This is a genomic window from Lentzea flava, from assembly GCF_014648475.1.
Lineage (GTDB): Bacteria > Actinomycetota > Actinomycetes > Mycobacteriales > Pseudonocardiaceae > Lentzea > Lentzea flava.
In genome coordinates, this window is record NZ_BMRE01000001.1 from 450430 (window position 1) to 674044 (window position 223615).

Here is a 223615-nt window from a genome sequence, read left to right on the forward strand (position 1 = left end):
GCAGCGACGTGGTGCGGACACGTGTCATGGGCCGGCCCGCTCTCGGGTTGTGCGGACCGGAAGCCGCGCAGTTCTTCTACGACGAGAAACACGTGCAGCGGCACGGCGCGATCCCGAGCCCTGTGCTGAGCACGCTGTTCGGTCACGGCGCAGTGCACACTTTGGACGGTGACGCCCATCGCCAGCGCAAGAGCCTGTTCCTGGCACTGGTGACGCCGGACTCGATCGCCTCGCTGGTCGCCTGCGTGGCGGCCGCGTGGGAGGACACCGTAGTCGGGTGGCGCGCGGGCAGCGCGGTCGTGCTGTTCGACGAGGCGAGCCGGGCGCTGACCGCGGGCGTGCGCCGCTGGGCCGGCGTACCCGTGCAGACCCACGAGGTGGCGGAGCTGGCCGCCGATCTGGTGGCGATGGTCGACGGGTTCGCCACTGCCGGTCCCCGGCACTGGCGCGCCCGCAAGGCCCGCAAGCGCCGTGAGGCGTGGCTCGGGTCGCTGGTGCAACGCGTGCGTGCCGGTGAGGCCGACGCACCACAGGGATCAGCTCTGGAAGTGGTGGCGCTGCACCGAGACGCGGACGGTGAGCTGCTCGACCCGCACACCGCGGCGGTGGAGCTGCTGAACGTGATCCGGCCGACGGTGGCGGTGTGCTGGTTCGTCGCCTACGCCGGGCATGCGCTGCACCGCTGGCCGCAGCACCGGGAACCGCTGCGGGCCGGAGGTGACTTCGCTGTCGCGTTCGCGCACGAGCTGCGCCGGTTCTACCCGTTCGCGCCGTTCCTCGGTGGGCGCGCCGCGCAGGACCTGACCTGGCAGGGCGAGCACGTGCCGGAGGGTTCCCTTGTCCTGCTGGACCTCTACGGCCAGAACCACGACAGTCGCTTGTGGACGGACCCGTACCGGTTCGACCCGCGGCGGTTCCTCGGCCGGGAGATCGGTGCCTGGGATCTGGTGCCGCAGGGTGCCGGTGATCCGCACACGGGGCACCGCTGCCCGGGTGAACCGTTCACCGTCGCGCTGCTCGCCGAGCTGTGCGCCCGCCTGGCCCGCCTGGACCACGAGGTGCCCGACCAGGACCTCACCATCTCGCTGAGCAGGATTCCGGCACGTCCGCGCAGTGGGTTCGTGCTCATTCCGCAGCCCCGGCGATGAGCTGAGCGGTCATCCCGCCCCTGCGGAACGGGAAGGTGTGGGCGCCGGCGACCACTCGCGACCGTCCGTCCGGTGCCGCGTCCGCGAGCCGGTCGACCCAGGGCTGCGGGGCGAACGCGTCGTGCTCGCCGCGCGCCAGCAACACGGGGCACCCGACCTCGGTGATGATCCGCTCCGGCTCGTCCTGTTGCGCGGACCGGATGAAGCGCGCGATCTCCCCCGGTCCGCCGCGCAGGTAGTCCGGCACGGTCGCAGGCCACAGACCGGCCGGCTCGCGCCGCGAGTTGCGCACGTACGCGCGGAGCAAGCCCTTCGCGGCGCGTTGCTCCGGCGGGAACGTCGGTCCGAGCAACACCAGCGACCGCACCAGTTCCGGACGTGCCGCGGCGACGTGCAGCGCTGCCTGGGCTCCCGTCGAGTGCCCGACCAGGACCACCGGTGCGCCGACGACTTCCTCGACCCACCGGCACACCGCGTCCGCGACGGCACCGACCTCGGCCGGGCAGGTCCGCGCGGCCCGGTGGCCGAAACCCGGCACGTCGAGCAGGTGCGTCCTGGCCCAGGCACCGCAGCCCGCGAGGGTGTCGACCAGATAGCCCAGCGCCCCGAGTCCTGGCACCAGGACGACGTCCGGGTGGTCGGGGTGCTGCCTGCCCGCTCGCAGACTCCGGACCTGCCCGCCCGCGACCTGGTGCCATCGCTCACTCACGTGTCGCAGACGATCCGGCATGACGGCTCCCTTCACCACGACCCCACCAGGAACTACCGCCCTCGCGGCCGGGGAAACGTGACGATGGTCGGTGTTTGGCCCCGCACCGGCGGGCTAATTCCTCTGCACCTGGACGCCTCGAGGGGAGAGATGACGATGAATGCCGCTGTACGGCTGCGGTCGTTGGCACGTGAGCACGTCGGCTTCGCCGCCCTCACGATTCCCCGCCTGCTGCGCCATCCGGTGTGGCGCGACCCGGACCCCCACGAGGGCGCGGGACTCGGGGTGGTGCTGGTGCCCGGTTTCGGCGCGAGCGACTTCAGCCTCACGTTCGCCACCACCTGGTTGCGCGACCGCGGCTACGCGCCGGTGGGCGCGGGTGTGGGGTTCAACGTCGGCTGCACCTCCGACCTGGTCGACCGCGTGGAACGACGGCTGGAGGAGCACGCGGAGGCCACCGGCGGGCCGGTGGTCCTGCTGGGACAGAGCCGCGGCGGCGGGCTCGCCCGGCTGGCCGCCGTTCGCCGCCCGGACCTCGTGTGCGGCCTGGTGATGCTCGGCGCACCGGTGCTCGACCCGATGGGCGCCCACCCGCACGTGCTGCTCGCGGCGAGGGCGCTGGCGGGACTGTCCGCGATCGGCGTGCCCGGCCTGATGGACAACGACTGCCTGTCGGGATCGTGCTTCGAGGACAACGTCGCCGCGGCCACCGCGCCGCTGGAGATGCCCGCGGTGTCGGTGTACTCCAAGTCGGACGGCATCGTGCCGTGGCGGCTGAGCCTCGACCCGTCCGCCGAGTGCGTCGAGGTGCACAGCACCCACACCGGGATGGGGCTCGACCCGGACGTGTACGTCGCTCTCCGCCCGCGCCTGGCGAGCTGGGCCGCCGAAAGGTTCGACCTGCGCGATGCCGGATGACGAGCACCTTCTCCGCACGGCCGAGGAGGTCTTCGGCTGGACCAGCCTGCGCCGGGAGCAGCTGCTCGCCATGCGCCACCTCCTCGACGGCCGCGACGTCGTGGTCGTCATGCCGACCGGCGCCGGGAAGTCGGCCATCTACCAGGTGCCGGCGATCCTGCTCGACGGCCCGACCGTCGTGGTGTCCCCGCTGATCGCCCTGCAACGCGACCAGGTCACCTCGCTGCGCACCACCGGCGCTCCGGCGGCCGCCGCGATCAACTCCGCGCAGTCGTCCGAGGACAACGAGGAAGCCTGGCGGGCGTTCACCGAAGCCAGGACCGAGTACCTCTTCCTCTCCCCCGAGCAGCTCGCGAAGGCGGACCCGCTGCACCGCCTGCACCAGGCAAGACCCTCGTTGTTCGTCGTGGACGAGGCCCACTGCGTGTCCGCCTGGGGGCACGACTTCCGGCCCGACTACCTGCGGCTGCGGCACGTGATCGAGCGGCTCGGCCATCCGCCCGTGCTCGCCCTCACCGCCACCGCGAGCGGGCCGGTCAGGGCCGACATCGCCGAGCACCTCGGCCTGCGCGACGCGGCGGTGATCGTCGCCGGGTTCGACCGGCCCAACCTGCACCTGGCCGTGCGGTTCTGCACCGACGACGAGGAGCGCAGACGGGCGGTCACCGACTGGGTGGCCGACCACGCCGGGCCAGGCCTGGTGTACGTGCCCACCCGCAAGGACGCCGAGCGGTACGCCGCGGACCTCACCGCACGGGGTGTGATCGCGGCGGCCTTCCACGCCGGCATGAAGGCCGCGGACCGAAGACGGGTGCAGGACGGTTTCATGCGGGGTGACGTCGACGTCGTCGCGGCCACGTCCGCGTTCGGCATGGGCATCGACAAACCGGACGTGCGGTTCGTGGCGCACGTCGCGACACCCGGCTCACTGGACGCGTACTACCAGGAGATCGGGCGGGCCGGACGCGACGGCGAACCCGCGCGGGTGATCCTGTTCCACCGCCCGGAAGACCAAGGCCTGCAACGGTTCCTGACCACCAGGACGCTCGACCGCGAGTGCGTGCGTGAGGTCGCCGCCGCCGTGCGCCGCCGTCGGGCGGGCATCGCCATCAGCGATCTGGTGCGGCGGCTGGAGCACTCGCGCAGGAAGGTCACCGCTGTCGTGAACCTGCTGGAGAGCGCGGAGATCGTGCGAACCGGCCACGACCGGGTGCGCTACGCCGAGGGCGCTCCCCCACCGGCGAAGGCCGTCGCAGCCGTGGCCGAGGAGGCCAGGCGGCAGGAGAACCGGGACCGCTCGCGCGTGGAGGTCATGCACCAGTACGCCGAGACACGCGACTGCCGGAGGCGGTTCCTGCTCGGTTACTTCGGGCAGGAGCTCGACCAGCCGTGCGGCCACTGCGACAACTGCGACGAGGGCGTGCCGGACGACGGCTCCGAGATCAGCGAGTTCCCGCTGAACTCCGTCGTGCGGCACGAACAATGGGGCCGGGGCACGGTGGTGCACCACGAGGCCGACCGGTTGATGGTGCTGTTCGACGACCTCGGCTACAAGACGCTCTCCCTTGCCGCCGTCCGCGACACCGGGGTGCTTCGGCGATCCGGTTGAAGAGGCGACCTCCCGGCAACCCTCCTTTATGGACCAGAACAGGGCACCGGTGCTGGAGGCGTTGCAGGCGTTCCGCGAGCGTGGTTACACGCCGTTCAACCCGCCCGGTCACCGTCAGGGCAGGGGCGTCGACCCCCGCGTGTTGGACGTCCTCGGCGAAGAGGTGTTCGCCGCCGACGTCATCTCGGTCAACGGTCTGGACGACCGGCTCAACCGGCAGGGCGTCATCGAACAGGCCCAGCGGCTGATGGCCGAGGCGGTCGACGCCGATCAGGCCTTCTTCTCCACCTGCGGCAGTTCGCTGTCGGTCAAGAGCGCCATCCTCTCGGTCGCCGGTCCACACGAGAAGCTCATCGTGCCGCGCCACGCGCACAAGTCCGTGGTGTCGGCGCTGATCCTGAGCGGTGTCCGTCCTGTGTGGATCAGTCCGAACTGGGACGCCGAACGGCACCTGGCCCACCCACCGGGCGCGGACCGGGTGCGCGAGCTGTTCGAGGCCGAGCCGGAGGCCAAGGGCATGCTGCTGGTCACGCCGACCGACTACGGCACCTGCGGCGACATCGCCGCGATTGCCGCCGTCTGCCACGAATTCGGCAAGCCGCTGATCGTCGACGAGGCGTGGGGCGCGCACCTTCCGTTCCACGGCGACCTGCCGCCGTGGGGCATGGACGCGGACGCCGACGTGGTCGTCACGAGCGTGCACAAGTCCGGTGCCGCGGTGGAGCAGAGCTCGGTGTTCCACCTGCAGGGTGACCTGGTGGACCCGAACGTGCTCAAGGCCCGCGAGGACCTGCTGGGCACCACGAGCCCCACGTCGCTGGTCTACGCGACGCTCGACGGCTGGCGGCGGCACATGGTCCAGCACGGCGAGGAACTGCTCACGGCGACCCTCGCGCTGGCGCACTCCACCCGTGCCGCGATCAACGACCTGCCCGGCCTCCGCGTGATGGGCGAGGCCGAGTTCCTCGGCGACGACCTGGCGAAGTCGCTCGACCCGCTCAAGCTCGTCATCGACGTGTCCGAGCTGGGCATCAGCGGCTACCAGGCCACCGACTGGTTGCGTGAGCAGCAGCGGGTCACCCTCGGCCTGTCCGACCACCGGCGGATCGTCGCGCAGTTCACCCACGCCGACGACCACCGCACCGCAGCGATCCTGCTCGACGCGCTCGGCGCCCTGGTCAAGGCTGCCGACGACCTGCCGGCGCCACCTCCGGTGGACCTGCCTTCGCCGCGGGAACTGCAGCTCGAGACGGCGATGCTGCCCCGCGACGCGTTCTTCGCCGAGGCCGAGCAGATCGCCGCCGACCTGGCCGTGGGGCGGATCAGCGCCGAGATGGTCACGCCCTACCCGCCTGGCGCGCCCGCGATCCTGCCCGGCGAGGTGATCACGAAGGAGGTCGTGGACTACGTCCGCAGCGGTCTGAACGCCGGGATGGAGCTTCCCGATCCAGCCGACTCGGAGCTGAAGACGTTCCGCGTGGTGGCGCGGTGAGAGGTCTCAGCCGTCGGCGGGTTCCAGCCGCACGGCGAGCCCGCGGACCACGAGCACGGTCGACTCGGGGCTCTCCGGCAGCACGAACTCGACGTCGACCGGTTCGCCGTCGCAGCGCAGCGGTTCCCGCGCGGCCAGCCGGATCTCACCGCCCGGCTGGGTGACGGTCGCCGTGTCCTGCTCCAGGACGACGGTCCCGCCGTCCTCGGCGCCACCCGCGTCCGGCAGCTCGGCGACCAGCCGGAGCCCGGCGGCCGCCGTGCCGTCGCACTCCCCGGTGAAGTCCAGGACCACCGTCTTGGACCGCAGCGTCACTTCGGCGCCGTCCGCGCGGCAGCGAGTTCGGGTCATACGTCAGCCGTACCCGTCGACGTGACGGTCAAACATCGTTTCTCCGCGCGCCACCACCCGGACGTCGAACCCGGCCCGGCGCCGCGAGATCTCCGCGGTGAAGTCGGACAGCGGCGACTTCATGACGCCGTACTCCTCGTAGTGCACCGGCACGGTGGTGCGCGGGGCGAGCAGCTCGACCAGGTCGGCGCCCTGCTTGCCGTCCATGGTGAGCAGCACCCCGAGCACCTTCGTACCGCCCAGGTGCACGACCGCGAGATCGATGCCGTCGAAGCGGTCGCGGATCTGACGCAACGCCGGATGCACCAGCGTGTCACCGCTGAGGTAGATCCGGAACGGGAGAACGCCCGCCGCCTCCCGGTACTCGAGCATCGTGCCCATCACCGGAGGGAGCAGACGTCCCAGCGGGCCCAGGGCGTGCCTGCCCGGCAGCGAGGTGACCGTCAGCTTCGCCGCCCCGCGGGTCAGCGTCACGGTCTCCCACGTGCGCAACGGCGCTGCTTCGCGGAATCCCCTGCGGGACAGGCGTTTCGCGGCGTGCGGGGTGGTGAGCACGGGCAGGTCGCGCGCGAGTTCCCTGCTCGCCACCCGGTCGAAGTGGTCGCCGTGGAAATGGGAGAGCACCACGGCGTCCAGCTCCGGCAGATCGGAGATCTCGATCGCCGGGTCGGTGAGCCGGCGCGACACCACTCCCTGACCGATGTGCGTCCACTGTCCTTTGTGGAGGAAGTTGGGATCGGTCAGCAGCGTGAACGGCCCGAGCCGGAGCACCGTGGTGGCGTTGCCCACGAACTGCAGCGAGACGCGGCCAGGATCCTGCCCGTCAGAGACGGAAAACCGATCGGACGCAGTCATCTTCCTTCTTCTTGAACAGCTCGTAGCCCCGCGCGCCCTCGCTCAGCGGCATGACGTGCGTGGCCAGGTGGTTGGTCACGAGTTCGCCGGACGCGATGCGGTCGAGCAGCATCGGGATGTAGCGCTGCCCGTGCTGCTGCGCACCGCGAACGGTGAGTCCCTTGTTCATCAGGGCACCCAGCGGGAACTTGTCCACGAGCCCGGTGAAAACGCCCAGGACGAACACCGATCCGCCCTTGCGGCAGTGGTAGATCGCCTCCCGCACGGCGATCGGACGGTCCATCTCCAGCTTGAGCTTGCTCTTCACCTGGTCGTACACGTGCTGCGGTCCGGTGGAGTGCGCCTCGCAGCCGACCGCCTCGATGCACACGTCCGGGCCGCGCCCACCCGTGGCCTCCAGCAGGGCATCACCGACCGACGTCTCGGCGTAGTTGATCGTCTCCACGCCGAACGCCGACTCCGCCTGCCGCAACCGGTAGTCGAAGCGGTCGATGACCAGCACCCGTTCGGCGCCGAGCAACTGCGCCGCACGAGCGGCCATCTGGCCCACCGCGCCACAACCCCACACGGCCACGACATCGCCCCGCTGCACGCCACCGAGGTCCGCGCCCATCCACCCGGTCGGCACCGAGTCCGAGGCGAACAGAGCGCTCATGTCGTCCACGGCGTCGGGAATCGGGATCGCGGTGTGGTCGGCGAACGGCACACGCACGTACTCCGCGTGGCTCCCGCGGAAGCCACCCATGGCGTGCGAGTAGCCGAAGATGCCGCCGGGATCCGATCCCCACAGGTGCTGGGTGATCGCCGGGTTGGTGTTGGTGTTGTCGCACAACGAGTAAAGCTCGTTGCGGCAGTACCAGCACCGCCCGCAGACGATGAACGAGCACACCACCACGCGATCACCGGGCCGGTGCCTGGTGACTCCTGGCCCGACCTCGACCACCTCCCCCATGAACTCGTGGCCGATCACGTCACCCGCCTGCATGAACGGGATGTGCCCGGTGAGCAGGTGCAGGTCGGAACCGCACACGGTGCTCAGCCGCACCTTGAGAATCATGTCCTGGTCGTTCACCAGCCGGGGGTCGGGAACGTCCTGCACCCGGACGTCGTTGATGCCCTCCCAGCACAACGCCTTCACAGCCGACCACCGCCACCGGCCCGGTTCGTCACCAGCTGCAACGCCCGCCCCATCGGCCCCGGATGGGTGGGCGCGGTGTCGGGCTGAACCACTTCACCCGCCTCCAGCACCGCCTTCGCCCGGCGTAGCGCAAGCCTGAGGTCGTGGCGCGCCACGTCGCCAACGGGCTTCACCCCGAGTTCGGTGCCCTTGTCGCCCGTCGCCGGTCGGATCCGGAGCTCGACCTGGTCCCGCCACCGCGCCAGGTCCTCCGGAAGCGAGGACTGAACGTCCTCCGGCGCCCGATTCACCGTCACGACGAGCCACTGCCCGGACCGGCGGCCGGCCGGGGCGCGGCGCCGTCGCCTCACCACGGCCGCCGCGGTCGCCACACCCGCGACCAGAAGCGCTTTTCCTGCTGTGTTCATGTATTCGGCCTCTCTCGGAGCACGAATGCCGTGGATACCCGAGGCGACGCGGAGCAACCGGGCACGAAGGCCCGTTTTTCCCGCACCGGCACGGGTAGCCCGACGACGGCACCGCTCCCAGTCCCGCCGTCGTGACTCCAGCGGGCCGAACGAGAGGACCACTCCGGTGATCACCGCCAGCGCGGCTGTCGTTCCCGCGCTGGCGGCCGCGGCCACCCCGGCACTGCGTCGGTCAGCTCTCGTCGCGCGGGCGCGATGATGGAGGCATGCGCGCAACAGATGACGCCGGTGCTGTGCTCAACGCGGAGTTCGAGATCGACCAACGTCTACCGCGCATAGCGCCAGAATTCCGCCATCCCCTGTACTGGACACCATGACCCGAACGCTGCTCGCGGTGCACGCCCACCCCGACGACGAGTCGACGTCCACCGGCGGCATCCTCGCCCACTACGCCTCGCTGGGCACCAGAATCGTGCTCGTGACGTGCACGAACGGCGAACTCGGCGACGCCCCCGACGGCGCCAAGCCGTTCACGCCCACCCACGATCCCGCACGCGTCGCAGCGCACCGGCTCGGCGAGCTGCAGGCGGCGTGCCGTGTCCTCGGCGTGACCGACGTCGAGCTGCTCGGGTACCACGACTCGGGCATCGCGGCGTGGGAGAAGCCTCGCGGTGCCTTCGTGGACGTGCCGGTTTCTGTGGCCGCGGACAGGGTGGCGAGGCTGATCGAGCACTACGAGCCGCAGGTCGTGGTGACCTACGACGCCGAGAACACGGCGCAGCACCGGGACCACCTGCACGCCGCGCGGGTCGCTTCGGCGGCGTTCGAGAAGTCCGGGGTGGCGGCCAAGCTCTACTTCAAGGCGCACGGCCGGGCGTACTGGGAACGCTTGATCCGGGTGGCCGGTTCGGCCGGAATTCGGCGGGACATGCCTGCCGGGCTCGATGACGTCGACCGGCGCATCACCACGACCGTCGACACCCGCGCGGTCGTCGAGCGGAAGCGGGCCGCGTTGCACTGCCACGCCTCGCAGCTCGGGTCGTCGATCGCGGGCAGGCTGCCGGCGGCCGAGTTCGCCGAGGCGTTCGGGGTCGAGGACTTCGTCCGGGCACGGGACACCACGGGATCACCTGTCCCGGAGACCGACCTCTTCGCGGGGCTCGGCTGGCACGGGTGATCAGGCGACTCGTCCCCTGATCACCTCGCGGGGCAGTTCCACACCGCGCTCGCCCGCCCACGTGAGCGCACGGGCCAGCGAGGACTCTCCGGTCAGTGTGGCGGCGGCCGGGGTCATCGAGCAGCGCCGCCACTGCGCGGCGTTCAGCACGAGGTAGTCGACCTCGGGCAACGACTCGATGTCCACCTCTGCCTTGGACACGTCGAGCACGCGCAGGTTCGGCAGCGGGGGCAGGTCGACGAACGGGCCCTCGACCACGAGAGCGGTCAGGGTGTCGCACGCCGGCAGCTCGACCTCGTAGCCGCTCACTTCGAGCCGTTCCAGCGGCAGGTGTGCGAGGGCGCTGAGACGAACGGACCCGCCGCGCACGACTCTGAGCTGCCGCAACGAGGTCAGCCGGGCGAGCAGGCCGAAGTCGAGGTCGCCGGGTTCGCGGACGGTGACCGCCTGCAGGGTCTGTGGCAGCGCTTCCACCCTGGCAGGTCCGTGGTCCGCCACGTCGAAGTGTTCCTCCAGCCCCTTGGTGCCGGGGTAGGAGTCCGGCAGCGCCAGGCCCGCCACGGAAGCGGCCACGTAGGTGAGCGGTCCCTCACCCGCGAGCTGGATCACCTGGCCGACCCGTCCGCCGGGGCCGGGTGCGAGGTCGACGCACAGCGTGTCGCCCCAGTCGTTGTAGCCGATGGGCACCCACAGCGGGTGGAAGCGCACCGTACGCACGGCGTTCGGAGGTCCCGCGTAGAGCACGGGCTGTTCCCATTCCCGCGGGTCTTCCTCTTCCATCGCGATGTACATCTGCCACGTCAGGAGGATGTCGTCGGGCGAGTACAGGCAGATGTCGTCGTCGACCTTCGCGCGGCCCGCGTACAGCTCGTGCACCTCCCTGGGCAGCGACACTCCGATCGCGGCCTCCACTTCGGCCAACGACGACACCTCGTGCCTGACGGGACGCTGACGTGGCTTGAGCAAGACGGTGTAGGAGGGCGGGAGGTAGGACGTGCCCTGGATGACGTCCCTCGTGACGAGGGCTTCGAACGTGCCGTCCGCGTCGACCCTCATCTCGAACACGGCCGGCCGGTCGAGGCCGACCTGGCGCAGGCTCCCCAGCGGCGAGAACACGTCCTGTTCGGACGGTCCGGCCGTGAGCCGGTGAGTGCTCGCGCCCCCGCTGCAGGACGCCCGCAGGGTCAGGAAGCCGAAGCCGGGTTCGACGGTGGTGATGAGTTCGTGCGCGACAGCCGCCAGCTCCGCCTGCATGGTGATCTCCTGAACTGGATCCGGGACATCACACCTTAGGCTTCATCCGACCACGGATGGGCAAGCGGTCCGGGAAGCTCGCGTCAGGCGACCTCTTCCAGCTCCCGGGGTTCGGTCACGGCCGCCTGCCTGCGGCGGCGCAGCACCACGACGACCCCGACGACCACCGCGAGGCCCAGCACGACCCACATCGCTCCGTTGAAGACGGACTCGATGTACTTCGCCGAGGCGCCCGCGGCCGAGCCGATGCCGATGTGCAGCGCCGACCAGCACACCGCGCCCGCGATCGAGGCGGGCAGGAACCGGCGGTACTCCAGTTTGGACGCTCCCGCCGACGCCGGGACCAGGGTCCGCACAACGGGCATGAACCGGGCGAAGAACACCGCCCACGCCCCGCGTCGTCGCAGCAGTTCGCCTGCCTTGTCCCAGTGCTGCTGACCCACCTTGCGGACGATCTTGCTGTCGCGCAGCCGGTCGCCGAAACGGCGGCCCAGGTAGTAGCCGATGCTGTCGCCCGCCACCGCGCACACCGAGACCACCAGCCACATGACCAGGAACCGGGGCACGCTCGTGACCGTCGTCGAGGCCAGCAGCAGGGCGCTCTCCCCCGGCGCGAGGAAGCCCACGCCGAGCGTGCACTCCGCCAGCGTCAACGCACCCGTCACCGCGAGCACGGCGGGCTGCGGCAGACCGGCGAGCCCTTCGAGGGCGTCGGTCAAGAAGGCCATGGTGCTCTCCCCCAGCAGAAAGTGAACTCGGCGCTGGACGCCGTCCTGCCGAACAGTTCACCGGAACGGTCGTAGCTCGCACATCGGACCGTGGTCTGAACCGGAGGTACACCTTGGGGGTAAGGGGAACCCCGACTGGCCGGTGCCGACCCCGCCAGGTAGCTGGTCGTTCCGGACGGTCGGCCGATCAGGACTGTCCGGCGCGCACAACGGGTTTCCGCTCCTGACGCGGCCAGCGCTCGTGGTGGTCGTCGATGCGGAACTCGTGCGCGTGCCGGTACACACCGCCCGCGAGCACGGCACCGTGCAGGTGGTCGTGCCCGGCGTCGAGGTCGCAGTGCTCGTGTTCGACGACGGCGGGGTCGTGCCGCGGCCACAGCCGAAGCGCCGCCACCGCGCCCACTGCGGTGATCACGCCGAGCACCAGGAACGCCGTTGTCATGGAGGCCGCGCTCGCAACCCAGCCCGCCAGCGGATAACAGAGCAGCCAGCAGGCGTGCGACAGCGCGAAGTCGGCGGCGAAGAGGGCCGGTCGGTCTTCCGAGTGCGCGGACCGGCGCAGCAATCGGGCGCCGGGCGTCAGTGCGAGGGAGCAGCCTGCGCCGATCAAGGTCCACAGCGCCAGCAGCGCGGGCCAGTGCCGGCCGTCGGGCAGAGCGGCGAACGCGGCGCCGGCGAGCAGTGCAGTGAACAGCGCCACCACGGCGGGCAGCACCACGGACCGGTCGGTGACGCGGTCGAGCAGCTTGGGCAGCACCAGGGCGGCGGCCAGCGAGCCGATGCCGTTGAACGCCAGCGCCACCGCGACGTCGGTGGCGCCGCGGTCGAGCACGTCGCGCACGTAGGCGACGGTGTTCACCAGCACCATCGAACCCGCGGCCGCGGCGGCGAGGTGCACGGCCAGCAGGCCGCGCAGCCTGGGCGTGGCCAGGTAGATCCGGATGCCCCTGGTGGTCGCGGCGTACAGACTTCCCTTGCGGCGCACCGGTTTGGGGCGTGGCACGACGGTCGAGACCACGAGCAGGGCGGACGCGGCGAAGCCGATCGCGGTGCCGAGGAACAGGTTGTTGAAGCTCATGAGCATCAACAGGGCCGCGGCCAGCGACGGGCTCAGCAGGCCTTCGAGGTCGTAGGCCATCCGCGAGAGCGTCACCGCGCGGGTGTACTCGCGTTCGTCGGGCAGCACGTCCGGGATGGTGGCCTGGAAGATCGGGGTGAACGCCGCGGACGCCGCCTGCAGCAGGAAGATCAGCACGTAGACCTGCCACACCTGGTCGACCCACGGCAACGCCACCGCCACCCCGGCGCGCACGAGGTCCAGCGCCACCAGGACGGCTCGTCGCGGCAAGGCGCCGAGCAGGGCGGCCGCGATCGGCGCCACGCCGACGTACGCCACCATCTTGATCGCGAGGGCCGTGCCGAGCACCGCGCTCGCGTGCGCTCCGGCGAGGTCGTAGGCCAGCAGCCCCAGCGCGACGGTCGCCAGACCGGTGCCCGTCAGGGCCACGACGTGTGCGCCGAACAGGTGGCGATACGTGCGGTTGCGCAGAACGGCGAGCATGCGTGGCACTATATGTGCTCATGTACGCACGCGACGACGTTGCAACAACGGATCAATGGCAACAGCTACCTTCTGGCGCGCACGTCGAGGCGGCTGTCGACGGGTTCCGGATGCTCGCCGACCCGACGCGTTTCCGCATGTTGTGGCTGCTGTGCGGCGCCGAGTACGACGTGACGACCCTGGCCGCGGAGGTCGGCATCGCGCGGCCGGCGGTGTCGCAGCACCTCGCCAAACTGCGGCTGACCGGACTGGTCACCGTGCGCCGGGAAGGCCGGCGCGCACTCCACGAAGCGCGGGGCGGGCACGTGCGACGGCTGCTCTTCGAGGCCGTCAACGCCGCCGACCACCACCTGACCGGCAAACCCGACCACGACTGACGCTGCCGGACATCCGCACCGACCGTGACATACCGGCGATCTGCGGCACATCAACGACATTCCGTCTGTAGTGGACAGTGCGAATGCGCTCGCTGATGTACCTATGAGGTGAGGAACACCGTCACATCTGGAGGAAGCGAGCCATGGCCAACCTCGGCGCCACCGAACTGCTGATCATCGGCGTGGTGATCCTGCTGTTGTTCGGCAGCAAGAAACTGCCCGAGATGGCCCGATCGCTGGGACGGTCCGCCAAGATCCTCAAGGCGGAGACCACGGGACTGCGACACGAGGAAACGCCCGCCGCGACCACGGCCGACACCTCGCAGATCGCGCGGCTTCAGCAGCAGGTCGACGAGTTGCAGCAACAGCTCAACGCCGCTCAGCAGGCGGCCAAGCCCACCAGCTAGCCGCGGTACCCCCGCCAGGCCGAGAACACCAGGCGCCCGAACACGCCCGCGCACAGCACAGCGCCCAGCACGACCAGCGGGGCCGACGACCACGTCACGCCGCTGATCATGGCCAGCAGACCGAGGAGGTAGACGCCGAACACGGCGAGCACGCGCACGGTCCGGCTGGGCAGGAACACCAGCGCGGAAGGCCTGGTCAGCTTGGCGGCGAGCTTCGGGTCCTCGTCGGCCAAGCGCTGCTCGATCTCGGCCAGCTCACGCTTCTCATGGTCTGCCAGCGCCATACCGGGCCTCCTGGTCTGCCGTGCTCCGTTCACCATCGCACCTGTTCCCGCGCCCTGCCAAGGGGCGCGGGAACACCGAAGCGGTCAGATCACTCCTCGCCGAAGGCGAAGTCTCCGCCGTCGTCGGAGAAGACCTCTTCCACGACCTCGCCGAGCACCATGCCGCCGACCACGCCCGCCGCGCCCGCGGCGATCATGCCGCCCATGCCCGGACCGCGGTGGTGACCGTGGTGCCCGTGGTATCCGTGCTGGTCGTAGCCGTGGTGGCCGCCGAACGCCGGGTTCGCGTGGCCGCGCTGGGCGACCTGCGCGAGCCAGCCGTTGATGGCCGACGCCCAGTCGGTGGCCGGCGCCTCCTGGTGCGGCACGCGGAAGTGACCGAACGCGTCACCGCCTGCGGAGAACATGCCGCCGCGCTTGTCGGCCTCGAGGATCACGTAGAGCTCGTGCGGGTTCGCCACGAAGGTCAGCTCGACCTGGCTCACCGCGCCGGCGAACTGCGCGGGCGGGAAGAACTCGATCTCCTGGTAGAAACCGAGCTCCTGCGGCACGCCGTGCAGGCGCCCTGCCTCGACGTCCGCGCTGCGGAACGAGAAGCCGAGCTGGCCGAACGCGTTCAGCACCGCGTCCTGCGACGGCAGCGGGTGCACCAGGACCGGGTCGAGGTCGCCCTTGTCGGGGGCGCCCGCGATCACGAGCTCCGTCCGCACGCCCACGGTCATGCCGGGAAGCTGCGCGCCGCCGACGGCGGTGATCGGCGTCTCCCACGGGATCGGCAGCTGGAACGGGATCGCGAGCAGCTGGCCCGCCGGAACCCGCACACCCTGCTGCACGACCAGGCGGAAGAACTCCGAGACACCGCCGTACTCGTGGTCGCCGTGCTCGACCTCCACCCGCGTCACCAGCGACAGCACGACCTGACCGATCTCAGCGTCCGCGGTGCCGCCCTGGATGCGCACCTGGCCGGTGATCACCTGGCCGGGTGTCGCGTGCGGCGAGTCCAGCACGGTGTCGACGGACGGTCCGCCGACGCCGAACGCGCTGAGCATCCGCTTGAACAAGTCTCCTCCTGTGGGGACTGGGTGAGTTAGTTCTGGCGCACCGCAACGCGCGGTGCGTCGGTCTCGTCGTCGAAGTCGCCGATCAGCTCTTCGAGCAGGTCTTCCAGTGCCGCGATGCCGATCACGCGGTCGCCGTCGGACACGAGCGCGAGCTGCGCCCGGTCCGTTCTCATCGCGGTGACGGCGGCGGCGACCGGCATCGAAGCGGACAACGTCAGCACGGGGCCCATGAGTTCCCGGGCCGTCGGGTCGTTGCCCGCGGCGGTGGCCCGCATCGCTTCCCGGATGTGCACCAGGCCGACGAACTCGCCGCGCAGGTTCGTGACCGGGAACCGCGAACGTCCACAGTGGAGGCTGCGGCGCTCGATCGCGCGAGCCGTGGTGTGCTCGGTGACCGTCGACGTCGCCGCGATCGGCACCATGACCTCGCGCACCGTGGTCTTCTGCACCTGGAGCATGCGGGTCAGCAGCCGTTGCTGCGCCTCGGGGATGAGCCCGTGCTCGCCGGACTGGCGCACCAGCATGCGCAGGTCGTCCGGCCGGTGCGCCTGCGCCAGCTCGTCCTGCGGCTCGACCTTCACCAGGCGCAGCAGGCCGTTCGTCGTCGAGTTCAGGCCGCTCAGGATCCAGCGGACCGAGTGCGCGAACGCCCGGAACGGCAACGCCAGCAACAGCGCCGAGCGTTCGGGGTACGAGATGGCCCACGACTTCGGCGCCATCTCACCGACCACCATGTGCAGGAACACCACCAGCACGAGGCTGATCGTGAACGCGATGCCGTACGACACCGCGCCGGGCAGGCCGATCAGCTGCAGCAGCGGCTCGAACAGGTCAGCCACAGCGGGCTTGGCCAGCGCACCGAGCCCCAGCGTGCACAGGGTGATGCCGAGCTGAGCACCCGCGAGCATCAACGACAGCTCGCGCACACCGGCGACGGCGGCACGCGCTGCCCGTGAGCGCTCGGCCTCCTGTTCCAGACGGTGCCGCTTGGCCGCGATCAACGCGAACTCGGCGGCGACGAAGAAGGCGTTGAGCGTTAACAGGACCAGGGAGATCCCGAGAGCCGTTCCGATGCTCATCGAGCCCCCTCCCGCACCCGCGCGGTCAGCACCACGGTGTCCGGGACGTTGCGCGTCACGGCGCTGACGAACAGCGTGACGTCACCCACCTCGATCTCGTCGCCCACTTCGGCGGTCCGGCCGAGCTGGTGCAGCACGAGGCCGGACACCGTGTCGTACGCGTCGTCCTGCGGCAGCGCGATGCCGGTCGCGTCCTCGATCTCGTCGAGCCGCATCCGGCCGGGCACCTGCCACCTGGTGTCGTCGACGCGTTCGATCGCGTCCTCGACCGGGTCGTCCTCGTCGTGGATCTCGCCGACCAGCTCCTCCGCCAGGTCCTCCAGCGAGACGATCCCGGCGAACCCGCCGAACTCGTCCAGCACGCACGCCAGCTGGCGGCGCTCGGTCCGCAACCGTTCCAGCACAGCGGGAAGCGGCAACGTCGCGGGCACGACGAGCGCGGACGACGCGATGGCCCCGATCGGCGTGACCGGGCGCTGCTCCGGCGTGAGGGTCAGCACCTCGGCCAGGCCCACCACGCCCCGGATGTCGTCGACGTCCTCGCCCACGACGGGGAACCGGGAGTGGCCGGTGTCGAGGAGCTCCACCACACGCGACGCAGGCTCGTCGAACCGCACGGAGTGCACGTTCACGCGCGGCGTCATGGCCTGCTCGGCCACGAGCTCGCGGAAGTCCAGGCCGCGGTCGAGCAGCTGGGCCAGCTCCGGGTCCAGGTGACCCTGCTCCCCCGCGTCGCCCACGATCTGCTTGAGGTCCTCCGGCGTCGCGCCCTGCGGAAGTTCCTCCACCGGTTCGATCCCGATGGCGCGCAACAGCTTGTTGGCGGTGGCGTCGAACAGGCGGATCACCGGACCGGCGATCTTGAGGTAGACCAGCGTCGACGAGCTCAGCCACTTCGCCAGCGGCTCGGGCCTGGCGATCGCGAGGTTCTTCGGCAGCAGCTCACCCAGCACCATCTGCACGACGGTCGCGAAGATCAGCGCCACCGCCATCGCGAGCGGCACCCCGAACGACGCGGGCAACCCGAGCAGGGTCGCGAGCCCCGTGCCGAGCAGCGGTTCGGCCACGTATCCGACGAGCAGCGCGGTGACCGTGATGCCGAACTGCGCACCGGAGAGCATGAACGACAGCTTCTGCGTCACGCGCAGCGCGCGCTCGGCGGCTTTGTCGCCGGCCTCGGCCATCTGCCGCAGACGGCCTCGGTCGACCGCCATGTAGGCGAACTCCTGGGCCACGAAGTAGCCGGTGGCGGCGGTCAGAGCCACGATCGCCACCAGGCCGGAAAGGATCAACATGCCGCACCCGCGGCACTCGCAACGTTCAGCCGGGCTCGCCCCGGCCCACTACTGCAGCCGTCAATGTCGGCTTGGTCAGGCATGAGGCAACAGTAGCACGTAGCACTGTATGGTTTTCCCGAGGAGGTGCACGTGGGCGAAGCGTTGCTCAAGATCGGCGAACTGGCCGCGCGGGCCGGCGTCAGCATCCGCACCGTCGACTACTACACGTCGCTGGGGCTGATCAGCCCGGCGCAGCGCACCGCGTCGAACTACCGTCTCTACTCCCCCGCCGACGTGGACCGGATCCACCTCGTACAACGTCTGGAAGTCCACGGAGTTCCCCTGGACGAGATCTCCACGGCGCTGACGGCCCGGCAGGCCGACGTCACGGCGATCCTCGACCGCATCGACGCCGACCTGCAGACGCTGCAGACCGCGGCGGACGGCGCCGCTCCCGAGATGCAGGGCCTGCTCGCCGTGATCGCGACGAGGGTGCACTCGCTGATCACGATCGCCCTGCAGATTTCGCCGGACACGATGCTCCCGTAGCGCCCTGCAGCCGACAGGGCGGCTTCGATCGCCGAGAGCAGCACACGGCGTGTTACGGCCCGGCGCGGTGCGGCGACTTCATGGGTGAGGACTGCGATCGAGCGTCGTCGATCACCTGTGAACGGAGCGGCAGATGGCTGTGGTCTCCTGGATCGCCATCGTGGTGTCGGTCCTCTCGATCGCGGTGTCCGGCGGCGTCGCGTGGGTCAACCAGCGGGACAAGGCCAGGTTCGAGGCCCGGATGGCCTACGACCTCGAGGCCCGCAAGCGGCTGCTGACCGCGGTGGGCCCGCTGCGGTTCCAGCTGCTGGTGGCCTGCCGTGATGTCGTCGGCCGGGTGCAGAAGCTGGGATCCGGCCGCTGGAACACCGACGTCCGGAGCTACTTCGGCAGGGACACCCTCTACCGCGTGCTGCGACCTGTCGCCATCGCCGAGCTGATCGAGCGCCAGGTCAACTACGTGGACTTCTCGGTCGACCCCGCCATGCCGAGCTTGCTGCGATTCCAGGCGGCCGCACTGGACTGCTTCACCGACAGCTCACCGGTGCTCGACGCGACGGGTGCGGAACTGGCCGGGGTGAACTGGTCCAACGAGTCCGAGCACCCCTTCTCCGGCACCGTCCGTGCGGCCGCCGGAGCGTTGATCGTCGTGGAAGCGGACTCCCCCGAGCGCGTCGCGCGCCGGGAGGAGTTCCAGCAGATCCTGAGCGACGCCTTGAAGTCCCGCGGTGATCTCGCCAGATTTGCCGGATTCATCGACGGACTCACTCCGGACGCCCGTCCGCTCTTCTGGCTGCGGCTGATCTTCTACGGCTACCTGTGCCAGCGGTTCGTCAGCGACCACGGCAAGCCGGCCGGGCTGTCCGCCTCCGCGCGGCCGTGGCCGGAGATGCTCCAGAACGTGGGCAGAGATGACATCCAAGATCTGGCCGGTGTTCTCGAGGAACGCATGCGGCGCCTGACCACCGATGCGCTTGCCAACTGACCCTCGTCCGGTTCGACGCGGCCGGATGTGAGGCCGATCACCTGATGTCACAACCAAACCGCGTCCGGTGTCCCATGGCCATGACGAACACGGAAGCGAACTCGGTGTTGATCACCGGAGGCAACAAGGGACTCGGCCTCGAAACGGCCCGCAGGCTCGGCGAGCAGGGCTGGACGGTCTTCCTCGGCTCACGCGACGAAGGCAGGGGCCAGGCCGCAGCCGACAAGCTGACCGGCGTGAACGTGATCGTGGTCCCGCTGGACGTGACCTCCGAGGAGTCGGTGTCCGATGCCGTGCGGCTCGTCCGCAAGCACACCGACCGGTTGGACGTCCTGGTCAACAACGCCGGCGCGCCGGGGAAGATCGTCCCGCCGGCGGACGCGACCGCCGACGAGCTGCGTTCCGTCTACGAGACCAATGTGTACGGACCGGTCAGGGTCACGCACGCGTTCCTTCCCCTGTTGCTGGCGGCGGACCACCCGCGGGTGGTCATGGTGTCCAGTGCCGCCGGTTCCTTCGCGGTCGTGACCGATCCGGCACAGCCCGTCTCGCAGATGCACGAGCTCGCCTACACCTCGTCGAAGGCGGCGCTGAACATGATCACGGTTCGGTACGCGCAGGCACTCCCGCAGATCAAGTTCAACGCCCTCACCCCGGGCGAGGTCGCGAACCACAAGTTCACCGCCACCGACATGAACAACCACACCGGTCAGCTGACGGTCACCGAGGGGTCCGACCCGATCATCGAGCTCGCGACGCTCGGCCCCGACGGGCCGACCGGGACGTTCATCGACCGCCTCGGTCCCGTGGCCTGGTGACCGCGACTCGAGGTAGTGCGTGATCCACCCAGCCGCAGAAGCTCGCGCCGCCACCCTGCGCGGCGCGAGGTCCTGCGGACTCAGGTCAGCTGACGACCCACTTCACCGCACGGGTGCCCGCCGCTCCGACGGCCACACCGTTGTTGTTGATGTCCCACACACCGGCACTGGTGGCACCGGCGGGCAGCCCGAGGTCGAGCCGCCTGCCGTCCCTGGTCCAGAGGACCGGCACCTGGTTGCCTCCGACCTGGGTGGCGCCGGCTGCCACGCCGTTGTCGTTGATGCCCCTCGGGACGAACCCCCGCTCGTACCTGGTCTGCGAACCGTCCGCGTTCCACCGCAGGCCCCACGTGTGGAAGTTGGCGTCAATCCCGGCGCCGACGACCTCGCCGAGCTGGTTGACCGCGGAGGCCGTGGTCGTGAGGTCAGGCGACAGTCCACTGAGGACGGTCGTGCTGCCGTCCGGGTTCCAGCGCACCGCCGTGGCCGCCATGTCGGGGCCGGTGACGTAGCCGGACACGTAGCCGTTCGCCGAGGCGTTCGTCAGCTGGGCCCAGGTCGCGCCCGCCGGCAGCGCCAGCGTCGTGATGACACCGGCCGGGCTCCAGCTCACCGGGATCTGGCGGCGGGTCAGGTCGGTGGCGACGCCGTACACGGTGCCGGAGTCGCTGATCGCCTGACCGATCGTGCTGGTGAAGCCGGCCGGTACTGCCAGCACGACGTGCGTGCCGTCCGGGTTGAACCGGAGTGCCCTGCTGCCGGAGTTGTCGGTGGCGGTGCCCACGGCGCTGCCGCTGCTGTTGATCGCGTCCACGGTCGTGCTGGTGCCGGCCGGTCCGGCGAGTTCGGTCGCGCCGCCGTTGCCGTCGTACCTCACTCCGCGGCTCGGACGGCCGTTGCTGTGAGCGCCTCCGACCGCGACGCCCGCGTCGTTGACCGACGTGGCCACGTGCATCTCCGCCGACGGCAAGCCGCCGAGGTCGGTGATCGTCGTGGCCGCGTGCGCCGGTGTCGTGACGACGACCGCTGCCAGAACTGCTGTGGACAAAGCAAAAGAGGCTCTTCGACTCATCTCGTTCCCCCAGGAATTGGCAAGCCAAGCTCGCAGGAACCTAGCGAAACGAGATCATGTTGACCATCGGAGCGTCTGCAGATGAACAGGTAGCGCGGAAGGGCCGTCACCGGCGTGGTGACGGCCCTTCGCTGCTACGCCTGCTCGGCGTCGACCGTCGGCGCGGGCTGGGTGCCGGGCCGCTGACGGTTCTCGATCTTGATGCCGCACTTGCCGACCAGCGCGACACCGGCGCCGATGGTCGTGGCCACCGGAGCGGCCAGCGCCGCGACCACCCCCAGAGCCACCGGAACCTCCAGCACCACGTCGTCCTTGCTGTCACGCACCACGACACGACGGTTGATGCCCTCGCTGACCAACCCGCGAACGGCGTCCACCACCGAGTCGACGGCGGTACGGGCGGACTCAGGCCTGGATTCGCTCATAACTCTCCTCTAACTGCAGATCTCCCCTGACAACTCCAGCTTGCCCGCGGCTGGGCACCGTGCCATCAGGGTTCCCCCTGATTCACCCCTCAGTTGTGCACAGTGGACCGTGGAGCCGGGCGTTGAGGCAGGATGTCGTCCGTGCATGATCCACAACACGCGCCCGCCTTCGCGATCCGCGAGGCGCGCGACGACGACTGGCCACAGATCTGGCCCATCATTCACGACGTCATCACCGAACAGCAGACCATCCCGTACGACCCCAGGATGAGCGAGCACGACGCCAGGCGGATGTGGCTGCTGCCCGCACCGGCACGCGTGGTCGTGGCCGCCGACGGCGAGCAGGTGCTCGGCACGGCGAACATGTACGCCAACCGGCCCGGCCCCGGAAACCACGTCGCGTCCGGGACCCTGATGGTCGCCGGACGGGCACGGGGCGCCGGCGTGGGGCGGGCGCTCACCACCGACCTCATCGACTGGGCTCGGCGGAGCGGGTTCGCCGCCGTCCAGTTCAACGCCGTGGTCGACACGAACACGGCCGCCGTCCGCCTCTACGAGAGCCTCGGGTTCGTCACGCTCGGGATCGCGCCTGGAGCGTTCCGGCACCCCGTTCAGGGGAAGGTCGGCCTACGCATCATGTGGCTCGACCTGTAGCGCGGTGAGCGTCTTCCGGAACCACGTCCACGCCAGCACCGTGTCGGGGTCGTCGGTGTGCGGCTTGCGGAACCAGTCGACGAACTCCACCAGGTCGTAGAGCTGCCATCGCAGCCGGTAGAGCCGCAACGCGTCCGCCGACGGCTCGTGGCCGGTCAGCTCGCGGTAGCGCGTCAGCTCGGCAGGGTCGCCGGTCAGCACGGACAGGTCGCGCTCCGGCACGGCCAGCCCGACGGTGTCCCAGTCGACGAGGTGGAAGCCCGCCGGTGTCCGGATGAGGTTGCCGGGGTGCGGCTCTCCGTGCGTCACCACCACCGCTGACCGGCGCACGCCTTCCGCCAGCCGTTCGAACTCCTCGAACCGCGCGCGGATCGCGCCCTCGTGTTCGTTCACCAGCCTGCGCGCCTGCTCCGCATACGGGCCGTCGCTCCAGGCACCGTCCGTCTTGAGCGCGGGCAGGTCGAGCGCACACGGGGGCGCCTCGACCTCGGTGGTGTGCAGACGGGCGAGAAGCTCCTGCAGCAGAACGACGTCGTCCGGCGTCATCGTCTGGCCGAAGTCTCCAGAAGTGCCGTCCACCACCGGGAACACGCTGAGCGCGTACCTGTCTCCCAGTTTCACCACCGGCTCGCCGAAGGGCGCGACCACGAACTCCAGTCCCGCCGCACGCAGTCGCACCGCCGTGGTCATGGCGGCCCGCAGGCCGGCGAGCGCGGCCGCGGGGCCGTCACCGCAGTGGTGTTTGTTCTCCAGATCGGCCACCGTCGCGAACCAGCGGGTGCCGTCCTCGGCCGCGACGTGCCAGTGGTGGTCTCCGAACCCGACCGCGGCGTAGTGGAGCTCGGCCGCCCGGATTCCCAGCTGGGACAGGCCGGAACGCACGGACTCGTCCGGCAGGTGATCAGGACGGTGCTTCACGACCGGCACGGTAGCAACCCGATCATTCACGGAAACGGGCCGCGGTGCGCGCCGCGGCCCGCACCGCTCACCTCACCGTGATGTTGGAGTTGCCGCTGCTCTGGTACCCCTCGGTCGCGAGGATCATGTAGTAGCTGAAGTTGCCGAGCCGCATGCCGGCCCGGCTCCACGCGTCGAAGTGGTTGCCGGTGGTGATGGTTCCGCCCGTCCGCTTCTGCTGCCGGACGCTCCAGAACTGGGGGAAGGTCTTGGTGCCTTCGACGGAAGGCGCGTTGTAGCGCATTGTCTGATAAATGTCGTACGTGCCGCCGTCGCTGGTGACCGTACCCTTGTACGTACCCGTGGGCCGATAGGTGCCCCAGTTGTCGACGATGTAGTACTCGACGAGCGGATTCGACGTCCACCCGTACAGGGTCAGATAAGCGTTGCCGGACGGGTTGAAGCTGCCGGAATAGCTCACGGTCCGCCGTGATCCGTTGCTCCAGCCCTTGCCGCCGACGAAATTGCCGACATTGCTCCACGAGGTGCTGTAGTTGCCGCCGGAACCGAAGTCCATGCAGACCCTGCCGCCACCGTCGGTCCAGAACGAGTAGTAGTACCCGCCGTTGGTGCCCGTCTGGCTCGAGCAGATGGCGGTGATGCCCACGTCAGCGGTAGCGGTGGCGGGCGCCAGCGCCATGATCAGCGCGGTGCAGACGCCGTGGACCAACAATGCGAAACGGCCGCGGGTGCGGCCCGACGATCGAACAACGGCTTTCGCCATGTGTGGTACTCCTCGTCATTGAGGTTGGCACGGCAGCCGGGCAACGCCACACGACCCGCGGCGGATGGTGGTGATCGCGGTGACGGCGGCCGTCGCAATTTGCGACCGGTCAGCCCGAATTCGACGGGATCCAGGCCAACAGCGGTCGAGCAGTGCCGACACTAGCAGTGCCGGGCCGACTCCGAAGAGTTCCAAAAAGTTTCGACAAACTTTCGAAAATGATTTCGCAGCCAGGATCGAGCGTTTTCAGCCGGTCTTCCCGGACGTGGGTGCGTCGTCCGGGTGACGCTGCCCGACACGCCCGCCGCCGCCACCTCCGATCGCCGCCGCCGGCCATACGATCCGACGCATCATGCGCGAACGCACGGACGACTCCTCAGGTAACGGCGCCTCCATCCACGACCCCCTGCTCACCACGCCGGTGGCCAGGCTGATGGCACTGGCGATGGGCACGGACATCCGCGTGTTCGAGATGCCCGCGCAACGCTGCATCGGACTCGCGGGCCTGGTCGGTCTCGGCACTGGCACGAACGGCGAGCCGCAGTGCATGATCGGGCTTTCCGACGACCTCGACGACGATCTGCGCGCCGACGTGCTGGCGTACGGGCTGGCCGTGCTCGTCGGCACGCCGGAGATCCTCGACGAAAGCCCCGACGGCATCCTCGGGATCAGCAGGGAGCGACTTCCTCAGGCCGGCAACGGACCCGGCAACCTGGCCTGGCACATGCTGCAAACGTGCGGGCGCGAGTCGCCGTCGACGACGTTCCGGCTCATGATCATCCAGTCCGACGAGTAGGCCTGGCCTGGGCGGTGAAAATACCGGCCCCTTGCTTCTTCGTTCATTCATGTGCCTCAGTTGCACGCTTTCGCGCTGTGTCTCAGCACGCTGATCAAGCCCCCCTTTTGGCGGTATAAGGTCTTCCTATGCCGTGGCAGCCTCGGAGGCGCGCGGCCCACGCGACACCTGGGGGTGCGGACGTCTCACGTCCGCCAGTCATTTTTGGGGGCTCTGTTTCGCATGCGTGGATTAATCGCTGCTCTGGTTCTCGCAGCCACCGTTGTTCCCGCCGACGCCCATGCGGCCGTCGGGGAGGTGCTCAGACCCGCGGGCGCCGAAGTGATCGCGGGCAAGTACATCGTCACCCTGAAGAAAACCGGCCAGGAGAAAACCGGCCAGGCCAACGCACTCGGCGTCGCCGCTGCTCACGGCGGGAAGGTCGATCGCGTCTACGGCGCGGCGTTGCACGGGTTCGCGATGACCGCCACCGAGCAGCAGGCTCGCCGGCTGGCCGCCGACCCGCGCGTCGAACGGGTCGAGGCCGACTCCGTCGTGCGCGGTGAGGCGGTGCGGACCAACCCGATCTGGAACCTCGATCGCATCGACCAGCGCGGAACCGTGCTGGACAACCGCTACGAGTACCCGGACCAGGCCGGTCAGGGCGTCACCGTCTACGTCATGGACACCGGTGTGCGCACCGCGCACGCCGAGTTCGAAGGCCGGGCCAGCGTCGCGTTCGACGCGATCGGCGACGGCTGGAACGGCCAGGACTGCAGCACCAGCGGCCACGGCACGCACGTCGCCGGCACCATCGCGGGCAAGACGTTCGGCGTCGCCAGCAAGGCCAAGATCGCGTCGGTGCGCGTGCTGAGCTGCGAGAACAGCGGCACGATCAGCCAGATCGTCGCCGGCATCGACTGGATCACCGCGAACGCGGCCAAGCCGGCCGTGGTGAACATGAGCCTCGGCGGCGGTCAGAGCACGACCGAGGACAACGCTGTCAAGGCGTCGATCGCGGCCGGCATCTCCTACGTCGTCTCCGCGGGCAACACCGAGTCGAACGCCTGCCTCAAGAGCCCGGCCAACGTGTCGGCGGCGCTCACCGTGGGCGCGGCCAACCCCGTCGGCGAACGCGCCCGCGGCTGGGGCGGCACGGACACCGGGTCCAACTACGGCCCCTGCCTCGACCTGTTCGCGCCGGGCGAGTCCATCGAGTCCGCGCACAACGCCACCGACCACGCGACGATGATCCTCAAGGGTACGTCGATGGCCTCACCGCACGTCGCGGGTGCGGCGGCGCTGCTGTTGTCGCAGACGCCGACCCTGACGCCCGCGCAGGTGCACACCGAAATCGTCAACCGGTCGGTGACCGGCGTGCTGAACCCCAGCACGCTCGAACCGCCGATGGACCCGCCCACCACGCAGAAGTCCCCCAACAGGTTCCTCTACACGGGACCGCTCGCGCAGCCGGTCTGCACCGTCTCCGACACCACCCGCCGGACCGTGCCGGACCAGGACAGCATCACCGTCGCCCTCGACGTGACGGCCTGCGGGCGCAAGATCGCCACCAACGCCACCGTGCGCGTGCAGGCGGAACACCCGTTCCGCGGCGACCTGTCCGTGCGCCTGGTCACGCCGAGCGGCACGGAGGTCGTGCTGCGCGAGGCGAACAGCGCCGACAACGCGGTCAACCTGGACCAGACGTTCCCGCTCTCGTTGTCCACTCTGGACGCCAACGGCACGTGGAAGCTGATCGTGCGCGACAACTTCAGCCTCGACGAGGGATCGCTGGTCGGGTGGACGCTCACTCTCTGACCAGACGTGCTTTTCTGGCGGGACTGGCGGCGGTGGGCCTGACGGCGTGTGACACGCCGATGCCCGCTGCCGTTCCCGTCCACCACCAACCCGGCGTGCTGGCACCGAGCCCAGCCGCCGCGGGGGTGGCCGCGTACGACGTCACCGCACGCACCCGCGCCGAGCTGACCGCGACACTGCGCGCGGTCACCTCGCGTGGCGTCACGGTGGCCGTCGGCGCGTCCCTGTTCGACGGCAGGTTCGGCCTGCCCGCACCACGACGGCTGACGACGATGCCGAAGTTCGCGGGCGACGTGCTGGAAGAGCAGTGGTGCCACGGAGATCTGCTGCTGCAGGCGCTGGCGGACACGCCGGACCAGGTGGACGCCCAACTGGCCGACGTGCCCGGCCTGACGCTGCGCTGGCGGGTCAACGGGCACAAGCTGCCCGAGGAGCGCAACGCGTTCGGGTTCAAGGAGGGCGCCGGCAACCCCACCACGCCTCAGGTGTGGGCCGGGGACGACGAACCCGCGTGCTACCTGGGCGGCACGTACCAGGTGGTGCGGCTGATCAGGCTCGCGATGCCGACGTGGGACCACAAGTCCACAGAGGACCAGGAGCGGGTCTTCGGCAGGCGCAAGGAGTCGGGAGAAGAACTTCCCGACCTGCTCAACTCACACGTGCGGCGGGCCCGCCCCGCCGAGGAGAAGGACAAGATCCTGCGCCGCGGCTACCCGTTCGCCACCGAACCGGGCCACCTCTTCATGTGCTACCAACGTGATCCGGAAACAGGCTTCGCCGCCGCACAACGCCGCCTCGCCGGGGAGGAGCTGGAGAAGTACGTGCTGCCGTTCGGCGGCGGCTACTTCTTCACCCTGCCGGGAACCGACGGCACGAAGGACGACTACCTCGGCCGAGCCATGGTCGAGTCGTCGTGACAACAGGGGGAATTGTGTTCGAGTTCGGAATCCTGGGCCCGGTGGAGGTGCGAGCGGACGGCGTGCCCGTCCCGATCAGCGCAGCCAAGCTCCGCACGCTGCTGGCCGCACTGCTGCTGAGACCGAACCGCACGGTGCCGACGACGACCCTGATCGAGCAGGTGTGGGGCGACCAGCTACCCCAGCGCGGCGTGGCGGCGCTGCAGAACTACGTGATGCGGCTGCGGCAGGCCCTCGGGGAGTCGCTCATCCGCACCACGCCAGGCGGTTACTCGATCGCGCTGTCTGCAACGCAACTGGACCTGACGCGGTTCACGCAACTGACCACGGAAGCCGCCGCGGCCGGCCCCGGCACCCGATCCCGGTTGCTGACGGCCGCGCTGGACCTGTGGCGCGGACCCGCGCTGGTGGGAGTTCCTTCGCCTGTCCTGCAACGAGCCGAGGTGCCGCGGCTGGAAGAGCTCCGGCTCACCGCGGTGGAGATGCGGATCGACGCCGATCTGGAGCTGGGGCGGCATGCCGACCTGGTGCCGGAGTTGTGGTCGTTGACGGCGCAGCACCCGTTGCGGGAACGGTTCTGGCATCAGCTGATGCTGGCTCTGCGGCGTTCCGGGCGGCGGGCTGAGGCGCTGGCGGCCTATCGGAGTGCTGCGGAGGTGTTGTCGGAGGAGCTCGGGCTGGATCCCGGGCCGGAGCTGCGGGAGCAGTTCGCCGCGATCCTGCAGGCCAGCTGACCCGGATCTGCACATCAGGTGTTGGAGGGGAACAGGTGGATCGCGGTCGTGTCCGCGACCACCTCCACCACCTCACCAGAAGCTGTCGTGTCACCGTCGGCGACTTCCACTGACACCGGCGAACCCGCCACCTGGAGGTAGGTCGCGCCGTCCTCCATCACCTGCCACAGGCCGCAGAGCACCACCGACGTGCCGTCGAGCCGCATCCCGGCGACGCCACCGGAGCGAGGGCTGACCTCGCCGTCGATGTCGATCTCCACCTCGTATTCCTGGCCGGCCACAGGTGGTTCCTGCGACTTCCACACGCCCGTACCGGCACCGGCCGAGCAGTGGAACGACACGAGATCGTCCGTGCCGACAGCGGACACTTCGATTCTCATCAGACCGCGGTGAACCCTGTGGTCCACTGGTCTTCGTCCAGTGTGTACTCACCGATGTAGAAGCACTCCGGCTCGTCGCGGAATCCCGGGAGCTCCTTGGCGCGTTCGATCCGCGCCATTGCGTTCTCCCGTGACGAGTAGACGCCGAGCATTTTCACGTCGTCGCCCTCCTCCTCGTCGGCCCTGAACTCGCCGCCGGGGTCGAAGTGCCTGACCGCCCCGCTCGAGTCCGTGGCGACGTGATGCACGTGCCAGAGCAGGAAAACACGGTCACTCATCAGGGTTTTCCACTACGATCCCGAAGTCGGCGCACCAGGGCGGCGTGAGTCCCACGACTCCGGCGAAGCACAACGCGACGCGCTTCGACTCGCTGGAGGTCGCCGCCACCCTCGGCGAGACCTGCTTCGCACCGTCAGCCATCTTCCTGCTCCAGCACGAACTCGCGGAACAGGCTCAACGCTGTGTTCCTTCCAGGTCGGTGTCCACCAGGTCGGCCACGACGTGCCAGCCGGGATTGTCCAGCGTCTTGATCTCCACGCCGAACTCGTGCTCCCAATCGCCGTTGCACTGCTCGGCGTACCACCGCTGAAAGAACTCGAACGAACTCACAGCCACGGCGGCTCCGCCTCGGGCTCGAAAAGCGCCGCGTACAACGACACCTCGGCACGGTCAGGTCCCATCGCCACCGGCGTCTCCAGGTGGGTGGCGGGCACGAGCCGGAACCCGTGCGCCTCCACCACGTCAGCACCCGCGACTCGAACGGCCCAGCGGGACGGGAGATGAGCTCTCCCGTCCCGTGACCGTCCTCGCCGAACGCCAGCACCACCGCGTACGGACCGACCATCGACAGCTTCACGATCAGCAGCCGACTGCCCCGAACGAAGCAGGTGAAGGCGACCTCGTGGTTGATGTCCGTGTCGTCCTCGGTGTCACCCGCGGACGACAGGTCGAGCAGGAGCGCCGCGTACGGGTCGCGCTTCACCATCTCCCGCGCGAAATCACGCCGGGTGAGGTGCCCGTACGCCTTGCGCAGATCCGCTTCGTACAGCGAGCGGATCGACGTGGCGCTCCTGCTCTTCCCCATCAGCCGTCGGCCTGTTCCAGCACGAACTCGCGGAACCGGCTCAACGCCTCGTCGAGCGACTGCAGATCGCAGGACGACTCGTACCGCTCGCCGTCCGACGACGCCCAGATCCACCGTCCCTCACCCGGTTCCGACTTCGACCGGTCGAGGGTGCGTCCTTCCAGGTCGGTGTCCACCAGGTCGGCCACGACGTGCCAGCCGGGATTGTCCAGCGTCTTGATCTGCACGCCGAACTCGTGCTCCCAGTCGCCGTTGCACTGCTCGGCGTACCACCGCTGAAAGAACTGGAACGGGCTTTCAGCAACCGGCATTCGGATCCTCCCAGGCGTCCGGCTTGCGCGCGGTTCCATCCGGCAGGTTCAGGTGCGGAGTGTCCACCACGGTGCCGTCCGGGTTCGTGTGCGCCGGACCCCACCGGTCGTACCGCTTCTCCAGCTCCCACGGAGCCGGGTTGCGCGGGTTGGACTGCTCCTGCCAAGTGGCGTACTTCTTCACCTTGCCGTCCGGACCGAGCATAAAGGTGGAGTGCGGGCCCTGAGCGTTCGGGTCCGGACGCTGACGCGGCGGGCGGGCGTTGTGCACCAGCACCGGCTTGTCGCCGGCGACCACGTAGTACGTGTGGTCGGTGTCGACCGTCAGGTTGTACACCTGCTGGTCGGCCACCGCGCGGATACCCAGGCCAGCGACCGCGAGCAGCTCGCCGGACGACGTGCGCACCCGGTCACCCTGCTGGATGTCCTGCGCCTCGACGAACTGGCCCCTGTTCTCGACCCAGAACGGGTGGCCGTCGGTGGCCACCAGGGTCGAGGTCGCCGTACCCGACACGCCGTCGGTGTCGACGGTGATGTCGACGAGCCGCTTCGCGCCCTTGCCGACGATCGTCGCCGTGACCTCCCTCGCCGTCGTCTTGCCCGACTCGGGATCGGTCGCAGTGACCTGGTCGCCGATCCGCACCTCCTCGATCGCCCTGCGCGAACCGTCGGCCATCAACACCGGCGTGCCGGCGACGAAGCTGTTGACGAAACAGCTCTCCCGGTTGTTCTTGCCGTTGTTGGTGGGCTTGTTGCCGCTCGGGTCACCCAGGACGGTCGGCTGGTTGTCCACGTAGGCGTGGACATTGCGACCGCCTTCGAACCCGATCGGGTCCTCACTGATGAACCGCTGCAGCACGGGGCTGTAGTAGCGGTCCCGGTAGTGGTACAGGCCGGTGCCGTCGTCCTCGCGACCGGTGAAGCGGTACGGGTTTTCCGCGCCCGCTCCGCTCGCGTAGGTGCGGCCGAACGGTTCGTAGGTGTAGGACGCGCCCGCGCCGTTCGGGTCGACGAGGCCGACCGTGCTGCCGACCGCGTCGGTGAGGAACCGTCGCGTGGTGCCACCGGACTCCCGCAGGTGGAACCCGTCGACACCGCTGGCGGTCATGTTCGCCGTGACCTGCCCGTTCACCTTCTCCTGCAACGGGTTCTGCCCGTCGTACAGGTAGTTGGTGGTCACTCCCGAGACCGTGCGGCTCATCCTGCGGCCGTCGGAGTTGTAGTTGAACGACGCCGACCTGCCCTGGCCGGTGACGGTGGCGAGCTCCCCCCTGGCGTTCCAGGTGTAGGTGGTCGCACCGTCGGACAACAGGTTGCCCTCCGGGTCGTAGGTGATCGTCGAACCGCCGATCGTCTTGATGCGGTTGGCGTTGTCGTACGTCGCGGGTCCGTACGGCTCGGGCAGCATCGTCCGCGAGGACGCGCCGGTGGTCCTGATCGGCAGGCCGCTGGCGTCGTACTCGTAGGCGAGGTCGCCGAGCGCCGTCGTGCCCGACCTGTACGTGATCGTCTTGACCCTGCCGGTGTCGTCGTAGGTGTAGGTCTGTCCGACACCGGTGCCGGGTGCGCCCACCCTTTCCGTGCGGCCGGCGCGGTCACGGGTCACGACGCTGATCGCGGTGCCGTTCTGCTGGATCTCCTGCAGGTCACCCGCCGCGTCGTAGACGTGCCGCAGCGCGGGACGTCCCGACACCGTCGTGGTGCGGTCCCGCACCGTCGTGCCGTAGGCGTAGGACACCGAGCCGGTCGGCGTGGTCTCCTGCTTGATCCGGTCCAGGCCGTCGTAGTCGATCGTCGACGTACCCGCGACGCTGTCCACACTGGACCGGACCCGGTCACCGGCGTCGAAGGTGTTGGTCACCTTGCTCTCCGCCCCGTAGGTGCTCTCGTACCTGCGGTTCAGCGGGTCGTACTTGTGCTCGACGACGACTCCGCGGCGGTCGGTCTCCTTCTCCAGGTTGCCGTTGCGGTCGTACACCGCGTCCGGGGTGGTCACCCCGAGCGGGTCGGTGACCGCGCGGAGCTGATCCATGGCGTTGTAGTGGAAGACGGTCTCGCTGTTGCGGGCGTCGATCACCTTGGTCCTGTTGCCATTGCGGTCGTATTCGTACCGCATCGTGCGGCCGAGGCCGTCGGTGACCGAGGCGACGAAGTCCCGCGTCGTGTAGGCGGTCTCGGTCACCACACCCGCCGGGTCGGAGACGCGGACCTCGCGGCCGAGACTGTCGTACCCGATCGTGCTGACCTTGCCCAGCTCATCCGTCGTCCGCACCGCGTCGGTGCCGGAGTAGTCGGTGATGCGGGACTTGCCTGCCGGGTCGGTCACCTTGGTGACCTGGCCACGTTCGTCGACGTCGAACAACGTCTTGCGGCCAACAGGATCGGTCACCGACTTGACCGCACCCCGCGCGGTGAGCTCGTAGAGAGTCTCCTTGTTGTAGTCGTCGACGTGCCTGGTGAGTTCCCCGTTCGGACCGAGGCGGTCGAACTTCTGCGTGCGCGCTTCGGGCGTGTCCGCGAGAACGGTGCTCTCCTTCACGTAGCCCTTGGCGTCGTAGACGTACGAGGTCTTGCGCTTGAGTGCGTCGGTGGTCGACTTCACCCGCACGCCGTTGGTCTCGTACTCGGTGGTCGTCTCCTGGGCGAACGGCGTGCCGTACGCCTTGGTGTCGCTGACCACCTGTCCCTTGTCGTTGAACACGAACCGGCGCACGGCGTCACGCGGGTCGATCATCCGGGTCTCGGTGATCGCGCCGTTGACGTCGGTGTACTCGAACTTCGTGACGCCGCCGTCGGCCGCGGTCTGGCTCTTGACGCGGTCCTTGTCGTCGTACTCGTTGAGCAGGAACTGGGTACCGCGCGGGTCGGTGATCGTCTTGAGCAGGCCCTTGGCGTCCCAGGTGTACCTGGTGACGCCACCGTCCACATTGGTCACCGTTTCCAGGTGCCCGGTCGGGAGGTAGGTGTAGCTCACCCGCCTGCCCAGGTTGTCCTCGACGGACTTGACCTTGGCCGGGTTCGCTTCGTCGTAGCTGAAGCGGACCCAGCGGCCGCTGGACGAGGTGACCTGCGTGATGGGGCCGTTCGCCCTGACCTTGCCGTCGGTGCCCGGTGGTGCCGGGGCCCGGGTGATGGTCGTGGCGTTGCCGAACTTGTCGCGGATCTCCTGCAGCGGCGCCTCTTCGCCGATGACGTAGATGGTGCCGTCGCGCAGTTTCACGTCCCAGCCGGCGTCGTTCCACACCGCGACCGAGCCGTCGAACTTCGTCGGCGTCGGGTCCGCGGCGAACACGGCGCCCGCGTAGTCCTGGCCAGGGGTCGTGCGGGTGTAGTGGATCTTGCTGCCGTCCGGCTGGACGAGGTCGAACTCCTTGAACGTCGGCGCGCCGTTGACCAGCGGTGCCCACGGGAAGACGCCGTAGTCGAAGCTGGTGCCGACGCCGAACGGGCGGACGAACGCGTCACCCTGCTGGTAGGTGCGCTTGACCTCGATCGGCATGATGTCGTCGACGACCAGGTCCACCTGCTCGTCGACCAGCAGGCCGGTGGCCGGGTCGACCGGGTCGCCGACCCTGGTGTTGTTGGGCTTGGGCGCGCGGGCCGCCGGGTTGAGGCCCGGCACCACGGTCATCGCGCCGGTCAGGCGGTAGAACTTCACGTCCGCGTCCGGGACGATCTGGGTGCCGTCCTGGGAGACGGTGCCGTGGCCGTAGACGTGCCAGCCCTTGCCGTCCGGGTCGTAGTTCCAGAACTGCGTCCGGGTGCCCGGCGCCTCCTTGGTGTAGTTGGGGTAGATGATCGTCGCGCCCTGCGGGAACAGGTAGCCGCCACCCGGCTGCGCGGTGAAGTACACCGGCACCTTCGACGGAGGCAGCGGGAACGGCGGGCGGTCGATCGGGATCGGGGTCAGCGACAGCTCGGTGGCCACGTTGCCGTCCGCGTCGCGGATGACGGTGCCCGCCGGGATGCGGACCTCGAGGCCCGGAATGGACTTCGTGGTGAGGACCGTCTCGGTGATCGTCGGGCTCGGCACGTGCACCACCGAGTTCCGGTCGATCTCCGGCAGGAACACGGTGTGCGGCAGCACGAGCACCTGGCCCTGCTTGACGTCCACGCCGATGTCGAACGTGCCGAACGAACGGCCGGTGGTGCGGCCGTCCACGCGCAGCGACACGTGGCCGTCCGGCAGGCCGATCAGCGTGAACTTGCCGTCCGCGTCGGTGGTCGCCTTCTTGTCCCGCGCGCTCACGGTGACGCCGGCCAGCGGCTTGCCGTCGGTGGACTGCACGGTGCCGACCACGCCGGTGAAGCCGACCGCGAACTGCAGCGGGCGGTCCCGGACCGGACGCGGGTCGTAGCGGGTGGTCCAGTCGACGCCGCCGAGGTTCGCGGCGTCAGGGCGCCAGCCGCTGCTCGAGCTGCACGGCGTCGAGGTGGGCTTCTCCTGCTCCTCGGCCTTCGGCTGGTCGGTGCCCTGCGGCGCGGCACCCACCGCGGCGGCGGGCGGACGCTGGTCCACCTGCGGGCAGGTCGGTTCCTGCACCGCGGGTGGCGCGATCTGGGTGACCGGGGCCGCGGTGGCCCGCTTGGTGATGGACACGTCGATCGAACCGGTCGGGCTGTTGGCCGGGTCGAAGACGAGCGTGTACGTGCCCGTCGCCTTGAGCCTGCTGAAGAACTCGTACGGCTCGGTGCTGATGAACCTGCGGGTCGTCTCCACCGTGCCGTTCGGCGCGTAGAGCGTGTAGTAGACGCCGTTGTTGCCGATGTTGCGCTTGATGCTCAGCTTCGGCAGGTCGTTCAGCGTGCCGTCGAACGTCAGCCTGCCGTTCTGCGCGGGCCGGTTGAACGTGACGGTCTTGGCCGCTCCGCCGTACTCGATCTTGCCGCCGTCGGTCTCCGAGTTCAGCATGACCGTCAGCTGACCGCCCGTGGGCTGGACGTCCTGGTCGACCGGTTCGATCTGCACCTTGTACTCGCCGGTGACCGGCAGCTGGGTGAGGTCGAGGCCGAGGAACGTCTGGTAGGCGCTGTTGCCGGTGGTGTCGAGCGTGGTCCCGTCCGGCTTGGTCACCCTCCACTTCAGGAACGGGATCCGCTCGGACGCCGTGCCGATGGTCAGCCGCTGCCCCGCCGTGCCCGCGATCTTGCCGATGATCTTCTGGCCGTGCACGGTGATGTTCAGGTTCGACGGTGTCGCGTCGGGTACGAGCGTGCCGAGATCGGCCGGTTCGGACATGTGGAACGTCAGGTCGCCGGTGACCGCGAAGCCGGGGTCGACGAAGATCCGGTACTTGCCGGTCTCCGGCAGTGCCGCGACGTCGAGCTTGCCGTCGGTGACCGCGCCGACCGAGGTGGTGCCGTCGGGCCGGTAGAGCCTGATGATCACCTGACCGGGCACGCTCTTGCGCACGACGATCGTCAGCGGCTTGTCCTTGACACCGTCGTAGTCGAGCCACATCTCGCGGCCCGGCCGGTCGACCCTGACCGTGGTGGAGGCGTTCGGGGGCAGCTTGCCGCCCTCGGCGACGGTCGACAGCCACGCCTTGGCCGCGCCGACCGCCTCCCATCCGCTGATGAACAGGTTGTGCGTGCCCGTCTTGCGGATCCTCAGGTTCCGCGTCTCGGCCGTGCCCTCGCGGAGCTCGACCTGCTGACCGTCCGGTTCGGACATGATGCTGACCGGGTAGGCGGCGCGGCCGTTCTCCCGGATGGTGTTGTCGGTGTGCCCCAGCACCAGCGGCTGGTTCGCCGTGCCCTGGAACTGCATCCGCACCGACTGGCCCGGCCGCAACACCTGGTAGGACGTCGGGTTCCCGTTGACCGCCAGCGGTCCCGCGTCGATCACGCTGGACAGCCAGACCCGGCCGGAGCCGAGCTGGTTGGGGTCGAAGTTCGGGATCACCTTGTAGGTGCCCGTCTTCTTCGCCTGGAACACCATCGTCGGGATGTAGTCGCCGAGCCGGGCGCGCCAGGTGAGCCGGACGCCGTCGGGGTCGACGACGGTGACGTTGAAGTAGTTGCCCGGCTCGCTGATGTCGGTGAGCCCGAAGCTCATCCACTCACCCGCGGTCGCCGTGAACGGCATCTCCTTCACCGGCTGGCCCTGCCGGATGTCGAACGGCACACCGGACCCGTCGCGGGTCAGCTTGTCGCCGGTCAGGTCCTTGGACAGGGTGACGCTGACCTTGCCCGCCGCCGCGTCGTCCGGCGCCACGACGATCGTGTAGGTGCCGTTGTGCTTGAACGTCGGCAGGTCCTGGTGCAGCTTGCTGCCCGCGAACAGGTCGAGCGGGTCGCCGAGCGCGCGGCGGGCGAAGTCGCCGCCGTGCGGGGTGAACATCCACATCGCCGAGCGGACCGGGATGGTGTTGTTCTCCAGCTTGAGGTTCAGCTGCTCGCCGATCTTGCCGTCGACCAGCACCACGGCGGCCTTGCCCGCCGGGATGTCGAGGTTCGTCGCCGTGCCGACCTGCAGCTTGCCGCCGTAGACCAGGTTGGCCGTCACGAAACCCCGTGGCGCGACCAGGAAGTCGGCCGCGCTGGTGGCCTCGCCACCTGGCGTGCGGACGGTGATCTTGCCGGAGGACGCGGCGTCGGGCACCTGCACGACCAGCTTGGTCGCCGTCACCTCGCGCACCCGTGCCACGGTCTGGTGGAACCGCACCACGTTGCGGGCGATGTCGGGGTCGAAGCCGGAGCCGGTGATCGTCACGACCGCGCCGGGGTCACCGCGATCCGTTGACACGGAAGCGATCGTGGGCGCGGTGACGCCCCGCGCGAGCTGGAACGGCCGCGGGCTGACCGAGGTCTTGCCGTTGGCCGTGACGCGCACGACGCCTTCCCGGATGCCCTGCGGCACGGTGACGGAGACGCGGTTGCCGGACGCGGCGGTGACCGGGGCGTCGATGCCGTCGAACGTCACGGTGGTTCCCTGCGCGGCGAAACCGATGCCGCTGATCTCGACCGTGCTGCCCGCCGGGCCGCGCGCGGGCACGATCGCGAACACCGTCGCGTCGCCCTGCACGAACCGTTCCGTGGCAAGGAGGTTGCCGTTGTCGTCGTACCGGTAGGCGGCCGCCTCACCGGAGTTGTTCGTGACACCGGCGAGCTGGCCGGCGGCGTCGTAGAAGAAGTCGCGCGGTCCGGCGGGCGCGCCCGCGACGAACTCGTGCCGGACGGGCGTGGACAGCGCGCCGGTCGCGGACACCTTGGACCACACGGTGAGCGTGCGCTTGCCGGAGCGGACCGGGGTGACGGAGAGCTGCGCCGCGCCGCTGGAGACCGGCTGCTCCTTCGGTGCCGCGTCGGTGTCGAGCTGGTGCACGACCACGTCCGCGGCGGTGCTGCCCTGCGGCCGGACGGTGACCGTGCCGGCCTGGCCGATGCTGCCGTGCGGCTGGCCGTCGGCCGGGAAGTCCGCGGACGTCACGACCGGGGCGTCCGGTGCGGGCACCGGCAGGCCGCCGACGGTGAAGGTGTACGTGGCCGGAGCGGACGTCTGGCCGTTGAGGGCCCACGCGGTGAGCGTGTGCGTGCCGCTCGTCGACGGGGTGAGCTGGACCTGCGCCTCACCGGCGGCCGCGACCGTCGTGGTCGGACCGTCGCCGAGCCGGTAGCGGAAACCGTTGGCACCGGGGCTCTTCAGCGTGAACGTGCCCGCCTGGCCGGGCGCGCCGTGCGGCTGGCCGTCCGCCGGGTAGTCGGTGGAGTCGACCTGCGGCGCGGCGGGTGCCTGCGGCGCGGCGGCCGCGACCTTGAAGCGGTACTGCGCCGCGGGTGACTCCTCGCCGTTCGCGCCGACCGCCTTCACGGTCAGGACGTGCTCGCCCGCGGTGGGCGGCGTGATCTTCGCCTGCGCCTTGCCCGAGCCGGCGACGTCGGTGACGGCACCGCTGTCGAGCTGGTAGCGGAAGCCGGTGACCGGGTCGGTTCCGGTGGCGCGGAAGGTGAACGTGCCCTCCTTGCCGGCGGCGCCGTGCTCGACGCCGTCCGCAGGGTAGTCGGCGGACGCGACCTGCGGCGTGCCGACGGCAGCCGTGGTGAAGGTGGCCGGGGCGGACTCGACCGACGGGTCGGCGCCGATGGCCACGACCTCGACCGTGGTCGCGGTCGGCGGCACGAGGCTCAGCTTCGCCTTGCCGTCCACGGCCTTTTCGAAGATCCAGTCGGTGTTCCACCGGTACTTGAACGCAGTGCCGCGCTCGGCGGTGAAGACACCGTTGTCGTGCTTGACGATCGGCTCTGGCAGCGCGGCGACGCGGGTGGCGTGCGGCGCGAGCTCCGACTCCTGGCCGGTCGCGTCGACGGCCCTGACCTCCAGCACCTGCGTGCCCTTGGCCGGTGGCGTCACGCTGACCTCGACGGTGCCGCTGGGTGCGGGCACGCGCGTGAACTCGCTCTCGCCCTGCCAGCGGTGGCGGAACTCCACGGCACCCGGCGCGGCGAAGACGACCTTGCCCGGCTGCTTCGGCGCGCCGTGGGACTGGCCGTCGGCCGGGTAGTCGGTGGACGTCACGACCGGCGTGGCGGTCGTGCCCGGCGTGAAGGTGGTGACGAGCGGCTGGTCGCGCCTCTCCAGCGGGAGACGGGAAACCTGCTGCGCGACCGCGGTCTTGACGGTGCTGGTGACGTTCTCGTCGCCCAGCCGCGCGCTGTCGACGCGGCCGCCGGCCAGCACCGTGCCGTCGAAGCCCTGGTCGTGGCGCACGACCTGGGTGAGCTCCCACGCGCCGTCGGGAAGCGTGAAGACCACGTCGCCGTTCTCGATCTTCGTGGGCACCGGCCCCGCCTGCGTGGTGGCCCGCTCGGCCACGAACACGGTGCGGTGCTTGGCGTCCAGCGCGCGGATCACGCCGTCGCTCTCCTGCAGGGCGAGCCCGCGGGTGCTCACCGGCATGCGCACCTGCTGCGCGCCCCGGCCGGTGATGATGATCCGGAACCCGTCCGCCAGCGCCTGGACGCGAGTGGTGGCGAAGGTGGCGGTGTCGCCGTCCACCTTCGGCGGTTCCTGCGGCGCGGGACCCCATTCCAGGGACCTGTCGTTGTCCTTGATCGTGACCAGCGGCTCCTGCGGGCCGCCGGCGAACCGCACGTCGACCGCAGCGGCCTTGGGTGCGACCGTCACCGGGTCGAGCGCGGTGTCGACCGGCACCCAGCCGTCGTCGCGGCGCACCCGCTGCGGGGCGGCGTGCTGGGTGACGGTCATCGTTCCGTCGGGATTCGCGACGACGAGCCGGGTGGCGCTGGTCAGCAGCGCCACGTCCACCGGCTCGCCACAAGCCTTCGCCGCCGCACGGGCCGCGGGCCCGTCCGGTCTGCTGTCCGGACAATCCTCCCGTGTCACCACGGCTATCGCCACGGCCAACGAGACCAGCAACGTCCCCACGACGGGGATCGTGATCGAGCGCCTAGCCCTCACGACTACCTCCAGCGCAACAGGCAGACCTCCCCCAGAGGTCCCACCTCACCCAAGCGCCGGGGTCTCTCAGACCACTCTCATCGCGCTCTCACCTCAGGGCGCAGCGGTCTTCAGGCAGTCCAGCACGGCCTGGTCCGGTTCTCCCGCCGCGGCCTTGCCGTCGAGGAAGGCCTGTCGCTCCTGCGCGGGCCTGCCCATGTACCAGTCGGCGACGCACTCGACGGCCTGTGCGGGCGCGTCCTTGGTGCCGGCGTCGGCCCTGATCTTGGCGATGACGTCCTGCTTCGTCGGTCCGGACTCCGCGCAGGCACCCAGGCACAGCGCGAGCAGGACCACTACCCCCAGTTTGCTCATGGCTGGAGAGCATAGGAGTCACTGCTGCGCGATGACCACACCTGTCCGGGCCGCTCGCAGGAGGCCCCAGTCGTAGAGCGCCTGCAGCGCGGGCCCCAGCGTCCTGCCCTCCTCGGTGAGCGAGTACTCGACGTTCGGGGGCACCTCGGTCCGTGCCACCAGGCCCGCGTCCTGCAGCTCGCGGAGCCGTTGCACGAACATCTTCTCGCTGATGCCAGGCACTTTGCGGCGCAGCTCCCCGTAGTGGTGCGGGTGTTCCTTGAGGTGGGCGAGGATCACCGCCCGCCACTTGCCGCCGATGACGTCGAGGGCCAGCTCGACAGGACAGTGGTACATGGGCGCTCCTCACCAAAAGGTGCGTACTTGCCGGGTGTCCGGCGTGATGCTGGAGTGGGCGTCGTGATCAACGACCAGTCAACACCCTCGCTCTACACCTGGGCCGGTGGCGCCGATGCGTTGCTGCGGCTGACCGAGGCGTTCTACCGGCGCGTCGCCGAGGACCCGGTGCTCGCGCCGGTGTTCGCGGGCATGGATCCCGGCCACGCGCGTTACGTGGCGCTGTGGCTGGGCGAGGTGTTCGGCGGACCCGCCGACTACACCGCCGAGCGCGGCGGTTACGAGTTCATGCTGGCCAAGCACCTCGGCAAGGGCATCACCGAGGAGCAGCGCCGCCGCTGGCTCAACCTGATCATGGATGCGGCGGACGAGGTGGAGCTGCCGGACGATCCGGAGTTCCGCGCCGCGTTCGTGTCCTATCTGGAGTGGGGCACGCGGCTCGCGGTGCGGAACTCCGTGCCGGACGCCACGCCGTTTCACGGGGCCCCGGTGCCGAAGTGGGGCTGGGGCGTGGCGCCGCCGTACGTCAAGGGCTGAGGTCGGTCACCCCCGTGCCGCTCGCGATGTCGAACGGCACGGAGACCTGATCGTGCGTGATCAGCCAGTCCCCGTCGATCTTGCGGAGGCAGAAGGTGGCGCGCACCCACATGCCGGGTGTCGTCACGCCGTTCTTCAGCGTGCCGCTGAGCCGGCCGAAGCCGTGTCCGAACGCGACGGTGTCGCCGACGGTCACCGTCAGGTCGCGGATCTCGTAGTCCACGTCCTGGAAGAAGGCGAAGGCCGTGGCCCAGTTCTTCAGCTTGGCGTCGATGCCGACGTGCTGCAGCGGCGGTTCCACGTCGAAGGACACGACGTCCTCCGAGTACAGCCGCCGCAGCGCGTCGAGGTCCTTGGCCCTGATCCCCTCCACGATCCTGCCGATGTGCTTCTTGATGTCGTCCACTTCGGACATGTCAGTCCCCCTCAGAAAGTCATGCCGCGGTCACGGGCGCGTCCGTGCGCAGCGGCGCGAGTGCCGCGCTCCAGGCGACGACCTGGTCCAGCAGCCCGTCCAGTGCGGCGACGGCGTACTCGCCCGGCTTCAGCACGGCGTAGTTCTCGAACTCGGTGGCCAGCGACAGCGTCACCTGCGCTGCCACGTCGGCCACCTCCAGCGCCCCGCACGCCAGCCGCAGCTGCTCGACCGCGCGGGCACCGCCGACACCGCCGTACGAGACGAACCCCATCGCCTTGTTGCGCCACTCCGCGCGCAGGAAGTCGAGCGCGTTCTTCAGCGCTCCCGGCACCGAGTGGTTGTACTCGGGCGTCACCACCACGAACCCGTCGAACGACGCGATCGTCGCCGACCACGCCCTGGTGTGCGCGTTCCGGTACTCCCCCGGCAGCTCGTCCAGATGGGGCAACGGGTGGTCGAGCAGGTCGATCACCTCGAACTCCGCGTCCCCGCGCGCCGTCGCGCGTTCCTGCACCCACCGGGCCACCTGCTCGCCCCGGCGGCCGGGGCGGGTGCTGCCGAGGATGATGCCGATTCTGATCATTGGCTTCCTTCGTTCGTCGTGTGCACTTCCGATCACTACGACGACACGGCAGCGGAAAATGTCAGGACCTGACACTTCGAGGTGGTGTCTCGTCGGACAGGGTGAAGCCATCGAACCGACGGGAGCACTGATGACGGACCTGGTCCTCGGCGAACGCCGCCACCTGATCAACCTCGCCTACCGGCTGCTGGGTTCCCTGGCCGAGGCCGAGGACGCGGTCCAGGAGGCGTACGCCCGCTGGTACGCGCTGCCGGGGCCGCGGCAGGACGCGATCGCCTCGCCCGGCGCCTGGCTCACCACCGTCACCAGCCGCATCTGCCTCGACCTGCTCGGTTCGGCACGCAGCCGCCGCGAACGGTACGTCGGCGCGTGGATCCCCGAGCCGCTGCCGGACCCGGCCGAGGGACACGCCGCCGACCCCGCGGACCGCGTCACGCTGGACGAGTCCGTCAGCATGGCGTTCCTGGTCGCGCTCGAGTCGATGACCCCGGCCCAGCGCGTCGCGCTCGTCCTGCACGACGTGTACGGCTACTCCTTCGCCGAGATCGCCGAGATCACCGGCCGCAGCCAGGGCGCCTGCCGGGAGCTCGCGTCCTCCGCCCGGCGCCGCGTCCGCACGTCCCCGCCGACGGAGGCGCCGGCCGCCCGTCAAGCCGCGCTGGTCCGCGACTTCAAACAGGCGTGGGAGGCGCAGGACATCACGGCCCTCGTCGGCCTCCTCGACCCGGCCGCGACCTTCACCGCGGACGGCGGCGGCCGGGTGACCACCGCGCTGCTGCCGATCACGGGCGGCGAGCAGATCGGCCAGTTCCTCCTCGCCGTCGCCCGGAGCGTCTCCGGCGGCTTCACGCTCCTGGAACGCACCGTCAACGGCCAGCCCGGCCTGCTGATCCAGCTCGACGGGGTCACGACGTCGGTCTACGCGTTTGACGTCGCCGACGACCGCATCACGCACATCTGGGCGATCCGCAACCCGGAGAAGCTCCGGCCCTGGACCACGTGATCAGCCGGCGAGACGCGACCGGAGCGACGCCATCAGCTCGGCCCTGCTGGACACCGCGAGCTTCTGCCGGATCCGTGCCACGTGCTGTTCCACGGTCTTCGGCGAGATGTAGAGCCGGGCGCCGATCTCCTTCTGCGTCAGGCCGTCCAGCAGCAGCTCGCCGACCGAACGCTCCCGTTTGGACAGTCCGTCGGCGGGTTCCTCGGTGGCGAACCGCGCGCGCAACGCCCGCCCGGTGCTGAGCAGTTCGCGTGCCTCGGCGGGATCGCCGAGCTTCGCCGCCGCGGCACCGCACAACGCCATCGCCTCCCAGGCGTCGTCCAGCCCGGCGGCCACGGCCGCCACCTCGCGTCCGTTCACGGCTCCGCGCACCACGGAGGCCCACGCGTGTGCGGCCGCGCCCCTGTCCGTTTCCCGCAACGCCGCCGCGGCCTGCACCGCGGCCTCGACCTCTCCGGCGCCGACAGCGCGCTGCAGCTTCCACCAGTGGTTGGCCCGCAGCGCCCACTGCGGCACTCCGGCCTTGGCGATGGCGCACGTCATGGCCTCGACGACGGTCTCGCCGTCGAACCTCGACACCGCCGCCGCACCAACGGAGAGCTCGCCCCAGGCGTCGAGCAGGAGCACCTCGACGTCGGCACCGGCGACGACCGGTGCGACGCGACGCCACGTGGCGCGCAACGCGTCCGCGTCCCCGGTGCGCCGCGCGAGGCCGATCGTCACGGCTGCCGCGAGCACGGCGTCCCTGCGCAGCACCGGCGCGTCGCCGGCGGAGACGATCGCGGCGCGTGCCTCGGCGAGACGTCCCGCCCGCAGGTGCAGCCAGGCGGCGAGCAGGCGCCGCCGCGCGGTCGGTGGCCGGTCTTCCCCGGCCGCCAGGACCTCCTGCGCGGTCCGGTCGTCACCACCGGCGATCAGCACGGTCACGGCCAGGTCGTCCCACTGCTCGGCGGCGAGACCGTCGACGGGCACGGTCGCGGCCGCCAGTCCGGCCAGCCTGCGCGCGGCGCGGTCGAACCCGCCGCGCACCGCCTCGATCGCGGCGTCGACGCCGTCGAGGAACACGGTCAGCCCGCGCGGTGCCGCTCCCGACAGCTGCTCGCGCGCCGCGGCCAGGTCGCGGTCGGCGGCTTCGACGTCACCGCCGAGGCACGCGGCCAGCGCCGCCCGTGCCTGCGCGGCGACGGAGGGTGCGCCGGTCAGCGCGGTCGCGATCACCCGCCACCTGGCCGCCGCGTCGAGCAACGACCCGTCGGCTGCCGCGGCCGCCGCGGCCACACCGGCGGCGAGGCAGTTCTCGTCCGCTCCGGCGGCGAGGATCCGGTCGGCGGCCTCGATCGCCGCGGCCGTGTTCCCGGCTCTCCACGCCTGGTCCACATCAGGTGCCTTCATCTCTTCTCTCCCCCTCCGAACCACACCCTTGCCGCGGGCAGGAACGAGACGATCACCGCGACGACCGCGATCCCGCTCGCCACCGCCAGGCCTGCGAGGAACACCGACCGCAGTCCCCCCACCGCGATCACCGCGTGCACCCCGGCGACACCGGCCAGCAACACCAGCACGGTCCGCGCCCACCGCTTCCCCCGGTTCAGCGCGGTCACACACCCCAGTTCCAGCAACGCGATCAGCGGCCCGGCGCCGAGCAGCAGCGCCAGCACCGCGACGGCCACCCGTTCCCGCGTGGCCTCGGCTTCGGCCGGAAACCCCTGCGCCACCTCGGCCACCACGCCGGCGAAGAGCGCTCGCGCCTCGGTCAGCGCCAGCGCGGAACCGACCAGCTGGAGCCCGGCGGCGGTGATCCACAACCAGGCGGCGGACCTGACCACGCGCGGCGTGACCCGTTCGACGGGCTGGAAGCGTTGCAGGCGAGGTCTCGGAGGTACGGCGGGTCTCGTCACGGGGCACCGGCTCTCGTCGTGCCGCTCGTGGTGGTGGTCGTCGAGCTCGGCGGCGGAGTGGACTTGGTGGTGGTGACCGTCGTCGAAGGACGCGTGGTCGTGGTGGTGGGCTTGGGCTTCGGCGGTTGCGTCGTGGTCGCCCGCGGTGGTGTGGCCGGAGCCGTCGGCGCGTTGGGCACGTACTCGACGACGGTGGGTTGCTCAGTCGTCTGCGTCGTCGTGGTCGGTGCCGTCGGGGTGATGCTCGTCGTCTTCGCACCGGCCTTGTTGGCCAACGCGTTGTTCGCGAGCAACGCACCGGCGACGGCCGCGGCGAGCACGCCGGCCGTCACGAACGGTGTCAGCCTCATCCGCTTGCGCCGCAACGCCTTCGGCGCCTCCGGGAGCGGTGGGCGGGTCCACATCGCGGTGGCGACCGCGGCGGGTTCCGGTTCGAGGCCGCGTGCGTGCAGCGCGGCACCGATCGCGGCCATGCCGTTCGGCGCGGGCGACACGGCCCGGCCGAGCTGCGCGGAGACCTCCTGCGTCACCAGCGGAATCCGGGCAGAACCACCGACCAGGAGCACGGCGGCGAGCTCGTGCGGCGGCGTGCCGGCGGCGCGCAGCGCGCGGTCCAGCGCGGCCACGGTCTCCTCGACCGCCGGCCGGATCATCGACTCGAACTCGGACCGTCCCAGCCGCACCTCCCGCGTCGCGATCCCCGGCAGCGCAACGGGAATCAGCACCTCGGTGTCGGCGGACAGCTTCTCCTTGGCGGCGGTGCACGCACGCCGCAGCTCGGCAACCGCCGTCAGCACAGCGGGATCCATCGGGTCCAACGCGTCCCAGCCCGGCTGGAGCGCCTCCACGACGTGCTGGAACACGACCTCGTCGAAGTCGAGGCCACCGACCTCCAGCTCCTCCGGCGGCCCTGCCGGCACGAACCGGTCCGCGGCGAGCTTGCGCACCACCGCGGCTTCGAAAGTCTTGCCACCCAGGTCGTAAACCGCGACGGCCGCACCTTCTTCCAGGCGCGCGAGGGCGTCGTGCGCCTGGACGACGGCCTGCGGTCCCGGCACGAACAGCACGTCGGCCAGTCCGCTCGCGGACAGGGCGCCCCGCAACGACTCCAGCCGGTAGTGGCCCCACCCCGCAGGGTGGGTCACGGCCACCCGCGCGGGCTGTCCACCGGGCAGCGAAGCGAGCACCCGCACGAGAAAACGGGCCGTCACGGCTTCGGCGGTCAACGCGGCGTCACCGATCCGCAACGGAGTGGGATCGCCGATGCGGTTCGTGAACTGCCGCGCGACGCGACCGGGGTCGGTCAGCGCGCGGCGTTCCGCGTCGGATCCCACGAGGAACGTCCCGTCCGGACTCCGGAAAACCACAGACGGCACAAGCACTTCAAGCCTCGCGGCCTGATCTGGTCTACAGGTCGACACGGTGGTGAAGGTCGATCCCAGATCCAGTCCAACCTGGTACGACATCGGACTCTCCTATGGCACTTCGCAGCGGACGTACCTACACGTGTGTCTCAGTTGGTCCGGTTCACCACATTCGACGAAACAGGGGGCAATCCCTCAACGGCTCCTCCTCCCCTCCCTCGATCCCTGTGTTCGTGGCGGAGACGAACAGGGTTCGGTCCCGATGGCAGAGGCCTTGCGCAGACCTAGCTTCGTTGTTGTCAGCCGGTCGGAACCGCCGCCGGCGACCAACACCAAGGAGCAGGACATGAGCAACCCCATCGACCTCAACGCGTTCCTCGCCGACCTGACCGCCGACCTGGACCTCGACTCCACCAACGCCGCCGAGCAGCAGCTGCAGACGGCTCAGGTCAACCCGCAGGCCGCGTCGCAGGACGCCGAGCAGGCCCAGGACACCACCACGGTCACGAACACCGAGGGTGGCGGCGGAGGCGACGGCGGGACCGCCGTCGGTGGCGACAGCGGCAGCGCCAACGGGGGCAACGGCCTCGGCGTCGGCGGTGCCGGCGGCGACATCGACCAGGACGGTCTGGTCAACGTCAACTTCGGCTCCACGTCGGGTGGCAGCGGCATCGGTTTCGGCGGCAACGGCGGCGTGACCGGTGACGGCGGCGACGCGGACGCGTCCGGCGGCAACGGCGGCGCCGCGCAGTCCAACGTCGACGTGGACGCAGACCAGGACCTGGACCAGGACGTCGACCAGGTCTCTGACCAGGACACCGACCTGACCGCCGTGTCGGACCAGTCGAGCGACTTCGACATCGACGTCGAGAACGAGATCGACAACATCGTCGAGGACCTGGACCTGCCCGCTTTCTGATCCCGGGCCGGGCCCCGGCCGTCCAGGGGCCCGGCTCGTTCCACGTTAGGAGCCGGACATGCTGTCCACCCTCATCGACTTCCTGATGAACCTGCTGCGGGACGACGACGCGAAGAAGGCGTTCGACGAGAACCCCGACTCCGAGCTGAAGAAGGCAGGTCTGAACGGCGTCACCGGACAGGACGTCCGGGACGCGCGGCTGATCATGGCCGACTCCGGCGCGGTCCGTGCCCGCGGCGCGGAGAGATCGTCCTCGCACGACGACGACCCGGTCCGGGAGATCCACCACACCACGCACGAGTACGTGGTGGAGAAGCCGGTGACGAACATCGAGCAGAACATCAGCATCGACGACCGGGACGTCACGATCATCGACGACTCGTTCAACTCCGACGACGACACCGAGGTCAACTCCGTCGCGATCCAGGACAACGACACCAGCGTCGTGCAGGTGAAGGACTCCTTCAACGAGGTCGTCGAGGAGGACGTGCCGCTGGAGCCGGAACCGGTGGACGACGCCCCCGAGATCGTGCTGGACGACCCGGACGTGCTGCCCGAACCGGAACCGGAGCCGCTCCCGGTGGACGTCGAGCCGGAACCCTTGCCCGATCCCGACCCAGTGATTGCGTGAACCCACCATGACGACCACACCGATCGAGGCCGTCGACCGCGCGCTCGCCGCCATCGCGCGCTACGAACGGCCGGACCTCGAAGCGCGGCTGCGCCAGGCGAGGGCACGACTGCAGGACGACCGCGTGCGGCTGCTGGTCGTCGGTGAGTTCAAGCAGGGCAAGAGCATGCTGGTCAACGGCCTGCTCGGAGCGCCGGTGTGCCCGGTGTTCGACGACATCGCGACGTCGGTCCCGACCGTCGTCCGGTACGCCGAGCAGCCCGTCGTCACCCTGGTGCGCGGTGACTCGCGCATCGAGGTGCCGGTGGACCAGCTGCCGGTGTACGCGTCGGAATCGGGGAACCCCGGCAACGCCGAGCGGCTGGACCACGTCGAGGTGGGCCTTCCGCGCCCGATCCTCGGCGAGGGGCTGGAGCTCGTCGACACCCCCGGTGTCGGCGGGCTCGGCTCCGTCCACGGCGCGGCGACGATGTCCGCCCTGCCGACCGCCGACGCCGTGCTCCTGGTCTCCGACGCGTCCCAGGAGTACACGGCGCCGGAACTGGAGTTCCTCCGCAACGCCGTGGCCGTGTGCCCGAACGTCGCGTGCGTCGTGACGAAGACGGACCTCTACCCGGACTGGCGCTTCGTCGCGGCGCAGAACCAGGCCCACCTGGAGGCCGTGGGGCTCAAGCCGTCGTTCTTCACGGTGTCGTCGACGCTGCGCTGGCACGCGTTGCAGACGGGCGACCAGGACGTGAACCGCGAGTCCGGCTACCCGCCGCTGGTCACCTACATCCGCAAGAAGGTGCTGGGCGAGGCCGAGTCGCTCGCCCGCCGCTCCACCGCGCACGACGTGCACGCCGTCATCGACCAGATCACCTCGTCGCTGCGCGCGGAGGAGTCCGCCCAGTCGGACCCGGCGTCCGCCCAGGCGTTGATCGACCAGCTCTCCGCGGCCGAGCAGCGCGCGGCAGGGCTGAAGGAGCGGTCCGCGCGCTGGCAGCAGACCCTGTCCGACGGTGTCGCGGACCTGAACGCCGACGTCGACTACGACCTGCGCGACCGCATGCGCGAGATCGTCCGCGAGGCGGAGGAGTCCATCATGGACGGTGACCCGACGAAGATCTGGGACCAGTTCACGAAGTGGGTCCAGGACACCGCCGCGTCGGCCGTCTCGGCGAACTCGGTCTGGGCGACCCAGCGCGCCCGCTGGCTCGCCCGCCGCGTGGCCGAGCACTTCGACGCGGACCGGGAGCAGACGCTGCCGTCGCTGCAGACGTCCTCCGGCGATCCGCTGCGCGCCGTGCGTGCGCTGGAGGTTCGTTCCGACGAGAAGTTCGGTGTGGGCGGCCGGTTCCTGAGCGGCCTGCGCGGCGGCTACTCCGGGCTGCTCATGTTCGGGCTGCTCGGTTCCGCGATCGGCCTGTCGCTGATCAACCCGATCTCGATCGGCGCCGCCGTGCTGCTGGGCGGCAAGACCATCGGCGACGAACGGAAACGCATCGTCCAACGCCGTCAGAACGACGCGAAGGCCGCGCTGCGCCGGTACATCGACGACGTGACGTTCCACGCGGGCAAGGAGTCCCGCGACATGCTCCGCGTGCTGCAACGCGACCTGCGCGACCACTTCACCGCGCTGGCGGACCAGCTCAAGCGCTCGCTGCAGGAGTCGATCCAGTCGGCCCAGAAGTCCGTGAAGGCCTCGTCGGCGGATCGTTCCGCGCGGCTGAAGGAGATCGCGGCGGAACTGGCGGTGCTGGAGAAGGTCCGCGCGGAGGTGACGCCGTGATCATCGACGAGGTCCGCCGCGTGTTGTCGCTCGCGATCGACGCGTACCGGGACCAGCCGCGCGCCGCGCACTTCCTGCGCGGCCAGCTGGACCGGCTGGAGGCACCGCTGCGCGTCGCGATCGCGGGCCGGGTCAAGGCCGGCAAGTCCACCCTGCTGAACGCCCTGGTCGGCGACTCGCTCGCCCCGACGGACGCGGGCGAGTGCACGCGGGTCGTGACCTGGTACCAGGACGGGCGTTCGCCGCGGGTCGTGCTGCACCCCGTGACCGGGAGCCCGGTCTCGCTGCCGGTGGTGCGCAGGGACGGGGCGCTGTCGATCGACCTCGGCGGATCCGCGGTGTCCCGGCTGGTCGTGGACTGGCCGTCGCAGAGCCTGCGGCACACCACGTTGATCGACACTCCTGGCATCGCCTCGCTGTCGGCGGAGAACTCGGCGCAGGCGGTGCGGTTCCTGACGCCGGACGACGAGACGCCGACCGAGGCCGACGCCGTGGTGTACCTGATGAAGCACCTGCACTCCGCCGACGCGTCCTTCTTGGAGTCGTTCCGCGACCAGGGCGTCGCCCGCGCTGCCGCGATCAACACCGTCGCGGTGATCTCCCGCGCCGACGAGATCGCCGGCGGCCGGGTCGACGCGATGATCTCCGCCCGCGCCATCGCTGCCCGCTACCGCAGCGCGCCGGAGCTGCACGGCCTGGCGCAGAACGTGGTCGCCGTGGCGGGTCTGGTCGCCATGGCCGGACGAACCCTGACGCAGGCCGAGTTCGTGGCACTGTCGGCACTGGCAGCCGAACCCCGCGAGTCGCTCGAGTCCTCGTTGCTCTCGGCGGACCGGTTCACCTCGGGTTCGCCGGAGCGGGCCGCTCTGCTGCGCCGGTTCGGGGTGTTCGGGATCCGGCTGGCGGTCACGCTGATCCGCCAGGGCGTCCGCTCGCAGGCCGCCCTGGCCGACGAACTGGTGGCGCGCAGCGGACTGCGGGAACTGCAGCGGGTGCTGCAGACGCAGTTCAGCGAGCGCCGCCATCTGCTGAAGGCCAGGTCCGCGTTGCTGGCGCTGGACCGGGTCGTGCGCACCTCCGGCGGCGGGCGGCTGGCCGGCGAGGTGGAGAGGATCCTCGCCGGCACCCACGAGTTCGCGGAACTGCGGCTGCTGTCGGCCCTGCGGTCCGGCGTCGTGTCCCTGCCCCGGCCGATGGTGGCGGAGGCGGAGCGCCTGCTGGGCGAGGACGGCATCGCCCCGGCGGCACGCCTCGGTCTGGCTCCCGACGCGGTGGCCGCCGAGGTGCGGCACACCGCGTTCGCGGCGTTGCGCCGGTGGCAGGCGCAGACGGAGAACCCGATGCTGGGCAGGAAGTCCGCCGACGCCTGCCGCGTGCTGGTGCGGACGTGCGAGGGCCTGCTCACCCGCGTGCGGTGAAGCTCCTCGTCACGTCGTCTCCGGCACCGCCACGGCCTGCGGTGCGCTCCGGCGGCCGCGGACCACGCCGACCACCACCACGACCGCCGCGACGAGCAGGCTCAGCAGCAGCTGGGAACGCGCGTCGGCGTCGAACAGCATGCCCACGAGCAGGGCCACCATGCCGACGATCGTCGCCCAGGTCAGGTACGGGTAGCCCCACATGCGCAGCGTGAGCCGCTCGGGCGTCCGCTGCTCCAGGTGCCGCCGCATCCGCAGCTGGGACACGGCGATGGCGAGCCACACGAACACCGCCACCGCGCCGGAGGAGTTGACCAGGAAGAGGAACACCGTGTCCGGCGAGAGGTAGTTCAGCGCCACCGTGATGAACCCGACGACGGTGGACGCCAGCACCGCGACCGTCGGCACTCCTCGCCGCGAGACCCGGCCGAGCGCCGCAGGGGCCTCGCCGCGCCTGGCGAGCGAGAAGACCATCCTGGACGCGGTGAACAGGCCGGAGTTCAGGCAGGAGAGCACCGACGTGAGCACCACGACGTCCATGACCACCGCGGCGGCGGGCAGGCCGAGGGTGTCGAGCACCGCGACGTACGGGCTCTTGGCGACGTTGGCGTCGTCCCACGGCAGCAGCGTGACGACGACGGCGATCGACCCGATGTAGAAGACGAGGATGCGCCACACCACCGACTTCACCGCGGCGCGCACGGCCTGCACGGGGTTGGCCGACTCCCCCGCAGCGACGGTGGCGATCTCGGCACCGAAGAACGAGAAGACCACGACCAGCATCGCCGCGAAGATCGGCCCGGTGCCCTGGGGGAAGAAGCCGCCGTGGCCGGTGAGGTTGGCGGCGCCGGGAGAGTCGAAGCCCGGCAGCAGGCCACCGATCGCGAGCACACCCACCACGAGGAACACGGTGATCGCCGCGACCTTGATGCCGGCGAACCAGAACTCGAACTCGCCGAAGGACCGGACCGAGTACAGGTTCGTGAGCGTCAGCGCGATCGTGAGCACGAGAGCCCACGTCCACTGTGGAACAGCCGGGACCCAGCGGTGCACGATGGCGGCTCCCGCGGTGGCCTCGATGCCGACCACGACCACCCAGAACCACCAGTACAGCCAGCCGATCGCGAAGCCGGCCCACGGGCCGATCGCGCGTTCGGCGTAGGCGGAGAAGCTGCCGGTGTCCGGGTTGGCCGCCGACATCTCCCCCAGCATCCGCATGACGAGCACGACGAGCAGGCCCGCGGCGGCGTAGGACACGAGCACGCCGGGTCCCGCCTTGCCGATCGCGGCACCGCTGCCGACGAACAGACCGGCGCCGATGACCCCGGCGATGGCGATCATGCTGAGGTGCCGCTTGCGCAACGAGGGTTGCAGGTCCTGCGACATCGGCCGTCCTTCCCTCGGTGAGAACTGGCTTCGCCCAGTCTGGGAGTGGCACCGCCGCGAGGAACAGTGGACAATTCGTCGAAGTCGAGCCGCCGGATTGTCCAGATCCGACAATCCGTGACAGCCGTGTTTCCGGCACGTGAGATCGCCGCGCGGGAAGGGAAGCGATGAGCGATGAGCTGAACCGGGACCGCCAGGAGCTGGCCGGCCTGGCGCAGCGGTTCGGACTGCCGCAGACCGTGTCGGGGGATCCGTTCCCGCCGTCGCAGGTGGGTGCACCCCTCATCGTCGACACGGACGCGGGTGACGCCATCGCACTCGTCGTGGCCGCCGCCGAGCCGTCACTCGCCCTCGTGTCCACTGTGGACGAGTTCGGTGGCCGCCGGGCGCGGCACCTGCTCGGCCTGCTCAGGCGCGACGACGTGCCGGTGGTCGCGGGCACCGGCCTGCGCGAAGCGGTCGCGCAGATCGTGACGAGCACAGACCGCCTGGTCCGCTGGGCGGGCACGGGTCCCGCGACGAACCTCGCCGCGCTGCTCACCGAGAACCCGGCTCTCGCGGAACGGCTCGTCATCACACAGATGGTCGGCGCGCACGACGACCGAGCCGCCGTGAACACCGTGCTCGCCAAGGGAAAGCTGCCGAAGCTGGTGCTGGACATCGCCGAGGACGCCGAGCTCCACCGCGGCCTCGCGCTCGCCGTCGCGCTGCAGCTGCCGTTCGTGACGCTGCGCCGGGAGCGGGTGGTGCTCGACGACTCCGGCCGGCTGACCACCGCGCGGGACGGGCATCTCGCGCGGATCAGCGTCAAGGCGGACCACCAGGCGTTTCTGGCGTGGTTTCCAGGAGACCGGAAGGACACCGGTGACCGTCAGAGCACGGCGGGCAGTCCGAACGCCGGGAACAAAGCGGTGCCGAAGGTCGCGGTCTCGGCCACCAGACCGTCCTCGATCCTCAGCGAGGTCAGCGCGAACGCCCGGTAGGGGCCTTCGTCGCCGGACCTGATGTACGAGGCCGCGACCGGCTGCCGGTTCGCCGTCGCGGGCAGGACCTTGAACCGCACGGCGTGCGGTCCGTGCAGGGCGGGCGCCCAGGCGTCGAGGATCGTCTGCCTGCCTTCGCACCACACGGCGTGCTCGCCCTCGTGGCCGCCGGCGCCGGACTGCTGGCTGGCGCGGGCGTCGGCGCTGAGCAGAGCGGCGAGGGCGTCGTCGTCGGCGCGTTCGAGGGCGGCCATGTAGCGCTGGAGGATTTCGCGGTCCTGGTCGGTGGAGCCGGTGTGCGCCCAGTCCAGGCGGCGTTCGGGCAGGCGTTCCTTCAACACCGGCCTGGCACGTTGCAGCATGCTGTTCACCGCGGCCACGGTCGACTCCAGCTGCAGCGCGGTCTCCTTGGCCGACCAGCCGAGCACGTCGCGCAGGATCAGCACGGCGCGCTGACGTGGCTGCAGGTACTGGATGGCGGCCAGGAACGCGAGCTCGATGGTCTCCTTGGCGACGACGACGGCGTCGGGGCCGGTCTCGGCGGACTCGACCTCGGCCAGCACGGCGTCCGGGCAGGGTTGCAGCCACGGCACGATCGCGGGCGGCACGGGGCCGGGAGGCGGGTCCGGGAGTGCCCTGCGGGGGCTGCGGTCGAGGAAGTCCAGGCAGGCGTTGGTGGCGATGCGGTACAGCCAGGCGCGGAAGGTGGACCTGCCCTGGTAGGTCTCGCGGCTGCGCCACGCCCGCAGGAAGGCCTCCTGGGTCAGGTCCTCGGCCTCCTCGAACGAGCCGAGCATCCGGTAGCAGTGCACCCGCAGCTCCGGCCGGTACCGCTCGACGAGCGCGGTGAACGCCCGCTCGTCGCCCTCCCGCGCGGCCGCCACGACGGCGCTGTCCTCGCCCAAAGCCGATCACTCCTCGCCTCGTCGAACTCCCGATGACCGTATGACGGTGTTCGGCCGGATTTCTCATCGCACGTACCTCGTTCGGAGCAAGTGCTTACCCGGCAAGGCTCGTTGCCCGTGCCGCACAGCGGCTGGACACTGGGAGCTGTCGCCGATCGGCTGCTGGGGGATGCCATGACACGCCGTTTTCGTGAGCCCGGAAAACTCTGCGGAGCAGTGCTCCTGACCGCGCTTTCGGTCGCTGTGCCGGTGTCGGCGCACGCCGACACCGCGCCCCGGCAGAACGCCGTCATCACGTGGAATCTCCACGCCGAGAACGCCGTCTTCGACGTCGCGCGGCAGTCCCCGACCGCGAGCGCACGCAGCTTCGCGATCGTGCAGGGCGCGGTGTACGACGCGGTCAACGCGATCGCCGGCACCCCGTACGAGCCGTACCTGGTAGCGCCCCGCAGCCGGCCGGGCGACTCGACCGCGGCGGCCGTCGCCACGGCGGCCTACCGCACGCTCGAGTGGCTCTTCCCCGCTCAGGCCGACTCCCTGCGCGTGAAGTACGAGGAGTCGCTCGCCGCGATCCCCGACGGGCCGTCCGAACGGGGCGGCGTCGCCGTCGGCCAGGCCACGGCGACCGCCATGATCGAGGCCCGGCGCAACGACGGCGCGTTCTCCGACGCGACCTGGCCCGTCGGCACCGCCCCCGGCGAGTGGCGGCCGACCCCGCCGGGCTTTCTCCAGACCGGTGCCTGGTTCGCGACGCTGAAGCCGTTCGTCGTCGCGCCCGGCCCCTACCGCACGCCGGGGCCGCCCGCGCTGACCAGCGCCGCGTGGGCCCGCGACTTCAACGAGATCAAGTCGCTCGGCTCGGCCACGAGCACCACGCGCACACCGGACCAGACCGAGGCGGCGATCTGGTGGGACGACCCGCGCCTGGTGGAGTGGTCGATCAAACGCCAGCTCGCCACGACCCACCGGCTCAGCCTCCTGCAGACCGCCCGCATGTTCGCGATGGTGGACGTGGCCGCCGCCGACTCGCTGATCGCCTGCTACCAGGAGAAGAAGCGCTGGCACTTCTGGCGGCCGGTGACAGCGGTGCCGCTCGCCGACACCGACGGCAACCCGGCCACCGTGGGCGATCCGGCGTGGGCCCCGCTGCGGACCACCGCGCCGTCACCGGAGTACCCGTCGGGGCACGCCTGCTTCACCGCCGCCACCACGACGGCCCTGCGCGCGTTCCTCGGCCGCGACGACCTGTCCTTCAGCGCCCACAGCGCCGACTCCGGCACCACCCGCCACTACCGCAGCCTCTCGGTGGCCACCGCCGAACTCGACCAGGCCAGGGTCTGGGCCGGGGTCCACTACCGCTTCGCCGCCAAGGACGGTCATCGGCTCGGCGCCACCGTGGCGCGCGACGTCCTCGATCGCTCCTTCGGCCCCGGCAGGGCAGGTGAACAGGTCCCGTCGTGATCACGGACGACCCACCAGTTCCCTGAGCCGCCGCGGAGCCGTCACCAGATAGCTCTCCACGAGCAACTCCTCGACCTCACCCCAGTCGGTGTCGTCGTCGAGCACCAGGCCGACGACGTTCGCCGCCCACCGGGGCTTGAAGAACGGGTGCGGCGCGTTGCCCAGCGCCGCCAGCTCCTGGCCCGCCGACCGGAACGTCAGCACGCTGCCGTCCGGCATCCCGGCCGCTTCCGCGTAGGACGGCGGGCGTCCGGCCTCGATCTCCAGCACGTGCGCGAACGCCCGCTGGCCCACCCGCCAGCGGACGCCGCGCCAGGCTCGTTCCTCGATCACCTCCGGCAGCGCCGAGCACACCGCCCGCAGGCGCTCCACGACCTCGTCCGGAACCTCCGCGTAGTCGGCCACGGTCCCCCTCCCGATCAACGTCGAGCCATCACACCAGGATCTTCGTCCTGGCACGATGGTGTTCGTGAAGCGCGTCGTGATCCTCGGCCGCGGCGGCGCGGGGAAGTCGACGCTCGCGACCGCGCTGGGCGCCGCGACCGGGCTCCCCGTCGTCGAGCTCGACCAGCACTTCTGGGGACCGGGCCTGCAGGCGACTCCGCCTGATCGCTGGGCCGTCGTGCAGGGTGAGCTGGCCGGTGCCGACGAGTGGATCATGGACGGCGACCTGGGTCCACACGACGTGCTCGACGTCCGCCTGCGGAGGGCGGACACCGTCCTGCTGCTCGACTACTCGTTCCCGCGGTGCGCCTGGCGTGCGCTGCGCCGCTCACGGGAACAGCTCGACTTCTGGCTCTGGGTGTGGTCGTGGCGCCGTCGGCACCGCCGGCCTCTCATCGAGGCGATCAGGACTCACGCGGCGGGCGCGGAACTGCACGTGCTGCGGAATCCACCTGCGACGGAACGTTTCCTGGCAAATGTGCGAGACGGCTTTTTCACCACCTGAACAGGCTTTCTCAAACGGCAAAGTCAGATCTTCCTGCCTCTGACGTTCGGCACCCTGTTGGGCGCGGAGGTCCCGGCCGGTTCGGGACCAAGGACCTCAATTCCGCCGATCGGCCTCACCGCGGTAACGGTGCGTGTCCACGTTCCGACACGAGGACCGTATCTGCACTCGCTCCGGATCGGTGACAAACATGAAACAGAGGTCTCGTCGGGGACTAACAGCGCTGGTCGCCGGTTCCGCGATCCTGCTCAGCACACCCGCCTCGCTCGCCACGTCGTTCAGCAGCCCCGCGATCACGTTCAGTGGCGACGGCGTCACGTCGAACGGGGTCTTCCACGCCCGGTCGGGCAAGCAGATCAACCTGGTCGCGCACTTCGCCAGCACCGCGAAGTGCATCCACATCTCGGGCTTCAAGAAGGAGACTCTCAACGGCGTCACCAGCTGGACGCAGCCGCTCACGACCCCGCCCGGCGCGGACGGCCTGCAGACCTTCACCGTGATCATCGGCGAGAACTCCAACAACAACACCTGCACCACGAAACTCGACACCGTGACGGCCGCGTACGTGCTGGACAACACCGGCCCCTCGGTCGCGGCGTCGCTCAGCCCCGCCGCGAACGCCGCCGGCTGGAACAACGGCAACGTCACGGTGTCCTGGTCGGCGAACGACGGCACCGGCGTCGGCGGCGGCACGACGAGCTCCCCGACCACGATTTCCACTGACACCGCTGGTCAGACGGTCACGGGCCGCGCGTCCGACGCCCTGGGCAACATCGGGCCCGAGTCGTCGGTCGTCGTCAAGCGCGACAGCGTGAAGCCGTCGATCAGCGGCAGCCGCACGCCCGCGAACGCCCACGGCTGGAACAACGGCGACGTCACCGTCAGCTTCAGCTGTTCCGACGCGTTGTCGCAGATCAAGAGCTGTGCCGACACGAAGACCGTCACCGGCGAGGGTGCGAACCAGTCGGTCGCCGGAACGGCCACGGACAACGCGGACAACACGCAGAGCACGACCGTAGGCGGCATCAACATCGACAAGACGCCGCCGACCCTGACCGCGAGCACGAAGCTGCCCAACGGCAGCCCCTACGTGCCTGGCACGTGGACGAACCAGAAGGTCACCGCGGCCTTCACCTGCGCCGACGCGTTGTCGCAGGTGGACTCGTGCGAGTCCGAAGTGGTCCTCAACGGCGAGGGCGCGGACCAGACGGCTCGCGGCTCGGGCAGGGACTTCGCGGGCAACACCGGCAACGGGTCCGTGACCAACATCGACATCGACAAGACTGCGCCGGTCACGAGCGCGACGGCACCGCAGACGGCGTGGAACAACACCGACGTCACGGTCGCGTTCGCCGCGAGCGACGCGCTGTCCGGTGTGCGCGAGACGCACTACAAGGTCAACGGCGGCGCGGCCCAGACCGGTGGTCAGCTGACGCTGAACGCCCAGGGCACCTACGCGGTCGAGTACTGGAGCACGGACAACGCGGGCAACACGGAGTCCGCGAAGACCGTCACCGTCAACATCGACAAGACGCCGCCGACGATCACCCACGCGCAGTCGCCCGCCGCGAACGCGAACGGCTGGAACAACGGTGCCGTCACGGTCACCTTCACCTGCGGCGACAGCGGTGGTTCCGGCGTCGCGAGCTGCGGTCCGGACCAGACCGTCGGCACCGAGGGCAAGGACCAGGCCGTCACCGGCACCGTGCGGGAGAACGCGGGCAACACCGCGTCCGACCCCGCCACGGTGAGCATCGACACCACCAAGCCCACCATCACGCCGCACGTCACCGGCACCGCGCAGGACGGGTGGTACAACCAGGACGTCTCGGTGTCCTACGAGTGCGGCGACGCACTGTCCGGTGTGGACACCTGCACCGGAACCCAGACGCTGGGCGAGGGTGCGAACCAGACGGCGACCGGCACCGCGACCGACGCGGCGGGCAACAACGCCACCGCGAGCATCACCGGCATCAACGTCGACAAGACCGCGCCCGCGCTCACCGGAACGCCGAGCGCGACCGGCTGGAGCCGCGAGGACGTCACCGTCACGTGGGTCTGCACCGACGGCGGTTCCGGTGTTCCCGGCTCCCCCTCCCCGAGCACGGTCACCGGTGAGGGCGCGAACCTGTCCGCGTCCGCCACGTGCACCGACAAGGCGGGCAACACCACCACGACGACGGTGTCCGGCATCAAGATCGACCGCGCGGCGCCGAACACGGCCGCGAGCGTCGCACAGCCGTTCGCCGGCGGCTGGTACGCCGACAGCGTGGAGGTCACGCTGTCCGCCTCGGACGCCCTCTCCGGCGTCGGCCAGACGCAGTACCGCGTCGACAACGGCGCACCGCAGCAGTACACCGGCCCGTTCGGCTTCACCGCGACCGGCAAGCACGTGATCACCTTCTGGAGCACCGACCAGGCGGGCAACTCCGAGAGCGCCGACGGCAACGCGCTGGCGCTGTGGGTCGACACCGCGGTTCCGACGATCGCCGGCAGCCGCACCCCGGCGAACGGCCACGGCTGGAACAACACCGACGTGATCGTCTCCTTCGCCTGTGCCGACAGCGAGTCCGGCGTGGCGAGCTGCAGCGACCCGGCCGTGGTCACGGCGGAGGGCGCGGGCCAGAGCGTCAGCGGCACCGCGGTCGACGGCGTCGGCAAGAGCGCGTCCACGACCGTCGGTGACATCAACATCGACCGGACCGCGCCCGTGCTCACCGGATCCTCGACGGCGGGCTGGCACAACGCGGACGTCACCGTGCACTGGACCGCGATCGACGGACTGTCCGGTGTGGACGAATCGACGGTGCCGGCGGACAGCGTGATCACCGGCGAGGGCCGCAACCTCTCGTCGAACGCGGTCACGGTGAAGGACAAGGCGGGCAACGAGAGCACGCCCGCGGCCGCGACCGGAGTGATGATCGACCGCGCCGGGCCCGTGATCAGCGGCGGCCCGATCACCTCGCCGAACGCCGCGGGCTGGTACCGCGGCGAGGTCGTCGTCGACTTCGCCTGCGCCGACCCGAAGCTCGCCGACGCCTCCGACGGCTCCGGTGTCGCGTTCTGCCCCGGCAGCGCGGTGCTGAAGACCGACGGGGCCGGCCAGTCCGTCACGAGCGGCGACGCGACCGACGTCGCGGGCAACACCACCAAGGGCAAGACCGTCGGCGGCATCAACATCGACGGCACCGCCCCGAGCACCACCAGCAACAACCAGTGCACCAAGACGAACGGCTGGTGCACCGGCTCCACGGCGAACGTGGTGCTTTCCGCGACGGACGCGCTGTCCGGCGTGCAGGAGCTGCACTACCGCATCGACGGTGGCGCCGAGCAGGTGGCCGCGGGCGCGAGCAAGACCGTCGCGGTCCCGCTCGACGGCAGCGGCGCGGGCACGGTGACGTACTGGGCGGTGGACAAGGCGGGCAACGCCGAAACCCCGAACGCGGTGTCGTTGAAGTGGGACAACATCGCCCCGGCCGTCACCCACAGCACCTCGCCGCCGCCCAACGCCGACGACTGGAACAACAGCGACGTCACCGTGCACTTCACCGCCAAGGACGACGACGCCGGTTCCGGTCTGGACGCCGGATCGGTCACGCCGGACGTCGTGGTCAGCACCGACACCGCCGGCCAGATCGTCGTCGGCTCGGCGAAGGACGTGGCGGGCAACGTCGGCACCGACTCGGTGACGATCAAGCTCGACAAGACCAGGCCGAGCATCACCGCCGAGATCGTCGGTGGCGCCAAGCCGTGGTTCACCGCGCCGGTCAAGGTGCACTTCACCTGTGCCGACACGGGATCCGGCATCCCGGCGACCGCCTGCCCCGACGACGTCGTGGTGAGCACGAACGGTGCGGGCCAGTCGGTCACCGGCACGGTCACCGACCGGGCAGGCAACAGCCAGAGCGCGACCGTCGGCGGCATCAACATCGACACCGTCGCTCCGGTCTTCGAGTCGGTCAGCGTGACCGACGGCGCGATCTACCGCTTCACCGCACCGGCTCCGGCGTGCACCGCCACCGACGCGGTGTCCGGTGTGGACAGTTGCGTCGTCGTCGTGACGGCACAGGCGGATCCGGGCTCGTGGGCGTTCACCGCGACCGCGAAGGACAAGGCTGGCAACACCAGCACGCGGTCCGGCCGGTACCAGGTGCAGCTGTACGAGTTCGGCGGCTTCCTGCAGCCGATCAACGCCAGCGGCCCGACGAGCGTGTTCAAGACGGGCAGCACGGTGCCGGTCAAGTTCCAGCTGCGTGACGCCACCGGTGCGCTGGTGCAGTCGCGGACCGCGCCGCAGTGGGTCGTGCCCGTCCGGGGCGGTCTGCTGACCTCCTCGGTCAACGAGACGGTCTCGACCGACTCGGCGACGACCGACGGCGCGTTCCGCTGGGACGCCACCGCACAGCAGTACATCTACAACTGGCAGACCAAGGGCCTGACCGCCGGGTACGCCTACCGGATCGGCGCCAAGCTCGACGACGGCCAGATCGTCCACGTCACGGTGGGCCTGAAGTAAATCCCCGTTGACCGGGTGCCGGCGACCGCGCCGGCACCCGGTCAGCTCATCGTGATGACGACCTTCCCGAACGGCTGCTTCTCCTCGTAGTACCGGAACGCCGTCACGGCGTCCTCGAACGTGAACTCCCGGTCCAGGACCGGACGCAGGCCACCGGCCTCGATCGCGCGGTTCATCGCCAGGAACTGGGCCTGACTGCCGACGGCGATCGCCCGCACGCTCGCACCGGAGCCGAACAACACCCTCGGGTCGAGCGGCGGCACGTCACCGCCGACGAACCCCACGAGCGCCACCTCCCCGGCCACCGCCACCGCCCGCAGCGACTTCGGCAGGTCGCCCACCACGTCGACCACGCGGTCCGCACCGCGGCCACCGGTGAGCTCCCGCACGTGAGCTGGCCAGTCCGGTGTCGCGCGGTGGTTCAGCACCTCGTGAACTCCCAGCGCTTTCAGCCGTCGTGCCTTGTCCTCACCGCTCGTCGTGGCGATCACCTCGGCGCCGAGCAGCCCGGCGAACTGCGCCGCGAACAGCGACACCCCGCCGGTGCCCAATGTGACGACCGTGTCGCCCGCGCGCACGCCGGACAACGCGTTCCACGCCGTCACCCCGGCGCACGGAAGCGTTGCGGCCTCGGCGAAAGACAGGTGTCGCGGCACGGGAACCAGCGCGGATTCCGGCAGCACCACCAGCTCCGCGAGCATCCCGTCGAGCGATCCGCCGAGCTGGGCCAGGTGCTCGGGCCCGAACGGACCGTCCACCCAGCTGGGGAAGAGCCCGGCGGTCACCCGGTCGCCGACGCGCGTCCGCTCGACGCCCGGTCCCACCGCCACCACCTCACCTGCACCGTCCGACACCGGCACCAGGTCCTCCTTGACCGGCAGCACGTACTCCCCGCGCAGCACCAGGAGCTCACGGAAGCTGAGCGACACCGCCCGCACCGCCATCAGCACCTCACCGCGTCCCGGCACCGGCACCGGGTCCTCGCGCAGCGTCATCCCGTCGATCCCCGCACCGCTGGTCGCCCGCCAGCTCCGCGTCTTCTCCGTCATGAGCCGATCTTGTGATCCGCGGTGAACCTGAACAATTCCCTGCGAGGAATGACCCGTGACCGGCTAGAAAGACCACGTGCCGATCGAGAACGCCCTGGGAGGCGAGCTGCGCCGGTGGCGAGACACGCGCCGCCTCAGCCAGCTGGAACTGGCCACGCGGGCGGGCACCACGCAACGGCATCTGAGCTTCGTCGAGACCGGCCGCTCACTGCCCGGCCGGCCGCTCGTGCTGCGCCTCGCCGAGTCGCTGGACCTGTCGTTGCGCGAACGCAACGCGCTGCTGGTCGCGGCGGGCTACGCGCCCGCGTTCAGCGAGACGAACCTCGACGACCCGCGGATGCGGCCGGTGCGGGAGGCGCTGCACCAGGTGCTCGCCGGGCACCTGCCCTACCCGGCGCTCGTCGCGGGCCCGCGTGGGCAGGTCGTCGCCGCCAACGACGCGATCGACGTGCTCACCGAGGGCGCCGCACCACAACTGCTGGCGGGCGAGGTGAACGTCTGGCGGCTGGCCCTGCACCCGGACGGCATGGCCGCCCGCGTGCGGAACCTCGACGTCTGGGGCAGGCACGTGATCGAAGGCCTGCGCGCCAGGGCGGCCCGCCATCCCGATCCTCAGCTCAGCGAGCTGATCACCGAACTGTCCGGGTACCTGCCGGACGCGCCGCCGCCCGGCGACGACTACCTGGGCTTCGCCGTTCCGCTGCGGCTGCGCACGGCGGACGGCACCCTGCAGCTGCTCACGACGCTGACGTCGTTCGCCACCGCCGTCGACGTGACACTGGCCGAGCTGCACCTGGAGGCCTGGCTCCCGGCGGACGCGGCCAGCGCCGACATCCTCACGCGTAGGGATTGCGCCCGGAAAGCCCACCCACCTTGCACGGACCGTTGAACGCGTCCCGGCACACCACGACGCCCAGGTAGGTGATCGAGTCGCCGCTGATCGACCACTTCAGGTCGTTGTAGGTCGTGTAGTCCTCCTTGTCGCAGCCGGAGTGGTCGTATCGGCGCGTCGGCGTGCTGTCCGGGTGCAGAGATCCGTTGTAGAACAGGAAGTACGCGTAGACCGGCTTGGCGTCACAACCCCAGTCCGACACGATCAGGTCGATGTTCGACGCCGAGCTCCGCCCGGTCCAGTCGAACGTCGCACCGGCGTACCCGTAGTCCTGCGCCGAGTAGATGAACTCCTGCGCGGCGGCACCGGCCGGCGGCGCGGTCAGGAGGGTGGCCGACAGTGCCACCGCGGCGGCGGCCGCGATCTTGCTGAAGCTTCTCGAACCCATGGCGGCATCCAACCTCGGCCAGAGCGCCGGAAGAAGCTTTTGCGTCTCCGTGCAACACCTCTGACCTGTGCTCCCGGCCGACGAGGCGGAGTATTGAGGTGGAGGTGACAGGCGTGGGCGACGACTGGCTGTTCGGCTTCGGGTCGAACTCGCTGGAGGACCTGGTCGGCAAGCTGTTCGGCGGGCTGGGGCGGGCCCCGTCCGCCACGCGGCGCACCGACCACTTCGGCCGCGACCTCACCGCCGCGGCACGGGACGGCCTGCTCGATCCCGTGGTCGGCAGGGAGGACGTGATCGACGAGGTGCTCGAGGTGTTGTCGCGGCGCACCAAGAACAACCCCGTCCTGATCGGTGATCCGGGGGTGGGCAAGACCGCGATCGTCGAGGGCATCGCGGCCAGGATCGCGAGCGGCGAGGTGCCCACCACGCTGAGCGGCAGGCGGCTCATCTCGCTGGACCTGGCGGGCATGGTCGCCGGGGCGAAGTACCGGGGTGAGTTCGAGGAACGCCTGGAAGGCGTCATCGCGGAGGTGGCCGCGACGAACCGGATGGTGATCCTGTTCATCGACGAGCTGCACACCGTGGTGGGCGCCGGCAGTGCCGAAGGTGCGCCGATGGACGCCGCGAACATGCTCAAACCCGTGCTCACGACCGGGAGGCTGCAGGTCATCGGTGCCACGACGGTCGAGGACTACCGGCGGCACGTGGCCAGGGACGCCGCGCTGGAGCGCCGGTTCCAGCCGATCCTGGTCACCGAACCGTCGGCAGAGGAGTCGATCGCCATCCTCCGCGGCCTGCGCGCCCGGTACGAGATGCACCACGGGGTGCGGATCACGGACGAGGCGATCGTGTCGGCCGTGGAACTGTCGGCCCGCTACGTCACCGACCGGTTCCTGCCGGACAAGGCCGTCGACCTGGTGGACCGCGCGGGCGCACGGGTCCGGTTGCGGGAGAAGTCCCCGATGCCACCGGATCCGGTGGTGCTCGAGCAGCGGGTGTGGCGGCTGAAGCGGGAGATCGCTGCGGCACAGGGGGACGCGTACTCGCTGGAGGAGGAGCTCGACCGGGCCGTCGCCGAACTGGAGGCCGCTCGTGCCGCGCTGGCCAACGCGCCCGAGGTCGGGGCGAACGACGTCGCCGAGGTCGTCTCCCGCAGCACGGGCATCCCGGTCGCGCAGCTCACCGAGGCCGAACGGGACCGGTTGCTGCACCTGGAGGACCACCTGCACGAGCGGATCATCGGGCAGGACGAGGCGGTGGAGGCGGTCGCCGACGCCGTCCGCCAGGGCCGTGCCGGCCTCAAGCACCCGCACCAGCCCGTCGGGTCGTTCCTGTTCCTCGGCCCGACCGGCGTCGGGAAGACCGAGGTCGCACGGGTGCTGGCCGAGGTGCTCTTCGGGTCGCAGGACCGGCTGATCCGGTTCGACATGAGCGAGTTCTCGCAGCAGCACACCGTGGCACGGCTGATCGGCGCGCCACCGGGCTACGTCGGCTACGAGGACGCCGGTCAGCTCACCGGGGCGGTCCGGCGCGTTCCGTACTCGGTGCTGCTGCTGGACGAGATCGAGAAGGCGCACAGCGACGTCTTCAACACGCTGTTGCAGGTGCTGGACGCGGGCAGGCTCACCGACGCGCAGGGACGCACCGCCGACTTCGCCAACGCCGTGATCATCATGACCAGCAACATCGGCGCCGACCAGCTGCTCGCCGCGGCCGGCTCCGGTGTTCCGGTCGACGAGCTGCGCGGGCCGCTGATGGCCACGGTCCGCCGGTACTTCCGCCCGGAGTTCCTCAACCGCCTGGACGAGATCATCCTGTTCCGCGGGCTGGACTCCGGCCAGCTGCGGCAGATCACCGCACTGCTGCTCGAACGCACCCGCCAGCGGCTGCGCGAGCAGAACATCACGCTGGAGGTGGACGAGCAGGCGATCGACTGGCTCGCGTCCCGCGGTTACGTCCCCGAGTACGGCGCCCGGCCGTTGCGCCGCACCATCGGCAAGGAGCTCGACCGGAGGCTGTCCCGCGCGTTGCTCGCGGGTGAGCTGCACAGCGGGCAGCACGTCGTCGTCACGGTCACCGAGCAGGGCCTGACGCTGACCGTCACCGATCCCCCGAGTTGACCCTCACACGGTGAGAGGGTCCACGCTGATGACCGTGATACTCGAGAACGTCTCGTTCCCCGCCGGTGTGCACTGCGAGACCACCGCGCTCGGCGCCCTGCTGCGTCACGAGGGCGTCGAGCTGTCCGAGCCGATGCTGTTCGGCCTCGGCGAAGGACTGGGCTTCGTCTACTGGGACGCCAAGAACCTGGACTTCCCGTTCCTCGGCGGTCGCAGCAAACCGGCCGCGATCACCCGCACGGTGGCCGACCGGCTTGGCCTGACGCTGCAGGTCCAGGAGACCGCGTCGCCCCGCAAGGCCTGGCAGAACGTGACAACCGCCCTCGCCGCCGGCCGTCCCGTCGGCCTGCAGCTGGACTCCTACCACCTGGAGTACTTCACCACGAAGGTCCACTTCGGCGGCCACTTCGTCGCGATGTACGGCTACGACGACACCCTGGCCTACCTGGTCGACACCGCCCAGCAGGGCGGCACCGTGACGACCTCGCTGGCGAGCCTGGAACGGGCCCGCGCCGAACGCGGACCGATGACCGCCCGCAACCTCTCGTACACCATCACCGGCCCCGTCACGCTCGATCTGGGCGACGCCGTCCGGAAGTCGATCGTCGGCAACGCCGACACGTTCCTGAACCCGCCCATCGCCAACCTCGGGCATCGCGGCATCGGCAAGGCAGCCCGGCAGATCACGCGGTGGCTCGACCGCTCCGGCGCCCCGTCCCGCGACCTCCCGCTGGCCGCTACGCTGATGGAACGCGGCGGCACCGGCGGTTCCCTGTTCCGTACGATGTACCGGGACTTCCTCGCCGAGGCGACCACGATCGTCGACGACGACAACCTCCGCCGCGGTCACGAGCTGTACGCCGACATCGCGCCACTGTGGACGGAGGTCGCCCACCACGTCACGGCCGCGGGAGAAACCGGCGACCCGGAGCACTTGACCCGTGCCTCGGCGATTCTCACCGAACTCGCGGACTCCGAACGCCACGCCATGCAGGTCCTGAGCGGCATCCGGATCGGTCGTGATCGAGAATCACGGGCGTGAAGAACCGTCTGCTGGTGTCCGGCAGTGCCGGTCCCGCCGTCACCGAACTGGTGATCCCGGCGTTGTTGCTGCGTGCACCGAGTGCGACGTGGTCGGAGCTCGTCCACGTCTACGTGCCGCAGGGCCCGACGGTCGCGTTCAGCGGCCGGGACCTCCGCTCGCCCGGCATCGCCGCCGCGACCGAGGTGGCGCGCGCGGCGGGGTTCGAGACCGTCGTGCGGTCACCGGGCGGACGGATGGTCGCCTACGACAGCGGCGCTGTCGTGATCGACCACCTCGACCGCACCACCGGGATCCGGCACGCGGGCAGCGCCACGTTCGCGGACAACGCCGAGAACCACGCCAGGGTGCTGCGCGGCCTCGGTGACGTCGACGCCCGCGTCGGCGAGGTGGACGGCGAGTACTGCCCCGGCGAGTACAGCATCAACGTCGGAGGCACCGCGAAGATCGTCGGCTCGGCGCAACGCGTCACCGCCACCGGTTCCCTGTTCAGCACGGTCGTCCAGGTCGTCGTCTCGGACCGGGTGCGTGCCGTGATCGCCGACGTGTCCGACGCGCTCGGTTACGACCTGCGCCGCAGCTCCATCGCGGGCCTCACCGACTACGCGCCCGCGCTGACCGCCGATGACGTCGCCGAGGCGTTCGCGGCGGACTACCGCGACCGGCTCGGCCTGTCCGACGGACAACTGCCGGCCGAGGTGGTCACGCACGCGAAGACCGCCAATGGCGGTGCGCCGTTCCACGTCGACGACTGGACACGGGCGAATCCCGTGCCCAGCGCCTGAGTCAGATCGCCTGGGAGAACTCGAAGAACCGGTCGGGGTCGTACCGGCGCTTCACCTCGGTCAGCCGGGCGAGGTTCGGGCCGTGGTAGGCCTGCCGCCAATCCGGTAGGTCCGGGTCGGTGAAGTTCAGGTAGGACGCGTTGTCGGTGTGTTCGCCGATGTCCTCGTGCAACGCCGTCAGCCACTCCAGGTTGTCGCGCACGACCTGCGGACCGTCCGACGGCAGCCACGACGTGTCGAGCGAGACCAGGAACAACGCGTCGCGGTGCGGGAAGGCCGTGTCCGTCGGGGACAGCGCGTTGATCGCGCCACCCCAGCCGAACAACGCCGCCCCGCCGCCGTCCGGATTGCTGCTGCCTGGCCACTTGCCGACGGCCGCGACCAGCGTGCGCACCCCTTCTTCCGGCAGCGGAACGGACGTCGTGCGCGTCCGGCCGGCGAACGCACCACCGGCCGTCTCGTGGTGCACGTACTCCACCGCTTCCCAGTACGTCCTGTCCTCGATGTCGCAGCGCGACGGCCGGGTGCTTTGCAAAGGCGCGAGCACCGCGCGCAGCTCGTCGGCAGAGCCGAGGTGCCAGCCGATCAGCGACACCATTCCGTTGCTGGTCAGGCCGATGCGCAACGACAACGCGTCCGGTGCGGTGCGCTGGATCTCCTGCGCCACCAGCACGACATCGACCGCGTGCTCCCACTCCCACAGCAGCAGGCAGGTCGCGCTGTTCACGACCGGCCGCGCCTGGAACGTGAACGACGTGTTGACGCCGAAGTTGCCGCCGCCACCGCCCCGGCACGCCCAGAACAGGTCGGGGTTCTCCTCGGCGGAACACCTCACCGTGCTGCCGTCCGCCAGCACGACGTCGGTGCTCACGAGCGAGTCGCAGGTCAGGCCGAACGCCCGCGACACCGCCGCCACTCCCCCGCCGAGGGTGAGGCCGCCGATCGCGACCTCGTCCGAGTTGCCCAGCGGGAACGTGATGTCGTGCGGCCGCAACGCCTCGTACAGCGCGCGCATCCGCGTGCCGCCCCCGACCGTGACCAGGCCTGTGCCGGGGTCGACGTGCACCTGGTCGAGGCCGCGCAGGTCGAGGACCAGTCCGGTGTTGACGGACGCTCCCGCGTAGCTGTGGCCGCCACCGCGCGCGACGAGCGGCACGTCGTTCTCCCGCGCCCACGTGATCGCCGTGACGACGTCCTCTGTGGACGCTGCGGACACCACCGCCGCCGGGACGATGCCGGCGTAGCGTTCGTTGAACGGCTTGCTGCCGCTCGTGAAGCCGTCGTCGCCTGGCAGCAGCACCCGGCCGCGGAGCCGGGCGGCGAGACCGTCGAACGTCACTGGACGACACCTGCCAGCTGGGCCTCGCGCAGGATCTCCTCGCGTTCCCGCCAGTGCGACCAGAACGCGCCCTTGTAGCCGAGGCTCGTCAGGCCGATGAGGAACGGGTTGTCGGCGTAGTTGTTCTCGGACTCGCTCATGCCCGCGAGCGTCGGCAGCATCACGCGGTGGTGGTCGGACGGGTCGACGAGCGACCAGAGGTACTCGACCGTGCGCGACCAGCGGCCGTTCGGGTCGGTGTTCGTGCCCTCGTCCTCCAGCAGGTCCGGCGAGAAGTAGCAGACGAGCCGGAACTCGCCGCGCTCGTCGAACATGAACTGCTTCTCGTACTCGACCAGATCCGCGCACATCGACAACGGCTTCAGGATGATCGGCCCGCTCGCGGTGTTCGACTGCAGACCCGGCACCGTGCGGACGCCCGCGCACTGCTCGGCGATCGAGATGCCGAGCGGGTGGTGCGGGAAGAGCCGCAGCCCCAACGAGAACGCGGTGACCGTCGCGTCCAGCGCCATGAACGCGTCGACACAGTCGCGCATGGTCTCCCACGTCTCGCCGGGCATGGCGAACAGCGCTTCGACCATGGTCTTGATGCCGCGCTCCCGACACAGCCGCACGAGCCGCTCGGTGTCGTCGAACGTGTAGTACGTCGTGCCCTTGCCGGTGACCTTCCAGTTCGCGAGCACGTCCTGGCGGATGTGGTCGCTGCCGACGTTCACGCCCCGGCACCCGGCGGCGGCGAGCAGGTCGGCGAACTCCTCGTCGAACGGCGAGGGCTGGCAGTACACCCACAGCCGCAGGTCGTTCAGCGGGTTGGCCGCGCTCGCGTGCTTGCGGCGCACGATCTCGCGCAGCACGTTCTTGGCGTGCGAGATCGACAGGTTGAACTCGCTGTCGGTGGTGTGCTGGTCGAGGATCCCCTGTGCGGCCAACGACTGCATCTCGTCCACGACGGCGGCGACGTCACGGCGTGCGACGGCACCGCCCTTGGCATCCGGTTCGACGCAGTGCGCGCACCGGTAGACACAGCCGGACTTGGTCAGAATGCCCGCGAGACCACCACGCCGGTAGTACTCGCCGTTGTCCACCTTGTACTTGTCCCCGGATCTTCGGACGTACGTCCCGGCACCGTCGACCTGCCACGTCTTGACCACGGTCGGCCCGACGAGCGGTCTCGGGGAGAGAACGGTGGACGTGCGGACGATCCCGTCCGGGGTGTTGCGGATCAGTCCGTCCACAGTGGAGGTGTCACGTCCGGTCGCGATGGCGTCGGCCAGGTCGACCACGATCACCTCGCCCGGCCCCTTGACACCGAAGTCGACGCCGAAGTAGTCGACGAGCGCGAACGGCATCGTGGAGAACCCGATGCCACCCGCGACGATCGGTGCCTCCGTCAGGCGGGTGATCTCGGTGATGATCTCCTTGTGCTCGCCCACAAAAGGGCGTTGCTCGAACGCGTACACGGTGTCGGTGTTGCGGACCGTGATGCCGACCAGCATCGGTTCGCGCGTCGTGAAGTACTCCGTCAGGAACGTCTTCCAGTCGTCGCGGTGGAACGTCAGGTCCACCACCTCGACCTCGAACCCCGCGTTCTCCAGCGACGTGGTGAGCACGTCGAGCGCGTACGGTGCGATCGGCGGGTGCACCTTGTTCGGGTTGACGAGTGTTACCAGGCCTCTGCTCATCGAATCTCCCCCGCTGGTCAGAACTAGACGATGCCGAGGGCGATGCCGAACTCGGGCTTGGCGTTCACCAGATAGGCGCCGGCGGACTGGAGAATCCGGTCCTGCGCGGCGAGGTGCTGGCAAATCGTGGCGGTGTCGCGCATCCAGCGGTCCATCGGCGACGACCGGTGGATCGACCACGTCTGCAGCAGGTCGAACAGCCGGTTCACGATCGAGCGCGACATGCGGAACGCGTGCACCCACGACAGCGGGCAGGCGGCGCGGTCGACGGGGTCGAGGTCGTCGAGCACACCACCGGCGGCCAGCACTTCCCACTGGCGTTCCAACGCGCCGCGAACACCGGCACGGGTGGCGTTGAAGTCGGCTTCACACGCCGCCAGAGTCACCTGCACGCGCCAGATGTCCGCCCAGTCGGTGCCCGTCATCCGGTCGACGCGCTGCAACACGATCTCGCGGGCGTAGTCCAGCGCCGCACGCGCGACGCCGAGCGAGACGCCGCACATCGTGCGGGTGAACGCGTCGGGCTGGGCGAGCGGGCCGCGGCGGCCGCGGACGTTGTCGAAGCTGAACGAGTGCTCCTCCGGCACGAACACGTCGGTGATCGTGTAGTCGCAGCTGCCGCTGCCGCGCAGGCCCGTGGTGTCCCAGTTGTCGATCACTTCGACCTGGTCGCGCGGCACGAGGAACTGCCGCGACTCGTGCGGGTTGCTGCCGTCCGGGCTCGCGTACTTCTCGCCGTCCTGGTAGACGAACCCGCCGGAGATCACCCAGTCGGCGTGGTGGATGCCGCTGCCGAACGGCCAGCGCCCGCTCAGCCGGTAGCCGCCGGGCACCTTCTCGGCGCGGCCGGACGGCTGGAGCAGACCGGCGACGATCTGGTCCGGGTTCGGGAACATCTCCTTCGCCACGACCGGGTCGAGGAACTCGGCGTAGATGCCGGTGTTCGACCCGATCATGGCGCACCAGCCGACCGAAGCGTCCCCGTAGGACAGCGCCTCGACGACCTCCAGCTGTTCCATCGAGGTCAGTTCCAGGCCGCCCCAGTGCTTTCCGAAGCACATGCGGAACACACCGTTGTCCCGCAACGTGTCCACGATGTCCTGCGGCAGGTGCCGCAGCTGCTCGATCTCGGCGGACCGTTCCCGCAGCATCGGCGCCAGCGCTCTGGCGCGCTCGATGAGTTCCGCGGCCGTGGTGGCGGCGGGTTCCCTCGTCATGGTCACCTGAACTCCCCCTACTTGACGATGCCGAGGCAGATGCGGAACTTGGGCCGGCGACCGAGCAGGTACGCGCCCGCGGACTCGAGGATCGCGTCCTGTGCCGAGAGGTTCTGGCACATGGTCGCGGTGTCGCGCATCCAGCGGTCCATCGGCGAGGACCGGTGGATCGACCACGTCTGCAGCAGGTCGAACAGCCGGTTCACGATCGAGCGGGACGTGCGGAACGCGTGCAGCCACGCGATCGGTGACGCGGCGCGTTCGTTCGGCGTGAGATCGTCGAGCGTGCCGCCGGACGACAGGACCTCCCACTGCCGCGTCATCGCCGAGTACACGCCGTTGCGCGTGGCGTTGAAGTCGGCCTCGCACTCGGCCAGCGTCACCTGCACGCGCCAGATGTCCGCCCAGTCCGTGCCGGTCATCCGGTCGACGCGCTGCAACACCGTTTCCCGCGCGTGGTCCAGGGCAGCACGCGCGACACCGAGCGGAACCCCGCAGAGGCTGCGCATGAACGACTCCGGTTGCGCGAGCGGGTGCGGTTCGCAGCGCGGGTTGTCGAACGTGAGCGTGTGCTCCTCGGGCACGAACACGTCCGTGATCGTGTAGTCGGAGCTGCCGCTGCCGCGCAGACCGGTGGTGTCCCAGTTGTCCAGGATCTCGACCTGGCTCTGCGGCACGAGGAACTGGCGCGACTCGTGCGGGTTGCTGCCGTCCGGGCTCGCGTACGGTTCACCGTTCTCGAAGACGAACGCACCGGACATCACCCAGTCGGCGTGGTGGATGGTGCTGCCGAACGACCACCGGCCGCTCAGCAGGAACCCTCCCGGCACCTTGTCGGCGCGCCCGGCAGGGGCGAGCACGCCGGCGGTGATCATGTCCAGCCGCGGGTAGACCTCGCGGACCACGTCCGGTTCGAGGAAGTTGGCCAGCAGACCGGTGTTCGCGCCGATGATGCCGCACCACGCGGCGGACGCGTCGCCGTACGCGAGCGCCTCGGCGACCTGCGTCTGCTCCATCGACGTGAGCTCGGGGCCGCCCCACTCGCGGCGGAAGCACATGCGGTGCACGCCGGTGGAGCGCAGCATCTCGACGACGTCCGGCGGGAGCTGCCCGGCCTCCTCGATCTCCGCGGACCGTTCGCGCAGCACCGGCGCGAGCGCCCTGGCGCGGGCGATGATCTCGGTCGCCGTGCGGGGCTCGTCGGCCACCGTGGTCATGTTCTCGCTCCTCACTCGTCCACATCCAGAAGCCCCGCGGGCATCGCGAAGGGCGCGCCGGGATCGGCCGGCCCTGCCGGTTCGGTCTCCAGCTCCACCAGGTCGGCGGCGGCCGTCAACCGCTCGTCGCACGTCCGCGGGTCGTCGGCCTCGCACACCACGAAGGAATGCCGCGCCAGGTAGCCGCCGGGCGGCAGCCGCAACGTCGTACCGGGCTCGCACATCGGCGAGGCCGCGACCAGGCCCGGTGCCGCGGTGGGCAGCGTGATCGACTTCAGCACGCAGTCCTGCTCGGGGATGCCGAAGCGGATGCCCGCGACGCGGCGGTGCTTCGGCGTGATGTCGGGGCGCTGCCCGATCGTCACGTCGAACAGCACCTCGCCGGGTTCGACACCGGTGGCGGTGCGGCCGAGGAACGGGATGAGGTCGCCGCCGAGCCTGCCGTTGATCTCGATGATCAGCGGGCCGCGGTCGGTCAGCCGCACCTCGGCGTGCGTGATGCCGTTCTCGATGCCGAGCGCCTCGTGCGCCTGGGCCAGGTGCCGCATCAGGTCCTGGTCGTCGAGCAGCGGGTCGTTGGCGTCGACGACGTGCCCGACCTCCTCGAAGTACGGGTGGTCGCTGGAGTGCTTGCGCGCCAAGAACATCGGCAGGTACTCGCCCTTGTGGACGGCGCCGTCGACGCTGATCTCCTGGCCCGGCGCGTAGCGTTCGACGATCGCGCTCGCCCGGTACGGACCGGGGTCCACCTGGCTCGCGGCCAGCGCGGTGTGGAACGCCTCGTCGAGCTCGGACTCGGTGGTGGTGAAGACGACGCCGATGCTGGCGCCCATCGCGCGCGGCTTGATCACGACCGGGTAGCCGATGCGTTCGGCGGCCGCACGCGCCTGCTCGACGGTCGTCGTGAGCTCGAAACCGGGCTGGTGCAGGCCTGCGGCGGTGAGCACGGCACGGGTGCGTTCCTTGTCGCGGCAGCCGCGCACGCCCGCCGCGGACAGGCCGGGCACGCCGAACTCGGCGGCGAGCAGTCCCGCGTCGAGGACCAGCGGCTCGTCCCAGCACATCAGGCCGACGACGGTGCGGTGTGCGACGACCTCGCGGGCCGCCCTGCCCATCGTCTCGGAGTCGAAGACGTTCGCGACGATGATCTCGTCGAAGTACTGGCGCTGCCAGGTGGGTTTGAGGTTGTTGATCAGGACCAGGTCGATGCCAGCAGCCTTGGCGCGGCGGGCGATCGGCGCGACGAGGTACTCGCGGTAGACCTTGAGTCCGCTGCCGATGACGAGGATCGCGGGGTTGCTCATGCCTTGACTCCCGTTCTGCGGGCCAGCAGGTCGGTGAGGATGTCCTGCGAGCGGTGGGCGATGACGCTGATCAGCGAGTCGGCGATGCCGTGCGTCTCCTCGTTCACGCCCTGCAGGTACATGGCGCCCCACGCGGAGTCGCCGAGGTCGACGCGGTAGCTGCGGTTGACGGTGATCTCGTCGATGCCGGCGCGTCCGGCCAGGTCGCGGACGAGCCACGGCATGCGCGGGTCGTACCCGGTGCCCAGCAGCACCAGGTCGCAGTGCAGCGGCTCGACCTTGCCGCTCATGCGGTCGCGCAGGTCGAGCACGACCTCGTCGTTCTCCACGCGGGCGGCGACGACCTCGGTCATCGGCCGCACCCACGAGCGCTGCGGCCCGAGCGTCTTCTGCTGGTACAGCATCGTGTAGAGCTGGTCGAGGAACTCGGGTGCGAGGCCGGCGTAGTTGGTGAGCCGCATCTCGCCGAGGATCTGCTTGCGGACCTCGGGCGGGCTGTCGTAGAACTCGTCCACGAACGACGGGTAGAACAGCTCGTTGACGAACTTGCTGTGCTGGTAGTTCTGCAGCCCGATCGACCGGACGACCATCGTCACCTGGCTCTCGGGCAGGTTCTGGTGCAGCGCGTAGAACATCTCCGCCGCGCTCTGCGCCCCGCCCACGACCACGGCACGCAACGGCTCGTCCTTCGGTATCCGCGCGATTCTGGTGCGGTACTGGGCGCTGTGCACGATCCGTTCGGCCGGCAGCTCGCCGAACACGTCGGGGATGCGCGGGTCGCGGCCACCGCCGACGACGAGGTCCCGGCAGCTGATCCGGTCACCGTCCACGAGGGACACTTCCCAGCCGGTGATCGTGCCGTCGTCCGACCGCGTCGGCTCGATGCTCTGCGCGCGGGAGTCGTAGCGGATTTGCACGCGTTCCAACGACTTCGCGGCCCACTGCAGGTAGTCCGACAGCTCCCAGCGGAACGGGCTGAACGTGCCGAGGTTGACGAACTCGTCGAGCCGCCCCTGGTCGTGCAGGAAGTTGAGGAACGAGAAGCGGCTGCGCGGGTTGCGCAGGGTCACCAGGTCCTTGAGGAACGAGACCTGGCTGCGCGCCCACGGCATGAGCAGGTTGCGCTGCCACTTGACGTCCGGGCTCTGCTCCAGCAGGAGGGTGTTCTCGGCCAGGTCCGACTCGGACTCCTCGATCGCGACGGCGAGCGCCAGGTTCGCCGGTCCCGCGCCGATCGCCAGTACCCCAACCTCTCGGTCAGTCACAGTGCCCCCTCCGATGGTTTCGCAGCCGAAAATGAAGCTAGACAACGAAGTTCCCCGAGAAGAAGAGGAACCGTTCCCGACCGCCCGGGAATTACCGGACTTCGATGTGGACGGTGCTCGCGGCGTTTTCCGCGCGGCGCAACGCCTCCGCGGACGTGTCACCCGTGGCCATGACGATGCCCGCGCGGTCCCACGAGCTGCGCAGGCCGTCGAACCTCTCCCCCGGCGCGACCGTGACCTGCAGCAGGTGCACGCCGTCGAGCTGCCGTGCCTCGTCCACGCCTTCGACGCTCTCGACGACACCGGGTTCGATCGTCAGGAACCGCACGGCCGCACCGGATTTCGCGCGTGCGGGCAGGTCGCTCGGCGGGTCCTCGCCCTTGAGCACGGCGTAGTAGCAGCGCAGCAGCTCGACCGGGTAGGCGAGCTGGACGACGTCCAGAATGCCGTCCCCGGCCAGCCTTCCCGCGCACTCCACTAGATGTGGGACGCCGCCGGCGACGATCCACTCGCAGTGCACGATGCCGTCGCGGAACCCGGTCGCGTCGATCACCCGCGCTGTTTCGCGTTTCAGCAGGTCGTCCAGCTCGGGCGGGATGTCCGCGGGCACGATGTGCGCGAGCTCGACCGGGCGCGGGCCCGGGACGAGCTGCTTGCCGGTGACGTTGGCCCACAGCGGTTTCCCGTTCCCCACCAGCATCTCGACGCTGAACTCCTCGCCTTCGACGAACTCCTCGGCGAGCATCGAGAGCTCCATCGGCCGGTCGGGCACGAAGATGCCCTCGTCCTGCCGGGTGCAGTGCGCCCAGGCCTGCTCGACGTCGTCCGGGTCGTGGATCACCTGGGTGCCCACGGACGCCTGGCGGTTCGACGGCTTGAGCACGATCGGCCGGTCCCGCATGAACGTCAGCACCTCGGCCGGGCTCGTCACCCGCACGCTGGCCGGGTTGCGGATGCCGGCGGCCGCGGTGACCTGCCGCAGCAGGGCCTTGTCCCGCATGATCTGCGCCGCGCCGAGCGTCGCCCCCGGCAGGCCGTAGCGTTCGGCGAGCCGGGCGGCGAACGGGGTCGCGTACTCGATCGCCGGGACGACCGCCGCCGGGTCGAGGTCGCGGTGGGCGTGGAAGAACTCGTCGGCCCTGCCCGGCGTGAGGTACTCCCACTCGATCAGGCCGCGGACGAACCCGACGCCCTCGATCTGCTCGCGCACGTGCCGCTTGCGCACCACGTCAGGTTCCTCGACGTAGATGAGCGAGTCGTCCGGCTGGAACTCGGCGATCAGGCCGGTCGTGACACCGACGAACCCGACGACGATGACGGGCTTCACGCCGCACCTCCCACGGGCACGGGCTTCTCCGCCTCACGGACGCCGTACACCGCCAGCAGCCCGGCCACCCCGTTGACCAGCGCGATGACGATCCAGAACGCGCCGCCGAGGGAGTTGAACGTGAACACGCCGAACAGCGGGCCGACGGCGGACGCGAGCCCGACGACGGCCTGCATCGTGCCGATGTAGCGGGACTTGTACGCCGCCGGGAACTTCGCCGGGTGCGCGAACATGCTCGGCCCGGCGATCATCAGGCCGCTCACCGCGAACACCGCGCCGAGGATCACGAACGTCCCGGAGTGCACGGCGAGGGCGTAGAGGGCGAAACCCAGCGAGTTCACCAGGTGCCCGGCGAGCACCGCGACGTGCACCGGGATCTTGACGATGTACGTCGTGATCTTCAGCTCGCACGTGATGAGCACGACCGAGGAGATCGTGAGCACCGCGCTGTAGAGGCCGGTCGGGTACTTGTCCGCGACGATCTCCAGCGGCAGCGCCGTGACGGACTGCGCGTACGCGATCGTGCCGAGGAACACCGCGGCGAGGTAGGCGAGGTACTTCCCGTCGCCCAGCATCCTGGAGTACGCGGTGCGGGAGTCCACAGTGGACTTCTCTTCGCGTTCCTCCTTCGCCTCGACCCGCGGCAGCAGCGCGTACGCCAGCAGCGCGTAGATCAGTGCCGTGGCGCCGTCGAGGTAAAAGAGCAGGTCCCAGTCGACGAGGATCAGCCCGGCGGCGATCAGCGGGGCGAGTGCGGCGCCGGTGTTCAGCGCGATGCGCATCATCGAGAACGCCATCACCTGGTGCTCTTCCGGCATCAGATCGCTGAGCAGCACCGCGGCGGCCGGCCGGTACGCCTGCGTCACCAGCCCTGCCAGGCCCACGACCAGGAACAACACCACCGGGGTCTGGGCCACGAACGGGATCGACGAGACCAGCGGCGCGGATGCCAGCATGGCCAGGGTGATCGTCGTGCGCGGCCCGAGCCGGTGCGTGAGCTCGCCGCCGAGCAGCGTGCCGAAGATCGACCCGACGCTGTACGCGGCGAGGCACAGACCAGCGATGCCGATCGCGTCGCCGCGGAAGGTCAGGTACAGCAGGATGAAGGTCTGGACGAACGCGCCGAGCTGGTTGATCAGCACGCCGCCGAGGAGGTAGCGAACGGGGGTGGGGGTCGCCCGCAACGTGGCGAACACCCCGGTCTTCTCTGTCATCAGGCTGCCTCCTCAGGAGTGTTGACCGAACCGGAACCAGACATCACGCCGCCTCCCCGAGCGCGCCGAGAGCGCCCACGATGCGTGCGGCCACCAGCGGCGCCGACGCGAACCCCGAGCCACCGCAGGCCGCGCGGGCCCAGACGGCCGGCGCCACCTCCGTGAGCCGCGCGCCACCCGTGACCGCGTCGGCGGCGTAGTGGCAGTGCTTCACCGCGACCACGGTGTACCGGTCCACATCGGACACCACGGACGCGGCGAGCAGCTGCTCGGCCCAGTCCTGGTACGGCTCGGCGCTGTCGACGGACTCGACCTCGCGGCAGACGGCGTCCGAACTGATCTTCAGCAGCGTGCCGTCGCCGGGTGGCAGCAGCCACGCCCTGCCGTCGTCGCCGAGGCGTCCGGCACCGGGTGCGGTCTCCCACCAGCGCATGAGCGGCTCGGGAGGCCGCAGGTACACCATCGTCTGGCGGAACAGCCGCACCGGGACGTCGACCAGCTCGGCGGTCCAGGGGCCTTCGGCGACCAGCACCAGATCCGCCCGGACCGTACCGCCACCCTCGACGCACACGCGGCCGGTGTCGACGGCGGTCACGCGGCTGTTGGGCCGCAACGAGACCAGCGGGTGCTCGATCAGCCAGCGCACGGCCGCGACCAGCACGCGGGTCGCGAGCAACACCCCGGCGTCGACCTCCAGCACGCCCACCGCGTCGTCGGCGAACGCCAGGTGCGGCAGCTTCTCCGGTTCCAGCGTCTCGACCGGCAGCCCGCACGCCACCGCCTGCCCGGCCATCACCGCGGCCAGGGCGCGCGGCCACGCCGTGACGATGCCGACCCGGCGGTAGAACCTGGTGTCCAGCAACGACTCCAGCTCCAGCCACCGGCGATGCGCGGCGATCCGGCCGAGAGTGGCGTCCACGTCGTCCGGGACGAACGTCCGGATCGCGCGGTGCTGGTCGAACGACGTGGACACCGGACTGGGGATGCTGCCGCGGTCGAGCACCGTCACCCGGTGCCCGGCGAGCGCGCACTCCACCGCCGTCACGAGGCCGGTGACGCCCGCCCCGACGATGACGATCCTGGCCATCACTCGGGAAGTTCCGGCAGAGGTCTCGGCGTGAACCGCGCGGTGTCGAACGTCGCGGGGATCGCGGTGTCCGGCAACGCCGAAGCCGCGAGGTCGGTGAGGATCGGCGCGGCGCAGCGCAGGAACACGTCGACCTCGTGGCAGAAGTCGCCCGCGTTCTCCGCCGTGAGCGGGAAGGAGTCCAGGCGGGCGAGCTGCTCGGTGAGCGTGAACGCCGCCGCCGTGACGCTGAACCGCCGCACGTCGTAGGCGCCGGCGAAGCGTTCGGCCATCAGCCGCGCGGCGACGCGGGAGCGTTCCGAGACCGGCAGCGCGACCGGCGCCAGCGCGTTGACCTTCGCCGCGATCCGGTTCCACGGGGCAACCAGGCGCGACGACGTCACCTCCGCCATCGCGGCGCGGGTGAAGTTCGTACGCTGGAACTCCGGGCTGGTCGAGGCCAGGTAGAACCGGATCAGGTCGCGCGGGACGCCCTGCGCCAGCAGCTCCTGGCCGGTGACGAGGTGGCCGCGGCTGGTGGAGAACTTGTCGTTCTCCAGCTCGTAGAACTCGTTGGTGACGAACTGCTCCGGCAGCACGTACTCCTCAAGGGCGAGCAGCATCGCGACACCGGCGACGGCGAACGCGAAACCCGCGTCGGAGCCGAAGAAGTACACGACCTCCGTGTCGCCGAACCACAGCTGGTCGTCGCTCTCCAGCACCTCACCGCGCCGCTGGGCCGCGAGTGCCGACGCGTGGATGCTCCAGGTGATGGTCTCGGTGTCGGAGTAGAACACCTGACCGGCGACCTCGGGGAACGGCGCGGGGATGCCCCAGGAGATGGGCAGCGTGATCGGGTAGTCCGGCAACGGCCGCGCCAGCATCTCCTCGATCATCCGCGCGAGCCTCGGCCGCAACGTCGGCGCGTGCCGCGCGAAGAACTCCTCCAGTCCCGCCCGGTACTCCTCGACCGGCAGGACGAGCACCTCCGCCGAGCGCAGTTCGACCGGGTCGTCCGGGTCCAATGTGGACCTGGGGTCGACCAGCTCGCCGGAGGCGATCCAGTGACCGCAGCCCTCGCACAACCCGGCACAGCCGTCGCTCAGGCACACCGGGCAACCGCCGCGCACGTACGCGTCGGTGAGGAACTCCCCGGTGCGCGGTGAGTACGGGAACTCCACGGCGCGCAGCCGGAGCTTGCCCGCGCTGTGCAGGCGGTCGAAGAACGTGACGACCGTCTTGACGTACCGCTCGTCGAACCGCACGAACCCGTCCGGCTCGATGCCCATCGCCGCGAGCGACGCCTCGACCTCGCCCGCCGACTTCTCGCGCAGGTCCTCCGGCCGGACGCCGAGACGGCGCGCGGTGGTGACGATGTAGTTCTGCGTCGAGTGGATGCCGGTGCCGAACAGCACGTCGCACCCGGCGGCACGGGCGTACCGCGCGCAGATGTCGGCGGCAAGGAACGGTCCGGCGAGGTGACCGAGGTGCAGGTCGCCGTTCGCCGTCGGGCCGGGAGCGATCACCAGGAGCTTGCTCATCAGGCACTCCTCAGCTCGGCGGCGCCGCGGCGGGCGAGCAGGTCGTTCACGATGTCCTGCGACCGGTGCGCGAGGACGCTGATCAGCGAGTCGGACATGCCGTGCGTCTTCTCGTTGACGCCCTGCAGGTACAGCGCACCCCACGCGGCATCGCCGATGTCCACGCGGTACTGCCGGCTGACCGCGATGCCTTCGAGCCCGAGCCGGTCGGCGAGGTCGCGTGCCATCGCGGGCATCCGCTGGTCGTAGCCGGTGCCGAGCACCACGAGGTCGCAGCGCACGGGCTCGACCTTGCCGGTCTTGCGGTCGTGCAGGTCGAGCACGATCTCGTCGCCGTCCTGCCGCGCGTCGAGCACCTCGGTCATCGACCGGACGCAGGATCGCTGCGGTCCCAGCATCTTCTGCTGGTACAGCATCGTGTAGAGCTCGTCGAGGAACGGCGGCGCGAGGCCCGCGTAGTTCGCGAACCGCATCTCGTCGAGGATCTGCGCGCGCACCTCTTCCGGCGTGTCGTAGAACTCGTCCACGTAGGACGGAAAGAACGCCTCGTTGATGAACTTGCTGGTCTGGTAGTTCTGCAGGCCGATCGACCGCACCACCATCGTGACCCGGCTGTCGGGCAGGTCGGAGTGCAGCGCGTAGAAGATCTCGGCGGCGCTCTGCGCGCCACCCACGACGACGGCGTGCAGTGGCCGATCCTTCGGCACGCCACCGATGCGGTTGAGGTACTGCGAGCTGTGCACGACCTTGTCCGCGGGCAGGCCGGCGAACACCTCGGGCACGTGCGGGTCCCGGCCGCCACCGACGACCAGGTCGCGACACCGGATGACGTCGCCGTTCGCGAGCGTCACGGTCCAGCCGGTGATCACGCCGTTCTCGCGGGCGGGCTCGATCCGCTGGGCGCGCGCGTTGTAGCGGACGGCGACGCGGTCCAAAGAGGACGCGACCCACTGCAGGTAGTCGGACATCTCCCAGCGGTACGGGTGGAACGTGCCGAGGTTGACGAACTCGTCGAGCCGCCCCTGCTCGTGCAGGAAGCTCAGGAACGAGAACCGGCTGCGCGGGTTGCGCAACGTCACGAGGTCCTTGAGGAACGACACCTGGCTGCGCGCCCACGGCATCAGCGTGCCGCGCTGCCACTTGACGTCCTCGTGCTGCTCGAGCACGAGCGTGTCGCTCGCGAGCTCCCGCGCACCGGACTCCTCGATCGCGACCGCGAGGGCGAGATTCGCCGGGCCCGCGCCGATCGCCAGTACGCCCACGTCTTGGACAGTCACACGTCCCCCTCTGTTCGTCCCCGAGTGGCGTTCCAGAGGCTAGGTAGCGGCCCTTCCCAACAGGTAGGGGAACTGTTCCCGATCCGCATGGGCAATGCCGATTCCCTTATGGGACAAAGAAGTACGGAACCGGTTCACCGAGAGTGATCATGGTGGCGCTCACCGGGCGTCACCTGTTGCGCCCCCGCGTTGGGCCGCTTCGCCGAACGGGCGCGCCGAACGCAGTCACGCCGCTACTCCGGTCGTCATCAGCACCAAGGATCACGTTGGGCCGAACGAGTGAAAACCGCGTTTTCGAGATCGCGACTTACCCCGATGAGGCGATATACCCTACGGCCGGTGCCGCTCTTTGGGGGAGATCAGGTGACCGCTGTGGAATGACACGAACAGCTATTTTCGGGGGAGTCGGATGACTCAGGTGGAACACGCGGCCCTGCCAACGCTGCGCCGCGGCCACGACATCGCGGTCCTGCACAGACCTGCGACAGTCACGGTGGTGCTGGCCGACACGCAGCCAGCCATCAGGCACGGAGTGCGTTCGGTGCTCGAACGCGTGGACGGCGTTTCCGTTGTAGGTGAAGCTTCTACTTCTTCCGAGGTGCTCGCCGAGACAATGCGGTGCCAACCCGACGTGCTCGTCATCGACGTCGACACCGTGGGAGCGGGAAACTGCCTATTAGTGGAACAAATAACGCGCGCATGCCCCGAAACGGGCATTCTGGTCTTCAGTGCGCTCGATTGTGACGCGACCGTCCTCGCCGCCATTCGGGCGGGCGCGCGGGGCTATTTGTTGAAGAACGCGGACCCCGACCAGATCGTGCGCGGCATCCAGGCCGTGGCCGCGGGCGAGTTCCTCATCGGCAAGACCATCGCCGCCCGCTTCGGAACGCTCATGCACCCGCCGGCCGACCAACCGCCGTACCCGTTCCCCCAGCTCACCGGCAAGGAACGGGAGGTGCTCGACAGGATCGCGGCCGGCCGGTCGAACGTCGCCATCGCGCGGGAGTTCGCGCTCGCCTCGAAGACCATCAGCAACCGGGTGTCGTCGATCTTCGCCAAGCTCGGCGTCGCCGACCGCGCCCAGGCGATCGTCCTCGCCCGCGACGCCGGCCTGGGGCGGTAGTTCCTGGCACGGAAGGGAAAGCGTCCTCTGTCGGTGGGGAAACCCGCGAACCTACGCTCCGCGTCGTCGCCGAAACGCCGATCGGAGCTGGGATGCCGACAGACCACGTGGACTTCCGCAGAAGCGAGCCGGAGAACCTCGTCCGCGAACACGGGCTCGACCTCAAACTGCTGCACCCGTGGCCCGGCCTGGCCACACCGTTCCGCGGCGCCTGGTGCGTCCTGCGCCCAGGCGACCGCACCGACACGCACCAGCACCGCGAGCAGGAGCTGTTCATCGCGATGGCGGGACGGGCCGAGGTCGTCGTGGGCGAGCACACCCACGAGATCGCGGCGGGTGACCTGATGCTGATGCCGGGCAACGTGGACCACCACGTCCTCAACCGGCACGAGGAAAACTTCTCCTACTACGCGATCTGGTGGGACGGCATCATGGCCGAGGAGTACCTGGCGTGATCGACTACAACGGCCGCAAGTTCCGCAAGCCCGACAGCGACCCGCACACCATCGCCGAGTACCACCAGGAAGGGGACCTGGTCTGGGCCGACTTCGCCGGTGGCACCGTCCGCCGCGGCTCGCTCGCCGGCACGCGCGCGCCGGACGGCACCCTCCACATGGGATACACGATGGTGCTGACGAACGGCGACGTGATCTGCGGGCACACCGTGAACACGCCCGAGTTCACGGCGGAGGGGCGCCTGCGGCTGCGGGAGGAGTGGGAGCGCTACGGCCCGCACGCCGCGGCGGGCACGTCGTACATCGACGAGGTCGGCTGACGTCTCAGCCGCACGAGCCGCGGGCGACGAGCGTCGGCTGGAAGACGACCCGCTCTGGCACCGCAGGTTCCTCCACGACGAGTTCCGCCGCCCTGCGCCCCATCTCGTACGACGGCTGCGCGACCACGCTGATCCCGAGCGCGCCAGCCCACGGAAACTCGTCCATCGTCAGGAACCCGATGTCGTCGGGCATCTTCAGCCCCCGAGCCGTCAGTGCCGTGTGGACGGACACGGTCAACCGGCCGGTCGTGCACACCACGGCGTCGACGCAGTGCAGCAACGACCCGACCGCGCCATCCACCTCGTCCTCGTTCTCCACCAGGACTTCCTCGGGCTGCGGCAGGCCGCTCTCGGCGAGCCCCTGCCGCAGCCCTTGCACGCGATTGACCTGTGTCGGCCGGTGGCTGCCGCTCACGACTCCCACCCGCGAGCGGCCGCACTCGGCCAGGTGCAGGGCCATCAGCAGGCCGGCCGCCACGTCGTCGAGGCTGACCGAGTGCAGGCCCGGGGCCGTGCGCGCGACGAGCACGCACGGTGTGCCGTTGGCGGCCATCCGGCGGGCCTGGGGGTCGGCGGTCTCGTCGGCGGTGGTGATCAGGCCGCGCACCCGGTGCTGGTCCATCGCGCGCACCTGGGCGGCCTCCCGGTCGGTGCGGCGGTCGGTGTTGGCCAGCATGACCGGGCTGTCGTTCGCCGCGGCCACCTCGTCGACGCCCCGGATCAGGTCCAGGTAGAACGGGCTGCTCAGGTCTCGGATGATCACGCCGATGGTGCTCGACCGGCCGGCGAAGATGCTCTTCGTCAGCGCGTTCGGGCTGTAGCCGAGGCTCTCGGCGGACGCCCACACCTTCGCGGCGGTCGACTCGGCGACCAGACCGCCGTTCAGCACGCGCGAGACCGTCGCCGTGGACACCCCCGCGTGGGCGGCGACGTCACCGATCGTCACTCGCTTCATCCGCGACCAGCCTGCCTTCCCGCACTGCGATCCTGCCACTGATCATGACGGTTCGGACGTCGTCCAGCGCCACCGGGTCGGTCACCACCAGGTCGGCGACCGCGCCCGGCACGATCCGGCCGCGCCGGGGTGCGAGGCCTGGGAACGTGTCGGCGACGGCGGACGTGGCCATCGCGATCGCGGCGGGCAGGCTCACCACGCCCGCCTTGGTCGCCCGGTCGATCGCCAGCAGGATCGGGTCGTGGTGGCCGGCCGCGTAGTCGGTCGAGATCGTGTCCACCAGTCCTGCCTCGAACATGGCGAAGAGCAGGTCCGGGGTCAGGTCCGGCCTCCCGCCCCTGAACGTGTCCAAAATGGACACGTCGATCACCACTCCCCGCTCCTTCAGCCACGCCGCGTGGTCCAGGGCCTCCCGCGTCGTGAAGCTGGGGTGGTTGGAGTGGCCGGCGATCAGCCGCACGTCCGTCCTCGCGATCGCGGCAACCTGCGTCATCGACGCGGCCGCGTTGTGCACGAGCACCGGCACGTCCAGCTTCCCTGCCTCCTCCGCCGCCTCGGCCAAGCCGCGCAGCGCGACGTCGAACGCGGGCAGCACCACGCCCGACACGATCTCGCGGACGTCGGAGACGGAGAGCAGTCCGGCCAGGCCCGCGTTCTCCAGCGCCTCCTCCACCGCGTCGCGGTCGAACGCCGACGCGCTGATGTGCCTGCCCAGCACCGCGATCTTCAACTCGTTGGCCTGCGACCTCGTCACCCGCACGCCCGTGCGCCGCGCGATCTCCTCGGGGAGGTACAGGTAGCTCGCCCCTCCGCCGCCCAGGGTGTGGCCCGAGCCGATCTCCCCCAGCGCCACCGCTCCTTCGGCGACGGCCTGACGCGCGGTGAACGCCCTGTCGGCCTCCGTGAGCCCGCCCCCATCGGTGATCATCGCCGCATCGAGGCACGCGGGTGTGTTGCAGGAGGCCGCCTTCACGTTGACCGGATGTGCCTCGTCGGTCCTGGCAACGGCTTCCGCGGTGATGAACCCGTCGACGCAGAGCACCGTCGTCGTGCCCTCGAGCAGGTGCCGGTCGAGGTTCGCGTTCACCTGCCTGTGCGGCAACGGTTCGTGGCCGCTGGGGAACAACGGGCCGTACGCGGTGCCGTGCGTGTGGTTGTTGATCAGACCTGGAATCACCAACATTCCCTGTGCGTCAACGACTTCGGCCGACGGGTACGCGCCGTTTCCCGGTTCGACGATCTCGCGGATCGTCGAACCCTCGACGACGACGTCGACACCGCGCCGAGGTTCGGTGCCCCGGCCGTCGACCAGGTCGCAGCCGCGCACGACGGTCGTCATCGCTCGAACCGCTCGAAGCGGAACGCCGCCAGCGCGTCGTCCCTGTTCTCGCCGAGCACCTCGTCGGCGACGAGCTCGCCCGCGTGCAGGCACAGCGTCACCCCGCTGTGCGACACGGCGAAGAAGTAGTTGCGCAGATCGGCCACCCGCCCCAGGACCGGCAGCCCGTCGCCGGGGATGGGCCGCTCCCCCGTGCGCACGCTCTCGACGGTCGCCGCCCGGATCCCGGGGTAGAGCGACGCGGCGGCTCGCACCAGCTCGTCCACCGCCTCCTGCCCGCCCCGGTCGACCTCGCTGGAGTGCAACAGGATCCGGCCGTCCCCCTCCGGTCTCAAGTGGACGTCCGGCGCGTGCACCACCCGCGACAGCGGCACCGCGACAGGTGAGGTGTAGACGAGCACGCACGGCAGGTTGCGCATCGGCAGCGCGAGCCCCGCCATCGCGGCCACCTCGGCCGCCTGCGGTCCAGCGCAGTTCACGACGGCGTCCGCGGCGAGCACCCGCCCGGCCTCCAGCCGCACGGCCCGCACCGCGTCACCGCTGACGTCCAGGCCCACCACGGCGTCGCCGGCGACCACGTCGACGTCCCTCGACAGCAGATGGGCGATCAACCGCGTCGGCTCGACCCAGCCCTCGTCGGGGTAGTACGCGATGCCGTCGGCCGGGAGCCGGTCCGGATCGATGCCGGGCTCCAGCTCCAGCGCTTCGGCGCGGCTGAGCAGCTTGGCCCCGTACCCGAGTGCGACGAGCCCGTCGACCTTCGCGCCCAGCCCCGCCGCGTCGGTGGTCCACTCGACGCCGCCGCCACCGTGGTACCAGTCGCCGGGCGGGAACGCGGCCGCCAACCGTTGGTGCGCCGCCATTCCCGCGACGTTGAGCTCGTGGTAGACGAGCGGCCGCTTGTCGCGCGAGTTGACCCACGAGAACGACGCGCCGGACGTTCCCGACCCCGGCGCACCGGCGTCGACGACCGTCACCGCCGCGCCTCGCCGCACCAGCGACGCGGCCACAGCCGCCCCGTAGACCCCGGCACCCACCACGATGATCCGCATCCCGCACCTCCGCGGTCCGTGTGATGTAACTAGTTTCATGCAACTAGTTGCACCGTAGCCCCGCGCGTCGGCGTCAGTCAATTGCCACGTTCCGCACGAGCCCTCTGACAACGTTCCCAGAAGGCCTCTGTCAAATCACCCGGTTGGCCCCAAACATCGTAATTCTGCGAAACGGCACGGCATTGGCCTGGACCACCTGCACGCCAACTCCGCAGGCCACGGGCGTATCTCTCACAACGGAAACTCGAAGTACCGGAAATCGTTGCTCCATTCGACAACCCCGCCCGCGACCGGAAGGGGTTGCGCACACCGCTACGCTTGGAATCTCATTTGGGCCTGGATTCACAGCCATTCCGTCCAGGTGCATGAGAAAGTACATGGAGTTTTCGGGGACCTCCGCATTTCGGTACATCAAGAATGCGCAGAGGAAGCGTGCGGACACCGATGACTGAGCCCGGCGGCCAACCGTTGCACGACAATTACGGCCCGGAAGCCCGCAGAGCCGTCGAACGCGAGAGCGTGCTGCCGACGACCGGATGGGAACGCGAGGTCGCCCGCGGCCTGGAACTGGGGCTCCCCGCAGCGGACTCCATTGTGGACAGACGCATCCCCACGTTCTCCCGCGGTGAGCTGCCGCACTTCGCGGGCATCAACACGTTTCTCAAGGCGCCGTTCGTGGAGGACGTCCGCACGTGCGGCGAGTACGACGTGGTCGTGCTCGGCGCACCGTTCGACGGCGGGACCACCTATCGGCCCGGCACCCGGTTCGGGCCTCAGGGCATCCGCAAGATCTCCGCGTTGTACGGCCCGTACAACTTCGAACTCGGCGTGGACCTCCGCGAGTCCATCACCATCGCGGACGTCGGCGACGTGTTCACCATTCCCGGCAACATCGAGAAGACGTTCGACCAGATCAGCAAGGCGGTCGGGCACGTGTACGCGTCGGGTGCCTTTCCGGTCGTCCTCGGGGGCGACCACTCGATCGGCTATCCCACCGTGCGCGGTGTTTCCGAGCACCTGCGGGGAAATCTCGGCATCATCCACTTCGACCGGCACGTCGACACGCAGGAAACCGATCTCGACGAGCGGATGCACACCACGCCGTGGTTCCACGCGACGGACATCCCGAACGTGCCGGCCCGCAACCTCGTCCAGATCGGCATCGGCGGCTGGCAGGCACCGCGCCCCGGTGTGAAGGTCGGGCGCGAGCGCGGCACGACGATCATGACGGTGACCGACTGCGTGGAGATGGGCATCGAGGCCGCCGCGCAGCGGGCGCTGGACGTGGCGTGGGACGGCGCCGAGGCCGTCTGGCTGAGCTTCGACGTCGACTGCCTCGACGCGGCGTTCGTGCCCGGCACCGGCTGGCCGGAGCCCGGCGGGTTCCTGCCCCGCGAGGTGCTCAGGTTCATCCAGCTGGTCGCCGCGCAGCCGCTCGCGGGCATCGAGGTCGTCGAGTGCTCTCCCCCGTACGACCAGGCGGAGATCACGTCGCTGATCGCCACCAGGGTCATCTGCGACACCCTCGGCTGCCTCGTCCGCGCGGGCCACCTCCCTCGACGCTGACAGCCTTCTCCCACAACAGAATCTCATTGGAGTCCGGTTTGACTTCCCGCTGCATCAGCCGTTTCCTGATCGCACTCGTTCTGCTGTGCGCCACGGCATGCACCTCGACCCCGGCGTCCGCCGGCAAGATCACCCTCGGGCTGAGCGCGTGGCCCGGCTGGTTCCCGTGGCAGGTCGCGCAGGAGCAGGATCTCTTCCGCCGCAACGGCGTCGACGTCGAGCTCAAGTACTTCGACAGCTACACCGACAGCCTCAACGCGCTGTCGAGCGGTGCGATCGACGCCAACAGCCAGACGCTCAACGACACGCTCGCGTCGGTCAGCGGTGGCGCGCAGCAGACGATCATCCTCGTCAACGACAACTCCACGGGCAACGACCAGGTGATCGCCCGTGAGGGCATCTCGGGCGTCGCCGACCTCAAGGGCAAGAAGGTCGCCGTCGAGCAGGGCACCGTCGACCACTACCTGCTGCTGCTCGCCCTCACCGAAGCCGGTCTCACGCAGAAGGACGTCGAGCTGGTGCCGCTCGCCACCGACGCCGCCGCGGCGGCCTTCGTCGCGGGCAAGGTCGACGCGGTCGGCGCCTTCGCGCCGTTCACCACCACCGCGTTGCAACGTGCCGGCAGCCGTGCCATCGCCACCTCCGCCGAGTTCCCCGGCGCCATCCCCGACCACCTCGTGGTGTCGCGCGAGTTCGTGAAGAACCGCCCGGAGGCGGCGCAGGCGTTGGTGAACACCTGGTTCGACACGCTCGACTGGATCAAGGAGAACAACGACAGGGCCGTCGAGATCATGGCCAAGCGCGGTGGCGTGAGCCCGGCCGACTACCGGACCTACGAGGCGGGCACCACCATCTTCACGTTGCGGCAGAACATCGACGCGTTCACGCCGGGCGTGACGCCCACCCACCTCAACCACCAGGCCGGTCAGATCGCGGACTTCATGGTGAGCACGGGCCTCACGCCGAACCGGCCCTCGCTGGACGGGCTGTTCGACGACAGGTTCGTCAAGGCGGTGCAGAGATGAAGGCCGCCCTGGCCGAACGCTCGGCGGACGTCCGCGCCACCTGGCCGCCACTGCCGCGCCGGACCCGCTCGCGCCGCACGGCGCTCACCATCCGCACACCGCTCTCCCGCCGCGCCGCGACCGCGCTCACCGTCGGATCGCTGGCCGTCCCGTTCGCCTGCTGGGTGGTGCTGAGCGCGACCGGCGCCGTGCCCGCCACGTTCCTGCCGGCGCCGGGCGCGGTGCTGTCCGCCGGCTGGGAGATGGCGCGCTCGGGCGAGCTCGCCGTCGACGCGTGGACGACGACCCGCCGCGTGCTGGAGGGTTTCGGGCTCGCGGTGCTGGTGTCCGTGCCGCTCGGCATCCTGATGGGCACGTTCCACGCCGGGCAGGCGGCGTTCGAGCCCGTGATCGGGCTGCTGCGGTACCTGCCCGCGAGCGCGTTCATCCCGTTGCTCATCATCTGGCTCGGGCTCGGCGAACCCTCCAAGATCGCGATCCTGTTCATCGGCACGGTCTTCTTCAACACCCTGATGACCGCCGACGTCGTCCGGGGTGTGCCGCGCGCCCTCATCGACGTCTCCTACACGCTCGGCGCCCGCCGCGGTGAGGTGCTGCGCAAGGTCGTGGTGCCGCACGCGTTGCCGGGCATCATCGACGCGGTCCGGGTCAACGCGGCGGCGGCGTGGAACTTCGTGGTGGTGGCGGAGCTGGTCAACTCCACGGCCGGGCTCGGCTACCGGATCGTTCGCGCGCAACGCTTCCTGCAGACGGACAAGATCTTCGCGGTGCTCGTCGTGATCGGCGTCATCGGTGTGACGATCGACGTGGCCCTGCGCCTGGTGCGCGCTCGGGTGGGGCGGTGGGCCGCATGACGCTCGAACTCGTCGACGTCTCCATGGACTACGGCCTGCGCGGTCGCGAGAAGCGTGCGCTCGACGGCGTGAACATCACGGTGTCCCCGCGCGAGTTCCTCTGCGTCGTCGGTGCGAGCGGCTCGGGGAAGTCGACCCTGCTGTCGCTCGTCGCCGGGCTCACGACGCCGACCAGCGGCGTGATCACCATCGACGGCCGGCCGATCACCGGCCCCGGACCGGATCGCGGGCTGGTCTTCCAGACCGGATCGCTCTACCCGTGGCGCACCGTGGAACGCAACGTCGCTTTTGGACTGGAGCTGCTCGACCTCGACGCGGCCGAACGCCGCCGCAGGGTCGACTGGTACCTCGCCGAGACCGGACTCGCGGACGTGCGCAGGTCGTTGCCTCGCCAGCTCTCCGGCGGCCAGCAGCAACGGGCCGCGATCGCGCGGGCCCTGGTGTGCGAGCCGGACGTGCTGCTGCTCGACGAACCGTTCGGCGCGCTCGACGTGCAGACCAAGGAGGACATGCAGCTGTTGATCAGGCAGATCTGGCGCGACACGGGCACCACCGTGCTGATGGTCACCCACGACGTCGAGGAGGCCGTGTTCCTGGGCACCAGGGTCGTCGTGCTCGCGAGCGACCCCGGCCGGGTCGCCGCCGACCTCCGGATCCCGCTCGCCGAGGACCGCACTCTCGCGACCAAGCGCTCGCCCGCGTTCCTCGAGCTCCGCGCGTCCGTCGAGGACCTGGTGCGCGCCCAGCACCGCAGCGGGGTGGCCAGGTGAGACTCCACGGACACTCCATCGGCCGCAAGCTCAACCTGTTGATCGTGCCGCCGCTGGTGGCGGCGGTGCTCGTCGCCGTGCCGTTCCTCCTCGGCCAGGCGGGCGACGCGGGATCGGCCGCCGGTACCGCGACGTCCGCACGGCAGGTGCGCGAGCTGGGGAACCTGATCTGGGAACTGCAGAAGGAACGCGTGCTCACGGCCGCGCACCTCGCGGCGCCCACCGACGGCGAGAACCTCAGGCGCCAGCACGGAAACGTCGACAAGGCAGCCGAGGAGGTGCGCACCGCACTCGGGTCGACCATGTCCGACGAGCTCGACAACGCGTTGGTGCGGCTGGGTTCGCTGACCGGGCTGCGGCAGAACGCCCTGCGCGGCGGAGCGTCGTCCGACGGCGTCGCGCGGACCTACCACGCCGCCATCACCGCGATCATCGACTCGCTGCGCCTCGTTCCGCAGCCGACCGGCGACGCGGAGGGCACGCGGCAGCTCACCGCGCTCGAAGCGCTGCTGCGCGCCACCGAGCAGCAGTCCCTGCGCGACACCGGCCTGATCATCGCCGCGACGAGGAGGCAGACCGGGCAGGATCTGCTGAACGACGCCGTGATGCAGGCGGACGCGTTCACCGAGCGGTTCGTGCAACAGGCCGACGCCGACCACGCCGCACTGGTCGTGACGGTGGAGGAAGGCGCGGAGGCACGGCGGGTGGACGACCTCGCCACCCGGCTGCCGGGCCAGCCGAACCCGTCGTTCGCGACCGAGGCGCTCGCCGCGGTGACCGCGCAGGCCGAGCTGCGCAAGGTCGCGCAGGACACCGTCACCGACGAGATCGCCGCGGCGGCCTCGGCGCGCGCGAGCAGCGCCACCGTGGTCGCGTGGACCGTCGGCGCCGGAGGCGCGGCGCTGTTCGCCCTCGTCGTGTGGCTGGTGATCGTCGTCCGGCGCTCGATCGCGAACCCGTTGCGCAACCTCACCGACGCGGCGGGCGCGGTCGCCGACCTCGCCGGCCGCGAGCTGGTGCGCGTCTCCGACACCGAGGGGGCCGACGAGCAGCTGCCGCGGCTGCGCGAGATCGACGTGTCGTCCGGCAACGAGCTCGGCAGGCTCGCCGAGGCGTTCAACCGCGTGCAGGGCACGGCGGCGCAGCTCGTGGAACGGCAGGCGATCACGCGGCACAACGTGAGCCTCATGTTCGCCAACGTCGCCAAGCGCACGCAGAGCCTCGTCAGCAGGCAGCTCGCCCTCGTCGACGAGCTGGAGCGCGACGAGCAGAACGAACGGCTGCTCGCCAGCCTGTACCAGCTCGACCACCTCTCCACGCGGCTGCGGCGCACCGCCGACAACCTGCTCGTGATCGCGGGCGCCCGCGAGGACGGCAAGCTGTCCGGCCCGATGCAGCTGGCCACGGTCCTGCGCTCGGCACTTGCGGAGATCGAGGACTACCAGCGGGTCCGGCTCGGCACCGTCGGCAAGGTCACGATGCCGTCCTCGCTCGGGTCGGACCTGATCCTGTTGTTCGCGGAACTGCTGGAGAACGCGACCTCGTTCTCGTCGCCGGAGTCCACTGTGGAGGTCGGCACCGCACGCGCGGCCGACGGCTCCTGCGTGGTGAAGATCGTCGACCACGGCATCGGGATGACCGAGGCCAGGCTCGCCGAGGAGAACCAGCGCCTGGTGGACCGGGAACGGCTGGACATCGCGCCGACCAGCGTGCTGGGCCTGTTCGTGGTGGGACGGTTGGCGCGCAGGCATTCCCTCACCGTCGACCTGCTCCCGACCGAGGGCGGCGGCGTCACCGCGCGGGTCGCGCTGCCGGCCCGGCTGCTGACGCAGGACGACCGGCCCTCGCGGTCCTCACTGCTGACGACCGCGCCACCGGCACCGCTGGACGGCAGGGTCTTCGGCTGGTTCATGGACGACCCGACCACGACGCTGCCGGTCGTGAGCGACCAGCCCGACCACCTCTCCGGCGAGCTGACCGCGGAGATCACGCTGGTGTCGTCGGCCATCGCGCGCGTGGCGGTGCTGCCGCAGCCCGATCCACCACCACCCGTGCTCGCACCCGACCAGGCCGGACGCGCGGGACTGACCCGGCGGGTGCCGGGCGCCAACCTCGCACCGAGCCTGCGCAGCAACACCACCGCGACACCGGCCGCACCGGCTCCCGAGAACACCGCCTCCTGGCAGGACCGCGACCCCGCCGCCGAACGAGCCGCGCTCGACGCGTTCGCGAACGGTCTGGCACTGGGCGCCGCCGCCGGAGCAGGTACGCAACCCACGAGAGAAGGCAGTGAATGAGCACGCTCCCCGCCGCACGGACCAGCGTCGAGGCACAGAACTTCAACTGGCTCGTGACCCGGTTCGCCCAGGGCACCCCCGGCGCCCTGGCCGCGATCGCCGTGTCGTCCGACGGTCTGCTCATCGCGATGTCGACGGATCTGGTGCGGGAGAACGCCGACCGGCTGGCGGCGATCACCTCGGCCATGCTGAGCCTCGCGAACGGCGTCTCCGACTGCCACCCGCTCGGCGGACCGGACAAGGTCATCGTCGAACTGGGGCACGGCTACCTGATCGTCTCCACGATCAGCATCGGCTGCGCCCTCGGTGTGCTGGCGTCCAAACAGGCCGGTCTCGGCACGATCGGCTACGAGATGGCGATGTTCGCCAACCGCGCCAGCGCCGTGCTCACCCCGCAGGTGATCGAGGAACTCAAGTTCACGGTCGGGCGGTAGGACATGCAGGACCGCGAGGTCTCGCTGCTGCGGCCGTACCTGCTCACGTCAGGCCGGGCCGGGCCGATCGACCGCACCCTCGAGATCGAGGCCCAGGTGCTCACCACCGAGCTCGGCTCGGCGTCCCACGCGAGCCTGTCGTTCGAGCGCCGCGACATCGTGGCGCTGTGCACGAAGACCATGTCGGTGGCCGAGGTCGCCGCGATTCTCGGGCTGCACATCGGTGTGGCCCGGGTTCTCGTGGCGGACCTCGCGGCGCTCGGGTACGTCGTCGTCCACCGACCGGCCGCCGGCCTCTCCGGCGACCCCGCCATGATCGAGAGGATCATCCGCCGCCTTGAAGCAATCAGCTGAACCCCGCACCCCGACACCGGTCAAGATCATCATCGCCGGCGGTTTCGGGGTCGGGAAGACGACCGCCGTGTCGTCCATCTCCGAGATCACACCACTGCGCACCGAGGCGGCCATCACCACGGCGTCCGACGACGTGGACCGCACCGCCCACGTCCCGGACAAGACCACCACGACCGTGGCGCTCGACTTCGGCTGCATCACGATCGACGACGACATCAAGCTGTACCTGTTCGGCACACCGGGCCAGGACCGCTTCGGCTTCATGTGGCGAGACCTGGTGCTCGGCGCGCTGGGAGCGCTCGTGATCGTCGACACGCGCCGCATCGACGAGTGCTATCCGGCCGTCGACTACTTCGAGAAGGCGGGGCTGCCGTTCGTCGTCGCCGTCAACCTCTTCGAGGGCAGGCTGAGCCACGCCGTGGCGGACATCCGCTGGGCGCTGGCGATCGGCGACCACGTCCCGCTGATCACCTTCGACGCCCGCGTGAAGCTGTCGGTCCGCGACGCGCTGCTGACCGTGCTGCGGACCACGCTGCAACGCGTGACCTCGCCGGCAGCGCCCGGTCAGGGGTAGTAGCCCTCGACCGGCACCCTGGCCTCGTCGTAGAGGTGCGGTCCGTCGGTGGGCACGGCGGGGAACCCTCCCGAGGTCTTCAACCCGTTCAGCTGATCTCCGGAGAGGGCGAACACCACGTGCCCGATGCCGGACCGCGCCAGGGCACCCGAGCACATCTGGCACGGTTCGCAGCTGGTGTACATCGTGGTCCCGGCCGCCGTGGCCGGGTCCAGCGACCGCGCGGCCCAGCGCGCCAGCTTGAGCTCGGGGTGGGCGGTGATGTCGTTGTCGGTCAGGGTGGAGTTGCGCTCCTCGGCGATCACGGTGCCGTCCGGCCCGACGAGCAGCGACCCGAACGGCGGGTTGCCGCCCGCCCGCGCCTCGGCCGCCAGCGCGATCGCCCGCCGCAGATGTTCTTCGTTCACCGGAGTTCCTTTCGCACCGCGGCCAACGCGTGCCAGGCGACGTCCGGGTGCCGCGTCTCCTCCGGATCGCCGGCGAACGGGTCGAGCACCACGGCGTGCGCTCCGTCCGCGCGCAGTCCTTCCAGGTCTGCCACGACCTGGTCCAGCGTGCCCTCGCCGAGCCGCCGGTTCTCCGGCGGTTCGTCGGTGAGCCTCAGCATGATGCGCGGCGCCAGCGACGGGCGCGGACGGTTCTCGGCGGCGGCAACGACTTCCAGCCGTGCCAACGCTTCCCGCCATCCAGCCGGAGTCTGCCGCAACGGGTGCCAGGCGTCGCCGAGCCGGACCACGCGACGCAGGGCGCCGTCGCTGTGGCCGCCCACCCAGATCGGGATGTCTCCGGCGCGGTAGCCCTCGTCCTGCCACGCCTCGCGCACGGTCGTGATCAGCTCGTCGGTGAGCTTTCCCCTGCGCTCGAACGGAACCCCGAGCGCCGCGAACTCCTGGCGCGCCCACCCGATCCCGACGCCGAGCACGAACCGGCCGCCGCTCAGGTCGGCCAGGTTGGCGGCCATCCGCGCGACCAGCAGCGGATGCCGGTAGGGCGCGATCAGCACCGTCGTGCCGAGGGTGATCCGCTCGGTGACGCCGGCGAGCCACGACAGCGCGGTGAACGGCTCGTAGAACGGTGCGGGGTACTGCTCGGCCACGTCGGGCGTCACCACCACGTGGTCGGACATCAGGAGCATGTCGAAGCCGAGGCCCTCCACCGTCCGCGCCCAGTCGCGCAGCACGCCGGGGCTGGTGCCGGGGCCGAAGTTCGGGACGTTCACGCCGATCAACACATGATCAAGACTAGGAGGCCGGCCACCCGCGGCAGAAGGGACTGTTCCCGGCATCCGGGGCCGTGCGCCGTGGATTCCACGGTAACTTCGCGCCATGACCGAGACCCTCGACGCGACCGACTGGGCGATCCTCGCCGAGCTGCAGCGGGACGGCAGGGTGCCGCTCACCGAACTCGGCCGCCGGGTCAACCTCAGCGCCTCGGCCACCACCGAACGCGTCAAGAGGCTGGAGAGCACCGGAGTCATCACCGGCTATCGCGCCACGGTGGACCTCGGCAAGGTGGGCTACGGCGTCCTCGCCGTCGTGCGGCTGAAGTACCCCGGCAACCAGCACCAGCCGCTGCACCGGCTGCTGGCCGAACGCGCCGAGATCCTGGAGTGCCTGCGCACCACCGGTGAGGACTGCTACACGCTCAAGGTCGCCGCAACCTCGATGCCGCACCTGGAAAAGGTGGTGGACGAGCTGATGGCGTTCGGCAGCACCACGACGAGCATCGTCTACAGCCAGACCGCGGCCTACCGGGGCGTGAGCGCGCCGAACGCCTGAGCCCCGGTGAGACGTCCCCGCTAGTGCTCGCCGTCGGCGCGGGATCGCTGTTCTTCTCCCACGTCAACGACGCCGGTTTCCGGCTCGTGAAGACCCTGCTGTCCGTCGTCGGGCTCGTCCTGGTGCCGCTCGTGGACCTCGTGATCTGGTGACATCCCCTTCTGACAGCCGGTGTGCGCGCGGTGCCAGCACGGTGTGCGCCCCCTGCCAGCGACCGGCCGCAGTCTTGGCCGGTCGCCGGGAATCCGGTGGCAGAAGGGGATTTCTCATGCATGACGTAGTGATCGTGGGCGCCGGCCCCGTCGGTCTCCTGCTCGCCTGCGAGCTCGGCCTCGCGGGGTGTTCCGTCCTCGCGCTCGAGCGGGAGCCGGGGCCCGGCTCGCCGTGGCGGGCGGCGCCGCTCGGGATGCGCGGCCTGTTCATCTCCTCGGTCGAGGCGCTGGACCGCCGCGGGATGCTGGAGCCGGTGCTGGCGACGGCGGGCGATCCGGCCGCCGTCGCCGGGCCACGCCGGCGGGCGGGGGGTCATTTCGCCGGCATCATGCTCGACGCGGCCAACCTCGACACCGGCCCGCAGCCGTTCCGGTTGCCCAGCTCGGCACCGGAGTTCGTGCTGACCGACCTCGGCACCGTCGAGGCGGTGCTGTCCGAGCGAGCCGTCAAGCTCGGCGTGGAAATCCGTTACGGCGCCGAGGTTTCCGCCATCGCCCAGGACGACGGAGGCGTCGTCGTGAGCGACGGCGAGCACGAGTACGCGGCGCGCTGGGTCGTGGGCTGTGATGGCGGGCGAAGTGCCGTGCGCACGCTCGCCGGTTTCGGCTTCGACGGCACCGAACCGACCTTCACCGGCTACGTGATGCTCGCGACCGTCGCGGACGCCGAACGGCTCGGCCCGGGGTTCAACCTGACGCCGCAAGGCATGTACATCACAATGCCCGCGCCGGGGCACATCGGCGTGATGGACTTCGACGGCGGCGCGTTCGACCGGTCCCAGGAACTGACCCGCGACCACCTCCAGGCCGTGCTGCGCCGCGTGTCCGGCATCGACGTGACGCTGACCGACGTCCAGTTCGCCTCCAGCTTCACCGACCGGGCCAGGCAGGCGACGACCTACCGGCGGGGACGCGTCCTGCTCGCGGGAGACGCCGCGCACATCATGTCGCCCCTCGGCGGGCAGGGTCTCAACACCGGCCTCGGTGACGCCGTGAACCTGGGCTGGAAGCTCGCCGCGACCGTGCGGGGACGTGCGCCGGAAGGCCTGCTCGACACCTACGACAGCGAACGCCGTCCGGTCGGTGCCTGGGCGCTCGACTGGACCCGCGCCCAGGTGGCGACCATGCGGCCGGACCCGCACGCCCGCGCGATCCGGGCAGTCGTCAGGGACCTGCTCGCGACCCGGGATGGCACCAACCACGTGATCAGGAAGATCACGGGTGGAACGACCCGCTACGACCTCGGCGACGAGCACCCGCTGGTCGGGCGCAGTTCCCCGGACTTCCGCCTGGAGGACGGCACCCGCCTGGCCGACCTGATGCAGGACGGGCGAGGCGTCGTCCTCGACTTCAGTGCCGGCGGGTGCCTGAGGGATTCGGGCTGGGACGGCGACCTGCGGTATGCCGCCGGTCCCGCGGTGGACGACCTGGGTCTGGGCGCCGTGCTGGTCCGTCCCGACGGGATCGTGGCGTGGGTCGGCGATCGCGTTCCCGACCAGGAAGGCTTCGACCGAGCCGCTCGCCGGTGGTTCGGCGACCCTAGGGCTTGGTGACGAGCAGGTCGATGGCGTCCGGCAGCTCGGCCCGCAGCTGCGCCACCGCGTCGGCGTTGCCCGCGAGGTGGTGCAGCAGCGCACGCTGGAAGACGCCGTCGAGCGTCACGTAGGCGACGGCCGGTGAGCCCGCGGGCTCACCGCCGCGCAGCTCGGCGTAGCGGCTGATCACCCGCCACACCATGGCTTCCCGGTGGCTGTCGATCTCCAGCACGTCGGCGCGGAAGGACTCGTCGAACAGGCTCTGGTTGCGCAGGTCGTACCAGAGCCGGTGCAGCGTCGCGTCCTGGCAGAGCGTGTCGAAAAACGTCGCGACGAACTCGTCGCGCAGCTGCTCGGCGCTGGTCGCGGTGGCCACCACCTCGTCGTACTTCGTCACGCAGACCACCTCGTACTGGCGGACCGCCTCGGTGATCAGGTCGCGCTTGTCCGCGAAGTAGTAGTGCAGGACTCCGTGGGAGAACTCGGAGTTCTGCGCGATCTCGCGCAGGCTCGTCCGCGCGTAGCCCAGTTCGGCGAGCGTGTGCAGCGTCGCCACCGCGAGCTCGGTCCGCCTGGCGTCGAACTTGTCGACCTGCCGGCGGGCGATCCGGTCCTGCTTGCTCTCGGCGACGTCCGTCACGCCTCGGATCCTAACGCCGATGACGACGATGTCTGACCAGCCGTCCGAAAAATCTTGGACAGTTGTCAAAGAAAAACTTGACGACTGTCAAGCGAAAGCTAGGGTGTGAGCCAACTCACTTCAGGAGGCGACTCGATGACGAGTTATCAGCTGAACGGACGGAAAGCGCTGGTCACTGGCGGTGCGCGTGGTCTGGGCGCGGGGATGGCCGAGGCGCTCGCCGCGGCCGGCGCGGCGGTCGTGATCAGCGACGTCCTGGAGGACGAGGGCAAGCAGACCGCCCAGGCGCTGCGCGACTCGGGCGCGACTGCGGAGTTCGTGCCGTTGGACGTCACCGACGACGTGAACTGGGCCTCGGCGGTGAGCACCACGATCGACGCCATCGGCGGCCTCGACATCCTGGTGAACAACGCGGGCATCGAGATCACCAGCCTGATCACCGAGCTCGACCCCGCCGACGCCCGCAGGATGCTGGACGTCAACGTGCTCGGCACCGCACTCGGCCTCAAACACGGCCTGCGCGCGATGCGTCCGGGCGGCGCGGCGGGCAACGGCGGCTCGATCATCAGCGTCGCGTCCGTCGCGGCGACCATCGCCTTCCCCGGCATCAGCGTGTACTCGGCGACCAAGTCCGCCATCGACCGGCTCACCAGGGTGGCCGCCGCGGAGTCCGGCAAGCTCGGCTACGGCGTGCGGGTCAACTGCATCTACCCCGGCCTCACCCCCACCGCGATGGGCAACCAGCTCGCCGTCGACTGCGCCCGGCTCGGCCTGTTCCCCTCGCCGGAGGCGGCGGCGGGTGCCGTGGTGGAGCTGACCCCGCTCGGGCGGCTCGGGCAGGTCGACGACATGGCCGACGCGGTGGTGTTCCTCGCCTCCGACGCGTCGAAGTTCATCACCGGCGCGGGTCTTCCGGTCGACGGCGGAATGGGGATGTGATGAGCAAGCCTGTCGTCGTCTACGGCGCCTCCGGCTACACCGGCCGCCTGATCTGCGAGTACCTGCGCGAATACGGCATTCCGTTCCTCGCCGCCGGACGGGACGCCAAGAGGGTCAAGGAAGCGGTCGACGCGGTGCCCGGCATCGACACCGTCGACTACGAGGTCGTCGAGGTGGAGCACACCGAGGCGGCGCTGACCGAGGCGTTCACCGGGGCGAAGGTCGTGCTCAACACCGTTGGCCCGTTCTCCCGCCACGGCCACGAAGCCGTGCGGGCGAGCCTCAACGTCGGAGCGCACTACACCGACACCAACGGCGAGCAGGACTGGATGATCGACGCCGAAGCACGCTACGGCGCCGAGTTCGCGACGCAGGGCCTGCTGCTCTCCCCCGGCATCGCGCAGATGTACACGGTCGGCGAGATCGCCGCGCAGATCTGCCTGGAGACGCCCGGACTGGACACTTTGGACATCGAGGTGTTCTGGAAGGGCTACCCGACCGTCGCCTCCACCAACACGATCCTCACCAACGCGGCGTTCGCCAAGGCGTACTACCTGGAACAGAACGAGTACGTGGAATGGCCGTCCGACGCCGGGCTGTACGAGCTCGTCGTGCCCGGTCAGCACGAGCTGGGCCTGGCGCTGCCGTGGGGCGGCACCGCGCATCCGGTGTGGTTCAGGAAGGATCCGCGGGTGGCGTCGGTGCGGGCGCTCGGCGGCGTGTTCAACCGGCCGCTGATGCTCGGTGTGCCGCAGATCGTCTCGGCCGCGCTGCAGCAGATGGAAGGCAAGTCCGACGAGGAGAAGTACCGGATCGTCGACGAGTTCTCCGCGCAGGTGCGCAGCGAGATGCCGCCCAGGGAGAACCCGCGGATCAACATCTCGCTCGACTCCGTGCACGCGTCCGGCCCGCTCGGCCGCGCGCACTGCGTCATCCACGGCAACTGCAACTACAAGCAGACGGCGTTGCTGAACGTGCACGCCGCCGTGCACCTGTTGCAGGACGCGCCGCGGCGGGTCGGGTTCGCCTCCGGCTGCCAGGCGTTCGGCCACCGGGAGCTGCTCGGCACGCTGCGGTCGTTCGGCCTGGTGCTCGACCCGATCCTCGAAGTGCACCGCTGATGCGGCTCTGCGACTACCTGGACAAGGGCGCGTCGCTCGGTGGCGACGCGCCGTGCCTGACGATCGGCGGCGTCTCCACGACCTACGCCGAGGTCCAGCAGCGCTCCCGCACGATCGCGGGGGCGTTGCAGGGCAGCGGAATCAGCCCCGGCGACCGCGTCGCCGTGCTGTCCGCGAACGATCCGCTCGCCCTCACGTGCGTGTTCGGCATCTCGCGGGCGGGCGCGGTGTGGTGCCCGGTCAACCCCCGCAACGAGGCCGCGGAGAACCGGGAGCTGCTCGACCTGTTCGGCTGCCGCTGCCTGTTCTTCCAGGCCCGGTTCGCGCCGCTCGTGCAGCGCATCCGCGGCGACCTGCCCGCGCTGACCGCGCTCGTGTGCCTCGACGGCGAGGTGGAGGGCGCCGTCACGTTCAGCGCGTGGCTGGAGCGTCACGGCCGGGAGCCGGACCCGGTGACGGTGGCCGACGACGACCTCTGCGTGCTGGCCGGCACCGGCGGCACCACCGGGCGTCCCAAGGGCGTGCGGCTGACCGGCCACAACCTGGAGACCGCGACCGCGCTGACCCTGATGAGCTACCCGTTCGGCGACCGGCCGCGCTACCTGGCGCTCGCCCCGCTCACGCACTCGGCTGGCGTGCTCACGTTCCCGATCATGGCCACCGGTGGCGAGACGGTGATCATGCCCGCGCCCGACCTCGGCGAGTTCCTCCTGCTGATCGAGCGGCACCGGATCACCCACGCGTTCCTGCCGCCGACCGTGATCTACGGCCTGCTCGACCACCCGGACCTCGACTCGACCGACCTGACCTCGCTGCGCTGCCTCTGGTACGGCGCCGCGCCGATGTCCCCGGTGCGGCTCACCGAGGCGCTGCACCGGATCGGGCCGGTGATGGGCCAGCTGTTCGGCCAGACCGAGGCACCGAACATGATCGCCACTCTCGCCCCCGCCGACCACTTCCTGCCCGACGGCTCGATCGCGACGGCCCGGCTGTCCTCGGCGGGCAGGCCCACCCCGCTGACGCAGGTCGCGATCATGGCGCAGGACGGCACCCTGCTGCCGCGGGGAGAACGCGGCGAGATCGTCGTCCGCGGCCCGCTGGTGATGGCCGGGTACCACGAGAACCCGGCCGCGACGGCCGAGGTCAGCGCCCACGGCTGGCACCACACCGGCGACATCGGCTACCTCGACGACGACAACTACCTCTTCATCGTCGACCGGGCCAAGGACATGATCATCACCGGCGGGTTCAACGTGTACTCGGCCGAGGTCGAACAGGCGTTGCGGGCCCATCCCGCGGTCCAGGACACCGCCGTCGTCGGACTGCCCGACGACAAGTGGGGCGAACGGGTGACCGCGGTCGTGCAGCTGCGCGCCACCGGGCACACCGACGCCGACGAGCTCACGACGTTCGTGAAGGAACGGCTCGGCAGCGTGAAGGCGCCCAAGCAGGTGGAGATCTGGCCGGACCTGCCGCGGTCCAAGGTGGGCAAGGTCCTCAAGACCGAGATCAGGGACCGGCTCACCAGGAGATGAACCTCCGCCTCGGCAGCGCGCCGAGGCGGAGGTCCGCCTTCGTCACCCCGTCGTGCTGACGATCCGGTCGTCGGTGGAGCCGGGGCTGCCGCGCCCGTCGCGGTTCGACGTCGAGAACCACAGCGTGCCGTCCGGTGCCGAGGCGACCGCCCGCAGGCGGCCGTACGTGCCGGAGAACAACGCCTGCGGCTGGCCGACACCCCCGTCGGCGGCGACCGGGATCTTCCACAGCCGCTGTCCACGCAACGCCGCCAGGTAGAGGTTCCCCTGGTGGAACGCCAGGCCGCTGGGCGAGGCCGACGCGGTCGACCAGGTCAGCACCGGGTTGACGAAACGCGTGTCGTTGCAGGGACCTTCACAGGTCGGCCAGCCGTAGTTGCCGCCGGGCTGGATGCGGTTCAGCTCGTCGAGCCGGTTCTGCCCCAGTTCGGCCGCGAACATCCGGCCCCCGCTGTCCCAGGCCAGTCCTTGGACGTTGCGGTGACCCAGGCTGTAGACCAGTGACGACGTCGGGTTGTCCGGCGCGGGTTTGCCGTCCATCGTCATGCGCAGGATCTTGCCGCCGAGCGAGGCCGGGTTCTGCGCGTTGGCGGTGTTGCCCGCGTCGCCGGTGCCCGCGTAGAGCAGTCCGTCCGGTCCGAACGACAGGCCGCCGCCGTTGTGGATCGACTGGCCGCGCGGGATGCCGGTCACGATCGGCTGGGGCGTCTCGCCGATGCGGAACCTGGCGATCCGGTTGTCCGAAGCGGACGTGTAGTAGACGAACACGTACCCGTCCGCGGCGTAGTTCGGCGAGACGGCGATGCCCAGCAGACCGCCTTCGCCCTGCGCCGAGACACCGGGGATGCGGGCGACCTCGCGCGTCGTGCCGTTGCCGACCGACAGCACGCGGGCCGAGCCGCGTTCGGTGACCAGTGCCGAGCTGTCCGGCAGGAACGCGATGTCCCACGGCACGACCAGGTTCGTCGCCACGTCGCGCTCGACCGCGGCCGCCGTTCCCGGTGTCAACGCCAGACCGAGGGCCACCGCAGTCCCGAGCAGCAGACCTTCACGGAGTCTCATGCTTGCCTCCTTGACCTTGTGACGAGGTGTCTGCGGCGGCGGCAGCGCGAGAACTCCTCCGTGTGTAGCACCGTGAGAGCGCGCTCAACACCTTCGGCCGTAGGTCATGGCGTCTGTTCGAAGCCGTTCGACGAAATGCTTGATTTCGGTCAACACTGAAACAATTGTGGCGACTGTGGAGCAACGAGTCCCGGCCAGCTAGGGACCTTCGATGGTGTGAGCGGCGGGCGGCCGCACGGACAGTGGGGTGATGCAGGCTTCACCACGCACCACGACGGAGTGAACTGATGGCCGATGTCACGGCGGCGCTGGGGCTGACCGCGCAACAGGTCGAGCGTGCACTCGTCACCGCCACGCTCGCTCCCTCCGTGCACAACACCCAGCCCTGGCGGTTCAAGATCCGGCCCGACCGGATCGAGTTGCACACCGACACCTCCCGTGCGTTGTCGGCGACCGACCCCGAGGACCGCGAGCTGCGGCTGTCCTGCGGAGCGGCGCTCTACAACCTCCGGCTGGCGTTGCAGGGCATGGGCGTACGTCCCCTCGTCACGATGCTGCCGGGCAACGACGCGCCCGGCGCCCTCGCGGTCGTGCGGCGCGGCGGCACCGTGAAGATCGACGACGAGACCCGCGCGCTGCTCGACGCGGTGCCGCGCCGCCGCACGAACCGCAGGCCGTTCCTGGAGGCCCCCGTCGATCCCCGCCAGCGGCACGCGCTGGTCCGCGCCGCCGAGCTGGAACGCTCGTGGCTGCACGTCGTGACCACGCCGCAGGGACGCGCCCAGCTCCAGCAGTTCGTCCGCAGGGCGCACGAGATCCAGCTCGCCGACCGGGCCGTGCAGGCGGAGCTCGCCGCGTACTCCGGCCACCGTCCCGGCGCCACCGACGGCGTGCCACCGCCCTCGGCGGGCGTGCGCCCGGCGATGCAGGACGAGTGGGCGTTCCGCGACTTCGGCGGACCCGAACGCGGCCCCGGCAAGGACTACGAGTCCGATCCGCTGGTCGCGGTCCTGTGCTCGCACTACGACAGCCAGCTCGGCGATCTCCAGGCGGGACAGGCGATGCAGCGGGTCCTGCTCACCGCCACCGTGCGCGGGCTGTCCGCGTCGTTCCTCTCCCAGCCGATCGAGGTGCGGCCGGTCAGGGAGGACCTGCGCCGCGCACTGGGTGGCGTGCTCGTGCCGCAGACCGTGCTGCGCGTGGGGTACAGCACGCCGGTGCCGGCCTCACCGCGGCGCTCGGTCGCGGAACTGCTGGTGGACGCCGAAGAAGAGGCGGTTGCCGGTCACTGAGCCGCGCACCGCGCTCCCCACTGCCGCGCCCGGTCCAGCTCGCCCTCCACGAGCGGGCCGGGCGTTCCGCCGACGTAGAAGTTCTGCGCGGACGTGCGGGCGGGGAACCCGGCACGCCGCAGCCGGTGCAGGGCGGCGCGGGCGGCGGAGCCGGGCAGCCTCGGTCGCCTCACCTTCGTGTCGAACGCCGCCACCGCCGGGCGTGCCGCTCCCGCGCTGACCTGGTCCACCCACTCGCGCAGTCCCGTGCCCGACGCCCTCTTCGCGTCGGCTCCCTGCTTGCCGGCGTCGGCACGGGTGCTCGGCCTGCTCAGGCCGAACGCGTGCGTCGGACCGCCGACCACGAGCAGCTCGACGTCCGCGCCGAGCACGGCGGGAGCGGATCCCACCTCCACGACGTCGACGGTCATCGCGGTCCGCAGGCCGTCCGCCACCGCCTCGGCGATCTTCTCGGTGTTGCCGAACATCGACTCGAAAACCACGAGAGCGTGCTTCATGCGGCGACGGTAGGTCCGCCGCCCCCGTGGCCAGGAGGTCCTTAGGTCCTCGGCCGCGAGGACCACGGTCTCTGCGCCGCGACCGCCGCGGCGGCAAGCCTGGAACGGACGCAGTGACGAGGAAGGTGCTGATCCGGTGACCACGACGACGGAGCGCACGTCCACCACGGCCTGGCGCCGTTTCCGCGACGGGCGGTGGTGCGACGAGATCGACGTGCGCGGCTTCATCCAGGCCAACTACTCCCCCTACGAGGGCGACGCGGGCTTCCTGTCCGGTCCGACGCCGCGCACCACCGCGTTGTGGCACCGGTTGACGGAGATGTTCACCGAGGAGCGCGCCCGCGGGATCCACGACGTCGACGCGAGCACGCCGTCGTCGATCACCGCGCACGCTCCCGGCCACCTCGACGACGAGATCATCGTCGGCCTGCAGACCGACGCGCCCCTCAAGCGCGCGATCATGCCCGCGGGCGGTCTGCGGATGGTGGAGACGAGTCTCGCGACCTACGGCCACGAGCTGGACCCGCGCGTCCGGGAGATCTTCACCAAGTACCGCAAGACGCACAACGACGGCGTGTTCGACGCCTACACGGCCGAGATCCTGCGGGCGCGCAAGGCCGGCATCATCACCGGGCTCCCTGACGCCTACGGCCGCGGCCGGATCATCGGCGACTACCGGCGCGTTCCGCTCTACGGCGTCGATCGGCTCGTCGCGGCGAAGAAGGCCGAACGCGCGGCGCTCGACGACCTGGTGTCCACGGAGGACGTGATCAGGGACCGCGAGGAGCTGGCAGAGCAGATCCGCGCGCTCGGCGAACTGCGCCGCATGGCCGCGTCCTACGGCCACGACATCTCCGGTCCGGCGAGCACGGGCCGGGAAGCCGTGCAGTGGCTGTACTTCGCCTACCTCGCCGCGGTGAAGGAGCAGAACGGCGCCGCGATGTCGCTCGGCCGCACCTCCACGTTCCTGGACGTGTACCTGCAGCGCGACCTCGACGAGGGCCTGCTCACCGAGCGCGAGGCGCAGGAACTCGTCGACGACCTCGTCATCAAGCTGCGCATCGTGCGGTTCCTGCGCACGCCGGAGTACGACCAGCTGTTCTCCGGCGACCCGACGTGGGTCACGGAGTCGATCGGCGGCATGGGCGACGACGGGCGAACGCTGGTCACGCGCACGAGCTTCCGGTTCCTGCAGACCCTCTACAACCTCGGCCCCGCACCGGAACCGAACCTCACCGTGCTGTGGTCCCCGCGCCTTCCCCCTGGCTTCAAGCGGTTCTGCGCCAAGGCCTCCGTCGACACCAGCTCCATCCAGTACGAGAACGACGACCTGATCCGCCCGCGCTTCAGCGACGACACCGCCATCGCCTGCTGCGTGTCGGCCATGGAGGTCGGCCGGCAGATGCAACTGTTCGGCGCACGGGTCAACCTGGCGAAGGCGCTGCTGTACGCGATCAACGGCGGGCGCGACGAGATGACCGGTCTCCAGGTGGGGCCCGCCGTTGCGCCGATCACCTCGGAGTACCTCGACCCGCACGAGGTGCGCGCGGCGTTCGACCGGATGACCGACTGGCTGGCCAAGACCTACGTCGAGGCGCTCAACATCATCCACTACATGCACGACAAGTACGCCTACGAACGCATCGAGATGGCGTTGCACGACCATCCGGTCCAGCGCCTGCTCGGCTGCGGCATCGCGGGCCTGTCGGTGGTGGCGGACAGCCTGTCGGCGATCGAGCACGCCCGCGTCCGCGTGATCCGGGACGAGACCGGCCTCGCGATCGACTACGTCGTGGAGGGAGATTTCCCCAAGTACGGCAACAACGACGACCGTGCGGACGCGATCGCCGTGGAGCTGGTGGAGAGCTTCATGGCGAAGGTTCGGCGCTACCCGGCGCATCGCGGTGCCGTGCACAGCCAGTCGGTGCTGACGATCACCTCGAACGTGGTCTACGGCAAGCACACCGGCAACACCCCGGACGGCCGGCGCGCGGGCGAACCGTTCGCACCGGGCGCGAACCCGATGAACGGCCGCGACCGGCACGGGCTCGTCGCCGCGGCGCTGTCGGTGGCGAAGCTGCCGTACGACCAGGCGCGGGACGGGATCTCGCTCACCGCGAGCATCACGCCCGCCGGGCTGGGACGGACCGAGGACGAGCAGGTGACCAACCTCGTCGGCGTGCTCGACGCGTACACCGACGCGGGCGGCTTCCACCTCAACGCCAACGTGCTCAACCGCGACACGCTGCTCGACGCCATGGCCCACCCGGAGAACCACCCGCAGCTCACCATCCGCGTGTCCGGTTACGCGGTGAACTTCATCCGGCTCACGCCGGAACAGCAGCGCGACGTCGTCAACCGCACGTTCCACGAGTCGCTGTGACCGGCACCGGATCAGTCCATTCGTGGGACGTCGCCACCGCGGTCGACGGGCCGGGCACCCGCTTCGTGCTGTTCCTGGCCGGGTGCCCGCTGCGCTGCCGGTACTGCCACAACCCCGACACGTGGCACGAGCGCGACGGCCGCCGCACGACGGTCGACGAGGTGGCGGCCGAGATGGCGAAGTACCGCCGGTTCATCGAGGTGGCCGGCGGCGGCGTGACCATCAGCGGCGGGGAACCGTTGCTGCAACCGGACTTCACCGCCGCCGTCCTGCACCGGGCGAAACAGCTCGGCCTGCACACCGCGCTCGACACCTCGGGGTTCCTGGGCGCCCGTGCCACCGACGAGCTGCTCGCCGACACCGACCTCGTCCTGCTCGACATCAAGTCCTGGGACCCGTCGACCTACCGGCACGTCACCGGTGGCGAGGTCGGGCCGACGCTCGAGTTCGCCCGGCGGCTGTCCGCGCTGCGCAAGCCGATGTGGATCAGGTTCGTGCTGGTTCCCGGCGAAACCGACGCGCCGGACAACGTCGACGGCATCGCCTCGTTCGTCAGCACGCTGAACGCCGTGGAACGGGTCGAAGTGGTGCCGTTCCACAAACTCGGCGCGCCCAAGTACGCCGCGCTCGGCATCCCGTTCCCCCTGGCGGACACCCCTGTGCCCGACGCCGCTCTGCTGCGGCGCGTGCGCGGCCAGTTCGTGGACCGCGGAGTGCCGGTCAGCTGAGGCCGCAGGAGCCTTCCGGTCGTGATCGCCGGGACGTTGGTCCTGTCCCGCGCACGACGTTCCGAACTGCGTCCGGCCACCTCTGGTCGCGCAAGCTCGAAGGCATCCGTTCCCGTTGGTTGAGGAGAAATCTGTGCTGTCCGCTGCTTCAGCTGCCGTGGTGCGCGCGACCCTTCCCGTCGTCCGCGACCACGCCGCCGAGATCACCGCCGAGTTCTACCCGTCGATGTTCGCCGCGCACCCCGAGCTGCTGAACCTGTTCAACCAGGGCAACCAGGCCAACGGACGGCAGCGGATCGCGCTGGCCCCCGCGGTGGTCGCCTTCGCCGAGCACCTGCTCGACGGTGTGCCGTTCGGCCCGATCGCCGACCGCATCGCGCACAAGCACGTCTCGCTCGGCGTCCGTCCCGACCAGTACCCGATCGTCGGCAAGCACCTCATCGGCGCCGTGGCCACCGTGCTCGGTGACGCCGTCACACCCGAGGTCGCGGCGGCGTGGGAGGAGGTGTACTGGCTCTTCGCCGTCCTGCTGGTGGCCGCAGAGGCGCGGCTCTACCAGAACGCCGGGGTCTCCCCCGACACGGTCTGGCGTCCGTGGCGCGTGGCCAAACGCGACGAGGAGGCCGTCGACACGGTGTCCTTCACCCTGGTGCCCGACGACGGCGGCCCGGTGCCGGCGTTCGAGCCGGGTCAGTACGTGTCCGTCGCCGTCGACCTGCCGGACGGGCACCGGCAGCCGCGCCAGTACTCGCTGTCGCAGGCTCCCGGCGACGGTGAGCTGCGCATCACCGTGCGGCGCGTCCCGGACGGCGCGGTGTCGAACTTCCTGCACGACAACGTGCACACCGACGACGTCGTGCTGGTCACCTCGCCCGCGGGCGAGGTGACCCTCGACCACACCGGACGGCCGGTCGTGCTGATCAGCGCGGGCATCGGCATCACCCCGATGTTGTCGATGCTGCACCACATCGCCGCCACGCAGCCCACGCGCACGGTCGTCGCCGCGCACGCCGAACTCACGCCCGAGCGGCACGCACACCGCGCGGAGTACGACCAGCTCGGCGGTTCGCGGCAGCTGACCTGGTACGAGAACGGCGACGGGCGCGTCGACGTGGATGCGATCCCGCTGCCTCTCGGCGCGATCGCCTACCTGTGCGGTCCTATCGCCTTCATGCGCGACGTCCGGGCCGCCCTGCGCCGTCGTGGCATGTCCGCCGACGACATCAGGTACGAGGTGTTCGGTCCCGGCGCACTGGACGACGCTTCTTACTGACTTGTAAGTTAGCTGCATGACGATCCCTGCTGACGTGGCCGCCACCGACATCGGCGCGGTCGAGGAGTTCTGCGGCAAGTGGGAGAAGGCCTGGAACGCGCGCGATGCCGACGCGGTGGCCGCACTGTGCGCGGACGACCTCGTCTACGACGAACCGGCGCTGCGCGGCACCGCGCACGGCCGGGAAGCCATCCGCGCGTTCGTGGCCGAGATGGCGCGCAACTTCCCGGACTTCTCGTTCAAGCGAATGGGCGTCTACGCCGAGACGACCCGGCGCGCGGTGCTCGTGGCGTGGCAGTTCACCGGCACCGTCGCGGGCACCGACCGGCGCGTCGAGTTCCACGGCGACGACCGCCTGGAGCTGGGCGAGGACGGCCTCGTCCACGCCTACCGGTGCCTGTACGACAACAAGTTCGTGGAGCGCCAGGTGCGCGGCGGGGCAGCCGGGCGGTGACCGGGCAGGCACCGGTCCGCCTGCCCGCCGCCGCACGCCGGGCGGGGATCCTCGACGCGGCCGAGCTCGAGTTCGCCCGGCACGGTCTGGCCGGCGGGCGGCTGGACGCCATCGCCGAGCGCGCCGGGATCTCGCACCCGCGCGTGGTCCAGATGTTCGGCTCCAAGAAGAAGTTGTTCCTCGAGGTCGTCGACATCGCCTACGGCAAGATCGAGACGGCGTTCGAGCGCGCCGAGCCGACGTTGACCGCGCTGGGCGACGCCTACGTGAAGCTGCTGCGCCGCGAGAGCACCGTCGGCCTGGTCGTGTTGCAGGGCTATGCGGCCGCTGCCGACGACGACGTCCGGCAGGCGGTGCGGCGACGGCACCTGGACCTGATGAAGTCGATCGCGCGGTTGACGGGCGCGGACCCGGCGCAGGTCCGCACGTTCTTCGCCACCGGCCTGGTCCAGACCGTCTCCAGCGCTCTCGACCTGCCGGAACGGCGTGCCGACACGGCGTGGAGCGGGTGGATCCTGCAGCTCGTCGATCCGGCGGGATGAACTACGTTGGCGGCATGGAGATCTACGACATCCCGGTCAACACGCTCGCGGGCGAACCGGCCGACCTGAGCGCGTTGCGGGGCAAGGTGCTGCTCGTCGTCAACGTCGCGTCGCGCTGCGGCCTCACCCCGCAGTACGCCGGGCTGGAGCGGCTGCAGGAGAAGTACGGCGAGGACGGCTTCTCGGTGGTCGGCTTCCCGTGCAACCAGTTCGCCGGGCAGGAACCGGGCACGTCCGAGGAGATCGCCACGTTCTGCTCGACGACCTACGGGGTGTCGTTCCCCCTGTACGAGAAGCTCGAGGTCAACGGCCCCGGACGGCACGCCGTCTACCAGGAGCTCGTGCAGCAGCCCGACGCGGACGGCGTCGCCGGTGACGTGCAGTGGAACTTCGAGAAGTTCCTGGTGTCGCGGGACGGGAAGGTGCTGCGGCGGTTCCGTCCGCGCGTCGAGCCCGAGGACGCGGTGATCACCGACGCGATCGAGGCCGCGCTGCGGTAGTTCACCGGTCCGCGCGGCGTTCGCGGAACGCGATCATGTTCATCCGGTTGCCGCACCGCACGCTGCAGAACCGCTTGAGCCCGTTGCGGGACAGGTCGAGCAGGAGGCCGGCACAGTCGTCGGCCTCGCAGACCCGCAGCCGGTCCATCTCGTTCATCCTGATCACGTCCATGAGCGCGAGCGCCGCCTCCACCCGCAGCCGTTCGGCGAGCGGGGAGCTGGGCTCGGTGGCGTGCATGTGCCAGTCGAGCGAGTCGTGCCGCACGAGGTACGGGAGCGCTTTGGCGTCGCGCAGCATCTTGTTGACGGCTTCGGCGGCGTCGTCGCGGTCGAGGGTCCAGACGTGCCGGAGCAGCGCGCGCGTGCGTTGGACGTCGCGCAGCTCGGCCTCGTCGTGGTCGATGCGCCCGGTGAAGGGGTACCGGTCCAGCAGGGCTTTGAGCTGATCGATCGTCGCCAGCTCGTCCGTGCCGCTGCGGGACGCGGACGGATCGGTGTTGCACAGGACCACGACGAAGACGAGCGCCTCCTCCGTGTCAGGGGCAAAACGCAAATTGACTCCTTACCCGCACCGGCCTAGCGTCAGGGGTGTAACCCAGGTTAGGCCATGACATCGGTCCGCAGGGGGAGGCAGCGCGCATGGGGATTCCGTCGAGATCCACCGGTCTGATCGCGGCAGCGGTCTCGTTCATCTCGTTCGGCACGTCCGGGGCGTTCGTCAAACCGCTCCTGGAGGCGGGCTGGTCGCCGACCGCCGCCGTCACCGCCCGCGCGTGCACGGCCGGGCTGGTGCTGCTGCCGTTCGTCGTGATGTCCCTGCGCGGCAAGTGGGACCTGCTCCTGCGGGCCCGGTGGGCCGTGCTCGGCATGGGGCTGGTCGGGGTGGCGATCACCCAGGTCCTCTACTTCGCCGCCATCCAGCGCATCCCGGTCGCGACCGCGCTGCTCATCGAGTTCCTCGCGCCGATCATCCTGGTCGTGTTCACCTGGGCGGTCAGCAGGCGCACGCCCGCTCCCGTCGTCCTGCTCGGCTCCGTGCTCGCGGTCGGCGGTCTCGTGCTCGTGATCGGACCCGGCGCCATCCAGGCGGTGGACCCGATCGGCCTGGCGGCCGCGTTCGGTGCCGCCCTCGGCTGCGCCGGGTACTTCGTGATCGCGGCGCGTCCCAACGACGGGTTGCCGCCCGTCGCGCTCGCCGGGACGGGACTGCTGCTCGCCGCACCGGTCCTCGCGCTCATCGGTGCGGCCGGCCTGCTGCCGTTCACCGCGACGTTCGGCGACGTGCCGCTGCTGGGCACCACGACGGCCTGGTGGGTGCCGCTGCTCGTCGTCGCGGTCGTCGGCACGGCGCTCGCCTACGCGTCCGGCATCACGGCGTCCGGGATCCTCGGGTCGCGGCTCGCGTCGTTCATCGCCCTGCTCGAGGTGGTCTCCGCGTCCCTGTTCGCCTGGCTGCTGCTGGGCGAGGAGCTCACCGGGCTGCAGCTGCTCGGCGGCCTGCTGATCCTCGGCGGCATCGCCTCGGTCCGCGCCGAGCGGCCGAAGGTGGAGCAGCCACCGATACCGGGGATCCTGCAGCAGCGCTGACGCTCAGGCCACGAGGCCGTGCCGGAACGCGTACACGACGGCCTGCACGCGGTCGCGCAGGCCGAGCTTGGTGAGGATGCGCGAGACGTAGGTCTTGACGGTCTCGTGGCTGATCACGAGTGCCGCGGCGATCTCACCGTTGGACAGGCCGTCCGCGATGAGGCGCAGGACCTCGAGTTCCCGCGCTGTCAGGGGAACGTCGTCCGGCGTGCCACCGGCAGGCCTGATCCGCTCGGCGTACCGGCCGACGAGCTGCCTGGTCACCTCGGGTGCCAGCAGCGCGGCGCCCGAGGCGACCGTGCGGATCCCGTGCAGCAGCTGGGCGGGCGGGGCGTCCTTGAGCAGGAACCCGCTCGCACCGGCGCGCAACGCCTCGTACACGTACTCGTCGAGGTTGAACGTCGTCACTACGAGCACCTTGGCGGGATGGGCGACACCGGCTCCCGCGAGCAGGCGGGTCGCCTCGATGCCGTCGAGCACGGGCATGCGAACGTCCATCACCACCACGTCCGGGCCGAGCTGCCCGGCGAGATCGACCGCGGCCCGCCCGTCCCCGCACTCGCCGACCACCTCGAGGTCGGGCTGGGCGTCGATGATCGTCGCGAAGCCGGTGCGGATCAGCGCCTGGTCGTCGCAGACCAGCACTCGGATCATGAGCGGGTCCCCACCGGAATGCGGGCCCGCACGACGAAGCCGTCGCCGAATCTGCGCGCGCTGAACTCGCCGCCGAGCGCCCCGACCCGGTCGCGCAGACCGGCGAGACCCCGCCCGCCCCCGGTCGGCGCGGCGGACGATCCGGTGCCGTCGGTTTCGACGTGCACCACGACCTCGCTTTCGCCGTGCCGCACATGAACCTTCGTGCGGCTGCCGTGCGCGTGTTTGAGGGCGTTCGTCAACGCCTCCTGCACCACCCGGTACGCCACCACCTTCGCACTGCCCACCGCCGGCACGCCCTCCTCGGTGAACTCGACCGGCTGCCCGGCCCGCCTGGTCTGCTCGACGAGCTCACCGACGGACTCCGTGTGCGGATCGCCGTCGTGGTCCGGGTTGAGCACGTCCAGCAGGTGCCGCAGGTCCGCGATGGACCTGCGGCCCGTGTCGGTGATCGCGGTCAACGCCTGGTCGAGGCGCTCGGGAGCCGCCGTCAGGTACCGCGCCGCCTCCGCCTGCACGACCATCGCCGTCACGTGGTGGGTCACCACGTCGTGCAGCTCACGGGCGATGCGCGTGCGTTCCGCCTGACGGGTCGCCTCGGCCACGTGGCGACGGCGTTCCTCCTCCGCGACCCTGGACACCCGCAGCCACGCCCCGATCGCCCACGCGGCGGCCAGCGCCAGGTAGAACGTCACGAACCCGGCCACGCCCTCCCCCGAGCCCTCCCGGTCGAGCGCGACGGCCAGCGGCACGTACGCCGCGGAGGCCAGCACGGCGGTGGTGCGCCGGTGGTGATCCAGGTGCAGACCCGTGCTCAGCAAGGCGATGGGCAACGCGGTGCCGGCGACCGCGTGGTAGCCGAGGAGCTGGTCGGCGGCGAACCCGGCGGACACCAGTGCGAGGCAGACGACCGGCCACCGCCTCCGCACGACCAGCGGCAGGCATTCCAGCGCGATCACGACGGCGGCGAGCGCGTCCAGCGGCCGGCCGGGCAGGTCGCCCAGCTGCGTTCCCCTGTTGTGCAGCGCGGGCACCAGCGAGGCCAGCGCGAGCGCCACCGCGATCGGAGCGTCCCTGATCGTGACGTCCCAGCGGCTCCACCGCTGCCGGAGGCTGATCACCCGGCGAGCGTAGCCGCGGGCACCCGGCGCACGACGGTGCCCCGCCTCCTGGCCAGCCACAGGAACGCGACCGTGACGATGACACCCGCCAGCACCGAGTAGGCGCTCGCCTCCGGGCCGAACTCCCCGCCGCTGAGCAGCAACGGGCCGGAGGTGACGCCGTCCAGCAGGCCCTGCGGCGCCTCCGTGCCGGACACGCTCGTGCCGAAGATGCCGCCCTGGGCGAAGTTCCAGCCGAAGTGCACGCCGATCGGCACCCACAGGGTGCGCGTGGCGGCGTACGCGGCGGCCAGCATGAAGCCGGCCTCGATGGCGATGGCGGTCGCGGTCCACAGCGTGGCGTGCGGGTTGAACAGGTGCGCCGCACCGAACAACACCCCGCTGAGCGCGAGCGAGATCCACGTTCCGAACCGCTGTTCGACGATGCGGAACAGGATGGCGCGGAAGATCAGCTCCTCCACCACGACGGCCGCGGCGGTGAAGCCGGCGATCGCGAGCGCACCTGGCACCGACCCCAGGCCACGCACCTCGTAACCGCCCAGCAGAGCGATGTTGAGGATGACCGCGCCGAACATGCCGAGACCGATGAGCAGCCCTCGCCCGAACGCGGGGCCCGCTCCCTTGAGCGCGACCTCGTCCGGCGCCCGGCGTTCGGTCCGCCGCACCACCCATGCGTAGACGAACAGCGAGAGCGCCGCCGTCGCCAGGCCGAACGCCAGGGTGAGGGGCACGTTCCACTGCATCGCGCCGACGAGTGCACTGCCGCCGAACGCGACCAGCCCGACCGCCACGAGCTGCACCAACAGTCGCATGACCGATCCTTCGTGAGATGTCGGCGGCCATCGCGCCGCCCCGTCGGCGGAAACGCTAGGGATTCGGACGCCCGGAATCGTCACCGCGCGGTGGACATCTCGGTGTAGCTCGCTCGGGGGACATCACCCTTCCGGATACGCGTCGTGCTCCGCGTAGTGGATCACCGCGGCACACCGGTGTCCGAGGTCGCCGTCCGCCCCGGCCGCCATGCGTGCCAGACCTCGAGCACGTCGTGGACCAGGTCGACCTCCAGCAGGTAGGTCATCCCGGCGGCCGGCGCCGCGTGCATTTCCCGGCTGTCCTCCACGGCGCGGCGTAGATGGTCGAGTCGTCGTCCAGCTCGTCGAGGCGGTCGAGCAGGTCGCGCAGTGTGGCCATCGCCCGACGTTACCGGTCCGCCCGCGCGCTCGGCGGGAGCCGTTGGCCCGGCCGTCCCGGGACCTAGGCCCCTCACGATGAGCGCCCATCGGTGCGACGTTCGTCGGAAGAGGCCAACGGCACGGCGGGGAGCAACGGTGATCACGGAACGCATCGAGGTGCACGGCGCCGTGCAGGGCGTCGGGTTCCGGCCGCACGTCTTCCGGCTCGCGACAGAGCTCGGCATCCGCGGCGACGTCCGCAACATCGGCGGGCACGTCGTGATCACCGCGTCCGGGCCGCCGGACACCCTCGACGCGTTCCGGCGGGCTCTGCGGGAGCGGGCTCCTCGCAACGCGCGGGTCGACGACATCACCGTCACGCTGGAGGCCACCAGCCTGCACACCGGATTCGCGGTGCGGGACAGCGGGTTCGCCGCCGGGCCGCGCACCATCATCGGGGATCTCGCGACCTGCGACGCCTGCCTGGCCGAGCTGTTCGACCCGGACGACCGGCGCTACCGGTACCCGTTCGTCAACTGCACCGACTGCGGGCCGCGCGCCACGATCGTGGAGTCGGTGCCCTACGACCGGTCGCGGACGTCGATGCGCGGTTTTCCGCTGTGCGCCGCGTGTTCGGCCGAGTACCACGACCCAGCCGACCGCCGCTTCCACGCGGAGCCGGTCGCGTGTCCCGACTGCGGACCGCGCCTGCGCTGGGGTGACGTGACCGGCGGTGAGGCGCTGCACGTGGCCGTCGCGGCGATCGCGCGCGGAGGCATCGTCGCCGTCAAGGGCATCGGCGGCTACCAGCTCGTCTGCGACGCCGCCGAGGACGACACCGTCGCGCGGCTGCGCAAGCTCAAGCACCGGCCGCGCAAGCCGTTGGCCGTGATGGTCCGCGATCTCGGCGAAGCGCGCACACTGTCCTCTGTAGACGATCAGGCGGCGGCGCTGCTGCGGTCCCCCGCCGCGCCGATCGTCGTGCTGCCGTCCCGCACCGGCGGGCTGGACGTCGGGCTCTTCCTGCCGTACAGCCCGCTGCACCACCTGCTGCTGCACCACCTGGCCCGGCCGCTCGTCGTGACCAGCGGCAACCGGTCCGGCGAGCCCATCGTGATCGATGACGAGGAGGCGGAGGCGAAGCTCGGGCCGCTGGTGGACGGCGTCCTTTCGCACAACAGGCCGATCCTCGCGCGCTACGACGACTCGGTCGTGCGCGCGGGACGAATGGTCCGCAGAGCACGGGGATTCGCGCCGGAACCGTTGCCGCTGCCCCTGCCCGCGCCGAATCCGGTGCTGGCGTTGGGCGCGCATCTGAAGCACACGACGGCGCTGGCGGTCGGTGACCGCGCGGTGCTCGGGCCGCACACCGGTGACCTGGCGAACGCCGAGACGTTCGCCGCGTTCGAGCGCACCGCGGAGGCGCTGTGCCGCTGGCAGGACGTCACGCCCGAGTACTGCGCCCACGACCTGCATCCGCGTTATCTCTCGACCCGGTACGCCGAGCGGTGGTCGCGTGAACGCCGGATTCCCGTTCAGCACCACCACGCGCACGTCGCGGCGACCGCCGCGGAACACGGTGTGGAAGGCCGGTTCGTCGGTGTCGCGTACGACGGTCTGGGGATGGGCGACGACGGCACGTTGTGGGGTGGCGAGATCTTCCTGGCCACCTACCGGGACTACCGGCGGGTCGCCCGCTTCGGCCGGGCACCGCTGCCCGGTGGCGAGGTGGCGGTGCGGCGGCCGTCGCGGATGGCGCTCGGGTACCTGCACGGCGCGGAGGACTTCGGCGCACCGTCCATTCCAGACGTTCGCCCGACGCCGGAGGCGGAGCTCGTGCGGCGCATGATCGAGCGGCGGGTCAACAGCCCGCTCGCGTCGAGCGCCGGGCGGTTGTTCGACGCCGCCGCCGCGTTGCTCGGCCTGTGCGAGGAGAACTCGTACGAGGGTGAGGCGGCGGTGCTGCTGGAGGCCGCGGCCGCGGGACACGACGGTCCGTCGCTGGACTGGGCACTCCACCGGCGGGACGGAATGTGGGTGTACGACCCGATTCCGACCCTGCGCGACCTCGTCACCTGCGGCGACCCGACCGGCGTCGCCGCGGCCCGGTTCCACACCACGATCGCGGAGGTGACCGCGGCACTGGTCCGCGAGGTCGCCGGGAACCTCCGCACGGTCTGCCTGGGCGGCGGTGTGTTCCAGAACCGCAGGCTCGTCGACGCCGTCACCCGTGAGCTCGCGGACCACCGGGTGCTCGTCGGCGAACGCGTGCCGGTCAACGACGGCGGGATCAGCTACGGACAGGCCGCCGTGGCGGCGGCCCTGCTGGCGGGAGGGGACCGCTGATGTGCCTCGGGATTCCCGGACGGATCGTGACGCTGGACGGCGACACCGACCCGCGCACGGGCACCGTCGACTTCGACGGCCTGCGCAGGCCGGTCTGCCTCGCCTACACGCCGGAGGCGGAGATCGGCGACTACGTGATCGTCCACGTCGGCTTCGCGATCAGCCTCGTCGACGAGGAGGAAGCCGCGCGGACGCTCGCCGTCCTGCGGGCCATTCCCGACGCGATCGAAACGGAGCTGGGACCGTGAAGTACCTGCAGGAGTACCGCGATCCCGTGCTGGCCCGCCGGTTGCTGGCCGAGCTGCGGGCCACGGCCACCGCACCGTGGACGATCATGGAGGTCTGCGGTGGCCAGACACACACGATCGTGCGGCAGGGCATCGACGAACTGCTGCCCGCCGGCATCCGGATGATCCACGGCCCCGGCTGCCCGGTGTGCGTGACACCGCTGGAGATCATCGACAGGGCGCTCGCGATCGCCGCGCGGCCGGACGTGATCTTCACCAGTTACGGCGACATGCTGCGGGTGCCGGGCACGTCCGGCGACCTGCTGTCCCTCAAGGCCCGCGGCGCGGACGTGCGAGTCGTCTACACGCCGCTCGACGCCGTCCGCATCGCGCAGGAGAACCCCGGCCGCGAGGTCGTCTTCCTCGCGGTGGGCTTCGAGACGACGGCTCCCGCGAACGCGATGGCCGTGCTGCACGCCGCGTCGTCCGGTGTCCGGAACTTCAGCGTGCTGGTGAGCCACGTCCTGGTCCCGCCCGCGATCACCGCGCTGATGGACGAGCCGGAGACGCAGGTGCAGGCGTTCCTCGCGGCCGGCCACGTCTGCGCCGTCATGGGCTGGGCCGAGTACGAACCGATCGCCGCCGCGTACGGCGTGCCCGTCGTGGTGACCGGGTTCGAACCGCTGGACCTGCTGGAGGGCATCCTGATGGCGGTGCGGCAACTCGAGGAAGGCCGCGCCGAGGTGGAGAACCAGTACGCCCGCGCGGTGCGCCGGTCCGGCAACACCGCGGCGCAGGACGCGATGCGCCGCGTCTTCCAGGTGACCGACCGGACGTGGCGCGGCATCGGCCCGATCCCGGCGAGCGGCCTCGGGCTCAGCCCCGAGTTCGCGGGCTACGACGCGGAAACCCGGTTCGCGGTGGGTGATCTGGTGACGAGGGAGTCGCCCGACTGCATCGCGGGCGACATCCTGCGCGGCACCCGCGTGCCCACCGACTGCGCCGCCTACGGCAAGACCTGCACTCCCCGGACACCGCTGGGCGCCCCGATGGTCTCCAGCGAAGGCACCTGCGCCGCCTTCTTCAACGCCGGCCGAACCCTGGAGCACCGATGACTCTCTCCTGCCCCGTCCCGCGTGTGGAAACCGAGCGCGTCCTGCTCGGACACGGCTCCGGCGGCCAGCTCATGGCCGAACTGCTCGCCGAGGTGATCACCCCGGAACTCGGCCTCACCGGTCCGCTGGAGGACGCCGCGCTGATCGGGCTGGACCAGGTGTTCAGCACGGACAGCTACGTCGTGACGCCCCGGTTCTTCCCCGGCGGCGACATCGGTTCGCTTGCCGTGCACGGCACCGTGAACGACCTCGCGATGCGCGGTGCCCGGCCGATCGCGCTGAGCCTCGCCTACATCATCGAGGAAGGCCTGCCGATCAGCGAGCTCCGCGACATCACGCACTCCGCCGCCGCGGCCGCGCGGGAGGTGGGCGTGCCGATCGTCACCGGTGACACCAAGGTCGTGGGTCACGGCGCGGCCGACGGCCTCTACATCACGACGACCGGCGTCGGCGTGCGGTTGCGCAACGCCTGGCCGTCCGCCGCGAGTGCCGTGCCGGGCGACGTCGTGCTCGTGTCCGGCCCCATCGGCCGCCACGGCATCTCGATCCTCAGCGCCAGGGAAGGACTCGGGTTCGAGGCCGACGTCACCTCCGACAGCCGGCCGTTGCACGACCTGGTCGCGGCGATGATCTCCGCCGGCGGCGCGGACGTGCACGTGCTGCGCGACCCGACCCGCGGCGGTCTGGCCAGTTCGCTCAACGAGATCGCCGCGGCGTCCGGGGTGTGCGTGGAGATCGTCGAGCCGGCCGTGCCGGTGCCGGCACCCGTCGCGGCGGCGTGCGACCTGCTCGGGCTCGACTCCCTGCACGTGGCCAACGAGGGCTGCCTGGTGGCGTTCGTGGCTCCCGCGTCGGTCGACGCGGTGATGGCGGCGATGCGCGCCCTGCCGGAAGGCGCCGAGACCACCGTCATCGGCGAGGTCACCCAGGGCGACCCCGGTCGCGTTCTCGCCCACACGCTGGTCGGCTCGTCGCGCATCGTCGACGTGCTGGTGGGCGAGCAGCTGCCCCGGATCTGCTGATCCGGGGCACGCTGATCAGCGCCAGCCGAGTGCCGGTGCCACGTGCACGAGGATGTTCTCGACGACGTGGGCGCAGTAGTCGACACCGAGCTGGTTGGGCACGGTGAGCAGCAGCGTGTCGGCCTCGGCGATCGCCTCGTCCCCGGCCAGCTGCTCGATCAGCACGTCGGGCTCGGCCGCGTAGGAGCGGCCGAAGATCGCCCTGTTCGGCCCGTCGATGTAACCGATCTGGTCGGTGCTCTCACCGTCGTCGCCGAAGTACGCGTGGTCCAGGTCGGTGGTGAGCGCGAAGATGCTGCGCGACACCGAAACGCGCGGCTCGTGCCGCCACCCGGCCTCGGTCCACGCCTTGCGGAACGCCCGGATCTGCTCGGCCTGCTGCACGTGGAACGGCGCGCCGCCCTCGTCGAACTTCAGGGTCGAGCTCATCAGGTTCATGCCCTGCTCGGCCGCCCACACGGCGGTGCCGTTCGACCCCGCGCCCCACCAGATGCGGTCGCGCAGGCCGGGCGAGTGCGGTTCGAGCCGCAGCAGGCCGGGCGGGTTCGGGAACATCGGCCGCGGGTTGGGCTGCGCGAACCCCTCCCCCTCCAGCACCTTCAGGAACACCTCGGCGTGCCGGCGGGCCATGTCGGCGTCGGTCTCGCCCTCCGCGGGCTGGTAGCCGAAGTGCCGCCACCCGTCGACGACCTGCTCGGGTGATCCGCGGGAGATGCCGAGCTGCAGCCTGCCGCCGGCGATGAGGTCGGCGGCACCGGCGTCCTCCGCCATGTAGAGCGGGTTCTCGTACCGCATGTCGATCACGCCGGTGCCGATCTCGATGCGCTCGGTCTTCGCCCCGATCGCCGCCAGCAGCGGGAACGGCGACCCGAGCTGCCGCGCGAAGTGGTGCACCCGGAAGTAGGCGCCGTCGGCACCCAGCTCCTCCACGGCCACCGCGAGGTCGATCGACTGCAGCAACGTGTCCGACGCCGACCTCGTCTGCGAGTGCGGGCTGTCCGACCAGTGGCCGAACGACAGGAACCCGATCTTCTTCATATCGCGCGCCCACTTCCGTCGCTTAGTTGACCTGTCAACCTTACCTGAACGGAGTCACTGCGCGCGCCACCAGGTTCATCACCCAGCAGCCACATCCACCGGAGCCCACTGCTCGTACGACCGACTGACCAGCGGCATCACTCCGCGCGCACCAGATTCAGCCCCAGCGGCCTGCACGCGTGACCGACTGACCAGCGACATCACTGCGCCCGACCAGGTTCAGCCCCACCGGCCCATCCCCCCTGCTCGCACGACCAACTGACCAGCGACATCACTGCGCGCGCCACCGGTGCACCTCCAACGCCACCCCGACGTGCACCAGGTTCTGCTCCAGCGGCCGCGGCAGCAGCTTCGACGCTCGGGCCAGACGCCGCAGCAGCGTGTTGCGGTGCGTGTAGAGCCGTGCGGCTGCCGTCGTCGCGTTGCAGTTCGCGGCGATGAACGCCCGTACGGCTTCGATCACCTCCGGGTCGGCCGTGGCGAGGGAACCGAGGGTTCGTCGCACGAACCGGTCGGCGCGCTCGGCGTCCGTGGTGAGCAGCGCGACCAGCTCGACCTCCTCGTGGGTCGCGAGCTGGTGCGGTGACGCGAGCCTGGCGAGCATGCGCTGGACCGTGAGCGCGTCGAGGTGGCTGCGGCGGAACCCGTCCGCGTCGAGCCCACTGGATCCCAGCGCCACCCGCACGGCCGGGAAACGCGCGACGCCCGCGCGCAGCACGGCGTCGTCCGGTGCGCCGTGCACCCACACCCACCGGGTGGCGGCGCTGGCCAGCACGGTCAGCGGGCGCGGTTCCCCGGCGGCCGCGGCGAGCAGGTCGGCCACGCGGTCGAGGTCGCCCAGCGCGTCGTCGCTCCACACGATCGCCGCGGTGTGGTCGCCGGAGAGCCGGTAGCCGAGGCGGTGCTCCGCGCGCGATGCGGTGATCGGCGCGCCGTCGAGCAGCAGCGTCACCGTTTCCAGGCGTTCGGCGTGCGTGCCGCGGGTGAGCTGCTCGCGTTCGCGGGTCATCTGCACCGAGATCGCGGCCACGGTGTCGTCGACGAACGCCTCGATCGACCGGCACGAGACCTCGACCAGCTCGCGCAGCTCGTCGGGGTCGGACGTCAGCGAGAAGGCGATCCGCAGCCACAGCCGCACCGCGACGCCCTGCCCGGAGCGGTAGGCGTCGAGCGCCGACTCGTCGAGCCCGCGGCGGATCAGGTCGCGGGCGAACGCGAGCGGTGCCTCGCCCAGGTCGGCGGGCACGCGCTCCCCCGGCGCCCGGATGTTGGCCGACGCCCAGCCGAGCAGGTTCGACCGGTTCGTGCGTTTCAACGCGGCCGTGAGCACGGGATCCTCGGCGACCTGCCTGCGGTTGGGACCCGACAGCGTCGCCGCGTCCAGCTCGGCCAGCCACTCGGCGGGCGGGTCGAGCGCGATCTCCGCGCCGCGCCGGATGAGCTCACGCACGCGGGGTGACGGCCGCTCCCACGACATGGTGCACATTGCACCACAAGAGCGGTGAACAGGTGCACTTCGTGCTTTCGTGACCGGCGTCACCCCGCCACCATGGAGACATGGCTGACCTCGACGTTGTCATCGTCGGCGCCGGGATCTCCGGCCTCGGCGCCGCGTACTACCTGCAGCGCGAACACCCGCGGAAGAAGTACGCGATCCTCGAGGCGCGCGGGGCGATCGGCGGCACCTGGGACCTGTTCCGCTACCCCGGCATCCGGTCGGACTCGGACCTGCACACGTTCGGCTACGAGTTCAAGCCGTGGCGCGACGAGGACTCGATCGCCGGGGCGGACAAGATCCTCGCCTACCTGCGCGAGACGGCCGCCGAGCACGGCATCGAGAAGGCCGTCCGGTTCCACACCAGGGTGATCGCCGCCGAGTGGTCGTCGGCCGACGCGCACTGGACGGTCGAGGTCGAGAAGGACGGCGAACGCGAGACGCTGACGTGCTCGTGGCTGTTCTGCGCGGGTGGCTACTACCGCTACGACGAGGGGTACACACCGCACTTCGAGGGCAGGGAACGCTTCCGCGGTCAGCTCGTACACCCGCAGCACTGGCCGGAGGACCTCGACTACGCGGGCAAGCGGGTCCTCGTGATCGGCAGCGGCGCGACGGCCGTGACGATCGTGCCCGCCATGGCACCGACCGCTGGCCACGTGACGATGCTGCAGCGCACCCCGTCGTACATCCTGCCCGTACCCGCCCAGGATCCGATCGGCACCCTGCTGCGCAAGGTGCTGAGCGAGGATCGGGCGTTCGCGCTCACGCGGCGCAAGAACATCCTGCAGCAGCAACTGACCTGGCGGTTCGCCCGGCGGTTCCCGAAGGCGGCGCGACGGCTGATCCGGCGGTTCAACGCCAAGCTGCTGCCGGAGGGCTATCCGGTCGACGAGCACTTCAACCCGCCGTACAACCCCTGGGACCAGCGACTCTGCATCGTCCCCGACGGCGACCTGTTCGCGGCGATCCGCAGCGGCCGCGCGTCCGTCGTGACGGACCGGATCACGACGTTCACCGAGACCGGCGTGCGGCTGGAGTCCGGCCGCGAGCTGGAAGCCGACATCATCGTCACCGCGACCGGGCTCAACGTGCAGGCGTTCGGCGGCATGGCGCTGACCGTCGACGGCGAGCCGGTGAACCTCCCGGACACGTTGGCGTACAAGGGGATGATGCTCTCGGGCGTGCCGAACTTCGCCTACGCCATCGGGTACACCAACTCGTCGTGGACGCTCAAGATCGGCCTGCTGTGCGAGCACTTCTGCCGACTGCTCGCTCACATGGACGCGCACGGCTACGACACCGCACGGCCCGTCGTCGCCGATCCCGACGCGCCGACCCGCCCGTTCCTCGACTTCGGCGCGGGCTACATCAAGCGCGTCGTGGACCAGCTGCCGCGCCAGGGCGAGCGGGCGCCGTGGCTCACGTCGATGAGCTACACCAGCGACGTGAAGCTGTTGCGCCGCCTGCCCGTCGAGGACGACGAGCTGCGGTTCTCCCGCAGCCGGGCCGCCGTCACGCCGTCCGGATCGCCGGGTCGCTGACGCCGGGCGCGCCGGTCTCGACGTGACCGGCGAACCGCCGCAGGTACCCGCTGTCCTCAGTGGACACGACCGACACGTCGTACCACCGCTTCGACGCCGCCAGGTCGATCGTGCGCGTCACGGTCGACCCCGGCTGCACGGTCAGGGCGAACGCACCGCCGTAGGCGTTCGTCACCTTCAGGTGGCGCACCGAACCGGCCGCGTTGGTGAACCGCAGCACCAGGTTGCCGTTCTCGTGCCGCGCGGTCACCTCCGCACCGGCGCGCCCGCCCTGGAACGAGCGCAGGAAACCGTTGGGGCCGTGGACGGTCAGGTCGTACACGCCCTTCGAGTACGCCGTGTTCCACGTGTCCGAGAGCTGCTTGCCCGCCGCGGTCGTGTAGGTCCACGGGCCGTCACCGCGATTGCGTGCCGTCACGTAGAAGTGCGCACCGGCTTTGGCGCCACCGGTGAAGGTGAGCGTGATCTTGCCGCCGTTCACCGCGGAGTCGACGACCGGCGCGTACGGCAGCGGCCTGGTGCGGCGTGATCCGGTTTCCTGCACGGGCATCGACGGGGTCGCGGGCGGCGCCGGCACGTAGTCGGGGTGCCGGTCGCGGTCCGGCGGCGCGTACCCGCTGGTGTCCGGCAGCGCCGGAGCCGTGGTGTTCTTCGCCGTGAAGTCGAACGCCGAGGTCAGGTCGCCGCAGATCGCCCGCCGCCACGGTGAGATGTTCGGCTCGTGCACGCCGAACCGGGTCTCCAGGAACCGGATGATCGACGTGTGGTCGAACACCTCCGAGCACGTGTAGCCGCCGGTGCTCCACGGTGACACCACGAGCATCGGCACCCGCTGGCCCAACCCGTACGGTCCCGGCACGTACCCGAGGCCGCCGGGGTACAGCTCGGTCGCGACGTCCGTTGTGGACAGTCCCTGCGCGGCGGACGACGGCGGGTACGGCGGCACGACGTGGTCGAAGAAGCCGTCGTTCTCGTCGTAGGTGATGAACAGCGCGGTCTTCGCCCAGACCGCCGGGTTCGCGGTGAGCGCGTCGAGGACCTGCGCGATGTACCAGGCGCCGTAGTTCGCCGGCCAGTTCGGGTGCTCGGTGTACGCCTCGGGCGCGACGATCCAGGACACCTGCGGCAGCCGGTTGTTCCTGACGTCGTCCGCGAGCCCGTCGAACAGCGTGCCGCCGGCCTTGATGTTCGTGCCGGTGCGCGCCTTCTCGTACAGCGCGTCGCCCGGCTTGGCGTTGCGGTAGGTGTTGAAGTACAGCAACGAGTTGTCGCCGTAGTTGCCGCGGTAGGCGTCGGAGATCCAGCCCCAGCTGCCGTTCGCGTCCAGCCCGTCGCCGACGTCCTGGTAGATCTTCCACGAGACGCCCGCCTGCTGGAGGCGCTCGGGGTAGGTGCGCCAGCCGTAGCCCTTCTCGTCGTTGCCGAGCACCGGCCCGCCGCCCGTGCCGTCGTTGCCGGTGTACCCGGTCCACATGTAGTACCGGTTCGGGTCGGTCGCACCGATGAACGAGCAGTGGTAGGCGTCGCAGATGGTGAACGCGTCGGCGAGCGCGTAGTGGAACGGGATGTCCTGCCGGTTCAGGTACGCCATGGTGGTCGCCGTCTTGGCGGGCACCCACTTGTCGTACCGGCCGCCGTTGAACGCGAGGTGGCCGCCGTTCCAGTCGTGGTTGAGGTCCTGGAGGAACTGCATGCCCATGTCGTCGGCCGCCGGGTGGAACGGCAGCACGTCCCGCGCGCCGTCCGGCTGGTGCCACACGCTCTTGCCGCTCGGCAGCGTCACGGGCCGCGGGTCCCCGAACCCGCGCACACCGCGCAACGTGCCGAAGTAGTGGTCGAACGACCGGTTCTCCTGCATGAGCACCACGACGTGCTCGACGTCCTGGACGGTGCCGGTCCTCGTGGCGGGCGCGATCTCGGCGGCCCGCGCGATGCTCCCCGACAACGCGGTGAGCGCCGTGGTGGCGGCACCGAGCTTGAAGAACTGGCGGCGGTTGACCTCAGACATGGCCCCGATGTCACCCGCCGGTGAAGAACGTCCGGCGATCAGGAGGACACCGCCGGACGAACTCGGGGTGACCCTTAGCTCTCGGCGGACAAGACCGCGTTCAGCAGGCCCGGATACCGCGCGTCGAGGTCGTCCCGCCGGATCGTCGCGATGCGGGCCGTGCCCTCCTTGCGCATCCGGATCACCCCGGCCTCCCGCAGCGTCCGCAGGTGGTGGGTGCGGGTGGACTTGGTCACCGGCAGCTCGATCGCGCCGCAGGCCACCCCGGTGCCGATCCGGTCCAGCTCCCGGACGTAGTGCAGCCGCACCGGGTCGGCGAGCGCGTGCAGCACGGCCTCGATCCGAATCTCGGCGCGGTCGGGGTGCGGCAGGTCCTCGCTCATGAGGTCAATAGTACGACAACTATCGTAGTTCGACGAGTTTCGTAGTACGGTGTGCGTCGTACTAGCCGTCGAAGGAGTCACCTTGTCTCGCATCCACCTGCTCGCCGCCGGAGCGTTCGCGGTCGGCACGAGCGGCTACATCGTCACCGGCGTCCTGCCGGCCGTCAGCCGCGAGCTGCACGTCTCCCCCGCCGCCGCGGGCCAGCTCGTCACCGCGTTCGCCATCGCCTACGCGATCACCTCGCCCGTGCTGGCCGTGCTCACCGGACGGTGGGAACGCCGGAAACTCCTGATCGCCGCGCTGTTGACCAGTGCAGCCGGCAACGCACTGGCCGCCGTCGCGCCGACGTTCGAGCTGCTGCTCGGAGCCCGCGTGATCAGCGCGCTCGGCGCCGCCGCGTTCACGCCAGTCGCCACCGCGGTCGCCACCGTGCTCGCTCCGCCGGACCATCGCGGCCGCGCCGTCGCCACGGTGTTCGGCGGCCTCACGTTCGCCCTGATCCTCGGCGTGCCGCTGGGCAACGTCATCGGCGAGCAGCTCGGCTACCAGGGCGTGTTCGCGGCGGTCGCGCTCGTCTCGCTGCTCGGTGCCCTGGCGATCCAGCTCGGCGTTCCGAGGGTCGCCGCGCCGCCGATCGCCGGCCTGCGCGAACGGTTCGCCGCCACGCGTGATCGCCGGGTGCTGCTGGTGCTCGGCATGACCGTGCTCGCCTGCCTCTCGGCGTTCAGCGTGTTCACCTACATCGCGCCGATCCTGACGTCGCTCGCGAACGTGCACGGCTGGACGATCAGCGTGCTGCTGCTCGTCTACGGCGTGGGTGGCGCGATCGGCAACTCGATCGGCGGCCGCGTCACCGACCGCTGGGGCAGCCGGGTCCCGTTGCTCGTGATCTTCACGGTCTTCGTGGCCGTCCTGGCGACGCTGCCGCTCACCGCGACGACGGCGGCGACCGCGGGCGTCGTGCTGTTCGTGTGGGGCCTGTTCACGTGGTCGGTGAACCCGCCGATCCAGAACTGGCTGATCGAGCTCGCGCCCGGCCCGTCGAGCGGACTCCTGTTGTCGGTCAACGCGTCCGCGATCTACCTCGGCGTGGGCCTGTCGGGCGTGTTCGGCGGCCTGGTCGTGAGCAACGTCGGACTGCTCGCCCTGCCCCCGATCGCCGCACTGGTGGCGCTGGGAGCGCTCGGCCTGCTCGTCGCCCAGCCGAAGCCCGCGCTGGCGCCCCAGGCCGCGTGACCATCCTGATGAACGGCGCATCTGTCCACCTCAGGTGAACAAATGCGCCGTTCATCGTGCGACCGGGCAGGATGTCACGGCCTCCACTGCTGGTTGGCCTGGCCCGTGCAGGACCACAGCACCAGCTGCGTGCCGTTGGCGGTTCCGTTGCCGCTGGCGTCGAGGCACAGGCCGGACAGCGCACTGGTGATCGTGCCGTTGGCGTTCACGTTCCACTGCTGGTTCGCCGCGCCGGTGCAGTCCCAGATCACCGCCTTGGTGCCGTTGGTGGTGCCCCAGCCGGAGGCGTCCAGGCACTTCGAGCCGTAGACCACCAGTTGCTTCGACGACGTCTGGACCCACCTCTGGTTGGATCCGCCGTGGCAGTCCCACAGCTGGACCTGGGTGCCGTTGGCCGTGCTCGCACCGGCGACGTCGGCACACCGGCCCGACTGCACGCCGACGATCTGCCTGCTCGTGCTGTCACCGATGCTGCCGGGCACGCCCCGCAACGCGGCGTACCAGGTCGCGGCCATCTTGTCGTAGCCGGTGGCGGTCGGGTGGACGCCGTCGATCAGGTCGGCGGTGGTGATGGCCGAGTGCATGTCGACCAGGTGCACCCGCTTGCCCGCGTTCCTCTTGCTCTGCACCATTCCCGGGATCGTCGCGTTGTACGCCTGCCCGGCCGACTCCTGACCGGCGTTGCTCATCGGGATGATCGTCGCGACGAACACGTCGGCGTTGGGCGAGGTGGCGGTGATGCGGTCGACCAGGGCCGACAGGCGTGCGGGCGCGTTGGCCACGTCGTGGTTCTGGAGCACGTCGTTGGTGCCGATGTGCAGCAGCACCGTGCGCGGATCGGTGTTGCGGAGCCAGCTCACGATGTTCGCGTCGATCTGGTCGATGCGCCAGCCCGGATGGCCCTCGTGGTCGTGGTCGCCGAGCGAGCCGGGGCCGTTGAACTGGGAACCGACGAAGTCGACGCGGTAGTTCGCCGCGCCGAGACGCTGCCACAGTCCGATGCGGTAGCCGCCCGGCACCTGCGTGCCCTCGGTGATCGAGTCGCCGAGCGGCATCACGCGTGTACCACCGTTGGACTCCGCGACCGCCGGTGTCGCGGGCAGCAGCGCGGCGGTGAGCAAAGCGGCGGCACAGACGATGAGCCGCCGTAGTCCTGCCTGCATCATGTTCTCCCTCATCGCAGTCCATGTTGCGTTAGCGCTAACACTGGATAACGCGACGGAGTCACGTCAATACACCCCGCCACTTGAGACGGGCCTGACGGCCTGCGCGGTTCTCGATGTGACACAACAGAACTCACCGGTAACGCGTATTGGCGTCTCAGCAGGAGGAGCTGCTGTTAACGCTCACATGAGGCGGGCTCACCTCTGCTGCGACACCCAGGTCGCGACCTGCACCCTCGACCTGAACCCGAGCTTGGCCAGGATGTGCTCGGTGTGGGTTTCCGCGGTCCGCACCGAGATCACCAACCGGTCCGCGATCTCCCGGCTCGTCAGGCCTTGGGCGATGAGGTCGGCGATCTCGCGCTCGCGCCGGGTCAGCACGGCCGGCGGCGCCTCCCGCTCGACGACCGGCGGCTCCTCCTGCAGCGAGAACGCGACGGTCTCGTCCACGTCCATCGCCCGCCCGCGTCCGAACGCCTCGTCGAACCCCTTGGCGCCCAGGCGTTCCCGCGCGACGCGTTCGGTTTCCTCGTGGTACGGGTAGAGGTGCTGGTAGGTCCGCAGCGGACGGCCCATGATCTCCCAGATCCGGTCCGCGGCGCCCAGCAGCGTCGCCGCCTCCTCCGCGTGGCCCAGTGCGGACTCGACCCACGACAGCGACTCGACCGACCAGCCGATTCCGGTGAGGTCGCGGATGTCGCGGCGCAGCCCGATGCTCTCGCGGTACAGCGCGGCGGCCCGGTCGTGGTCGCCCTGCGCCATCGCGAAGATTCCCATGCTCCACAGCGCGTACGAGCGGTGGAAGCACTCGCCCGGCGGTTCGGTGATCCGCAGCCACTCCTGGTGGCAGGCGGTGGCGCGGGCGACGTCACCGGTGAGGCCGACCGCGCTCGAGTAGCTCAGCATCAGGTCGAGGCGGCGCGGCACGTCCACCCCTGGCGGCAACGCGGCGATGCCCTTCTCGAAGACGGCGATCGCGGCCGGCAGGTCACCGCTGTACAGGTCGACGCTGCCCTCCACCCAGCAGGCGAAGGCGGTGATGGTCGGGTCGTCCACGACCTCCTCGATGACCCTGGCGTCGGCCAGCCGCTGCAGGCACACGTCGAACTGCCCGTCCGCGGACGCCAGGCTGCCGTCGGTGAGCAGGGCCCTGGCCCGCAGCGCGGACGGCGGGCACGGCCGGTCGAGGGCACGCGCCAGCCACAGGCGGCCCTCCCTGGCCCACCCGCGGCCCCACCAGTAGAAGTGGAACAGCCCGGACAGCATCCGGAACGCGGCGTCGAGCTCCCCCGGTTGTTTGAGGCAGTAGTCGACCGCAGCCTGGACGTTGGCGTGCTCGCGGTCGAGCCGGGCGAACCAGTGCACCTGCCGCGAGCTCACCCAGTCGGCGTTGGCCTGCTCGATCAGGCCGAGGTGGAAGTCGCGGTGCCTGCGCAGCAGGTCGTCGTACTCGCCGGTGTCCTTGAGCCGTTCGACGCCGAACTCGCGGATGGTCTCCAGCATCCGGTAGCGCATGACGTCGGCGTGCTGGTCCGCGGCCAGGATCGACTTGTCCAGCAGCGAGGCCAGGGTGCCCAGCACGTCCTCGCCGGCGAGCCCGCCGCCGGAGCACACGGCCTCCACGGCGTCGAGCTCGAACCCGCCCGCGAACACGGACAGCCGTGCCCACAGCAGTTTCTCCTGGTCGGAACACAGGCCGTGACTCCACTCGATGCACGACCGCAGCGTCTGCTGCCGGGTGGGAACGTGCGGCCGCGCCGCGGTGAAGAGCTGGGGCCGGTCCAGCAGCCGGGCGAGGATGTCCTTCTCCGACAGCGCCCGCACCCGCGCCGCCGCCAGCTCGATCGCGAGCGGGAGGCCGTCGAGGCGTTGGCAGATCTCGGCGACCACGCTGCCGTTGGCGGAGTTCACGGTGAACCCGAGCCGCACGGACGCCGCCCGTTCCGCGAACAGCGTCACCGCTTCGGAACTGCTCAGTTCCTGTTCGGCGAGCGGCCCTCGGGTGTCGGGGAGCGTCAGCGGGGGCACGGGCATGACGGCTTCGCCCACGATGCCGAGGCACTCCCGGCTCGTCGACAGGATGCGCAGCTCGTGGCAGTTCTGCAGCAGCGTCTGGGACAGCTCGGCGACCGCGTCGACGAGGTGCTCGGAGTTGTCGAGCACCAGCAGCAGCCGGCGGGACGCCAGGTAGTCGACCAGCATCTCGACCGACGTCCTGCCCGCCTCGCGCATGCCCACGGCCAGCGCCACGGCGTTCGCCACGAGCTCCGCGTCGCGCAGCTCGTCGAGCTCGACCAGCACCACTCCGTCGGGGAACGCCCGGTGCACGGCGCGGCACACCTCCAGGGCCAGCCGGGTCTTGCCGACTCCGCCCGGTCCGGTCAGAGTGACCAAGCGTGACGACTGCAGGAGGCTCCTGACCTCCTCCACCTCGCGCCTGCGCCCGACGAAGCTGCTCAGCTCCAGAGGTAGACCTGTCGTTCTCCTCCGGACGACCGTGCCCATACCGACGAACGGTAGTGCGGCCCCTCTCGGCACGCAGGAAAGAACACGCAACGATTCGGAATCCGTAGCCTTCTACGTACTCCTCCCGATGTGCCCGCGCCGCGTGCCGAGCACCCTTTCCACATGTGCCAGCACGAGCCGAAGTGCCCCGCCGCTGCGGATCCGCGCGGCCAGCGGGCAGAGATCGTCGTCTCCCACCCTGAGCAGGGCTGGTACCTGCTCTGCAACGGGATCGTCCTGTTCGACGACGGGGGTCTGATGATGCCCGACCACAGCGTCATCGCTCCCGCAGCCTGATCTCGTTCGGGGGCGGCCTGAGTCCGCCGGCCGCCCTCGACGTGCCCCGGTGGTTCCCCGATGACGGTGTCGACTCCCCCCTCTCGACACCGACGCGCACCGGGCGAACGGGGCGGACGGTCTGCTCGCCGCAGCGCGCCTCTGCGGTCGGGCCGTCCGCCCCGTGGTCTCACCACTGGAGAACCCGCCATGACCATCGATTCCCCACCACAGCCGTGCCCGCGGTGCCTGCGGCCGACCGTGCTCGTCACGCACCGTCGTGGCCGCGAATGGCTGCACGTCGGCACCTGGCTCGCCCGGTGCGGCCGGGTCGTGCAGGCCTGACAGGGCCTCTCAGGATCCGCAGGAGTCCCTGACGACCAGCCTGGTCGGCAGGATCACCGGGTCCTCGCGGCCGCCCCCGGTGATCATCGCCATGATCGCCTTGGCCGCCGCGACGCCGAACCCCGGCTTGTCCTGCGCCACCGTCGTGAGCGCCGGGTCGACCACCGAGGCGATCTCGATGTCGTCGAACCCGACGATCGCCAGGTCGTCCGGCACGCGCAGGCCCGCGGCACGGGCGGCCAGCAGTGCGCCGACCGCCATCTCGTCGCTCGCGGCGAACACCGCCGTCGGCGGCTCGTCGAGCGCGAGAAGTCGTTGCACGGCCAGGGTTCCGCTCGTCCGGTAGAAATCACCGGCCACGATGTGCTCGTCGCGCACAGGCAAGCCGGCCTCTGCCAAAGCCTTGCGGTAGCCGGAGACACGGGCTTCGGACGGCTGGTTGCCCGGCGGGCCCGTGATCGTGGCGATCCGGGTGTGGCCCAGCGCCGCGAGGTGACTGGTGGCCTGACGGGCACCCCCCTCGTTGTCCGAGGTGACGTAGGTGGCCTTGGGACCGTCGACGGCGACGTCCAGCGCGACGCACGGAACACCCGACTGCGCGAAGGCCTCGAACGCCTCCGCGTCGGAGCCGCTGTCGATCAGGACCAGCCCGCCGAGGTGGTGGCGGCGGGTCATGTTCACGTAGCCGACCGGATCCGCGAGCGACGCGCCGACCTCGCGGGCGTCGCCGCTCGTCGCGAGCATCAGCAGGTGGTAGCCGTGCGCGCTGAGCGCGGACTTCAGCCCGATCAGCAGGTCCTGCAGGTACGGGTGCCGCCAGCCGGGCCTGCGGTGGTCGGTGTCCCAGACCAGTCCGATCATCGTGGACTGCTTCGTCGACAACGCCCGAGCGGACTCGTTGGGCTGGTAACCCAGCTCTTTCGCGACCCGCAGAACGCGTTCCCGCGTCTCCTCGTTGACCGTTTCCGGCTGGTTGAAGACACGTGACACCGTCGCCACGGACACGCCGCAGAGCTGGGCGATCTCTCGCCCGGTCGCCATCGGATCCTCCGTTTCACCGTAAGCGGTTACATCACCGTACGAGCAGCACTTCTCCTAGTCAAACGGGTGCAACAGCCGAGACGTTTATCGTTTTGTTACTTGACTGGTGTCGCGTAACCCGGCTGTCATAGGCACCACACATCACCGGCTGTCGATTCGTCCTGACGCCGGTTCACCCGCTCCGAGAAACACCTTTCTCTGCTTCAGCGCGCCCAAAATTCGACGGAGGCCTGGAATGCGCCCCAAAGCACTCGCCATCGGCTGCGCCGCGCTGGCGACAGCCGTGGTGCTCAGCGGTTGCGGCAGCGAGACCGCGTCCGGCGGCAAGACCAAGCTGACCATCGGGCTGTTCGGCAACTTCGGCTACGCCGAGCTGCTCAAGGAGTACGCGAGCACGCACCCGGACATCGAGATCACCGACCGCACCGCGTCCTACTCCGACCACCACAAGAACCTCGCCGCGCACCTCGCCACGAACAACGGCGCGGCGGACATCGAGGCCGTCGACACCGGCTACATCAACCAGTTCAAGGCCACGCCGGACAAGTTCGTCGACCTCAACACCAAGGGCGGTGACCAGCTCAAGGACCGCTGGCTCGGGTGGAAGTGGGAGGCCTCGCTCAGCAAGGAGGGCAAGCAGATCGGCTACGGCACCGACATCGGCGGCCTGGCCATCTGCTACCGGCGTGACCTGCTGGAGAAGGCGGGGCTGCCCGCCGACCGCGACCAGGTCGCGGCGCTGTGGCCGACCTGGCAGGACTTCATGGCCGCGGGCAAGCGGTTCCAGGCCAACGCGCCCGAGGGCGTGAAGTGGTTCGACGGCGGCCCGACCGTGCTCAACGCGATCGTCGGCCAGGCGTCCGTCGGCTACTACGACAGGTCCGACAAGATCGTCGTGGGCGACAACGAGGAGATCAAGGCGGGCTGGGACCTCGTGGTCGACGGCGTGCAGGCGGGGCTGTCCGCGAAGCTGCTGTACTCCACTCCGGTCTGGAACACGGGCTTCAAGCAGGGCCAGTTCGCGACGGTGACCTGCCCGGCCTGGCAGATGGCCAAGATCAAGGACCAGGCGCCGGACGCCGCCGGCAAGTGGGACGTGACCTCGGTGCCCGGCGGTGGGGGCAACTGGGGCGGCTCGTACCTGACGGTTCCCAAGCAGGGCAAGAACGTCGACAAGGCCGTGGAGCTCGCGGCGTGGCTGACCGCTCCCGAGCAGCAGGCCAGGGTGTTCACCACCTCGGGTCTCCTGCCGTCGACGCCGAAGCTCTACGACGACCCGGCGATCGTGGGCTACAAGAACCCGTTCTTCAACGACGCTCCCGTCGGGAAGCTGTTCACCGACGCGGCGAAGAAGCTGCAGCCGCAGTACCAGGGGCCGAAGGCCGGTGACATCCAGACCGCGATCGGCAACGCCATGCAGCGCGTCGAGCAGGGCAAGCAGAACGGCGAGGACTCGTGGCGCCAGTTCGTGGCCGATGTCCAGAAGTGACGGACGTCCAGACGTGACGGACATGGCTGTGACCGACAAGGCGGCCAGAAGGCACCGGTGGGACACCAGGTTCGCGCCCTACGGGTACGTGGCGCCGTACTTCCTGCTCTTCGGTGTCTTCGGGCTGTTCCCGCTGCTGTACACGATCTGGGTCTCGCTGCAGCACCGCAACCTGCTCGACGAGGGCGGTGCGTCGCTCGTCTGGTTCGACAACTACGCGCGGCTGCTCGCGGACCCGTACTTCTGGAACGCCATGGGCAACACGATGAGCCTGTGGCTGCTGACCACTGTGCCGCAGATCCTGTTCGCCCTGGGCATCGCTGCCCTGCTCAACCGCAAGGTCCGCACCCGCACGCTGTTCCGGATGGGCGTGATCCTGCCGAACATCACCTCGGTCGCGGCGGTGACGATCATCTTCGCCCAGCTGTTCGGCAGGGACTTCGGCCTGATCAACTGGGTGCTGGACCTGTTCGGCGGCGGGCACGTCGACTGGCAGGCCGGTACCGCCACCTCGCACGTCGCGATCGCCGTGATGGTGGTGTGGCGCTGGACCGGCTACCACGCGCTGATCTTCCTCGCGTCGATGCAGGCGATCTCGCCCAGCCTGTACGAGGCGGCCACTTTGGACGGTGCGAGCGGCTGGCAGCAGTTCTGGCGGATCACGGTGCCGTTGCTGCGGCCGCAGATCATCTTCTCCACGATCATCGCGACCACCGGCAACATGCGCCTGCTCGCCGAACCGCTGCTGTTCAACCCCGGCGCGGCGGCCGCGACCGGCGGGTCGGACCGGCAGTTCCAGACCGCCGCGCTGTACCTCTACGAGCAGGGCTTCACCAACTACGACTTCGGCTACAGCTCGGCCATCGCGGTCGTGCTGGCGATCGCCACCGTCATCGTCGCCGGTCTCGGTTACCTGGTGACCAAACGGATCCAGACGGAGTGAGGACACCATGACCGCAGTGCTGGATCCTCCCGCGCCGGTGCGACGTCCCGCCGGGCCCGCGGTGAGGGCGCGCAGGCTGGCCAGGCGCGTGGCGGGACCGTGGACGTACGCCGCCCTGATCGCGGTGCTCGCCGGCTCGGCGTTCCCGGTGTACTGGTCGTTCGTGGTGTCGTCGCAGACGCCGGACGCGATCGACCGCGTGCCGCCGGTGCTGGTGCCGGGCGGCCACCTCTTCGCCAACATCGCCCGCGTCTTCGACACCACGGACTTCGCGCTGGCGTTGACGAACTCGATCGTGGTGGCGGGCACGGTGACCGTGTCGGTGGTGTTCTTCTCGACGCTCGCCGGGTTCGCGTTCGCCAAGCTGAAGTTCCGGGGCCGCAACGTGTTGTTGCTGCTCATCATCGCCACGCAGGCCATTCCGACGGAGCTCGGCATCATCCCGCTCTACCTGATGATGAGCGAGTTCGGCTGGGCGGGCCAGATCCACGCGGTGATCGTGCCGGGGCTCGTGACCGCGTTCGGGGTGTTCTTCATGCGGCAGTACTTCGAGCGGGCGATCCCGGACGAGCTGCTCGAAGCGGGCCGGATGGACGGCTGCCACTCGCTGCGGCTGTTCTGGCACGTCGCGCTGCCCGCCGCCCGGCCGGCGGCGGCCGTGCTGGGGTTGTTCACGTTCATGCAGGCGTGGAACGACTTCTTCTGGCCGCTCGTGGTGCTGGTGCCGGAGAACCCGACGGTGCAGACCGCACTGTCCACATTGGCCAGCGGCTACACGACCGACTACACGTTGGTGCTGACCGCCGCGACGATCGGCACGGTGCCCGTGCTGGCCGTGTTCCTGTTGTTCGGCCGCCAGATCGTCGGCGGCATCATGTCGGGTGCCGTCAAGGGCTGACCTCTTCCAAGGAGTGGCGTTGTGAGTTTTCCGGACGGCTTCCGCTGGGGTGTGGCGACCTCGGCCTACCAGATCGAGGGGGCGGCGCGGCTCGACGGCCGCAGTCCGTCCATCTGGGACACTTTCGCGGCGGTTCCCGGCGCGGTCGCGAACGGCGACACCGGTGACGTGGCGGCGGACCACTACCACCGCTGGCCGGAGGACGTGCGGTTGCTCGTCGACCTCGGCGTGGACGCGTACCGGTTCTCGATCTCGTGGTCGCGGATCCTGCCGGAGGGGCGCGGCCGGGTCGAGCAGCGCGGCCTCGACTTCTACCGGCGGCTCGCCGAAGCGTTGCTGAGCAAGGGGATCGAGCCGTTCGTCACGCTGTACCACTGGGACCTGCCGCAGGCACTGGAGGACCTGGGCGGGTGGCGCAGCCGTGACACCTCCGGCTGGTTCGCCGACTACGCGGCGACGGTGCACGAGGCGCTGAACGACGTCGTCACCAAGTGGGTCACGGTGAACGAGCCGTACTGCTCCTCGATCGTGGGCTACGGCGAAGGCCGGCACGCTCCCGGCGCGAGGGAGGGCCACGGTGCGCTGGCGGCGGCGCACCACCTGCTGCTGGGGCACGGTCTCGCCGTGCAGGCCATGCGCGCCAACGGTGCGCCCGGTCAGGAGTTCGGCATCGTGCTCAACCAGTCCCCCACCGTGCCGGTGACGGACTCCCCCGCCGACGTCGCGGCCGCCAGCCGTCAGGACTGCTTGCTGCGCAGGCAGTTCACCGACCCGTTGTTCGGCGGCGCGTACCCGGACGAGCTGACGTCGATGTTCGGCGCGATCACCGACTTCTCCTTCCGGCACGACGGGGATCTCGCGATCATCGGCGAACCGCTGGACTACGTCGGCCTCAACTACTACTACCGCCTGCACGTGGCCGACGCGCCGCACCGGGAGCCGGATCCCGCCAAGCGCACCGCCCACGACATCGGCGTCGACACGACCCGGCTGCCGGACGTTCCGCGCACCGGCATGGGCTGGCCCGTCGAACCCGCCGGTCTCACGATCGCGCTGACCGATCTCAAGGCACGGCATCCCGATCTGCCGCCCGTGTACGTCACCGAGAACGGCTGCGTCTACCCGGACACGGAGACGTTCGAGGACCACGACCGCATCGTCTTCCTCCGCGACCACATCGCTGCGGCCGAGGCGGCGGCCGGAGTGGACTTGCGCGGGTACTTCTGCTGGTCGCTGCTCGACAACTTCGAGTGGGCGCACGGCTACAAGCACCGGTTCGGCCTGATCCACGTCGACTACGCGACGCAGAAGCGCACGCCGCGCGCCAGCTACCACTGGTACCGCTCGTTCATCGAGGCGCAACGGACACAGGGGCGGTGAGCATCCCGACGATCAGGTCGACCAGCTCCGCTGCCGCGTGCGGGTCGGGTTCGCCAGCGGCCACGGCCCGTTCGCGGTCGGCGAGCAGGGCGAACAGCACCGTGGGGAGGACGCGCAGACGGCGGCGCCTGACCGCGGTCGGCAGGTCGTCCAGCGCCCGGTCCAGGCGTGTGATGATCAGCCGGACCGCGGCCCGCCCCGCCCGGCCGAGGTTGGTGTCCGCGGCCAGCGCGGGGTGGGTGCGGACCCGGTCGAGGAACCGCGCGTAGTGGGTGGCGCCGTGCTCGTAGGGCACGGTCAGCATCGGCACGACCAGTGCGGAGACCAGGGCGCGGACGTCCTGCGCCGCGCCGGTGGCCTCGCTCTCGGCGAGCAGTTCGAGGCGGTGCTGTTCGAGGTCGGCGATGCGGTGCTCGGCGACGGCGTCGATCAGCCCGTCCCTGCCGCCGAAGTGGTACTGCACCGCGGAGTTGTTGCGCTGACCGGCGGCCGTGGCGATGTCGCGCAACGGCACCTCGACGCCGTGCTCGGCGATCAGCCGCTCGGCGGCGACGATGATCCGTTCCCTGGCATCCGCGCTGGCCACGGCACGCACGGTAGCACGGGGTGAGCACTGGGCCTTGACTTTTAAGTACTAGCGCTTAAGAGTGGGCCGGGTGGTGACGGACATGTTCGGACTGCCCGGCGCGGTGGCGGTGGTGACCGGCGCGGGGCGCGGGATCGGTGCCGCCTCGGCGATCGCGCTGGCCGAGGCGGGCGCGGACGTGGTGATCAGCGCGCGCACTGAGGACCAGCTGGTGGAGGTCGCGGGCAGGATCGAGGCGCTGGGACGGAAGGCTGTGGTCGTTCCGGCAGATCTGTCCGATGTGGACGCCGCGGCGTCGTTGGCGCAGACGGCCGCCTCGCAGCTCGGACGGCTGGACGTCGTCGTGAACAACGTGGGTGGCACCTTGCCGAACACATTCCTGACGACGACACCGGAGTTCCTCGAAGACGCCTTCCACTTCAACGTCACCACCGCGCACGCGCTGACCAAGGCCGCGGTGCCGCTGATGCTCGACGGCGGTGGCGGGTCGGTGATCAACATCAGCTCCGTGATGGGCAGGCTCGCCGGTCGCGGCTTCCTGGCCTACGGCACGGCGAAGGCCGCCCTCACGCACTACACGCACCTGGCCGCCACGGACCTCGCGCCGCGGATCAGGGTGAACGCGATCGACGTCGGCTCGGTCCACACCTCGGCGCTGGACGTGGTGGCCCGCGACGAGAAGATCAGGACCTCGATGGAACAGGCCACCCCGCTGCGCCGGCTCGGCCACCCCGACGAGGTCGCGGCCGCCGTGCTGTACCTGGCGTCCAGGGCCTCCGGCTACACCACGGGATCGGTGCTGCGGGTCGACGGCGGGATCGGCGCGCCCAACCTCGACTTCGCCCTCCCGGATCTCTGAGCGAGGAGACACAGGTGGCGCTTCGCGTCGTGCAGTGGAGCACCGGCAACGTCGGCAAGTGGGCGCTGCGCGGCATCATCGACCATCCCGGCCTGGACCTGGCGGGAGTCTGGGTGTCGAACCCGGCCAAGAACGGCCTCGACGCGGGCGAGCTGGCCGGGGTGGACCCGGCCGGGGTCCGCGCGACCACGGACGCCGATCAGCTGATCGCGGCGAAACCGGACTGCGTCGTCTACACGGCGATGGCCGACAACCGGCTGACCGAGGCGATCGACGACCTGTGCCGGCTGCTGCGGGCGGGCATCAACGTGGTGGCCAGCGGTCCGGTGTTCCTGTCCTATCCCGAGGGCACCGTGCCGCCGGAGCTGGTCGAGCCCATCCGGCAGGCCGCCGCCGAGGGCGGGAGCTCGTTGTGGGTCAACGGGATCGACCCCGGCTGGGCCAACGACTGGTTGCCGCTGCTGCTGTCCGGCACCTGTCAGCGCATCGACCTCATCCGCTGCTCGGAGATCACGGACTACTCGACCTACGACAACCCGTTGGTGTTGTTCGACATCATGGGCTTCGGCTCGGCGCCCGGCCAGACGCCGCTGCTGTTGCAACCCGGCGTGCTCACGCTCGCGTGGGGCAGCGTCGTCCGGCAACTGGCCGCCGCTCTGGACGTCACGCTCGACTCGGTCGTCGAACACCACGAGCGGTTCGCGGCACCGGAGGAGTTCACCGCCGCGGGCCGCACGATCGCCGAGGGCAGCATGGCGGCACTGCGGTTCACCGTCAGCGGCATGGTCGGCGATCGGCCGGTGCTCGTGCTCGAACACGTCACGAGGCTGCGGCCCGGCCACGCGCCGGACTGGCCGCAGCCGGTCGGCACCGGCTGCTACCGCGTGGAGATCTCCGGTGAACCCAACTACGTCGTGGACGTGCGGCTGACCGGCGGCGACGGCGACCACAACACCGCGGGCGTGGCGTCGACCGCCATGCGCCTGGTCAACGCCGTTCCCGCGGTCGTGGCCGCCGCACCCGGTCTGCTCACCGCACTCGACCTGCCGCTGACCACCGGGCGTGGGCTGGTGTCGGCGAAGGCGTGAGTCCTACCAGCCCCAGCGGGAAGCCGGCCGGGGCGGATCGAGGAAGTGGTAGGCGGGCAACGGACCCGTGCAGGTCGCCGTGACCTCACTGATCTTCGCGACCGCCGCGCACGCCGCCTCGACCTGATCCAGGGGCACCAGGTACGCGCGGGCCTCCTCGGTGTGGGCCGGCGCGTCGAGCAGCGCCATCGCCTTCGCCACCGCCGCCACCGGCGCGAGCAGTGCGTCGGCCTCCTTCCGGCGCCACGCAACGATTTCCCGCGCGATCAGCTCGCCCTGCGCTACGACGTCCACGGCCCGGCTCGTCACCACGCCCCTGTCGTGCACCGCGCGCAACGCGGTGTTCTCGTCGAACACCAGCCGCACGTGCATCTCCGCCATTCCGTCGAGCTCGTCGAGGTGGTGCCGCAGTGACGGCGGCCCCAGTGCGACGACGGCCGTGCGGGTCGCGGCCTCGTCCACCGCGGTGGTGCCGATCCGCAGTGGCAGCACCGGACCGCCCGGCAGCAGCGCGCACAACCCCTCCAGGTGAGCGACGACCTCCTGCTCGGTCAGCACCTGATCGTTCTGCCGGTCGCTGACCACCGCGGCGAGATCGTCCACGTCGACCAGCCGGAACGGCGAGTCGTCCGGCAGCCGGTGACTCGCCCGCACGACGCCGTGCAGATACAGGCTCACTGCTCGGGTTCCTCCACCGGGACGGCGGCCGGGGTGACGACCGCGGGTGCGACCATGGCGGGAACCGCCGAGGCCAGCAGGCCGTAGGTGCCGGAGATGCCCTGGGCCGCGGGTGCCGCCGTCACGACGCCCCTGCGGGTCGCTTCGAGACGTTGCATCGCTTCCAGGTAACGGATGTAGGTGTCGACGCTGGCGATCACGACCTTGATGTCGATGGCCAGGATCTCGATGCCGATCAGCGACACCCGCACGGACGCGTCGATCACCAGTCCCTTGTCCAGCAGGACGTTCAGCACGTCGGCCAGGCCGCCGGAGTTCGGTACGACAGGAGCGGTCATGGTGCTGCCCTCTCTTCGCTCAGCAGGGTCGCGATGTCGACCGGGAGCCGGACGCTCGACGTGTCCGGCTCACCGAGTGCCTCGCGCAACGCCGCGAACTGGCGTTGCAGCGAGATCAGCGCCTGGCCGAGGTTCTCGATCTCCTCGGCCGTCAGGGTTCCGGCGTCCACCCGGCGCAGCGCCTGACGCTCGAGCAGCTCGCACACGATCTCCAGCACCGCCACGACGATGCGACCGAGCCCCCGGCCCGCGTCCTGCGCGCTCACCGGTCGCCGCCGATGCCGATCAGCAACAGCCTCAGGTCGAGCCGGATGAGTTCGACGCCCGCCAACGCGATGACCACGTCACCGCGCACGACCGCGCCCCGGTGCACGACCCGGTCGAGGAGGTCGACGAGGCTCGCCGCACTGTGCTCAGGCATCGGCGAACTCGACCTTCGTGAACGAGTACGGCGGCCAGGGCCCGGTGATCTCCGCGCGCAGCCCCAGTTCCCGGGTCAGCCGGTCGATCTCGGCGTGGAAGTCCTCCTCGTTCTCCACGTCGACCAGGTACGCCCCTTCGAGCAGCACGTCACCGGCGAGGTCGCGGCACGTGCTCTCGGCTGACCGCCGGGTCAACGCCCGGTGCACGCTCGCGGCGCCGCGACGGACGGCGTCGGCGGCGTCCAGCCGTTGCCGGCGCATCGCCAGGTAGGCCGTTCCGGACAAGGCGTCGAGGTCCACCGGCGCAGGTGCGGCGGCGCGCACGCGGACGCCCCACTCGCGCCGTCCCTCCACCCGGTCCAGCCAGGCCGACGCCTCCTCGTGGCGGGCGCCGAGCAACCGCAGCGCCGCGTCGACGCCGTCGAGCACGGTGCCGAACCGCAGCGGCAGCACCGGTTCGTGCTGGAACACCGCACGCACCACGGCGTCGTGGTAGCGGGCGAGCACGGCGAGCGGACTGTCCTCGGCGGGCTCGTCGAACTCGAGCCCGGCGAACCGCTCGGTCTCCACCTCGGCCACGACGAGCGCCAGGCCTCGGTGACCGATCAGCCACGGCCCGGCCAGGTCGATCCGCCGATCCCTGGTGATCGCGTACGCGTACAGGCCGCGGCTCATGGTCGGTTCTCCTCCAGCGCCCGCTCCAGTGCCGCCAGCCGGTCGCGCAGCTCGGCGTTCTCCGCCGCCAGCTGTCTCGCCGCCGATCTCGGAGCGAAGAACGGGTCGTTCTCCCACCAGTCGATGCCCATCTCGCGCGCGGTCTGCGCGGACGCCACGAACAGCCTCACCCGCAACGTCAGCAGCTCGATGTCCACCACGCTGACGGCGATGTCCCCCACGATCACCACGCCCTTGTCCAGGACGCGTTCCAGCGTGTCGGCGAGAGAACTGGATCTGTTGTCCACTTGGAACGGTCCCCTCACAGGTCGGTCGTGCCACGGGTGTAGCGCCGGAGCCGCTCGCAGCCGCACAGCTCGCCCGTCGCGTCGACGTCGACGCGATAGGTGGACATGACGCTCGTCGTGGCCGGGACGCGTTCGAGCTCGAGCACGTCGACCAGGACGGACCAACCGCCGTCCGGCAGCGCGCGAATCCCCGAAACGGCTTCCGGCGTCCTGCCGAACAGCGCACCGAACTGCTCCGTTGCGGCTCGAATGGCGAATGCGGCGGTGAGTTTCTCAGGTTTTCCGGATGGCGAACTGTCATTCGAATCGTCAGCCACTCTCCCCACCATAGAGGCAGTTCACGGCGCCATGCAGAATTGCTCACCGACGAAGAATTAACATGTTGACGGGCATGTCAGAGCGAATGCATCCCGATAGAGCGAACGGCCGAATTCGGTGAATGCATTCGAGTGCTGCAATTGGCATCAGCCAGGTGGCGTGCGGCGTTCGTCCCAACGGATCGGGGTGTCCGAGGTCGTCCGACTTGCTGCCGTTTTCTCGCTTCCTCCGCCTATGGTCGCCGCCGTGAACAAGTTCAGGAAAGCGCTGTCCCTCAGCCTCGCCACCGCAGCCGTCCTCGCCGCGTCGGTGACGATGAGCACCGCGGCGCAAGCGGCGTCGTCACCGATCGAGGCCTGTGGCGGTGGCAGCTACCACGAGATCGACAGCCACAAGCTGGGCAGCGTCGCCACGATCCGCCTGCTGTACAACGGCAGCACCAACTGCGTGGTCACGTGGCGGACGAACCCCGGCAGCCCCACCCGGCTGCTGGCCGCCATCGCGAAGGAGAACGCCGACGGCAGCTACACCGATTTCAAGAACGACGACAAGCCCTACACCACCTACGCCGGTCCGGTGAAGGTGTCCGCCGCCGGCAAGTGCATCATCTGGGGAGGCGGCGTGACGATCAGCGGAGTCTGGAACGCCTGGTACTCGGCGCCCTCGCACTGCGGCTGAGCGGCACCCGGCTAGCCGGCGAAGCCGTTGTCCCGCAGTGCCTTCGCGATGCGGGCGTGGTGCTCGGCCTCCCAGTCGTCCAACGTCTGGGAGGCCTCCTCCGCCAGTTTCGCCCGCGCGTCGCGGAGGACCTGGTCCTGCCGGTCGCGCGGCACCACGACGACGCCCTCCTCGTCCGCCACGACGACGTCGCCCGCCTCGACCCGCACGCCACCGCATTCGATCGGCTCGTTGAACGGCGACACGGCCTTCTTCGTGCCGGGAATCGGGATCACTCCCCTGGCGAAGACCGGGAAGCCCAGCTCCCTGGTCTCGGCCACGTCGCGGATCACGCCGTCGAGGACGAACGCGGCGACACCCCGGCGGTGCGCGACGGCGCAGACGTTGCCGCCGGCCAGCGCGTAGTCGAGGTCGCCCGACTGCACCACGATCACCGAGCCCGGCTCGGCGCGGTAGATGGCCGCGTGCAGCATCAGGTTGTCACCCGGCGGGCACCGCACGGTGAACGCGGGTCCCGCGACCCGCGGCAAGGGCGTCCACAGTGGATGGATGCCGGAGTCCATCACGCGCTCGCGGCCCAGCACGTCGGCGAGGGTGGTGGGCGAGATCTTCTCGAACTCCGCTGCGTCACTCATGCCACCACGACTACCAGACGCGGTCCACGAGGGATGATGGCGGAGTGAGCGCGCCGAGGAGAGGCAGACCGGCCGGTCCCACCGGGCCGGTGATCGGCCGTGCGCTGCGGTTGCTCGACGCGTTCGACGCCCAGCGTCGCGAGCTGACGCTGAGCGAGCTCGCCAGGCGCGCGGACATGCCGTTGTCGACCGCGCACCGGCTGATGCAGGAGCTCTGCGCGTGGGGTGCGGTCGAACGCGACGCTGACGGGCTGTACCGGATCGGGTTGCGGCTGTGGGAGCTCGGTTCGCTCGCGCCGCGCGGGCCGGGGCTGCGCGAGACCGCGCTGCCGTTCCTGGAGGACCTCTCCCAGATCACCAAGGAGAACGTGCAGCTCGCCGTCAGGGAGGGCACGGAGGTCGTCTTCGTCGAACGGATCGCGGGGTCCGGCGCGGTGCCGGTGCTCACCCGCGTCGGCGGCCGGTTCGCCCTCACCGCCACCGGCGTCGGCCTGGTGCTGCTCGCCCACGCCCCCGCCGAGGTGCAGGAAGAGGTGCTGGGCGGCCCGATCGACCGGTACACGGCCAAGACCGTCACCGATCCGCGGCAGCTGCGCCGGATGCTCGCCGACACCAGGGCGAACGGCTTCTCGATCAGCGACCGCCAGGTCACGATGGACGCGCTCTCGGTCGGTGCGCCGATCCGCGACCGGCACGGCGAGGTGATCGCCGCGGTATCTCTCGTCGTGCGGCACGGCAGCACGACGCCGCACGCATTGGCGCGGCTCGTGCGCACCAGCGCTCAGGCGATCTCCCGCGCCCTCTCGGCCTAAGGGCTTCCATTTTCCGGAAACACCGCTACGGACCGGGCCGCGGTCTCGGTCACGCTGTGACCCCCACCACGGAGAAGGAGCGTCGATGACCGGCTTCCCGCGCGACCAGTGGTACGTCGCGGCCTACGGTTCCGAGATCGGGCACGACCTGTTCACCCGCACCGTCTGCGGCGAGCCGATCCTGTTCTGGCGCACCCGCGACGGAGCGGTGACGGCCATGCCCGACCGGTGCGTGCACCGCCGTTTCCCGTTGTCCCAGCCGCCTTCCCGGCTCGTCGACGACCAGGTCGTGTGCGGCTACCACGGCTTCACCTACGACGCGACCGGCAAGTGCGTCGCCGTGCCCGGTCAGACCCGCATCCCGCGCACCGCGCGACTGCTGCCGTATCCGGTGGTGGAACAGGACTCGTTCGTGTGGGTGTTCATCGGCGACCCGGCGAACGCCGACGCGTCGCGGATCCCCCGCGCACCGTGGCTGGTCGCGCCGGACTACACGACCGTCTCGGGCATGGAACCGTTGGCCGCCAGGTACGAACTGCTGGTCGACAACCTGCTCGACCTGTCGCACGAGACCTATCTGCACGGCGGTTACATCGGCACGCCAGAGGTCGCCGCCACCCCGATCACGACCGAGGTCGACGAGGACGCCGGCATCGTCTACGTCTCGCGACACATGGACGACGCGGAGTGCCCGCCGTTCTACTCGAAGTCGACCGGGCTGCAGGGCAGGATCGCGCGCTGGCAGGACATCGAGTACACGCCGCCGTGCCTGTACAAGCTGCACAGCCGCATCGCGCCGGTGGGGTCCGTGCCCAATCCGGACGGCACCGACCCGGACGCGTTCCACGTCGAGGTCGTGTACGCGATCACGCCGGAGAGCGAGAACTCGACGCACGACTTCTGGGCCGTGGCACGGGACTTCGCGCTCGGCGACGAGGAGGTGTCCGCGTTCCTCGCCGAGAACAACCGCACGGTCGTCCTGCAGGACGTCGAGGCGTTGAACGTGCTGGAACAGGTCATCGCCACCGAGCCCGAGGGCTACCAGGAGCTCTCGATCAACATCGACACCGGCGGGCTCGCCGCGCGCCGGATGCTCAAGCGGCTGTGCGAGCAGGCATGAACGCTCTGACCGGCAACCGCGTCTTCCGCATCCACTGGGTCCTGGGCACCGACCGGCTGCGGGCGGTGTGCCACTGCTCCGCCGAGCGCGAGTTCGACGACCCGGTCGAGCTGTGGGAGTGGCTGCTCGACCACCCCGTGGGACACACGCCATGAAACTGCTGCTGGAGAGCAAGAAACCGATCGCCGACGGTGTCGTCCTGCTGACCCTGCGGCATCCGGACGGTCACCCGCTGCCCGCGTGGACGCCCGGTGCGCACGTCGATCTGGAACTCGGCGACGACCTGGTCCGCCAGTACTCGCTGTGCGGTGACCCGCACGACAACACGGTCCTCCAGGTCGCCGTGCTCCGCGAACCCGACGGCCGCGGGGGTTCGCAGTACGTGCACGACGTGCTCACCGCCGGGCAGCTGATCGAGGTGCACGGGCCGCGCAACCACTTCGCGCTCGTCGAGGCCGAGAGGTACCTCTTCATCGCGGGTGGCATCGGCATCACGCCGATCCTGCCGATGATCGCCGAGGTGGCCGCGGCCGGCCACGACTGGCGGCTGGTCTACGGCGGTAGGACGCGCTCCTCCATGGCGTTCCTCGACGAGCTCGAACCCCTGGGCCGCGTCGAGATCCGCCCCCAGGACGAGGCCGGCCTGCTGGACCTGGCGACCCTGCTCGGCGAGCCCGCGCCCGGCACCGCCGTGTACTGCTGTGGACCGGAAGGCCTGCTGACCGCCGTCGAACAGCATTGTGCGCAGTGGCCGGCCGGGACACTCCACGTCGAACGGTTCGCACCCAAACCCGATGCGGCACAAGGCCCGCGGCAGGGGTTCGAGGTCGAGCTCTCGCAGTCCGGCGAGGTCCTGCGGGTGGAGCCGGACGAGTCCGTGCTCGAGGTCGTCGAACGTGCGGGCGTGCCCGTGCTGTCGTCCTGTCAGGAGGGCACCTGCGGCACCTGCGAGACGGTCGTCCTCGCCGGAACGCCCGACCACCGCGACTCGGTGCTCACCGACGACGAACGGGAGAACGGCGACGTGATGATGATCTGCGTGTCCCGCTCGCGTTCCCCGCGGCTGGTCCTCGACCTCTGACCGGAAACACTTGACAGTTCAACAACACCGAACCATGCTTTGTGTATCAGGATTCCTGATATTCGTAATCCTGATACACCAGCTCAGTGAGGAGCCGAACCCATGCGTGGTCGCTAAGAACCGGCGAGTGCGGCACGACACCGGTTGAGCATGTCGTGCAACGCGGTTCGCTCGCCCTTGCTGAGCTTGCTCACCATCCTCTTCTCGATCGCCGCCACGTCGTCGGCGTGCTCGTCGAGGAACGCCCTGCCGGAGTCCGTGAGGCTGATCAGCAACCTCCTGCCGTGCGCCGGGTCCGGCGTCCGGACGATCAGCTCACGCCGCTCCAGCGCGGCGACCATGTCGGTCATCGTCTGCGCGGTCACGAACGAGTGGCGCGCCAGCTCGGCCGACGTGAGGCCGTCGCGCCGGGCCAGCACCGTCAGCGCCGTGTACTGCAGCGTCGTCACCCCGGCCGGCCGCAGCACCTCGTCCATGAGTGCGCGCACCGCGAGCTCCACCTGCTTGATCTCGTACATCAGCGACGGTCGCACGTGCTCCACCTTCCCCATCGATCACGCCGATCACTCAGAAGCCTGGCACAGGAAGGCAAACCCGACATGACCGCACTCGACGAGCGTCCGACCGCAACGGTGCGCCGCCCGGTCGTCGCACCCGGCAGGTTGTTCATCGGGGGCACGTGGCGGGAGTCCACCGAGGACGCCCGCATCCCCGTGACCGACCCGTCCACCGGATCCGTCGTCACGTCCGTCGCCTGGGGCACCACGGCCGACGTCAACGACGCGGTCGACGCCGCCCGCGCCGCGCTGGAGGGCTGGGCGGCGACGCCGGGCAGGCAGCGCGGGCGGATCCTGCACCGGGTCGCGGACATCGTGCGGGCCAGGGCGGACGAGCTCGTCGCGGTGGAGAGCCTCGACGTCGGCAAGCCGGTCGCGCTGTGCCGTCCCGTCGACGTGGAGACGACCGCCGAGCAGTACGAGTACTACGCGGCGCTGGCGCAGACCCTCGACGGGGCGACGCGGCAGATCCCGATCCCCTCGCACGCCTACACCCGCCGCGAGCCGATCGGGGTGGTCGCGGCGATCACGCCGTTCAACTTCCCGCTGATCCTGTCGAGCTCGAAGATCGCTCCGGCGCTCGCGGCGGGCAACACGGTGGTGCACAAGCCCGCCGAGGACACACCGCTCAGCGCGTTGCTGATGGCCGAGATCCTCGCCGAGGCCGGTGTGCCCGACGGCGTGGTCAACGTGGTGACGGGCTACGGCGCGGAGATCGGCGAGCACCTCCTGCGCCACCCCGGCGTGGACAAGGTGGCGTTCACCGGGTCGACCGCGGTCGGCAGGCACGCGGCGAGCATCGCGGGCGCGCAGCTCAAGCCCGTGACCATGGAGCTGGGCGGCAACGCGGCGCACATCATCTTCGACGACGCCGACCTGGAGAAGGCGATCGGAGCGGCGATCAAGGCGTTCGTCTTCAACACCGGCCAGTTCTGCATGGGCGGGCCACGGTTGCTCGTCGCGGCACCGTTGTACGACGCCGTTCTCGGCGCTCTCGCCGAGGCCGTGCCCACCGTGCCGGTCGGGGACCCGTTCGACCCGGCGACCGTGATCGGGCCGATGGCCGGCGAGCGACATCTGTCCAAAGTGGAGCGTTACGTCGCGCAGGCGAAGGCCGACGGCGGCCGGATCGTCACCGGTGGGCAGCGGCTCGACCGGGCCGGGTGCTACTTCCCGCCCACGGTGATCGCGGACCTGCCGGACACGTCCTCTGTGGTGCGGGAGGAGATCTTCGGCCCGGTGCTGACCGTGCAGCGGTTCGACACCGAGGACGAGGCGGTCGCCATGGCCAACGGCACGCCCTACGGCCTCGCCGCCGGGCTGCAGACCGAGAACCTCGCGCGGGCGCACCGGGTGGCCGCCCGGCTGCAGGCGGGCATCGTCTGGATCAACGACTGGGCGCTGCTCGACCCGGCGATCCCGTTCGGCGGCGTCAAGGACTCCGGTCACGGCCGCGAGTACGGCCCGGAGGCACTCGCCGCCTACACGCGCACGAAGTCCGTCGTCATCTCTCTCGCCTGAGCCCACAGGAGAATCCGATGCCCACCACAACGACGGCGGCCGTGGTCGAGTCCGCCGGTTCCGGGTTCACGCTCGCCCAGGTGGCTCTCGACGACCTGCGTCCCGACGAGGTGCGCGTGCGCGTCGTCGCCGCCGGCATCTGCCACACCGACCTCGGCGTCGCGGGCGGCCACCTGCCGTTCCCGCTGCCCGGTGTGCTCGGCCACGAGGGCGCCGGGATCGTCGAGGAGGTCGGCTCCGCGGTCACGAAGGTCGCTCCCGGCGACCAGGTGCTGCTGAGCTACACCTCGTGCGGCCGCTGCCCGAACTGCCGCGACGGCCATCCCGCCTACTGCGACACCTGGCTGCCGTCGAACCTGATCGGCGGCGAACGAGCCGACGGGACGTCGCCGATCTCCCGCGACGGCGTCCCGCTCGGCGGTCACTTCTTCGGCCAGTCGAGCTTCGCCCACCACGCCGTCGTCGACGAGCGCAGCGTGGTGAAGGCCCCCGCCGACGCGCCACTCGACCTGCTCGCCCCGCTCGGCTGCGGGGTCATGACCGGCGCCGGCGCGGTCTGGCACGCGCTCGCCCCGCGACCCGGCGCCACCCTCCTCGTCACCGGTGCGGGAGCGGTCGGTCTCTCCGCGATCATGGCGGCCCGGCTCACCCCGGCGACCCGGATCATCGCCGCCGACCGCGTCCCGCGCCGGCTGGAGCTCGCCGCCGAGCTGGGCGCCACCGACACCGTCGACACCACCCACGACGACCTCGGCGAGGCGGTCGCGAAGCTCACGTCCGGCCGCGGCGTGGACGGTGTCGTGGAGACCACCGGCAACGCCGGCGTGCTCGGCACGGCGATCTCGTCGCTGGCCACGCGCGGCACGGCGGTGATCGTCGGCGCGCCCGCGTTCGGCACCCAGGTCCCGGTCAACGTGAACTTCATGTTGTCCGGCCGCAGGGTCGTCGGACTCACCATGGGTGACGCCGAGACCCAGTCGCTCATCCCGGTGCTCGTCGACCTCGTCACGGCGGGCAGGCTGCCGATCGACCGGCTGATCACCCACTACGAGTTCGGGGAGATCCAGCGGGCCGTCGACGACGCGCTGGCGGGCGTGACGATCAAGCCCGTGTTGCGGCTCGGGTGAGACCGGGATGATCGGACCGGCGAACCACGGCGTCGGCAGCTGGCCGGCGCGACGGGCGCGCATCTCCCCGCACCGCACCGCACTCGTGCAGGGAGACCGGACGCTGACCTACGCCGGGCTCGCGCACCGGGCCGACCGGCTCGCGGCCGCGCTGACCCGGCTCGGCGTGCGGCGCGGTGACCGGGTCGCCTACCTCGGCGTCAACGACATCACCGTGTTCGAGACGTTGTTCGCCACGGCGCTGTGCGGGGCGATCTTCGTGCCGTTGAACCACCGCTTGTCCGGCACGGAGATCGCCTACATGCTCGCCGACAGCGGCGCGTCCCTGCTCGTGCACAGCGCGGACGCCGACTCCCTCGTCGCCGCGGCCGGACCGCTGCCGCCCGTGCTGCGGACCGCCGACTTCGACACCGTGGCCGGAGACGAGCCTCCCGGCGCCGAGGTGACGTTCGACGACCCGTGTCTGCTGCTCTACACCTCGGGCACGACGGGCAAACCGAAGGCGGCGGTGCTCACGCACGGCAACCTGACCTGGAACACCGTCAACCAGCTCGCCCACTTCGACGTCCTCAGCACCGACCGCGCGTTGTGCATCGCGCCGTTGTTCCACTGCGTCGGCCTCGGCCAGATCACTCTGCCGACACTGTTCAAGGGCGGCAGCGTGGAGCCGGTGGCGAAGTTCGATCCGGGCGCGATCCTCGCGCGCATCGGAGAGGCGGGGATCACCGGTTTCGCCGCTGTGCCCACGATGCTGCAGATGATGTGCCAGGACCCGGCCTGGGACACCGCCGACCTCAGCTCACTGACGTGTGTGCTCTACGGCGGTTCACCGGTGCAGGAACGCGTTGCGCGCGCGTGGCTCGACCGCGGTGTCCGGCTGTTGCAGGGCTACGGCATGACGGAGGCGTCTCCTGGCGTCTCGATGGCCACCCACGACGGCACGCTCGACCACCCCGTGTCCGCGGGCGTGCCGCACTTCTTCACCGACGTCGCCGCACTCCGCGCCGAGCAGGTCGTGCCGCTCGGCACCGAACCCGCCGAGCTGCTCGTGCGCGGCCCCAACGTGTTCGCGGGCTACTGGAACCGACCGCAGGAGACCCGGGACAGCTTCGTCGACGGCTCCTGGTTCCGCACCGGCGACGTGGTCCGCGTCAACGACGGCTGGGCCCACGTCGTCGACCGGATCAAGGACGTGATCATCTCCGGCGGGGAGAACGTCTACCCCGCCGAGGTGGAGGCCGTCATCGTGCAGTTGGACGAAGTCGAGTCGTGTGCGGTGGTCGGTGTGCCGGACGAGCGGTGGGGCGAGGTCGGCGCCGCCTACGTCGTCGCCCGCACCGACCTCGACCCCGGGGTGCTCCGGGAGCACCTCGAGGCCAACCTCGCCCGCTTCAAGGTGCCCAAGCACCTGTTCTTCGTGGACTCGTTGCCGCGCAACGCCACCGGCAAGGTGCGCCGCGTCGAGCTGCGGGCGATGGCGGCCGCCGCGGTCGGACGCTGACCGCTCAACTCTGCTCCGGCCGGACCTCCGGCTTGCCGGTGGGCAGGTCGTCCGGCGGGTCGACGCTGAGCGCCTTCGCCACCGGCACGTCGGTCGACGAGTGCAGGACGATCGACAACGCGATGGTGATCGCGACGAGGTCGAACACGTCCTCGCCCGCGGGTATCCCCGCCTGCAGCACCAACAGCCCGTACACCACCGAGGCGAAACCCTTGGGGCCGAACCACGCGGCGACGGATCGTTCGCGGGCGGGCAAAGGCGTCCGCAGCAGGGACACCATCATCGCGGCCGGGCGCACGAGCAGGATCGCGATCACCGCGACCGCCCACTCCCCCGCGCTCAGGTGCGACAGCCGCTCCGGCGTGATCAGCGCGCCGAACACGAGCAGCGCGGCGAACTTCGTGATCTCCGACAGCAGGTCGCCGAAGTGCTCGAAGTGCTCTGCCGCAACGCGGTCCAGCGTCGCGATCGTCGACCCGGCGGCGAACGCGGCCAGGTAGGGGTTGGCGTGGGTGAGGTGGCACGTCGCGTACAGCACCACCGCGATCGCCAGCGGGCCGAGCGCTTGCAGGCGTGGTTCCGCCGTGAAGATCCGCAGGCGCCACGCCAGCACCACGACGGCGGGGATCACGATGCCGAGCGCGAGACCGGCCGCCAGCTCGATGCCGATCTTGGCGAAGTCGGTGCCGCTGTTCGAGGCGGTGGCCAGGAAGATCAGCACGAACGGCAGCGCGAGGCCGTCGTTGAGACCGGACTCGACGTTGAGCAGGCGGCGCAGTCGCAGCGGGACGTCGGTGCGGCCGACGATCGCCGAGGCGAACACCGGGTCGGTCGGCGAGAGGATCGCGCCGATCAGAAACGACGTCGTCCAGTCGAGGCCGGTGAGGAAGTGCGTCGGCACGGCGATGCCGACCATGGTGAGCGGCATGGCGAGGCCCAGCGCGCGGCCCGACAGCCGCCAGCCCTGCTTCAGGTCGGGCAGACCGGCGCGTTGCCCGTCGGTGAAGAGGACGGTGAACAGCGCGAGATCCGCCAGGACCGTCACGAACGAGCTGTTCGACGGGATGGTCACGAGACCGAGGCCGCCCTGCCCGATCAGGGCTCCGGCGGCGAGGAACATCAGCGCCGTCGACAGGATCGTGCGCGCCGCGAGACCCGACAGCGACACGCTGATCAGCAGCACCACACCGAACGCGAGCACCAGCGCCATCGACGAACCCCGTCCCAGCCGACCAGGCCCACCACGGGTTCGTGATGAGCGTTGCCGACCAGGCTTCCCGGCGCTCCACGCGAAAAGATGCCGTAAACGACCGCCCGGCGCAAACCAGATCGCTTGACCCGCGCTGAACAAGTGTTCAATACTCTGAACATGCGTTCAGCCTCTGACCTCACGGCCCGTGCGCGCATCCGTGACGCCGCACTGATCAGGTTCGGCACCGACGGAATCGCAGGAACCTCGGTGCGTGCGGTGGCCGCTGACGCCGGGGTCTCACCGGCGTTGGTGGTGCATCACTTCGGCTCCAAGGAAGGGCTGCGGCAGGCCTGCGACGACCACGTGCTCGAAGGGATCCGCTCCGGCGGTGAGGCGGGGACGGACGCGTTGGGTGAGGTGCTGCAGGCGGCAACGCCGGTGCGGCGCTACCTGGCTCGCGCGTTGCTCGACGGCACCGCCGCGGCGAGCACCTTGTTCGACGAGATCGTCGACCGCACGCAGCAATGGCTCGCCACGGGTGAAGAGGAAGGCTGGGTTCGTCCGGCTTCCGACGCACGGGCGCGCGCGGTCACCTACGTGTCGTGGCTGTTGGCGCCGCTCGTGCTCGGTGATCACGTGGGCCGGTTGCTCGGCGGGGATCCGGCGGAGACCGCGACGGCGGTGCGGGGTGCGCGGGCCGGGCTGGAGATGCTCACGTCCGGCCTGTTCGCCGACGACCGCTGGCTCACCGCGTTCAACGAGGTCGGCGAGCGATGAAGACCCTGCTCGTCACGCACGGCACCCGTGGCGATGTGCAGCCGTTGCTCGCGCTGGCGGTGGCGTTGACGAACGCGGGTCACGAGGTGCTGCTCGCCGCTCCGGCGTCGTTCGCCGAAGCCGTTGGGGCACAGGGCGTCGAGTTCGCACCTCTCGACGACGGCCCCAACCGGCTGATGGACGATCCGGTGCTGAAGGAGGCGATCGAGGGCGGCTACCGCGGGGTGCGCGGCAAGATCACCGCGTGGTCGACCGTCCAGCGCATCAAGCCGTTGATGGCGCACGTGCTGCGTGATCTCGGTGCGGTCGCACGGTCCTGCGGTGCGGACGTCGTGGTGCACACGCCGAGCGTGCCCGCTCAGCACGTGGCGGAACTCCTCGGTGTCCCGGCGGTGCTCGCCACCCTGCAACCGGGATGGGTTCCCACGTCGGCGTTCCCCTGCCCGCTGCTGCCGTTGCCGCGGCTGCCCCGGTTCCTCAACCGGGCGACCTATCTGACCGTCTCGGGAACGTTGCGGGCGTACGCCGGAGTGGTCAACGCCTGGCGTGCCGGTGAACTCGGCCTGCGTCCCGGCCGGGGTCCGCGCCACGCCCTGGTGGTACAGGCGTTCAGCTCCCGTGTCACGCCGGTGGATCCCGGTTGGCCGGATTCGGTGCGCACCACCGGCTTCTGGTACCTGCCGAGACCCGCGGACTGGACGCCGGACGCGTCGTTGCGGGCGTTCCTCGACGACGGGGCTGTCTACATCGGATTCGGCAGCATGGCCGGACGCGATGCGCGGCGCACCGGGGACCTGGTCGCCGAGGCGGCACGTGCGGCCGGGGTGCGCGCGGTCGTCGCCACCGGCTGGGGCGGACTCGCCGCGCGCTCGTCGGACGACCTGCACGTGATCGACCAGGCGCCGCACGACTGGCTGTTCGGCCGGGTGCGGGCAGTCGTGCACCACGGCGGTGGAGGAACGACCGCCGCGGCACTGGCCGCGGGTGTGCCCCAGGTCGTCTGCCCGTTCGTCGCCGACCAGCCCCACTGGGCCCAGCGGATGCACGCCATCGGCGTCGCCCCGCAACCCCTTCCCCACCGGAAACTCAGTGCCGGCCGGCTCGGCGAGGCGATCTCGCGGGCAGTCGGCGACCCCGCGCTGCGGCAGCGGGCCGCGGTCCTCGGCGAGGAGATCCGTGCCGAGGACGGTGTGCGCGCCGCGGTGCACGAACTCGAAAGGATCCACGATGGACACCGCTGACCGGATCGCGAAGACCTTCGGCATGACCGACGAGGCGTGGCGACGGCACGCCAACCCGTGGAGCGTGTGGACCGGTTCGCCGCGATCCCGTTGATGCTGCTGGCGATCTGGAGCCGCACGTGGATCGGGTGGTGGTGCCTCGTGCCGATCGGTGCCGTCGTCGTGTGGCTCTTCGTCAACCCGAGGGCGTTCCCGCCCGTGGACGAACCGCACAGCTGGACCGAGCGCGGCATCTACGGCGAGCAGGCCTGGGTGCGCCACAGGGACCTGGTGCCGCCGGACCACCGGCACGTGTTGCGTCTGCTGGTCTCGTTGGGCGTCATCGGGTTCGGCATGATCCTGTGGGGCCTGATCGCCCTGAAGGTGTGGCCGACGGTCTTCGGTGCCACCCTCGTCGTGGTGGCCCAGCTGTGGCGGATCGACCGCTTCGGCTGGCTGTGGGAACGCCACCGGGCGCAGCGGTCCTGACCGCCGTGCTCACGCCCCGGCCTTGACGCAGTGCGGGCTCACCACCCAGAACCGCTCGCGGACGGTCCCGCTTGGCGTCCACAGTGGACGAGGAAGTCGACCTCGAACACCTCTACAACCTCCTCGCGGAGCGGCGTTCGCGCACAGCCGCCACGACTTTCGCCACCTGGGCGTCGAACGCGTCGAGCTGCTCGGCCTCCGCCGGACTCGCGACGAACGCACGCCGGTCGCAGAGCACTCCGCCGCGCCAGATCCGCTCGATCGCCCGCGTCTCGGTGATGTCCGCCAACGGGTCGCCGGACACGAGGACCAGGTCCGCGCGCTGCCCCGCCGCGACACGTCCGCGGTCGGCGAGGCCGAACACCCGTGCCGGTGCGCTCGTGGCGGCGGCGAGGGCCTGCGCCGGGCTGAGGCCGCACCGGACGAGGAGTTCCAGCTCCCGGTGCAGGCTGGCGCCGAACACGGTTCCCGGGTTCGGCGCGTCGGTGCCCGCCAGCACCGTGACACCCGCGTCGGCCAGTCGCCGCACGTTGTTCTCGGCCCACGCGTAAGGCAGGCGACGACCGGTGAGCAGGGCGCCCGACGTCAACCGGCGGGTCCAGGCCTCGCCGAGCGCGTCCGCGAGCCGCGGATCGCCCGCCACCGCCGCGCCGCCCGGTTCGCCGAGCGTGTTCTCGATGGTGGCGAGCGTGGGGCCGACCGCGATCCCGGCCTCGGCGATGCGGCCGACCAGGTCCTCGTCCAGTTCGGCGTCCGCGGGGACGTGGGCCATCACGTCGGCACCGGCGGCCACGACCTGCTCGGCACCGGCCGCCGAGCTCACGTGGGCGACGACGAGCAGGCCGCGGGCGTGCGCGGCGGTGACCAGCGCCTTGATCGTCTCGAAGTTCAGCGACGGCCACAGGCCCCCGACGCCGGAGAAGATCTTCAGGTAGTCCGAGCCCTCGGCGATCCGGTCCGCGACGAATTGTTCGGCCTGGCCGGCGGCGGTCAGCGTCGGGAACGGGGCGTACATCAGCGACGGGTGTCCGTCGGGTGCGGTGGCACCTATGCCAGACGAGCGCACGTCGGCCACGTCCGGACGAGTCCCTGCCTGTTCCTTGGCCGTGGCCACCAGACCGGGCTTGCTGAACATGTCCAGAACGGTGGTGACGCCGAAGATCAGCGACTGCTGGAGGGCGCCGGGGACGAGGTGCACGTGCGCGTCGATCAGCCCGGGCAGCAGGGTGCCGCCCGCCGCGTCGACCACCTCGTCGCCTTCTCGGGCGAGCGAGTCCGCCGAGCACTCGGTGATCACCCCGCCGGCGAACCGGACCGACGTCCAGTCCCGAACCTGCGTCCCGTCGAACACCTTCGCGTTCACGATCGTCGTCGCCGTGGCCACCGCGTCCTCCCCAGGAATCCTGGTCAACCCTAGTGGCGTCACGCCAGCACGAAGTAGCGCAGCCACAGGTACGGAGCCGCGAGCAGGATCGACAGGCCGGCGACGACGACGCCGTAGCGGGTGAACTGCCAGAAGCTGATCGGCGTGCCGTTGCGCGCGGCCAGGCCGAGCACGACGACGTTCGCGCTGGCGCCCACCGCGGTGGCGTTGCCGCCGAGGTCCGCGCCCAGCGCGAGCGACCACCACATCGACTCCGCCTGCGGTGTGTGGCCCTGCGCCGCCACGAGCTCGCCGACGATCGGTGACATCGTTGCGACGTAAGGGATGTTGTCCACGACGGCGGACAACAGCGCGGAGATGACGAGCAGCCCCATCACGGCCACGAGCGGTTCGCCGCCGACCGCGCCGGCGAGCGTCTCCGACACCTCGTCGATCACGCCGGTCTTCACCAGCGCGCCGACCATCACGAAGAGCCCCATGAAGAAGACCAGGGTCTCCCACTCCACGTCGGCGATCGCGTCCTCGGTGGTGACCTTGGAGATCAGCACGAGCAGACCCGCGCCGAGCAGGGCGACCACGGACGGTTCGAGGTGCAGGGCGCTGTGCAGCACGAAACCGAGCAGCACCAGCGCCAGCACGAGCAGGCTCTGCCACAGCAGCCTCTTGTCCCTGATCGCCTCCCGCTCGGAGAGAGCCATGACCTCGGCGACCCGGTCCTCGTCGTAGTGGAACGCGTCGCGGAACAACCACCGGCACACCACCACGAACACGACCATCAGCACCACGATGAACGGGGCGAGGTGAACCAGGAAGTCGTTGAACGACAAGCCCGCCCGGCTGGCGATGATGATGTTCGGCGGGTCACCGATCAGCGTCGCGGTGCCGCCGATGTTCGACGCCAGCACCTCGGCGATCAGGAACGGGATCGGGTTGAGCCCCAGCCGATCGCACACCAGGAACGTCACCGGCGCGATCAGCAGCACGGTCGTGACGTTGTCCAGCGCGGCCGACGCGACGGCGGTGATGACCACGAACATCGCCAGCACGGCGAAGGGTTTTCCCCTGGCGCGCTTGGCGGCGGCGATCGCCAGGTACTCGAACAGACCGGTCTGCTTGATCACCCCGACGATGATCATCATGCCGAGCAGCAGGAACACGACGTTCCAGTCCACCCCGGCGTCGAGCGAGTGGAACGCGGTCTCGCCGTTGGTGAGGCCCAGCGCGAGCATGATCGCCGCACCGCCGAGGGCCGCGGCCACCCGGTGCACCCGCTCGGTGGCGATCAGGACGTAGGCGCCCGCGAAGACCAGGACGGACAGGATCTGGCTCGGGCTCATGGTGCCTTCCCTGTCGTGGACAGGATGACCTTCAGCAGGTGGGACGTGGTCACCACGCCGTGGACGGTGTCGTCGTCGCTGACGAGCAGCAGCGGACTGTGCAGCCGTGCCATCATCGCGGCGCACTCGATCACCGTGGCGTCACCGGACACCTTCGGCAGCTCGTAACGCTTTTCCTTGGGCGGCAACAACTCCTTGACCGTGCGCCCTTCGAGCTTGCTGATGCACGCCTGCGCGCTGCCCTTCTCGTCGTACACGCGGGCGAGCGACGGGTCCTCCTGCACGTAGCCGGGGATGATGAACCGCAGCACCTGCGAACCGGGCAGCACGGTCACCGGGCGTCCCTCGGCGTCGACGACCACGACGCCGGGCCGCCGCTGGTCGGCGATCAGCCGGGCCGCGGTCAGCGCGTCGTCGGTGAGCTGGACCAGCGGATATTCCTCGGCGAGATCACGTGCTCGCATGACGTGCTCCTTCACGGAAGACTGAGGTGGCGGCGGTCGTACACGGCGTTACCATGACTCTTCCACCGATCGTGATCCGCAACGGGCGGGAGTGCAGCCCATGTCCGGTCTCGCAGTGACGTTCCTGCTCATCGGGGGCTTCGTCGCGGCCGCACTGACGGTGCGGGCGATCCAGCGACGCTGACGCCATCCGCTCTCCTGGTCATCCCGGTCTCGAAAGACAGCTCCGCCACATCGCCGACCAGGCTTCCCGGCACACCGCGCGGAAGACTAACCCGTGATCACCACTTCGCGCTCCCCGGCACCACGCCATCGGTCCTCGCGGGAACGGGACCTCCTGCCCGTTTCACCGCGCTCACCAGCAGCGAGCCTGGTGGTGGAGGTGAGCGCGGTGAAGGCGTGGCTCCTGGCGCACCGGCCCCTGGCGACAGGCGGGGCGGTGCTGGTGCTCTGCGGTGTGGCGGTGCTGGTCCTCGTACTGCTCCGCCCGGTCTCCGGACCACCGGTCGCAACGCCGTCGACCACCACGAGCACGCCGGTCACCACGACCACGGCCACCACCACGGCACCGACGACCACTCGCCCGACGGCGGAACCTTCCCCTGGCGTTCCCTTCCCGGAGTCGCTGCGCGGCCAGGACGTCTCCAGGCTGCCGACCGACCGCAGGGTGGTCGCGCTGACGTTCGACGCCGGCGCCAACGCCGCGGGACTGCCCAGCATCCTGCGCACCCTGGCCGACCAGCGCGTGCGCGCGACGTTCTTCCTCACCGGCGACTTCGCCCAGAGCGACCCGGGGCACGTCCGGGCGATCCTCGCCGCGGGGCACCGCGCCGGGAACCACTCGATGACCCACCCGTACCTGACCAAGCTGCCCGACAACGAGATCGCCGGCGAACTGACGCGAGCGGAACAGGCGCTCCTGCGCACCGGCGCCGATCCCCGGCCGCTGTTCCGCTTTCCCTACGGCGACCGGGACGCCCGGACGATCGCGGCCGTCAACGCCAGGGGTTACGTGGCGGTCCGGTGGACCGTCGACACGCTCGGCTGGCAGGGCACGACCGGCGGCGGCAGCGCACAGCGCGTGCTGGAACGCACCGTCACAGCGTTGCAGCCCGGTGAGATCGTGCTGATGCACATCGGATCGCACCCGGAAGACAAGTCCACTCTGGACGCCGACGCGCTGCCCGGCGTGATCGCCGCGATCCGGGCGCGCGGCTACGAGTTCGTCACCCTCGACGCGCTGCTCGGCCAGGGCACCACCGGGTGAGTGGCCCGGCCGCCCGGCTCCGGCGATACTCCCGGCGAGGACGAGGAGGGCTGATGGCGGCCGAACCACCGGGAACCGAACCCGACTACCGGTTCACCCTCGCCAACGAACGCACGTTCCTCGCCTGGATCCGGACCGCGCTCGGCCTGCTGGCCGCGGGTGTCGCGGTCCGGCAGCTCGTTCCCGCGTTCGCCGTGCCGGGCGCCACGACGGTGCTGGCGCTGGCGTGCACCACCCTGGCCGCGGTCGTCGCGGCCACCAGCTTCCCGCGCTGGCGCCGCGTCCAGCGCGCGATGCGGGCCGGGACTCCGTTGCCGCACAGCCGGATGGTGGGCGTGCTCGCGGCCGGGGTGCTGCTGATGGCCCTGCTCGCCGCGGTCCTGGTGATCACCGGATGAAGCGCGACTCCGGCCTGCAACCCGAGCGCACGAACCTGGCGTGGAACCGCACCGCGCTCGCATCCGCCGCGTGCGCCTTGCTGCTGCTGCACGTCGCGGCACGGCGTGGCTGGGGACTTGCGACCGTGCCCGCCGTGTGCACAGCCGTCGTGGCGGTGACGCTGGTCGTGCTGGGGCGTCACCGGCACCTCAGCACCACCGGGCCGCGCGTCCTCCTGCTGGTCGCCGTGCTCGTCACCGTCGCATGCGTGTCCGCCTTCCCGCTCGTCACGCTGCCCTGAACGTCAGAGCAGCGTGGCGTCGACGAGGACGCCGAGCCCGACGGTGACGACCGCGGCGGTGGCACCGATCAGCGCTCTCGTGGCCGGGACCATCGGCACTCGCCGCCCCCCGTTAGGGTCGTTCGGCCGTAGGAAGCACGCCCGGACGGACCTAAGCTTTGGGCGGGTCGGGGCAGGTACCTGGAGGGATCTGCCATGCGCCGCATCCGCGTGTTCGCCCTGGCCGCCGTCGTTCCGCTCGTGGTCGTGTCCCCTCCCGTCACCGCCGCGGCCGCACCCTCCGCAGGCGCCGCGTCGCGGGCGGTGCTCTTCGCCTCGGACGGCATGCGGCCCGACCTGGTCGACAAGTACGCCGCCGCGGGCGCCATGCCCACCTACGCGAAGCTGATGGCCGACGGTGTCAAGGGCGTCAACGGCATGGTTCAGGCGTTCCCGCCCAACACCGGCGTCGGCTGGCACACGATGGCCACCGGCACCTATCCCGGTGAGCACGGTTCGACGAACAACACGTTCCACCGCATCGGCGAGCCGAACTTCACCAACCGCACGTCGTTCTCCGCCAACGGGGTGCTGCAGGCGGACACGCTGGCCGCCAGTGCCGAACGCGCGGGCAAGAAGGTCGCGCAGATCGACTGGGTCGGCGGGGCGGCCGCGAAGATCGCGGGCCCGACCGTGGACTTCGCCACCTTCTTCTCCACGCGCGGCGTGCTGACGGCGCCGGTCGTGCCGGACGAGCAGGCGGGCGCGGCGGCGTTCGGGCTGTCGTACCAGGTCGCCGCGTTCAGCCCGGCCGACGGCTGGACCGGCGTGCCCGCCGGTGATCCCGCGGCACCGCCGCAACAGACGGTCCTGACCATCGCGACGACGTCCGCGGCGCAGAACCCCACGCGCACCTACGACCTCTACGTGTTCGACGCGAACGCCGACGGGACCGCGGCGTACGACCGCGTGCTGCTGACACCGACGGGCGCGGGCAAGAACGCCTCGCAGGCCGTGTCGCTGTCGCCTGGCGACTTCAAGGAGGTCAAGCTCCGCGGTGCGGACGGGCTGATCGGCGCACGGGCCGGGCAGGCGGCGGGCTTCTACACGAAGCTGATCGGCCTCGCGCCCGACCTGTCGTCGTTCAAGCTGTACTTCACCTCGGTCGAGCGCCTGATCGCCACGTGCGCCACGGCGGCGTGCACCGCGCTGCCCGCGGGTGGCGCCGGGGAGGACCGGCTGGAGAAGTACCTCGCGGAGAACGCGCCGACCGCGGTGGCCGCGGACTTCGCGCCGCTCGAGGCCCGGATCATCGACGAGGACACCTACGTCCAGCAGGGCCTTGACCTGGAGAAGGCGTACGGCGACGCGGTGCTCGACTACGTCCTGGGCACGCTGCAGCCGGACACCCAGCTCGCGCAGGTCGGCTACCCGGTGACCGACGAGTTCTCGCACCAGTTCTTCGGGCTCACCGTGCCCACCGACATGGACGGTGCGGCGAACCCGTACTTCGACGACGTCAACGGCGACGGCGTGAAGGACAACCGCCTGGCGATCCGCGAGGGGTACCTGCGCGCGGCCTACCACGAGGCGGACGCCAAGCTCGCGCGCACTCGCGCGTTGATGGGCGGCAACCCGACGACGATGGCGGCCAGCGACCACGGGTTCGCGCCGCAGTGGTACGCGCTCAACGCGGGCAAGGTGCTCGCCGACGCGGGCCTGCAGCAGACCGAGCAGGCCGGCAACTGCCGCACCGGTGGCGTCACCAAGGCCAAGGCCTGCTACGCCGGTGGCACAGCGCAGATCTACATCTCGCTCGCCGGCCGTGATCCGGGCGGTGTGGTGCCCGCGGCCGACTACGAGGCCGTGCGCACCCAGATCATCAACGCCTTCAGCGGGATCACGCACAACGGCAAGCAGGTCGTGCAGAAGGTGATGAAGAAGGAGGAGCTGCGCAACGTCGACGGCTCCGACTCGCTGCACCCGTCGCGCTCGGGTGACGTGGTCGTGGTGACCCGTCCGCCGTACCAGTTCGACGCGGCGACTCCCGGCCAGCAGATCGCGTTCAGCCAGTTCTTCGGCCAGCACGGTTACCTGCCCGACCTGGTGGACCTGGCGCACGGCGTCAACATGCACGCGGTCTTCGTCGCCGCCGGTCCCGGTATCCGCAAGCAGCGTCCGCTCGCCGGCGTCCGGGCGATCGATCTGGCGCCGACCATGGCGCTGCTGCTCGGCGTGCCCGGCCCGCAGAACGCGCGTGGCCGCGTCCTGTACTCGCTGCTGCCGCAACCGGGCGCGCTGAAAGAGCTGACCGTGTTGAACATCAGCGACTACCACGGCCAGCTGGTGCCGCTGTCCGAGACCGCCGACACGGTGGCGGGCGGCACGGACCCGGCGTTCGGCATCGGTGGTTCGGCGTTCCTGAAGCCGTGGTTCGACGTGTACCGCGCGGAGGCCACCAACGGCTCGATCACCGTCGCGGGCGGCGACTCCGTGGGCGCCACCCCGCCGATCTCCGCGTTCTTCGGCGACAAACCGACCATCGAGCTGATGAACGCCATGGGCTTCACGTTCGACGGCCTCGGCAACCACAACTTCGACAAGGGCCAGGCCTATCTCCGGCAGACCCTGATCCCGCTGGCGCAGTACAGGTTCCTCTCGGCCAACATCGTCGACGCGAAGGGCAGGACCCCTGCCGAGTGGGCGCCGTCGGCCGTCGTGGACGTCTTCGGCGGCGTCAAGCTCGGCGTCGTCGGCTTCTCCAACGACGACCTGCTGGACCTGACCGCGCCCGGCGCGATCGCCCCGTTCCAGCTGACCAACTCGACGGCCGCGGTGAACGCGGAAGCCGCACGGCTGAAGTCCCGCGGTGTCAACGCGATCGTGGCGCTCGGCCACCTCGGCGCCACGGCGGGCACTCTCACCGCTCCGACCGGCCCGGTGGTGAACCTGGCCGACAACGTGTCCAACGTGGACGCGGTGCTGGGCGACCACACCGACTTCCAGGTCGTCGCGACGCGGTCGAACGGCGTGCTGCTGACGGAGAACCGCAGCAAGGGCATCCGGTTCACCCGAGTGCGGCTGGTCGTCGACACCAACGCCAAGAAGGTCGTCTACAAGACCGCGGACTTCCACAAGCCGTGGGACATCGGCATCACCGCCGACCCCGCGATCCAGGCCCGCATCAACGACCTCAACGCGCAACTGGCACCGGTCCTGAGCACGGTGATCGGTGCGTCGACCCGCGTGATCCCGCGTGCCGACGCGTGCGGTCAGAGCGCGGGCCGCACCTGTGAGTCGCTGGTGGGCAACACGGTCACCGACGCGCTGCGGCTCAGGTACGGCGTGGACTTCGCCATCACCAACTCCGGTGGTCTGCGCGCCGACCTGACGTGCCCGGCGACGGACAACCCGAACGACTTCTGCCCGGCGTTCACCCCGCCGCCGTACCCGATCACGCGCGGCCAGGTGCTGGGCGTGCTGCCGTTCGGCAACGTCGCGACGACGCTGACCGTCAACGGCGCAGAGCTGAAGACCATGCTGGAGAACGGTGTCTCGCAGATGCCGGCCGTCAACGGGCGCTTCGCCCAGGTGTCCGGGCTCTGCTTCACCTACGACATCTCCTCTCCCGCCGGGTCGCGCGTGGTGTCGGCGGTGCGACAGGCCCTCGACGGGTCGTGCACCGGTGCGCCGGTGGACCTGACGGCCGCGGCGACGTACTCGTTGGCGGACAACGACTTCATGTCCAACGGCGGCGACGGCTACCCGAACTTCTCCAGCCGCGCGACCACGAGGGAGATCATGGACCAGGTCCTGGCCGACCACGTCGCCGCGAACTCGCCGATCAGCCCGGCGATCGTCGGCCGCATCACCTGCACGACGAGCGGCGCCACCGCGTGCCCGGTGGTGGTGCCCTAGCTGAACCAGGTCAGGTCACGAGCACGTTCGACGTCGTCGGCGAGCTGGCCGGAATCGCGGTGCCACAACAGCACCGACGCTCCGATCAGCCCGCCGCCGGACTGGTTCCCCTCCCGGCCGGCCCGGCGGACGTGCACCTCGTACGAGCTCTTGAGGCCGCTCAGGTCGGGGCCCGGCTCGCGGAACCTCGTGCCCGGCATGACCGGCGGCCACAGCCAGGCGGCCTGGACGTCCTGCCCGACCGGCTCGGGCACGGGCAGCCCCGCCTGCATCCTGAGGTTCGCCACCTCCAGGTTCACCCCGGCGTGCAGCCGGGCCAGCTCCGACACGAGCGCGCCCGGTGCGCGGCCGGCGACCTCCAGCACCACCAGTTCGCCGTCGCGGTTCCTCGCGAACTCGGTGTGCACGACGAAACTTCCCCTGCTGCCCAACGCGTGGATCACGCGCTCGTTCAGCTCGTGCGCGGCCGCGGTGAACGGCGACTCCTGTTCGGTCGCACCGCCGAGGGTGCGGCCGGCGTCGAGACCGAGCAGCGGGCCCAGGTACCGCCCCACCTGCACCGGGGTGATCCGGCCGTCCCGCACCAGCGCGTTGACGTGGTGCAGGGTGCCGTCGACGAACTCGTCGACCTGCCAGCCGGTCTCGCCGTCGTGCGCGGCCAGCCAGTCGCGCACGTCCTGGGGCGTGCGCAGGATCGTGATGCCGCGGGAGTTCGCCTCCTGACGCGGTTTCGCCACCGCGGGCAGGCCGATCTCCTCGACCAGCAGTCGGCCGCCCTGGCGGTGACGACGGGTTCGAAGGCGTGGAACCGCGGCACCCGCACACCACCGGCCGCGAGCAGCCGTTTCATCACGACCTTGTCCAGGTACGCGGCGGGCCGCTCGGGGTGCCGGGGCGCGAGGCCGAGCTCCGCCCGCAGCCGCGCGCACTCGGCCAGGCAGTACTCGTCGTTCGTCACGACCTCGATCTGACCCTCGACAGCGCGCAGGTGTTCCAGCCACTTCTCGCGGTCCAGCACGGTGATCTCGGGCGCGGGACCGGTGACGTCCTCGCGCAACACCGCGTCCGCCGGGCCGTCGGTCAGCACGACGACGTCGAATTCCTCTGAAGGGAACGCCACGGCCGGTGCGACGGTGAACGGCTGCTTCGACTGCAGCGCGACGATCGTCTTCCCCATCGGAGCCCCCAGCTCTCACGCGGTGATCACGGCCCAGGCTCCCGCACCTCACTCTCACCCGCCAGTGCGAAGTGGGGTGCACCACTGCGGTTGCGGTACAACAGTGGGATGACCCGGTCCGAGGTCGGCGTGAACGACGTCGACGCGCTCACCGACGCCGTGCTGACCGCGTCGCGCCTCCTGGTCGCCGTGTCCGCGCGCTCGCTCGCGGCGGTCGAGGAGACGATCACGCTGCCGCAGTTCCGGGTGCTCGTCATCCTCGACAGCAGGGGCGCGATGAGGACCAGCTCGCTCGCCGAGCTGCTGGACGTCAACCCGTCCACCGCGACGCGCATGATCGACCGGCTGGTGGCGACCGGGATGGTCACGCGCCTGCCCAACCCCGCGACGCGCCGCGAGGTCGTCCTCGACCTGACCGACGAGGGCCGCCGCGTGGTGCGCGGGGTGACCAGCCGGCGGCGTGCGGCGATCGGCCGGATCGTGGCGAAGATGTCGCCCGACGAACGCCGCGGGCTCGTCGACGCGCTGACCGCGTTCACCGACGCCGGTGGCGAACCCGCGGTGACCTCGTCCGATCTCGCCTGGATCTGATCCTCGGCCGAAGCCCGCGTCATCTGTGAATGCTGTCGCCGCGGCGTGCGCGGAGGTTGAATCCGCGCACGCCGTCGAAGGAGCTTCAGCATGCGTTTGATGAGCACGACAGCGATCGCCGCCGCATTGCTCGCGGTGTCCGCACTGCCCGCGTCAGCGATCAACTCCTACAACGCCACCCCGGCACCGGAACGCACCGAGGTCGGTGCCCTCATCGCGACCTGGGACAACGACGACAACCCGGCGACCCCGGACCGCGTCGACTGGGTCTGCAGCGGAACGATGATCGACACCGACACGTTCCTCACCGCCGCGCACTGCACCAGCGACTGGCCGGCGAACGTGAAGTTCTACGTCTCGCTGCACCAGGACGTCCAGACCGCGCTGGACAACGCCACGGGCACACCGGCGCAGATCGCCGCCGCGGTCGGGGTGCAGGGCACCGCCCACACCCATCCCGCCTACCCCGGTCCGGCCGCGGACACGCACGACATCGCCGTCATCGAGGTGCCCGCCCAGCAGATGAGGGCGCGGTGGACGTTCACCCCGGCGACGCTGCCCACCGCGAACCGCCTGGGAGAGCTGGGCCCGCAAGGGCTGAACGACACGCCCTGGCTGGTCGCCGGCTACGGCACGCAGGAGGCCCGTCGCGGCCCCGGCGGGCACACCCACCCCGGTGGTGGCGTGCGGATGAAGGCGCCGGTGACCTTCGACGCGCTGAACAACTCCTGGGTGCGGCTCGCCATGACCGCGCCGCAGGGCAACGGCGGTGCCTGCTACGGCGACTCCGGTGGCCCGAACTTCGCCACGATCAACGGCAAGCTGACGCTCGCGGCCACCACGATCACGGGTGACACGCCGTGCTACGCGACGAACGTCGTCTACCGGCTGGACACCCCTGGCGCGAGGGACTTCCTGCGCCCGTTCGTGACGCTGCCCTGATGGGCGCGGGCTGAGATCGCCGTGCCCGCGGCGATCTCAGCCCGGACAAGGCAGCGGCTCAGGCTGTGACACGTCCCAGGCGCAATGCGGAGACCAGGAAGAAGATGCCGCCGATGGTCGCGTAGCCGGCGAGGTTGGCGAACGACGCACCCTCCGCGGACGCCATCGCGATGAACGACGACCCGGCCAGCACGGAGATGCCGCCGCTGAGGATCATCGGCCACTGCCCGCCCATCCCGCGCCGGCTCACGCCCACGAACAGCTGCACCAGCCCGGAGACGATCGCCCAGGCACCCCACACCCGCAGCACCGCGGGCACCCCCGACGCGCCGGCCACGGCCAGGCCGGCCGCCGCGAGCAGGCTGATCGCGATGTTCAGGTACAACCCGCGAACCGGACCGGTGGCGCGGGACGAGCGAGCGTCCACGACGGCGGCGGCCACGTCGAACAACGGGTACAGCACCAGCAGGGCGACGCTGACCGGCCCGAGCTCCGACCTGGTCACGAAGAGCAGGGCGGCCCAGACGACGGCGAACCCGAACCGGACGAAGTACAGCCTGCGCAGTGCGGACGCGGTCGGGGCGGAAGAGGCAACGGCGGTCATGGAGATCCTTTCGACGACGTCCAGCCAAAGAGACCGAACGTTCTACCTCATTCCACCCTGACGGCCGGGTGCCGATTCGTCAAGACCGAACGTTCTATCCGCTAGAGTCGGCGCCATGGCGCGCACCCAGCAGACGGGCCGGCCGTCCGAGGCGCGGACCCGGTTGCTCAACACGGCCCTCAAGATCTTCTACGCCGAGGGCATCCACTCCGTCGGCATAGATCGCATCGTCGAGGAGGCGCAGGTCACGAGAGCGACCCTGTACCGGCACTTCCTGGGCAAGGAGGAGCTCGTCGTCGCCTACCTGAACGAGGCCGACGCGGCCATGCGCGCGCAGGCGGAGCAGGCCGCCGCCCGCGGCCACTCCCCCGCCGACACCGTGCGGGAGCTGAGCCGGGCCATCGCCGGGGGCATCCGGTCACCGGAGTTCCGGGGATGCGCTTTCCTCAACGCCGCCGCGGAGTACCCGGATCCCGAGCACCCGGTGCACCGGGCCGTGCTCGCCCACCGCGAGTGGTTCCAGACCACCGTCACCGAGCTGTTCACCCAGATCCGGGCAGCGTCCGCCGAGCCGGCCGCACGGCACTTCGTGATGCTGCGCGACGGCGCCATGGCGTCCGGCTGCCTGTCCGACGCGGAGGTCGTCTGCGAGACGTTCCTGCGTGGCGTCGAAGGTCTGCTGCAGGCGCAGATCGCACCGGAAACAGCGGAAACCGGCACGAGAGCGGGGTAGCCGCCACTATCCTGCCGCGCTGAGGCCCGACGATCGGAGGAGCCATCAGCGCGTTGAGCGTGCGGGTGCTGGGCCCGCTCGAGGTCTGGCGGGGCGACCGCGCGGAAAGCCTCGGTGGCGTCAAGCAGCGGGCGCTGCTCGCACACCTCGCGCTGCATGCGAACACCGGTGTGTCGCTCAACCAGCTCGTCGAGGCGCTGTGGCCGGTGTCCCGGCCGCGGTCGGTCGTGTCGAACGTCCGCACGTACGTCTGGCGGTTGCGGCAGGTCCTCGACGATCACCTGCGCACCCACGGCACCGGCTACGTGCTGGCCGTGTCGCCGCAGGAGCTCGACGCGTTGTTGTTCGACGAGCTGGTCGCCGACGCCCGCCGCAGGCCCGACGCCGCCCTGGAGTTGTTGCGCCAGGCCGAATCCCTGTGGCGCGGCCGTCCGCTGGAGGACCTGCCGGACCACGACGCGTGGACGCCCGCGATCGCCAGGCTGGAGGAGGCCCGGCTGGCGGCCACCGAGCACCGGCTCGCGTTGCAGGTGGAGCGGGGCGACAGTGCCGCCGCGATCCCCCAGCTGCGGGCGTTGCTGGCGGCGCACCCGTACCGCGAGAGCGTGTGCGGACAGCTCGTGATCGCGTTGCGGCAGGACAACAGACGTGCCGAGGCGCTGCAGGTCTACGCGGACATGCGCGCGCGGCTCGCCGACGAGCTCGGCCTGGAGCCGGGACCGGCGTTGCGGGACGCCCAGCTCGCGGTGCTGCGCGGTGAACCGGCTTCCGCGCCGATCAGGCAGTTGCCGCCGTCGGTGTCCGATTTCTGCGGCCGTGCCGGGGGAACCGAGGCGCTCGTGAGGGCGTTGCGGCGCGGTTCGGTGTCCGCTCCGGTGGCGGGTGTGACCGGGCCGCCCGGTGTCGGCAAGTCGACGCTCGCGATCCGGGTGGCGCACCTGGTCGGCGATCACTTCCCGGACGGTCAGCTGTACGTCGACCTCGGCGGCACGGCCGAGCAGCCGCGCGATGCGGGCGACGTGCTCACGGAACTGTTGCACGCCTTGGGAATCACCGGTGCCGGGTTGCCCTCGCAGCTCACCGCCCGTGCCGCGCTCTACCGTTCCCGCCTGGCCGGACGCCGGGTGCTCGTGGTGCTCGACGACGCCGCCTCGGTGAGCCAGGTCGTGCCGCTGCTGCCGGGTGACGCCGGGTGCGCGGTCCTGGTGACGAGCAGGCGCAGGCTGTCCGAACTGCCCGGCGCCCTGCAGGTGGAGCTGCGGCCGTTCGAGCCGGAGGAGGCCGCCGAGCTGCTCGCGAGCATCGCGGGTGAGGACCGGGTGAGCGCCCAGCCGGACGAGGCCGCGGCGATCGCGCTGGCGTGCGGACACCTTCCGCTCGCGATCCGGGTGGCCGGCGCACGGCTGGCGGGGCGCAGCGGGTGGTCGATGCAGGTGCTGCGCGAGCGGCTGGTCGACGAGTCGACCCGGTTGCGCGAGCTGAGCTCCGGTGAACTGGCGGTGCGCGCGAGTTTCGACCTCAGCATCCGGCAGCTCCCCGAGCAGGAGTTCCGCGCGTTCGTGCGGCTGGCGTTGCCGGGGCCGCACGACTTCCCCGGCTGGGTGGTCGACACGCTGCTCGACGAGCCGGGCAGCGAACACCTGCTCGACGGGCTGGTCGACGCCGGCCTGCTCGAGTCCTGCGGCGCCGACGGCATCGGCCAGCCCCGGTACCGGCTGCACGACCTCCTGCGCTGCCACGCCCTGGAGCTGGCCCGCTCGCTGCCCGACCGGCTGTCCACTGTGGAGCGGATGCTGCGGGCGTGGCTGTGGCTCGCGGTCACGGCGGCACGCCGGTTGCCGGTCACGTTCGGCACGACGATCGCCGACGTCGACCGCGTGGCGGCACCGGAACACCTGCTCGCCGAGCCGGTCGCGTGGTTCGAGGCGGAGCGGCGCACCTTGTGCGGGGCGGTCGACATCGCGGCGGCAGCGGGGTTCGACGAGCTCGCGTGGCAGCTCGCGGCGGCCTGCGTGCCGTTCTTCGACCTCCACAGCCACTACGAGGACTGGGCTCGGACGCACGCGCGGGCCCTGCCCTGTGTTCGCACGGCGGGCAACAGGGCGGGCGAGGCGGTGTTGCTGCGCGGCATCGCCCAGGTGCACATCTACCGCGACGAGTTCGCCGAGGCCGAGCGGGACATGCTTGCGGCGCGGGAACTCTACCGCGCGGTGGGCGATGAACGCGGCCAGGGAACCGCGATCGCCGGAGTCGGTGTGATCCACCGGCTGCGGGCGGAGTACGAGCGATCGATGGCCTGCTACACCGAGGCGTTGCGGCTGCTGGAGTCCGCGGGAGACCTGCACTCCGTCGCACACGTGCGAGCGTCGATCGGCGCGGTCCACGGCGCCCTCGGCTCGGTCGAACAGGCGCGGGAGTGGCTCACCGGTGCCCGGCAACTCGCCGCCGACCTCGGTGACACGCACCGGGAAGCGCTCGTGCTGGTCCGCCTCGCGACCCTCCACCGCAGCACGGGTGAACACGAGGCGGAGCTGGTCAGCGCGCGCCGGGCCGTGACGATCCTGATGGACCTCACCGACGAGCGGTGCACGGCGTTCGCCCAGGTCGAGCTCGCCGAGGCGCTGATCTCGAACGGTCACCCGCAGGCGGCACACGACCTGGTGGAACAAGCGCTGGAAACATATCGCCGCACCGGCAACAGGGAAGGCGAACCCGCCGCGCTGCGCACGTTGGCGCGCGCGGCGGGTGCACTGGATCAGTTGCTGTTGCCGTACTTCCAGCCGAGGTAGTTGCGGAAGTAGCCGAGCGAGCTGCCGTGGCCGATCTTGCCGCCGACGCTGGTCGACCAGAAGCCACCGGCGCCGTCGGCGATGCCCACGTGCCCGTACTGGCTGGTGTTCCAGAAGACGAACGCGCCCTTGGGCGGCGTGCCGGTGGTGTGGCGGGCACCGTCGGAGGACCGCCAGTGCTCGATCGCCGAGGCGTGGTGCGTCTGCCGGGCCCACGCGAGCCGCACCGCGCGCTCGCAGTAGCCCTCGTACGCGGTGCTGCCGCGGCGGTCGGACATCCACTTGATGGCGCCGGCCGCCGTCTGCTGGATGGTGATGTCGCCGTCGAGGGCGGGCGCGGTGGCCGTGTCCTCGAGCCACGGCTGCGCGATCTCGACGTCCTGGCTGAACGCCTCCGCGCCGGTCGCACCGGCCGGAGCGGCCGTGCTGATCAGCGCCGCGCCCAGCAGGCCGACGACCGCGGCCGTCATTTTCGTGAACCGCATGAAGATCCCCTTTTCACAAGAACTGCCCTGCTCTCGCAGCTTCTCGAGGGGACATCCACGGCCGATACATCGCCGATACACGGCGTCTGTCAGGGCCAGACGAGCGCTCCGCCCTCGGTGGGGACGGGTTCTTGTTCGAGCCGGTCGGCGATCTCGGCCAGCACGTCGGTCACGCTCGCCCAGTCCGACGGGAAGTAGCCCTCGTCGGCGGACCACCGCATGATCCAGCCGCGGTCCTCGCCGTCACGCAGGTCGACGCAGAGCAGGCCGCCCCCGCTGTCCCTGCACAGCGGAAGCAGCGCGGTGCAGTAGGGGAATCCCGTGTCACCGGCGGACTTCCGGTGCGCGCGGCCGGGGTCGCAGCAGTCCTGGTCCGGCAACTCCGCCTGCCTGCGGTACTCCTCCGCGGCGCGCCGCACGCCGAGCGGGACGTAGCCGTCAGGAACCAGGCGCCCGTCCCGGTTGCCGCCGAAGTCACGTTCGTCGTCGATGCCGTCCGTGATGGACCACCACTCCAGCACGTCCGCCGGGAAGTCCAGGCCCACCAGGCGTTGCAGAGCCTCGACGTCCCCGGCGGGTGCCGGTGGGCGGATCTCCCTGGCGGTGGCCGGTGCGTGCGACGACAACGCTGCCGTGATCCGCTGCCAGGACTGTTCCACGGTCACGCCGAACACCTTTCGTCGGGAGGGCGGGTGGTGCCCGGCTCGGCCGCCGGACACCACCCGGTCGATCCTAGGGAGTGATCGGAACCCAGAAGCGCTCCTGGTCGTTCGGGTCGAGCTCCTTGTTCCACTGCGGGTTCCAGCGGTCCACGTCGAGCAGCCGGTGCGTCTCGTAGAACGCGTTCAGGCGCCGGCCGGCCTCCTGGTTGTGGTCCCTGTTCACCCAGCGGACGGCGAACTCGTCCTTGTACTTGTTCGGGTCGATGATGCCTCCGGGATCACGCCAGCCCGCGGCGCCCTCGTAGGTCGTGGCGTACCCGTACTCGTCGCAGTCGTACGGGGCGGTCTCGTCGGGCAACGGGGCCGGCATGCCCGCCGCGCCGCAGGCTCGGTCCTTCACCCTGCGGTTCTGTTCGATGATCAGGTCGTGCCCCTTGGCGCGGGCGACGCGGTGGAAGCTGTCGGCGTGCAACGGGCTGCCGCCGAGGAGCTTCTTGCCGGCCTTGGCCGGCCAGGAAGCGCTCGGGTTCGCCCGTGACTCGTCGACGAACTTCGCGTGCCGCGCGATCTTCTGGTCGGTCTTCGAGTAGCCGATGCCCGGCACGGCGCGGTCGAAGATGCTGCCCTGCTTGTCCCACAGGTAGTCGGCGCTGTCGAACCGCAGCCCGCCTTCCCAGGTCTTCTTGCTGGCCGGGGTGTTCGGGCCGGGGAAGTCGAACTCGTACTCGAAGTGGAAGACGCCCTGGGCGATCTGCTCGCCCCACCTCGGGTCGGGACGCTGACCGTCGGAGAGCAGCTGGTAGCGCGCCACCGGGTCCAGCTCCCACCCGATGAAGCTCTTCTCGTGGCTCTCCAGGTCGTCGTTGGGATAGCACGCGTCGTCGTCATCGAGGTCGATGTCACGCCGGTACCGGCCCGCGCACTCGATGGTGATCTCCATGTCGCTGCGCGGGTCGAGGAAGATGCCGTTCGGTTCGAGGACCTCGGCGGTGAAGTCGAAGTCCGCGTACCGGGTCGTGGCGCTGCCGGGCTGCGGGCCGATCTTGCCGTAGCCGATGATGGTGGCGCGGATGGTGGCCGTGCTGACCAGTCCGGTGCTGACGTCGTCGTACGTGATCACGAACAGGTGCCGCTGACAGTAGGAGAACCTGTTCTTGATCCAGCCGATCTGCGTCGGCGCACTGTTGTTGCCCTGACATTGGGCGTAGTCGATGTAACGGTAGGGGTCCTGCGGCTTGCGGCCGCCGTCGAATTCCGCGCTGTCCACCGTGTAGCCGGGATCCTCGGTTTCGGCCGTCCTCGGGATCGACCTGGCGGCGTTGTCGGGATCCGGTTTGATTCCCAACGCGTCCAGATTGCCGTCCCTCTTCAGCGTTTCGGTCACCTTCTCCGGGTGGTTCACCAGGTCCGGACCGGTGATCAGGTAGGTCCGCACCTGCGGAGCGGGCTCCACCGGCTGGCCGTACGCCGGTGCCACCCCACCCACGAGCGCTGTCACGGCGACGGCCGCGAACGCGGCGCGCCGCCATCCACGCAGTCTCATCCAATTCCCCCAAAAATTGCACGACTCACTACGAATTCGGTCGCGACTCCCCCGATGAAGGCAACACCGAAAACACCCGCTGATCAGACAGAACCGCTGCAGCCCCAATGCAGCAGGTGCACGCGAGTGAAAGTGCCGAACAGTCTCGCCTCATTGCCCCCAACGGCCGAGATCCAGCCCGACCTGTCTATCGAAAATCAGCCGGACATGTCAAGCGTGAATTGATGCCCAACGCATTTGGCGAGAACATTGCTCCAATGAGACCAAATTCCATGCGCGCAGGCATGTCGTCTCCGGCACCGTGACCATCGCGGCCGGAGCCGATAGCCCGACCAGGTGAATCCGGCCGGGAAGACGTGGCGCAGAGCTACCTGCGGTGGTTCGCGTGGGTAAGGGTGTACGCCATGGAGAGGCGACAGGCGGCACTCGGCTCCGCGGCGTTCTTCGTACTGGCGCCCGGTGGCGTCGCCGGGCTCGTCCCGTGGCTGCTGACCCGGTGGCGGGTGGAGGAGCCGCTGCCGTTCTGGTTACCGCTGCGGGTGCTCGGCGCACTCCTGCTGCTCGCCGGGCTCGCGGTGCTGATCTCGTCGTTCGCCCGGTTCGCCGCGGAGGGGCTGGGCACGCCCGCGCCCGTCGCGCCGCCGGATCGCCTTGTGGTGGGCGGGTTCTACCGGTACGTCCGCAACCCGATGTACCTCGCCGTGCTGTCGTTGATCGTCGGGCAGGCGCTCGTGCTGGGGCAGCTGGTCCTGTTCGCCTACGCCGCCGTGGTGACGGCCGCGTTCACGGCGATGGTGCACTGGCACGAGGAACCCGCCCTGCACCGGCAGTTCGGCGATCAGTACGACACGTACCGGGCCGCGGTTCCCGGCTGGCTTCCCCGGCTGCGGCCGTGGGTGTCCAGTTAGGACCTCGGCAGGCGTGGCAACCAAAGAAGGCGCTACCCTGAACGGACGCATCGCGGCAGGGTCGACCGGCGCAGCCCGTTGAGCCCAACGGCAGGTCGTCAACGCTCCGTTAGTCCACATCGGGCTCGATGACAAGGACTTGGCACGAAGCTGACCTTCGTTCAAGATGCCGCGCGTGCAGAGTGCGGCGGGCTTCGGCGACAGCGGCGAGATCTCCGGTGTCGTGTGGTCGCCGCGACGGTCGAGCGCGGGAAAGTCCATTGCGGACACCGGTGCCGAGGAGGCGCTGACCGCGGCGCGACGGGGTGACGAGGCCGCTTTCCGCGCCCTCTACCGCGACGTTCAGCCGAAGCTGTTGCGCTATCTCCAGGTGCTGGTGGGAGCGGACGCGGAGGACGTGGCGTCGGACGCCTGGCTGCAGATCGCGCGGGACCTGGGATCGTTCCGCGGCGACGTCGACGGGTTCCGCGGCTGGGCGACGACGATCGCCCGCAACCGCGCGATGGACCACCTGCGCCGTCAGCAGCGGCGGCCGGTCGTGCACGGGACCGTCGAGGACGTGGCCGAGCCCGCGGGGCCGGAGGACACCGCCCAGGCCGCGGTCGACTCCGTGGCCACCGACGCGGCACTCGCGTTGATCGCCGGGCTGCCGAGGGACCAGGCGGAGGCCGTGCTGCTGCGGGTGGTCGTCGGCCTGGACGCGAAGGCCGCCGCCAAGGTGCTCGGCAAGCGGCCGGGAGCCGTCAGGACCGCCGCGCACCGCGGCCTGCGCACCCTCGCCGCACACCTCGAAGCAACGCCTCCACCAGGGCAAACACCACAGGAGTGACAAAAAACGAGGCCCTGACGCTGAAGGACGTGAGATGAGCGACCACCGATTCCGCCGCATCAGCCGGCGCACCGCGGAGCGACTGCTGCGCGACGCGCACGGCCGGACGCGGGCCACCGGACACGAGCGCCTGAGCGACCTGCTCGCGGCGGCGTCCGCCCCGGCCCGCGATCGCGAGCTGGCCGGTGAGCAGGCCGCCGTGGTGGCGTTCCGCGACGCTCGTCTCGCGACCGCCCCTCAGCGACGGAGACCCCGGATGCTCAAGATCGCCCTGGCGAACGTGCTGACAGTGAAGATCGCCGCCGTCGCGGCAGCCGCCGCCGGCGGCATCGCACTGGCCGCCGCCGCGGGAACGCTGCCAGGCCAACGGCACGAGGAACCCGCGCCCGCCGCGGACACGAACGTCGTCGCCACGACGTCCGTCACGACGAAGGACAAGCCGAACTCCCCGGACAAGAAGCCGGACAACAGCGCCTCTCCCTCGCCTTCGTTGAAGGGACTGTGCCAGGCCTACACGGCGGGCGCCGGATCCGAACACGGCAAGGCGCACGAGAACCCCGCGTTCAGCGCCCTGATCACGGCAGCGGGCGGCGCCGACAAGGTGCCCGCCTTCTGCGCCGGCCAGCTCGACGACAAGCCGGGCAAGTCCGACCACTCCCCGGGAAAGCCCACCAAGACGGAGCGCTGACGCGCACCGGAAACGTCCGGCGACCCGTTTGCTCCCACTCTCCCTCACCGGGTCGCCCATTCCGGGACGGGCGGCGGCCTGCCCCACACGCCGCCGCTCGTCCACCCCTTCGCCGCCACGCAGGAGGAGAGTTTTGTCCGAGGACGCCTGTCCCCACATCGTCTCAGCCGGCAGCTACCTGCTCGAGATGCTCACGCCGGAGGAAACCGCGGAGTTCCGGCTGCACAGCAGCCAGTGCGTGCACTGCCAGCGGGAAATCGTGGCACTGCTGCCGGGAGCCATGTTCCTGCAGGAACTCAGAGCCGACATCCTCTCGACGAACCAGCGCCGGTGCACCGACCGTCCGCTGCTGTCCACCGTCGTCTCCCGCGAACCTCACTGGGTGCCCGGCTGCCGCGCGTGACGAACGCGCAGCGCGACCTCGCGGCGCGACTTGACGCCCAGCTTGCGCAGCACGCTCGCGACGTGGTGTTCGACCGTGCGGCACGACAGCAGCAACGTGTCGGCGATTTCCTGGTTGGACCTGTCCCGGGACAGCAGATCGGCCACGTCGCGCTCACGGGGTGAGAGGACGCGCGGACCGTCACGGCGCCACCGGCGGGTGTGGGTGGCGATGCCGTGGGTGCGCAGCAGCAGGCGTCCCCTGTTGGCGTCACGGGTCGCGCCGAGCTCGTCGTACTGCGCGATGACGTCGAGCAAGGTGTCCGCGGCGGCGGGGTCGCCCAGGTGAAGGCGGGCCCGGACGGTGTTCTCGGCGTGGCCGGCCGCGAGGTACGGCGCGCCGATGCGGGCCGCGTGTTGGCGGGCCCGGTCCCAATGGTCCAGCGCGCGTTCGTGTGCTCCTTCCGCCGCGCACACCGCGGCGGTGGCCGCGTGGCTCGCGACGATCAGCGCCGGGGCGTCGAGGTGGGCCGCGACGGCGGCGAGTTCGCAGGCGAGGTCGTAGGCCTCGGTGCGTCGTCCCGCCCGCAACCAGGCCGGCACGACCGCGGGCACGACGTCGGTCGCCCACGCCCAGTTCTCCTTGCGGCGGAAGAGATCGGCGGCACGGTCGGCGGTCACCTCCGCCGCCGCGAGGTCGTCTCGGTCGAGTGAGGACCGGATCCGGCACGCACAGGCGGCGAGCACCACGGGAGTCACCGCCTCCTCCGGTGTGTCCACACCGGTGCGGGGGAACCAGGTCTCGGCCGTCGCCCACTCCCCCGCGGCCACGGCCAGCCGCGCTCGCACCAGGGCGGCCTCCGCCGCGTCCGGCAGCGTGTCCAGCCGCGCCTCCGCCCGTTCGGCGAGGCCGGTCCACCTGCCCGTGCACCAGTCCAGGAGCAGCTCGAGCCCGACGCCCGCGTTCTCGTGCGACAGCGTCCGGGCGGTGCGGAGATGGGCACGCGCCCGGCCTGGGTGGCCCGCGGAGCACAACGCGCGTGCGACCGTCAGGTGCGCGTCGGCCAGGCGGGGCCCGCCGGGAGAGCGGCGCACCAGCTCCGGCAGCTCGTGGTCGGCGGTGTGCACCAGGGTCGCCCTCACCGCGGCGAGCAGCGCGGGGTCGTCGCTCACGCGAAGCGCCTTCTCGGCCCACTCCCGGTGGTCGGCGACGGGCCGCGTACCCAGCGAGGGATCGGCCAGCACCGCCATCGCGCGTGCCGCTCGTGCCTCGCCCAGATCCGCCACGGCGAGTGCGAGTTCGGTCTGCCCCGCCACCACACTTCCGGGGCGGCGCACCAGCATCGTGCCGAGAGCGAGCCGTGCCTCGCCACGGGCCTCCGCGCCAAGACGGTCGTCCCGCACCAGGTCCGCCAGCCTGTCAGGAGACCGGTGCGGCACGCGCGCGTACTGGATCGCGGCGCGGTCGCGGACGTCCGGCGGCAGCGCGGGTTCGTCCAGGACCGCGGTCAGGGCGGAGGCCGAACCCGAGGCCACGGCGTAGGTCAGCTAGTCGGAGAACTTCCCCGCCGCACGGGCGTGTTCGGCGAGCCGGGCCGCAGGCTGCTCGGGCTCGGCGCGCAACACCCGCAGCGCGCGGGCGTGCGCACGCCGGAGGACCGGAGCCGCGAGCTGGTCGCGCACACATCGCCGGACCGCACCCGGTTCGACGCTGTAGCGGCCGATCCCCGACTCCACCAACAACCCGCTCCGCACGGCTGCGGCGACGACGTCCGTCGCGACGATCCCCGCGGCACGTCCGAGAACGTTCGCCGCAACCGGCACACCGATCACCGCGGCGGTCTCGACCAGAGCGCGGGCAGGAGCGTCCAGTGCTGCCAGGAGGCGAGCCGTGTCCCGCCGCACCGAGTCCGGTGGCTCGACGACCGCGACGTCGTCCTCACCGGTCCGCACCAGTCCCAATACCGTTCCGACGACCAGATCGGGCCTTCCGCCGGTGTGAGCGGGCAGCTCCGCCAGCACGCGCTCGGCCAGACCCGGCACGATCGCCAGCGCCAGCTCCCGGACCGCCCGACGATCCAAAGTGGACAGTGTGATGACGTGTTCGCCCGGCAGTCCGGCCGGCTCACCCCGGCAACTCACCACGACGGACAACCGGTCGACCGGATGAGCCGCCAGATACGCCAGCAGGCACCGGGTTTCGTCGTCGGCCCACTGCACGTCCTCCACCACCAGCACGGCCGGTGTCAACGCCTCCAGCAGATCGCGCACAGCGCGGAACAGGCGATGGCGTTCGGCAGCGGGGTCCGGCAGCGCAGGCAGCGCCTCCGGCAGCCACGCGGCCAGTTCCGGCAGGTACGCGGAGAGCGCACCGGTCACCGGACTCGGCACCGTCCGCAGTGGGCCGCACCCGCGCACGGCCTCGAAAACCGGGCCGCGGGGAAACCCGCTGCCGGGCAGGCACACGCCGCGCAGCACACGACGCGTCCGCACCTGCCGGTCGGCGAGGATCTCGGCCACCAACCGGCTCTTGCCGATCCCCGCCGGTCCGGCGACGCACAGCACCGAGGGTGGTGCCACCACAACGCACACGCCCTCGGCCAGCTCCGCCGCCCGCCCCACGAGCCCAGTCGTCATGCGACCGACGCTAGGTGATTCGCGCGTCCGTTCCCGGCGCGCGAAAAAGTTGGGGGCCGGTACCCAATTCAGCACGGATGGTTGCGCGCGAACCAACGGACAAGGTGCCCCCAGACGGCTGCTCGATCCACATCCCTGCCCCGCGGCCGTCTCGCCCCACGAGCTGTGCGCCGTGTGGCGGTGGTGAATGGAGCACATCGATGGGTTCGAGCACTTCAGTCCGGCTGGCGGTGCTGGGCGCGTTCGCGTCCGCCGCGCTCGTGGCCACCCTGCCGGCCGCGGTCGCGGCGCCACCGGAGGCGCCGGTGCGCGGCGCGGGAGCACCCGGCGCGATCAAGGACAGCTACATCGTCGTTCTCAAGGAGGACACTCTCCGCGCGCAGCAGGTCGACGCGACCGCCTCCGAGCTCGCCGCGAAGTACGGTGCGCGGCGGAAGCTCACCTACACCGCGTCGATCCGCGGCTTCTCGGCGACGATGCCGGAGCAGCAGGCCAAACGCCTCGCGGCCGACCCGAAGGTCGCCTACGTCGAGCAGGACGGCGTCGCGCACGGGTTCGGTGAGCAGGCCAACCCGCCGTCGTGGGGCCTCGACCGGGTCGACCAGCAGTCCCTGCCGCTGGACAAGAAGTACGCGTACCCCAACGACGGCAGTGGCGCGACCGTCTACGTCGTCGACAGCGGTGTGACCAGCCACCCGGACTTCAGCGGGCGGCTGACGTCGGGCAGGGACTTCATCGACAACGACAACGACGCCTCGGACTGCAACGGCCACGGCACGCACGTCGCGGGCACCGTCGGCGGGACGAGCCACGGCGTGGCCAAGAAGGTGAAGCTCGTCGCGGTGCGCGTGCTGGGCTGCGACAACTCCGGCGCGTGGTCGGCGGTCATCGGCGGCTTCGACTGGGTGGCGCAGAACGCGGGCGCCAACTCGGTCGCCACGGCGAGTCTCGGCGGCAGCGCCAACACCTCCGTCGACGACGCCGTCAACCGCGTGCTGGCCAAGGGCATCACGACGACGCTCGCTGCGGGCAACTCCGGCCAGGACGCCTGCGGCACCAGCCCGGCCCGCGTGTCCGGCGCGATCACCGTCGGCGCGAGTGACGACCAGGACCGCCGTGCGACGTTCCCGAACGGCAGCCTGTCGAACCACGGCTCGTGCCTCGACCTGTTCGCACCCGGCAACTACATCGTCTCCACCAGCAAGAACGGTGGTTCGCAGACGATGAGCGGCACGTCGATGGCGACGCCGCACGTGGCGGGGGCGGCGGCGATCCTGCTGACCGCGAAGCCGGGCAGCAGCCCGGCGCAGGTGTCGTCCGCGATCACCGGCGCCGCGGTGACCGGCAAGATCACCAACCCCGGCAGCGGGTCGCCGAACAAGCTGCTCAACGTCACCGGTCTCGCCGGTGGTCCGCAGCCCGGTGAGTGCACCGCTCCCGCCAACACCACCCCACTGTCCATTCCGGACGCCGGTGCCGCCGTCGAGTCGCCGATCACCGTCAGCGGCTGCACCGGCAACGCCTCGGCCACCACGTCCGTCAAGGTCGACATCACCCACCCCTACACCGCCGACCTCGCGATCGATCTGGTCGCGCCCGACGGCTCGGTGTACTCGCTGAAGAAGCCCGGTGGCGTCGGCGAGTCCGGCGGGGTGCACGCGACCTACACCGCCGACGCCTCCAGCGAGGCGAAGAACGGCACCTGGAAGCTGCGGGTGACCGACGTCTACCGCTACGACTCCGGCTCGCTGACCTCCTGGTCGCTCGCCCTGTGACCGCGCGATCCACTGTGGAAGGACGGAAGATGTTGAGAAGCAAGCTGATCGCGGTGGTCACGACGGCGCTGGCGGTGACCGCGGCGACCGTCGCCGCCGCGGCGCCCGCCCGTGACCCCGGCAACTCCTACGCGGACAACTCCATCTCCACCTGGGACGGTGCCACCGGGCAGATCTACCGGGGCCAGGACGCCACCGTCGCCGAGTACCCCGCGGTGATCGCGAACCTGCGCTCGGAGGGCAGCAGGCCCAAGGGCCAGTCCTGCACCGGCGCGGTGATCGGCCGCAGGCACATCCTCACGGCGGCGCACTGCCACGACCTGGCAGGCGTGAAGACCTCGTTGTACGGCCTGGACGACCTCGTGGCCGGCACCGGCACGACGCTCACGACCAAGTCGTACGTCAAGCACCCCCGATACGTCAACTGGGACCAGGGCTACGACGTCGCCGTGATCACCACCAACGAGGACATCCCGCTGGCGCCGGACAAGTGGGCGAAGTACGCGACCTCCGCCGACGCCGGGATCTGGAAGGTCGGCGACACCGGCCGCAGCTACGGCTACGGCAAGAAGACCCACGACGACGTCCCCGCCGACGTGTCGCTGGACAAGCAGGACTTCCCGATCGTCGACGGCGAACGCGAGTGCCAGGGCGTCGGGGCGGGCTACAAACTCGCCACGATGATCTGCGCCGGGTACCCGGACGGCCGCACCACCATCCTGCAGGGCGACAGCGGCGGCCCGTTCGTGGTCGGCGGCAAGATCGTCGGCGTGGCGTCCTGGAGCCGGTCGGACTTCCGCTGGTACGGCGTCTTCGCCCGGCTGGACAACGACATGGGCGACTGGGTCAGGCAGCAGGTCGGCGACCCGCAGCCCGCCGAGTTCGGTGTCAGCGTCGACCCGTCTTCGCTGCGGGTCGGCACCGGTGCCGCGGGTTCCGTCGCGGTGAAGACCACGGCGGGAGCCACCGTCGAGGACGTCGCGCTGTCCGTCGCGGGACTCCCGAGCGGGGTGGAGGCGACGTTCCAACCGGCGACGGTGAAGTCCGGCGAAGGGGCCAAGCTGTCGCTGACCGTGGCCTCCGGCACCCCGGACGGCACGCATCAGCTGACGGTGACCGGGAAATCGGCGTCCGGAGTGTCCAAACAGGCCACTTTGACACTCACGATCGGTGCCGGCAACCCCGGTTCCGACTTCGGCATCGGCCTCAGCCCGGCCACCCTGACGGTCACCCCTGGCGGCTACGCCTCCACCACCGTCACCACACAGGTGGTCGGCTCCCCCGCCGACGTCTCGTTGAGCGCCAGCGGGTTGCCGTCCGGAGCGCAGGCGGTGTTCCAGCCCTCCTCGGTGACCTCCGGTGGCACCGCGAAGCTGACGATCACCACGGCGTCGAGCACGCCGGCGGGCACGTACCCGGTGAAGATCACCGGCACGTCCGGGTCCGTCACCAGGGACACGACCCTCTCGCTGACCGTCGGCGGTGGGCAGCCGGGTGGCCTGACCGTGGCGCTGTCGCCATCGTCGGCCGCCATCGGCAGGGGTGGAGCGGTGTTCCCGTCGATCACGGTCACGGGAGCCGCCGGCCCGGTCACGCTCAGCGCGTCCGGTCAGCCGGCCGGTGTCACCGTCACGTTCCTGCCCGCGACGGTGAACCCGGGCCAGACGGCGCTGGCCCACATCACCACGTCGTTCTCGACAGCGCCGGGCACCTACCGGATCAAGATCACCGCCAGCGGTGACGGCAGGTCCGGCAGCGCGGAGTTCGTCCTCACCATCACCTGACCCAACCGAGGAGCCGGGTGGGAGCACTCCCACCCGGCTCCCCGCGTCAGGCCGTCTTCTGGCCGATCGCGGCGGTGGACTCCCTGACCACGAGCGTCGTCGCCAGCTCCATGTGCAACGCCTCCGGCTGATGGCCGGCCAGCACGCGCATCAGCTGCGTGACGGCGATCCTTCCCATCTCCTGCAACGGTTGCCGCACCGTCGTCAGCGGTGGATCGGTGGCCTCGGCGACGTCGATGTCGTCGAACCCGGCGACCGACAGGTCCTCCGGCACCCGCAGACCGCGCTCCCGTGCCGCCTGCAACGTGCCGACCGCGACCTTGTCGTTGAAGCAGACGATCGCGGTCGGACGGGGTGAGAGGTCGAGCAGCTCGGCCGCCGCGCGCTTGCCGTGAGCGGTCGTGGGTTCGACGTGCCGCAACCGGTCCGCGGTCAGCAGGACGCCCGCCTTCGCGAGAGCCGCGCGGTGGCCGGCCAGCCGGGCGTCGCCCGCCAGCCACTCCTCCGGTCCCGCGATCACGCCGATGTCGCGGTGCCCGAGACCGATCAGGTGGTCCGCGACCGCCCGCGCCCCCGACGAGTGCGCGGCCGACACCGCGGCGATGTCGGGTGGCGGAGGGGTGCGCGGATCGACCACGACGAACGGGAAGCCGGCCTGGGACAACGCGACCAGGTCGTCGCCCTCCTCCGGCGGCAGGATCAGGATCGCCGCGTCCACGTCGTCCTGGCCGGGCAGGCCACGCAGCGCGTCGGTGTGCTGGCCGGACTCGCCCGCGTCCAGCAGCAGGCGCAGGCCGTGCAGCTTCACCGTCTCCGCGATCGAGGAGACGATCAGGCCGAAGTAGTCGGTGAGCACGTACGGGCACCGCACGTAGACGGTCCTCGTGGGCGCCTCCTGCCTGCGCCGCTCCACGGCCTGAAGAACCAGGTCACGGGTCCGCGGCGCCACGTTGACGTGGTCGTTCAGCACGCGGGAGACGGTCGCCACCGAGACACCGGTGTCCGCGGCGATGTCACGCAGACTCGCGCGCTGTTTCACGGTCCCGATCTTGCGTTGCACGAGGTCAATGTACCGGAACTCGCTGCAGGCATTGACGTGCGCGACGCCTCGATGTTTCATCCTGAAACGATATGTTTCAGGATGATGAAATCCTGTTGCAGACGGGCGCCCAAACCCTGCAAGGAGCGCTATGTCAATGACGACACAACGTTGGCGCGGGATCGCGGTCGTCTCGGCCGTCGTGATGGCGGGTCTCACCACCCCTTCGGCGACGGCGGCGACGAACGCGAGTGTGTGGCTCACGACCGCGGACCGCTCGAACCTGTTGCGGCAGCAGGCGGACGTGACGTTCGGATCCGGCGGCAGCGGTCCGACGATCACCGTGAACCCGAACTCGACCTACCAGTCCATGGTCGGCTTCGGCGCGTCGTTCACCGACTCGGCCGCCTGGAACGTCTTCAACTCGCCGCGCAAAGACGAGATCATGAACCAGCTGTTCGGCAGGAACGGCGGCATCGGCCTGAGCTTCCTGCGCCAGCCCATCGGCTCGACCGACTTCTCCCGCAGCTTCTACACCTACGACGACGGCGCCGCGGACCCGACTCTGTCGCGGTTCTCCATCGCGCACGACGACGCCTACATCCTGCCGTTGATCCGCCAGGCGAAGTCGCTGAACCCGCAGCTGACGATCATGGCCACGCCGTGGAGCGCGCCGGCGTGGATGAAGAACAACAACAGCCTCGTCCAGGGGTCGCTGAACGACAGCCAGATCGGGGTGTACGCCGACTACCTGGTCAAGTTCACGCAGGCCTACCAGGCGGCCGGCGCGCCGATCGACTACCTGAGCGTGCAGAACGAGCCGAACTTCGAGCCGCTGGGCTATCCCGGCATGCGAATGTCCGCGCAGCAGCAGGTGAACGTCATCAACAACCTGGTGCCGAAGCTGCGCGCCGCCGGGCAGAACGCACGCGTGCTCGGCTATGACCACAACTGGGACGACACCAACTACGCCCAGGTCGTGAACAACGGCGCGGGCAACAACGTCGCCGGTTCGGCGTGGCACTGCTACGGCGGCAACCCGAGTGGACAGTCGGTCGTCCACAACGCCCAGCCCACCAAGGAGATCTTCTTCACCGAGTGCTCCGGCACGTCGTCGGGCAACGACGCGGCGACGTTCCGCGACACGTTGCGCTGGCAGGGCATCAACCTCGCGATCGGCGCCACCCGCAACTGGGCCCGCACCGTCGCGATCTGGAACTTGGCCCTGGACGCCGGCCACGGCCCGGTCATCGGCAGCTGCACCAACTGCATGGGTGTCGTGACGACGAACGGCAGCAACGTCACCTACAACGCCGAGTACTACGTCCTCGGGCACCTGTCGAAGTTCGTGCAGCCCGGCGCGGTCCGCATCGACTCGACCGGCTACGGCGAGGGCGGCATCCAGAACGTCGCCTTCCGCAACCCGGACGGCCGGATCGTGCTGGTGGCCCTCAACTCCGGTGGCACGCAGGCCTTCCGCGTCTCCTACAGCGGCCAGACGTTCGGCTACACCCTGCCCGCCGGTGCGATGGCCACGTTCAGCTGGCCCGGCTCGCTCGACCCCGGTCAGCCCGGCAGGACCGGCGCCATCACGGGCCTCGGCGGCAAGTGCCTCGACGTCACGGACGGCTCGACGGTCAACGGCACCCGGCCGCAGATGTGGACGTGCTACCCCGGCCCCAACCAGACGTGGACGCTCGCGGCCGACGGAACCGTGCGCGGGCTCGGCAAGTGCCTGGACGTGACCGGGAACGGCACGGCGGACGGCACACCGGTCCAGCTCTGGGATTGCTTCGGCGGCGGCAACCAGCGCTGGACGGCGACCAACGGCACGTTGGTGAACGTGGGCAGCAACAGGTGCCTCGACGTGATCGGCAACAACACGGCCGATGGCGCGAGACTGCAGATCTGGTCCTGCACCGGCGGGGCCAACCAGAGGTGGACGGTTCCGGCGTAGTGCTTCGCGGTCGTGCCGTCCGGGTAACCGGGCGGCATGACCGATCCGTTGAACCCCGAAGCACCGCACTCGCCCGGCACGCCCAGCCTCGACGACCTCGAGACCGAGGAACCCCAGGTGCCGCAGCGGGACACCGATGACGAGGCGAGTGAGCCTCCGGACTGATCAGCTCCGTGACGGCGCCAGCGAGCTGGACGCGTCGGGGTGAGCCCCTTCGTCCACGCTGATGCCGAGCCGTTCGACGAGTTCGCCGCCGAGCCAGCCGCCGAGGCCGCCCGCGAGGACGCCCAGCCAGGCCGCGACGAGCGCGGGCCAGGTGGGGGTCCAGTCGGTCTCGGCGAGGCGCAGCGTCCAGCTCACCGCGAACAACACCAGCACCACCGCGTTCACCAACCCGTGCAGGAGGCCGATGCGGCGGGCGCGCGTGCCCCGCGGGGTGACGAGGAACCAGTCCAGCCAGCCGGTGGCGGCGGTGACCACGCCCATCAGCACGCCGGCGGCGACGAGGTGGGCCGCGGTGAACGCGAAGCTGTCGCGTTCGGTGATCAGGTACAGCACGTCGAAGCCGACCGACGTGGTCAGCAGGCCGAGCGGGAACACGATGAGGATCGGGTGAACGGCGTGGCCCGCGGCACGGACACGACTGCGCATGAGGTGCTCCTCTCCGAGTACAGCTGCCGGAGGCGTACCCGGCGGCGCACCGGATACCCCTCCGGCATGGACACCGAGGAACTGCGGCGATTCGTTCTCGCGCGGCTGGCGGAGGACGAGGAGCGCCTGGCGGAGGAGAAACTGCCGCTGCTCGACGAGGCCGAGGGCAGGGGCAGGCTGCGGATCATCCGTTCGGACGACGGATCCGGGCTGCTCCTGCTGCCGGGGCCGATCCAGGCGGCGACGGAACGGGTGCCGGTGCCGTTCCCCGAGAAGTTCCCCTTGCTGCGGACCGAGGTCGAGCAGACCAGGGACGAGGCGCTGCTGCGGCTGCTGGCCGCCGCCTACGACACCCACCACGACTGGCAGGAGGAGTGGCGATGACGACGCCGCAACCCGACCGCGACACCGCCGAGAGCGAGCTGGAGGACGCCGACATCGGCTCCGAGCACACCCGGCCGACCTACGCCGACGAGAATCCGGGCGGCCCGCACCGGGGACCCGACGAGTCCGAGCCCGACGACGAGGGCGGCCTTTAGGTCACTCCTCGACCCGTTGCGTCACGACGCCGCGCACGAAGTACCGCTGTGCCACCAGGAACAGCAGGATCATCGGCACGGTGGCGACGACGCTCGCCGCCATCACGAGCTCCCACTGCGCCTCACCGCCCTGCCCGAACCTGTCGAGCACCGCCTTCAGCCCGCGCGGCAACGTGTACAGCTCGGGTTCGCGCAGGTAGATCAGCGGCCGGATGAGGTCCGTCCAGGCGGCCTTGAGCTCGAACACGAACACCACGATCAGGCCAGGCCTCGCCAGCGGCAGCGCGATCGAGGCGAACTGCCGCCACGGCCCGGCGCCGTCGACCCGTGCCGCGTCGAAGACCTCCGCCGGCAGGCCGAGGAAGAACTGGCGCAGCAGGAAGACGTAGAACGCCGAGCCGAAGAGATTGCCCGCCCACAACGGGATCTGCGTCGTCGCGAGCCCCACCGCGTGCCATTCCAGGTAGACCGGCACCATCGTCACCGCGGCGGGCAGCATCATCGTGGCGAGCACGAGTCCGAAGAGGACGGTCCGGCCGCGGAACCGGAACCGCGCGAAGCCGAACGCCACGACCGCGCTCGACACGGTCGCGGCGACCGCGGCGGCGACACCGACGGCCACGCTGTTGCCCACCCACGCGAGCAGTGGCACGGCCCGCCAGACCTCGGTGTAGTTCTGCGGGCTCACCGGTGCCGGAAGCAGGGCGTTGTCGAAGACGTGCGACCGGTCCTTCAGCGACGCGCTGACCAGCCACCAGAACGGGTACGCGAACAGCACGCCGACCGCGACGAGGGCGAGCAGGACCGGTGCACGGCGGGTCATGACCGGTCCTCGTACTGCACGTAGTCACGGGACAACCGCACCTGCAGCGCGGTGATCGCGGCGATGACGAGGAACAGCACCCACGCCAGCGCGGACGCGTAGCCCATCCGCAGCGAGCCGAACGCCTCCTGGAACAGGTAGATCACGTAGAACAGCGCCGCGTCGCCCTCCGCGGGCGTGGACGGGCGGGCGCCGAAGAACATCGTGTACGCCTCGGTGAACACCTGCAGCGACGCGATGGTGTTGACGATCAGCGTGAAGTACACGGTGCCGCTGATGCCGGGCAGCGTGACGTGCCAGAACTGCCGCCACGGCGAGGCACCGTCCAGCCGCGCCGCCTCGTACCGCTCGCCCGGCACCCTGGTCAGCGCCGCGAGGTAGAGCACGGCGGTGCTGCCGACCGTCCAGAGGCTCATCAGCACCAGGCCGGGTTTGATCCACGCGGGGTCGGTCGTCCACTGCGGCCCGGTGAACCCGAACCAGCCCAGCATCGCGTTGATCGCGCCGTTCTGGCCGTTGAGCAGCAACAGGAACAACGCGGCGAGCGCGACCGGCGGGGTCATGGTCGGCAGGAACAGCACGGTGCGGAAGAACCCGGCGGACCGTCCGGCGCGGCGCAGCAGCGAGGCCAGGCCGAGCGCGAGCACGATCAGCAGCGGGACGTGCAGCAGTGTGAAGAACACGGTGTTCCACAACGCTTTCGCGGCACGTTCGTCCTGCAGGATCTCGCGGTAGTTGGTCAGTCCGGCGGGCCGCGCGGGCCTGAGCAGGTCGTAGTGCGTGAACGACAGGCCCAGGCTGTAGAGCATCGGACCGGCCGTGAGCAGCAGGAATCCGACGACCCACGGCAGCACGAACAGCCAGCCGGCCCGTGCCTCGCGCGCGCTCACCATCAGCGGCCTCCCACGCGGGTGATCGCCCGGTCCGCCTCGCGCTGCGCCTGCGCCATCGACTCCTCCGGGCGCTGCTGGCCGAGCAGCACCCTGGTGACCGCCGACTCCCACGAGCGGACCAGATCACTCGCCGCGGGGTTCGGCGGTAGCGCGAAGGCCTTGTCCTGCACGGACTGCACGACCCGCACGCCCTGTTCGAGCACGCGGATCCCGCGGGGGTCGTACACCTCGCTGAAGATCTTCTCGTCGGCGGCGCGGTTCGCGGTGAACGTGCCGCTGTAGGGCTTGCCCTTCTTGGCGAGCGCGTCGCGGCGTGCCTTCGCCGCCGTGGCCCAGGTGTCGGCGGCTGTCATCGTCGCGATGAACTCACAGGCCAGGTCCGGGTGCCGGGCGCCCTGCGGGATGGCCCACGCCTGCCCTCCCGCCTCCGTGAGCGGGGCGCCCTGCCGGTCGGTGAAGGGCACGACCGTGACGTCCGCGTCCGGCGAGTTGGCCGCGATCGTGTTGACGTACCAGGAGTCCATCGCCATCGCGGCGACCTGCCCGGTGACGAACTCGTTGTTCGCGCCGAAGGAGTCGAAGGTGTCCCGGAACGCCTTGAACGACGCCCAGCCGCCCTGGGCGCGCACCAGATCGGTGGTGTACCGGACGGCCTCGACCACGCGCGGGTCGTCCAGGTGCGGTTCGTCGCCGACCAGGTCGGCGCCGTTCGCCCTGGCCCACAGCGCGACGAACTCGGGCACGCGCGGGTCGAACCCGATCCGCGCGATCTTGCCGTTCTCCGTGCGCGCCAGCTTCGCCGTCGTCTCGGCGAGGCGCTGCCAGTCCGTTGTGGACAGTGCGGCCGGATCGACGCCCGCCTCGCGCAGCACGGGGTTGTTCAGGATGAGCACGCGGACGCTGAAGAAGTCGGGCACGCCGTAGACCGTGCCCGCGTAGGTGACCTGCCGGACCGCCGCCTCGCGGAACGTGTTCAGGTCGACGTGCTGCCGTCGCAGGCACGGTCCGAGGTCCTGCACCGCTCCCCTGGCCGCGTAACCGCCGAGCTTGCGCCGGTCCGCGTACACGAGGTCCGGCGGGTCGCCCGCCGCCACCGCCGAGAGGAACTGCTGCTCGTCCAGCACGCCCTCGTTGACGCGGAGGTCGACCTCGGGATGGCGTGCCCTGAACACCCCGACCCGTGCGGTGGCGTGTTCGTCCGGCAGGCCGAATCCCGTGGTGACCAACGTGTTGGGCCGATCGGCGACGCTCGGGCCGAGGCCTCCGCATCCCGCGCACACCGCCATGATCAGGAGTGCGACCAGGCACCGGCTCATGCGCGTGCGGGGACCACAGCCCTGCGGCCGGGCAGGAACCCGCGCGCGGCGGTGAGCAACGTGCGTGCCTCCATCAGCTCGCCGTATTCGAGGTGTTCGTCGGCGGCCGCGATGTGCGCCAACGCCTGCCGGGGCGCGTCAGGTGCGTCCATCACCGCCCTGGTGAGGCGCTTGCGGGCCTGCTCGGCCTGCAGGGCGAGGTCCGCGCCGGTGGTGGTGCGGATGAGCACGAGAGCGTCGCAGATCGCCTGGTCGAGAGAGTCGTGCCGCACCATGATCGCCGCCTTCTTGGACAGTCGGGGGTTGCGGCGCCGACTGCTTGACGCCGATCCCGGCTACCCACCTCACCGACCGCCCAAACGATCCGCGCGCCGCCGTGCACGCGGCCGGGTGGCCGCCGAGCACCGGCGGCACAGCGCGATCACCGGTGCGTCCGCGGTGCCGTTGAGCCACACCGCGTCGACCCACAGCACGTGGGGAAACCGGCCGAGCCGCGCCCGGCTGAGCGGCACACCGCACAGCGTCTGGTTCTGGCGCGGCCACCAGGCGTGAACGTCGCCCGACGGCATGCGGGTGCCCTCGTCGTCGTGCCAGCTGCTCGACGCGGCAACCGAGGGCGTGCCTGTCACGCGTCAGCCTCCCCGGTTGTCCTCGGCCGCGGCGAGCGACGCGGCCGCCTCGTCAAGATCCCGCTCGGTCACCGGCAGTCCGCCGACGCGCTCCAGCAGCTCGTCCCGCGTCACCACGGGCACGGCGCCGCGCAACGCCGCCGTGGCGAGCTCGTCGCGGCCCGCCACCACGTAGCTGCCGGCGACGAGCACCAGCGTCGCTTCCGGCCGGGTCGACCGGAGCAGCAGTTTCAGGTCTTCCGCCCGCACGGACACAGGTCACTGCCCCGACAGCCGCTGACCTGACTGCTGGGCGTGCCCGCCGACCTCCTGCGCCGCTTCCTTCGCGTGCTCGGCCGTGGTCTGCGCGGCGTCCGCGGCCACCTGTTTGACCTCGCCCGCCGCGTCGCTCACCGAGGACTTCACGTCCTCCTTGAGGTGCTGCGCCGACTCCGCCACCGCTTCCCTGGCCGGTTCGACGACGTCGCCGAAGCTCTCCGAGAGCTGGTGCACCGCCTGCTGTTCGGCGTCGGTGCGGGGAAGAACCGCCGCCAGCAGCAGACCGCTGCCGAACGCGATCAGCCCTGCCGCGAGCGGACTGCCCTGCGTCTGCCGCGCGACCTGCCGCGGCGCGTCCTGCACCGCCTGGACGGCCTGCTCCGCCCGTTCGGCGACGGCCTGCCCGGTCTCGTGGCCCTGCTCTTTGACCGCGGTCGTGGCGTCTGCTGCGGTACCCATCACTCGCTCCCTCATGGCGGTCAGTCCCCGCCGCACGCCGCGCACCCGCCGCTGGGCGATGCGCCGCGGGCTCGCGTGGTCGGCCAGCCGGTTGGCGTCGGCTCGCAGCTCGGCGCGGGTCACTTCGATGTCGCGCCTTATCTGGTCGGGTGTTTCGCCCATTCCGCGTCCTCCTTCAGCGTTTCGACGGTGCGTTCGGGTTTCGGGTTGACGGTGCGCAGCCTGGCGCGCCCGGTGGCGTAGAGAACGGCGCCCACGGCGCCCCACAGGGCAGCGACGATCAGCGCCGCCCAGCCCAGCGGCACGACGGCACCGAGTGCGAACACCAGCGCGAGGCTCAGCAGCACGGTGGTCAGGTAGCCGGCGAACCCCGCTGCCGCGAGCATCCCGGTCGCCTTGCCCGCCTTGACGGCCTCCTGCCGGATCTCCGCCTTGGCGAGCTCGAGCTCCTGCCGCATCAGCTTGGACAGGTCACCGGTCAGCTCACTGACCAGATCACCGATCGACTCTCCTGAACTGTCCACTCGCGACGGTGGGACCTCAGGGCCCGTCATGCGACACCTCCGGCGCCGCGGCCGCGCCCGGCGACAACGGCGTGCCGTACGCCGGCGTCGGCTGGTCGTACTGCGCCGGGGCGCCGTATTCCGGTGCCACGCCGGCACGTTCGGACGCCACCGGGACAACTCCGCCCTGCGACCGCTGCCTGCCCTCGTCCTGGCTCCCGGTCGCACTCTTCGCGATGCGGCCCACCAGGAACCCGGCCACGGCGGCGCCGAGCAGGAACGTGCCCGGCTTGCGCCGCGCGTAGTCCCGCGCCGAGTCGAGCAGACCCTGCGCCCCGCGTTCGTCGAGGAACCGCGCTGCCTGCCTGCTCGTGTCGGCGACGCTGCGGATCGCCCCCGCCGACATCGAGCTCGGCGGCGCGGCTCCCGCCATCTCACCCAGCTCGTCGGCGATGCGGCCGAGCTGCTTCGACACCCGCACGGCCTGCTCTTCCGCTTCCGCCGCAACACGTTCCCGCACGTCCCGCACAACGTGCCTGGCCTGCTCGGCGGTCTCCCGGCGCACGTGCGCCGCCTGGTCCGCGACGGTGGACCCCACCTGCCCGGCGGCTTCACCCGCGTGCCGCGCGACGTCGACACCTTCGTCCCTGGCCGCCGCGCGCATCTGGTTTTCGGTCACGGCCGACTCCTCAGCTCGTAGTCGTGTGCCTACGAGCTACCCTGGGGGCGACTGCGCAAACGGGGCCGTTTCGCCGCAACCACAACAGTTTCGTCGAATCGCGTGGCTCAGCACATCTCCTTGAGCGCCGTCCGGACGTCCCGGTAGAGGTGCAGCACGCCGTCGACCCCGCTCAGCGCGAGGACGTGGCGCGAATACCCGTCGGCGACGACCGCGAGCGTGGATCCCACCGCGAGTGCCTCGTCGTGGTTGCGCAGAACCAGATGGATGCCCGCCGATCCCATGAACGCGACCTGGCTCAGGTCGAGGACGAGCAGACGCGGTTTGGCGGACAGCTGAGCGGTGACCTCCTCCTGGACCACGTAGTCCGTGCTGAGGTCGATCTCGCCGCGAACGGAGGTCACCGGCACCTTGGCATCGACATAGATCGTCTGGACCCAAATGGGCAAGGGTGCGTGCGAATGCAAGCTCATGTCAGGGCTCTTCCCTGCTTGTGGCTCAGGCACCGCAGGGTCAACGACCCTGCGGTGTCCCGGTCACGTAGCTGGGCAACGCCTGTCTGACATCCATGTGCGAAAGCAGCCAACCAGCGAACTGGTCACGATAGAGAGGTTCTTCTTACGCTCCTGCCACGTATCAGACCAGACTACCCCTGAACGCTCGGTCCGAAACGACGCGCGGGCAGACTTCTTCAGCCCCGGTCGGAATCCTCGGACACGGAGTAGTCCGAAAGCCCGACGTTGCCGGTCGGGTTCGGCTCCGGGTGCGCGGAACCGGAACCGCTGCGCCCCGGCACGGTGCCGGCGTCCTCCCCCGACTCGTCCAGCGACGCACGGCTGGCGTCGTCGTACTCCTGCTCTCGCTGCCTCTCAGTGCTCATGCCGACCGGCTACCCCGATCGAGCGCCCGCGAACGTCACGAGAAGCCATCGGCGCGCGGCGAAGGCACGAAGGCGGCGAAGTCGCGGTTCGACCGGCCCTGCGCGCACTCCCGGCGGAACAGCCCCCGCACCCAGCTCACGACCGCACCGGCCGACGGCCGCGGGTCGCCACCCATCCTCGCGACCACCACCAGCTCGCCACGACGGTCCTCGATCGCCGCCGACCAGCCGCTCGACTCGTTCCACAGCAGTGCCACGTCGTGGTCGGGGAAGTCGGGCAGCCGGCCGTCCAGTGCCACGTATGCCGCGGGGTGCGGTTCTGTCTCGACGAACGAGCTGTCACCGCGCAGCCCGATACCCGCGACCACCTCGCGCACGTAGCGCCGTGCTCTGCGCGCCGCCGAGTCGTCGAAGTCGATGTCCAGGTCGATGTCGGAGTCGAGGTCCAGGGCCAGGGCTGGGGTTAGGTCTGGGTCGATGGTCACGTCGCGGTCCATGCCGGCGGTGCCTCCGTTGGGCGAGCGGTCCCCTTTGTGCGGCGGTCGGATACCCCGGCGGGGTGTCGGTGAAACGTTGGGCGATGGGGGGTGTCGGGACTGCGGTGGTCCGGTTTGGCGGTTGGGTGCCGGTTCCAGCGGAGGGGTCACGTGGCTTGCGTGACGTCGCCTTGCGCAGGTGGTTGCGCGGGCAGTGACGAGCCGGGTCATTTCATCGCCGCTTCGCGACGATTGCGATTGGGGCTTGACTTCGGGGCCCTTGCGAGGCGCAGATCGGCCTTAAAAAGCCGGGCATAAGGAGCCCGGCCGATCCGAACACGGTAGCACCTCGCACCCAAAGTCAAGCCCCAATCGCGAGCGTGCGTGGTCGCTTTGGGCGGTCGGGTTCCGGGAATTACCGCTTGAACAGCGCGGCATCAGGTGCTGTCCGGCTCGCTTCGCATCGCCGTTTCCGGGGGCCTCGGCTTTGCCATTAGCAATGCGTGGCAGCGGAGGGCTTACGGCTTGCGGTACATAGCCACTGCGGGATGGTGGTTTGTCATCGGCTTTGCCGATTCGACTGCTTTGCCGATGCCGCAGCCTCGTCTTGGTCGTTCCTGTACCGGTGCGCGGGCCTCGTCTGGGGTGGTTGCCTGTGCGGGTGCCGACGCTTTGTCAGCGTGATCGCTCTTGTCGCTGTCGCGGCTTTCGACCCTGGACGGATTTGGGCATGGCTGTGCCACGGCCGTGGTGGTGCTGCACGGCCGTGGCGGTCGAGATGGTGGTGAGGGGCCGCTCGCGTCTCCCTGGTCGGGGTCAGGCGGCGGGGTGGAGCTGGTTGCGTCTGGGTTTTCGCAGCGGGTCGAGCCAGGTTGGCGCGTAGAAGACCGGGATGCCGTGCTCGATCTTCACTTCCCAGCCGCTGCGGTGGATCAGCGTGTGGTGGTGACGGCAGAGCAGGACGCCGTTGTCGATGCGGGTGTCGCCGCCGTCGGCCCAGTGGTGGATGTGGTGGGCGTCGCAGTGCTTGGGCGGCCGGTGGCAGCCGGGGAACGCGCAGCCGTGGTCACGCGCGACCAGGGCCCGGCGGATCCCGGCAGTGAACAGCCGCGACCGGCGGCCGACATCGAGCGGCTGCGACCGGCTGCCCATCACCATCGGGATGATCCCGGCACTGCACGCGAGCTGGCGGACCTGGTCGGCCGGGATCGGTTCGCCATTGTCCAGCGTCGCCGCTCCGGTCTGCGCGGCCAGGTCCTGATAGCGCATCGTCAAAGTCAGGGTGACCGGTTCGCCGCCGTGTTCAGGCAGCATGTCGGCGCGCAACGTCAGGTCGACCAGCTCGGCCAAGGCGTCACCCTGGCGCTCGTCGAGCGAGCGCGGGTCCGGGCCCTCGCCGGTGGTCGGGCGGGGCTTGGCCAGCGGATCCAGCAGCGTCACGAACTTCGCGCCAGTGACCGCGTCCAGCGTCGCCGCGACCTTCAGGCCGCCGTCCTTGCCCTGGCGCAGCGTGAGCCGGTTACCCGCAGGCTCGGGCTCAGGGTCACGCGGTTCGGGGTCGTTCTGGTAGAGCCCGTAGATCAGCCTCGTGCCCAGCACGCGCACCGCGGCGGGCGCGAATTCGCGGGCGTAGCCCACGACCTGCGCCTCGTACGTGCCGGGCAGGGTCTTCATCACCTCGGCGACCACCGCGACATGCTCGATCGACAACGCACCCTCGGATGCCGCTGCGGCGGTGATCGGGAGCCGGGCGGCGACCTCACTACCGGTCGGAGTGATCTCACTGCTCAGCAGCGCGGCCTGCTCGACCCACCGTTTCGCGGTCTTGGGGTCCCAGCGGACCGCGTGCTGCAACACCTGCGGCAGAGTCTTGTAGCCGAATTCGGCGGCGGCTCCGCGCCGGTTCAGTTCGGCGATTTTCTGCATGACCGTGTATTCGCGGGCCCGGATTTCCGTCACCTCGTCGACGATGCCGCGCAGCAGCTCGCCGGTGGAGAGGAGGGAAAGGTCAGGGTCGCTCACGTGTTCGACTCTACCGCAAGATCACAAGAATATTACGGTCGAAAATAAACACCATCGAGTGAACTGGGTTCAAAACCGGAAAGTTAGGATTGTTTCGCGGTCATCAGGGTTGTGCGGACGGCCACCGTGACCCAGGCGAGCACCAGAGCGGCGTAGAGCACGAGCGTCACGAAGGAGAACATCGCGGACGGAATGCGGGTGGCCAGGGCGCTGGTGCCGGTCACCAGGGTGCCGAGAGGGAAGACGAAGCTCCACCACGTCAGGGCGAACGGCAGGCCGCGGCGGGCCGTTCGGATGGTCACGGTGGTGGCCATGGCCACCCAGAGCAGGGCGAAGCCCCAGGTGATGGTGCCGTAGAGGATGCCGAACGCGGTTTGGCCGGGGAGGACGGGCACGCTGGCGAGGAGGTTCGACGCGGTGATCGACTGGCCGAGCGGGCCCAGGACGATCCAGAGGGTGGGGACGGTGGAGGCGGCGCCAAGGCCGTGTTGGACCAGGCGTTGCCAGATTTGCGGGACGATCACCATTGTGGCGAAGAGGCTCACGCCGAACAGGGCGTAGCAGGCCAGCACGACCGCTTGGCGGAACTGGCCCTCCGGGAGGTGCTGGGCCAGCAGGGCGCCTGAGGCCGCGGAGACCATGGGTGGCACGACGGGCATCAGCCAGCCGCCGAACGCGCGTTCGCCGCTGCCGATCATGCGCAGCGGGACCAGGACCGAGGTGGCCAGGCCCAGGGCGGTGCCGACGGTCCACAGTGTCCAGTCGACGGCCAGGGCGGCGGGCAGACCGATCCAGTCGGAGCCGAGCAGCAGCGTGCCGGTGCCGACGGTCATCAGCGCCATGGGTGGGGCGCCCCAGAACTGGGCCATCACCGGGTCGGCCAGCTGGGCGCGCACTGTTGTCCACGTCCAGCGGCGCAGGGCTGCGGCGACCAGGAACACGAGAAGGGCCGCGTCCAGGGCCCAGACGTAGGTGGCCGGGGTGCGCAGGCCGGGCATGGTGGCGCCGGCGGTGGCGACGATGCCGGTGCCCATCACCGAGGCGAAGAGGTTCGGGCCGAAGGGCGCCGCTCGTCGCACCTCGGGGGCACGGTGTGGGTGAGGTGCGAGAGCGGTCACGAGACAACGATCCTCGTGCGGGCAGAGCGCCGGTAGGCGGCAATCGCCGATGAACGCATAGGCTGTGCCTATGCCTCTGCCGTCCAGGGTCAGTGATCTGGCCAGCTTCGACCTGTTGCTGAGCGTGGCCGAGCTGGGCAGCATCGGGCGGGCCGCCAAGGCGCACGGGATGTCGCAGCCGTCGGCGAGCGAGCGGCTTCGCGTCCTCGAGGCCCGTGTTGGGGTGGTGTTGCTCGAACGCACGTCGCGCGGGGCCCGGCTCACCACGGCCGGGCAGCTCGTGGCCGGGTGGGCGGCGCCGGTGCTGGCGAGGGCGGTGGATCTCGACGCGGGGATCACGAGTTTGCGGGCGGATCGGCACAGTCAGCTCAGGGTGGCCGCCAGTCTCACGGTGGCCGAGTACCTGTTGCCCGCGTGGCTGATCGCGCTGCGGGCGGTCAGTCCGGACACCGCGACGGTGTTGACGGCGGGCAACTCGGTGCAGGTCGCGGAGCAGGTGCTGGCCGGGCGGGCCGATCTGGGGTTCATCGAGAGCACCGGCACGCCCCAGGGGCTGACCGGCCGGGTGGTGGCGAAGGACGAGCTGGTGCTGGTGGTCGCGCCGGGGCATCCGTGGGCCAGGCGGCGCCGGGTCACGGCCGCGAAGGCCGCGGGAACGCCGTTGGTGAGCAGGGAGTCCGGGTCGGGCACGCGGCAGGCGTGGGAGCACGCGCTGCGGGCCGCGGGGATCACCGAGTTCGCCGGGCCGTTGCTGGAGATGTCGTCGACGACGGCGATCAAGGCGGCGGCGATCGGCGGGATCGGGCCCGCCGTGCTGAGCATTCACGCCGTGGAGGCGGATCTGCAGACGCGCACGCTGGTCCGGGTCGAGGTCAGCGACGTCGATCTGCATCGGGCGTTGCGGGCGGTGTGGCCGGCGGGCAGGACACCCCGAGGGCCCGCCTCCGACCTGTTGACCATCGCGACGCGTAGTGTCACGCATCGTGCCGACCGGCGGTAGCAAACAGGTTCGCGCGGCCCGCAAGCGCAAGAAGCGCATGGCGCGGGTGGTCCACGACCTCACCGACGCGCAGTGGGACGCGCTCAAGGCGTCCTGGGGCGGGTGCGCCTACTGCGGTGCGCCCGCGACGTCGTTGCAGAAGGACTGCGTGCAGGCGATCTCGCGGGGCGGGCGGTACACGCTCGGCAACGTCGTGCCCGCGTGCGGGTCGTGCAACGCCAGCAAGTGCAACGCCGAGGTGACGGGCTGGTTGCGGCGCAAGAAGCTGGACGAGCGCACGTTCCTGGTGCGGCACTACGAGATCTCCAACGAGCTCACCGCGCGGTTCGCCTAGATGGCGCCTGCTCTGATCGCGAACGCCACGGCGTGGGTGCGGTTGCGGAGCTGGAACCGGGTGAGCACGTTCTGCACCACGCTCTTCACCGTTCGCTCCGAATAGGACAGTTTCTTCGCGACCTCGGCGGTGGTCCAGCCCTCCGCGAACAGCCGCAGCATGTCGAGCTCGCGCTCGGCCAGGCAGGACAGGGCGAGGTCGGCCGGTAGCTCGGCACGGCCCTCGTGCGCCGCCAGCACCGCGGAGACCAGGCTCTCGCAGGTGATGCCCGCCCGTGGCAGCACGGCGACGACGCGGTGGTCGATCGCGCGCGGCAGGTCGTGGGCGCGGAGGTGGTCGGTGATCAGCACGACGCACGCGGAGGTCCGCTGGGCGACGCACTGCAGTTCGGCCGTCAGCCTGGCGCCGTCGGCGGCGACCAGCACGACGTCCGCCTGGGCGAGAGCGTGCTCGGCCAGCACCTGAATCTCCGGCCGCAGCCGCAGGTAGCCCGCGATGCCCCAGCGGGTGACCGCATCCTTTGCGTGGACCGCGACGCGCACTCGTTGCATGAACGCATCCTTCGAGGACGCTCTCCACTGGGACTCCACGCCGTCTCCACGGCGCTGCCCGATCGGGCATCTCTCGGCGGCAACCAGGGCGGATCCGCGCAACCGGAGGCCGGGCTGTGCCTAGGGTCACCCCCTCCCCGCCACCAGGAGGTCTGTCGGTGTCCGCCACCATCGATGTCCTCGGCGAGCTCGCGAAGCCCGAGCACCGCCAAGATCCGTACCCGTTCCTGCACTGGCTGCGCGAGAACGACCCGGTGCACCGGACCCGCTGCGGTTGCTACCTGCTGAGCAGCTACGACGACGTCGCGTTCGCCTTGCGGCAGACCGGGACGTTCGCTCCCGGGACGCCGGCCACGGCGCAGAACCACCCCGGCTACGCACGTCTGCGGGCGGCCATCGCACGCGAGCTGACGCCCGCTCGGGTGCTGCGGATGCGGCCGCGGATCCTGGAACACCTCGGCAACGTCTTCGACGACCTCGGGCCGCGGCTCGTCGCGGGCGAGACGGTCGACCTGCACGCCGAGGTGTCCGTGCCGCTCACCCGGCACGTGTTCGCGGACCTCTCCGGCCTGATCAGCCGGCTCGTCGAGGCGCACGACGACGAGCCGCTGATCACGCTCCTGTGGACGACCGGGTACGAGAGCACGGTCTCCGGCATCGACTGCGCGGTGCTGGCGTTCCTCGCCCATCCCGGGCACCGGTCGTGGTGCGGCGACGACCCGGCGAAGGTGCAGCGGTTCCTCGACGAGGCGCTGCGGCACGACGGCGTCGTCCTCTGCACGCCGGTCCCGCGGATCGCCTCGGCCGACGTCGAGCTGGGCGGCGTCACGATCCCGGCGGGGGCGTCGGTCCGCATGCTCATCGCCGCCGCCAACCGCGACCCCCGCGCATTTCGGGATCCCGACACGTTCGACCCGGCCCGCGACCCGCGGCGGACGCTGTCGACCGGCAACTGCTGCGGCACCACGCTCGGGCGCGCCACGATGGCGCACGTGCTCACGGGATTGCGGCAGCGGTTCCCCACGCTGGTCGCCGCGGCGGAACCGGCGTGGAGCTCCACGAGCGGCACCCGCCGGGCCGTGGAGAAGTTGCCCGCACGACTCGTCTGAGCCGATTACCCTCCCCGCATGGGCGAGCTGCGCGTGGACGTGCTCGGTGAGCTGCGGATCACCGTTGACGGCAAGCGGCTCGTCCCGTGCCAGCCCCGGCAGCGCGCGGTGCTCGCGGTGCTCGCCATGCGGTCGCCGCGTCCCGTGTCGCGGGACGAGCTGATCGACGCCGTGTGGGGCGCCGATCCGCCGTCCAGCGCTTCCGGCAGCCTGCACACCTACATCAGCGCGCTGCGGCGGCTCGTCGAACCCGATCTGCCGCCCCGAGCGTGCGGAAACCTGATCATCACGACCGGCAGCGGGTACGCCTGCCGCGAGGCGCCCGCCGACCTGACCGAGTTCGAGCGCCTGGTCGCCGCCGCGCGCCGGAGTGGACGGTGCGCGGAACTGCGGTCGGCGCTGGAGATCTGGCGCGGGACGGCGCTCGCGGACGTGCCGGGGCCGTTCGCCGAACGCCAGCGCGCCCGGCTGGAGGAGACGAGGCTCACCGCGGTCGAGGACTGGGCGGCGGCCGCGATCGAGTCCGGCGAACACGGCGAGGTGGTCGACGTGCTCACCCGCACCGTGGCCGATCACTCCGTGCGGGAACGGCTCGTGGGACTGCTGATGCTGGCGCTGGGCCGGTCGGGACGGCAGGCCGAGGCGCTGGCGGCGTTCCGCACCGCACGGACGGCGCTGGTGGAGCAGCTCGGCGTCGAACCCGGCCCCGAACTGCGGGAGCAGCACGAACTCATCCTCAAGGGCACCGCACCTCCGAAGACCCCGCGGCCCGCCCAGACCACGCACGACACGATCGGGTTCGTCGGCAGGGACAGCGAGATCGCCGAGCTGTGCGCGCGGCTGAACGGGTCCGGGCCGCGGACCGTCGTGATCTCGGCGATCGACGGCACGGGCGGGATCGGCAAGACCGCGCTGGCCGTGCACGTGGCGCACCTGCTGGTCGACCGCTTCCCGGACGGGCAGCTGTTCATCGACCTGCAGGGGTTCGCGCCGAACAGCACGCCGGTGCCGCCGGAGGAAGCGCTGCGCAGGTTGCTGACCGGGCTCGGGATCGACCAGAAGTCGCTGCCGGACGACCTCGACGGCCGGGCCGGGATGTACCGCAGCGTGCTCGCCGGACGGCGCGTGCTCGTGTTGCTGGACAACGCCTTCAACGCCGAGCAGGTGCGGCCGCTGCTGCCCGGTGTGTCGTCCAGCGCGGTGCTGGTGACGAGCCGCAACCGGCTGAGCGGGCTCGTCGTCTCCGGTGGCGCGCACCGGGTCACGCTCGACGTGCTGCCCGAAGCCGATGCGCTCGGGTTGCTGCGGTCTGTCATCGGCCATCGCGTGGATGCCGAACCGCAGGCGGCTCGCGAGCTCGTCCGGTTGTGCTGCGCGCTTCCGCTGGCGTTGCGGCTGGCCGCGGAACGGGTGAACACCGGTCCGAACAGGACACTCGCCGCGCTGGCCGAGGAGCTCGCGTCCGAACGGCTCGACGTGCTGGAGGCCGACGAGACCACGGCCGTGCGCGCCACGTTCTCCTGGTCCTACCGGGCGTTGACGCCGGAAGCCGCCAGGATGTTCCGGCTGCTGGGGCTGCACCCCGGCCCGGCTCCGTCGCTCGGTGCGGCCGCCGCGCTGGCGGGGTTGCCGCCGAGGGACGCGCGCAGGCTCCTCGACGTGCTGTGCGCGGGTCACCTCGTCGACGAGGTCGCGTTGCGCCGGTACAGCTGCCACGACCTGCTGCGGACGTACGCGCACGAGAAGGCGATCGACGACGAGCCGAGCCCAGGCGAGGCCGTCGACCGGTTGCTGTGCTGGTACCTGCACAGCGCCGACGCGGCGGGCTCGGCTCCTCTTCCCCGCCCGCAGACGGATGCCGTTGCCGGAGCTGCCGGAAGACGTGTGCCCGCAGGAGTTCCACAGCTCCGACAAGGCACGGGCGTGGCTGCGGGCCGAGTACGTCAACCTGATCGCGGCCATCAGATACGCGGCGGACAGCGGCAACACCGAGCTGGCGGCGCGGCTTCCGTTGGCGCTCATGAGCTTCTTCGAGTTCGACTCGCTCTTCGACGACGGCCTCGCGATGAACCTGATCGGCCTGGACGCCGCCACGGCGTCCGGCAACAGGCGCGCGGAAGCCGTGCTGTGCAACAACATCGGCATCCTGCACTCGGTCCGGCGGGCGTACGACGAAGGCGAGCGGTGGTTCCAGCGCGCGCTGCCGGTGTGGCGGGAGGTCTCCGACGAGCACGGCGAGGGCCAGGCGCTGATCAACCTGGCCGGCGTGTACGTCGGCCGCGGCACCGGCGACGGCCCTGCCGCGGAACAGCACCTGCTGCGGGCGCTGGACATCTTCGGGCGCCTGGGCAACCAGCTCGGCCGCGTCTTCGCGATGACCCACCTCACCACCGTCTACCAGCGGATGGGACGGCTCGGCGACGCGCTGGCCGCCGGCACCGAGGCCGCCGAGACCGCCCGCGGCCTGGGCGCCGACGTGATCCACGCGGCGACCCTCGGCGACCTCGGACGGGTCCACGAGGCGCTGCACGACTTCCCCGCCGCCCTCGCGTGCCACGAGGCGGCGCTGGAGATCCACCGCCGGGTGAACAACCGGCTCCGCGAGGCCCGCGACCGGCTGTGCATCGCCTACGTGTGCCGCGACATGGGCGACCACGCCCGCATGCGGACCGAGTACGCGCGCGCGTTCGCGATGCTGGAGGAGCTCAACCCCGCCGAGGTGGAGGCGGAACGGGCGAAGTTCGGCCCGCTGCCGTCCTGACTACGCCGGCACGATCTCGCCGGTCTTCTCGGTTTTGAACGACATGGCCGGGTAGTGCACCTCCAGCTGGTGCACCAGATCGTCCGGCGCTTCGACCGCCCCGACGCGCACGCCCGATCCGTCGACCTCCGGCGCGGCGGACACGATCCTGATCCCGCGCGCCTTCCAGAAGTCGCCGTCGTCCATGACCCGCTTGACGTGCTCCGCCATCTCGACCCGTGTGTACCTCGCGTCGCGGAACTCGATCCGCACGTCAGGAGCGACCCTGGTGACCTCGGCGTCGAGGTTCTCGTCCGGTTTGCGGTAGACGACCAGCATCGGCACGTCGTTGCGCACCTCGAGCCCGGCGTAGCTGCTCGCGAACCGTTCCTCGAGCAGCGGCTGCACCGCGTCGGCCGCCTTCGTCAGCTCCGGGACGTTCATCGGGAACCCCCTGGGCTCGTTGCGCCCGCAGGACACCAAAGCCGCCACCAGCAACACCAGGAAGACCAGTTTCCGCATGCGGTCAGTACGGTGCCGGAAGCCTCAGAGGTTGCTCGCCTTGCTGAACGCGAGGCCCTGCCCCATCGCGACGGCCAGGTTCGCCGCGGCCAGCGCCACCCACAGGCCGGTCAACCCGTACTCGGCTGACGGGACCGCGACGACCGCCAGCACGCCGTAGCAGAGCGCGAAGACGACGAAGCTCGGTGTCGTGCGCTTCAGCCCCGCCAGGGCGAACCCCAGCACCGCCTGCACGCCGTCCGCGAGGACGACCAGCACCATCAACGCCGGCAGGTGCGCGACCGCGGCGAGCACCGCGGGGTCGTCGGTGAAGAGCCGGTGCACGCCGCCCAGGACGATGATCGCGCAAATCACCGACAGGGTCGCGGTGGTGATCGCCAAGCCTGCGCCCACCGCCCGCCGCACACCCTCGGTCCGGGTGCTGACCAGCGGCACCACCGCCTGCCCGATCGCCACGGCCGCCGTGAACGTCAGGCTGACCAGCCCCGTCGCGATGTTGTGCGCCGCGGCTGCCGTCGCACTCACGCGCGCGGCGGCCACCGTCAGCACGCCGAGCACCGCGAACTTGACCAGCACCGTCCCGGCCATGGGGAGGCCGACCTTCGCCAGTTCCACGATCTGTCCGAAGTGGACCGTCAGCTCCGGTCGGCCGGGAAGTCGCCTGAGGAGCCCGGAAACCGTGATCAGGCAGCTGACCAGATTCGCGGTGCACAGCGCGATGCCCGCGCCGGTGAGACCGAGTTTCCAGACCAGCAGCGGCGAGAGAAGCGCTGTGCACGCGGCACCGGCGAGGCCCGCCCGCATCACCACCTTGCCGCGCCCGAGGCCGACCAGGCTGGACGTGGCCGTCGAGCCGAAGGCGTTGAACAGCACACCGGCGGCCATCAGGAGCGGGAACGGTCCCAGCTGTGCCACCGTCGCCGCCGGCACCCCGCCGGCGCGCGCGATCAGCGGAACACAGGCGACCGCGAGCGCGGCGGGCACACCGACGAACACGGCGAGCCACGTGCCGTCCCGCACCACCCGCAGCAGCCCCGGCGGATCGTCCGCCTTCGCCGCCACGAACGGCATCACCCCGCGCACGGCACCGGAAACCGCTGCCATCGCGGGGAAGTAGACGGCCGTGGTCACCGCGAAGCCGGCCAGCGCCTGCGTGCCGAACCGGCCGAGCGCCGCGGTGGTGACCAGCGCGCTGAGCGACACCGCCACCATCGACAGGTACAGCGGCAGCGCGACGCGGCCGATCTGCCTGGCGTCGCTAAGCAGCATTGCGCAGGGTCGTGTAGCCCTTGAACAGTTCGTCCCACGCCTTGCCGCACCGGGCGTCGAGCTGCCCGTCGGTGCTCGACCCGCCTGCCGCGAACCACGGCTCACACGGCTCGATGCCGGTGAGGGCCCTGCGGACCTGCTCGACGGCGGAACGGCCGTTGGGCGGCAGCTTGCCCGCCTGCTTCTCGACCTCGTCGATCACGCTCTTGACGTCCGGCATGAGGTGGGCGCAGTTGTCCACGGGGTCGACGGGCTCACCGCGCAGCCTCGGGAGGCAGGCGGTCAGCAGCGTGCCGATCGCGTCGAGCCGGGGTTGCAGCTCCGGCAGCGGTGAGGACGACGACGAGGTGACGGCCGGGGTGATGGTGGGCAGCGAGGTCGTGCCGGCGGAACCGCACCCGACGAGCAGGAGTACCAGCGCAACGGCGGAATAGCGCATGTCCGGGAGCCTAGCGGCGGCGTTCCTGACCTGATCGGGCGATGCCCTGGTCGGCGCCGTGAGTCCACTTCGGACTCACGATCGGCGGGGTGTTTGCCGCCGCCGGGTACCGTGGGGACCGTGAGCATCAGCCTGAGCAGCGACTTCGCTCGTGCCGTGCCGGAGATGGCGGTCTCCTGGGAAGCGGCGCGAGTCCCTCAACCGGCGCTTCTCGTCCTCAACGAGCCGCTGGCGAAGGAGCTCGGCCTCGACCCCGCCTGGCTGCGCTCCGACGGCCTGCCGTTCCTCGTGGGCAACGAGGCGCCGGGCGTGGCCCAGGCCTACGCGGGCCACCAGTTCGGCGGCTACTCCCCCAGGCTCGGCGACGGCCGCGCGCTGCTGCTCGGCGAGCTCACCCATGCCGACGGCCACCTGCGCGACCTGCACCTGAAGGGCTCCGGCCGCACCCCGTTCGCCCGCGGCGGCGACGGACTCGCCGCGGTGGGCCCCATGCTGCGCGAGTACGTCCTGAGCGAGGCGATGCACGCCCTCGGCATCCCCACGACCCGCTCGCTGGCCGTCGTGGCGACCGGCGCCGTCGTGCACCGCGAAACCCCGCTGCCCGGTGCTGTTCTGGCGCGCGTGGCGTCGTCGCACCTGCGGGTCGGCAGCTTCCAGTACGCCCGCAACACCGGCGACCCCGACCTGCTGCGCCGCCTCGCCGACCACGCCATCGCCCGCCACTACCCCGGCAGCACCTACCTGGAGCTGTTCGAGCAGGTCGTGGCCGCCCAGGCTGCGCTCGTGGCCCAGTGGATGCTCGTCGGCTTCATCCACGGCGTGATGAACACCGACAACATGACGATCTCGGGCGAGACCATCGACTACGGCCCGTGCGCGTTCATGGAGGCCTACGACCCGGCGACGGTGTACAGCTCGATCGACCACCGCGGCCGTTACGCGTACGGCAACCAGCCGATCATCGCCGAGTGGAACCTCGCCCGGCTGGCCGAGGCCCTGCTGCCGCTCTTCGCCGACGACGAGGACCGGGCGGTGTCCCTGGCGGTCGAGGCGCTCCGCACGTTCGAGGGGCAGTTCGAACGCGCCTGGCTGGACGGCCTGCAGGCCAAGCTCGGCGGTGCCGGTGACGTGCAGCTGGTGAAGGACCTGCTCGCGCTGATGCACGCGAACCACGTCGACTTCACGTCGTTCTTCCACCGGCTGTCCGCCGCCGCGCGCGGGGACGCCGAACCCGCGCGGTCGTTGTTCCTCGACCTCGCCGGGATCGACGACTGGATCGGCCGGTGGCGTGCGCTCGCACCCGACGCCGACGCGATGGACCGGGTCAACCCCGTCTACGTCCCGCGCAACCACCTCGTGGAGGAGGCGCTGGCGGCGGGGTCCGCCGGTGATCTGGGTCCGCTGGAACGACTGCTGGAAGCGGTGACCGCCCCGTACGGCGAACGGCCTGGGCTGGAATACTTCGCGGCACCTGCGCCGCAGGACTTCAGTGCCACCTACCAGACCTTCTGCGGGACCTGATGAAGCTGCAGCCGATCGGCCACGTCGAATCACCCCTGCTCGACCGCGCGTCCGCCCCGAAGCAGGGTGACGAGGACACACCGGAGTCGTGGCTCGTCTTCGCCCCGGAGTACGCGCGGGCGATGCGCGAGCTCGCCGCCGGGCAGGAGGTCCTGGTGCTGACGTGGCTCGACCGCGCGGACCGGTCGGTGCTCGCCGTCCATCCGCGCGGCGACGCGAACCGGCCGGAGACCGGCGTGTTCTCCACCAGGTCGCCGGATCGGCCGAACCCGATCGGGCTGCACCGCGTCCGGATCCTGGGCGTGGACGGGGTGAAGGTGCGGGTCGCCGACCTGGAGGCGATCGACGGCACGCCCGTCCTCGACGTGAAGCCGGTGCTGGGCTCCGAGCGCTAGTGCGGATCGCGTGGGCAACCGCCGTCCTGTTCCAGCGTTGAGGCCAGGTCGTTCTTGAACGGCAGTTCTCCGCACAGCAACCGCGGTGTCGAGGTCGTGTCGGTGTTGCCCTGCAACACGAGCACGGCCTTGTCCGACGGAACCCGTGTGCTGGCACCGAACCCGATCGTGCCGGTGGCGCCCTGGATCGCGTTGTCCGGCCGGATGCTGCCGATCCCGGCGAGCAGTCCCTCCCGCACGCGCGCCCCGGGATCGGTCCTGCGCACCTGCCGCACGCCCTCGGCCAGCACCTGCATCGCGTCGTAGGCGGCGGCGGAGCGTCCGTCGTTGAGGGCCTTGCAGTTCTTGCGGAAGGCGTCGAGGTAGTTCTTGTAGAACGGCACCTTGGCGCAGTCGGTCCACGCGGCGGGGCTCGCGAACGACAGGTAATCCAGCCGCACGTTGGGGAACTGCGCCATCGTGCCTTCCAGGATGAACCGCGTGGACGAGTCGCCCGCGAGCACCGGCGGCGTGCTGCCCTGGCACCTGCTGTTCATCCCGCGCAGGAACTCCGCCAGGTACTGGGCGCGCCCGGCGTAGAAGACCGCGTACCCCGGCTTCGCCTCGGCCGGGCACGCGCCCTGCCCGAGGCTCGCCGGCGCCAGGCCCTCGTCGTCGTTCGCGACCCGATACGACTTGTACTGACTGATCGTGATGCCGCGCTCGGCGAAGGTGACGCGAGCGTCCGCGGCCAGGTTCTGGCTGTACCTGTCGGTCGGGTCTCCCGAGTAGAAGACGGCCACGTCGGTGACCTTCAGCCGGGTCTGCGCGTAGTGGGCGGCGACCTTCGCCTCGCGCATGTTGTTGGGCCCGATCTGGTAGTAGTACTCGTTGATCGTGGCCATGTCGTCCGCGGACGTCAGCGTGCCGATGAGCGGCAAAGCGTTGCTGCCCAACCGTTTCACCACGGACTTGGCGGTGTCGGTGCTGATCGACAGCCCGGTCACCGCGACCACGCTCTTCTCCCGCGCGGCCAGTTCGATGATCTTGTCGGCCGCGATGTCACCGGACGCGAGCCCGCGCCCGCCCGGCCCCTCACCGCCGTTGGCCAGCAGCACCCTGATCGGCACGTCGCTGGTCTTCTGCGCCACCCACACACCGCGCAGTTCCTCGACCAGGGCGTGGAAACTGTTGGCGGTGCTGGGAGTCAGCACGTTCAGGAACACGATCGTGACCGCGTCCGGCCGCTTGGCGACCTTGCCGTTCTCGGCCGTGATCCGCCCGTAGACGTCCTCCAGGGCGGGCCGGATGTCCTCCGGCACCGAGTCGGGAACGAAGTGGCGCAACGGATCCGCCGACACCCCGATGCACTCCGCCCCGACCCGCTCCAGCGGCGAGCGGAACGACGGCGACCACCACTCCTCGCACCGGGCGTGGTTGACGAACGGCACGGCCGCCAGCAGCCCCGCCACCACCGTCAGCACGAGCGGCGCGGCGACGGCCCGGCGCAGACGCAACGGCGGGTACCCGGCGAGCCTGCCGCCGACACCGGGCGCGGGCTCGTTCACGTCGGTGTCGAGCGGGATGACCCAGTTCTCCGACCGCGGCAGTGCCCTGAGCCAGTCCTTGTACCCCTGAACGGCGTCGGCCACATGCGTTCCGGGTTGATCCGCCGATTCGCCGACCGAGATCACCAGCAGCGGATCGGGGCGGCTCAACGGGTTGGTGCGCCACGACCGTCCACCGTGGACTGAGTTGCGAGCGCGGCCGATGGCGTCGACGAGCCAGCCCCCGTGGTCGATCAGCAGCCACGGGTACCCCGTGCGCCGCCTGCCCGTTCCCCACACCGTCCAGCGCCGGTGCGAACGCCGCAGATCCTCCAGCAACGCCCGCACCAGCAGGTCGCCGACCTCGTCCTCGTGCCGCTCGGCGAGACGTTCCTTCACGAACGCGCGCGCCAGCCGGTAGAGCCCGTGCCGCGACCTGCCGCCGAACGACTGCTCGCCCACCCACGCCGCCGGACGCCACAGCATCGCCATGAGCGCCAGCCCGATCCGCGGCATGAGCGCGACGACCAGCCGGATCCACCAGGGGAAGTCCTGGGCCAGATCCTGGGCGCCCTCGGCGGTCATCCGCACGCGCCGTCTCAGGTGCTGCTTGAACTGCCGGGCGATCTCGCGCTGCTCGTCGTCGGCCTGGACGCCGGCGGGCAACGTGAGGTCGAGCAGCCAGCCGACCAGCGCGTAGTGCGGAAAACGCAGCCGTGCCGCACCCCGCACCTCCTCGGCCAGCCCGCCGACGACGTCGTCGAGAAGTTCCCGCCGGTCCTGCTTGGTGCCGTCCACCAACGCGAGCGCGACCCTGCGTCCACGCGCGGTGGCCGGCCGGTTGGCCAAGGCCTCCAGCGGACTGTCCGTGCCCGGCGGCCGGCGGAGGTGGATGATCGGCAGCGGCACCTCCCTGCGCGGCCAGCGCGGGCGGGACGCGAGGTGGTCGAGCAACTCCAGCAGTTCCAGCGCGCCCAGGAAGTGCAGGCCGCGGGAGGAGCCGAGGTACCAGTCTTCGCGCGAGGTCAACCTGGACAGTGCCATCCGCCCGCCTCCCCGTTCTGCCGGTCCCAAACAGACGGATTGTCGGGCGGAGGGGCCGGGGCATTAGCGGAAATCGGGGAATTCGAGGGCGTGCGGAATTTGTGCTGGTGAGAGCAGGGGGTGTGGCGGGTATCCGGTGGGCATGACGCAGCCAGTGCCGCCATCTGAACCCGTACCCAACACGCCTGGGCCGGACGTGCCTCGACCGCCGGGGCCCGACCCAGACCCGCAGCCGCCCACGCCAGCGCCGGACCCGGACCCGCAGCCGCCAAACCCCGTCTGACCAGGTCCGGCCCGCCCGCGGCCCGATCCGGATTCGCAGCCGCCCACACCGGGCCCGATTAGCCCCGGCCGCCGGGACCGGACCCGGACTCGGATCCGCTGCCGCCGACGCCGGGGCCCGACCCAGACCCAGACCCAGACCCGCAGCCACCCACACCGGCCCGGGCCCCGGACCCGGACCCGGACCCGCAGTCACCGAATCCGGTCTGACCAGGCCCGGCCGCCGGACCCGCCGAACCCGGCCTGACCTAAACCTTCACCAGCTGCCGAGCCGCCTCCACCACGGCCTCGGCATCGATGTGCGCCGCGTGCAGCAGCTCCCCCGGCTTCCCGGACACCGGCATCGAACTCACCGCGAGCTTCCGCACCGGCGGCCGAGCCTCGCAAGCAGCCAGCGCGTCCAAAACGGCATCGCCGAGCCCGCCCTCTGGCCAGTGGTCCTCCACGGTGAGCACGGCACGTGTCTGCGCGGCAGCCTGCACCAGCGTGTTCCCGTCGATCGGCTTGATCGAGTAGCAGTCGATCACCCGTGCCCGGATGCCGTCGGCCTCCAGCACGTCGGCGGCCTTCTCCGCCTCGCCGACGGTGATGCCGCACGCCACGATCGTCAGGTCGTCGTGGTCGCTGTTGCGCAGCACCCTGCTGCCGCCGACGCGGATGTTCTCGTCCGGCGACGTGCGCACCGGGGTCTTGCCGCGCAGCGTCCGCAGGTACGAAATGCCCGGCAGCGACGCCATTTCCGAGACCAGAGCCGCTGTCTGGTTGGCGTCGGACGGGTGCAGGACGGTGGAGCCGTGGATCGCGCGGAACATCGAGATGTCCTCCAGCGCCATCTGCGACGGGCCGTCCTCGCCGATCGACACGCCGGCGTGCGAGCCGCACAGGCGGAGGTCCGCGCGAGAGATCGCGGCCATGCGGATGAAGTCGTGGGCGCGGGTCAGGAACGCGCCGAACGTCGACGCGAACGGCACCCAGTTGCGGGCCTGCATGCCCACGGCGGCGGCGATCATCTGCTGTTCGGCGATGAACATCTCGAAGTAGCGGTCGGGATGCGCCTTGGCGAAGAGTTCCGACATGGTCGAGTTCGAGACCTCGCCGTCCAGCACCACGACGTCGCCGCGCAGGCCGCCCAGCTCGGCCAGCGTCTGCCCGTACGCCTGCCGGGTCGCGACCTCCTCGCCGATCTCCCAGCGGGGCAGCGTGCCGCCGTTGGTGGCGAAGCGGTGCGGTGTGCCGGGTTTGGGGGTCTTGACCGTCACGGCCAGGGAACGCGGGCCGCCCAGCTCCTCGACGGCCTCGGCCGGCTCCTCCAGGGGCTTGCCGTGCTTGCCCGGCTGGTCTTCCACGGCCTTCACACCGCGGCCCTTGTGGGTCTTGGCGATGATCACGGTCGGCCGGTCCGTCACGGACGTGGCCTGGGCGAACGCGGCGTCGATGGCGTCCAGGTCGTGACCGTCGATCGCGATGGCCTTCCAGCCGAACGCCTCGGCGCGGGCGGCGTAGCCGTCGAGGTCCCAGCCGAGCATCGTCTCGCGGGTCTGGCCCAGGCGGTTGACGTCGACGATGGCCGTGAGGTTGTCGAGGCCCGCCCAGCCCGCGTGCTGGAACGCCTCCCAGATCGAGCCCTCTGCCATCTCCGAGTCACCGCACAGCACCCACACGCGGTACGGCAGCGCGTCGAGCTTCTTGCCCGCCAACGCCAGGCCCACGCCCACGGGCAGGCCCTGGCCGAGCGAGCCGGTGGCCACGTCCGTCGGTGGGATGCGGGGTGTGGGGTGGCCTTCCAGCCTGCTGCCGAACGTGCGGAAGCTCAGCAGTTCCTCGTCGGTGATGGCGCCCGCCGCCTTGAGGATCGCGTAGTACAGCGGTGAGGCGTGGCCCTTGGAGAACACCAGGTGGTCGTTGGCCGGGTTGTCCGGGTTGGCGTAGTCGAGCCGCAGGTAGCCGTCGAGCAGCACGGCCATCAGGTCGGCCGCGGACATCGACGACGTCGGGTGACCGGAGCCGCCCGCGTCGCTCGCGCGGACCGAGTCGACGCGCAGCTGCTGGGCGAGTTCGTGGCGGAAGTCGTTGTGGGGCAAGGGTCACCTCCGTGCTGGGTGGGCGGTCAGGCTGTCCAGGAGCTGCTGGTAGGAGTCGGCGAACTTGCGGACGCCCTCCCGTTCGAGGGTCTCGGTGACGTCGCGGTAGCTGATCCGGATCTCGGCGAACCTGTCGAGGATGCGCCGGGCACCGTCGACGTCGCGGGTCAGGGTGTCGGCGACGCGGCCGTGGTCGAGGAAGGCCTCGATCGTCTTGCGCGGCATGGTGGTCACCGTCTCCGGTCCGATCAGCTCCTCGACGTAGCGCGTGTCGCGGTAGGCCGGGTTCTTGGTCGACGTGGACGCCCACAGGCACCACTGCGGGGTCGCGCCCGCCCGCGCCAGGTCGTCCCACGCCTCGCCGGAGAAGATCTCCAGGTACTGCTGGTAGGCGAGCTTGGCGTTGGCGATCGCGAGCTTGCCCTTCAGCACCTCGTGGCCCCGCATCGCGTCCAAGCGCTTGTCCGCCTCGGTGTCCACTCTGGACACGAAGTACGACGCCACCGACGCGACCTTGGTCAGATCACCGCCGTCGGCGCGGAATCTGCGCAGACCTCGCAGATAGGCCTCGGCCGCGGCGCGGTGCCGGTCGAGCGAGAAGAGCAACGTGACGTTGACCGGGATGCCGCGGGCGATCGACTCCTCGATGGCGGGCAGGCCTTCCGCGGTGCCGGGGATCTTCACGAACAGGTTCGGCCGATCGATCAACGAGTGCAGCCGCCGCGCCTCGTCGAGTGTCGCCTGCGTGTCGTGGGCGAAGTTCGGGTCGACCTCCATCGACACCCAGCCGTCGCGCGGCGAGCTGCCCTTGCCCGCCAGCAGGTCGCAGGCGTTGCGGATGTCCTCCGCGGCGAGGGCGAGGAAGACCTCTTTCGGGTCGTCCTCCTGAAGGTCGCGTTTCTGGGCGTCGTAAGCGTTTCCGCTGCTCATGGCGTCCTGGAAGATCGTCGGATTCGACGTCACACCCAGGACGCCCGAATCGACCAGGCCGGCCAGATCGCCTCCGCGGAGCAGGTCACGTGACAACTGGTCCATCCACGGGCTCTGGCCGCGTTCGGCCAGGCCGTGCAATGCGGTGCGCATGGCAAGTCCTCTCTCATGGCCGTTTCCGGGTACCCGTGGCCGGGGTAGCCACACTCATGACCGCCCTGAAGCCGACGCCGGTGGTGCCGCACCCCGGAGTCGCACGCCGGCGTCCCAAAGGTGCCGTTTTCCTGTCCCTGCTGCGCACCACCGATCCCAAGCAGATCGGGATCCTCTACCTGGTGACGTCGTTCGCCTTCTTCATGGCGGGCGGTGTGATGGCGTTGCTCCTGCGCGCCGAACTGGCACGTCCGGGCCTGCAGTTCCTCTCGAACGAGCAGTACAACCAGCTGTTCACCATGCACGGCACGATCATGCTGCTGCTCTACGCGACGCCGATCCTGTTCGGGTTCGCCAACTTCGTCCTGCCGCTGCAGATCGGCTCGCCGGACGTCGCTTTCCCGCGCCTGAACGCGTTCTCGTACTGGTTGTTCCTGTTCGGCGGCCTGATCGTGATGAGCAGCTTCGTGACGCCCGCCGGCGCCGCGGACTTCGGCTGGACCGGCTACACCCCGCTGTCCAGCGCCACGCACGCCCCGGGAATCGGGCCGGACCTGTGGATCATGGGCTTGGCGGTCTCCGGCCTCGGCACGATCCTGGGCGCGGTCAACATGGTCACGACGATCGTCTGCCTGCGCGCACCCGGCATGACGATGTTCCGGATGCCGATCTTCACCTGGAACATCCTGGTGACGTCCGTGCTGATCCTGCTGGCGTTCCCGATCCTGACCGCCGCGCTGATGGGCCTCGCCGCCGACCGGCACCTCGGCGCGCACGTGTTCGACCCGGCCAACGGCGGCGTGATCCTGTGGCAGCACCTCTTCTGGTTCTTCGGCCACCCCGAGGTCTACATCGTCGCGCTGCCGTTCTTCGGGATCGTCACCGAGATCCTGCCGGTCTTCAGCCGCAAACCGCTGTTCGGCTACAAGGGCCTGGTGTTCGCGACCTTCGCGATCGGCATGCTGTCGGTCGCGGTGTGGGCGCACCACATGTTCGCGACCGGCGCCGTGCTGCTGCCGTTCTTCTCGCTGATGACGTTCCTGATCGCGGTGCCGACCGGGATCAAGTTCTTCAACTGGGCCGGCACGATGTGGCGCGGGCAGCTCACGTTCGAGACGCCGATGCTGTTCTCGATCGGCTTCCTGGTGACGTTCCTGCTCGGCGGCCTGACCGGGATCATCCTGGCCTCACCGCCGCTGGACTTCCACGTCCACGACACGTACTTCGTCGTCGCGCACTTCCACTACGTGCTGTTCGGCACGATCGTGTTCGCCACCTACGCCGGAATCTACTTCTGGTTCCCCAAGATGACCGGCCGGATGCTCAACGAACCGCTGGGCAAACTGCACTTCTGGACCACGTTCCTGGGCTTCCACGGCACGTTCCTCGTCCAGCACTGGCTCGGCAACCAGGGCTTCCCGCGCCGGTACGCCGACTACCTGCCGAGCGACGGGTTCACGTTGCTCAACACCATTTCGTCGATCAGCGCGTTCGTGCTCGGCGCGTCGGTGCTGCCGTTCCTCTACAACATCATGCGCAGCTACCGGCACGGCGAAGCGGCCGGGCGCGACGATCCCTGGGGGTACGGCAACTCGCTGGAGTGGGCCACGACCTCTCCCCCGCCGCGGCACAACTTCCTCGAACTGCCGAAGATCAGGTCCGAGCGGCCCGCGTTCGAGCTGCACTACCCCCACATGGTCGAGCGCATGCGCGAAGAAGCGCACTTCTCGATCGTGCGGCGCGGCCACCCCACCCCGCCCGACCAGCCGACGGAGGACACGCTCGCGTCTACCGAGCGCGAGAGCTGAGCCAGTCCCGCACGGTCTTCGCGGACGGCACGAGCGCACGCGTCTGGGCCGGGTCCACCTCGACCGGGTTGTCGTGCAGCCACCGCCACATCCTCAGCAGGTCGTCGCCGACGAACCGGCGGAACAGCCAGATCGGCATCGGGAAACGCCGGGGCGTGCTCCCGAACTCCGCACGCCACAGGTCGCGGCACTCGTCGATGCTGCGCACGTCGGACGCCAGCGAGAGGTCCGCTCCGACGAACCGGTCCGGCTCCGCGAACGCCCGTGCCGCGACCGCGCCGAGGTCGTCCGCGCACAGCCACACCAGCGGGCGCTCACCGCCGATCAGCTTCGGCATCAGGTGCCACATCGACACCGGCGGGTAGAAGTCCTTGTCGGTCATGAGTTCCATGAACGCCATCGGCCGCAGCACCGTGAGCGGAAGGCCCAGCGACTCCAGGTGGGCCTTGATGACCACTTTGGACTCCCACTGGGCGACACCGGTGCCGGGCCGCTCGACGCCGGCGGACCCGTACACCACGTGCCGCACGCCGGCCTCGGCCGCGGCGTCGCCGACGTTGCGGCCCTGCGCGAGCTCGCCGTCGTGCCCGCTGATCATCGGGTTCTGCACGCTGAACACGCCGTGTGCCCCGGCGAACGCGGGGCGCAACGTGGCGACGTCCGCCATGTCCGCCCGCACCACCTCGGCCCCGGCCTCGGCCAGGCGCTTCGCCTTCGCCGACGACGGGTCGCGGGTCAGCGCCCGCACCCGCCAGCCGGCCGCGAGCAGGTGCCGGGTGACGGCGCCGCCCTGGCGACCCGTCGCACCGGTGACCGCAACCATCCCGGGATCGTTCATCGCAGGCCTCCTGGCCTGCTTATCGTCCGGGATCGGAGTCCATTACGAGGCGATTGGAATCCCCTGGGGCGTGGCGCGATGAAGGGCTCCTTCATCCACCTGACGTGGAGCAAGGAGCCCTTCATCGACGGAGCCGGTGCCTACGGGGCTGGGCCTCAGGAGCCGGCCTTCTGCATCTCGCGCTGCAGCTCGGACTTGCTCATCGACGAGGCGTTCTGCAGCCCGAGGTTGCGGGCCTGCGCGAGCAGTTCCTCCCGGCTCGCCTGGCCGGGGATGTCGCCGAGGTGGTCGGCCCGCACGTGGGCGAACTTCTCGCCGAGCTCGTGGCGGCGCTCGTCGCTCAGGCGGCGCTTCATGCCAGGAAGGACCGTCTTCTCCTCTTCTTCGACGTGGTGCGTGACCGCCTCGATGACCTCGCGCAGCTTCGAGTCGTACTGCGGCGAGTCGTACTCGCAGTCGAGGAGCTCGGCGAGCAGGCGCTCGGCCTGGGCGTGCTCCTCCTGGCTGTGCTCGACCTCGTCGGACTCGTCCGCCTCCTGCTTGGCGACCGGGTAGACCTCGGTCTCCTCGGCCCTGCTGTGGGCGACGAGCAGGCCGCACAGCACCGGGGTCAGCAGTGGCCGTTTCTCCGGGTTGTTCTGCAGCTCCGCGAACAGGCGCTCCACCTCGCGGTGGTCCTGCATGATCAGGTCGACGACGTCGTACTTCACGGTGGATCTCCTTCAGTTCGGGGATAACGCGTGGTGATGGGTGCGAGGCCGCGCCGTCCGATCCGGCCGAGCGCCACGCCGAACGCGCTGATCACCGTCAACGCCACCAGGGCGCCGATGACGATGGACCAGGTGAGGCCGGCGCCCAGCAGGCCGGCCGCGGCACCGGCGATGGTGCCGGCGACGAGTCCGTTGACGAGGTTCACGAACCCGGCGACGCTCAGCGCGGTGCCGATCAGCTTCGGCCGCCGGGCCTTGGGCCAGCCGGTCTGGCCGGCGTCGGCCTCGACGGCGGCCGTGTCGTCGTGCACCTGACGGACGAAGGCGTCCCTTGTGGACGGTTCGAGGTCGCCGTAGACGTGCCGGATGCGGTTGATCCCCAGGCCGGCCTGGACGTCCTCGATGGACAGTTCCACCGTGCGGAACAGGGTGGCTAGCCCGATCAGGAACAACCCGCTGAAGACGACGAGCACCAGCGTCAGCAGCACCGGCGGCGGCACCACCTGGGCGACGAAGCCCAGGGCGATCATCGACGCGGAGATCGTGGTGAGCAGGTGTCCTGCCCGTCCGGTCGCGTCGGTGATCGTCGCGGTGCGCACCATCTGCAACGTGTAGTGCTCGGTGGTGAGGATCGTCAGCGCCGAGGGCTTGTCCACGTGCGGCACGTCAGCGTCCGAGGGCGTCGGCCAGCTCCTTCTTCGTCATCGTCGAGAGGCCCCTGATGTTCTTCTTCTTGGCTTCGTTGTAGAGCTGCTCCTTCGTCAAGCCCTTCGGCCGGTTGGTGCCCGACCGCTGACCGCCGCGCTTCTGCGGTGACATGTCCTTCGTCGAGGACTTGCTGGCGGTCTTGGACTCGCCGGACTGGGCGCGGTTCTTGTTCACCGTGCGCGCGGCGATCTCCTTCGCCCGTTTGGGCGACGCGCCACGGCTGCGGGCGGAGTCCTTGATGTGTTCGTACTGGCGTTCACGTTTCGCGTTCGATCCCGCTGGCATCACGACCTCCTGGTTCGAGCTGACCCGCGAATACCCCCGGTCAGGGCGGTTCACACCAGGGTGACGACGGGTAGCCGAGAGGCATGGCGATCTCATCACGACTCGACACCGCCCGAGTGTTCTCGATGGTTCTGCTGCCCACGCTCGCGAAGGGCGTCATCGTCCGCAGGCCCGGCGTGATGGCCCTGTCGGAGAAGCTGCAGGCCGACGGCACCGCGATCGACACGATGCGGCACCTGCGCGACCGCTACGGCCCGGAGCCGGTGCGGCTGCGCATCACCGGCCGCAGTGTCGCGATGCTGGTCGACCCGGCTGACGTCGGCCGGTTGCTGGCCGAGTCGCCAGAACCGTTCGCGCTCGCCACCAAGGAGAAGAAGGCCGCGCTGAAGCACTTCCAGCCGCACGGCGTGCTGATCTCCGAAGGCACGTCCCGGGAACGGCGCAGGGAGCTCAACGAGCGCGCGTTGCGGCCGGAGAACGTGCCCGTCGACGCGATCGTGCGCGACGAGGCCGACCTGCTCACCCGGCACGTGATGAGCACCGGTGAGCTGACCTGGGACGCGTTCGCCCAGGCGTGGTGGCGGGTGGTGCGCAGGATCGTGCTCGGTGACCGCGCCCGCGACGACGAGCAGCTGACCGACGACCTGAAGGCGCTGCGGGAGAACGCCAACTGGGCGTTCCTCCACCCCAAGCAGCGTGACCTGCGGGAACGCTTCCAGCGCAGGCTCGACGAGCACCTCGGCCGCGCCGAGGAGGGCAGCCTGGCCGCCCAGCCGGGTGACCTGGCCGGTCAGGTGCCGCACTGGCTGTTCGCGTTCGACGCGGCCGGGATCGTCACCATGCGGGCGCTCGCGATCGGCGGCCGCGGCACGTACGGCATCCTCGAGTCGGCCCGGCTGTGGCCGACGACGCCGGTGATCCTGCGGGAGAGCACGAAGCCCACCCGCTGGCACGGCACGTGGCTGCCGGAGAACACCGAGTTCGTCGTGTTCGCGCCGTTCTTCCACCGCGACCCGGACCGGTTGCCGTACGCCGACGAATACGCGCCGGAGATCTGGGACCGGCCCCTCGACCCGGCGATCGTGCCGTTCAGCGGCGGTCCCGGCGTGTGCCCCGGCCGTGACCTCGTGCTGGCGACCGGCAGCGCGATGCTGGACGCGCTGAGCGAGCACCTCGCGTTCCCGAAGCTCACCGCGCCGCTGCCGAGGACGCTCAACCACTTCGGGCTGCGCATGCACGCCACCCCCACGGGTACTCGCGTCTCATGAACGCACCCATGTACGCCGTGGTGACAGGGGCGGACTCCGGTATCGGCAAGGCCATCGCCGTCGCACTGGCGGGTGGCGGTGTGGACGTGGGCATCACGTACCACGAGGACGCCGACGGAGCCGCGAAGACCGCCGACCAGGTGCGGGAGGCGGGCGCCCGCTGTGCCGTGCGGCAGCTGGACCTCACCGATCTGCCCGCTGCGGCGACCGTCGTGGACGAGCTGGCCGAGGAACTGGGCGGCGTCGACGTCCTGGTGAACTGCGCGGGCACCGGCAGCAGCCAGAAGGTCATGGACATGTCGTTCGACACCTGGCGCGAGGTGCTCTCGGTCGACCTGGACGGCGCGTTCCTGTGCTGCCAGCGCGCGGCCAGGCGCATGATCGACGCCGGCCGCGGCGGCCGGATCATCAACATCACCTCGGTCCACGAGCACCTGCCACGGGTCGGCGCCGCGCCGTACTGCGCCGCGAAGGCAGGGCTCGGCGCGCTGACCGAGGTCCTCGCGCTCGAACTGTCCGAGCACGGCATCACCGTGAACTCCGTGGCACCGGGCGAGATCTCCACACCGATGACCGGCCAGGAGGACGTCGACCCGCGCACCCAGCCCCGGCCGGGCGTGCCGCTCGGCCGTCCCGGCCACGCCGCCGAAGTAGCTGCCGTGGTGGCGTTCCTGGCCACTCCCGCCGCCAGCTACGTGACCGGAGCGTCGTTCGTCGTGGACGGCGGAATGTCCCTGATGGGCCCGCAGGCGAGCGGAATGCTCACCGACGAGAAGTGGAGGCAGCCCTGATGCGCGCCGTGGTGCTGAACTGCACCCTGAAGAAGTCGCCGGAGGAGTCCAACACCGACATGCTCGCCCAGGTCGTGATCGACGAGCTGACGAAGAAGGACGTCGACGTCACCACGTACCGGCTCGCCGACCACAACATCCCGCCCGGCGTGACGACCGATCTCGGTCCGGGTGACGAGTGGCCGCGCATCCACGCGTCGTTGCTGGACGCGGAGATCCTGGTGTTCGCGACACCGACGTGGGTCGGGCACCCGTCCTCGCTCGCGCAACGGGCGCTGGAGCGGATGGACGCGATGATCTCCGAGACCGACGACGAGGACCGGCCGGTGGCCTACAACCGCGTCGCGGGTGTCGTGGTGACCGGCAACGAGGACGGCGCGCACCACGTGATCAGCGAGATCGCCGGCGGGCTCGGCGACATCGGCTACACGATCCCCGGCCAGGCCTGGACGTACTGGAACCGCGGTCCTGGCCCCGGCCCGAGCTTCTCCGAGACCTCGGAGGGTCACGAGTGGTCGGAGAACACCGGCCGCACCATGGCCGCCAACCTCCACGCCGTCGCCCTCGCCTTGGCGGAACGCCCGATTCCCGCCTGAGCGAACGCGACGACCGCGCCGATCAGCAGTCCTCCCAGGACATCCGTGGGCCAGTGCACGCGGGTCCGCAAGCGGCTGTAGGCGACCAGCAGCACCAGGGGCGTCACGAGAACAGCGGCCTCCCGGTCCTGCAACGCGGTGGCGGTGCCGAACGCGGCAGCCGTCACCGCGTGCTTGGACGGGAACGACGACGAGTCCGGGTGTTCCGGTAAGGCCTTTCTCGCGGGCATGTTCGCGGACGGCGGCCTGCGGCGGTGCACGACCAGGCTGATCAGGTGCCCGATCGGCAACGCCACCGCGGCCGCCGTCAACGCCTTCTTCGCCGCTTTTCGCTTGCCCGCCAAGGCCATCAGGCCGGCGACCGGCACCCACAGCGCACCACCCCGTGCCATGACGCTCGCGGCGATGATGATCGGGTTGGGACGTTCGGACGGCAACGCGTCGCTGTCGTGCAGGGACTCCTCGTCCAGCTCCTCGAGCTCGTCATCACCGATCATGCTGTTCTACGTACCCAGAACGGGTGATCGAAGAACCTAGGGCCAGGACGGTTCCTCGCTGTGCGCGATCACCAGCTCGCGGATCTCGCAGCCGGGCGGCTGGCTCAGTGCGAACACGATCGCGGACGCGACGCGGTCCGGCGGGTTGAGCTTGTCCAGGTCCTTCGGCCGGTACTGCTCGGTCCTGTCGTCGAAGAAGTTCGTCCGCATCCCGCCGGGCACGATCAGCGTGACACCGATCCGGCCAGCGGTCTCCGCGGCCAGCGCGCGGGTGAACCCGACGACGCCGAACTTCGAGGCGCAGTACGCGGTCGCGTCGCTGACGGCCCGCAGCCCGAGCGTCGAAGCGACCGTCACCACACGGCCGTTCTCCAGGTGCGGCAACGCGGCCCTGACCACCGCGGCGGTGCCGAAGAGGTTCACACGGACGACGTTCTCCCACTCCTCCGCCGGCACTTCGGCCAGAGTGCCGCAGCGGTCGATGCCCGCCGCGGTCACGACGCCGCTGAACCCTCCGTGCCGTTCGGCCAGCTTCTGCACGGCCGCTTCGGCCGCTCGTCCGTCCGCCAGGTCGACCAGCTCGAACTCGGCGGCGGACGGCGCGGACTTGTCCAGCACCAGCGGTGTTCCCCCGGCCTCTCGCACCGCGTCCACCACGGCGGCACCGAGGCCTCCCGCACCTCCGGTCACCAGCACGTTGCCCAGCATCAAGCCCTCCTCGACAGGATCTCGGTCGTCGAATGTCCACGGTGGTACGGCACGACGACGGTCCGGCCGCCCCAGCGCCGCACCACGGCGGCCTCTGGCAGCAGGTCGGCGTTGTAGTCGCCGCCCTTCACCCACACGTCCGGCCGCAACCGGCCCAGCACCGCTTCCGGGGTGTCCTCGCCGAACACGACCACGTCGTCCACCGACTCCAGTGCGCGCAACACCTCGATGCGCTCGTTCTGGCCGTTGACCGGCCGCCCCTCGCCCTTCAGGCGCCGCACCGACAGGTCGGAGTTGAGGCACACCACCAGGCAGTCCCCCAACGCCCGTGCCGCGGCGAGCATCCGCACGTGTCCCGGGTGCAGGACGTCGAAACAGCCTCCGGTGGCGACGACGGTTCCGCCACGCCGACGCACCTCGTCCACCGTGGACGGAAGTGGTGCCCTCATGCCCGACACACCGCCGTGCGCGAGGAACTCGGCCGCGGCGGCCACCGCGTCGGCGACCGCGTCGTCCGGAGCGGCACCGCGGGCCAGCCGGACGGCCGCCGTCACGGCGAACCTGTCCCCGGCACCACACGGATCGGCAACGGGGACAACGGGTGCGGGCACCGCGACCGGCATCCCTCCGCAGTGGAGCACCGCGCCGTTGCCGCCCAGGGTCACCACGACCGCCCGCGCCTTCCACTCGGCCCGCAGCCCGGCCGCCGCCTCGTCGGGGTCGGCCGTGCCGCTGAACGCGGTGGCCTCCGGCAGGTTCGGCGTCGCGAGCCGCACTCCGGGCACCGGCGCCGGTCCACGTGGATGCGGATCCCAGACCACCGGCACCCGTGCGAGCACCGAGCGGAGCCGTTCGTCGCGCAGCAGCCCTCGTCCGTAGTCCGACGCCAGCACGAAGTCCGCCGACAGCACGACGTCGAGCATGTCGTCGGTGACCTGCGGCGGCGCCGAACCACCACCGCGATCCATCCGGGCCAGGGACGTTCCACCGCAGCGCAACCGCGTCTTCACCGGCACCGAGTCGGCTCGGCCGAACACGCCGGGAACCTCGATCAGCGACCGCAGCCGCTCCCCCGCCTCGTCCTCGGACAGCGCGCTGACCAGCGTCACGTCCACGCCGTCCCGCGCGGCCATCGTCGCCGCCAGCGCCGCGCCACCGGCACGCGGGTGTTCCGCGGAGACGTCCAGCACGGGCGCGGGCGCGTCCGGGCACAGCCTGCTGACGGTGCCTTCCACGTCGACGTCCAGCAGTGCGTCCCCCACCACGACCAGCTTCACGACGCCCTCCGGTAGGCCGAGGGCAGTGCGGCCTCGAAGGCTTCGCACAACGCGTGCACCACCACGAGCTGCGCTTCCTGCACGTGGCAGGGGTCGCCGGGCAACGCGAGCGTGTCGTCGGCCAGCGAGGCCAGCGGGTTCGGCAACGGCCCGGTCAGCGCCCACACGCTCGCTCCAGCCAGCCGGCCAGCGTGCGCCGCCTCCAGCAGGTTCGGGCTGCTGCCGCTGGTCGACAGCAGGACCACCACGTCACCAGGCCTGGC

At 70.5% G+C, this 223615-nt stretch carries 224 protein-coding genes and 3 pseudogenes (2 of these 227 running past the window's edge); 109 read left to right on the top strand and 118 right to left on the bottom strand.

Features of this window, described 5'->3' with window-relative positions; all coding sequences use genetic code 11:
• Positions 1-1148 carry the 3' portion of a cytochrome P450 gene (locus IEZ09_RS02195; protein WP_189251787.1) on the top strand. The gene continues 82 nt to the left of window position 1, outside the view, so only the last 1148 of its 1230 coding nucleotides appear in the window; its start codon lies off the left edge, out of view; it ends in the stop codon at positions 1146-1148.
• On the opposite strand, the gene IEZ09_RS02200 is transcribed toward IEZ09_RS02195, so the two are convergent.
• On the bottom strand, positions 1126-1857 hold the full coding sequence (locus IEZ09_RS02200; protein ID WP_189251788.1) for an alpha/beta fold hydrolase: 732 nt from the start codon (positions 1855-1857) through the stop codon (positions 1126-1128). The genes IEZ09_RS02195 and IEZ09_RS02200 overlap by 23 nt on opposite strands.
• A 156-nt stretch (positions 1858-2013) precedes the next feature.
• On the opposite strand from IEZ09_RS02200, the gene IEZ09_RS02205 reads away from it, so the two are divergent.
• The 3 genes from IEZ09_RS02205 to IEZ09_RS02215 are packed head-to-tail and all read left to right on the top strand — an operon-like array spanning position 2014 to position 5876.
• On the top strand, positions 2014-2775 hold the full coding sequence (locus IEZ09_RS02205) for an alpha/beta fold hydrolase (RefSeq protein ID WP_229812179.1): 762 nt from the start codon (positions 2014-2016) through the stop codon (positions 2773-2775).
• Complete coding sequence (locus IEZ09_RS02210) at positions 2765-4384, top strand: RecQ family ATP-dependent DNA helicase (protein ID WP_189251789.1); 1620 nt, start codon at positions 2765-2767, stop codon at positions 4382-4384. Before IEZ09_RS02205 ends, IEZ09_RS02210 begins: the two co-directional genes overlap by 11 nt.
• A 28-nt stretch (positions 4385-4412) precedes the next feature.
• The gene (locus IEZ09_RS02215) at positions 4413-5876 is read left to right on the top strand and encodes an aminotransferase class I/II-fold pyridoxal phosphate-dependent enzyme (RefSeq protein WP_189251790.1); all 1464 of its coding nucleotides are present in this window, start codon (positions 4413-4415) and stop codon (positions 5874-5876) included.
• A 6-nt stretch (positions 5877-5882) separates the two neighbouring features.
• Here the strand turns inward: IEZ09_RS02215 and IEZ09_RS02220 are convergent, their stop codons facing one another.
• From IEZ09_RS02220 to IEZ09_RS02235, 4 genes are read right to left on the bottom strand one after another with little or no spacing between them, the layout of a single operon-like run.
• Positions 5883-6227 carry a hypothetical protein gene (locus IEZ09_RS02220; protein ID WP_189251791.1) on the bottom strand — a complete coding sequence of 115 codons (345 nt, stop codon included), beginning with the start codon at positions 6225-6227 and terminating at the stop codon, positions 5883-5885.
• A gap of 3 nt (positions 6228-6230) precedes the next feature.
• Complete coding sequence (locus IEZ09_RS02225) at positions 6231-7082, bottom strand: MBL fold metallo-hydrolase (RefSeq protein ID WP_189251792.1); 852 nt, start codon at positions 7080-7082, stop codon at positions 6231-6233.
• Positions 7051-8220, bottom strand: coding sequence for a zinc-dependent alcohol dehydrogenase (locus IEZ09_RS02230; RefSeq protein ID WP_189251793.1), 1170 nt, complete (start codon positions 8218-8220; stop codon positions 7051-7053). Before IEZ09_RS02230 ends, IEZ09_RS02225 begins: the two co-directional genes overlap by 32 nt.
• Positions 8217-8627, bottom strand: a complete 411-nt coding sequence (locus tag IEZ09_RS02235) for a hypothetical protein (protein WP_189251794.1) — start codon at positions 8625-8627, stop codon at positions 8217-8219. The genes IEZ09_RS02230 and IEZ09_RS02235 overlap by 4 nt, the downstream gene beginning before the upstream one ends.
• 373 nt (positions 8628-9000) lie before the next feature.
• Between IEZ09_RS02235 and IEZ09_RS02240 the strand changes: the two genes are divergently transcribed.
• Positions 9001-9804, top strand: coding sequence for a PIG-L family deacetylase (locus IEZ09_RS02240; RefSeq protein WP_229812180.1), 804 nt, complete (start codon positions 9001-9003; stop codon positions 9802-9804).
• Here the strand turns inward: IEZ09_RS02240 and IEZ09_RS02245 are convergent, their stop codons facing one another.
• From IEZ09_RS02245 to IEZ09_RS02255, 3 genes are all read right to left on the bottom strand, one after another.
• Complete coding sequence (locus IEZ09_RS02245; protein WP_189251795.1) at positions 9805-11058, bottom strand: SMI1/KNR4 family protein; 1254 nt, start codon at positions 11056-11058, stop codon at positions 9805-9807.
• Positions 11059-11141: 83 nt separating this feature from the next.
• Positions 11142-11786: a DedA family protein gene (locus tag IEZ09_RS02250; RefSeq protein ID WP_189251796.1), complete on the bottom strand. Its 645-nt coding sequence runs from the start codon at positions 11784-11786 to the stop codon at positions 11142-11144.
• Positions 11787-11973: 187 nt separating this feature from the next.
• On the bottom strand, positions 11974-13347 hold the full coding sequence (locus IEZ09_RS02255) for an MFS transporter (protein ID WP_189251797.1): 1374 nt from the start codon (positions 13345-13347) through the stop codon (positions 11974-11976).
• A 20-nt stretch (positions 13348-13367) separates the two neighbouring features.
• Between IEZ09_RS02255 and IEZ09_RS02260 the strand changes: the two genes are divergently transcribed.
• Together IEZ09_RS02260 and tatA are read left to right on the top strand one after the other, a co-directional pair.
• Complete coding sequence (locus IEZ09_RS02260; RefSeq protein ID WP_189251798.1) at positions 13368-13724, top strand: ArsR/SmtB family transcription factor; 357 nt, start codon at positions 13368-13370, stop codon at positions 13722-13724.
• Between the two features lie 143 nt (positions 13725-13867).
• Entirely contained in the window at positions 13868-14131 is a 264-nt protein-coding gene (gene tatA, locus IEZ09_RS02265; protein WP_189251799.1) for a Sec-independent protein translocase subunit TatA, read from the top strand.
• Here tatA and IEZ09_RS02270 read toward each other — a convergent pair.
• From IEZ09_RS02270 to IEZ09_RS02285, 4 genes are all read right to left on the bottom strand, one after another.
• Positions 14128-14415: a DUF3040 domain-containing protein gene (locus IEZ09_RS02270; protein ID WP_189251800.1), complete on the bottom strand. Its 288-nt coding sequence runs from the start codon at positions 14413-14415 to the stop codon at positions 14128-14130. The two genes, tatA and IEZ09_RS02270, sit on opposite strands and share 4 nt — an antisense overlap.
• Before the next feature lie 89 nt (positions 14416-14504).
• The gene (locus IEZ09_RS02275) at positions 14505-15476 is read right to left on the bottom strand and encodes a sporulation protein (protein ID WP_189251801.1); all 972 of its coding nucleotides are present in this window, start codon (positions 15474-15476) and stop codon (positions 14505-14507) included.
• Positions 15477-15502: 26 nt separating this feature from the next.
• Positions 15503-16555 carry a hemolysin family protein gene (locus IEZ09_RS02280; protein WP_189251802.1) on the bottom strand — a complete coding sequence of 351 codons (1053 nt, stop codon included), beginning with the start codon at positions 16553-16555 and terminating at the stop codon, positions 15503-15505.
• Positions 16552-17850 carry a hemolysin family protein gene (locus IEZ09_RS02285; protein WP_189251803.1) on the bottom strand — a complete coding sequence of 433 codons (1299 nt, stop codon included), beginning with the start codon at positions 17848-17850 and terminating at the stop codon, positions 16552-16554. Before IEZ09_RS02285 ends, IEZ09_RS02280 begins: the two co-directional genes overlap by 4 nt.
• Before the next feature lie 132 nt (positions 17851-17982).
• Here IEZ09_RS02285 and IEZ09_RS02290 point away from each other — a divergent pair, with 132 nt between their 5' ends.
• The 3 genes from IEZ09_RS02290 (at position 17983) to IEZ09_RS02300 (ending at position 20184) form a co-directional block, all read left to right on the top strand.
• Positions 17983-18381 (top strand): helix-turn-helix domain-containing protein, encoded by a 399-nt coding sequence (locus tag IEZ09_RS02290; RefSeq protein WP_189251804.1) that lies wholly within the window; start codon positions 17983-17985, stop codon positions 18379-18381.
• Between the two features lie 133 nt (positions 18382-18514).
• Positions 18515-19366, top strand: a complete 852-nt coding sequence (locus IEZ09_RS02295) for a hypothetical protein (protein ID WP_189251805.1) — start codon at positions 18515-18517, stop codon at positions 19364-19366.
• A gap of 80 nt (positions 19367-19446) precedes the next feature.
• A complete protein-coding gene (locus IEZ09_RS02300) occupies positions 19447-20184 on the top strand; it encodes an SDR family oxidoreductase (protein WP_189251806.1) in 738 nt (245 codons plus the stop codon).
• A gap of 85 nt (positions 20185-20269) precedes the next feature.
• Here the strand turns inward: IEZ09_RS02300 and IEZ09_RS02305 are convergent, their stop codons facing one another.
• Together IEZ09_RS02305 and IEZ09_RS02310 are read right to left on the bottom strand one after the other, a co-directional pair.
• The gene (locus tag IEZ09_RS02305) at positions 20270-21232 is read right to left on the bottom strand and encodes a hypothetical protein (protein WP_189251807.1); all 963 of its coding nucleotides are present in this window, start codon (positions 21230-21232) and stop codon (positions 20270-20272) included.
• A 158-nt stretch (positions 21233-21390) separates the two neighbouring features.
• Positions 21391-21681, bottom strand: a complete 291-nt coding sequence (locus tag IEZ09_RS02310; RefSeq protein WP_189251808.1) for a DUF4342 domain-containing protein — start codon at positions 21679-21681, stop codon at positions 21391-21393.
• A 141-nt stretch (positions 21682-21822) separates the two neighbouring features.
• Here IEZ09_RS02310 and IEZ09_RS02315 point away from each other — a divergent pair, with 141 nt between their 5' ends.
• Positions 21823-22335 carry a GNAT family N-acetyltransferase gene (locus tag IEZ09_RS02315; protein WP_370467612.1) on the top strand — a complete coding sequence of 171 codons (513 nt, stop codon included), beginning with the start codon at positions 21823-21825 and terminating at the stop codon, positions 22333-22335.
• Here the strand turns inward: IEZ09_RS02315 and IEZ09_RS02320 are convergent.
• Positions 22309-23253 (bottom strand): phosphotransferase, encoded by a 945-nt coding sequence (locus IEZ09_RS02320; RefSeq protein WP_189251810.1) that lies wholly within the window; start codon positions 23251-23253, stop codon positions 22309-22311. The two genes, IEZ09_RS02315 and IEZ09_RS02320, sit on opposite strands and share 27 nt — an antisense overlap.
• Positions 23254-23320: 67 nt before the next feature.
• Positions 23321-24016 (bottom strand): endo-1,4-beta-xylanase XynA, encoded by a 696-nt coding sequence (gene xynA, locus IEZ09_RS02325; protein ID WP_189251811.1) that lies wholly within the window; start codon positions 24014-24016, stop codon positions 23321-23323.
• Positions 24017-24368: 352 nt separating this feature from the next.
• On the opposite strand from xynA, the gene IEZ09_RS02330 reads away from it, so the two are divergent.
• From IEZ09_RS02330 to IEZ09_RS02345, 4 genes are all read left to right on the top strand, one after another.
• Positions 24369-24812 (top strand): hypothetical protein, encoded by a 444-nt coding sequence (locus IEZ09_RS02330; protein WP_189251812.1) that lies wholly within the window; start codon positions 24369-24371, stop codon positions 24810-24812.
• A 297-nt stretch (positions 24813-25109) separates the two neighbouring features.
• Positions 25110-26609 carry a S8 family peptidase gene (locus IEZ09_RS02335; RefSeq protein WP_189251813.1) on the top strand — a complete coding sequence of 500 codons (1500 nt, stop codon included), beginning with the start codon at positions 25110-25112 and terminating at the stop codon, positions 26607-26609.
• Positions 26591-27526, top strand: a complete 936-nt coding sequence (locus IEZ09_RS02340; RefSeq protein ID WP_229812181.1) for a Dyp-type peroxidase — start codon at positions 26591-26593, stop codon at positions 27524-27526. Before IEZ09_RS02335 ends, IEZ09_RS02340 begins: the two co-directional genes overlap by 19 nt.
• Positions 27527-27540: 14 nt before the next feature.
• Positions 27541-28260 carry an AfsR/SARP family transcriptional regulator gene (locus IEZ09_RS02345; protein WP_189251814.1) on the top strand — a complete coding sequence of 240 codons (720 nt, stop codon included), beginning with the start codon at positions 27541-27543 and terminating at the stop codon, positions 28258-28260.
• Positions 28261-28274: 14 nt separating this feature from the next.
• Here IEZ09_RS02345 and IEZ09_RS02350 read toward each other — a convergent pair whose 3' ends face one another.
• The 9 genes from IEZ09_RS02350 to IEZ09_RS02385 all read right to left on the bottom strand — a co-directional run bounded on the left by IEZ09_RS02350 (position 28275) and on the right by IEZ09_RS02385 (position 40146).
• Entirely contained in the window at positions 28275-28640 is a 366-nt protein-coding gene (locus IEZ09_RS02350; RefSeq protein ID WP_189251815.1) for a hypothetical protein, read from the bottom strand.
• Positions 28640-28918 carry a DUF7336 domain-containing protein gene (locus IEZ09_RS02355; RefSeq protein WP_189252222.1) on the bottom strand — a complete coding sequence of 93 codons (279 nt, stop codon included), beginning with the start codon at positions 28916-28918 and terminating at the stop codon, positions 28640-28642. Before IEZ09_RS02355 ends, IEZ09_RS02350 begins: the two co-directional genes overlap by 1 nt.
• The gene (locus IEZ09_RS02360) at positions 28911-29060 is read right to left on the bottom strand and encodes a hypothetical protein (protein ID WP_189251816.1); all 150 of its coding nucleotides are present in this window, start codon (positions 29058-29060) and stop codon (positions 28911-28913) included. Before IEZ09_RS02360 ends, IEZ09_RS02355 begins: the two co-directional genes overlap by 8 nt.
• Before the next feature lie 33 nt (positions 29061-29093).
• Positions 29094-29255 carry an Imm53 family immunity protein gene (locus IEZ09_RS02365; protein ID WP_229812182.1) on the bottom strand — a complete coding sequence of 54 codons (162 nt, stop codon included), beginning with the start codon at positions 29253-29255 and terminating at the stop codon, positions 29094-29096.
• A complete protein-coding gene (locus IEZ09_RS47365; protein WP_268247591.1) occupies positions 29246-29380 on the bottom strand; it encodes a hypothetical protein in 135 nt (44 codons plus the stop codon). The genes IEZ09_RS02365 and IEZ09_RS47365 overlap by 10 nt, the downstream gene beginning before the upstream one ends.
• A gap of 343 nt (positions 29381-29723) precedes the next feature.
• Positions 29724-30035, bottom strand: a complete 312-nt coding sequence (locus IEZ09_RS02370) for an Imm53 family immunity protein (protein ID WP_189251817.1) — start codon at positions 30033-30035, stop codon at positions 29724-29726.
• Entirely contained in the window at positions 30022-39456 is a 9435-nt protein-coding gene (locus IEZ09_RS02375) for a polymorphic toxin-type HINT domain-containing protein (RefSeq protein ID WP_189251818.1), read from the bottom strand. Before IEZ09_RS02375 ends, IEZ09_RS02370 begins: the two co-directional genes overlap by 14 nt.
• A gap of 93 nt (positions 39457-39549) precedes the next feature.
• Entirely contained in the window at positions 39550-39810 is a 261-nt protein-coding gene (locus IEZ09_RS02380) for a hypothetical protein (RefSeq protein WP_189251819.1), read from the bottom strand.
• Positions 39811-39828: 18 nt separating this feature from the next.
• Positions 39829-40146, bottom strand: coding sequence for a winged helix-turn-helix transcriptional regulator (locus IEZ09_RS02385; protein WP_189251820.1), 318 nt, complete (start codon positions 40144-40146; stop codon positions 39829-39831).
• Between the two features lie 63 nt (positions 40147-40209).
• On the opposite strand from IEZ09_RS02385, the gene IEZ09_RS02390 reads away from it, so the two are divergent.
• Positions 40210-40683, top strand: coding sequence for a group II truncated hemoglobin (locus IEZ09_RS02390; protein WP_229812183.1), 474 nt, complete (start codon positions 40210-40212; stop codon positions 40681-40683).
• Here the strand turns inward: IEZ09_RS02390 and IEZ09_RS02395 are convergent.
• Both IEZ09_RS02395 and IEZ09_RS02400 read right to left on the bottom strand, forming a co-directional pair.
• Positions 40673-41098, bottom strand: coding sequence for a YybH family protein (locus IEZ09_RS02395; protein WP_189251821.1), 426 nt, complete (start codon positions 41096-41098; stop codon positions 40673-40675). The genes IEZ09_RS02390 and IEZ09_RS02395 overlap by 11 nt on opposite strands.
• 19 nt (positions 41099-41117) lie before the next feature.
• Positions 41118-41684 carry an NADPH-dependent FMN reductase gene (locus IEZ09_RS02400; protein WP_189251822.1) on the bottom strand — a complete coding sequence of 189 codons (567 nt, stop codon included), beginning with the start codon at positions 41682-41684 and terminating at the stop codon, positions 41118-41120.
• Between the two features lie 130 nt (positions 41685-41814).
• On the opposite strand from IEZ09_RS02400, the gene sigJ reads away from it, so the two are divergent.
• Positions 41815-42687 carry an RNA polymerase sigma factor SigJ gene (sigJ, locus tag IEZ09_RS02405; RefSeq protein WP_189251823.1) on the top strand — a complete coding sequence of 291 codons (873 nt, stop codon included), beginning with the start codon at positions 41815-41817 and terminating at the stop codon, positions 42685-42687.
• On the opposite strand, the gene IEZ09_RS02410 is transcribed toward sigJ, so the two are convergent.
• From IEZ09_RS02410 to IEZ09_RS02420, 3 genes are read right to left on the bottom strand one after another with little or no spacing between them, the layout of a single operon-like run.
• Positions 42688-44079, bottom strand: coding sequence for a helix-turn-helix transcriptional regulator (locus IEZ09_RS02410; RefSeq protein WP_189251824.1), 1392 nt, complete (start codon positions 44077-44079; stop codon positions 42688-42690). It lies immediately after the preceding gene.
• Positions 44076-44585, bottom strand: coding sequence for a hypothetical protein (locus IEZ09_RS02415; protein ID WP_189251825.1), 510 nt, complete (start codon positions 44583-44585; stop codon positions 44076-44078). The genes IEZ09_RS02410 and IEZ09_RS02415 overlap by 4 nt, the downstream gene beginning before the upstream one ends.
• Complete coding sequence (locus IEZ09_RS02420) at positions 44582-45919, bottom strand: Hsp70 family protein (protein ID WP_189251826.1); 1338 nt, start codon at positions 45917-45919, stop codon at positions 44582-44584. Before IEZ09_RS02420 ends, IEZ09_RS02415 begins: the two co-directional genes overlap by 4 nt.
• A gap of 376 nt (positions 45920-46295) precedes the next feature.
• Here IEZ09_RS02420 and IEZ09_RS02425 point away from each other — a divergent pair, with 376 nt between their 5' ends.
• Genes IEZ09_RS02425 through IEZ09_RS02440 form a run of 4 tightly spaced genes read left to right on the top strand, consistent with a single transcriptional unit; the run spans position 46296 to position 50688 of the window.
• The gene (locus IEZ09_RS02425; protein ID WP_189251827.1) at positions 46296-46868 is read left to right on the top strand and encodes a hypothetical protein; all 573 of its coding nucleotides are present in this window, start codon (positions 46296-46298) and stop codon (positions 46866-46868) included.
• Positions 46869-46926: 58 nt separating this feature from the next.
• The gene (locus tag IEZ09_RS02430; protein WP_189251828.1) at positions 46927-47499 is read left to right on the top strand and encodes an IniB N-terminal domain-containing protein; all 573 of its coding nucleotides are present in this window, start codon (positions 46927-46929) and stop codon (positions 47497-47499) included.
• A 7-nt stretch (positions 47500-47506) separates the two neighbouring features.
• Positions 47507-49270, top strand: coding sequence for a dynamin family protein (locus tag IEZ09_RS02435; protein WP_189251829.1), 1764 nt, complete (start codon positions 47507-47509; stop codon positions 49268-49270).
• On the top strand, positions 49267-50688 hold the full coding sequence (locus IEZ09_RS02440) for a dynamin family protein (protein ID WP_189251830.1): 1422 nt from the start codon (positions 49267-49269) through the stop codon (positions 50686-50688). Before IEZ09_RS02435 ends, IEZ09_RS02440 begins: the two co-directional genes overlap by 4 nt.
• A gap of 9 nt (positions 50689-50697) precedes the next feature.
• Here the strand turns inward: IEZ09_RS02440 and IEZ09_RS02445 are convergent, their stop codons facing one another.
• On the bottom strand, positions 50698-52074 hold the full coding sequence (locus IEZ09_RS02445) for an amino acid permease (protein WP_189251831.1): 1377 nt from the start codon (positions 52072-52074) through the stop codon (positions 50698-50700).
• 167 nt (positions 52075-52241) lie between these two features.
• Here IEZ09_RS02445 and IEZ09_RS02450 point away from each other — a divergent pair, with 167 nt between their 5' ends.
• Complete coding sequence (locus tag IEZ09_RS02450) at positions 52242-53057, top strand: nucleoside hydrolase (RefSeq protein WP_189251832.1); 816 nt, start codon at positions 52242-52244, stop codon at positions 53055-53057.
• On the opposite strand, the gene IEZ09_RS02455 is transcribed toward IEZ09_RS02450, so the two are convergent.
• On the bottom strand, positions 52946-53962 hold the full coding sequence (locus IEZ09_RS02455; RefSeq protein WP_189251833.1) for an RNA polymerase subunit sigma-70: 1017 nt from the start codon (positions 53960-53962) through the stop codon (positions 52946-52948). The two genes, IEZ09_RS02450 and IEZ09_RS02455, sit on opposite strands and share 112 nt — an antisense overlap.
• 216 nt (positions 53963-54178) lie before the next feature.
• On the opposite strand from IEZ09_RS02455, the gene IEZ09_RS02460 reads away from it, so the two are divergent.
• A complete protein-coding gene (locus IEZ09_RS02460; protein WP_229812184.1) occupies positions 54179-55423 on the top strand; it encodes a vanadium-dependent haloperoxidase in 1245 nt (414 codons plus the stop codon).
• Here the strand turns inward: IEZ09_RS02460 and IEZ09_RS02465 are convergent, their stop codons facing one another.
• The gene (locus tag IEZ09_RS02465) at positions 55424-55828 is read right to left on the bottom strand and encodes an MmcQ/YjbR family DNA-binding protein (protein ID WP_189251835.1); all 405 of its coding nucleotides are present in this window, start codon (positions 55826-55828) and stop codon (positions 55424-55426) included. It abuts the gene before it with no gap.
• Between the two features lie 64 nt (positions 55829-55892).
• On the opposite strand from IEZ09_RS02465, the gene IEZ09_RS02470 reads away from it, so the two are divergent.
• Together IEZ09_RS02470 and IEZ09_RS02475 are read left to right on the top strand one after the other, a co-directional pair.
• Positions 55893-56372: a P-loop NTPase family protein gene (locus IEZ09_RS02470; protein ID WP_189251836.1), complete on the top strand. Its 480-nt coding sequence runs from the start codon at positions 55893-55895 to the stop codon at positions 56370-56372.
• 190 nt (positions 56373-56562) lie between these two features.
• Complete coding sequence (locus tag IEZ09_RS02475; RefSeq protein WP_189251837.1) at positions 56563-60888, top strand: OmpL47-type beta-barrel domain-containing protein; 4326 nt, start codon at positions 56563-56565, stop codon at positions 60886-60888.
• Positions 60889-60929: 41 nt separating this feature from the next.
• Here IEZ09_RS02475 and IEZ09_RS02480 read toward each other — a convergent pair whose 3' ends face one another.
• Positions 60930-61937 (bottom strand): zinc-dependent alcohol dehydrogenase family protein, encoded by a 1008-nt coding sequence (locus IEZ09_RS02480; RefSeq protein WP_189251838.1) that lies wholly within the window; start codon positions 61935-61937, stop codon positions 60930-60932.
• 82 nt (positions 61938-62019) lie between these two features.
• On the opposite strand from IEZ09_RS02480, the gene IEZ09_RS02485 reads away from it, so the two are divergent.
• Positions 62020-62826 (top strand): MmyB family transcriptional regulator, encoded by an 807-nt coding sequence (locus IEZ09_RS02485; protein WP_370467628.1) that lies wholly within the window; start codon positions 62020-62022, stop codon positions 62824-62826.
• Here the strand turns inward: IEZ09_RS02485 and IEZ09_RS02490 are convergent.
• Positions 62774-63217 (bottom strand): hypothetical protein, encoded by a 444-nt coding sequence (locus IEZ09_RS02490; RefSeq protein WP_189251840.1) that lies wholly within the window; start codon positions 63215-63217, stop codon positions 62774-62776. The two genes, IEZ09_RS02485 and IEZ09_RS02490, sit on opposite strands and share 53 nt — an antisense overlap.
• Before the next feature lie 113 nt (positions 63218-63330).
• On the opposite strand from IEZ09_RS02490, the gene IEZ09_RS02495 reads away from it, so the two are divergent.
• From IEZ09_RS02495 to IEZ09_RS02505, 3 genes are read left to right on the top strand one after another with little or no spacing between them, the layout of a single operon-like run.
• Positions 63331-65337, top strand: coding sequence for an ATP-dependent Clp protease ATP-binding subunit (locus IEZ09_RS02495; RefSeq protein ID WP_229812185.1), 2007 nt, complete (start codon positions 63331-63333; stop codon positions 65335-65337).
• Positions 65338-65365: 28 nt separating this feature from the next.
• On the top strand, positions 65366-66379 hold the full coding sequence (locus IEZ09_RS02500) for a BtrH N-terminal domain-containing protein (RefSeq protein ID WP_229812186.1): 1014 nt from the start codon (positions 65366-65368) through the stop codon (positions 66377-66379).
• Positions 66376-67164: a lipoyl protein ligase domain-containing protein gene (locus IEZ09_RS02505; RefSeq protein ID WP_189251841.1), complete on the top strand. Its 789-nt coding sequence runs from the start codon at positions 66376-66378 to the stop codon at positions 67162-67164. The genes IEZ09_RS02500 and IEZ09_RS02505 overlap by 4 nt, the downstream gene beginning before the upstream one ends.
• A gap of 1 nt (position 67165) precedes the next feature.
• Here IEZ09_RS02505 and IEZ09_RS02510 read toward each other — a convergent pair whose 3' ends face one another.
• The 11 genes from IEZ09_RS02510 to IEZ09_RS02560 all read right to left on the bottom strand — a co-directional run bounded on the left by IEZ09_RS02510 (position 67166) and on the right by IEZ09_RS02560 (position 81613).
• Positions 67166-68503, bottom strand: a complete 1338-nt coding sequence (locus IEZ09_RS02510; protein ID WP_189251842.1) for an FAD-binding oxidoreductase — start codon at positions 68501-68503, stop codon at positions 67166-67168.
• Entirely contained in the window at positions 68500-70185 is a 1686-nt protein-coding gene (gene tsrT, locus IEZ09_RS02515; RefSeq protein WP_189251843.1) for a tryptophan 2-C-methyltransferase, read from the bottom strand. Before tsrT ends, IEZ09_RS02510 begins: the two co-directional genes overlap by 4 nt.
• Before the next feature lie 23 nt (positions 70186-70208).
• Positions 70209-71402 (bottom strand): acyl-CoA dehydrogenase family protein, encoded by a 1194-nt coding sequence (locus IEZ09_RS02520; protein WP_189252202.1) that lies wholly within the window; start codon positions 71400-71402, stop codon positions 70209-70211.
• Between the two features lie 17 nt (positions 71403-71419).
• Positions 71420-72619 (bottom strand): acyl-CoA dehydrogenase family protein, encoded by a 1200-nt coding sequence (locus tag IEZ09_RS02525; RefSeq protein ID WP_189251844.1) that lies wholly within the window; start codon positions 72617-72619, stop codon positions 71420-71422.
• A gap of 11 nt (positions 72620-72630) precedes the next feature.
• Positions 72631-73923: an ATP-grasp domain-containing protein gene (locus IEZ09_RS02530; RefSeq protein WP_189251845.1), complete on the bottom strand. Its 1293-nt coding sequence runs from the start codon at positions 73921-73923 to the stop codon at positions 72631-72633.
• The gene (locus tag IEZ09_RS02535) at positions 73920-75188 is read right to left on the bottom strand and encodes a lysine N(6)-hydroxylase/L-ornithine N(5)-oxygenase family protein (RefSeq protein WP_189251846.1); all 1269 of its coding nucleotides are present in this window, start codon (positions 75186-75188) and stop codon (positions 73920-73922) included. Before IEZ09_RS02535 ends, IEZ09_RS02530 begins: the two co-directional genes overlap by 4 nt.
• A gap of 91 nt (positions 75189-75279) precedes the next feature.
• The gene (locus IEZ09_RS02540; protein ID WP_189251847.1) at positions 75280-76515 is read right to left on the bottom strand and encodes an ATP-grasp domain-containing protein; all 1236 of its coding nucleotides are present in this window, start codon (positions 76513-76515) and stop codon (positions 75280-75282) included.
• On the bottom strand, positions 76512-77729 hold the full coding sequence (locus IEZ09_RS02545; RefSeq protein WP_189251848.1) for an MFS transporter: 1218 nt from the start codon (positions 77727-77729) through the stop codon (positions 76512-76514). Before IEZ09_RS02545 ends, IEZ09_RS02540 begins: the two co-directional genes overlap by 4 nt.
• 43 nt (positions 77730-77772) lie before the next feature.
• Positions 77773-78816: an NAD(P)/FAD-dependent oxidoreductase gene (locus IEZ09_RS02550; RefSeq protein ID WP_189251849.1), complete on the bottom strand. Its 1044-nt coding sequence runs from the start codon at positions 78814-78816 to the stop codon at positions 77773-77775.
• Positions 78816-80336: a class I tRNA ligase family protein gene (locus IEZ09_RS02555; RefSeq protein ID WP_189251850.1), complete on the bottom strand. Its 1521-nt coding sequence runs from the start codon at positions 80334-80336 to the stop codon at positions 78816-78818. Before IEZ09_RS02555 ends, IEZ09_RS02550 begins: the two co-directional genes overlap by 1 nt.
• Positions 80336-81613 carry a lysine N(6)-hydroxylase/L-ornithine N(5)-oxygenase family protein gene (locus tag IEZ09_RS02560; protein WP_189251851.1) on the bottom strand — a complete coding sequence of 426 codons (1278 nt, stop codon included), beginning with the start codon at positions 81611-81613 and terminating at the stop codon, positions 80336-80338. Before IEZ09_RS02560 ends, IEZ09_RS02555 begins: the two co-directional genes overlap by 1 nt.
• Before the next feature lie 409 nt (positions 81614-82022).
• Between IEZ09_RS02560 and IEZ09_RS02565 the strand changes: the two genes are divergently transcribed.
• From IEZ09_RS02565 to IEZ09_RS02575, 3 genes are all read left to right on the top strand, one after another.
• Positions 82023-82736: a response regulator gene (locus tag IEZ09_RS02565; protein WP_189251852.1), complete on the top strand. Its 714-nt coding sequence runs from the start codon at positions 82023-82025 to the stop codon at positions 82734-82736.
• Between the two features lie 92 nt (positions 82737-82828).
• Positions 82829-83191: a cupin domain-containing protein gene (locus IEZ09_RS02570; RefSeq protein WP_189251853.1), complete on the top strand. Its 363-nt coding sequence runs from the start codon at positions 82829-82831 to the stop codon at positions 83189-83191.
• Positions 83188-83511: an avidin-fold protein gene (locus IEZ09_RS02575; RefSeq protein WP_189251854.1), complete on the top strand. Its 324-nt coding sequence runs from the start codon at positions 83188-83190 to the stop codon at positions 83509-83511. Before IEZ09_RS02570 ends, IEZ09_RS02575 begins: the two co-directional genes overlap by 4 nt.
• A 4-nt stretch (positions 83512-83515) precedes the next feature.
• On the opposite strand, the gene IEZ09_RS02580 is transcribed toward IEZ09_RS02575, so the two are convergent.
• Genes IEZ09_RS02580 through IEZ09_RS02590 form a run of 3 tightly spaced genes read right to left on the bottom strand, consistent with a single transcriptional unit; the run spans position 83516 to position 86857 of the window.
• A complete protein-coding gene (locus tag IEZ09_RS02580; RefSeq protein ID WP_189251855.1) occupies positions 83516-84466 on the bottom strand; it encodes a LacI family DNA-binding transcriptional regulator in 951 nt (316 codons plus the stop codon).
• Positions 84444-85805: an amidohydrolase family protein gene (locus tag IEZ09_RS02585; protein ID WP_189251856.1), complete on the bottom strand. Its 1362-nt coding sequence runs from the start codon at positions 85803-85805 to the stop codon at positions 84444-84446. Before IEZ09_RS02585 ends, IEZ09_RS02580 begins: the two co-directional genes overlap by 23 nt.
• The gene (locus tag IEZ09_RS02590; protein WP_189251857.1) at positions 85802-86857 is read right to left on the bottom strand and encodes an NAD(P)/FAD-dependent oxidoreductase; all 1056 of its coding nucleotides are present in this window, start codon (positions 86855-86857) and stop codon (positions 85802-85804) included. The genes IEZ09_RS02585 and IEZ09_RS02590 overlap by 4 nt, the downstream gene beginning before the upstream one ends.
• A gap of 444 nt (positions 86858-87301) precedes the next feature.
• Between IEZ09_RS02590 and IEZ09_RS02595 the strand changes: the two genes are divergently transcribed.
• Genes IEZ09_RS02595 through IEZ09_RS02630 form a run of 8 tightly spaced genes read left to right on the top strand, consistent with a single transcriptional unit; the run spans position 87302 to position 94731 of the window.
• On the top strand, positions 87302-88423 hold the full coding sequence (locus tag IEZ09_RS02595) for an agmatinase family protein (RefSeq protein WP_189251858.1): 1122 nt from the start codon (positions 87302-87304) through the stop codon (positions 88421-88423).
• 38 nt (positions 88424-88461) lie between these two features.
• Positions 88462-89448 (top strand): ABC transporter substrate-binding protein, encoded by a 987-nt coding sequence (locus tag IEZ09_RS02600; protein WP_229812187.1) that lies wholly within the window; start codon positions 88462-88464, stop codon positions 89446-89448.
• Complete coding sequence (locus tag IEZ09_RS02605) at positions 89445-90302, top strand: ABC transporter permease (RefSeq protein ID WP_229812188.1); 858 nt, start codon at positions 89445-89447, stop codon at positions 90300-90302. The genes IEZ09_RS02600 and IEZ09_RS02605 overlap by 4 nt, the downstream gene beginning before the upstream one ends.
• A complete protein-coding gene (locus tag IEZ09_RS02610; RefSeq protein WP_189251860.1) occupies positions 90299-91072 on the top strand; it encodes an ABC transporter ATP-binding protein in 774 nt (257 codons plus the stop codon). The genes IEZ09_RS02605 and IEZ09_RS02610 overlap by 4 nt, the downstream gene beginning before the upstream one ends.
• Positions 91069-93369, top strand: coding sequence for a sensor histidine kinase (locus IEZ09_RS02615; RefSeq protein ID WP_229812189.1), 2301 nt, complete (start codon positions 91069-91071; stop codon positions 93367-93369). Before IEZ09_RS02610 ends, IEZ09_RS02615 begins: the two co-directional genes overlap by 4 nt.
• Positions 93366-93803: a roadblock/LC7 domain-containing protein gene (locus IEZ09_RS02620; RefSeq protein WP_189251861.1), complete on the top strand. Its 438-nt coding sequence runs from the start codon at positions 93366-93368 to the stop codon at positions 93801-93803. The genes IEZ09_RS02615 and IEZ09_RS02620 overlap by 4 nt, the downstream gene beginning before the upstream one ends.
• Positions 93804-93806: 3 nt before the next feature.
• Positions 93807-94157 (top strand): DUF742 domain-containing protein, encoded by a 351-nt coding sequence (locus tag IEZ09_RS02625; protein WP_189251862.1) that lies wholly within the window; start codon positions 93807-93809, stop codon positions 94155-94157.
• Positions 94141-94731: a GTP-binding protein gene (locus tag IEZ09_RS02630; protein ID WP_189251863.1), complete on the top strand. Its 591-nt coding sequence runs from the start codon at positions 94141-94143 to the stop codon at positions 94729-94731. Before IEZ09_RS02625 ends, IEZ09_RS02630 begins: the two co-directional genes overlap by 17 nt.
• On the opposite strand, the gene IEZ09_RS02635 is transcribed toward IEZ09_RS02630, so the two are convergent.
• Both IEZ09_RS02635 and IEZ09_RS02640 read right to left on the bottom strand, forming a co-directional pair.
• A complete protein-coding gene (locus IEZ09_RS02635; protein WP_189251864.1) occupies positions 94722-95138 on the bottom strand; it encodes a nucleoside deaminase in 417 nt (138 codons plus the stop codon). The two genes, IEZ09_RS02630 and IEZ09_RS02635, sit on opposite strands and share 10 nt — an antisense overlap.
• Positions 95135-95962, bottom strand: a complete 828-nt coding sequence (locus IEZ09_RS02640; RefSeq protein ID WP_189251865.1) for an LLM class flavin-dependent oxidoreductase — start codon at positions 95960-95962, stop codon at positions 95135-95137. The genes IEZ09_RS02635 and IEZ09_RS02640 overlap by 4 nt, the downstream gene beginning before the upstream one ends.
• A gap of 94 nt (positions 95963-96056) precedes the next feature.
• Between IEZ09_RS02640 and IEZ09_RS02645 the strand changes: the two genes are divergently transcribed.
• The 3 genes and pseudogenes from IEZ09_RS02645 (at position 96057) to IEZ09_RS02655 (ending at position 98274) form a co-directional block, all read left to right on the top strand.
• The gene (locus IEZ09_RS02645; protein WP_189251866.1) at positions 96057-96509 is read left to right on the top strand and encodes an Lrp/AsnC family transcriptional regulator; all 453 of its coding nucleotides are present in this window, start codon (positions 96057-96059) and stop codon (positions 96507-96509) included.
• A 17-nt stretch (positions 96510-96526) separates the two neighbouring features.
• Positions 96527-96661, top strand: a pseudogene (locus IEZ09_RS02650) (GntT/GntP/DsdX family permease); the annotation flags it as partial.
• A 116-nt stretch (positions 96662-96777) separates the two neighbouring features.
• On the top strand, positions 96778-98274 hold the full coding sequence (locus IEZ09_RS02655; protein ID WP_189251867.1) for an FAD-dependent oxidoreductase: 1497 nt from the start codon (positions 96778-96780) through the stop codon (positions 98272-98274).
• On the opposite strand, the gene IEZ09_RS02660 is transcribed toward IEZ09_RS02655, so the two are convergent.
• The gene (locus IEZ09_RS02660) at positions 98261-98896 is read right to left on the bottom strand and encodes a TetR/AcrR family transcriptional regulator (RefSeq protein WP_189251868.1); all 636 of its coding nucleotides are present in this window, start codon (positions 98894-98896) and stop codon (positions 98261-98263) included. The genes IEZ09_RS02655 and IEZ09_RS02660 overlap by 14 nt on opposite strands.
• A 135-nt stretch (positions 98897-99031) precedes the next feature.
• Here IEZ09_RS02660 and IEZ09_RS02665 point away from each other — a divergent pair, with 135 nt between their 5' ends.
• Genes IEZ09_RS02665 through IEZ09_RS02675 form a run of 3 tightly spaced genes read left to right on the top strand, consistent with a single transcriptional unit; the run spans position 99032 to position 102491 of the window.
• Positions 99032-99835, top strand: coding sequence for an SDR family NAD(P)-dependent oxidoreductase (locus IEZ09_RS02665; protein ID WP_189251869.1), 804 nt, complete (start codon positions 99032-99034; stop codon positions 99833-99835).
• Complete coding sequence (locus tag IEZ09_RS02670) at positions 99835-100956, top strand: DUF5938 domain-containing protein (RefSeq protein ID WP_189251870.1); 1122 nt, start codon at positions 99835-99837, stop codon at positions 100954-100956. The genes IEZ09_RS02665 and IEZ09_RS02670 overlap by 1 nt, the downstream gene beginning before the upstream one ends.
• Positions 100956-102491 carry an acyl-CoA synthetase gene (locus IEZ09_RS02675; RefSeq protein WP_189251871.1) on the top strand — a complete coding sequence of 512 codons (1536 nt, stop codon included), beginning with the start codon at positions 100956-100958 and terminating at the stop codon, positions 102489-102491. Before IEZ09_RS02670 ends, IEZ09_RS02675 begins: the two co-directional genes overlap by 1 nt.
• A gap of 42 nt (positions 102492-102533) precedes the next feature.
• On the opposite strand, the gene IEZ09_RS02680 is transcribed toward IEZ09_RS02675, so the two are convergent.
• The gene (locus IEZ09_RS02680) at positions 102534-103553 is read right to left on the bottom strand and encodes a PQQ-dependent sugar dehydrogenase (protein WP_189251872.1); all 1020 of its coding nucleotides are present in this window, start codon (positions 103551-103553) and stop codon (positions 102534-102536) included.
• Between the two features lie 287 nt (positions 103554-103840).
• On the opposite strand from IEZ09_RS02680, the gene IEZ09_RS02685 reads away from it, so the two are divergent.
• Positions 103841-104845 carry an Acg family FMN-binding oxidoreductase gene (locus tag IEZ09_RS02685; protein WP_189251873.1) on the top strand — a complete coding sequence of 335 codons (1005 nt, stop codon included), beginning with the start codon at positions 103841-103843 and terminating at the stop codon, positions 104843-104845.
• Here the strand turns inward: IEZ09_RS02685 and IEZ09_RS02690 are convergent.
• On the bottom strand, positions 104839-105342 hold the full coding sequence (locus IEZ09_RS02690) for a flavodoxin family protein (protein WP_189251874.1): 504 nt from the start codon (positions 105340-105342) through the stop codon (positions 104839-104841). The two genes, IEZ09_RS02685 and IEZ09_RS02690, sit on opposite strands and share 7 nt — an antisense overlap.
• A 136-nt stretch (positions 105343-105478) precedes the next feature.
• Here IEZ09_RS02690 and pflB point away from each other — a divergent pair, with 136 nt between their 5' ends.
• The 6 genes from pflB (at position 105479) to IEZ09_RS02720 (ending at position 111222) form a co-directional block, all read left to right on the top strand.
• Complete coding sequence (gene pflB, locus IEZ09_RS02695) at positions 105479-107725, top strand: formate C-acetyltransferase (protein ID WP_189251875.1); 2247 nt, start codon at positions 105479-105481, stop codon at positions 107723-107725.
• Positions 107722-108453 carry a pyruvate formate-lyase-activating protein gene (pflA, locus tag IEZ09_RS02700; RefSeq protein ID WP_189251876.1) on the top strand — a complete coding sequence of 244 codons (732 nt, stop codon included), beginning with the start codon at positions 107722-107724 and terminating at the stop codon, positions 108451-108453. Before pflB ends, pflA begins: the two co-directional genes overlap by 4 nt.
• Positions 108454-108586: 133 nt before the next feature.
• Positions 108587-109726, top strand: a complete 1140-nt coding sequence (locus IEZ09_RS02705; RefSeq protein ID WP_189251877.1) for a globin domain-containing protein — start codon at positions 108587-108589, stop codon at positions 109724-109726.
• Positions 109727-109742: 16 nt separating this feature from the next.
• Positions 109743-110180 carry a nuclear transport factor 2 family protein gene (locus tag IEZ09_RS02710; protein WP_189251878.1) on the top strand — a complete coding sequence of 146 codons (438 nt, stop codon included), beginning with the start codon at positions 109743-109745 and terminating at the stop codon, positions 110178-110180.
• Complete coding sequence (locus IEZ09_RS02715; protein WP_189251879.1) at positions 110177-110722, top strand: TetR/AcrR family transcriptional regulator; 546 nt, start codon at positions 110177-110179, stop codon at positions 110720-110722. The genes IEZ09_RS02710 and IEZ09_RS02715 overlap by 4 nt, the downstream gene beginning before the upstream one ends.
• Before the next feature lie 14 nt (positions 110723-110736).
• The gene (locus tag IEZ09_RS02720; protein WP_189251880.1) at positions 110737-111222 is read left to right on the top strand and encodes a glutathione peroxidase; all 486 of its coding nucleotides are present in this window, start codon (positions 110737-110739) and stop codon (positions 111220-111222) included.
• Between the two features lies 1 nt (position 111223).
• Here the strand turns inward: IEZ09_RS02720 and IEZ09_RS02725 are convergent, their stop codons facing one another.
• Complete coding sequence (locus IEZ09_RS02725) at positions 111224-111775, bottom strand: CGNR zinc finger domain-containing protein (protein WP_189251881.1); 552 nt, start codon at positions 111773-111775, stop codon at positions 111224-111226.
• A gap of 86 nt (positions 111776-111861) precedes the next feature.
• Between IEZ09_RS02725 and IEZ09_RS02730 the strand changes: the two genes are divergently transcribed.
• Positions 111862-112809 carry an EamA family transporter gene (locus tag IEZ09_RS02730; RefSeq protein ID WP_189251882.1) on the top strand — a complete coding sequence of 316 codons (948 nt, stop codon included), beginning with the start codon at positions 111862-111864 and terminating at the stop codon, positions 112807-112809.
• A gap of 3 nt (positions 112810-112812) precedes the next feature.
• Here IEZ09_RS02730 and IEZ09_RS02735 read toward each other — a convergent pair whose 3' ends face one another.
• The 4 genes from IEZ09_RS02735 to IEZ09_RS47370 all read right to left on the bottom strand — a co-directional run bounded on the left by IEZ09_RS02735 (position 112813) and on the right by IEZ09_RS47370 (position 115686).
• On the bottom strand, positions 112813-113463 hold the full coding sequence (locus tag IEZ09_RS02735; protein WP_189251883.1) for a response regulator: 651 nt from the start codon (positions 113461-113463) through the stop codon (positions 112813-112815).
• Positions 113460-114584: a sensor histidine kinase gene (locus tag IEZ09_RS02740; RefSeq protein ID WP_189251884.1), complete on the bottom strand. Its 1125-nt coding sequence runs from the start codon at positions 114582-114584 to the stop codon at positions 113460-113462. The genes IEZ09_RS02735 and IEZ09_RS02740 overlap by 4 nt, the downstream gene beginning before the upstream one ends.
• The gene (locus IEZ09_RS02745; RefSeq protein ID WP_189251885.1) at positions 114581-115396 is read right to left on the bottom strand and encodes a CPBP family intramembrane glutamic endopeptidase; all 816 of its coding nucleotides are present in this window, start codon (positions 115394-115396) and stop codon (positions 114581-114583) included. The genes IEZ09_RS02740 and IEZ09_RS02745 overlap by 4 nt, the downstream gene beginning before the upstream one ends.
• Before the next feature lie 161 nt (positions 115397-115557).
• Positions 115558-115686, bottom strand: coding sequence for a hypothetical protein (locus IEZ09_RS47370; RefSeq protein ID WP_268247592.1), 129 nt, complete (start codon positions 115684-115686; stop codon positions 115558-115560).
• 226 nt (positions 115687-115912) lie between these two features.
• On the opposite strand from IEZ09_RS47370, the gene hypF reads away from it, so the two are divergent.
• Genes hypF through hypE form a run of 4 tightly spaced genes read left to right on the top strand, consistent with a single transcriptional unit; the run spans position 115913 to position 120466 of the window.
• Positions 115913-118102, top strand: a complete 2190-nt coding sequence (hypF, locus tag IEZ09_RS02750; protein WP_229812190.1) for a carbamoyltransferase HypF — start codon at positions 115913-115915, stop codon at positions 118100-118102.
• Positions 118102-118350: a HypC/HybG/HupF family hydrogenase formation chaperone gene (locus IEZ09_RS02755; RefSeq protein ID WP_189251887.1), complete on the top strand. Its 249-nt coding sequence runs from the start codon at positions 118102-118104 to the stop codon at positions 118348-118350. Before hypF ends, IEZ09_RS02755 begins: the two co-directional genes overlap by 1 nt.
• Positions 118347-119444: a hydrogenase formation protein HypD gene (gene hypD / locus IEZ09_RS02760; protein ID WP_189251888.1), complete on the top strand. Its 1098-nt coding sequence runs from the start codon at positions 118347-118349 to the stop codon at positions 119442-119444. The genes IEZ09_RS02755 and hypD overlap by 4 nt, the downstream gene beginning before the upstream one ends.
• Positions 119441-120466, top strand: coding sequence for a hydrogenase expression/formation protein HypE (hypE, locus tag IEZ09_RS02765; protein ID WP_189251889.1), 1026 nt, complete (start codon positions 119441-119443; stop codon positions 120464-120466). The genes hypD and hypE overlap by 4 nt, the downstream gene beginning before the upstream one ends.
• A 15-nt stretch (positions 120467-120481) precedes the next feature.
• Here hypE and IEZ09_RS02770 read toward each other — a convergent pair whose 3' ends face one another.
• Both IEZ09_RS02770 and IEZ09_RS02775 read right to left on the bottom strand, forming a co-directional pair.
• Positions 120482-121504 carry an LLM class flavin-dependent oxidoreductase gene (locus IEZ09_RS02770; protein ID WP_189251890.1) on the bottom strand — a complete coding sequence of 341 codons (1023 nt, stop codon included), beginning with the start codon at positions 121502-121504 and terminating at the stop codon, positions 120482-120484.
• Positions 121505-121775: 271 nt separating this feature from the next.
• On the bottom strand, positions 121776-122981 hold the full coding sequence (locus tag IEZ09_RS02775) for a PucR family transcriptional regulator (protein WP_189251891.1): 1206 nt from the start codon (positions 122979-122981) through the stop codon (positions 121776-121778).
• 80 nt (positions 122982-123061) lie between these two features.
• Here IEZ09_RS02775 and IEZ09_RS02780 point away from each other — a divergent pair, with 80 nt between their 5' ends.
• Positions 123062-124543 (top strand): flavin-containing monooxygenase, encoded by a 1482-nt coding sequence (locus tag IEZ09_RS02780; protein WP_189251892.1) that lies wholly within the window; start codon positions 123062-123064, stop codon positions 124541-124543.
• On the opposite strand, the gene IEZ09_RS02785 is transcribed toward IEZ09_RS02780, so the two are convergent.
• Both IEZ09_RS02785 and IEZ09_RS02790 read right to left on the bottom strand, forming a co-directional pair.
• Positions 124515-126551, bottom strand: coding sequence for a phosphocholine-specific phospholipase C (locus tag IEZ09_RS02785; protein ID WP_189251893.1), 2037 nt, complete (start codon positions 126549-126551; stop codon positions 124515-124517). The genes IEZ09_RS02780 and IEZ09_RS02785 overlap by 29 nt on opposite strands.
• A gap of 74 nt (positions 126552-126625) precedes the next feature.
• A complete protein-coding gene (locus IEZ09_RS02790; RefSeq protein WP_189251894.1) occupies positions 126626-126934 on the bottom strand; it encodes an ArsR/SmtB family transcription factor in 309 nt (102 codons plus the stop codon).
• 82 nt (positions 126935-127016) lie between these two features.
• On the opposite strand from IEZ09_RS02790, the gene IEZ09_RS02795 reads away from it, so the two are divergent.
• Positions 127017-128171, top strand: coding sequence for an MFS transporter (locus tag IEZ09_RS02795; protein ID WP_229812191.1), 1155 nt, complete (start codon positions 127017-127019; stop codon positions 128169-128171).
• Between the two features lie 74 nt (positions 128172-128245).
• Here the strand turns inward: IEZ09_RS02795 and IEZ09_RS02800 are convergent, their stop codons facing one another.
• A complete protein-coding gene (locus tag IEZ09_RS02800; RefSeq protein ID WP_229812192.1) occupies positions 128246-129349 on the bottom strand; it encodes a ricin-type beta-trefoil lectin domain protein in 1104 nt (367 codons plus the stop codon).
• Positions 129350-129532: 183 nt separating this feature from the next.
• Positions 129533-131839: an ATP-binding protein gene (locus IEZ09_RS02805; RefSeq protein WP_189251895.1), complete on the bottom strand. Its 2307-nt coding sequence runs from the start codon at positions 131837-131839 to the stop codon at positions 129533-129535.
• Positions 131840-131962: 123 nt separating this feature from the next.
• Between IEZ09_RS02805 and IEZ09_RS02810 the strand changes: the two genes are divergently transcribed.
• The gene (locus IEZ09_RS02810; protein WP_189251896.1) at positions 131963-132136 is read left to right on the top strand and encodes a DUF5999 family protein; all 174 of its coding nucleotides are present in this window, start codon (positions 131963-131965) and stop codon (positions 132134-132136) included.
• A gap of 189 nt (positions 132137-132325) precedes the next feature.
• A complete protein-coding gene (locus tag IEZ09_RS47375) occupies positions 132326-132460 on the top strand; it encodes a hypothetical protein (protein ID WP_268247593.1) in 135 nt (44 codons plus the stop codon).
• A gap of 9 nt (positions 132461-132469) precedes the next feature.
• Here the strand turns inward: IEZ09_RS47375 and IEZ09_RS02815 are convergent, their stop codons facing one another.
• Complete coding sequence (locus tag IEZ09_RS02815; RefSeq protein ID WP_189251897.1) at positions 132470-133501, bottom strand: LacI family DNA-binding transcriptional regulator; 1032 nt, start codon at positions 133499-133501, stop codon at positions 132470-132472.
• Between the two features lie 235 nt (positions 133502-133736).
• Between IEZ09_RS02815 and IEZ09_RS02820 the strand changes: the two genes are divergently transcribed.
• Genes IEZ09_RS02820 through IEZ09_RS02835 form a run of 4 tightly spaced genes read left to right on the top strand, consistent with a single transcriptional unit; the run spans position 133737 to position 138211 of the window.
• On the top strand, positions 133737-134990 hold the full coding sequence (locus tag IEZ09_RS02820) for an ABC transporter substrate-binding protein (RefSeq protein WP_189251898.1): 1254 nt from the start codon (positions 133737-133739) through the stop codon (positions 134988-134990).
• 22 nt (positions 134991-135012) lie between these two features.
• On the top strand, positions 135013-135933 hold the full coding sequence (locus IEZ09_RS02825; RefSeq protein ID WP_189251899.1) for a carbohydrate ABC transporter permease: 921 nt from the start codon (positions 135013-135015) through the stop codon (positions 135931-135933).
• Positions 135934-135940: 7 nt separating this feature from the next.
• Complete coding sequence (locus IEZ09_RS02830) at positions 135941-136831, top strand: carbohydrate ABC transporter permease (protein ID WP_189251900.1); 891 nt, start codon at positions 135941-135943, stop codon at positions 136829-136831.
• Between the two features lie 21 nt (positions 136832-136852).
• Positions 136853-138211, top strand: a complete 1359-nt coding sequence (locus tag IEZ09_RS02835; RefSeq protein WP_189251901.1) for a GH1 family beta-glucosidase — start codon at positions 136853-136855, stop codon at positions 138209-138211.
• Here the strand turns inward: IEZ09_RS02835 and IEZ09_RS02840 are convergent.
• Complete coding sequence (locus IEZ09_RS02840) at positions 138180-138797, bottom strand: TetR/AcrR family transcriptional regulator (protein ID WP_189251902.1); 618 nt, start codon at positions 138795-138797, stop codon at positions 138180-138182. The two genes, IEZ09_RS02835 and IEZ09_RS02840, sit on opposite strands and share 32 nt — an antisense overlap.
• A gap of 70 nt (positions 138798-138867) precedes the next feature.
• Between IEZ09_RS02840 and IEZ09_RS02845 the strand changes: the two genes are divergently transcribed.
• Positions 138868-139656: an SDR family oxidoreductase gene (locus IEZ09_RS02845; protein ID WP_370467615.1), complete on the top strand. Its 789-nt coding sequence runs from the start codon at positions 138868-138870 to the stop codon at positions 139654-139656.
• 14 nt (positions 139657-139670) lie between these two features.
• Positions 139671-140744 carry an NAD(P)H-dependent amine dehydrogenase family protein gene (locus IEZ09_RS02850; protein ID WP_189251904.1) on the top strand — a complete coding sequence of 358 codons (1074 nt, stop codon included), beginning with the start codon at positions 139671-139673 and terminating at the stop codon, positions 140742-140744.
• Positions 140745-140747: 3 nt separating this feature from the next.
• On the opposite strand, the gene IEZ09_RS02855 is transcribed toward IEZ09_RS02850, so the two are convergent.
• From IEZ09_RS02855 to IEZ09_RS02885, 7 genes are read right to left on the bottom strand one after another with little or no spacing between them, the layout of a single operon-like run.
• Entirely contained in the window at positions 140748-141422 is a 675-nt protein-coding gene (locus IEZ09_RS02855) for a GvpL/GvpF family gas vesicle protein (protein WP_189251905.1), read from the bottom strand.
• On the bottom strand, positions 141419-141760 hold the full coding sequence (gene gvpJ, locus IEZ09_RS02860) for a gas vesicle protein GvpJ (protein ID WP_189251906.1): 342 nt from the start codon (positions 141758-141760) through the stop codon (positions 141419-141421). The genes IEZ09_RS02855 and gvpJ (IEZ09_RS02860) overlap by 4 nt, the downstream gene beginning before the upstream one ends.
• Entirely contained in the window at positions 141757-142026 is a 270-nt protein-coding gene (locus tag IEZ09_RS02865; protein WP_189251907.1) for a gas vesicle protein K, read from the bottom strand. Before IEZ09_RS02865 ends, gvpJ (IEZ09_RS02860) begins: the two co-directional genes overlap by 4 nt.
• A complete protein-coding gene (gene gvpJ, locus IEZ09_RS02870; protein ID WP_189251908.1) occupies positions 142023-142181 on the bottom strand; it encodes a gas vesicle protein GvpJ in 159 nt (52 codons plus the stop codon). The genes IEZ09_RS02865 and gvpJ (IEZ09_RS02870) overlap by 4 nt, the downstream gene beginning before the upstream one ends.
• Entirely contained in the window at positions 142174-142857 is a 684-nt protein-coding gene (locus tag IEZ09_RS02875; protein WP_189251909.1) for a GvpL/GvpF family gas vesicle protein, read from the bottom strand. Before IEZ09_RS02875 ends, gvpJ (IEZ09_RS02870) begins: the two co-directional genes overlap by 8 nt.
• Entirely contained in the window at positions 142854-143144 is a 291-nt protein-coding gene (locus IEZ09_RS02880; RefSeq protein WP_189251910.1) for a gas vesicle protein, read from the bottom strand. Before IEZ09_RS02880 ends, IEZ09_RS02875 begins: the two co-directional genes overlap by 4 nt.
• Before the next feature lie 14 nt (positions 143145-143158).
• Entirely contained in the window at positions 143159-143461 is a 303-nt protein-coding gene (locus IEZ09_RS02885; protein ID WP_229812193.1) for a gas vesicle protein GvpO, read from the bottom strand.
• Positions 143462-143708: 247 nt separating this feature from the next.
• Between IEZ09_RS02885 and IEZ09_RS02890 the strand changes: the two genes are divergently transcribed.
• Complete coding sequence (locus IEZ09_RS02890; protein WP_229812194.1) at positions 143709-144140, top strand: hypothetical protein; 432 nt, start codon at positions 143709-143711, stop codon at positions 144138-144140.
• A gap of 11 nt (positions 144141-144151) precedes the next feature.
• Here IEZ09_RS02890 and IEZ09_RS02895 read toward each other — a convergent pair whose 3' ends face one another.
• Positions 144152-144775, bottom strand: a complete 624-nt coding sequence (locus IEZ09_RS02895) for an RraA family protein (RefSeq protein WP_189251913.1) — start codon at positions 144773-144775, stop codon at positions 144152-144154.
• Positions 144776-144819: 44 nt separating this feature from the next.
• On the opposite strand from IEZ09_RS02895, the gene IEZ09_RS02900 reads away from it, so the two are divergent.
• The 4 genes from IEZ09_RS02900 (at position 144820) to IEZ09_RS02915 (ending at position 147788) form a co-directional block, all read left to right on the top strand.
• Entirely contained in the window at positions 144820-145587 is a 768-nt protein-coding gene (locus tag IEZ09_RS02900; RefSeq protein ID WP_370467616.1) for an IclR family transcriptional regulator, read from the top strand.
• Between the two features lie 85 nt (positions 145588-145672).
• Positions 145673-146707 carry a Rieske 2Fe-2S domain-containing protein gene (locus IEZ09_RS02905; RefSeq protein ID WP_189251914.1) on the top strand — a complete coding sequence of 345 codons (1035 nt, stop codon included), beginning with the start codon at positions 145673-145675 and terminating at the stop codon, positions 146705-146707.
• Positions 146704-146862, top strand: a complete 159-nt coding sequence (locus IEZ09_RS02910) for a hypothetical protein (RefSeq protein WP_189251915.1) — start codon at positions 146704-146706, stop codon at positions 146860-146862. Before IEZ09_RS02905 ends, IEZ09_RS02910 begins: the two co-directional genes overlap by 4 nt.
• Positions 146859-147788 (top strand): PDR/VanB family oxidoreductase, encoded by a 930-nt coding sequence (locus IEZ09_RS02915; protein WP_189251916.1) that lies wholly within the window; start codon positions 146859-146861, stop codon positions 147786-147788. Before IEZ09_RS02910 ends, IEZ09_RS02915 begins: the two co-directional genes overlap by 4 nt.
• A gap of 113 nt (positions 147789-147901) precedes the next feature.
• On the opposite strand, the gene IEZ09_RS02920 is transcribed toward IEZ09_RS02915, so the two are convergent.
• On the bottom strand, positions 147902-148321 hold the full coding sequence (locus IEZ09_RS02920; protein ID WP_229812195.1) for a MarR family winged helix-turn-helix transcriptional regulator: 420 nt from the start codon (positions 148319-148321) through the stop codon (positions 147902-147904).
• A gap of 66 nt (positions 148322-148387) precedes the next feature.
• Here IEZ09_RS02920 and IEZ09_RS02925 point away from each other — a divergent pair, with 66 nt between their 5' ends.
• From IEZ09_RS02925 to IEZ09_RS02935, 3 genes are read left to right on the top strand one after another with little or no spacing between them, the layout of a single operon-like run.
• Positions 148388-149866: an aldehyde dehydrogenase family protein gene (locus IEZ09_RS02925; RefSeq protein ID WP_189251918.1), complete on the top strand. Its 1479-nt coding sequence runs from the start codon at positions 148388-148390 to the stop codon at positions 149864-149866.
• Positions 149867-149883: 17 nt separating this feature from the next.
• Positions 149884-150993 carry an NAD(P)-dependent alcohol dehydrogenase gene (locus tag IEZ09_RS02930; protein WP_189251919.1) on the top strand — a complete coding sequence of 370 codons (1110 nt, stop codon included), beginning with the start codon at positions 149884-149886 and terminating at the stop codon, positions 150991-150993.
• A 7-nt stretch (positions 150994-151000) separates the two neighbouring features.
• Positions 151001-152494 (top strand): acyl-CoA synthetase, encoded by a 1494-nt coding sequence (locus IEZ09_RS02935; protein WP_229812196.1) that lies wholly within the window; start codon positions 151001-151003, stop codon positions 152492-152494.
• Positions 152495-152498: 4 nt separating this feature from the next.
• Here IEZ09_RS02935 and IEZ09_RS02940 read toward each other — a convergent pair whose 3' ends face one another.
• Complete coding sequence (locus tag IEZ09_RS02940; RefSeq protein WP_189251920.1) at positions 152499-153704, bottom strand: cation:proton antiporter; 1206 nt, start codon at positions 153702-153704, stop codon at positions 152499-152501.
• 159 nt (positions 153705-153863) lie between these two features.
• Between IEZ09_RS02940 and IEZ09_RS02945 the strand changes: the two genes are divergently transcribed.
• From IEZ09_RS02945 to IEZ09_RS02955, 3 genes and pseudogenes are all read left to right on the top strand, one after another.
• Entirely contained in the window at positions 153864-154463 is a 600-nt protein-coding gene (locus IEZ09_RS02945; RefSeq protein ID WP_189251921.1) for a TetR/AcrR family transcriptional regulator, read from the top strand.
• Positions 154460-155704 (top strand): glycosyltransferase, encoded by a 1245-nt coding sequence (locus IEZ09_RS02950; RefSeq protein ID WP_189251922.1) that lies wholly within the window; start codon positions 154460-154462, stop codon positions 155702-155704. The genes IEZ09_RS02945 and IEZ09_RS02950 overlap by 4 nt, the downstream gene beginning before the upstream one ends.
• A gap of 22 nt (positions 155705-155726) precedes the next feature.
• Positions 155727-156172 (top strand): annotated as a pseudogene (locus IEZ09_RS02955) (DUF6653 family protein).
• Between the two features lie 112 nt (positions 156173-156284).
• On the opposite strand, the gene IEZ09_RS02960 reads toward IEZ09_RS02955, so the two are convergent.
• Genes IEZ09_RS02960 through IEZ09_RS02970 form a run of 3 tightly spaced genes read right to left on the bottom strand, consistent with a single transcriptional unit; the run spans position 156285 to position 159357 of the window.
• Positions 156285-157556 (bottom strand): amidohydrolase family protein, encoded by a 1272-nt coding sequence (locus tag IEZ09_RS02960; RefSeq protein ID WP_189251923.1) that lies wholly within the window; start codon positions 157554-157556, stop codon positions 156285-156287.
• 38 nt (positions 157557-157594) lie between these two features.
• Entirely contained in the window at positions 157595-158893 is a 1299-nt protein-coding gene (locus IEZ09_RS02965; protein ID WP_189251924.1) for an ArsB/NhaD family transporter, read from the bottom strand.
• A complete protein-coding gene (locus IEZ09_RS02970; RefSeq protein ID WP_189251925.1) occupies positions 158890-159357 on the bottom strand; it encodes a CBS domain-containing protein in 468 nt (155 codons plus the stop codon). Before IEZ09_RS02970 ends, IEZ09_RS02965 begins: the two co-directional genes overlap by 4 nt.
• A 391-nt stretch (positions 159358-159748) precedes the next feature.
• Here IEZ09_RS02970 and IEZ09_RS02975 point away from each other — a divergent pair, with 391 nt between their 5' ends.
• From IEZ09_RS02975 to IEZ09_RS02990, 4 genes are all read left to right on the top strand, one after another.
• Complete coding sequence (locus tag IEZ09_RS02975; RefSeq protein ID WP_229812198.1) at positions 159749-160624, top strand: polysaccharide deacetylase family protein; 876 nt, start codon at positions 159749-159751, stop codon at positions 160622-160624.
• 53 nt (positions 160625-160677) lie between these two features.
• Positions 160678-161022: a YidH family protein gene (locus IEZ09_RS02980; protein WP_189251926.1), complete on the top strand. Its 345-nt coding sequence runs from the start codon at positions 160678-160680 to the stop codon at positions 161020-161022.
• Positions 161019-161303 carry a DUF202 domain-containing protein gene (locus IEZ09_RS02985; RefSeq protein WP_189251927.1) on the top strand — a complete coding sequence of 95 codons (285 nt, stop codon included), beginning with the start codon at positions 161019-161021 and terminating at the stop codon, positions 161301-161303. Before IEZ09_RS02980 ends, IEZ09_RS02985 begins: the two co-directional genes overlap by 4 nt.
• A gap of 195 nt (positions 161304-161498) precedes the next feature.
• Positions 161499-165200, top strand: coding sequence for a 5'-nucleotidase C-terminal domain-containing protein (locus IEZ09_RS02990; RefSeq protein ID WP_189251928.1), 3702 nt, complete (start codon positions 161499-161501; stop codon positions 165198-165200).
• Here the strand turns inward: IEZ09_RS02990 and IEZ09_RS02995 are convergent.
• Positions 165197-165937 (bottom strand): ATP-grasp domain-containing protein, encoded by a 741-nt coding sequence (locus tag IEZ09_RS02995; RefSeq protein ID WP_189251929.1) that lies wholly within the window; start codon positions 165935-165937, stop codon positions 165197-165199. The genes IEZ09_RS02990 and IEZ09_RS02995 overlap by 4 nt on opposite strands.
• A 65-nt stretch (positions 165938-166002) precedes the next feature.
• Here IEZ09_RS02995 and IEZ09_RS03000 point away from each other — a divergent pair, with 65 nt between their 5' ends.
• The 3 genes from IEZ09_RS03000 (at position 166003) to IEZ09_RS03010 (ending at position 167910) form a co-directional block, all read left to right on the top strand.
• On the top strand, positions 166003-166308 hold the full coding sequence (locus IEZ09_RS03000) for a hypothetical protein (protein WP_189251930.1): 306 nt from the start codon (positions 166003-166005) through the stop codon (positions 166306-166308).
• Between the two features lie 177 nt (positions 166309-166485).
• The gene (locus IEZ09_RS03005; protein ID WP_189251931.1) at positions 166486-166968 is read left to right on the top strand and encodes a MarR family winged helix-turn-helix transcriptional regulator; all 483 of its coding nucleotides are present in this window, start codon (positions 166486-166488) and stop codon (positions 166966-166968) included.
• 99 nt (positions 166969-167067) lie between these two features.
• Positions 167068-167910, top strand: a complete 843-nt coding sequence (locus tag IEZ09_RS03010) for a trypsin-like serine protease (RefSeq protein ID WP_229812199.1) — start codon at positions 167068-167070, stop codon at positions 167908-167910.
• Positions 167911-167968: 58 nt separating this feature from the next.
• Here IEZ09_RS03010 and IEZ09_RS03015 read toward each other — a convergent pair whose 3' ends face one another.
• The gene (locus tag IEZ09_RS03015; protein ID WP_189251933.1) at positions 167969-168514 is read right to left on the bottom strand and encodes a hypothetical protein; all 546 of its coding nucleotides are present in this window, start codon (positions 168512-168514) and stop codon (positions 167969-167971) included.
• 115 nt (positions 168515-168629) lie between these two features.
• On the opposite strand from IEZ09_RS03015, the gene IEZ09_RS03020 reads away from it, so the two are divergent.
• Both IEZ09_RS03020 and IEZ09_RS03025 read left to right on the top strand, forming a co-directional pair.
• The gene (locus IEZ09_RS03020; protein WP_189251934.1) at positions 168630-169247 is read left to right on the top strand and encodes a TetR/AcrR family transcriptional regulator; all 618 of its coding nucleotides are present in this window, start codon (positions 168630-168632) and stop codon (positions 169245-169247) included.
• Positions 169248-169306: 59 nt separating this feature from the next.
• Positions 169307-172036 carry an AfsR/SARP family transcriptional regulator gene (locus IEZ09_RS03025; RefSeq protein WP_229812227.1) on the top strand — a complete coding sequence of 910 codons (2730 nt, stop codon included), beginning with the start codon at positions 169307-169309 and terminating at the stop codon, positions 172034-172036.
• On the opposite strand, the gene IEZ09_RS03030 is transcribed toward IEZ09_RS03025, so the two are convergent.
• The 3 genes from IEZ09_RS03030 to IEZ09_RS03040 form a co-directional block, all read right to left on the bottom strand.
• Complete coding sequence (locus tag IEZ09_RS03030; protein WP_229812200.1) at positions 172003-172521, bottom strand: hypothetical protein; 519 nt, start codon at positions 172519-172521, stop codon at positions 172003-172005. The genes IEZ09_RS03025 and IEZ09_RS03030 overlap by 34 nt on opposite strands.
• Before the next feature lie 89 nt (positions 172522-172610).
• Positions 172611-173186: an SMI1/KNR4 family protein gene (locus IEZ09_RS03035; RefSeq protein WP_229812201.1), complete on the bottom strand. Its 576-nt coding sequence runs from the start codon at positions 173184-173186 to the stop codon at positions 172611-172613.
• A gap of 67 nt (positions 173187-173253) precedes the next feature.
• Complete coding sequence (locus IEZ09_RS03040) at positions 173254-174726, bottom strand: hypothetical protein (RefSeq protein ID WP_189251936.1); 1473 nt, start codon at positions 174724-174726, stop codon at positions 173254-173256.
• 404 nt (positions 174727-175130) lie between these two features.
• Here IEZ09_RS03040 and IEZ09_RS03045 point away from each other — a divergent pair, with 404 nt between their 5' ends.
• The 4 genes from IEZ09_RS03045 to IEZ09_RS03060 all read left to right on the top strand — a co-directional run bounded on the left by IEZ09_RS03045 (position 175131) and on the right by IEZ09_RS03060 (position 177554).
• On the top strand, positions 175131-175634 hold the full coding sequence (locus IEZ09_RS03045; protein ID WP_189251937.1) for a methyltransferase family protein: 504 nt from the start codon (positions 175131-175133) through the stop codon (positions 175632-175634).
• A 166-nt stretch (positions 175635-175800) separates the two neighbouring features.
• Positions 175801-176463 carry an RNA polymerase sigma factor gene (locus tag IEZ09_RS03050; RefSeq protein WP_189251938.1) on the top strand — a complete coding sequence of 221 codons (663 nt, stop codon included), beginning with the start codon at positions 175801-175803 and terminating at the stop codon, positions 176461-176463.
• Between the two features lie 34 nt (positions 176464-176497).
• Positions 176498-177151: a hypothetical protein gene (locus IEZ09_RS03055; protein ID WP_189251939.1), complete on the top strand. Its 654-nt coding sequence runs from the start codon at positions 176498-176500 to the stop codon at positions 177149-177151.
• 133 nt (positions 177152-177284) lie between these two features.
• The gene (locus IEZ09_RS03060; RefSeq protein WP_189251940.1) at positions 177285-177554 is read left to right on the top strand and encodes a hypothetical protein; all 270 of its coding nucleotides are present in this window, start codon (positions 177285-177287) and stop codon (positions 177552-177554) included.
• Here IEZ09_RS03060 and IEZ09_RS03065 read toward each other — a convergent pair.
• Together IEZ09_RS03065 and IEZ09_RS03070 are read right to left on the bottom strand one after the other, a co-directional pair.
• Positions 177527-179068 (bottom strand): helix-turn-helix domain-containing protein, encoded by a 1542-nt coding sequence (locus tag IEZ09_RS03065; RefSeq protein ID WP_189251941.1) that lies wholly within the window; start codon positions 179066-179068, stop codon positions 177527-177529. The genes IEZ09_RS03060 and IEZ09_RS03065 overlap by 28 nt on opposite strands.
• Before the next feature lie 12 nt (positions 179069-179080).
• Entirely contained in the window at positions 179081-180169 is a 1089-nt protein-coding gene (locus IEZ09_RS03070; protein WP_189251942.1) for an AAA family ATPase, read from the bottom strand.
• Between the two features lie 200 nt (positions 180170-180369).
• Between IEZ09_RS03070 and IEZ09_RS03075 the strand changes: the two genes are divergently transcribed.
• Both IEZ09_RS03075 and IEZ09_RS03080 read left to right on the top strand, forming a co-directional pair.
• Positions 180370-181944 (top strand): S8 family peptidase, encoded by a 1575-nt coding sequence (locus tag IEZ09_RS03075; protein ID WP_189251943.1) that lies wholly within the window; start codon positions 180370-180372, stop codon positions 181942-181944.
• A gap of 29 nt (positions 181945-181973) precedes the next feature.
• The gene (locus IEZ09_RS03080) at positions 181974-183728 is read left to right on the top strand and encodes a trypsin-like serine protease (RefSeq protein WP_189251944.1); all 1755 of its coding nucleotides are present in this window, start codon (positions 181974-181976) and stop codon (positions 183726-183728) included.
• Between the two features lie 46 nt (positions 183729-183774).
• On the opposite strand, the gene IEZ09_RS03085 is transcribed toward IEZ09_RS03080, so the two are convergent.
• A complete protein-coding gene (locus tag IEZ09_RS03085; RefSeq protein ID WP_229812202.1) occupies positions 183775-184788 on the bottom strand; it encodes a LacI family DNA-binding transcriptional regulator in 1014 nt (337 codons plus the stop codon).
• A 136-nt stretch (positions 184789-184924) separates the two neighbouring features.
• On the opposite strand from IEZ09_RS03085, the gene IEZ09_RS03090 reads away from it, so the two are divergent.
• Complete coding sequence (locus IEZ09_RS03090) at positions 184925-186724, top strand: ricin-type beta-trefoil lectin domain protein (protein WP_189251946.1); 1800 nt, start codon at positions 184925-184927, stop codon at positions 186722-186724.
• 36 nt (positions 186725-186760) lie between these two features.
• Positions 186761-186889, top strand: coding sequence for a hypothetical protein (locus IEZ09_RS47380; RefSeq protein WP_268247594.1), 129 nt, complete (start codon positions 186761-186763; stop codon positions 186887-186889).
• Here the strand turns inward: IEZ09_RS47380 and IEZ09_RS03095 are convergent, their stop codons facing one another.
• A complete protein-coding gene (locus IEZ09_RS03095; RefSeq protein WP_189251947.1) occupies positions 186890-187375 on the bottom strand; it encodes a DUF2231 domain-containing protein in 486 nt (161 codons plus the stop codon).
• Positions 187376-187441: 66 nt separating this feature from the next.
• Here IEZ09_RS03095 and IEZ09_RS03100 point away from each other — a divergent pair, with 66 nt between their 5' ends.
• Complete coding sequence (locus tag IEZ09_RS03100; RefSeq protein WP_189251948.1) at positions 187442-187759, top strand: hypothetical protein; 318 nt, start codon at positions 187442-187444, stop codon at positions 187757-187759.
• On the top strand, positions 187756-187914 hold the full coding sequence (locus IEZ09_RS03105) for a hypothetical protein (protein ID WP_189251949.1): 159 nt from the start codon (positions 187756-187758) through the stop codon (positions 187912-187914). Before IEZ09_RS03100 ends, IEZ09_RS03105 begins: the two co-directional genes overlap by 4 nt.
• A 1-nt stretch (position 187915) precedes the next feature.
• Here IEZ09_RS03105 and IEZ09_RS03110 read toward each other — a convergent pair whose 3' ends face one another.
• The 14 genes from IEZ09_RS03110 to IEZ09_RS03175 all read right to left on the bottom strand — a co-directional run bounded on the left by IEZ09_RS03110 (position 187916) and on the right by IEZ09_RS03175 (position 197931).
• Positions 187916-188737 (bottom strand): carbohydrate ABC transporter permease, encoded by an 822-nt coding sequence (locus IEZ09_RS03110; protein ID WP_189251950.1) that lies wholly within the window; start codon positions 188735-188737, stop codon positions 187916-187918.
• The gene (locus IEZ09_RS03115) at positions 188734-189630 is read right to left on the bottom strand and encodes a carbohydrate ABC transporter permease (RefSeq protein WP_189251951.1); all 897 of its coding nucleotides are present in this window, start codon (positions 189628-189630) and stop codon (positions 188734-188736) included. Before IEZ09_RS03115 ends, IEZ09_RS03110 begins: the two co-directional genes overlap by 4 nt.
• On the bottom strand, positions 189630-190946 hold the full coding sequence (locus tag IEZ09_RS03120) for an extracellular solute-binding protein (protein ID WP_189251952.1): 1317 nt from the start codon (positions 190944-190946) through the stop codon (positions 189630-189632). The genes IEZ09_RS03115 and IEZ09_RS03120 overlap by 1 nt, the downstream gene beginning before the upstream one ends.
• The gene (locus tag IEZ09_RS03125; protein WP_189251953.1) at positions 190943-191221 is read right to left on the bottom strand and encodes a hypothetical protein; all 279 of its coding nucleotides are present in this window, start codon (positions 191219-191221) and stop codon (positions 190943-190945) included. The genes IEZ09_RS03120 and IEZ09_RS03125 overlap by 4 nt, the downstream gene beginning before the upstream one ends.
• A 69-nt stretch (positions 191222-191290) precedes the next feature.
• A complete protein-coding gene (locus tag IEZ09_RS03130) occupies positions 191291-191575 on the bottom strand; it encodes a hypothetical protein (protein WP_189251954.1) in 285 nt (94 codons plus the stop codon).
• A gap of 3 nt (positions 191576-191578) precedes the next feature.
• The gene (locus tag IEZ09_RS03135; RefSeq protein WP_189251955.1) at positions 191579-191830 is read right to left on the bottom strand and encodes a hypothetical protein; all 252 of its coding nucleotides are present in this window, start codon (positions 191828-191830) and stop codon (positions 191579-191581) included.
• Positions 191831-191833: 3 nt separating this feature from the next.
• Positions 191834-192454, bottom strand: coding sequence for a DUF3618 domain-containing protein (locus IEZ09_RS03140; protein ID WP_189251956.1), 621 nt, complete (start codon positions 192452-192454; stop codon positions 191834-191836).
• Positions 192430-192846 (bottom strand): phage holin family protein, encoded by a 417-nt coding sequence (locus tag IEZ09_RS03145; RefSeq protein WP_189251957.1) that lies wholly within the window; start codon positions 192844-192846, stop codon positions 192430-192432. Before IEZ09_RS03145 ends, IEZ09_RS03140 begins: the two co-directional genes overlap by 25 nt.
• Positions 192833-193474, bottom strand: a complete 642-nt coding sequence (locus tag IEZ09_RS03150) for a hypothetical protein (protein ID WP_189251958.1) — start codon at positions 193472-193474, stop codon at positions 192833-192835. The genes IEZ09_RS03145 and IEZ09_RS03150 overlap by 14 nt, the downstream gene beginning before the upstream one ends.
• A gap of 107 nt (positions 193475-193581) precedes the next feature.
• Complete coding sequence (locus IEZ09_RS03155) at positions 193582-193878, bottom strand: STAS domain-containing protein (protein WP_189251959.1); 297 nt, start codon at positions 193876-193878, stop codon at positions 193582-193584.
• A gap of 287 nt (positions 193879-194165) precedes the next feature.
• Positions 194166-194354, bottom strand: a complete 189-nt coding sequence (locus IEZ09_RS03160) for a hypothetical protein (RefSeq protein WP_189251960.1) — start codon at positions 194352-194354, stop codon at positions 194166-194168.
• 35 nt (positions 194355-194389) lie between these two features.
• Positions 194390-194839, bottom strand: a complete 450-nt coding sequence (locus IEZ09_RS03165) for a DUF6292 family protein (protein ID WP_189251961.1) — start codon at positions 194837-194839, stop codon at positions 194390-194392.
• 807 nt (positions 194840-195646) lie between these two features.
• The gene (locus IEZ09_RS03170; RefSeq protein WP_189251962.1) at positions 195647-196852 is read right to left on the bottom strand and encodes an HNH endonuclease signature motif containing protein; all 1206 of its coding nucleotides are present in this window, start codon (positions 196850-196852) and stop codon (positions 195647-195649) included.
• A gap of 83 nt (positions 196853-196935) precedes the next feature.
• The gene (locus tag IEZ09_RS03175) at positions 196936-197931 is read right to left on the bottom strand and encodes a TDT family transporter (RefSeq protein ID WP_229812203.1); all 996 of its coding nucleotides are present in this window, start codon (positions 197929-197931) and stop codon (positions 196936-196938) included.
• Between the two features lie 109 nt (positions 197932-198040).
• Here IEZ09_RS03175 and IEZ09_RS03180 point away from each other — a divergent pair, with 109 nt between their 5' ends.
• Positions 198041-198970 carry a LysR family transcriptional regulator gene (locus IEZ09_RS03180; RefSeq protein ID WP_189251964.1) on the top strand — a complete coding sequence of 310 codons (930 nt, stop codon included), beginning with the start codon at positions 198041-198043 and terminating at the stop codon, positions 198968-198970.
• Positions 198954-199304: an HNH endonuclease gene (locus tag IEZ09_RS03185; protein ID WP_229812204.1), complete on the top strand. Its 351-nt coding sequence runs from the start codon at positions 198954-198956 to the stop codon at positions 199302-199304. The genes IEZ09_RS03180 and IEZ09_RS03185 overlap by 17 nt, the downstream gene beginning before the upstream one ends.
• Here IEZ09_RS03185 and IEZ09_RS03190 read toward each other — a convergent pair.
• On the bottom strand, positions 199301-199855 hold the full coding sequence (locus IEZ09_RS03190) for a helix-turn-helix transcriptional regulator (protein WP_189251965.1): 555 nt from the start codon (positions 199853-199855) through the stop codon (positions 199301-199303). The genes IEZ09_RS03185 and IEZ09_RS03190 overlap by 4 nt on opposite strands.
• A 158-nt stretch (positions 199856-200013) precedes the next feature.
• Between IEZ09_RS03190 and IEZ09_RS03195 the strand changes: the two genes are divergently transcribed.
• The 3 genes and pseudogenes from IEZ09_RS03195 to IEZ09_RS03215 all read left to right on the top strand — a co-directional run bounded on the left by IEZ09_RS03195 (position 200014) and on the right by IEZ09_RS03215 (position 203725).
• Positions 200014-200964, top strand: a complete 951-nt coding sequence (locus IEZ09_RS03195; protein WP_189251966.1) for a cytochrome P450 — start codon at positions 200014-200016, stop codon at positions 200962-200964.
• Between the two features lie 126 nt (positions 200965-201090).
• Positions 201091-202227, top strand: a pseudogene (locus IEZ09_RS47805) (AfsR/SARP family transcriptional regulator); the annotation flags it as partial.
• A 592-nt stretch (positions 202228-202819) separates the two neighbouring features.
• Complete coding sequence (locus IEZ09_RS03215) at positions 202820-203725, top strand: tetratricopeptide repeat protein (protein ID WP_189251968.1); 906 nt, start codon at positions 202820-202822, stop codon at positions 203723-203725.
• Here IEZ09_RS03215 and IEZ09_RS03220 read toward each other — a convergent pair whose 3' ends face one another.
• The 3 genes from IEZ09_RS03220 to IEZ09_RS03230 are packed head-to-tail and all read right to left on the bottom strand — an operon-like array spanning position 203726 to position 205934.
• Positions 203726-204226, bottom strand: coding sequence for a hypothetical protein (locus IEZ09_RS03220; RefSeq protein WP_189251969.1), 501 nt, complete (start codon positions 204224-204226; stop codon positions 203726-203728).
• A gap of 24 nt (positions 204227-204250) precedes the next feature.
• Complete coding sequence (locus tag IEZ09_RS03225; protein ID WP_229812206.1) at positions 204251-205495, bottom strand: MATE family efflux transporter; 1245 nt, start codon at positions 205493-205495, stop codon at positions 204251-204253.
• On the bottom strand, positions 205485-205934 hold the full coding sequence (locus IEZ09_RS03230) for a hypothetical protein (protein WP_189251970.1): 450 nt from the start codon (positions 205932-205934) through the stop codon (positions 205485-205487). Before IEZ09_RS03230 ends, IEZ09_RS03225 begins: the two co-directional genes overlap by 11 nt.
• A gap of 120 nt (positions 205935-206054) precedes the next feature.
• Here IEZ09_RS03230 and IEZ09_RS03235 point away from each other — a divergent pair, with 120 nt between their 5' ends.
• The gene (locus tag IEZ09_RS03235; RefSeq protein WP_229812207.1) at positions 206055-207455 is read left to right on the top strand and encodes a protein adenylyltransferase SelO; all 1401 of its coding nucleotides are present in this window, start codon (positions 206055-206057) and stop codon (positions 207453-207455) included.
• Positions 207455-207850: a tRNA (N6-threonylcarbamoyladenosine(37)-N6)-methyltransferase TrmO gene (gene tsaA, locus IEZ09_RS03240; RefSeq protein ID WP_189251971.1), complete on the top strand. Its 396-nt coding sequence runs from the start codon at positions 207455-207457 to the stop codon at positions 207848-207850. Before IEZ09_RS03235 ends, tsaA begins: the two co-directional genes overlap by 1 nt.
• Here tsaA and IEZ09_RS03245 read toward each other — a convergent pair.
• From IEZ09_RS03245 to tal, 3 genes are all read right to left on the bottom strand, one after another.
• Positions 207847-210420, bottom strand: a complete 2574-nt coding sequence (locus tag IEZ09_RS03245; RefSeq protein WP_189251972.1) for an ABC transporter substrate-binding protein — start codon at positions 210418-210420, stop codon at positions 207847-207849. The two genes, tsaA and IEZ09_RS03245, sit on opposite strands and share 4 nt — an antisense overlap.
• Positions 210421-210950: 530 nt before the next feature.
• Positions 210951-212783 carry a transketolase gene (locus tag IEZ09_RS03250; RefSeq protein WP_189251973.1) on the bottom strand — a complete coding sequence of 611 codons (1833 nt, stop codon included), beginning with the start codon at positions 212781-212783 and terminating at the stop codon, positions 210951-210953.
• A gap of 3 nt (positions 212784-212786) precedes the next feature.
• Positions 212787-213866 (bottom strand): transaldolase, encoded by a 1080-nt coding sequence (gene tal, locus IEZ09_RS03255; protein ID WP_189251974.1) that lies wholly within the window; start codon positions 213864-213866, stop codon positions 212787-212789.
• 56 nt (positions 213867-213922) lie between these two features.
• Between tal and ctaD the strand changes: the two genes are divergently transcribed.
• Positions 213923-215674, top strand: coding sequence for an aa3-type cytochrome oxidase subunit I (ctaD, locus tag IEZ09_RS03260; protein WP_189251975.1), 1752 nt, complete (start codon positions 213923-213925; stop codon positions 215672-215674).
• Here the strand turns inward: ctaD and IEZ09_RS03265 are convergent.
• From IEZ09_RS03265 to IEZ09_RS03280, 4 genes are all read right to left on the bottom strand, one after another.
• Positions 215655-216512 carry an NmrA/HSCARG family protein gene (locus IEZ09_RS03265; RefSeq protein WP_189251976.1) on the bottom strand — a complete coding sequence of 286 codons (858 nt, stop codon included), beginning with the start codon at positions 216510-216512 and terminating at the stop codon, positions 215655-215657. The genes ctaD and IEZ09_RS03265 overlap by 20 nt on opposite strands.
• 155 nt (positions 216513-216667) lie before the next feature.
• Positions 216668-217222, bottom strand: a complete 555-nt coding sequence (locus IEZ09_RS03270; RefSeq protein ID WP_189251977.1) for a hemerythrin domain-containing protein — start codon at positions 217220-217222, stop codon at positions 216668-216670.
• Positions 217219-217878: a hypothetical protein gene (locus IEZ09_RS03275; RefSeq protein WP_189251978.1), complete on the bottom strand. Its 660-nt coding sequence runs from the start codon at positions 217876-217878 to the stop codon at positions 217219-217221. Before IEZ09_RS03275 ends, IEZ09_RS03270 begins: the two co-directional genes overlap by 4 nt.
• Positions 217879-217888: 10 nt before the next feature.
• Positions 217889-218215 (bottom strand): plasmid stabilization protein, encoded by a 327-nt coding sequence (locus IEZ09_RS03280; protein ID WP_189251979.1) that lies wholly within the window; start codon positions 218213-218215, stop codon positions 217889-217891.
• 83 nt (positions 218216-218298) lie between these two features.
• Here IEZ09_RS03280 and IEZ09_RS03285 point away from each other — a divergent pair, with 83 nt between their 5' ends.
• The 3 genes from IEZ09_RS03285 to IEZ09_RS03295 are packed head-to-tail and all read left to right on the top strand — an operon-like array spanning position 218299 to position 220870.
• A complete protein-coding gene (locus IEZ09_RS03285) occupies positions 218299-219483 on the top strand; it encodes a cytochrome P450 (RefSeq protein WP_189251980.1) in 1185 nt (394 codons plus the stop codon).
• Positions 219480-220274, top strand: a complete 795-nt coding sequence (locus IEZ09_RS03290; protein WP_189251981.1) for an SDR family oxidoreductase — start codon at positions 219480-219482, stop codon at positions 220272-220274. The genes IEZ09_RS03285 and IEZ09_RS03290 overlap by 4 nt, the downstream gene beginning before the upstream one ends.
• Entirely contained in the window at positions 220274-220870 is a 597-nt protein-coding gene (locus IEZ09_RS03295; RefSeq protein ID WP_189251982.1) for a flavodoxin family protein, read from the top strand. Before IEZ09_RS03290 ends, IEZ09_RS03295 begins: the two co-directional genes overlap by 1 nt.
• Here IEZ09_RS03295 and IEZ09_RS03300 read toward each other — a convergent pair.
• The 4 genes in view from IEZ09_RS03300 to IEZ09_RS03315 are tightly spaced (at most 36 nt apart) and all read right to left on the bottom strand, a layout consistent with a single transcriptional unit that may run on beyond the window.
• Positions 220780-221367, bottom strand: coding sequence for a phosphatase PAP2 family protein (locus IEZ09_RS03300; RefSeq protein WP_189251983.1), 588 nt, complete (start codon positions 221365-221367; stop codon positions 220780-220782). The genes IEZ09_RS03295 and IEZ09_RS03300 overlap by 91 nt on opposite strands.
• A 36-nt stretch (positions 221368-221403) precedes the next feature.
• Positions 221404-222075: an SDR family oxidoreductase gene (locus IEZ09_RS03305; protein WP_189251984.1), complete on the bottom strand. Its 672-nt coding sequence runs from the start codon at positions 222073-222075 to the stop codon at positions 221404-221406.
• Entirely contained in the window at positions 222075-223352 is a 1278-nt protein-coding gene (gene rfaE2 / locus IEZ09_RS03310) for a D-glycero-beta-D-manno-heptose 1-phosphate adenylyltransferase (protein ID WP_189251985.1), read from the bottom strand. Before rfaE2 ends, IEZ09_RS03305 begins: the two co-directional genes overlap by 1 nt.
• A protein-coding gene (locus IEZ09_RS03315) for a D-sedoheptulose-7-phosphate isomerase (protein ID WP_189251986.1) crosses the window boundary here: on the bottom strand, positions 223349-223615 show its end. Its footprint extends 309 nt past the window's final position; 267 of the gene's 576 nt are visible here — the last part of the coding sequence; its start codon lies off the right edge, out of view; it ends in the stop codon at positions 223349-223351. Before IEZ09_RS03315 ends, rfaE2 begins: the two co-directional genes overlap by 4 nt.

Coding starts and splice junctions, on each gene's coding strand:
- IEZ09_RS02940 (WP_189251920.1), bottom strand. CDS start 153,704: ATGGCGCTGGTGCTCGCGTTCGGTGTGGTGCTGCTGATCAGCGTGTCG.
- IEZ09_RS02590 (WP_189251857.1), bottom strand. CDS start 86,857: ATGCGGATCATCGTGGTGGGTGCCGGGGTCTACGGGGCGGCTGTGGCC.
- xynA (WP_189251811.1), bottom strand. CDS start 24,016: ATGGCGAAAGCCGTTGTTCGATCGTCGGGCCGCACCCGCGGCCGTTTC.
- IEZ09_RS02730 (WP_189251882.1), top strand. CDS start 111,862: ATGGGGATTCCGTCGAGATCCACCGGTCTGATCGCGGCAGCGGTCTCG.
- tatA (WP_189251799.1), top strand. CDS start 13,868: ATGGCCAACCTCGGCGCCACCGAACTGCTGATCATCGGCGTGGTGATC.
- IEZ09_RS02720 (WP_189251880.1), top strand. CDS start 110,737: ATGGAGATCTACGACATCCCGGTCAACACGCTCGCGGGCGAACCGGCC.
- IEZ09_RS02950 (WP_189251922.1), top strand. CDS start 154,460: ATGAAGACCCTGCTCGTCACGCACGGCACCCGTGGCGATGTGCAGCCG.
- IEZ09_RS03120 (WP_189251952.1), bottom strand. CDS start 190,946: ATGAGCCGGTGCCTGGTCGCACTCCTGATCATGGCGGTGTGCGCGGGA.
- IEZ09_RS03245 (WP_189251972.1), bottom strand. CDS start 210,420: ATGGCACTGTCCAGGTTGACCTCGCGCGAAGACTGGTACCTCGGCTCC.
- IEZ09_RS02360 (WP_189251816.1), bottom strand. CDS start 29,060: ATGGCTGACGGTGCGAAGCAGGTCTCGCCGAGGGTGGCGGCGACCTCC.
- IEZ09_RS02790 (WP_189251894.1), bottom strand. CDS start 126,934: ATGAGCGAGGACCTGCCGCACCCCGACCGCGCCGAGATTCGGATCGAG.
- IEZ09_RS02555 (WP_189251850.1), bottom strand. CDS start 80,336: ATGAGCAAGCTCCTGGTGATCGCTCCCGGCCCGACGGCGAACGGCGAC.
- IEZ09_RS03095 (WP_189251947.1), bottom strand. CDS start 187,375: ATGCGCAGTCGTGTCCGTGCCGCGGGCCACGCCGTTCACCCGATCCTC.
- IEZ09_RS03100 (WP_189251948.1), top strand. CDS start 187,442: ATGGACACCGAGGAACTGCGGCGATTCGTTCTCGCGCGGCTGGCGGAG.
- IEZ09_RS03225 (WP_229812206.1), bottom strand. CDS start 205,495: ATGCTGCTTAGCGACGCCAGGCAGATCGGCCGCGTCGCGCTGCCGCTG.
- IEZ09_RS02645 (WP_189251866.1), top strand. CDS start 96,057: ATGACCGAGACCCTCGACGCGACCGACTGGGCGATCCTCGCCGAGCTG.
- IEZ09_RS02310 (WP_189251808.1), bottom strand. CDS start 21,681: ATGAGCGAATCCAGGCCTGAGTCCGCCCGTACCGCCGTCGACTCGGTG.
- IEZ09_RS03080 (WP_189251944.1), top strand. CDS start 181,974: ATGTTGAGAAGCAAGCTGATCGCGGTGGTCACGACGGCGCTGGCGGTG.
- IEZ09_RS02775 (WP_189251891.1), bottom strand. CDS start 122,981: ATGTCGTGGGAGCGGCCGTCACCCCGCGTGCGTGAGCTCATCCGGCGC.
- IEZ09_RS03045 (WP_189251937.1), top strand. CDS start 175,131: ATGGAGAGGCGACAGGCGGCACTCGGCTCCGCGGCGTTCTTCGTACTG.
- IEZ09_RS02300 (WP_189251806.1), top strand. CDS start 19,447: ATGACGAACACGGAAGCGAACTCGGTGTTGATCACCGGAGGCAACAAG.
- IEZ09_RS02475 (WP_189251837.1), top strand. CDS start 56,563: ATGAAACAGAGGTCTCGTCGGGGACTAACAGCGCTGGTCGCCGGTTCC.
- IEZ09_RS02620 (WP_189251861.1), top strand. CDS start 93,366: ATGAGCACGCTCCCCGCCGCACGGACCAGCGTCGAGGCACAGAACTTC.
- IEZ09_RS02425 (WP_189251827.1), top strand. CDS start 46,296: ATGAGCAACCCCATCGACCTCAACGCGTTCCTCGCCGACCTGACCGCC.
- IEZ09_RS02815 (WP_189251897.1), bottom strand. CDS start 133,501: ATGGCGACCGGGCGAGAGATCGCCCAGCTCTGCGGCGTGTCCGTGGCG.
- IEZ09_RS02830 (WP_189251900.1), top strand. CDS start 135,941: ATGACCGCAGTGCTGGATCCTCCCGCGCCGGTGCGACGTCCCGCCGGG.
- IEZ09_RS02245 (WP_189251795.1), bottom strand. CDS start 11,058: ATGCAGGCGGAGCTGGCGGCTGTCGCGCACGAACTCATCACCACCGTC.
- IEZ09_RS02895 (WP_189251913.1), bottom strand. CDS start 144,775: ATGAGTGACGCAGCGGAGTTCGAGAAGATCTCGCCCACCACCCTCGCC.
- IEZ09_RS02915 (WP_189251916.1), top strand. CDS start 146,859: ATGAAACTGCTGCTGGAGAGCAAGAAACCGATCGCCGACGGTGTCGTC.
- IEZ09_RS03125 (WP_189251953.1), bottom strand. CDS start 191,221: ATGGTGCGGCACGACTCTCTCGACCAGGCGATCTGCGACGCTCTCGTG.
- IEZ09_RS02205 (WP_229812179.1), top strand. CDS start 2,014: ATGAATGCCGCTGTACGGCTGCGGTCGTTGGCACGTGAGCACGTCGGC.
- IEZ09_RS02400 (WP_189251822.1), bottom strand. CDS start 41,684: ATGATCAGAATCGGCATCATCCTCGGCAGCACCCGCCCCGGCCGCCGG.
- IEZ09_RS02250 (WP_189251796.1), bottom strand. CDS start 11,786: ATGGCCTTCTTGACCGACGCCCTCGAAGGGCTCGCCGGTCTGCCGCAG.
- IEZ09_RS02530 (WP_189251845.1), bottom strand. CDS start 73,923: ATGAGCAACCCCGCGATCCTCGTCATCGGCAGCGGACTCAAGGTCTAC.
- IEZ09_RS03285 (WP_189251980.1), top strand. CDS start 218,299: ATGGCGATCTCATCACGACTCGACACCGCCCGAGTGTTCTCGATGGTT.
- IEZ09_RS02220 (WP_189251791.1), bottom strand. CDS start 6,227: ATGACCCGAACTCGCTGCCGCGCGGACGGCGCCGAAGTGACGCTGCGG.
- IEZ09_RS02825 (WP_189251899.1), top strand. CDS start 135,013: ATGGCTGTGACCGACAAGGCGGCCAGAAGGCACCGGTGGGACACCAGG.
- IEZ09_RS02370 (WP_189251817.1), bottom strand. CDS start 30,035: ATGCCGGTTGCTGAAAGCCCGTTCCAGTTCTTTCAGCGGTGGTACGCC.
- IEZ09_RS02525 (WP_189251844.1), bottom strand. CDS start 72,619: ATGACCACGGTGGCCGACGAGCCCCGCACGGCGACCGAGATCATCGCC.
- IEZ09_RS02385 (WP_189251820.1), bottom strand. CDS start 40,146: ATGTACCACTGTCCTGTCGAGCTGGCCCTCGACGTCATCGGCGGCAAG.
- IEZ09_RS02610 (WP_189251860.1), top strand. CDS start 90,299: ATGACGCTCGAACTCGTCGACGTCTCCATGGACTACGGCCTGCGCGGT.
- IEZ09_RS47380 (WP_268247594.1), top strand. CDS start 186,761: ATGACCGATCCGTTGAACCCCGAAGCACCGCACTCGCCCGGCACGCCC.
- IEZ09_RS02690 (WP_189251874.1), bottom strand. CDS start 105,342: ATGAAGCACGCTCTCGTGGTTTTCGAGTCGATGTTCGGCAACACCGAG.
- IEZ09_RS02580 (WP_189251855.1), bottom strand. CDS start 84,466: ATGAAGCGAGTGACGATCGGTGACGTCGCCGCCCACGCGGGGGTGTCC.
- IEZ09_RS03295 (WP_189251982.1), top strand. CDS start 220,274: ATGCGCGCCGTGGTGCTGAACTGCACCCTGAAGAAGTCGCCGGAGGAG.
- IEZ09_RS02595 (WP_189251858.1), top strand. CDS start 87,302: ATGACTGAGCCCGGCGGCCAACCGTTGCACGACAATTACGGCCCGGAA.
- IEZ09_RS02285 (WP_189251803.1), bottom strand. CDS start 17,850: ATGTTGATCCTTTCCGGCCTGGTGGCGATCGTGGCTCTGACCGCCGCC.
- IEZ09_RS03070 (WP_189251942.1), bottom strand. CDS start 180,169: ATGACGACTGGGCTCGTGGGGCGGGCGGCGGAGCTGGCCGAGGGCGTG.
- IEZ09_RS02930 (WP_189251919.1), top strand. CDS start 149,884: ATGCCCACCACAACGACGGCGGCCGTGGTCGAGTCCGCCGGTTCCGGG.
- IEZ09_RS02770 (WP_189251890.1), bottom strand. CDS start 121,504: ATGAAGAAGATCGGGTTCCTGTCGTTCGGCCACTGGTCGGACAGCCCG.
- sigJ (WP_189251823.1), top strand. CDS start 41,815: ATGACGGACCTGGTCCTCGGCGAACGCCGCCACCTGATCAACCTCGCC.
- IEZ09_RS47370 (WP_268247592.1), bottom strand. CDS start 115,686: ATGCACGCGGCGCCGGCCGCCGGGATGACCTACCTGCTGGAGGTCGAC.
- IEZ09_RS02970 (WP_189251925.1), bottom strand. CDS start 159,357: ATGCGAGCACGTGATCTCGCCGAGGAATATCCGCTGGTCCAGCTCACC.
- IEZ09_RS03160 (WP_189251960.1), bottom strand. CDS start 194,354: ATGAGCACTGAGAGGCAGCGAGAGCAGGAGTACGACGACGCCAGCCGT.
- IEZ09_RS03050 (WP_189251938.1), top strand. CDS start 175,801: ATGCCGCGCGTGCAGAGTGCGGCGGGCTTCGGCGACAGCGGCGAGATC.
- IEZ09_RS02350 (WP_189251815.1), bottom strand. CDS start 28,640: ATGAGAATCGAAGTGTCCGCTGTCGGCACGGACGATCTCGTGTCGTTC.
- IEZ09_RS03020 (WP_189251934.1), top strand. CDS start 168,630: ATGGCGCGCACCCAGCAGACGGGCCGGCCGTCCGAGGCGCGGACCCGG.
- IEZ09_RS02445 (WP_189251831.1), bottom strand. CDS start 52,074: ATGTCGCAGGACCTGCAACCCTCGTTGCGCAAGCGGCACCTCAGCATG.
- IEZ09_RS02820 (WP_189251898.1), top strand. CDS start 133,737: ATGCGCCCCAAAGCACTCGCCATCGGCTGCGCCGCGCTGGCGACAGCC.
- IEZ09_RS03040 (WP_189251936.1), bottom strand. CDS start 174,726: ATGAGACTGCGTGGATGGCGGCGCGCCGCGTTCGCGGCCGTCGCCGTG.
- IEZ09_RS02565 (WP_189251852.1), top strand. CDS start 82,023: ATGACTCAGGTGGAACACGCGGCCCTGCCAACGCTGCGCCGCGGCCAC.
- IEZ09_RS02260 (WP_189251798.1), top strand. CDS start 13,368: ATGTACGCACGCGACGACGTTGCAACAACGGATCAATGGCAACAGCTA.
- IEZ09_RS03140 (WP_189251956.1), bottom strand. CDS start 192,454: ATGGGCGAAACACCCGACCAGATAAGGCGCGACATCGAAGTGACCCGC.
- IEZ09_RS02800 (WP_229812192.1), bottom strand. CDS start 129,349: ATGAGGGAGAACATGATGCAGGCAGGACTACGGCGGCTCATCGTCTGT.
- IEZ09_RS03030 (WP_229812200.1), bottom strand. CDS start 172,521: ATGCGGTTCACGAAAATGACGGCCGCGGTCGTCGGCCTGCTGGGCGCG.
- IEZ09_RS02680 (WP_189251872.1), bottom strand. CDS start 103,553: ATGAGACTCCGTGAAGGTCTGCTGCTCGGGACTGCGGTGGCCCTCGGT.
- IEZ09_RS03055 (WP_189251939.1), top strand. CDS start 176,498: ATGAGCGACCACCGATTCCGCCGCATCAGCCGGCGCACCGCGGAGCGA.
- IEZ09_RS02430 (WP_189251828.1), top strand. CDS start 46,927: ATGCTGTCCACCCTCATCGACTTCCTGATGAACCTGCTGCGGGACGAC.
- IEZ09_RS02675 (WP_189251871.1), top strand. CDS start 100,956: ATGCGGCTCTGCGACTACCTGGACAAGGGCGCGTCGCTCGGTGGCGAC.
- IEZ09_RS02450 (WP_189251832.1), top strand. CDS start 52,242: ATGAGCGATGAGCTGAACCGGGACCGCCAGGAGCTGGCCGGCCTGGCG.
- IEZ09_RS47375 (WP_268247593.1), top strand. CDS start 132,326: ATGACCATCGATTCCCCACCACAGCCGTGCCCGCGGTGCCTGCGGCCG.
- IEZ09_RS03115 (WP_189251951.1), bottom strand. CDS start 189,630: ATGGTGAGCGCGCGCGAGGCACGGGCCGGCTGGCTGTTCGTGCTGCCG.
- IEZ09_RS02985 (WP_189251927.1), top strand. CDS start 161,019: ATGAAGCGCGACTCCGGCCTGCAACCCGAGCGCACGAACCTGGCGTGG.
- IEZ09_RS02965 (WP_189251924.1), bottom strand. CDS start 158,893: ATGAGCCCGAGCCAGATCCTGTCCGTCCTGGTCTTCGCGGGCGCCTAC.
- IEZ09_RS02935 (WP_229812196.1), top strand. CDS start 151,001: ATGATCGGACCGGCGAACCACGGCGTCGGCAGCTGGCCGGCGCGACGG.
- IEZ09_RS02270 (WP_189251800.1), bottom strand. CDS start 14,415: ATGGCGCTGGCAGACCATGAGAAGCGTGAGCTGGCCGAGATCGAGCAG.
- IEZ09_RS03305 (WP_189251984.1), bottom strand. CDS start 222,075: ATGCTGGGCAACGTGCTGGTGACCGGAGGTGCGGGAGGCCTCGGTGCC.
- IEZ09_RS03090 (WP_189251946.1), top strand. CDS start 184,925: ATGACGACACAACGTTGGCGCGGGATCGCGGTCGTCTCGGCCGTCGTG.
- IEZ09_RS02980 (WP_189251926.1), top strand. CDS start 160,678: ATGGCGGCCGAACCACCGGGAACCGAACCCGACTACCGGTTCACCCTC.
- IEZ09_RS02410 (WP_189251824.1), bottom strand. CDS start 44,079: ATGAAGGCACCTGATGTGGACCAGGCGTGGAGAGCCGGGAACACGGCC.
- IEZ09_RS02280 (WP_189251802.1), bottom strand. CDS start 16,555: ATGAGCATCGGAACGGCTCTCGGGATCTCCCTGGTCCTGTTAACGCTC.
- IEZ09_RS03005 (WP_189251931.1), top strand. CDS start 166,486: ATGACCCGGTCCGAGGTCGGCGTGAACGACGTCGACGCGCTCACCGAC.
- IEZ09_RS02435 (WP_189251829.1), top strand. CDS start 47,507: ATGACGACCACACCGATCGAGGCCGTCGACCGCGCGCTCGCCGCCATC.
- IEZ09_RS02710 (WP_189251878.1), top strand. CDS start 109,743: ATGACGATCCCTGCTGACGTGGCCGCCACCGACATCGGCGCGGTCGAG.
- IEZ09_RS02500 (WP_229812186.1), top strand. CDS start 65,366: ATGACCGTGATACTCGAGAACGTCTCGTTCCCCGCCGGTGTGCACTGC.
- IEZ09_RS02670 (WP_189251870.1), top strand. CDS start 99,835: ATGAGCAAGCCTGTCGTCGTCTACGGCGCCTCCGGCTACACCGGCCGC.
- IEZ09_RS02225 (WP_189251792.1), bottom strand. CDS start 7,082: ATGACTGCGTCCGATCGGTTTTCCGTCTCTGACGGGCAGGATCCTGGC.
- IEZ09_RS03215 (WP_189251968.1), top strand. CDS start 202,820: ATGCCGTTGCCGGAGCTGCCGGAAGACGTGTGCCCGCAGGAGTTCCAC.
- IEZ09_RS02380 (WP_189251819.1), bottom strand. CDS start 39,810: ATGAGCAAACTGGGGGTAGTGGTCCTGCTCGCGCTGTGCCTGGGTGCC.
- IEZ09_RS02585 (WP_189251856.1), bottom strand. CDS start 85,805: ATGACGACCGTCGTGCGCGGCTGCGACCTGGTCGACGGCCGGGGCACC.
- tsaA (WP_189251971.1), top strand. CDS start 207,455: ATGAAGCTGCAGCCGATCGGCCACGTCGAATCACCCCTGCTCGACCGC.
- IEZ09_RS02745 (WP_189251885.1), bottom strand. CDS start 115,396: ATGCGACTGTTGGTGCAGCTCGTGGCGGTCGGGCTGGTCGCGTTCGGC.
- IEZ09_RS02235 (WP_189251794.1), bottom strand. CDS start 8,627: ATGAACACAGCAGGAAAAGCGCTTCTGGTCGCGGGTGTGGCGACCGCG.
- IEZ09_RS03190 (WP_189251965.1), bottom strand. CDS start 199,855: ATGCAACGAGTGCGCGTCGCGGTCCACGCAAAGGATGCGGTCACCCGC.
- IEZ09_RS02810 (WP_189251896.1), top strand. CDS start 131,963: ATGTGCCAGCACGAGCCGAAGTGCCCCGCCGCTGCGGATCCGCGCGGC.
- IEZ09_RS03300 (WP_189251983.1), bottom strand. CDS start 221,367: ATGATCGGTGATGACGAGCTCGAGGAGCTGGACGAGGAGTCCCTGCAC.
- ctaD (WP_189251975.1), top strand. CDS start 213,923: ATGACCGCCCTGAAGCCGACGCCGGTGGTGCCGCACCCCGGAGTCGCA.
- IEZ09_RS02685 (WP_189251873.1), top strand. CDS start 103,841: ATGGCCGATGTCACGGCGGCGCTGGGGCTGACCGCGCAACAGGTCGAG.
- IEZ09_RS02625 (WP_189251862.1), top strand. CDS start 93,807: ATGCAGGACCGCGAGGTCTCGCTGCTGCGGCCGTACCTGCTCACGTCA.
- IEZ09_RS02905 (WP_189251914.1), top strand. CDS start 145,673: ATGACCGGCTTCCCGCGCGACCAGTGGTACGTCGCGGCCTACGGTTCC.
- IEZ09_RS02490 (WP_189251840.1), bottom strand. CDS start 63,217: ATGGGTTCGAGAAGCTTCAGCAAGATCGCGGCCGCCGCCGCGGTGGCA.
- IEZ09_RS02655 (WP_189251867.1), top strand. CDS start 96,778: ATGCATGACGTAGTGATCGTGGGCGCCGGCCCCGTCGGTCTCCTGCTC.
- IEZ09_RS02255 (WP_189251797.1), bottom strand. CDS start 13,347: ATGCTCGCCGTTCTGCGCAACCGCACGTATCGCCACCTGTTCGGCGCA.
- IEZ09_RS03280 (WP_189251979.1), bottom strand. CDS start 218,215: ATGCCAGCGGGATCGAACGCGAAACGTGAACGCCAGTACGAACACATC.
- IEZ09_RS02780 (WP_189251892.1), top strand. CDS start 123,062: ATGGCTGACCTCGACGTTGTCATCGTCGGCGCCGGGATCTCCGGCCTC.
- IEZ09_RS02605 (WP_229812188.1), top strand. CDS start 89,445: ATGAAGGCCGCCCTGGCCGAACGCTCGGCGGACGTCCGCGCCACCTGG.
- IEZ09_RS02240 (WP_229812180.1), top strand. CDS start 9,001: ATGACCCGAACGCTGCTCGCGGTGCACGCCCACCCCGACGACGAGTCG.
- IEZ09_RS02570 (WP_189251853.1), top strand. CDS start 82,829: ATGCCGACAGACCACGTGGACTTCCGCAGAAGCGAGCCGGAGAACCTC.
- IEZ09_RS03075 (WP_189251943.1), top strand. CDS start 180,370: ATGGGTTCGAGCACTTCAGTCCGGCTGGCGGTGCTGGGCGCGTTCGCG.
- IEZ09_RS03220 (WP_189251969.1), bottom strand. CDS start 204,226: ATGCGGAAACTGGTCTTCCTGGTGTTGCTGGTGGCGGCTTTGGTGTCC.
- IEZ09_RS03230 (WP_189251970.1), bottom strand. CDS start 205,934: ATGCGCTATTCCGCCGTTGCGCTGGTACTCCTGCTCGTCGGGTGCGGT.
- IEZ09_RS03110 (WP_189251950.1), bottom strand. CDS start 188,737: ATGACCCGCCGTGCACCGGTCCTGCTCGCCCTCGTCGCGGTCGGCGTG.
- IEZ09_RS02910 (WP_189251915.1), top strand. CDS start 146,704: ATGAACGCTCTGACCGGCAACCGCGTCTTCCGCATCCACTGGGTCCTG.
- gvpJ (WP_189251906.1), bottom strand. CDS start 141,760: ATGACCGCTCCTGTCGTACCGAACTCCGGCGGCCTGGCCGACGTGCTG.
- IEZ09_RS02550 (WP_189251849.1), bottom strand. CDS start 78,816: ATGGCCAGGATCGTCATCGTCGGGGCGGGCGTCACCGGCCTCGTGACG.
- IEZ09_RS02395 (WP_189251821.1), bottom strand. CDS start 41,098: ATGTCCGAAGTGGACGACATCAAGAAGCACATCGGCAGGATCGTGGAG.
- IEZ09_RS03265 (WP_189251976.1), bottom strand. CDS start 216,512: ATGAACGATCCCGGGATGGTTGCGGTCACCGGTGCGACGGGTCGCCAG.
- hypE (WP_189251889.1), top strand. CDS start 119,441: ATGACTCTCTCCTGCCCCGTCCCGCGTGTGGAAACCGAGCGCGTCCTG.
- IEZ09_RS02735 (WP_189251883.1), bottom strand. CDS start 113,463: ATGATCCGAGTGCTGGTCTGCGACGACCAGGCGCTGATCCGCACCGGC.
- IEZ09_RS02925 (WP_189251918.1), top strand. CDS start 148,388: ATGACCGCACTCGACGAGCGTCCGACCGCAACGGTGCGCCGCCCGGTC.
- IEZ09_RS03290 (WP_189251981.1), top strand. CDS start 219,480: ATGAACGCACCCATGTACGCCGTGGTGACAGGGGCGGACTCCGGTATC.
- gvpJ (WP_189251908.1), bottom strand. CDS start 142,181: ATGCCTGAGCACAGTGCGGCGAGCCTCGTCGACCTCCTCGACCGGGTC.
- IEZ09_RS02990 (WP_189251928.1), top strand. CDS start 161,499: ATGCGCCGCATCCGCGTGTTCGCCCTGGCCGCCGTCGTTCCGCTCGTG.
- IEZ09_RS02665 (WP_189251869.1), top strand. CDS start 99,032: ATGACGAGTTATCAGCTGAACGGACGGAAAGCGCTGGTCACTGGCGGT.
- IEZ09_RS03145 (WP_189251957.1), bottom strand. CDS start 192,846: ATGACGGGCCCTGAGGTCCCACCGTCGCGAGTGGACAGTTCAGGAGAG.
- IEZ09_RS02805 (WP_189251895.1), bottom strand. CDS start 131,839: ATGGGCACGGTCGTCCGGAGGAGAACGACAGGTCTACCTCTGGAGCTG.
- IEZ09_RS02330 (WP_189251812.1), top strand. CDS start 24,369: ATGCGCGAACGCACGGACGACTCCTCAGGTAACGGCGCCTCCATCCAC.
- IEZ09_RS02295 (WP_189251805.1), top strand. CDS start 18,515: ATGGCTGTGGTCTCCTGGATCGCCATCGTGGTGTCGGTCCTCTCGATC.
- IEZ09_RS02875 (WP_189251909.1), bottom strand. CDS start 142,857: ATGAGCCGCGGCCTGTACGCGTACGCGATCACCAGGGATCGGCGGATC.
- IEZ09_RS02210 (WP_189251789.1), top strand. CDS start 2,765: ATGCCGGATGACGAGCACCTTCTCCGCACGGCCGAGGAGGTCTTCGGC.
- tal (WP_189251974.1), bottom strand. CDS start 213,866: ATGCGCACCGCATTGCACGGCCTGGCCGAACGCGGCCAGAGCCCGTGG.
- IEZ09_RS02480 (WP_189251838.1), bottom strand. CDS start 61,937: ATGACGGAGAAGACGCGGAGCTGGCGGGCGACCAGCGGTGCGGGGATC.
- IEZ09_RS03010 (WP_229812199.1), top strand. CDS start 167,068: ATGAGCACGACAGCGATCGCCGCCGCATTGCTCGCGGTGTCCGCACTG.
- IEZ09_RS02215 (WP_189251790.1), top strand. CDS start 4,413: ATGGACCAGAACAGGGCACCGGTGCTGGAGGCGTTGCAGGCGTTCCGC.
- IEZ09_RS02785 (WP_189251893.1), bottom strand. CDS start 126,551: ATGTCTGAGGTCAACCGCCGCCAGTTCTTCAAGCTCGGTGCCGCCACC.
- IEZ09_RS02755 (WP_189251887.1), top strand. CDS start 118,102: ATGTGCCTCGGGATTCCCGGACGGATCGTGACGCTGGACGGCGACACC.
- IEZ09_RS02545 (WP_189251848.1), bottom strand. CDS start 77,729: ATGACAGAGAAGACCGGGGTGTTCGCCACGTTGCGGGCGACCCCCACC.
- IEZ09_RS03180 (WP_189251964.1), top strand. CDS start 198,041: ATGCCTCTGCCGTCCAGGGTCAGTGATCTGGCCAGCTTCGACCTGTTG.
- tsrT (WP_189251843.1), bottom strand. CDS start 70,185: ATGAGCAGAGGCCTGGTAACACTCGTCAACCCGAACAAGGTGCACCCG.
- IEZ09_RS02520 (WP_189252202.1), bottom strand. CDS start 71,402: ATGACGAGGGAACCCGCCGCCACCACGGCCGCGGAACTCATCGAGCGC.
- IEZ09_RS03015 (WP_189251933.1), bottom strand. CDS start 168,514: ATGACCGCCGTTGCCTCTTCCGCCCCGACCGCGTCCGCACTGCGCAGG.
- IEZ09_RS03105 (WP_189251949.1), top strand. CDS start 187,756: ATGACGACGCCGCAACCCGACCGCGACACCGCCGAGAGCGAGCTGGAG.
- IEZ09_RS02945 (WP_189251921.1), top strand. CDS start 153,864: ATGCGTTCAGCCTCTGACCTCACGGCCCGTGCGCGCATCCGTGACGCC.
- IEZ09_RS02355 (WP_189252222.1), bottom strand. CDS start 28,918: ATGAGTGACCGTGTTTTCCTGCTCTGGCACGTGCATCACGTCGCCACG.